Source organism: Desulfobulbus oligotrophicus, assembly GCF_016446285.1.
GTDB lineage: Bacteria > Desulfobacterota > Desulfobulbia > Desulfobulbales > Desulfobulbaceae > Desulfobulbus > Desulfobulbus oligotrophicus.
Window position 1 is genome coordinate 2,354,507 of the sequence record NZ_CP054140.1, and the last position, 230,686, is coordinate 2,585,192.

The following is a 230,686-nucleotide window of genomic DNA, read 5'->3' on the forward strand; positions in this document are numbered from 1 at the left end:
GACGCCCTTTTCCCGGTCCTGGCCCTGATTGTCTTCGGAACAGCCGCCAAACACTGGCGCATCACTGACACCGCATTTTTCCGCACCTCGGACAGGCTCGTCTATTTTGTCTTCTTTCCACTCATGCTGTTCTGGAAAATCGGTGCCGCTCCCCTCCACTTCGGTGACGGCTGGCGCTACCTTTCCGCCTCATTCATGGCGGTTTTAACAGTCTGTGCACTCAGCCTGCTCTACATTCGGCTGCGACCGCTCACCTCTTTCCAGGCCGGCTCTTTTAACCAGGGATGCTATCGGTTCAACACCTATATCGGTATGGCTGTGCTCATCAACGCCTTTGGGGAGGCAGGAGTGCAGCTGTACGGCATCCTCATCGGTCTGATTATTCCGATTATCAACGTGCTCTGCGTTTCAGTGCTCATCTGGTACGATACCGGCAGTAATCAATCCGGGAACCGATTCACCATAACCATCAAAAATTTAATAGCCAACCCGCTGATCATCGCCTGTGCATGCGGTATCCTTTATTCAAAGCTCATCGGATTTTTTCCGACACCCGTTGATAATACCCTTAAGATGATGTCACAGGTCACCCTGCCACTGGCTCTCTTTTCGATTGGCAGCAGCCTGACGTTTTCCAGTCTGCGTACCAACATCGGGCCTGCCTGCATGGCAGCGATCTTCAAGCTGGCGTTCTTACCGATAATCGGCCTGTTCTACCTCTGGCTGTTCAATGTGACCGGTCTTGCCTGGAAGGTCAGTCTGTTCTTTTTTGCGTTGCCGACCTCAACAGCCATCTACATCCTATCCTCTCAACTCAACTCTGATACTGAGCTGGCCTCAGCAATAGTAGTCGTATCCACACTCCTGTCTTTTGTGTCCATGTCCCTGGTCTTACTGGCTGTTACGTAACAGGAGACACACTGGTGACAAACAACTGCACATGGCATCTATAACCGGCATCTTGGCAACGACTGGACAACAACAGGGTTTTTTTTAAAAGATGTTCAGTTATCACCGGTCCAGCACTTCAACAATGGTCACTGTGGTAAAAAACCACTGACCGTTATCTTTCAGCATCTCAGCACGGAACTCCTGCACATCGGCCATGGGATCACCGGTTCGAGCCCCGAGAAGACGCACTGTCCCCTGCACCATGGCCGTCTTCTCCGCAGATAGTTCAACACCAACATCATAGAGATCCACATCTGCCTTGGTAAACGAGGCCCGAATCATGGCAACCCGATCCTGGATCTGCTGACGGGAATACGCCCCTTCAAACTTTATGGTTTCCACACGCAACTGACACGGATCCTGAAAAAGCTCTGCTATCTTACGTGCTTTCAGCTGTCCTTCCAAAGCGTGCTCGCCAGCCTTCTTTGTTCCAGCCTTTTCAATAACGGCCAGCCGGCTACGAATTGCCCGCGCATCATTCGGCCACAGCCAGAAAGCACTCCCACCAACAACCAGGGCAATCAATGCTGCGACAAACATATTTTTAACGGTTATCATAAAACGCCTCCCATAATCCGTTGCACCTCGACCTGTCCCATATGATGTCGTTCCAGGGGAACCGAACGGTTGTCACCAACCACATACACCTTGCCTGGTTCAACTTTTCGCGGTGGTAAGTTCCAGGGCAATGATGGGCTGATATAGGGTTCTTCCACCTGACGACTGTTGACCAGTAAAATACCATTGCGAAATTCGACAGTTTCTCCGGCAAGTGCAATGATTCGTTTCAGTAACACCACCCGACGACCGGCAAAGCGGATCGCAACAATATCACCATGGTCAGGCTTTGTAAAAAGATAACGACCTCGCCAGCAGAATGTAAATGAGCCGTCCTTATAGGTGGGCTCCATACTCTGCCCTTCAATCCGTAAGGGTACAAGTACCTGAGTAAAAATCAGAAGAGCGGCCATGATCAGCACGACTAATCGTACTGCAAATCGAGGGGTAAATTCGGGAAAGAAAAATCGATGGAAAAATGATGTGGCCATATTCAGTACCAATGGTATCAAACCTGCACAGCACTGCACTGTATCTTTCTGATACGATGACCGTTCCGGCAGCCGTTTTTTTGTTGAACGTTCTTTTTAGCCTATCTCACCATTGTACACAGTAGAGGACATTTTATGAAATTTTCTGCGTTAATCAGATACAGGCAAAGTGTTCGTACGTATGCTGCGCGTCCGGTTGAACCGGAAAAACTGGATCAGCTCATTGAAGCCGTGCGGCTGGCTCCCTCTGCATCCAACTCACAACCATGGAAGCTTATCATGGTCACTGATCCGCTCCTGAAAGATCAGGTAGCGCATGCCACGTACAGCACGTTTGTTGCATTTAACAGGTTTGTTCCTCAAGCGCCTGTTCTGGCGGTGTTTGTCATTGAGCGGCCGAAGATGATTACTCAGATTGGCGGCGCATTGAAAAAGAGAGATTTCTCTCTTATTGATATCGGCATTGCCGCAACGCATTTCTGTTTGCAGGCAACTGCATTGGGGCTGTCCACCTGTATGCTTGGCTGGTTTGATGAGAAGACTGTGCAGAGAGTACTGCAGATCCCCAGACACAAGCGCATCGGGCTGTTAATCAGCCTGGGATATGCAGCTGAGGATGATTTGATACGAACAAAAAAGCGGAAAAACAAAGAGAATATGAGCAGTTACAACCAATACTGATCAACCGGCCTAAAGAAAGAACCAACGTTTATAAAGGGCTGTCAATGTTGCAAGATATATACTCTGCTCTGAACTTGATCTGCTTTTGGTTTTCCCGGCGCTATGGACTGATTTGAACTCCTAACCTACGGACAGATTTTCTGATGTATAAGATGTACTGTCGTTTCGTTGTGACTGAAGTTTCGCAAAATAAGGGGCATGCAAACTGACATTCATTGTGCACATCTGCGCCTTTTTTAGTCGATTCTGGTGACAGTGGAGTTACCACATTCTGCGGGATGAACGGATGAATCCTTAGCCGTTGTATCAATGGTAACAGTCACCGGCATGCCGAGCCGGAGTTCATGCGCCGGGTCGCAGACAAAGATACGGGCCCGGTACACCAGTTTTGTTCGCAGCTCTGTTGTTTCGACGGTTTTGGGTGTGAACTCGGCAGTAGGAGAAACAAAACCCACCCAGCCCTGGTAGGTTTTGTCGGGATAACTATCAGACTGCAGCTGGGCTCGCATACCTTCCCGAACCTTACCAAGATCAGGTTCACTGATATAGGCCCGTGCCCATAACGGGTTGGTTAACGCCAGGGTTAAGACCGGTGCCCCGGCTGTAACCATGGCTCCGGGTTCAAGAATACGATTGCGAATAAACCCATCAGCAGGCGCCTGCAGACTGGCGTCAGTAACCCGCTGTTCTGCCAGCTGTTTCGCTGCCTGGAGGGCAGTCAGGGTAGCCTCAGCTGCGGCAATATCTTCCTGGCGAGGCCCTTCAACAACCAGGGCCAACTCCTCCTCAGCAGCCTTTAAGGTGGCCTTCCAGGTATCAACCTGGGCACTGGCGCTATCAACTTCCTGCTGTGAGATACGGTTGGTGATGCGCAGTGCATTTTTTCGTGTCAGGGTCAGGTGAGCATCGCGAAGATTCGCCCGGGCCGATGCCACTGTTGCTTTGGCACGTTCAATCTCCTGCGGCCGGCTGCCTTCATGAAGCCGCCTGACCGACTGCACCTGTGCCGCCACTTCACCACTGATTCGATCAACATCCATCTGCAATCGAGTGGCATCCAGTTCAGCCACCATCTGGCCCTTCTCAACCCTGTCGCCCTCATCCACGGCCAGGGAAAGAATTCTGCCGCCATCTTGAAAGGCTAACTGCACTTCTCGGATATCGATGTTGCCATATATAGTTAACATCCCGCTTTTATTGTTTGCATTGTGCCGGTCAAAACAACCGGTAACACCCAAAAGCACACCACCAAGCAGAACCGCCCGAAAAAACCGTTTCATAAACGACCTACACTCTGATTTTATCTTCAGCACTCCTGTGCAGTATCCATCAATCCCTTCACAAAACCTCAGCTGCACAATCCGGTAAAAGACGAGTGGTCATCACGCGATTTTTGCCAGAGTTGCAACTGTTCCTTATGCTCCATGGAGAAGTACAGTCCTGCAACACCATTGGAAAACATACTGATTCGATGCATTCATACACACTTGAGCTGGCCTTGCACACAGGTAACAACAGCCGGTATCTTTTCAAAGTGAGAGTACCTCTTAACGCTCAGCGATGCCTCTTACCAGGAATCGTTTCATTGAACAAGCAGGCCGACACCAGCAACAACTTCTTCCGTATCCTGCAAAGTATTTTATAGTGATTGCTACAGATCAACTTTACCTCTCAACCCCAGATGGAGTTCAATGAATGCAGTAATTTCACGACTCTGATCCAAGCGGAAGCACAGCCCTTCAGACAACGGCAGATCTGTTGCCACAGCAACAACACCCGACACCCGGTCACGGAGCAAAGGACTGTCCGGGTCCCGACGAACCTCAATTTTAGGGACATCAACAGAGTGTTTGAATCCTTCTGCCACCACCACATCAACTTCAGGAAAGAGCCATTGGGCTAAAGCTCGAAGTTCCATGTTCGGAGGACGTCTCTGCACAATCAGCTGATCAGGGGCCGACAGGGCAATACCGTCAACACCAATGGCCCTGTACAGTGCCGTGTCTGTGGAAGGCTGATCGATGAGGATACCACGTTCTTTGGTTGATTTGATGATGCCAACGGTATATCCCCTCTTTTTCAAGTGGGTCAGCACCTTGCAGACCAGGGTGGTCTTACCGGAATTATGCCAGCCGATGAAACTGAAGACCGGTGGTGAAGAGGACTGTTCAGGCAAAGGAGATGACATATTTTCACCAAAAAATGACTTTCATAACAAGGCGTTTGTTATTATACATGTATATAAAGTAACAAGTTGTTTGAAAACAAGATGTTAAGTGACCCCTGTTTTTTAATTACCGTGCGCAGCCACACTGCCCCTGACTGTGCATAGCATTGTGAACTCCAGGGGAAGAACCTGATACTTTCTTCCATCAGGAGGTGTCTACCGTGCGTCTCCACACCATTACCAAAGTTTGTCTCATTGTACTTGTTGTTTTAACCGTGCTCCTTGGTGGTGGGTTCATAGCTCTGCAGTCGGTCAACACACAGACGCTGCGATCAATTATTACCGAGCAGGTGCAGGCAGCCACCGGCCGGACGTTGAACATTGCCGGCCCCTTAAAGTTACACTGGGGCCTTGTCCCCAGCCTTCTTGCCACAGATGTCTCTCTCTCAAACCCTGTCGGCTCCGCTCATCCGGAGATGGTACGGTTATCGCGTTTAGAACTGGAACTGGCTGTCATACCTCTGCTGCGAAGGGAGATTGTTGTTCATCGCCTTATTATAACTGCACCTGATATAGTTATTGAAACTGAAATGCACGGGCCGGGCAATCTTGATTTCACTCCACCCATCGATTCAAGGCCGACGGAACAGATGAATAAACAGCTGTCGGTTGACTCGGGTGCATTTACTTCTTTTCAGTTTATTGTCAAAGAGTTGAAAATCATCGATGGCCGTCTCAGGTGGTATGACCGTGATACACAAAAAACCCAATCGTTCCCAATCTATACGTTAACAATGCAAACAGAGGCAGCTGACCAGGGATTGATGCATATCGGGCTTTCCACTGCCCTGCAAGGACGTAAAGTCACAGCAACCGGCCGGATGGGCTCCCCGTTTTCCCTGGAATCCGGTAAACCATGGTTGCTCGATCTGCATATAATCACAGCTGGATTGCGTGGACACGTTCATGGGAGTATCGCTGACCTTGCAGCACAACAAGGTGTATCTCTGGCCTTTACAATGGAAGGAACTGAGGTGATGGAAGCAGTCCATCTGTTCGGCATAAACGTATCGGACACACCTCTGCAGGTAGGCAATTTTCGTTGTGCAGGTCAACTGCAAGGTGATCGTTCACAGCTGCATGTGGACAACATCACCTTCACCGCGGGGGACAAACAACTGCTGCTGTTCACCGCTGAGGGGAGAGCCAGGGATCTGACCGGTGCACTGTCTGTTGATATGAACACCACCCTTGAAAGTGAAAAACCATCGACTCTTGCCCAACAGGTCGGTCTTACCTATCATGGAGAAGAATCACTCCACATTGCCGGACGAATCCAGGGGGGAGATTCAAGCTGGAACGTCACAGCATTACAGGCCAGGATCGGTGCAAACAACCTTGACGGGAATCTGCATATTCGGCTTGCTGAACGTGTGACCTTAACCGGTGCAGTGACCAGTACGTTTTTCAACCCTGCTGACTTTTATACCGGTGCGCCCGGAAAGACCGGAACAAGCATACAGACTCAGGACACTACTGTTGCCAGGCAACAGGTTAATCGGGTTTTTCCGCGTACATCCCTACCAATGACCTTTCCGCCTCTTTTGGACACAGATCTATCGGTGCAGATAAAGGAGATGCCCATCGAAGGCTGGGATGTACACAACATTGCGCTGACAGCTGTTCTACAAAACAGGCGGCTGCATATCCATCCTTTTTACTGCGAACTGGCCGGGGGAACTCTTAACGCTGACGCCACTGTAGATGCCGCTGGTTCATCTCCCGGTGTTACGCTTCAGGTACAGGGAGACCAGATTGAAATCGGACGGTTAACAAAAGGTGCTGTACTGAGCGGAGGCAAAAGCAGACTGAACATGAACGTAACCGCTCATGGCAGTTCAGTGGACGCGCTTATGGCATCAGCCACAGGGGAGGTCAGCCTCAGTATCGGTGAGGGACGCCTGCACAATAAAGCCCTGGATACCTTTTCCGGCGATATTTTCACCCAGGTGCTCAGGATGATCAATCCCCTTGACAAACGCCGGGAGAGCTCACAGCTGGTTTGTGCAGCAGCCCGATTCCTGATCCGGGATGGTGTGGCTACGGCCAATCAAGGTATAGGCCTGCGAACCTCTCAGGTGGATGTGCTCGGGTCAGGGACGATTAATCTGCAGTCTGAAAAAATCGAATTCTACATCACACCCAAACCACGTGGTAAAACCGGTCTTTCACTTACCACTCCTCTTGCTGGTTTGATCAAAATAGAGGGGACCCTTGGAGCCCCTTCGGTGGGTATCGATAAATCAGGCGTTCTCAAAACCGCAACCTCGGTCGGAGTTGGTATTGCCACCGGTGGACTCAGTACTTTAGGTGAGTTTATTCTTGATAAAACAGCCGCAGACCTTGACCCCTGTCAAACAGCGCTGGGGCTGTCGCCGCAGAAAAAATCTTCACCACAGCCATCTTCCCCTTTGAAGAAGTTCAGCAAGCCGTTACAAAAACTCTTTGAAAGGTGAACGAATTTGCAGAGATCAAGAAACAGCACAACAGCTTTTCCGTTGTACCGCCGCAAAGAGCATCTGTTGCAAAACCAGCGCCCAGCATTGATGTGTTTTTTTACCAGTTGCAGAGACAGCACTGTTTTTCGTCTTCCTTCTCTTTACAGATAAATATGAAATAAGGTAGATGCACAGATATCGTTCTGTTTTACATGAACTGTCTTCTACATATTTCTCCAACCTGAGGTAGTGACATGCAGCAGAGAGTAAAGAAAATAGTGACCCACAAATATTTTCTCATTTTCACCGCAGCACTGCTCCTTTATACACTTCTTGGCTTTGTCGCCCTGCCCTTGGCAATGCGTTGGTACCTTCCGAAGTTTGCTGAAGAGAACCTGCACAGCAAAGCCTCTATTGAGACTGTGCGTTTCAACCCGTTTCTCTTCACTTTAGCAGGCTGTTGAAAAACTCATAAATAACGGGACATACAAAAAGATACCGTGTATTATCCAACCATTTGGAATAACTGACAAACAGGTGGAAATATGCGCGGACCTGATATTCAGCAACAGAAATTGTTCAGCTATCTCTCCCCCGAATCCCGAGTTCCCCAAACGCATCCCCTGCGCCCTATCCGAATCATGGCTGATAAAGCGCTGAAGGAACTCTCTCCCGTGTTTCGGGAACTCTACTCACGAACAGGACGACCATCGATTCCGCCCGAGCAACTGCTTCGCTCCCTGCTGCTGCAAATCCTTTATTCGATCCGGAGCGAGCGGATGTTGGTGGAACAGCTTGATTACAATCTTCTTTTTCGCTGGTTTGTCGGCCTGTCCATGGATGAAGCAATTTGGGATCACTCCGTCTATTCCAAAAACAGGGAGCGCATTCTGCACAGTGATCTTGCGGTGATGTTCTTGCGATCCATCTGTTCCCAAGCCGAGGCAGCCGGACTCTTGTCTGACGACCATTTCACCGTTGACGGCACACTGATCGAAACGTGGGCATCGCTGAAGAGCTTTCGGCCCAAAGATGAGGAGCCTCCGGTCTCTACCGGCGGCAACCGCAATCCGGCAGTGGATTTCCACGGGAAAAAGCGTCGCAATGACACGCACGCATCGGTCACCGATCCAGAATCCCGGCTGTTCAGAAAAGGAAAAGGCAAGGAGGCCAGGCTCTGCTTCATGGGGCATGTGCTGATGGAAAATCGGAACGGTTTGGTCGTCGATACCCGCCTGACCCAGGCAACCGGGACGGCGGAGCGCGAGGCCGCCCTTTCCATGGCTTCGGATATTCCGGGCACACATCGAGTCACCATCGGCGCGGACAAAGGGTATGACTGCAAGGAGTTCGTCGATGACCTGCGCAGCCTGACCGTTACTCCACATGTAGCACAGAAAGTCAAAGGCTCCGCCATCGATGGCCGGACCACCCGTCATGCAGGTTATGCCGTGAGTCGGAAGAAACGCAAACGGGTGGAAGAGATATTTGGCTGGATGAAGACCGTCGCCTGGTTGCGCAAAGCCAGGTACAAGGGTGAGGAAAAGATTGACTGGCTCTTCACGCTCTCAGCGGCAGCCTACAACATGGTCCGAATGCGTAATCTGGGGGTAGTTGCCTCCGGGTAGGAGGGGAAATCCTCATCAGAGCGGCTTGAAGCGCCTCAGAAAACAAAAAATGGCAACACACCATGACGAAAAACGGTCAAGTGCTCACTGTCAAAGAGCTATCGAAGGGCAAATAAACAACCCTTGTCTCATGTTTTCCTGTTTTTCAACAGCCTGTTAGATCTTAAAAACTTTCGCCTGGAAGATACCAACGAAGAACTTTTAGTCGGTTTTAATCGTTTACACATTGATCTGGACCCAAGTGTCAGTCTTATACGTCTGGCCCCTGTGGTGCGTACAATCCAATTGGATCAACCCGATATACAGCTGATACTGGATAAAAACGGGGTCAGTAATTTCGAGCGGCTTATGCCTCCTGCTGATCCTGATGAACCCGACTCTGCAGACGCATCCTCTTTGTTTCCATTTATTCTCCAAAACGCCAGGATGCATGAGGGGCAGCTGACGGTCATTGATCAGCGCCAAAGTACACCTGCCCGGCTGGTTCTTCACAATATGACCTTTGAGGTGAAAGAACTTTCCTCTCTCAAGGAGAGGCAGGGACAGTATGGATGGACAATGGCAGTGAAGGACACCGGCTCTTTACAGGGAGGTGGAACCATCAGCCTTACGCCTTTTCGCACGGTGGGCAACGTGGAGATAAAAGATCTGCCATTCTTCAGTCTTTGGCAGTTTTTACGAGACAGTACCAACCTGGAGGAGCCGTCAGGGCAGCTTGACTTTTCCACACAGTATGCTGTTGGCCTGGAAAACGATACGGATCAGCTCCTGCTTACAGAAACACAACTCTCTCTTGCCGACACTGCCCTTCGTCTTCATCAGGAAAAGACAGATCTTTTCACCTTGAAAAAGTGCCGGATCGATGCTCCTGCCATCGATCTGGTCACCCGGAAAATCCAGATCGCACAGATTCTTCTGGAAGATGGAACTGTTGATGGCCGGATTAACGAATCCGGCGTTGTAAATTTCGAACAGATCCTCCGGGAGGCGACCACACAGACAGCAACATCATCGGCTGTTCAACCTGCTCAGGCACCCATCACCAACGATACCACTGAAAAACAACCTGCAGAGGCACCTTCAACGCCACAGGCGGACACGCCATTTATGGTTGCTATAGAGGCGGTCGACATTACAAACATTGCTGTTCAGATGGAGGATCTCAGCCACAAAAGCCCGCTCCACGCCGAGGTCACAGAGCTCAACCTGCACCTGCAGGCCAACATAGAGGCTGCTGCTGCCAAGACTGCTGTTCTTGTGCAAAACATCGGCACCGAACTTAAAGGCATCAGCCTTGGCACTGCACCATCGGAGCCCCCCCTGTTTGCTGCAGAACAGATTGTCGCGGAAAACGGCGATTTTGATCTCATCGGTCAATCGATCACCATTGACCGTATTGCGGTAGCCAGGGGACGACTTGATGCCGGCCTTGATCCGCAGGGCGCACTCAACTGGCAAACAATGCTGGAACCAAAAAACACCACTGCTGTGCGTTCCCCTGGCGAATCAGTACCGGCCCAGGAGGAGTCTGCCTGGAAATTCCTGGTCAGAACCTTTGAGATAAACGATTTCTCCTCCCAATTTACAGACCAGACAACAGGATCGAAAAAACCGGTACAGAGCTTAAAGAACATCCAGATCCGTTGCACCAACATTGATGGTCAATCGCCCATGGGTATTTCCATAGGTGCCCGGATCGAACAGGGTGGTTCTTTATCGATAAAAGGAACAATCAACCCATCCATACCTTCAGTTGACGCTGAAATTCAGGCAGACAGTCTGAATCTGGTCAGCTTGCAACCCTACCTTGCGCAGCAGGCAAATCTGTTGTTACAGTCTGCTGCGATCAGTACAAAGGGGCGACTGCACTACGGTATACCCGGGAAAAAGTATGCAACCGCCTATGAGGGCAGTTTCAGCTTCAACGATCTGCTTTTAACCCATGCTGACAATCCGAAAAAACCATACTTCAGCTGGAAAGCAGTACAGATACCGCAGTTCCGTCTCACTCTGGAGCCCAACCGGTTCGAAGCCCGAGAAATTATCCTTGTTCAACCGATGACAGAGATGATCATAGAGGAGGATGCAACCCTCAATCTGGCCAAGGTCATAAAAGAGGCACCACCGGCAAAAACAACCTCCAAGGCAAAGAAAACACCGGAAAAAACCACGGCAAAGAAACAAAAACAGGAGGATTTTGCCTTTCAGATCAGTAAAATTGGGATTGAGCAAGGGAACATGGTGTTTGCAGATCTGAGCCTGAGGCCTCAGTTCATGACCCGTATACATGATCTGAAAGGCACGATAACCGGCCTGTCATCAGCTGAAAACGCACAGGCGGACGTCCAGATAAACGGTATGGTTGATCGCTTTGGTACTGCAAAGATCAGTGGTCGGATCAATACCAGCGATGTGCCGCGGGACTCGAAAATCGATGTGGATTTCCGGAATGTTGAGATGAAAAACCTCTCTCCCTATTCCGGAAGATTTGCCGGCCGTCTGATCAAATCCGGCAAAGTTTCAGCCAGTCTGAAGTACACCTTCCACGACCACAAGATGATCGGTGACAACAAGATCATCATTGACAAGCTGGCCCTGGGTGATCGCGTAGATACTCCGGATTCATCCAGCCTGCCACTGGACCTGGCCATCGCCATACTGCAGGATTCCAATGGCCGTATAGACATCGGACTACCGATCTCGGGAAATCTCGACGATCCGGAATTCAGTTTTGGTTCCATTGCATGGAAGGCCTTTTCCGGCCTCATTACAAAACTGGCAACATCACCATTCAGGATGATCGGCGGCTTGTTGGGAGGCGATGAAGAGGACAACGATGCTATTATGTTTGCTCAGGGACAAACTGCTCTCCCGCCACCGGAAAAAGAAAAACTTCTGAAACTGGCAGAGGCTCTCCAGGATCGGCCACAGTTAAAACTGGTGCTTCAAGGACAGTACAATGCCAAAGCGGACGGCAATGAGCTGCAACAGGATAGCATCAGAACAGAGGTTTTCCGTAAACTCGGGTTCAAACCAGAGCCGGACACATTAAGCTCGCCATTGAACTTCAGTGACAGTTCTACACAAGATGCGCTGGAAGAACTGTACACGGAACGGTTCGGTAAAAAAGCCCTGGAAGAATTAGAACAAAATATCGCTGCCGGTACGGTTACCCCGCGTATGCCCACGACACCGGAACCGGTTCGGCTCAGTGAACCCGGCTTTTTCTGTAAAATCATTGAGAGTATCCAGATTCGTAATATCCTGCCCGGTGGTATGAGTCAGGAAGAGGCGACACTGTGGTCTGGTGAACTGTATACCCAACTCTCTGAAAATGAAAAAGTGACTGAAACACGCTTGCTCCAACTTGCCGACAAACGAGCCCAGGCTGTTGCTGAGCTGCTGGAGCGTGAAGGGCAGATTGCTGCGGATCGTCTCCAGACCCTGAAGGCAGACCCACTCAGAAAGGATGAACCTCCTTCGGTTGTGTTAAGCCTTGATGCCATGTAAGTGTCTCAAACACCCCTTCTTTTCATGTTTCACAGGAGTTTCCGAGCTGTGCCGGACCTCTGTTGTCATAACAGGGGTCTGCGCTTTGCTCCCTATCAGATGAACCACAGCCCGGGTGCTCACAGATCGATCATCACATATGTATACATCGTACTCAATATGAACAACTGCACCTGAGCACACCAAAACTTTGCCCTTTTACATTGGCATCGACTTTATTGTGATATCTGAAGCCGTTGACTGAAAAAGTTTTATAACTTGGTGATCCTCCTTGTGTTTACTCGTGGAACAGCTTATTTGTCCGTCTCTATTCAACAAAGATGGCAACAGCCAAAGTTTGAACACATCTTACAAAGATTAATCCAAATAAAAGAACTTCCCCGAAACCATCGTTGAGATAGCGTGATGACAGAGAACATACTCACCCTGCAACCCTGAAAGATACATATGCCGACACCTGCTCCTGTTGACTCACAGTCTGCCCTGGAACGGTCTGCCCTGTTTGTGGCAACCCTCACCTCTTTTATGGGACCGTTCATGATCTCATCGGTCAACGTTGCTCTGCCCGCCATCCAAAGTGAGCTGAACATGACTGCTGTGGAGTTAAGCTGGGTGGCGACTTCCTATTTACTGGCCGTTGCTCTTGCTCTGTTACCGGCAGGGAAGATAGCTGACATGTATGGTCGCAAAAAAATCTTCAGCCTGGGCCTGTTTGTCTACACGCTGGCGTCCACTGTTGCCGCCTTTGCCACCAGCACTTTCGTACTGTTGGTGTTACGTGGTGTACAGGGTCTGGGAGCAGGTATGTTCGTCACCACCGGTATGGCCATCTTAACTTCAGTCTTTCCGGCGCACAAACGAGGTCAGGCGATCGGCATGTACGTTGCCGCTGTTTACATCGGCCTCTCTGTCGGGCCGTCTGTCGGCGGCCTTCTTGTTCAACAGTTCGGATGGCGCTCAATTTTTCTGCTCATGCTGCCGCTTGGGGCCGGATCCAGTGCTATCACTTTCCACTTTCTCAAAGGCGAGTGGGTTGATGAGCGTCAACAACGTTTCGACTTGAACGGTTGCCTTATCTACACAACCGCACTCCTGGCTCTGATCATTGGTGTCACGATTCTGCCGTCCACCTTCAGTCTGCTTCTCGTCCCATCAGGAATCGCAGGGCTGGTGGTCTTCTTTTATCATCAGAAACGAACCGCCTACCCACTGTTTGAAGTGCACCTGTTTGCCAATAACCGGACCTTTATCTTCTCAAGTCTGGCCGCCCTGCTGAACTACTCGGCAAACTTTGCCATCACTTTTTTAATGAGCCTTTACCTGCAGTATCTCAAAGGGCTGCCACCGCAACGTGCCGGACTGCTCCTGGTTGCACAGCCAATAATGATGGCTTTATTTTCTCCTCTTGCCGGCCGGCTTTCGGATCGGATCGAACCGCGACTGATCGCCTCTCTGGGTATGGCGATCACTGTGATCGGCATGGTGATTTTTACCGGTCTTGGCTACAGAACTGATCTTTCAGTCATTGTGGCCAATCTGCTCCTGCTTGGTTTTGGTTTTGCGCTGTTTTCCTCACCCAACACAAGTGCCATCATGGGGTCTGTTACCAGAGAACATTATGGGACAGCATCCGGAATCGTAGCCACCATGCGACTTATGGGACAGATGACAAGTATGGCTATTGCCACGGTGGTACTCGCCTTACTGATCGGCCATAAACCCATAGGGCCCACTAACTTTGATCAGTTTCTCATCAGTATACGCATTGTTTTTACCATTTCCGCACTGCTGTGTTCAGCCGGGGTCGCCTTCTCTCTTTTTCGCGGACGTATTCGCTGAAAATGAAATCACCGTTTACAAGTGCCTGTCTCCTGTAAAAACATACGCAGACAATAACTGGTACGACGTATCGGGTAAGCAATATGGCGGGTATCTTGAAAGGTCGGAAAACAAAGCACCGGCGGCCAAATCCGACCTGGTTGTTCCTGTAAAGAGGTTCCCTTCTGTGCGTCTGCCAAGAACCCTAGAGATGGTTTTCGCAACCGATTTTCCTGGTGCTTGGGGTTCAGGTTAAACAGGTCATCACCTGATCTTGAATTCTTGATTTTCTCTCTTGGTGCTGTCTTCAGTGGCAGCAGTCCTGTTTATGGACAGTTTTTTCCGGAACTTTCAGCAAGATGACGGTTGGACGGCAAGGGTCCTGTCAATCAAAAGAGGTGTCTTTGGCACCGCCATAACCTTCGATGGCTTTACCAAGATCAATCATGCTTTGCAGTTGCCTTCTCCCCTGCCGCAGAGAAGACAGCACCACTGAAAAATGTCCGGTTATCTGCTCATCCTCATCAAGCAGACGTTCCATCCTTGTCAGCAACTCCTCGCCTTGCGAACAAAATACATCCAGATCCAACAGCACCTGTTTTCGTTTTTCCTGTTTATCTTGTTCAGCAGTTATTACCGGCAGTAATCGTTGAATAGACAGCTCCACAAGCAGATCACGGCGGACACCATGTATTTTGGCAGTCTGATCAAGAGCAGCCAATGAGTTTCGACTGAGAACATAGGTTTTTTGTTGGAGTTTATGCCTGACGGCCTGGTGGCTATCGGCGTTACGGGCAATTTGAGCCAACACTTCACGATCTTCAATCAGTTGATCAAAAAGCGATTTCTGTTTAAGCCCCAGCTGATTGGCAACAAGACTCAAAAGGGTTATTACCTGCGCCGGCAGCCTGAACGTCGCCCGCACAGACTGTCGACCTTTTAACGCCTCAACAGAAAGCGCTTCCGCGGCTTGTGTTCCCCTTTCATCCCGAAGCTCTTGCATCTTATTCATAGTGTGCGACCTCTGTTAAACGGTAGATTACCGTCAACATACTAATCATTATTAGTAATGCAAATAAAAAATTACTTAAAATGTTGACTGTCATCGTGTGCAGATTATAGTTTTCCACAGAAAATATTGTTTAGATAATACCCAACGCATCAACATGCACAGAGGAGGACAGGAGATGGCAACACGCTGGCACGACATGCATCAACTTTTTGGAGCCCTGGATCTTTTCCGCAACCAGATGAACAGTCTGCTCCAAAATGTTGATCAAACGTACACAACAGAGAGAGGCTGGGGCATTCGTGATGGATTTCCAAGGACCAATTTAAGTGATACTGGAGACAACCTGGAGTTATTCGCCGAAGTTCCGGGCATAAACAAAGAGCAGTTACATGTAAAGATCCAGGGAAATTACTTGGAGATCAGCGGATCAAGACCGGCAGACAGTCCGGAGGGATACACACTGCACCGAAATGAACGGGTTGTCTCATCGTTTTCGCGAAGTTTCACCTTACCGTATGAAGTTGATGCCACTCAAGTTACGGCAACCCTCAACGATGGCCTTCTTAAAATTGTGCTGCCAAAATCAGAGGCTGCCAAGCCGCGTCAGGTCACCATATCGTAAGAAAGCAGAACATTGATTGATAACAGGGAGAACTGAAAAATGAGTGAACGTGAAATTATCGCCCGTGGTGAACAGTCTGGAGAAAGAGTCGACCAGTTACCCGCTGTGGTACCAGCGGTGGATATCTTTGAAAATGAAAACGAGATCTTGCTTCATGTCGACCTGCCTGGAGTACAAAAAGACGATATCAGCATCAATATCGATAACGGCAAATTGGCTCTCTCGGCTGCCCGTTATCTCCCGACAGCAGGTGCACAGGCTTGGCGGGAAATTGCCGATGTACAGTTTCGTCGAACCTTTGCCGTACCACAGAGTGTTGACCTCAATAACGTCCGGGCAGAGTTAAAAAATGGTGTTCTTAGTCTCCATCTGCGCAAATCAGAAGCAGCAGGTCCACGACAGATTGAAATCACCACCAGCTAACTTTTGACCAGAAATCATTGATGCACACTCAAGCAAAAAAGAGGAGCCCAGATATGGAATTCAAAAAACTCGCACCATGGAACTGGTTTAAGAAAGAAGAAGAGATTGAGCACACAGTACCGGTTAAACACGGGGGAAAGAGCGATTACTTTCCGGAACGATACTATGATCCGACACTGTCGATCCATCGTGACATCGATCGCCTGTTTAATCAATTTTTCCACGGATTTGGCAGGCTTTCCTCAGAAGGACACAGAGCATGGCCTCATATGGATGAGTCCGGTATGTTGAAACCCAAAATTGACCTGGCTGCCGGTGATGATGCGTACCTGCTCACTGTGGAAATCCCCGGTGTCCATGAAAAAGATGTCTCCATTGACATCACAGGCAATACCATGACTATCCGCGGAGAAAAACGACAGGAAAAGGAAGAAAAAGAAAAGGACTACTACCGTATTGAACGGAGTTACGGATCTTTTCAACGAGTGCTGTCGCTACCGGAAGATGTGGATCAGGACGCTATAAAGGCCGGCTTTAAAAATGGTGTGTTATCCGTCGACATGCCACGAAAGGCTGTACAGAAAAAAGACGTCAAACAGGTTGAAATCAAGAGTGCTGCATAAAAAAAGTCAGTGCTTATATCTTGAAGGGCTCAATGGTTATGGACTGCTATTGAGCCCTTTCTGCTGTCAGTTGATTGCAGCACCACCGGCATCGTTCCTCTGCCGGATAAAAAACCGCTGATCAGTCAGCAACCGGCCCCACGGCATCAATCCATGGTTCTAAGTGATGCCCCCAGGCAAGAAGTACGGCATAGCGTGGTGGCTGTGGTTGGCGGGTTGACTGTTGGTGTCGAGCAATAAGTGCTTTGATGGCAGAACTGAACTGTACGGGTACGTGGACTGAGGGCAGGTTGATCGAATCAATGAAACCAGAGACCATCACACGATTATTTTCTTCCCGTACGTGCAGTTGGACTATGCCCGGAAGAATGAAGTACTGTGACGAATTACTGTAAAGCTCTTTCAGTTCTGCCGGATTGACACCGGCATCAACGGCAAACAGACGCGGCAAGCTCACCTCTTCGGCCTGCAGTCTCTTTAAGGCTGCCAACCGTGACGCACGCAGACTCTTGTCATTTGGATGTTGCTTAACCGCACCATCCTCTCGTTCATACAGCTGGGCAGCTTGATGAACCGCCTTTTTAAAAGTTGGCCCATTTTGTTCAAAAACTATGTATACCGGGCGTTTCTCCCGATACAGACGTTTGGATTGCCTGTCTGCCGGCAACGAATCTATCGGAAAACCCAACTGTTGTAACTTTTCACCGGTCAGCCAGAAAGGTGTTCCATGACGATCTTCTGCAGCCTCATCCCCTAAAACACGCCAGTGAAGACCCAACCGCAGGCCGGTATCCTCAGATATCGGATTTTTCAACAGAGGAAGTTCACGTTCAGTCAGCCAGAGCCGGGCATTCGGCTGTCCCTGTTGGTTGGACTTTACATGGTGAAAGATGCTGTAATTCACAACAGCCAACAGGATACAGCCAACCAGAAGCAGCACCTGTACCACCCTGGTCAGGCGCATAGGAGCCTCTGCAGGTTTCGTTGAAACAGGTAGTAGCGTAGAAATTTAAGACCAATAAACATGAGCACAGCAACCACTCCGACAACAAGAAAAAACTGATAGGGTGACATCCACTCCCACCACCAGTTATAACATTGAATAAAGAGGAAAAGAGTAAAAAACACATAACTGGTATGCACCACTTCCGGCCACCTGAGGAGAATCCCCAGCGCAATCAACAGTCCACTGCCGATAAAGCCGATCAGCAGATAGATCGTTTCAATCTGCTCGACGGATCGTTCAAGATTGCTGATTTCTCCCCAATTGCTGAGCAGAAGAACCGGCAGAAAAAAGAGCAACAGGGCACAGATTCGATACAGGGAGGAGAAACCTGTAAAAAGGCGATGCGGTATCAGAGACAGCAGGAAAAACAGAAGAGCAGCTGCAAAAAAGTATTCCGGGTGTTCATAAAAACTAAGCCAGTACCACCCCTTCCAGATCGTCATCTGCGCGGCGAGGAAGGCGGAAAGACTCATTATTCCTGCTACAAGCAGCAATCTGCTTGTTACGGCGTAGGCCAAAACAAAGGCAAGGGCAGCATAGGCCAACACAGTTGCGGCCGAGGGAAAACAGTTATATATCCTGCCGAGAAGGAGGACATTGAGCACAAAACAAAGCCAGGTTATTATAGTAAACAGCCTGGCAAGAGAGGGGAACCTCCCGGTCATTGCCGCGACAGCAGCGCATAAAAGCCCAATGACCGGCGCCCCTGTTACAATCTGTACCTGCGTTGTTGTTGGCAAACCGCCCCAAAATTGGAAATAGAAAAAGAAGACACTGGCAGCCAGAGCAAGGGTCCCTGAAGAGGCGGTAATAGCCAGTCCCAGGCCCAGTTGTTTTTCTTTGGTTGTACCGGCTGTGTCAAAAACAGAGGCAAGGTAGTGGAGTATCTGCTGCTGATAGCGGGCAACACCGGTCTGCTGCTCATGGGTCAGCACCAGCACTTGTTCTTGTTCAAGAAGTGTGAGTTCCTGCCGGAATGCCTGTATCTGATCGACGCGGTCCTGTGCTTCGGCTTTTGTTCGAACCGGTATGTCTGTTTTCGATAAACGAATCTGCCCTTCTTGATTCATTTCTGAAGAAACTGCTGTATAGCCTGACTGATATGTTCAATCTGTTGGGGACAGACCGAATGCTCCATGGGATAGGTACGAAAGGTTACAGTATAGCCCTGCTCCTGCAGCAGCTCGGCAGCACTGATCCCCAAGGCTATCGGTACGACAGGGTCATATTGACCATGATGAATTTCAATGGGCAGATGACGGTTGGCCTCATTGAGGGTGATGGTGCTGCTTGTGGCAAAATAGGTGGACATGGCTATCAGTCCGCCAAGAGGTTTCGCATGACTGAGGCTGACCTGGTAGGCAACAGCCCCACCTTGGGAAAATCCGGCAAGGAGAAGACGTCGGCTATCGATTCCACGCTCCAGTTCACGATCAACAAGCTGATTAATGGCCGCTGCTGAAACCATTAACTGCGGAATGTCTACCCGGCGATTGATATCCATTTCAAAGATATCAAACCAGGCCGGCATAACATAACCGCCATTCACGGTCACAGGCCTGGACGGTGCGTGGGGAAAAATAAAGCGAATGCCGAGTTCCGAAGGCAGGTTGAGTTCTGGAATAATCGGTGCAAAATCGTGGCCATCTGCACCTAAACCATGGAGCCAGATGATTGCGGCATCAGGATCAGTGGTTGTTTCTTGCTCAATAGCGGGAAGTAATGCCATAACAACTCCGATAGAGGATGAAAGAATAGAGCGTAAACCGATGTCTGTACCTGTTACGTACTACGAATGGCCTGTTCCTTCAGTTTTCCAGACATCTCTTGGCAGAGCTGGAACCATAAAAGAACGTATTCTGTCTGTTTTGTACGCTTTTCCTTGACGATTACACTTACAATTTACATAAATTGTTCCCAAAAAGCCTCCTTTATCTCGGTTTTATCCATAATGTACCGTATGGTGTGGCCCGAAAATCCAATCCAATAAACATTTGCTGAGAAATGGTCTCAGCCGTTTCTTTTATTTTTTCGCCTATTGTACAGCCATGAGCAAGACGACCTTACGACGCCGACTCGTTTTAACCTCAGTACTTCTGATAACTGCCTGCACAGCTGCTGTTGTCTACTACCTTTTGCATCGTGAACAGCAACCGAACTACATGACGATGCCGGTGGCCCGCGGTTCGATAGAAACGACTGTACTGGCCAGCGGCACAGTGGAGTCCGTCAACATGGTCAGTGTTGGTGCCCAGGTTTCCGGACAGTTGAAATCCTTGAAAGTAGATCTGGGCGACACGGTCAGGGCCGGTCAATTGGTAGCGGAAATTGACAGCCTGCCTCAACAGAATACTCTGCGGACTAAAACTGCAGCCTTAACTGCCATCCGTGCGCAAAAGCAGGCGAAACAGGCCTCATTGGCGCTGGCAGAGTTGAATCATCGACGGCAGATCCAGATGCTGGCAGGCGATGCCTCCTCCCGGGAGGAGGCCGAAACTGCTGAAGCCAATCTCAAGGTGCTCAGAGCAGAGATCAATGCCCTTGATGCCCAGATCGAACAGGCGGAACTGGCGGTGGATACGGCTCAACTCGACTTGGGATATACCAAGATCAGCTCACCTCTTGACGGTGTGGTTGTAGGGATTGTCACCAAAGAAGGGCAAACCGTTAATGCCAACCAAACAGCACCAACCATTATCAAGGTTGCAGAACTTGATCGCATGACCATCAAGGTCGAGATCTCGGAAGCGGACATTATTCGCGTAAAACCGGGTCAAAAAGTCTTCTTTACTGTACTCGGCGAGCCGGACAACCGTTATCCGGCTGTAATCAATGCCATTGAACCGGCACCGGAATCCATAGCAAAAGAAACCTCTGCCTCCTCCTCTGTGAGCAGTACGGACACCGCCATTTACTATATCGGTATTATCAATGTACCTAATCCTGACGGTAAGCTGCGTATATCCATGACAGCGCAGGTCAACATCATCCTTGAGGAGGCAAAGGATGTACTGTTTATCCCGTCAGCTGCACTGGGCGACAGAGACGCAAAAGGTCGTCATGCAGTACGTGTTCTCCCCAGACCAGGTGTCATCCGGAAACAGTGGGTGCACATTGGGCTCAACAACAACGCCAATGCTGAGGTGCGCGAAGGTTTAGAGGAAGGACAGCAGGTGGTGATTGGTGATCCGGAGATAACAGCTGCTGCCCCGGTAAGAATGCGCCGCCCGATGAGGATGCTCTGATGACTGCCTCGTTGATTGAGTTACAGGGGGTTTGTCGGGATTATGTAACGGGAGACACCTGTCTGACCGTCCTCAACAAGGTTGATCTGGTTATTGCAGCCGGTGAAATGGTGGCCATCGTTGGTGCTTCAGGTTCCGGTAAATCCACCCTGATGAACATAATCGGTTGTCTCGATCGTCCCAGTCGTGGTGTCTATCGCATTAACGGCCGAGAGACCGGCCGGCTCACTCCGGATGAACTTGCCTATTTACGACGAGAACATTTTGGATTCATCTTTCAGCGTTACCACCTGCTTACAAGCCTCACCGCTTTAGCAAACGTTGAAATGCCGGCCATCTATGCCGGCGTCACAACCAGAGATCGAGAGGAGCGAGCACGCTGGCTCCTTGATCGTTTAGGTCTGGCTGAACGGATGGATTATGTACCAGGAAAGCTTTCCGGTGGGCAGCAGCAACGAGTTTCCATTGCCCGGGCCCTGATGAACGGAGGGACGGTTATCCTGGCTGACGAGCCGACAGGTGCACTTGATTCGGCCAGCGGACTTGAGGTCATCCAAATACTGCGAGAACTCCACAGCGATGGCCATACAGTTATCCTGGTGACCCACAACCTGGAAATAGCCGGCTATGCCGACAGGATTATCGAGCTGAAGGATGGCAAGGTAATTGTCGACCGCCAGACCAAACCACCCTCCCCTCCACAACCGCAGGCAGCCGCAGTTCCTTCTGCCCGGCAGCCATGGCAGGCCTACTGGCAAAGATTTGCAGAAGCATTCAGGATGGCTCTCACCGCTATGGCAGCTCACCGCATGCGGACCTTGTTGACGATGCTCGGCATAATCATCGGTATTGCCTCTGTGGTTTCCGTCGTGGCGCTCGGAGAAGGGTCACGGCAACGAATCCTCAAAGACATCAGTGCCATGGGAACCAACACCATCAGCATCTATCCCGGTGTTGATTGGGGTGACATGCGATCCGGCAATGTGCGCACCCTTGTCCCCCGGGACGCCTATGCCCTGGCCGATCAGCCCTATGTGGACACTGTAACGCCGCTGGTGACCAAATCACTGACACTCGTCTATCGTAACACCAGTGTCAGTGCCCAGGTCAATGGTGTGGGTGAGCATTATTTCCGGGTGCGGGGCATGGAACTTGCGAAGGGGCGGCAGTTTGACAGTGATGCGGTTCGTGCCAGTGCCCAGGATGTTATCATCGATCAAAATACCTTTCGAGGTCTGTTTAAAGATCAACCGGATAAAGTCCTTGGGGAAGTCATCATGCTTGGCAGAGTGCCCTGCCGGGTAATCGGTATCACTAAAAAATCGGATACAAGTTTTGGAGACACCGACAGCCTCAACATCTGGGTCCCCTATACAACAGCCATGAATCGCCTGACCGGACAACAGTATCTGCGGAGCATTACTGTCCGGGTAGCGGATAATGTCTCCACCGCAATCGCAGAACAAAGCGTGGTCAAACTGCTTACCCAACGCCATGGAACCAGAGATTTTTTTGTTTCCAACCTGGATGCTATCCGTCAAACCATCGAAAAAACAACCCAAACCATGACGCTGTTAATTTCCTCCATTGCCCTTATCTCTCTTCTGGTCGGTGGTATCGGCGTCATGAACATCATGCTGGTCTCTGTTACTGAACGAACGCAGGAAATCGGGGTACGTATGGCTGTTGGTGCACGGCACAGTGATATTATGCAACAGTTTCTCATCGAAGCGGTGCTGGTCTGCCTGCTTGGCGGTACTCTGGGTGTGGGATTGGCACTGACTGTGGGGGGAGTCGTTTCCTTTCTGGGAAGTGAATTTAATTTAATCTATTCCACCACCGCCATCGTGAGCGCCTTTGTCTGTTCGTCGACAATCGGTATTCTTTTCGGCTTTCTGCCTGCACGTAAAGCCGCATCCCTTGATCCAGTCATTGCTTTGACCAGGGAGTAGCTGTATGCGCTGTTCGTCTCGTCTTCTCAACATACTCATCTGTCTGACCGTGATACTTCCAGGTTGCGCGTCTGTCGTACACACCCCCTACAAAGAACCCGCAGTTTCTATACCGAAAACCTGGTCCTACTCTTCTTCTCTTCATACTCAGAAAAAAGGTTGCTGGTGGCACCATTTTAACGATCCAGCCCTGAATCAGCTCGTCAGTCAGGCACTACAGTCCAACACAGAACTGGCTATAACAGCTCTACGCCTACGCAATGCACTGCTCCAGGCCGAACTCACAGACAGCAGACGTCTGCCGAGTTTACAGGCAGAGGCCAGTACAAGTTACAGCCGTGACGTACAAAGACACCGTCCGGAAAATACACTTTTCGGGGCTTCGATATTTTCCAGCTATACCGTTGATCTGTGGGGAGAATTAGCAGGAGAAGCTGAAGCCGCCCGCTGGGAAGCTCAAGCGACCAGAGAAGATCTGGACAACACTATCCTTGCTCTGACCGGTACCACAGCTTCTTTGTACTGGCGATTAAGATATCTTGATGAACGACTGGCTCTTTCTTCAGCCAGTATTGCATATACCCGCCATAGCCTGGGACTGGCCGATGTTCGCTATGCTGCCGGTGCAGCCACAGCTCTTGATCTTTTAGAGGCCCAACGTTCACTGGCAAATCAGCAGGCCAATCATACTATCTTATTACAACAGCAAACCGAGGTGGCAAACGAACTGAGCATCGTTCTGGATCGACCACCACAGCAGAGCATTGTACTCACTGGACCGGCGAATCTTCTCCGGACCAGCACTCCTGAAGTGGCCGCAGGATTACCGGTGCATCTGCTGACACGACGCCCGGACCTCCGCGCTGCCGAGGCTCGCCTTCGCTCCACACTGGCAAGCGGCAATGCTGTCCGGGCCTCCTTTTACCCGCCGCTCACCTTAAGTGGCAACCTTGGTCAAAGCAGCGACGAACTTTCACGACTGCTCAACAATCCCATAGGTACAGTCATGGCAAGCCTTTCCCTACCCTTCTTACAGTGGCGTGACATGCAGCGTACCATCAGCATCTCCGACACCGAATATGAACAGGCAAGCCTTGGCTTTCGCCAGACACTGTACAATGCCCTGGTTGAAGTGGAGAATGGGCTTTCTGCCCGACAACGGTACAAGGAAGAATCGGTCGAACTGTTGAAGACCCTGGAAGCAGCCCGAAAAGCAGAAGATCTCTACCAGCTCCGTTATCAGGCCGGAAAGATTGGCATCAAACCCTGGCTTGATGCCCAGGAGTCACGACGGCAGGCAGAGATCAGTGTCGTGGAAAACCAATTAAATCAATTACAGAACCACGTGGCCCTCATCAAGGCCTTGGGCGGCGATATGGATGAGAACAGTCACTGTTCCATAACGACAGTACAATAACCACTGTATCAGCAACGTACGTGTTTGGTCCGGAACAATTCCGTGCGGTGAACGATCCTCTGTCTTAAGCCGCCTGCTGGAGAAGTGTATGAATACGCTGTTCGATATCAGACCGCGGCACTGCACCAACCACCTGATCAATGCATCGACCGTTTTTGAAAAACAACAGGGTTGGTACCCCACGAATCTGAAATCGTTGCGCCATCCTCTGTTGTGAGGAGGTATCGATTTTAAAGATCAGCAACCGGCCAACATAATCATGAGCCAGTGCATCAAGGGTAGGCGCCAGTATTTGACAGGGTCCGCAGGTTGGAGAATAAAAATCGACCAGCACCGGTAGGGACGCCTGTTCGACAAGAGCGTGAAATTGTCCGTCTGTTAACGGGTTGACAAGACCCGATTGCGGCATTCCGGCCAAAGAATGTTTGCACCGGCCACACTTAGGTGTCAGGCGCTGTTTATCGGTCGGGATCCTGTTTTTTGCACCACAGTTTGGACAAACAATCAGAGTTACCATGCAACCTCCATCGCTTAGTACAGCCTTTACAGTGTGTCTGTGTCAGTTTTTGTCATCAGTTTGAGGGACCTGTTCACATTCAAAGTGGCCCAAAGGGCGTTTAAAAGTATAGTTTGCCGGTGACACCACCAAACTCTGCCATGCTTCTTCACTGTTACCACTCAGCGCTGAAAAGGGGGAAGATACTAGGTACAGAGCAAAACCGGCAACTGTGGCTACTACACCCACCGGTCTTGCCAGTGCTGCATCGGCTGTCATCAGGCCGGCATCCTGATGAGGTTGGACTGAGCAATCCTGAGCTCTGACTGGTGAAAGCCCTCCACTCAACCCCATGATCAGCAGCAGACAAACAACCCACCCACCATACTGTTTCATGATCACACCTTCTTTAAAATAGTCGCTGTTTCAGGTATCTCTCATCGTGAAAACGCTGTTCCAACACTCTTTCGCGCCAGCTACAGACACAATGATACACTAATTATAACCACAACAACCACGGCGTAAACAGCGATATTGCCGGGAAGTGTCTACCGGGATTTTTTTGAACAAATAAATACTTATGTTCTGAGGGGCACAAGCTGTTCTTCATTGTGTAAAGATTCGTTTTTGACATTTTCGGTCGTTACCTGCTAACAGATGCTATTGATTCCTTCAAAGACGACAGAAACAGAACAAAATTACCATCTGTCTGTTGACTGCAGTACCATGGAAGGATCTTTTTATTTTGCTGTTACTGCACACATGAAAAAAGCTCGCTGATAGCGAGCTTTTTGACCGAATATTGATCAACCTGTTCAATATTGATCAATCTGTTGAGAATACTATGTGTGTAAATGGTCGGGAAGAGAGGATTCGAACCTCCGACCCCAGCGTCCCGAAGACTGGGGTTTTAACGTTTATCATCCCGTTTTATCGTCGTCTTGGCTGGTGTCTATTGGTAAACGCTTACCAAGAACGGCGATGGCGGCGCGGCGTTGGGCGGTGATAGTGTGCTGGTAGATGCGCATGGTCATGTCGGGCGAGGCATGGCCGAGGATCTCGGACACTGATTTGAGATCGGCGCCGCCGGCAAGCATGTCGCTGGCTGCCATGTGGCGAAGATCGTAGAGGCGCATGCGGCGGGTGATCCCTGCCCGCCTCTTGGCCTGGGCCCAGGCTGTTTTGAGGCTGCCGATCCGGGCGCCGTGATAATGGACCACCCATTGCAACGGTCCTCGCTCCCGGTCGGCCTGGATCCACCTTGCCATGGCTGTGTCGAGTTCCGTGGCGATTGGTACCCCTCTCGCCCGCATCCCTCCTTTTTTTGCACTCTCCACGAAGATAGAACCGTTGACCCGGTCCACATGTTCCCAGCGCAGAGCCAGCAGCTCAGAGCCTCCCGGCCGCATCCCGGTATAATAGCTCAGGAGCAGGGCGCGCTGCAGGTGCGGTGCAGCGGCTCGATACAGGGCCTGCAGCTCGGCTGCCGTCGGTGGGCTGATGATGGCGTCATCGCGGCGCGGCAGGTCGAACCCGTCCATCGGATTGTGGGTGATTTTGTGCCGCTTGACGGCCCAGCGGATGATGGCCCTGATGATTGACAGCTCCCGGTGGATCGACGTGTTTTTTCGTCCCAGGGCGGCCCGACCGGCCACATAGCCATCAAGCGCCGGTGGCCCGATCCGGCTGCCCGGCAGATGGCCGAGCTGGGGCAAGATGACGCCGTCCAGTTTCCAGGCGGCATCCTCCCTGCTGGTGGGTCGCATGTCGCCGGCGTGGGCCTCCATGTAATCGGCCGCCAGGTCGGCGAAGGTGGGTTCTGCCGCGCTGTGATCCCGCTGCACGCCCAGGCCGATGGCATGGTTGCGCGCATGGGCGGCCAGTTCCGCCTCAATCCCCCGGCCGAAATATTCCCTGGTGCGGTTGGGTTCCTCTTTGTTGAATCCCTTATGGTAAAAAACGAACCATCGGCCATCTTTGGTCTGGTGGACGCTCATGGCTCAGCGGTCACTGGCTCCGCGTTTCTTTTTGGGCGGGTTGACCTCTGCCGCGTTAATTGTTGTTGGTTTTTTTGCTTCTGGAACCTTAATAAGTCCCAACTTCTGTACACCGACAAGTGCGCCAGGAACAAGTGCGTTTGGATCTGGGCCTATGGGGCCGAATCCAACTGTAAACTCCATTGTCAAATCATAAAATCCTTCGTGAAGGCCATAATGTTTTATAAGCAGTATTGTTACCTCGCGAAGCGACAATGGGTTTTCAACAAACTCATGAGTTTTTGCTTGATCAGTTTGCTGTTGCATGAGCTGTTCCCTCGAAAAACTGAGTGCCGGTATATGGGCTAGATAACCATGTATTGAAATTATTATCTGACTGCGCGACACTAACATAGTGGTAATTGTAATTCACCTCTGCCCCAGAGTGAACAAATGCCGATATCGCTTTCCCCACCAACTCATTCAATGTAATGCCGTCGTGTATTGCTCTAAGACTGGCATCCTTGTGCAATTCTGGAGAGATCCTTACATTGAATTGTCCCTTGAGTGGTTTTTTGGGTTCCCTCCCCAGTTCAGCGCACGTCTCTATGTAATCATCAACTGCTTCCTCGAAGGCTTTTTTAAGTGCAGCCGGACTCTCCGCTTCGTAAATAACAAGATCGTTAATAAAAAGAATCTTGCCCCGACAAACACAACGATCCATGTCCACCTCGGCTGTTCCTTCATATCTTTTATACTTGAGAGTGCCCATGGTGCCCCTCCTTAAATAAATTCATTTTCCCTCAGGTGTTCAGACACGTCAGCGATGCACCCCTTATCAACGCACGGGCTCGGATGTGGCTGGTGACAGATAAACAATATATCTTTTTGTTTATGATAAAATTTCCTGCTTGACCCCCCTCCTTTTGGTTTGAGCATAACATAACCAAAATGTTCGAGAAGTGATTTAAGCTCTGTCCATTTTATACCAGGAGGAGCTTTTTTTGACCGAAGCAGGTCTATTATTTTTTGATGTTTGGACATGCTTTTCTAGCAGAAAACCTCATGTTTGTAACTGAAAATTAGTCACTATATTTCGAATTTTCAACCGTGAGTCCCTTGTGCTTCGTGGTGTGGCCGTCTTTGTCAACCGCCTCACGGCAGGCTGAATACGGACTGAAATTATGGCCATCCCTTAAAAGTTGAGCTGGTCGGGAGTGATGCCCAGCGCTTGCGCGATTTTTTTCAGGGTTGCCATTCTGGGCCGCTCGACCGTCTCCATTTGGGCATAGGCAGCTTGGGTGATTCCTGCCCTGGTTGCCACTTCCGCCTGGGTCAACCCAAGGTATTCGCGCCAGGCCCGCATGGGGGTCCACTCGCGGTCGAAGGTGAGGTTGACCACTTCGTTCGGTACCAGGGATTCGGCAACGTCAAACGGAGTAGTTTTCAGGGCCATTTTCAATCCTCCAGCGCTTTCATGAGTGCGGCAGCCTTGGCGATGTCACCACGGGTGTGGCCGGTCGATGGTTTCCGGGGCGTCAAGAGCAAGATGATGAGGGAGTAGGGGGAAAATTTGCAACGCCACATTAAGGCAAGGCGACTTTGCACATTCTGTCCCATACCTCATTAAAATTTTTTGCTGCCGCTGGATCGCTTTCCAGAAATGTTGCTGATTGTGTGCCACCAGACACAAACCTAACGAATCCTGTATAGGCGCCGAACGAGTTCTTGGCGTTCACCCTGCCGCAAACTGCACCGGATGCTGCACGATAGACATCTGAGAACTCGGAGGAACCTGGATCTTTCATCCTGGCGAGGACAGCTTGTCGAGCCATATACAGCATATTATTATCAGCGTTTTCCTTTTTTTGAGCCGCTTCTTTTTCTTTTTTTGCCACTTCTCTTTTCTCAATCTCTTCTCGTGTCGTAAAAACATCGGTCGTTGTTAAAACAAACAACGAAATTAGGAAGATAGAAACAACAGATATTGTAATAATTTTTTGCTTGTCCATTGGCTTCCACCCACATGTCATGCAATGGTCAGAAAAATCATAAAAATTATTTCCACATTTTGGGCATTGTCCGTTTTTCATTTTGTTTACCTTCTATGCCTCCAGTCCCATGGAGGTGTAGGGGTTCCGTCTTGCCATAGTCCCTTGCGATTATCCTTGGCCATTGTTTGATTACGCCCCCACTCGTTGCAAAACGATTGTTTGCAGTATTGTGGGTAAGCCCACGCAAAACCGGAGGCAACCATTGCTTCGTTCACGTTGGCGCCGTCCGCAAAAACCAATGCTACCAGCCTTCCATATCGATCCCGATCAAGCACCTTGATACTAATTTGTCTGCCGGAGGTTATCTGTTTCAGCGCTTGCTGTGATGCTTTACCGAATGCTTGTCCGCTTTCAGGGGCATCGATACCGTAAAGGCGTATTTTTACCTCTTGGCCCTCGATGACAACGCGCAATGTGTCGCCGTCGGTCACCCCCACAACTCGCACGCTTTGTTCTTTCTTCGGAGCCTGCCGGGCCTCTGGAATAACTTCCATGCCGCCGCTGTATCCCCTGCTCTGCCCGGATTCACTTCCCCCGCTCGAACTGCTGCCGCCGTGGCAATGGTAGTCTCCGGTTTTATGATTGGTATGGCACCCGCTGCTGTTGAGCCCTCCCGAGTGCGCGTGGGATACCCTTGCCATGGTCAACAAGGATAAGATTACACACAAAATATTTATCAACTTATATGACTTATTTTCCATGATTAACCTTTTTTCAGGTAAACTTGCCTATTGACCTTTACTTACCAGCACCAGACACTTTCGATGGGGGTCCAGATACCACATTTTCGCCGGTCCGTTTTTTTTCTGCAATCCACTCTCTGTATTCGCTGTGATACTCCGTGAGCCACTCCATAAATTCGCCAACCCCTTCTTTGTTTTCCCCGTATTTTTCTGCAACAAAATCAAAAAAATCATCGAAATAGACAGCCCCGCACTGCGTTTTAAATCGTAGTCGACTTAAAGAGTTCAATTCATTGCTGTGCCCTTTCTTAACTCGATTTTCTTCAAATTGACGGCCATTTTTTAGAGGCTGATCAACAACAAACGCTTCGCCTATCCCTGTGCAGAGCCATTCTTCGTTAATGTTCGAAAACTTGCCTAATATCAATTTGGGATTGACGATTTCATTCCGTTTTATCCACGAATAAAGCCTACCGTCTTTTACCCCCAGCAACACGGCAAGTTCTCGAATATTTTTAATATTTTTTGAATCGCAAAGGATTTGCAATCTTTCTTTAACGTTTGCCTGATTTTTTTCTTGCATTAGGCGGCTCCTTTGCCTAATATGCCTAAAATGGAAGATGATATTAAAACTGGGTTGGCATCTAAAAATATCACCCAGGCCAGCATTGCAAAGATGCTTGGCGTAAAACCGTCAAGTGTCCACAACGTCATTACCGGGAAACGGGCGACGCCGAGAATTAGGCAGGCAGTTGCCATGGCCCTCGGCAAACCGGTCGAAGAAGTTTTCCCCGTCACCAAGGAGAAAGCATGAAACTTATCGGACAAAAAATCACCTATCGCCGACCATTTTCCTTAGAGCTACTGAGTTCAAAAGTCGCTGGATTAACCAAAACACTCGATGACCAGGACATTCTGATCCTTGAAAACGGCGATAACATCATCAAAGGGCCGCAGATCATTTGCCCCGAGATTCAACAACAGCCTCAGCAAGCTTGTTGATGGCGTCCGCTATATCGGAGAGCGAGGTGGCAACGTCCCCAATCGCTGAAGCGATCCCGCTGCCGGAATCACTCACGGCCATGGTCAACCCTTCAATGGCTCCAGGGCTGCTTTTGGTAAGCGAGGCGTTGCCGAAGGTAAGGATCCTCATTTCACTGGCGAGATTGTTGATAGCCTCTGCAATGGCGGCTTCCTTGCCGTTATCCGGTTGGGTTTTCATGGTTTTTCTCCGTTATTTTTTTTCGATCATTGAGCACGCCATAGCCGATGCCGTCGGCCTTCCAATCGACCAAGTCTTCCCCTTCACCAAGGAGGAGTAGTCATGAACAGCGAACTTATCGGTATGTGGGCAGCAGTCATTCTTAAGGATGGGAACCTCCATCGATCCGTCATCGTTGAAGTTGTCGGCCAGGGTATCGAGGCCACCGCTGTGTTGTCGTCCGGCGTGGCGGCAAAGTTGTATCAGATGCTAATTCTCGATTGATCATCACTCTTTGCTCTGGAGGCGCACCATGCCATTTTTTTATCTTGATCAACTGACCGTTAAGTACACCGCATTCCCCAGGTTTGCCGATCTGCTGGAGGCCGGTGGCGGGTATCGTCCGTCTCTAAGGACTTCCGTCAGCAGCTCCCAGGCCATGTTGGCCGGGGCCTACGATCGAGCTCAGTCCCGACGTGGAGACAAGCGCCGGGCGTTTCGGTATTGATAGGGCATAAAAAAAAAGCCCCGCACCCTGGTCGGAACCTGGGCGGCAATGCTTGGCGGCATGTGTCCATCCTATCAGGGCGCGGGCAATCTTTGCAAATGTTTTCAGGTTCCATGACTTCAGGATATCAAAATCGATGAGTGAGTCCATGACACAAGATCAAAGCAAAATGCAGCCCTGGCAAGTGTTTAACGTGGCGCGCAAAGCGATGGGGGCGGCGATGGTCGCCCGTATCTTTAATCGGTCGATCCGGTCGGCGCACGACTGGGCTCAGGATCCGACATGCACCGAGGTGCGGTGCAAGAGTCCGCTGGAGTTGCTCCATACCTTGTTTGAGCGCATGGATGCCATCGGCTACGGCTATGCGGCGCGGGCTGCTATCCGGTACCTGGAAACAGCGGTGGATCAGGATGTGGCGGTGGGTGCTGTGCCGCTGGTCATGGACACTATGGAACAGGAGATCCTGGCTGACTATGCCGCAGTAGCCGCGTTGCAACGGGCAATCGATGCCGGCGAGCCGATCCCCGTGGTGCATGAGCTGAAGCATGCGGCCATGGATGAAATCGCCCGCACCTATGCCAAAAACTGCAAGGGGCGGCAGGCATGAACAGGCTGGTCGGACAACCAGGGTTTGGCCGGGTAACAGCCTGATGAGTCCCGAGCAGCAAACATCGGCGGAAGAGTTGGCCCGGGCGGCGCGATTGCGGCGGATGGCTGCTGATCTCACCGCTGAAGCCAAGTCTATCGAAGCCAAGTATCGCGGCAACAAGCCGCCCACCAGGGCGCGGTCGATGCGCCAAATACTAACAGACCAGGGGTTGTGATGAGGATATCAGGCGGCAACAGAAGGCGACGGGTACGGCTGACGAATCGCGACGTGAAGAACAAGGTGATCGAGGCCGTCATGATGCTGCTGATCATCTTCTTCTGCACGTCACTCTTGCTGGTCACCCTCGCCGATCATGCGTGCGGCCCTGCTGCGCATGCGGCCCCCACCGTCGATGTCGTTCAAAGATCGCCCAGATCCCTCCTTACACCAATTGAACAGCGGCAAGCCAGCGAGCAAGCGGGGCAGCTCGCCGCCTTTTATCGGGAGAACTTCTGATGAGCCATAGCGAGATAAACGAGATGGTGGGTGAGTTGGTCCGGATTGGTTTGGATGAGAATACCATCAGCTGCCTGGTGCGCGCCGCCATTGATGAGCAGCCGCGCGCCGCCATGGATAAGCTGCCCCTTTACCAGGTGGATGCGTGATGATCAGTATTGATATTAAAGGCATTGCCGAGGTGGATGCCATGCTCAAGGCTATGCCCAAGCAAGCAGGCCGAGCTGCGGAGCAGGCGATGGATCACACTGCCAAAGCCATCCGCGATGAAATCAAAGGCGAGATATCCAGGGTGTTCAGCTCACCAGTGCCATGGACCCGTAACAGCATCAAGGCCACCCTGACCAGGGGCCACAACATGCTGGCAAAGGTGGGTTTCAAAGACCCGCCTCGTATGGGACAGCATTACCTGGTGCCGCAGGTTGAGGGTGGAGCGCGGAAGCTGAAAGGTTTTGAACGCGCCGCCGGCGGCAAGCAATACGATCTGGCTGTAGGGGCAAAGCGCACCGCTGCCGGCAACATCACAGTTGGCCAGGCCAAGGCGGTCGTGGCCGGGACCAAGCGCCGGGGTGGTGACTATGTGACCATCCAGGCAGGCAACAAAAGCCGTCTCCTGCCTGGTGTGTATCAACGCATCAAAACCGCCAAAGGATTCGGCAAGGCGGTCACCCGGACCATGACCTACACCGCCCAGCCCGGCAGGCGGCGGGGCAGGTTCACCTCGGCGATCAGGGCGCGCGGCCTCAAGCCGATCCTTATTCTCAAGACCAATCAGCGAGAGCCGGTCAAGCCTCAACTCGACTTCTACGGTATCGCCCACAAGACGTTCGACCGCACCTTCGAAAAGCGTTTCTGGTCAACCCTCACCAGGTTTCTTGCGTCATGATGCACCCCGCTCTCTCTCCCCTTGCACCCCTCCAGGGGTGCAACACACAGGTGATGATCTGTAATGGCCGGGCCACCCGATTACACCCAAATAACGGGTCCTCCCCGGCCCCTACGCACTGCGGGCATTTCGCACCTCGATGGGTAGGTGCATTTAAAAAATCAGCAACCGGTGGAATAATGAAACTTCAGTGTTTTGTTAAGATAACTTCATTTGCTATGGCGGATTTTTGACAATGAGTGAACGGGAGATTGCACGGCAGGTTGAGGAGCGGGCGGCCGGGCTGTTGCCTCCTCCTAGTCCAGAGTTGGAGATCGATGATCAGTTCGTGCTCGACTGCCTTGATGCCAACGAGCGTGGCGACGGCTTATTGTATGCGGCACGAAATCGCGGGTCCTTCATTTTCAACTCCACTCCAAAAGACGGCCAATGGTTGCGCTGGGGCGGGAATGTCTGGGAGGACGACGAATTCCGCGACAGCTTTGATGCGGTGGAGAAGGTGGCTCTTAACTATGAGGATCAGGCCCTGGCCTTGGAAAAACGTCTCGAAGAGCAACATAAGGACAAGCGCCCCAAGAAGGGCGATAAAGATTATTGGATGGTGCAGTTGATTTCGAAGCTGCGCAAGCGGGTCGACCGGTTGCGCAGCGAGAGCGGCGCCAAGAAAGCGCTGGTATGGGCGCCGGTAGTCGACCGTTCAATGGCCTGTCGTGAGCTTGACATGGACCGCCACCCATGGCTATTACCCTGCGTCAACGGGGTAATTGATCTCAAAACCGGGGTGCTGCTTCCCGGCCGGCCCGGGGATCTCCTCACCAAAGCCATCACCGTGCCCTACGATCCCCATGCCGATTACACCGAGTGGGCCACCGTCCTTGACGATATCACCGGATCCCCCGAAGTCTCCGCCTTCCTCAAACGATTTTTCGGCTACGCGATCACCGGCCACAGTTACGAACAATACATCGCGGTGTTCATCGGTCGCGGCCGCAACGGCAAGGGTGTGCTGTTCAGCCTGCTCTCATCGGTACTCGGCCCTTACTACCACGTCATTTCGCCGGCGATGCTCACCGAGCAGAAGGTTGACCCCTCGATCAACGCCGCCAGCGAGCATAAATATGCCCTCCTGGGTAAGCGCCTGGTGGTGGCCGGGGAGACCAAGCGCGGCCAGAGGGTCGATGCCGGCAACCTCAAAGGCCTGACCGGTGATGATCAGATAGAGTGTCGTCCCAACTTCGGCAAAGTGGTGGTGTTCGATCCAACCCATACCCTCTGCCTGCACACCAACCACATGCCGACAGGGATGGGTACCGACTTCGCTCTGATCCAGCGGCTGCTCAAGATCGATTTTCCATGGTCGTTTGTCGATGATCCGGAGGCGGAGGCAAAAAAATACCCATCCATGGCCGGCAGTTTCAAGAAAAAGGATCCACGGCTCAAAGACCGCCTGCGCGACAACCTCACCGGCATACTCACCTGGCTGGTCGAGGGGTGCCGCGAGTGGCAGGAGCGCGGCCTCGATCCGCCGGAGCAGCTGCTCAAAAGCGCCGAGGAACTGGCCGCCAGCGAGGATTACATGAAGGAATTCCTTACCGACTGCCTGGTCATCTACCCGGATGATCCGGCCCGCCAGATATCATTCCCGACGCTCTACCAGTGCTTCCTCTGGTGGTGGGGCAACAACCGGGGCGATGTCAAGAAGGCACCGGCGAACCGCACCGTTGCCAAGGATATGCGCGAGCGCGGATACGAGCTGGTCAAAATCGGCGGCAAGCTGGTGGTCCTTGGCGTGATGTATAATCCGGAGGTGTCACATGAGCTGGCCAATCTGGGGTAAATCTCGCTTCATCCTGGCTTATCCTGGCTCATCCTGCGCCGTCCTGATGAGCTAACCTATGGAAATACAATAGAAAAACACTGCAATCAGGATGAAGGATGAACATTGCGCGCGTGCGCGTATGAAAAAAAAACAGCATGTAAAAAAAATTCCATGCGCGCATGCGTATATTACATCCTGTCATCCTGATATACACATAACATATTAATATTATTATATATACGTAGCAGGATAAGGAAAAGATGAAGCAGGATAAGCCAGGATGGAGCAAATGAACGTCGATCTGCAGGCCCTCTCGGCCACACACAACCTCCGCCGGGGCAACGGCCGCTTCGTCGGTCCCTGCCCGAAATGCGGCGGCAGCAGCACCTCAGACAAGTTCGTTATCCGCGACGATGGCGGTTTCAAGTGTTATGGTTGTGGTTTTAAGGGCGATATCATCACCTGGCTGCGGGAGATCGACGGAAAAACCTGCGCCGAGGCCCACGAAGCAGCCGGACAGGAATGCCGGGCCGGCAGTTGCGCGGTGCGCGGCACCTGCAGGCTGGGCAACGGCAGCGGCCGCCAGCAGCGCCGGGCCCGGAGCGTTGCCCCCGTACCCACGCCCCGGATGCAGCAGGTTGCGCGGGTGGTGTCCAAGTCCCCGGCCCAGACCTGGCTGGCCTGGGCCGCGGGCTTGGCGGATGAGGCCAGCGTCAAACTCAGCGCCCAGGCGGATCATCTGGCCTGGCTGGCCGGGCGGGGCCTCGATGCGCTCGCGGTCAAGCGGTTCGCCCTCGGCTGGCTCAGTCACGATCGGCGCGTCAAGAGGGCCGATATCGGCCTGCCCCCCAAAGAGGGCAAGGACAGGCTGTGGGTGCCCGGCGGGCTGGTGATCCCCATTGTCGGGATCACCGGCCAACTCCATCGCCTCCGGATCCGCCGCACCCCTGAAAGCCGGGAACGTTTCTTGCCTGACCGCAAATACATCTGGATCGAGGGCAGCGGCAACGAGCCCTTGGTCATCCGCTCCACCTGCGGCCCGAGCCGAGGCGTGGTGGTGGTCGAGGCGGAACTCGATGCCATGGCCGTGGCCGTGGCCCATACGGGTGTGACGGTCATCTCCCTGGGGACGGTGGCCGGCGGCATGCCCGAGTGGCTGCACCGGGAGTGTGCCGCTGCCCCTATCATCCTGGTTGCCCTCGACGCCGATCCTGGGCGTGAAGCCAAGGCCGGGGCCGGTCCCAAAGCGATTGCCTCCTGGACCAACACCTATCGCCATGCCAAGTTCTGGCCGGTACCCGCGGGCAAGGATCCGGGTGACTACGTCAGCGACCATGGCGGCGATCTCCGCGCCTGGATCGAGGCGGGTCTCCCGGCGATGGTTGCCAAATCCGCACCTGTCGCAGCTTCGTCTCAGGATCTGCCTTTACCCCTGGACGCTGGTCGAGAGGGGGGCCGGGGGTTGGTGGTTACCAAGGAGACAGTAAGTCGACCATTGATATCGCCCGCGTCAATCGCGGGCCCCCTTTCGCCGATGACGATTTTTATCGACCGGCTACGCCGGGAAAACGGCGAGATTTGGCGGGGGCGGCATGAACTGGCGGTCCGTTATCGTGGGCCGCAAGTCGCCACGCCCGACGCACTGGCCCGGCGGGCACAGATAACCAGCGACCTCTATGGCGGCGGCGAAGTTGCTTGGCTGCTGGAGCTGCTGCCCCCGGGCAGGTACGCAGCGGCGGCGTTGGAATCGTTTTTCAGGGGGGCGTGACCATGGCCGCCGAAGCAAAAAAAGCGCGCCGCATGACTCGCCCCGGCCGGAAGTTGGCGGCGGTCTCGGCCCGGTGCCCGATCACCAGCGGGCACCCGACCAAAATGACCAGGGCTGGGTTTGAGCGGGCCTGCGCCGCCCATCGGGAGCGCGCCCGGTCGGAACGCGCCGATGTTATGGCGGTGATGACCATACGCCGCGCCATGGATGCCTGTGCCTCTTGCCAGGGGATGCCGCCGGAGCTGGAGATTGTCGCGTTGGCCGATATGCGCGGAGTGATTGCGGATTGCGCGATGGGTTCGAAAAATCACCGGGAAATACAACCAAAAAAACAACCGGAGGTGGATGAGATGCAAAAACGGAAAAAGGAGTGTGGCGGCTGCGGAAAAAACAGGGCTGTAACAATGTGCAGCGGAGAGTTGCTGTGCTCAAGTTGCGCGTCCGTGGCCGGATCGGTGAGCAACCGTCTGGAAGCTGTGGCCCGGCTGGTGGTGCAGCGCGGCATGGCGGAGAAGATGATTGGTCTGCTGGTGGCTCAAAAAGACCCAGGCTGGTTGATGGAGGTGGCGGCGCTTTTCCTGCCCGAGGAGCAGGTGGAGGTCAAAGTGAAAAACGAAATCTTGGAAGATATCGCCAAGGCGGTCGGCTACACGGGCGATATCGGCGAGGGGTTGATCGTCGCGGTGGAAATGGCAGTAGCCGTGCCGAAAGATGTGATCCGGGCACTGGGCTGCGCGGAAGGAAATTGGGTTGAGGCCGCCATCCACACCGCGGCCCTGCTTGAGGATAGCCAGGAGACCGAGCGGCTACTGTATACCGACAATGCGATGGTGGCAGGGGCGCTTGAAAAGATGCGTGAGCGGTATGAGGCCATGCGAGATATGCACAACTTGCTGGCCGACCGGGTTGAGGAGCTGGAAAAAGCCCTGGCCCTTAAACATAACATCCTGCGGGACATCGCGGTGCTGGTTGGTGGCGATCCGGATTATTACGATGAGCTGCCGAAACTGGTTGCCGATCTGCTCAAAGCGAGCATCACCACAAATGTCGGCAACAGCCGCCCCTCGGTGGACGGTCACCTGCTCGACCTGGCCCTGGATGCCATGCGCGGCCATATCACCGGGCTGGATCCCGATCGGATCGCGGTTCTGCGCGAGGCGGTATGATGAGCATCAGGCGATTGAAAATCAAGGATGAACTGCATTACCGCCGGGGGTATACCCACGCCAGTTGTGGCGGTTGCGACCACTATGTCCCGGATTCGCTGTGCGCCGACGGGGAGTTGTGGGATGCTCCGCGCTGCCGGATAATCGGGGTGAAGCGTGGTCGGTTGTTTCGGATTAATGACAACAATATCTGTGATCGGTATGACAATACCGAGAACATAAAAAGGTGCCGGGGATGGTAGGGATGATCACAGCTAAAGAGACGGCCATGGCCGCCACCCAAGAACTGATCGAGCAGGAGTGCTATCACATCCGCGACCTGCTCCTGGAGAAAAACAGGAAATACGGCGACAGCGCCTTGTCTCCGCTGCGGGTGTTCAGCCGGGCCGATGCGGTCGAGCAGATCAAGGTGCGCATCGACGACAAGCTTTCCCGCATCGTCAGTGGCCAGGCCGACGATATCGAGGATACCACCCTGGACCTGATCGGCTACCTGATCCTCCTGCGGGTGGCGATGCGCCGGGAGTGGATCGCCGAGCAGTTCACCCGCTCCGAGCAGGCCCCGGCCGGCCCCTCGATCATCACCGATCCGGAGGACGAATGGACGCCCGTCGAGCCCGAGGACGGCGCGGTCGGAGCTCCGGCCGTCAAGCGGCGTATCGGGAACCTCGGCTGCCTGGTCCGGTCCAAGGGCCGCCCCGGCGATATCTGCGGCGGCGTGGATGGGGCCACCACCTGATACCCGCCATGACCGCCGAACCCGAAGTCTTCAAGAGCCGCAAGGAGGCCCATACCAGGCTGAGCATGGACGAAGAGAGATTCAAAAAACTGCTTGATCGTGCGGTCGGCCGGGACAAATCAGAGCTGATACTGGTGCGTGATGTGCACGTCACGGCCATGGAGGCCTACGGAAAAGCGCCAACCCGGCAGACCAAGGATAACTGGGACGCGGCCCGGTCAGCCCTCGAAGAGACCGTGGAGAGGCTGCTTGCCAAATACCTGCCCGATGAGCAGCCGCCGCCCGAAGGTGAGCGCTTCGCCAACCGCAAACAGGCTCTCAACTGGCTGAGGGCCCAGGGGTACAAGGTCAGCCAGGGCAAATTCTATCAGGATTGCGAGGCCGGGTTTCCGGCTCTCCATCGGGACGGCACGGTCAGCCGGTACCAGGTGATGCAGTATGGTCAGCAGGTCGATGTCTCGACGCGGTCCGAGACCCGGTTCGACCAATCGGCCCGGCGCGAGGATCTGGAGATCCGCAAGCTGGAGGCCGAGGTCAGGGAAAAGGAGTCCAAGGCCCGCCGCGAGGATAGCCGCTGGCTGCTCAAGGAGGATGCCTGGGCCGCGGTCGCCGCCCTACTCTCCACCCTGCAGGACGGTATTTACCACCATTTGCACGAAGGCCAGGGGCTGCTGGTGCACCTGGCCGGCGGCACCCCGGACCGCGAGCCCGAGGTCTGTGAGGCGATGATGGAGCTGGTCGGCAAGGCTTTTAACGAGTTGGCCGGGGAGCGCCTCGAGGGGACCTTTGTCGAGGACATTGCGGACGAATCAACAATCGGAGAGGATGGTGACGATGTTGAATGACGATATCCTGGTGGGGATGAAGGAAATCTGCTGTTTTTTGCGGGTGAGCCGCCGGGTAGTCAACCGGTGGATGAAAGAATATCCCGACATGCCTATCGTCAAGGACGGGCAAAGGATGGCGGTTGCCGGCGACCTGGCGGAATGGCAACGCCGGCACATCAAGCGAAGAACCGTAAGCCGGTAGCAGAACCAGTGAAGGCGACCAATACATGGAGAGGGTGATGGGGTGCCGCGCGACGTCACCTGCGACTTCAGCTTTGACCCGCTTTCTCCGCCAGGGCCGCCTCGATCTCGCGCTGAATATCAGCCACAGTGGACAATGGGTCGAGCGATGTGCTGATCGGTCGGCCGATAACCACATAATCCGCCCCGTTGCGAATAGCTTCTTTGGCAGTGGCTACCCGTTTCTGGTCATCGTCCTTAATTTCATCGATATTTGCACCAGGTCGGATTCCAGGAGTAACAATGACGAAGTTTTGCCGAATGTTGGAACGTAATTTTCCAGCTTCTTTGGCCGAGGACACTACCCCGTCGCAGCCGAGATCGATTGCTTTTTTAGAACGCATCAGCACCAGATCTTCAACAGTCCCGGTGAACCCCATATCCATCATGTCGGATTCGTCAAAACTGGTCAACACGGTAACCGCTAATATCTTCAGGCCGTTTTTATGCTTCACTGCCGCCTTGATGATAGGGTCGTTGCCATGAATGGTGGCAAAGGTCACTTTCTTATTTTTAAGCTGCTGTACAGCCAGGTTGACGGTTTCCGGGATGTCGAAAAACTTAAGATCAACCATCACTTTGTTGCCCCGCCCGACGATGTGATCGATCACCGGCCACCATCCTGCGAGAAACAACTGTAAACCAACTTTGAAAAACTTAATTTTTCCGTCCAGCTTTTCTACCCATTCCTTGGCCTTTTCTGGTTCGGAAAAGTCGAGGGCGAAAATAATACGTTCGTTCAGCGGGATATCGTTCATAGTCTATAAAGCGTTTGCGGAAAAGAGTGTTGCGCCCAAATAGGCAGAGGATTATCGGTCTTTCTAGTCAAAAACCTTTTGAAAGTAAACAAAAAAGGCATGATAGCCTTGACAAGGACGCACCTCCACCTCTCCCTTTGATGGCGGTTTTTTTGCGTCCACAGCACAGCATGGCCCTTGCCTGGGCGGTGGTATGCGAGGGGGTTCGTCCCCACAGGTTCCTGTATCCTGGTTGCTAACCCGCATATCACCGCCCTTTTTGTGTTTAGCAACGCGGAGGGTGGTTTCTTCCACTTTACAGGAGAAACGCCATGAGTAACCCCGCCGGCAGTCCCGGCGGGCGGGGAGGTGCGGTGACCCGGTCCGGAAGGGGCCGGAAAGCGCCCCTTAAAAAACCTGTCAAGGTACAATCGAGCACAATAACGCACAATCGAGCACAATAACGCACAATCGAGCACAATAACGCACAATTCAGCCCAGGCCCAAAACAAGGGGTATGATAGCGCCAGGTCGCCGTCATCCCCTTGAACCCGCCCCCCCCCGCCTCCGGGGTCTTTTCCTGCAAGGGTGTGACGGCGCATCAACACTTCCTTCTATATGGTCTCTTTCAAGGGACATGGATCGAAACCGATGCCGGCAGCCGTCACTACCCCACAGCAAACCCGCCTGGTGCCCCGCACCATCCCTCTGCCGTCTTTCCTTCCAGCCCGCGTCCGCCGGATGCTTTCCGGACGTACGGTGGGCTCGGATCGCCAACCGGTAATCACCCTGCCGGAACAGGTCCGCCGCGTTCTCCGCCAACCTGAAAAAATCTCCGTGGCCGATCACGCCCTCAAGTACCGCGTCGTCACCGATGGCGCCCATGAGGGCAGCTGGCGGCACGAGTACGCCCCCCACACCGTCAAAATCATGAACACCTTCGGTGAGTCCTGGGTCCGAGAGATTTGGTTTTGCGCCGTTGAGCAGAGCGGCAAAACAAACACCATGCTCAACTGCATGCAATGGGCTATCGACTGCGCGCCGGGTAATGTTTTTTATCTCATGCCCAGCGAGGATGCCTCGAAAAAGATCGTCGGCAAAAAAATCAAGCCGATGCTGGTCAAGTCGCCCAAGTTGAAAAAACTGGTCTCAACCCGGCAGGACGATACCACCATGACCTGCATCTCGCTGCGCAACGGCGTCGAAATCTTCCCGGCCCATGCCAACAGCGCCACTTCCATGGCCACCTGGTCGGCCAAATACTGCTTTGGCGATGAGGTCGACAAGTACCCGCTGCTGACGGGCAAGGAAACCGACCCGATCACCCTGATCAAAAAGCGCAACCGGATCTACCGGGGCCGCTACAAACGCTTTTTTGCCTCGACCGCCGCTGAAAAATTCATTTACACCGCCGGCGTGCTCAAATGCCACCAGATTTGGGAGTGGCGTCTCCGTTGTCCGGACTGCGGTCAGCTGGTCAAGATGGATGCCGAGCATCTCGCTCTGGCCGAAGGGGCCACCCCGGAGTCGGTGGAGCTGAACGGCTGCGATTATGTCTGTAACGCCTGCGCCTCGGTCTGGGATGAGGGTAAGCGCCGGGCCGCGATCAAGGCCGGTTGCTGGGTGGCGGTCAAGGGAGCGGACGCGGTCCGTCCGTCTAAGGTCGGTTTTCATCACCGTTCCTGGGAGTGCCTCGATATCAGCCTGCGCGAAATCGCGGTTGCCTACCTCAAAAGCAAAACCGGCGCGCTGGCCGATAAGCTCGACTGGGCCCACGGCCATGAGGCCGTCGATTACGTCCACGAGCAGCAGGACCGCAAGGAAGACTACATCCTCCGTTTGGTGGATCCCGATCAGCCCCGCGGAGTGGTGCCGGCCGATACGGCCTGTGTGTTGCTGCTGGTCGATACCCAGCAGCGCGGCTTTTTTTACCAGGTTTGGGCCTGCGGTTGGGGTCCGGAGGTGAAGACGGCCATGATTGATTATGGTTATGTCGACCGCTGGCAGCACCTGATCGATCTCGGCCGGCGGGAATGGACCGATGCCGAGGGGAAACAGTTCAGGGTCCGGCGGGGCTACATCGACTCAGGCGGAGGCACCGATCCTCACAACCGCAAGCACAGCCGCACCTCGGCGGTGTATGAATTCTGCCGCCGCAATCGCCTGTTTCGGCCGATCAAGGGCAACAGTCGCCAGGATGAGTTGTTCGTGCCCAAGAAAATCGATTTCTACCCGACCCGCACCGGTAAAAAGGTGCCCATGGTCAACGGCCCCATCCGCTACAACCTCCAGGTCAACCACTTCAAAGATGAGCTGGCCGACAAACTGATGATCGAACCGGGCAGCCCGGGTGGCATCACCCTGCACGCCGGTGTGGGCAACGATTACGCTGCCCAGATGTGCGCCGAATATGCCGATGAGCGAGGCAACTGGCATTGCCCCAGGGGCAAGGCTAATCATCATTGGGATATCGGGGTCTATCTGCGCGGGGCGATCACCGTCGAGGGCCTGTACAATAAGCGCCGCCCTCGCCCGCAACGCGATGCGGCGGCTGTGGCCATCCCTAAAAAAAGTTTTGTCAGAGGTTGGAAATGACCGCCCCGCTCACCGCTCTGCCCGCCAGCATCACCGCCGGCGACTCCATTGCCTGGACGCTGACCCGAGACGATTACCCGGCCGCCGCTGGGTGGACCCTGTCCTTTGTGTTTATCAATGGCGCGGCAAAGATCGCCATGGCCTCGACTGCCGTCGGCGACCGCCATGCGATTGCGATCGAAGCCGCCACCACGGCACTCTATACCCCCGGCAAGTATACCTATGCCGGGTTCGCCGCCAACGGGACTGTGCGGCACACGATCGAGCGCGGCAGCATGGATGTCCTTCCCAACCTGGCCGTGCAGTCCACCTATGACGGGCGCGCCTGGTACGACAAGGCCATTGAAGCGCTGGAGGCGGCTATTGCCAGGCGGGCCGACAAGACGCAGATGTCGCAGGTCCTGCCCAATGGTGTCCAGGTGCAGCACCTGCCGCTGCGGGATCAGATCGAGGCTTTGCGCCAGCTGAAGCAGATCCGGGCAGCGGCCGCCGGGAAGTGGAAAAAAACGATTACGCCGAGGTTTAAAAATTGAGCAAGGCAATGGCACCGATTCTGTACGGCCCGAACGGCCGCCCTATCCCGCTGAGCAAAGCGCTGAGAAAAATGCGCGGCCAGGCAAAAGCGTTCATGTCCGGCTTCCACGGCGCCAACAGCAATAACCTGGCCGACTGGGTGACGTTGCCGATGGAAATCAACGCCATTCTGCGCAACGATCTGCAAAAACTGCGGGCGCGGTCGCGGGACCTGGCGCGCAATGACGACACGGCCCGACGATTTCTGTTCATCCTCAAGCAAAATGTGCTCGGCAGCGCCGGCATCGTTCTTCAGGCCAAGAACAAGCTGGGGGCCGGAAAAAAGCAGGACGAAAAACGGAACGACGAAATAGAACGCGAATGGACCATGTTTCACAGCAAGCGCCGGGTGCGCGGCGTATCGGTGTCGCCCAGCGCGTGCGGGCAGCTGTCCGGGCGGGAATTGGGGTGGCTGAGCCTGCAGACGCGAGCCGTTGATGGCGAATGCTTTATGCAGATCCTACGCGGGTACCCCCACAATCCGCATAAATTCGCGGTCCGGTTTCTCAATCCTGATTTGCTCGACAGCTCCTATTGTGTCGAGCTGCCGAACGGCAACCGGGTGGAGATGGGGATAGAGTTTGACCAATTCGACCGGCCGGTAAACTACCATTTCAGTGAGCAGCACCCGACCCGCAAGTTCCAGGGCAAAGGCGCCAGGCGGATCCCTATCCCGGCGGACCAGATCATCCACCTGTTCCGCAAGGAATATGTGGGTCAGATTCGGGGTATCCCTGATTTCGCGGCGATCATGCACAAAACCAAGATGCTGCACGGGGTGCACGAGGCCATTGTTGTGGGCTGGCGGGTGGCTGCCGCTAAAATGGGTTTTTTTACGGTCAGGGATGTCGATGCCTTCAAGACCAGCCTGGACGATGAGGATCGCTCCCCATTCGATGCCGGCGAGATCGAAGCCACCCCCGGCAGCTTTGACGTGATTCCTGATGGCTACAAGCTCGATACCTTTGATCCGCAGTACCCGACCAGCACCTATGAGAGCGGCCACAAGGTTTTCATGCAGCAGTTGGCCAACGGGCTCAACGTTTCGAGCCCGACGCTTTCCAACAATTACGCCGACGTCAACTACTCCAGCCTCCGCCAGGCCCTGCTGGAGGATCGGGAAGGGTGGCGCTGCCTGCAGGCGGAAATGATCGACGGTTTTTATCAGCCGCTTTTTGATGAGTGGTACGATTGGACCGTGTACGGGACGGGCCGCATCAAAGCGCCTGCCGCGCGCCGGGCGCAGGATCCCGTTGTTGTCTGGCAGCCGCGCGGGTGGCCGTGGGTGGATCCGCTGAAAGAGGTCAACGCCCAGGTGAAAGCGATAGATGCACACCTGCGGACCCGGCAAAGCATTATCGCCGAGACCACCGGCGCTGATTTTATCGAGATGGTTGACGAATTGGCGGTGGAGCAGGAAACCTTGGTGGAGCGCGGTTTAAAAACCGCTATTCCGGATGATATGGCGGAAAATTACAGAGATAGAGGGTAAGAACGATGAGTAAAAAATGGTTGGATACCCCTTGCTTACGGGCGAAACCAGCAGCGGTTGACCGTGAATCCAGCATTATCAGCGGCATCAAGGTGTGTTCTGAAGGTGAGGCCAAAGGGCATGGGGTCTGCCTGGACAGCGAGTTTATAGAGACGGTCAGGCAGCAGGGAGCAGCGGCAAAACGGGGTGTCAAGGCTCGGTTCGGCCACCCCAACATGTGCAGCGAGTCGTTAGGGACCTTTATCGGAAGGTTTAAAAATTTCAGCAGCGGCACAACGGTCCGTGAAGACGGCAGCGTTGCCGTCTGTTGTTTCGCCGACCTCCATTTGAGCCTGACCGCCAGGGAAGCGCCGGCCGGCGACCTGTATGCCTACGTCATCTCGATGGCCGAAAACGAAGCCGATATGTTTGGAACCTCCGTCGTTTTTTCGCAGGGAAACCGATACAGGCGCAACGAGAAGGGCGAAAAGGTGTACCCCCGCTTGAAGGACGGCCGGTTGAACGATGAATTTGACCGGGTGGGTGGGCCTGATTTTGTCGAGTGCAAAAATCTGATCGCCTGTGACTGCGTGGATGACCCGGCCGCAAATGACGGGCTTTTTTCGGCGGACGCCGGCGCCACTGTTGCCGGCCGGATCACCGAGTTTTTAGATCTGCATCCGCACGTTTTCCAGATACTGGAAAACAACCCGGAGGTAATAGAGGCGCTTGCCGGTTACGGCGACAAGTTTGATGAATTTTTTACCCGCTATCGAGCATACCGGGCGAAACAAAAACAGGAGCATGGACCAATGAAAGAAGAGAAAACGACCACCGCTGATCCCCAAATCCAGCAGACGGAAACGTTGAACGCGGTTGATGGTGTTGCCGGGGAGCTCCTTGCCGCCGAACCGCTCATTGACGTGAAGGCGGAAGTTGCGGCGGCGCTCAAGGCTGACCGGCAGCGGCAAGCCGACATCCGTGATCTGGGCCGCCGCTTCGGGTTTGATGCCGATGCTGAAATCTTTGCCAACAGCGACAAGAGTTTGTCCGATTTCCAGACGCACATTCTGGCAAAATCGCCGGATGCCTGGAAAGCGTCCCTGGCGATCAAAAACCCGGCGCAACAGGAAACCGAATCCGACAGTCGGGAGCTGGCGGAGGGTTCGGCCGTTGTCGCCAAAATCAAGGAAAAACGAAAAGCCCGTTTCGGCAACTGACCGGCCCCGGTGCCGGCGCGCCCCAATCACAATAATTTGATTCTCAAGAGGTAACACCATGGCATTAACTCTCTCAACCGCCCAAATCCTGGACCTGGTCATGGACGCCTTCAAGGTGCGTCTGCCCTTCCTGGTTACCGCCTTTGCCACCGATTTCAGCGATGAAAAGGCAAAGCTCGGCCAGACCGTCACTGCCCGCATTGCTGGTCTGCCCACGGTGCAGGACTATGACGCCACCACCGGCTACAAGGCCAACGCCGCCGAGTCCAAAACCTTAATGAATGATGTGCCGGTGGTGATCAACCGTCATAAGCACGTGCCGATCAAGCTCGATTTCCTGGATGCGGCCTCCACCGTCAGCCAGATCAAGCTGCTGGAAGAGTCCACCATGAACTGCGGCTATGTCCTGGCAAAAAGCATGGCCGATTACTGCCTGTCACTGGTGCTGGCCGCCAATTTCAGCCAAGTCTCGACCTTCACCGCCGCCAACAGCGACCTGGACATGCTGGCGAACATCCGCGAAGACTTGAACGCCGTCGGGGCGAGCACCTTGGGCCGGTTCGGAATCGTCGGATCCGGCGTCATGACCACCCTGACCACGGATAGTCGGGTTGCCAGCGGTGATTATTACGGTCAGCGGATCGGCGCGGAAGCGCTGGGCCACCTCCAGGGTATCCAGGGTTTTGCCGATATCTGGGAATATCCGGACATGCCTGCCAATGCCCACAACCTGATCGGATTTTTCGGCACCAAGGAAAGCATTGTCTTGGCGACCCGCGTCCCCACCGACGCCAACGAGATTGCCCGGGCGGCAGGTATCCCGCAGATCGCCAGCTTTGAGACGCTGACCGACGAGGACACCGGCTTGACCCTGTTGGGGATCAAGTGGGTCGAGACGGGCACCTTCGACGTGTACTGCACGGTGGCGGTCATGTACGGGGCGGTTGCCGGCAGCCAGGGCGGAGACGCTGGAGATAAGACCGACTACGCCGGGCATCGACTGGTTTCCGCCTAATCCCGGCGGGAATTGAAAACCCTTAACCGGATAACGCCATGAGACAATTTATCGTACTCGGATTTTTGAGCAACAGCGCAAACACCCCCGGCGAGTGCCTGTACCTGGGCACGGACCGGGGGGCGGCAATGGAGACGGTCAACGAGCAGGGCGAGTATGCCCGTCGCGAACTGTACGAGCTGGCAACCCCGCAACTGCGGCGGCACGCTGCGGTTGACCCGGAACCCGGTGACGAAGACGGTGACCCGGAACCCGGTGACGAAGACGGTGACCCGGAACCCGGTGACGAAGACGGTGACCCGGAACCCGGTGACGAAGACGCATGATTGAGTTCGAAATGGACCAGGTCATCAATCACGAGACAGGCGTCCAGCCGATGATCAACGGGGTGCAATCGGCCATCTGGATCATACCCATGCTTGATCGTTCGACTTCGTTTTCCGGGGGTGCCTTTGGCGGCTCATGGGGAACCATCGATCATGTCGGGCCGTATGCCATCGCCACCATGAATGATGTCGAGGGCCTGGGTTTGGCCGCTGGTGATGATGGCGACACCCTAACCATCAACGGCACCGACTACACCCTCCTGGCTATCGATCCGGATGGCCAGGGCGGCGCTGTGCTGAAGCTGGATGAACAACCATGATGCGGGCCGATATCGCCCAGGCGATCAAAGGCATGCTGGCGGCTACCGGCAAGTTCGGCGCCGTGTGCGGGCTTGGCAGCGACAAGCCCGCGTATCCGCTGGCCCGGGTGTGGATCAACGGGTGCCCCAGGGACGGCAATATCGACAACACCCCGGACGCGCTCCTCGATCTGCGCGTGGCCGTGCAGATCGAGACCTGGCTGCCGAAAGACAATGACGGCAACAGCATCGACACAGCGCTGTACGACCTGGTCGACACGGCGTTTGCCGGGTTGCACAACAAAAAAATTCCAGGAAAGGGCACCCTACCCCTGATCGCCTACGATCACCCCGGCCTGGGAGCATACAGCAGCGACGGCCCGGCCGTTTACACCATCCAGGTGTCGGTCAGGGTGGCGCCGCAACACTTTTCAATCACTTGACACCGGTCCGCCTACAACTGGGGCCAGGAGAACAGCATGCAAAACGCACAACAAGGAATGATACTCGGCGGAGATCTCTATTTCGATTTTCTGACCGATGCCGGCGCTTCCACCGGCTTCGGCCTGGCCGGCAACGCCAACCGGCTCATCCCCAAGGTGGAAAGCGAGACCCTGGAGAACAAGCTCAACGGCCGCGACACCCTGGGACAGACCGGCGACTCCTACACCCGCATCACCAGTTCCACCATCTCGTTCACCATGAACCGTTACGATCCCGATATCGTGGCCGCGTTCTTCATGGGTTCGGCGGTGGACCTGCCCGCCGTCGCTGCCGAGGCCTACACGGCCACGGTGACGGCAGACCATGGCGAGTGGGTGTCCATCGGCACGTCCCGCCTGGTCACCTGCGTGGTCCGGAACTCCACCGACACCATCACCTATGCGGTCGGCGAAGATTACGAAGTCGATCTTCTCCTCGGCCGGATCCGAACATTGGCTGCCGGCGACATCGTTGACGCCGCCACGCTCCATGTCAGCGGCACCGCTGCCGGGCCCTACACGGCCACGGTGACGGCAATCTCCGACAAGTGGGTGCCCATCGGCAAGGACGGCCTGGCCACCTGCGTGGTCAAGAACGCCGACAACACCCTCACCTATACGGTCAACGAAGATTACGAAGTCAATCTGCGCCTCGGCCTGATCCGGGTGTTGAGCGGAGGCGATATCGTTGCCGGTGCGACGCTCAATATCAGCGGCGCCGTGGAAGCGGCAACCGGCCGCAAGATCACCGGCGGTACCCGGCCGGTCATCAATGTGGGGCTGCTGCTGGACGGGAAAAACTACGTCAACGGCGCCAATGTCAAGCTGCGGGTCTGGCAGGCGCAGATTCGCGGGGACGGTGATTTTGATCTGCTTGCCCAGGATGGATTTCCCGCGCTGCAATTTTCCGGGACCATGGTCACCCCGGCCGGCAAAACCGCGCCGTTTGAACTGTGGTGATGGGATGCCGGCAATGCAGAAAATCAAGACAATCCAGATAGGTTCCAGGTCCTTCACCCTCAAGGAGCTGCCGGTCCGGGCGGTGTGGGACCTGGTCAACAATGAACAGCAGGAAGCAGCGGTCAACATGGTCGACCGCTGCCTGGATCTGCTCCGCATGGCCTGCCCCGAGCTGACCCAGGAGGTGCTGATGGATCTGTATCCCTCGGAAGTCGAGGAGCTGTGGCAGGGATTCCAGGAGGTGAACGCCGCTTTTTTGGGAGTGGTGCGCCGGATCGGGCTGATCGATATCCTGATCGATTCGTTGAAGCCGGTGATGATGGCGGAATTCGGCAAGGCAATGCTGACCTTGACCGATGCATCTGCCACCTCATTACCTCCGGCCACGGACCAGTCGTTTGGGACTACGGATACAGCTTCTTCCTGACCGCGCTCAATTGTCTGGTAAAACCGTCAGGGAAATAGGAGACGCACCATGGCGGCGGCGCCCCAGGCAGCAATCATGAGCAGCGGCAGGCCCACCAGGAGGCCGAAGACCAGCAGTTTGCCGGGCTGCAGCAGGGACAGCAGGGCATAAATACCAGGCCCGGCAAAAAGAGCGAATATAACGAGAGGCAGGTTCCAGCGCATGGCGACAAACAACAAAAGAATCGAAGTTATCATTTCAGCGTTTACCGCTGAATTTGAAAAAAGATTACGCGCTTCCACGTCGTCTGTCAAGGACCTTGACGCTGCTTCCCGGCAGGTGGAACGAGGCGGACTGTCAGCTGCCCGGCGTGGCGTGCAGTCCATCTCCCAGTCGCTGGAGAGCATGCGCCGCGCCGCCATCGCTGCTTTTTCCATCAAAGCCATCCGGGGGTATGCGGCCGGTTTCGTGCAAACCGCCGATGCCATGCGCGCCATGGATCAACGGCTGCTGCTGACAGCCAGGAACACCAACGATTATGCCGCCGCCCAGAAGACGGTGGTGGAGATAGCCAGGGACGCACACCAGGGTCTGGGCGAGGTTGCTCAACTCTACACCCGCATGGCCCAGGCCACGGCCAACCTCAATGTCAGCCAGAAGGATCTGGCCGAGGTGACCCGCACCGTGGCCCTGGCCACCGCCTTGTCGGGCTCGTCGGCCCAGGAAGCAGCCGCCGGCCTGCTCCAGTTCTCCCAGGCCATGGGGGCAAACAGGCTCCAGGGCGATGAGCTGCGCTCGGTCCTGGAAAACATGCCGATATTGACCAAGGTGTTTGTCGACGCGGCCGGTGGCTCCATTGCCAGGCTCAGGGAGATGGCCACGGCCGGAGAGCTGACCACCGAGTGGATGATCAATGCCATCAAGGCGGGCAGGGACACCATCGAGGCCCAGGCCAAGGCCATGCCCGTGACCGTGGGCGCGGCCATGGCCGACCTGCGCAACGAGGCATCGATATATATCGCGTCGGTGAATCAATCGACAGGAGCGACCGACAAGCTGGCGGCAGCGATCAAGTGGTTGGGCACACATCTCGATACGGTTGCCCAGGGCGGGTTCCTGGCGCTTTCGGCCGCGCTCTCTTACCTGGTCGGCCGCGGCTTGTCGGCGGCAACTGCCGCTATCAGCGGGTTTATCGGCAAGCTCGCCGTCACGCCTGTGGTTGCATCGGCGGCCACCGCTGCGGTCTCGGCCAACGCGCGGGCCTTGACGAGTTACGGAGCAGCCGCATCGATAGCCACCGCGCAAACAGCGGCCAATACCGCTGCCCAGACTGCCGCGACCGCCGCCCAGACTGCCGCCGGAACGGTGATGTCCCGTCTGCCGGGGGCATTGCTCGGCCTCGTTAACCCGATCACCGCCGTCACCACCGTCCTTGGACTCGGCGCCGCCGCCTGGTTGACGTGGGGCCGGTCGGCGGATAACGAGCTGGCCAAGGCAAAAGGTAGGGTGGCCGAGCTGCAACGCACGAATCAGATGCTCAAGGAACTCTCGGACCCCAGCCTGCGGTTGCAGGCAACGTCCAGGAACATTACCGCCGCCCGGGCAGAAGTGGCCAAGCTGGAAAAGGACCTTGCCGATGCGGTGGCCGAACCATCCGGGATTCCTTTTGATAACACCATCGGGCGGACCGCCAGGCAGCTCGAAGAGGCCCGCAAAGATCTCAAAGACAATGAGCAGGAACACGCCGAGATCCAGGAGAATATCCGGCTCACGACCGAGCAGCGCGGTGCCAAGCAAATCGCGGTGGAGATGTCGGTCACCGACGAGATCAGGAAACAAAACGAAGAGCGCCGCAAGTTAACGGCAAGCAAGCTCGAGAACGACCTGGCCGAGATCGAGAAGAAGCGGCAGGCTGAACTGAAGTCCATCGAATCGCGCTTCCAGGGCGAGGATGGGGTGCGGGTGCGGCAGGCCGTCAATGCCCGTTTCGACGCCGAGGCCGCCAAGGCCAGGGAAGGAGCCGCCGAGAAATCGGCCAAGAAAGGAGATGCGGCGGCGCGCAAGGCCGAGGCCGAGGCCAAGCGCCGGGAAAGGGAACTGCTCAAGGAGCAAAAGATTCAGAGCAAGATCGATGCAGAAACCTTGCGGGCCGAGAGCGAAAAAAGAATTTTGGCGCTGGAAGGTGAAAAGCTCGGGGCTGAACGGCTTGGCTCGGAACTTGAACGGGCTGAGGCGTTGCTGGAGATCAACCGGAAGATCGCGGCGGAACGCATTGCCCTGAAAGAGCAGGAAGCCCGGCTCATCGCCGACGATCCCAACAAGACGCAGGCCGACCTGCTGCGGGCACAATCGGAGATCACCAGAGAAAGGATATCCGCCTTACAGCAGGAACACACCGATCTGGCCTCAGTGGCGAGCGCCGGATTGGCGGACATCGAACAGGCCTGGCGACGCGGGACCGGGTCGGTCGAGGCGTACCGGCAGGCGGTGCAGGAAGCCCTGGCAGCCGGCGTCATCCTGGAGGAAGAGGCCAGGGATCGTATGATCGCCTCGGGCGACGACATGGGCGCGGCGCTCAGCCTGGGCATGCAGCGGGCGCGGGAGCGGATGCAGACCGACGCCGAGATGATGATCCAGATCGGCACCGAACTGGGAGACCGCATTTCGGACGGGCTGGTCTCGGCCTGGGACAGTTGGATCCAGGGAACCGCATCCGCCAAAGAGGCGCTGATCGACTTTGCCCGCTCGACCATCTCCTGGCTCTCCCAGGTGATCTTGAAGCAGATGCTGATGAACGCCCTGATGGGTGCGCCCGGCACCACCGGCGGCGGCCTGCTCGGCATGCTGGGCATGGCCACGGGCGGAACTGTCCAGGCCCTGGCTTCCGGCGGATCGGTGCGCGGCTGGAGTCCGTCCCGGACCGCCGATAACATCACGATCCGGGCCACTGCCGGCGAGTTCATGCAACCGGTGCGGGCGGTGGACTATTACGGCCTCAACTTCATGGAGCGCATCCGGCGGCTGGAGCTGCCGCGCGACATCGCCCATGCCCTGGCCGGTGGAACCGTGCCCTCCGTTCCTTCCGGATACCGGCTCGCCCAGGGCGGCATGCCCGAGGCAGGACCCCAGACCACGGTCAAGGCAGGCGACACCAAACTGCGGGTGATCAATGTGCTCGATAAGAACATGGTGGGCGATTTTCTGCGCACCGCCGACGGCGAGACCGCCATCATCAACATGATCCGGCGCAACGGCGCCACCATTCGCACGTTAATAGGGGGTTAAATGGCCTATACCAGCGGCACGGCATCACATTACAAGGAGTTGCTCTCCATCCTCGCCACCTTCGCGGCGGCCAACGGCTGGACCATCCTGGAACAGAGCGAGACCAGAATTTATTTACGTGGCGAGGGGTTGAGCGGGCTGGATGAGATCTATGTCGGCGCCGAAGCTTACGAAAACACCATTGCCGGGTATTACAACTGGCGGGTGGCCGGAGCATGGGGATGGCGGGCTGGTCGCGCCGTTGACGCTCATCCGATGAGCAGCGCCCTGCGCTATCTCTATCTGTGGAACACCGCCATCCCGTATTGGATGTTCGGCCATGCCGGGCGTCTGATCGTGGTGGTCAAGGTGAGCCATGTTTATCAGATGCTGTACCTGGGCTTTGGCCTGCCTCCGGCCACCAGTAATCAATACCCGTATCCGCTCATTATCGGGGGTTGCGGTACTTCAGGAACGGCTCTCTACAGTGCCACCGGCAACAACAATACCATGTTTTGGGCCAACAACGCACCAACAGGGCTCATTTGCCGCCCCGGTGGCGACTGGGACCAGATTGGCCCGGCCAACTGCCCGCCTCTTAATGTGGGCTGGCGGTTTGTATCATCTGTACAACCCGCTGTAGACGGGTCCTATCTGCTGGAGGAAATCTTTGTGACCGACAGTAACCGCGCATCTATATACTGCGCTCTGGACGGTATCTATCGAGTCAGCGGGTTTGGTAATTCGGCGGAGAACATCATTACTGTGGGCGGTATCAACTATCTGGTAGTGCCGGACGTGTATCGATCAGCTATTGAAAATTATTGCGCAGTGAGGATGGTGTAATGGGGTACGCATTGTTTCCGGACGCCACGGTCGATCAGTTTTTGGAAAATTTAAAGACTACAGCAGAAGCGTATGGGTGGGGGATCGACTATTGGGGCACCTATAGTGGGGCGAATTATCGGCTACATCTGCATAACACCGCCAGCGCGCATTTTGATTTTGTGTATAAAAATGCAAATTTAGCAACGGTGTATGGGTGCACTGGGTATTCAGCTGGTGCAGCCCCAGCAGCCCAACCAAACGCCAGTGCAGGGATGGACGTATATGTAATCCGATCTCATTTAATTGTCGTCGGACCGGACGCTATCTTTATACGCCATGCGTCATCTTCTGTTGCCGAATCACGGGCTTGGCAGATCGGGGCCATCACCGAAAAGGTAGGCAATTGGCCTGGGGTTGGTGTGTGTATATCGGGGGTAATGGCGCAAATACTGGCTAATTACAGAAATACATTATGGGGGGCGCACACAACCGTAAGCGGTGATATGGCTGCTGTATCTTCTGTCGGACTGATCAGTCAAGTTTTGCTGGGTGGAGGATGGACAGCCAACGCCGTTAAAATGTACAATAACTACCCGGTAGACACTATCGCCTCGGCAGCGGAGAGGGGAATTCTGTTTAAACAGCCAATGGCATATAGTGGTGGAATTTTACCAGTGCCGTTGCTCCTATATAGGGTTACCTCCGCATCACCAGTATTGCTGCAGCCCATAGGCTATGCACCTGGAGTTTTGTATGCATATGGTGGTGATGTTTACCGGGAGTTCGATGTTACCATTATTAATGGGACAAGGTGGTTGTGGGTTTGCCAAGAGTATAATGATGGTAGTGTACCACCAAATATGCTTGTACAAATACCGGCATTAGGAGGTTGACATGGGACTTGTCGCAGCAGCATCGGGCATACAAACGGCCCAGGTTGGCTCTGAGCATGTGCTGGCCACCAACACCACCACCGGAATTTTTGTCTTGGTAGTGGACACCAACGACATGGCAGTCGGCGACAGCCTGACCCTGCGCATCAAGACCATGGCCATCGGCGGCGGAGACACCCGTTTGGCGTATACTCTGAACTATGCCGACCTGCAGGGTGAGCCGGTAAAGTATTCGGTGCCAGTGCCGAGTAATAACAGTATCACCTGCACCCTGGAGCAGACCGCAGGCACAGCCCGTACCTTCCCCTGGAGTTTGTTGCGGGCCTGACATGAATCTGCTCAAACATTCTCTGCTTTTGACCCATGGCACCGTCTATGGGCGGATTGATCCGTTACCCTGGTTTGACCTGTCCCCCAAGTCTACCAATATAGATCAGTGGCATAATCCGGCCTATGATTGGAAAGTCGGCCTGTTCGAGCAACGAGCCATGGCCGCCACCGTAACCGGACCAATGACTGACAACTCACCAATAGATTTTATCCACTGGACGGTAGCGGGTGCGGTTGACATGTCCGCCATGACCCAGTGGCAAGGCTGCCTCAAGCTACTGAGGCATATCTGATGGCTGATATCGGCACACTAAACCCATTATCCCTGGTACCTCTCGCTGGCCTGTCTGCACGCTCCACCAACCATGCGGCGCAGTGTTACATCATCGATGAGGCTGCCGTGCGCGATGTCGGGTATGTCACCAAGGACAAGAGGGTTGTCGTCTGGCTGTGGAACGGCTCCGCCACCGACGCAAACCTGACCAGGATCAACGGCAACGGCGAACAGGCGGACGGCATCGGGTGGGACGCCACCCCTCCCGACCTGCTCATACAGGGGACATCGCAACGGATTGTCATCACCGTAACCATCGATGGGCCGCTGGAATACGAGGCCCTGCTGACCTTTCTGTCCTCCTGTGCCCATAGCCCGACCTTGACCATTATCGGCACCAGGGCGCCACACCTGAGCGGCGATATCGCCTACCTGCTCATGCCACACAATTGGGAGAACGGCCTGGATGAGTCGCTGGCCTGGAAGACCGATGTGCTGGTAGCCCACGATCGCACCGAACAGCGCATCCAGCTCCGCACCCTGCCGCGTCGGGCCTGGGACCTGCGGCTGGTAGTGGCCGGCGCGGCCAGGCGCAAGCTGGAAACCTGGCTGGGGTTGCGTAAAACCCGCTACCTGTTCTCGCCGGTATGGCGGGATGAAGCCCGGATCACCGCGGCCATAGTTGCCGGGGCTTCCATTGTGCAGGTTGGCACCGGATACCTGGATTTTGCCGTTGGCAGGTGGCTGGTGGTATACGATGCCTGGGATCACTTCGAGATCCGCACCATCACCGGCATTGGCATCAATTACGTGGCCGTGGACGCGCCCTTTGCCGAGGAGTGGCCGGAGGGTTCGCTGGTGGCGCCCTGCCGCTACGGCATCGGCATCGAGCAGCGGCGGGTGTCCCGCTTCACCGAGAGCGTGGGCGATTATCGCATCCGCTTCGAGGCTCGCGACGAGTCGGCCATGCCGGCCATCGCCACGCCCGATACCTACCGCGACCTGGTGGTGTGCCCCTTCGTGCCCTCGTGGACGGGCGGCGAAGAGACCTGGGACAACAAGTGGGTGCGGCTGGATAACGATACCGGCGTCATCGAGTTCGATATCCAGGCCATCGAGCCGGTGCTGTCCAGGGCGGCCCAGTTCCGCCTGATCGGCCGGGTCGGGATCGACACCTTCCTCCGCTTTCTCTTTTACTGCGCCGGGCGACTTTCGCCTTTCTGGCTGGCGGCCACGGATCGCGGGTTTGAACTGGCCCTGCCCGCACCGGCAGGCGCCACAGCCATCACCATCGGCAATATCGGCTATGAGTACGCGTTTTCCGGGTCACCGGCCCGTGAGCATATCGAGATGATCGCCACGGACGGCACGATCATCCGCCGGCGGATCATGGCGGTGGAAACCCTGCCCACCGGCGAGGAACAGCTCACCCTGGACAGCGGCCTGCCGATGGATATCTCGGCCTCGACCCTCAACCGCTGCGCCTGGCTGGAACTGTGCCGGCTGGACAGCGATGCGATCGATCTCAAGTGGTGGGGCCATGACTGCGTGGACGCCACCCTGCCCATCGTGGTGCTGCCATGAGTTACACCGCCCGCGAGCAATCGGCCTACGACGGCCATCCCCTGGAACTGTACCGCTTCGCCCTGGGCGGAGAGCAATGGCTCTACACCAGCGCCGATCATGAGGTTGCCTACGGGGCCGACCTTTATCAACCGGCATTCATCAAGCGGGGCGGCTTCACCAGGGGCGGCGACACCCGCAAGTCGACCATCGAGATCGAGGTGGCCGCCGGAAACCCGGTGGCCCTGCTGTTCCGCACCGGTTGGCTGGCCGCGACCATGGTGGTTACCATCTTCCGCCACCACCACGAGGATTCGGAGTTTTCCGTGCTGTGGAAAGGCCGGGTCACCGGCTGCCGGTGGTCCGGATCAATGGCCACCCTGACCAGCGATAGCGTGTTCACCCTGTTTCGCCGAGCCGGGCTGCGACGGGTCTATCAGATCGGCTGTCCGCATGCCCTGTACGGGCCGGGCTGCGGCCTTAACGCCAATGCCTGGCGGGTGCAGTCGACCATCTCGGCGGTGGCAGGCAACCAGGTAACCGTGGCCGGCGCCGGGGCCTATCCCGGCGGCTGGTTTGCCGGCGGCATGCTCCTGGCCGGGGCCGAGTACCGGCTGATCACCGCCCACAGCGGCAATATCGTCATCCTGGTCGATGCCGTCGACAGTGCCGTGGCCGGTGGACCGGTGAGTTTATGGCCTGGGTGCGACCGGGCCATGGCCACCTGCAACAACCGGTTCGGCAATCTCGACAACTACGGCGGACTGCCGTTCCTGCCCGCCAAGAATCCGTTTTCCGGCGACGCCCTGGTCTGAGGAGGTAACGAGATGTGGCAACTGGTGGTATGGATCGGCCTGCAGATCGTCTCGGCCCTGTTGTTCCGGCCGAAAAGCAACAATCAGGCCAACATCACGCCCGGCGAGGTGTCGGCCACCACCGTGGATGCCTCCGGGCCGGTGCCGGTGCTATTCGGGACCCGGCTGATCACCGGCGCCAACTGCATCTGGTACGGCGATGTCGGCACCACGCCGATTGTCAGGTGTAATAGGGGGAAGAAGTGATGGATCGGAGGGTGTATTTTTGGCATTTGAAGGCCCTGGGCTACTGCAACCGGCAGATGCGGGTGTGGTGCAAGAGCCATGGCATTTCCTGGCGTGGCCTGATCAACGATGGCATCGATGCCGACCATCTGCTCTCCATCGATGATTCGGCCATGGCTCAGGCTGCCGTGGCCTTTGCCGAGGCGTCCGACTGGTCGGCAACGCCAATGCCCGGCGGTACAGTGATTGCAAAAAAATGTCTGTGAGGTGAGGTGTGGGTGGCGGAAAGAAACAGTGCGCAACAGTAGGCTTCCGATACTATGCCGGGCTGCATCTGGTGTTCTGCCATGCCATGGACTACCTGCTCAAAATACGGGTCGGGGAAAAAGAGGCCTGGACCGGAGTGGTGGGCGGCAATACCGCCATCCGCATCAACCAGCCGAATTTGCACGGCGGCGAGGAACGCGAGGGGGGCGTGGTCGGTACGGTGGATGTCTGCTTCGGCGGCGCCGACCAGGGTCGCAACGGCTATCTCCAGTCGGTGCTGGGGGCCTACATCCCGGCCTTCCGGGGGTTGTTCGGTCTGGTGGTGCGCAAGAGCATGCTGTCGGCCAACAATCCCTACATCAAGGAGTGGTCGATTCTCGGTCGTCACAGCCGCATCGGCTGGCGGGACGATCTGGCCGACATCGTCGCCCCCGACGGCCACGTTGATATGAACCCGGCACACATCCTCCTGGAGGCCCTGACCAACACCACCTGGGGCGGCCTGGGCTATCCGTTGGCCGACATCGATCTGCCCAGCTTCCAGACCGCCGCTATTCTGCTCAATGTGGAGGGATTCGGGCTGTCGCTCCTCTGGGCCAAGAACACCAGCATCGAGGAGTTCATCAAGATCATCTGCGACCACATCGATGCCAAGGTGTTTTACAGCCACGTCACCGGCCTGCTCAAGATCAAGCTGATCCGCAACGATTACAACATCGGCGCCCTGCCTATCCTCAACGAGTCAAACATCATTGAGCTGGTCGACTTCACCGGCCCGGCCGCCACCGAAGCTGTCAATCAGGTCACGGTCAACTGGGTCGACCGCGACAACCAGCCGCAGGCGGTGACCGTGCAGGATATCGCCGGCCTGGCCCGCACCAATGGCCAGGTCAACGCCGTGACCCTCGATTTTGTCGGTATCGCTTCACCGACCCTGGCGGCTGCGGTGGCCGGCAGGGAACTGCAGCAGTTGTGCATGCCCATCGCCTCGTGCACCCTGGTGATCAATCGCACCCAGAGCCGGCTGGAGCCGGGCGACTGCTTCAATTTTACCTGGGGTCCGCTGGGGATCGCCAACATGGCCATGCGGGTCGACACGGTCGAAGTGGGCCTGCACACCGACAGCCAGCTCCGGATCACGGCGGTGCGCGATGTCTACGGACTGGGGGCGATCAACCTGACCACGCCCGAATCCAGCCTATGGACCAATCCGATCAACGCCCCTGCCGCCGCCGTGCGGAGACGGGTATCGGAGATCACCTGGTGGCAGTTTGTCCAGGAATATGGCGAGTCGGCTGCGGTGATGGCCGAGCTGGACGATACCTCGACCATGGTCATCTGTTACTGTCATCGGCCCAGCGCGGACGCCATCAATTACGAGATGTGGACCCGCAACACCGGCGGCGAGTGGGTGCACCAGGACACCGACAGTTTTCCGTGGGTGGGCAGCCTGGCGGCTGCGGTGGGTCCGGAGGTCGAGTCGACCCTGGTCATGCTGGACGCCATCGACTCCAACCTGGTCAGAGCCGGCGCCTACGCGGCGCTCGGTGACGAACTGGTGGCCATCACCGGCGTTGACGCGGCAGCCGGGACAATCACCGTCGACCGGGGCGTGCTCGATACCATCCCGGTCAGCCATGCGGAGGGAGCCTATCTGTGGTGCCATGAGAGCTTGTTCGGACTCGACCGCACCGCACGGGTGAGCGGGGAGTCGGTGGATGTGCGCATTCTGCCGTCAACCGCCATGGGCCGCCTGTCCCTGGCCGATGCGCCGACCAACAGCCTCCTCACCGTGGGACGGATGATGCGGCCCTATCCGCCGGGTAACGTGCGGATTAACGGGTCGAGGTGGCCGGTATCGATCGGAGCGGCCGAAGAACTGATCGTCACCTGGGCGCATCGCGACCGGATCACCCAGACGGTTTCCCTGGTTAGCCAGGACACCGGCAATTTTGGACCGGAAGCCGGGGTGACCTATACGCTCCGGATTTACGGCGAGACCGGCACCCTGCTCCGTACCGTCACCGGCGTGACCGGGACTGCGTACACCTATGCCTCGGCCGATGAAATCGCCGACAGCGGCCTGGGTCGGCTCAACACCAGCCTGCGCGTGGAGCTTGAGAGCGTGCGTGGCTCGCTGGTGAGTCTGCAGCTGTGGGATCTCGCCGTGGCGAGGAGTTGACGAGTGTCAGGTTATGGATGCGCTGATATGGATGCACTGGTCATAGCCCCAGCCCCGACCAACCTGGTTGTCAAGGCCGGAGCGGACATCCTGTCGGCTGGATGGAATACGGTTATTGATGCCGATGGATATCAGGTGTCCATGGTGGTTGATGGTGCAGAGGTGTATGGCCTGTTTGTTTCAGATTCATCGGTCGAGATCAATCCGGGCAGGCTGGCGGAGATAGGTGGTCCATGGCCCAGCTTTGAGATCCGTGTTGCCGCTCTGGTCAACAACATGCCGGGAAGATCATCGGCGAGGCGCCGAATCTGCCCTATTACGAGCTGGAGGCATGATTCTGTGTTTTTTGAGGATATCAATTTTTGGTTACCGGTTATCTCGGCCGTATGTGGCATGGTTGGCGGTATCTTCCTGGCCGGCAAGAAACAGGGCGCGCACGAGAGTGTTGTGGAGCGCCAGGGCAAGGATATTGAAGGTATTAAGGATGAGCGTTCAAAGCTGCTGGCAGACCTTAAAGAGGCGGTCTGTGATGGCTTCAGGCTGGCCATTGCCGAGTTGCGCGTTGAGCAGGCTCAGCGCCACGGTGGCCATGATGCAGCCCTGGCAGCCCTGGCCGTTAAGATGGCTAGCGCTGAGAGTGATATTGTTGAGATCTTTGGCCGGCTAAACCGTCGGGAGTACGATTACGGCCGCCCCGAAGGTGATCGCCGGAAAAACATTGCATGAACCCCTGGTTCTGGATGCGGCTGCTACGGTGGTGTCTCATCCTGGCTACGATTGCAGCAGCCTGGCTGCTGATAAAGGTTTACACGGAGGAGCTGGTGACAAATTTTGATAGGGCAATTGTACACGTGTTGGCTAACGAGGGCGGATACAGCAATAACCCCAAGGATCCCGGCGGGGAAACCATGTGGGGCATTACCAGGGCCACAGCCACAGCTGCCGGTTATAGCGGAGAAATGAAAGATTTACCTTTGCGGATTGCAAAAAAAATCTATAGGGAACGCTATTGGCGGCTGGAATACGAGAGGATGCCCTATGTGGTGGCGGTGCAGGTGTTTGATGCGGCCGTGAACTCCGGTCCGGTTGCGGCTATCAAATGGCTGCAACAGGCGGTGGGTACCAGGCAGGATGGTGTTATTGGTCCGCTGACCATGGCGGCGGTCGGGCGGCGCGATCCATTACAGATCGTGCTCCGATTTTGTTCAGCTCGGTTAAAATTTTTAACCAGTCTGCCAACCTGGCCATCGTTCGGCCGTGGTTGGGTTAACCGGATTGTCGGAAATATGCTCATTACTGATAATGATTAAGAGGTGAATGTGAATCTGAAACTGATACCGGAATGGAAAGATGGGCTGAAGATGTACTCCGTACAGGTGCAGGCTGTTATTGGCAGCCTCTGCGCCATCTATCTGGCAATCCCGGAAAAACTGCAGGATAAAATCGAGATGTGGTGGCTGTTGGTGCTGTTTATGGTGTTGGTGGTGGTTGGCATTGTCGGCCGCCTCATCGACCAGGGCATTACCGTCCACCATAAGGGGCGTAGTGATGATGCACCAGCTGACCGTTGATAGTCGCCACTGCCGGGGGCTGCATCTCTGCCACCAGTGTGAGGCCATTACACCGGGCCTGGTGCATTACTGTGAGATGCACGGCAGGGTGTTGATCAGCTGGCCTAATACGGCCGCGAAGCAGCCTCTGCTGTCTAAATTGATTGTTAATTGCCCGGACCGGGCAATCATGATGAAACCTGTTGAATGAGAGGTGTATGATGAGAGTGGTATTGTTTTTTTCGTTGATGATTGCGTGTCTGTTTCCGGCTGGTCCGGCTGCTGCCTATGATGCGGTGTTTAATTTCAGCCACGCGGCTCCGGATACGGTCAAGGAGTTTAAAGTCAAGTACGGCCCCACAACCGGCGGGCCGTATCCGTACACCGTGGAGTGCGGCAAGCCGCGGCTCCGTAACGACGGGACCTACAATTGCACCGGCAATAATATCAACCTGGATCCCATGTATGCGGTGGCCTATGCCTACGATGAGGCCGGCGGTGAATCTCCGCCCAGTAATGAGGCCATGTACGATCCACCACCAATAGCCCCAAAAGAGCTTAAATATACCATCACTGGTACGGTGGTGCTCACCCCTACCGACTGATAATATCCTGGTCGACGGCCGCTGCGGCCCGATAACCCTGGACCGCTTCCGCCGCTACATGGAGTCTTCGCCACCCTCGATCGAGGCCCGGCGGGCTCTCCTTCTCAACGTCCTGGCCTCGCTTTACCAGTGCCGGATCATCGCCTGGATGCGCGCCAACCCGGCGAGAGAGGAATATCGTGGCCTCCTGATGCGGTGATTTCCACTGTCCGCTGGACAATGGAATAAAAAAAAGCCGGAAGCAGTAAGCTCCGGCTTATCCCTGGTAAGCATTGGTAAGCATTTTATCAAGCAATGTCTTCTAAATGGTCGGGAAGAGAGGATTCGAACCTCCGACCCCAGCGTCCCGAACGCTGTGCTCTACCAGACTGAGCCACTTCCCGATCCAGATTTTTTTTTACATCTCTACATAGTGGATAAGTATGTTTTGGAGGCTTCCATTTAGCATGGTTTTATTGCTCTGTCCAGCCATTTTCATTGAGAGGCAACCCCGAAACACTGGAGCAATACTATGTATTGCTCACTGTGCTCTGCAGCACTTTAAAGTGTCTCTTCACAATAAAAAAAGCTGACGAGCTGCCAGCTTTTTCACCATTTTACAGTTACCTGTCAGTTGACGGCATCTGTTAGTTTGCTGCCTGGTTTAAATTTAGCGATTGTCTTAGCAGGAATCTCAATCGGAGCTCCAGTACGCGGGTTTTTCGCTGTCCGTGCCGCACGCTTGACAGTTGAAAACGTTCCAAAACCAATCAAAGTCACTTTGTCGCCTTTGCTCAAAGCGCTTGATACAGCCATCAGCATGCCATTTAATGCTTTTTCTGCTGCGGTTTTACTGATATCCGCTGCCTCCGCCATGGACTCAACCAATTCCTTCTTATTCATTCTTCCCTCCAAGAAATTTAAACATCGCCACTGCTTTGCCCGGCAATAACTGCCAGAGCAGCATCTGTTGACAACGAACAGAGGAACTAAAATCAAAAAAGGAATCTTTGTCAAAGAAAAAAACATTCCTCTTGTTGGGCGGGTATCGTGCACCAAAAAGAATGTCCTTTGACTCAGCCTCTTCCTGCCAGATCAAGAAGCACGGAGTCAACACCGTAGCGTCGGAAAAAATCGAGCACTGCCAAGCGGATGCTTACCTCTGAAAATGTTGAAAATTCATTGTTTTGAATAGCAATATGCACTGTGTCGTGCCGATGTGGATTGAGATACACCCGACAACCAATAAATCCAAATCGCCGCAGTCCCTCTTCAAAGAGTGCCACCAATTGCAATCGTTCTTCGTTGATAGACATACCGGTTGGAATCCTGGTTGCCAGGCAAGAGGCAGAAGGCCGATTCCAGGTTGTCAGATTCAATTGACGGCTCAGCCCCCGGACATCATTTTTATCAAATCCGGATGCAACCAGAGGTGTTTGCACCTGAAGTTCATCAATTGCACGAAGCCCGGGACGATGACTGTTAAGATCGTCGCAGTTGGTTCCATCCAGCAAATACGAGTATCCACGCTCTTGCATCCGTGTACGAAACAGCTGGTACAACTGTCTTTTACAATGATAGCAACGGTTATCCGGATTCGTGATAAATGTATCCCATTGCAGGGGGGTAACTTCGACAATATCCAGACAAAGATCCTGCTCACAGTTATTTTGCACAGCCCACTGCTGTACGTGCTCAATCTCGCCGGGAGTCTGTAACGCCGATCGTGCAAACAGAGCTAGAACATGACGTCCTCCCAGGACATCAAGAGCACACTTTAACAATAAAGAGCTGTCGGCTCCTCCGGAAAAGGCCACAGCCACCCTTCCATAACCTTGCAGAATAGACTGCAGTTGTTTCTGTTTTCTCTTCAGGCTCACCTGACCACCTCCTTGAATTTTCTGAATGCCGGGAAGCAGGTGCCTCTACCTATATCATTGACATTAACTGCAACCTTTCAATGTTTAAATAATCGAATTAAAGAACACCGCATGAGGGCTGGAAGCAGCCGGAAAACCACACCTCATGGAGGTACACAACAAATGTGATTTGGACTGTTTAGTAAGCCTTTTGGGGTGCATATATTTCACATCTTTTTTACTTTTTCCAATTGCTGGACATGTTTTGTTCATTATAGTAAGACGCCACACCGTCAGACAGGCATCAATGAAGCCGAACAACATCTGCCCATGGACGCAGTAAAGAGGTAACGACAGTTGACAGACAAAACGGTAGTTGAATTGCGCCGAGTATCAAAGGCTTACGGTGACGATCATGCATTGGTTGATATCTCATTGACCGTGGCTGATGGTGAATTTCTTTCTCTCCTTGGTCCTTCAGGCTGCGGAAAAACCACTTTACTGCGTTTGATCGGCGGATTTGAGCAGTGCACTGCCGGTACTCTGCTCCTTGACGGTATGGCTGTTGAAGGAACGCCTCCGGAAAAACGGGCAGTCAACACGGTTTTCCAGAACTACGCCCTGTTCCCGCACATGACAGTGTTTGACAACGTTGCCTTTGGCCTGCGCATGGCCAAAAAACCAGACGATGAAATTGTCGCTGCAGTTGCTCAGGTGCTGCATCTTGTCCAGCTGTCCGGGATGGAGCGGCGAAAACCATCGGAACTCTCCGGAGGGCAGCAACAACGAGTTGCCATTGCCCGGGCTGTTGTCAATAAACCTCGAGTCCTCCTTTTGGACGAACCGCTCTCTGCTCTTGATCATCGCCTGCGCAAGCAGATGCAAAAGGAGTTAAAACAACTGCAGCGTACCCTGGGGATCACCTTTATCTTTGTAACCCACGATCAGGATGAGGCCTTTGCCATATCGGACCGGGTTGTGGTCATGCAGAATGGGAGAATTGAGCAAATCGGCACCCCCATGGAGATTTACGAAGAGCCGGTCAACCTTTACGTTGCAAGATTTGTCGGTGACATCAACGTATTAGACGGTATCATTCAAGGAAGAATTGATCAGAACTCCTATCGGGCACTTGTGGAAGGAGCCTCTGTGCGTCTACGTAGCCATCGATCGTTCGTTCCCAATCAACCGGTGCATATCTTATTGCGCCCGGAGGACTTTCGAATGGAGCTGGAACAGGATGTCAGTGACTCACAGGAGTTGATTGCCAAATTCCAGCAGGCACGACTGAAAGGTATAGTTCGTCGCCTTTTTTATCATGGCGCCACGTATACTGTTGAAGTTGACCTTGCAAGTGGTTCCCAGGTACAGATCACTGAATTTTTTGATGAGGACAGCGATGATCTGAGTTTTCAATCAGGTGATGTGGTAACACTCGGCTGGCATGAAGGCTGGGAGGTTGTTCTACCCCATGAATGAGAGTCTCTTTTTTCGCCGGTTATTAATTGGCACCACCTGGACCTGGGTTCTCCTGCTGGCCCTTGTTCCCTATATTATCCTTCTTGGAGCCAGCTGGTTGCAACCGGGAACCGACACGCTGGTGTTGCCGACGCTGACAAAAGAAAATTACAGCCATCTGTTATCCTCAACGGCTTTCACCATAACCGCTGAATCTGTTCTGTTGGCTGCATGTACCGCTGTTCTTTGTCTGGCGATCGGTTATCCTTTTGCAGCCATCCTGGCCAATGCCCCTGCAAAACGGCAGCCATTGCTCCTGCTGCTGGTCATGATTCCTTTTTGGACCAACTCACTGATCCGCACCTATGCACTGGTCATGCTGCTCAAAGCGGATGGCCTGATCAACGCAGCCCTCATCCGCACAGGCCTGATAACCGAGCCTCTGCAGCTCATGTACACTCCCTTTGCCGTGTTCATTGGGCTGGTTTACACACTGCTGCCCTTTATGATTCTTCCTCTTTATGCGGCGCTGAAAGCTGTTGATCCCAAACTGCTTGAAGCTGGACGGGATCTTGGTGCCAGCTGGCTGCAAAATTTTTTAAAAATCACAATCCCCCTGACCATGCCCGGCATTATCGCTGGTACAATGCTGGTTTTCCTGCCGGCACTCGGTATGTTTTATGTTTCAGATATTCTCGGCGGTGCCAGAACCATGCTCCTTGGCAACTATATCCGTGACCAGTTTTTAGTCTTCCGCAACATTCCAATGGGCTCGGCAGCCAGTATCACCATGACCTTGGCCATGGGTCTACTTTTACTGCTGTACTACTTAGCCACCCGACGCTCCGGTGAGAAGGTGATGCAATGAGAAGATGTGTGCAATGGGGTTATGCCGGCAGTGTTTACCTGTTCTTGTACCTGCCACTTGCTATTGTTGCTGTTTTCTCCCTGAACAATTCCAGATATTCGCTGGCATGGAAAGGTTTCACCTTTGACTGGTATGTTAAACTGTGGAATAATACTGATCTTATGACCGCAGCTCTTCATTCGCTGGTCATTGCCGCCAGTGCCGCTACTCTGTCCACGTTACTTGGAACAGGGGCTGCCTTTATTCTCCACCACTATCGCTTCACCGGTCGTCGTGCACTGTTTGGTGTGCTTTTTGTCATGATGATGTCGCCTGATATCGTGATTGCCATTTCACTCTTATTGTTTTTTTTAGCCCTGTTCCTGCCGCTGGGGTTCATTACCCTTCTCATCGCACATACTGCCCTCTGTGTCCCCTTTGTTGCCATTACTGTTTATTCGCGTTTTCACGGTTTCCCCACCGACATCGTTGATGCGGCCCGAGACCTCGGTGCCAACGAATACCGGGTGTTCCGGCAGATTGTTCTTCCCCTTGCCGCCCCTGCAGTTATTGCCGGCTGGTTGCTCAGCTTCACCCTGTCTCTTGACGATGTCATTATCAGTTTCTTTACGACCGGCCCGGATTATGAAGTTTTACCGCTACGTATCTACTCCATGGTGCGCCTTGGCATTAAACCCGATGTTAATGCACTGTGCGTGGTGCTGATGATCATCACGGCAACCGCATTGGTTCTTACCCGAAAATTACTCAAGGAAAAAACATGAAAACGTTTCTTACTTCGGCATGCCTGATTCTTTTCATGCTCATGGCAGCTGTTTCCACCAGTTTGAGTGCAGATAAAGTGCTGAACCTTTTTATCTGGTCTGAGTACATGCCCGATGAGGTGCTGGCAGACTTTACCAGGGAAACCGGTATCCGTGTCAACATTGCCACCTATGACAGCAACGAGGCAATGTATGCCAAAATCAAGCTGGTGGGAAAAGGGTATGACCTCATTGTCCCGTCCTCAGATTATGTTGGTCTGATGCGACGTCAAGGTATGCTCAACCCGATCGATGTCGATAAAATCAGCAACTTTCAGTTCATTGCCCCTCAGTTTGTCAACCAGTCTTTTGATCCGGGCAACAAGTATTCAATCCCTTACATGTGGGGTTCAACAGCCCTGGCAATCAACACCGCCCTACTTCCTGCTCAAACAGTTCAAAAACTGGCAGACCTCTGGAAACCTGAATTAAAAGGCAGGCTGCTCCTGCCCAATGACCCTCGCGAAGTGATTGGAATTGGCCTTAAAACACTTGGCTATTCCATCAATGAAAGAGATCCGGAGCACTTGCAACAGGCCTTTGAAAAACTCAGATTACTGAAGCCGTCGATTCGAGTCTTTGATTCGGATTCCCCGAAACAGGCAATTTTATCCGGTGAGGTTGCGGCGGGAGTGATGTGGAATGGCGAAGCGTTCATTGCCAACAAAGAAAACAGTATGATTTTATATACGTATCCAGCAGAAGGGTTCAGCCTCTGGCTCGATAGTTTTTGTATACCTAAAGGGGCAGTCAATATTGACGCTGCACACCGTTTTATCGACTATATTCTTCAGCCGAAGGTCGCCGCTTTTTTAAGCCGGTCCATCGGTTACTCTTCGCCAAACGCCAAAGTCTCTGAACACCTGCCCGAAGAGATGATGAATAATCCTATTGTGTATCCCCCTGCCGAAGATTCCGCTCGCGGTGAATTCCTCGACAGTCTTGATGAAAAGACGATGAAACTGTACGAACAGTACTGGATACAGATCAAAAGCAAGTAGCCGTCCTCTTTACGGATGTGCAGCAGAACGCCGGGAGGACGGTTCGTTCAGACGGCGTTTTGCACAGAGATGAACGATCTGCCAATTCTCTGCAAAGACAGCTTGAAATATTTAATCATGGATAGTGTCCGGCTGTTCAGAGGGCTCTCCTGTCGGTTGAGAACCGATTTGAGCAACAGTCCATCGCAATCGTTGCAGACAAAATATAGCACCGAATACCATGACAATCAGGCTGCCCAGAAAAACCCTCCAGCCGAAATGCTCGTAGAATACCCCCGGGGCAAATGAACCTATGGTCCCCCCAAGATAATAAAAGGAGATATAAACACCGTTGGCTATCCCCTTTTTGCTTTTAGCCAACGTGTTGATATAACCTGAAAGCAGGGAATGGGCCATGAACATGCCGGTACAAAAGACAAACATGGCAATAAACATGGTGCGGTGATCCGGCAACATAAACCCGAGTATGCCGAAGATATACAAAAAAAGCCCGCTCATGGCCACCTTGGTTTCCGAACCAAACAGTCTGATCAGCCAACGGACATTAAGCGAAACCAGTATACCCATCACATAACCGAAGTACATGAAGCCGATACCTGTTTCACGAAAGGAGGGATTGATCGCCTTTAACTGAAAAGGCAAAAAGTTGAGTAACCCGGCAAAGACAAAAAAGACTGAAAAAATTGTGCAGTACAACCAGAAAAATTGAGGCTGCCGGACCAACGCAATGACCTCGGCCCCTGAAGGACGGCTGTACTCTAAGTTAGCGTCTTTCTCCAGGGTACGAAGAAGAAAAAAACTCCACAGCAAGAGCACGCCCAGCAAAAAAAAGAAAAAACGCCAGCCAAACAGATCAGTGAACAGTCCGGACAGGAAGCGACCGAGAAATCCTCCTAAAATAGTCGCCGCAATGTAGCGGGCAATTGCAGCCTGTACATCTTCACGACTGGCGGTAAACGATATGTAGCTGACCAATGAGGTGAGAATGGCCGGTATGGCCAATCCCTGCAGTCCTCGAAGGGCAAGTAAGACAAAATAATTATTGGTCAGACTGAACACCAGTTCAAGGACACCGAGGAAAAGGACCGCAGTTCTCACGATCAGTCTGGCCGATAACCTCTCCAGCAGAACACCGTAGAACATGGGAGCAAAACCCAACGGCAGCATCATTAAGGTTGTGAACAGGATGGCCTGAAAGGAAGTCAGCGAAAATTCGTGTTGAAAAACCGGCTGAATCGGTTGAGCCGCATACAGTGAACAGAAGGTGATGACTGTACAGAAATAGATTTTGCTCAAGGTGCCATGTGAATGAAGGGGGGTATGAATCGACACTATTGATTCCTGAAAAGTGGAGATTTTAAAAGTTGTACAGATTCACCTTGTGTCTGATACCGCTCTTATCAAGAACGAACAACACGGTCAATGGACACCACCCGAAAGACCTGCAGGAGAGTGCAGCTGATAAGAAGAGCTGCTGTGAAACGAACACCTATTATAACCCAATAGTTGGCACCAAAAAGAACAAAGAGCAACACATCTTCAACAAGTGAATGGCAAATCATCAGAAAAGTGCTGATAAAAAAAATGTCCTTGCGACTCAGAGTCCCCTGAGTGGTTTCACGAATCAAAATACCGGCGCCGTAGGTAATGCCCAGCAGTTGACCAACGATAATGGAAAAGGAGGTGTTCACTTTGGCCAGACGCTGTTGCACCCATGAACTTGCTTTCACTGCATCCATAACGACAATGATGACGCTGATCAGTACTATGATCTTGCATGACAGCACAAAAGCACTACTCGCCGAATGTACAAGCATCTGCTGAAACGAATCATGATACGGCAGTGTAATCGTCTGAGCCTGTTCTCCTGTTTTAAAAAAAGAGGTCGGCATCCATAACACCGGCAGAACCGTTACACAGGCCCCCACTCCCCTGAGAATAATGGAGTAGCCATAAGATATACCCAGCTTGGCCATGATGGCAGATTCGACAATCATCGAATGACACACACCAAGAAACACGGCAAGCACTGTCCATTGATAGGGTGTCAGTTCAAGGGGTGCAGCAAAGGCAATTCCTGCATAAATATTGAGCAAAACACCGCTGATCAGGGCCATTGCCGCTTCTCCCGGCAAATCGAGCAGTTTGGTGACCGGTGTAAACAAAAAGGCAAGAGGCGTGAGGGTACCGGTATACAGAAGAATATCAGCAAGGATGTGCAACGGTACAACAAATTTTAAAATCAATAAAGCGCTTGTTCTTGCAGATTTAAGACTGTTTTTCACATTGATATACATGAGTCCACCATGACTGGTGCGAAGTGCAGTGTATGGTCAATGCTCAAAAGCCACACACTGCCCAACGGAAAAGTTACTGTCTGTCGACAGGTAAGGTACAACTTTGTCAACAATCAGTGCAGTACCCTTTATTTTCATCATACGACAACACCTTCCTGCAGAGCCGCACGGACAGCATGCGAATACTTCAATCGCAGATCACAGTCGGCCGTTCATTGCCAACTCGAAAATAAATCCTTAAAATGTACACGGTCTGTTTCCACCCTTTTGGACGTACGCGCTACGTTCACTGACGCTCACGACAAGCTCTTCACCTTACAGGATTGGATCTATGCGTACCATTTTATACGGTTTCATACATACTCTTTTTGTTTTCATGGCCACCCTGCTGGTATCCGGAGCTGTGGAAGCTGTAACAGAGCCAAACGATATCCTTGTTGGCCGTATTTCATTTGTGGAAGGTAAACTGCTCCGCTACGTCACAGAAGACAAAGACTGGGTCATGACTGTCCAAGATGCGCCCTTTGGCCTGCAGGATGCTCTGTATTCCGGGGAAAACAGCAAGGCTGAATTCATTCTTCCAAACAGGACCTGGTTACGGGTCGGAGAGTACAGTCAAGTGCAACTGCTGACCCTGTCCGACGAGGTCACAGCAATGGATATTGCCTCCGGAACCAGCCGTTTATACAACAAAAGCCGGGATGTGGCCTGTAAAACCACCACCCCGTTCGGGTATGTGGTAGCATACGGTGGCTCGGTTTTTGATCTGTATGTCGGTGATGATTCCATGGAAGTAATCGCCATTGACGGTGCTGTTGATGTTGTTGCTCATGCCACTCAAGAAAAATACGAGGTAAGGGAAGGTGGGCCGTCACTCGTTGTCAGCAACAAAGTAACCCGGGGCAACGGCATGGTTGATGGTGTATGGGATGACTGGAATGAGGAACGCGATCGTCTCTGGTCAAAACGATTACACAGCAACACGTCCACATCGTATCTGCCGGAACCTCTCCAGGATGAATCTTATGTACTTGAAGAAAACGGCCGCTGGGAGCGAGTATATTACGAGGATGATTATCACAACATGTGGCGTCCGACCAAGGTTGAACCGGACTGGCAACCATATACCGTTGGCCGTTGGTCACTGTACTATGATGACCACTGCTGGATTCCCAACGAGCCCTTTGGCTATCTGACTCACCATTACGGCTCCTGGGTGTATATCAACTCTTTTCATGCCTGGTACTGGCTGCCGCCGGTTCGCCGGGTTGTTATCTCAACACCCCGCTTCCTGCCGGTCTTTGGCTGGTTTCCGGGAAGGGTCGGCTGGATACACCGTGGGCACTCGATCGGCTGGATCCCTTTAGCACCTCATGAGGTCTACTATGGTCATCATCCCTGGGGAAGACGCACCGTGGTGTTCAAACGTACCGCTGTTCCCGCATTGAACCTGTCAACCTATCGCTATCTTGACCAGGCGGTCATTATCCCCCGTGATTATTTCTACCGGGGAAATCGTTACACACCTCACCTGGAACGCAATATCAATCGCGCAGTTCTCATCAATACCTACCAGCCTGCCGTGGTGATCAACAGGACGGTGATGCATAACTTTGATACTGATACACGCCGCTTCACTTTGACTGACACCAGAATAAACCGCAGGCCGCACAATGTTGTGGTTGACCGCATTCGCAACAATCAACAGTTTATTCGAAATACACCGCCGTCTAATCGAGGGCGTATTACCAGCGAGCTGGGGCAAGTGACCACAGGTGCCCCACCAATGTCAACACCACCCGGCAACAGCCCGCACCTGACCGGAAAACTTGTTCCTGCTCAAAACGCCACCAAACCCTGGTCGGCATATGCTGCACCAAAGGTGTACATAAAACCTCAGGAAAGGCAGAGGTCACTTTTCACAAGGGATGGACGGAATCAGCAAACGATTATGCCGGAAAACCGCCAGCATGGACAGTTGACCGTACCGGCAAATAACCGATCATCGGAACGAAACATAACCCCAGATAGAGCTGATACATCTCGACCAATACCTGTTAGCCGTACCTGGTCCCCCTCTCCTTCAAAACCATCACCTGCAGTGGGCAGTGCCACAACAAAACCAGCTGATTCATCTCAAAAACAACCAAAGAGGCATCCTGCTGCTGGTCAACAAGTACAGACAGGAAAGAGCCCACAAGTACAAGATAATCAAAGACCCACCTCTTCTTCCGCATCAGCTCCTGCAAGACACTCCCTGCCTGAGTCAACTACCCAGCCACCGCAGCGATCATGGAGCCGGCAGGCAGGACAACCCGAAAACGTTTATCAGCAACCTGCTGAACAAATACGCCGACCAGTGGCCACTTCACCACAGGTGCAGGAGCGCAGGCAAACGTTGCAAAAACCCTCTACCATCCGCGGAGAAGTCAGGCCATCCGGCAATGAGGTGCGACAGGGGCAGACCAGCCGGCACCAGATGCAGCGTCAACAGCAGCCGGTTCAGCGCCATGAGACCGTTACCAACAATCAACAACAAGAGATGGCCAGGCGCCAGCAATTGGAGCAACAACGGCAACAACAACAGGAGACAACAAGACGGCAACAGCTGGAGCAGCAGCGGCAACAACAACAGGAGACAACAAGACGGCAACAGCTGGAGCAGCAGCGGCAACAACAGGATATGAGCAGACAACAACCAGAACCACAACGACAGTGGGAAGGAAGGCAACCAAGCCAGCTACAGCCGCAGGGAAGACAACGGCCACATCGGGAGAGATAACAGTTTTCCCGGGGTCAAGATCTCTTCACTATTCTAAAATAGGATATTCAATCAGGTGCCCGGAAGACAAGCAGTCTGCTGTTCCCACTGATATAGTGGCGACTCAACTGTTTCGGCACCGGTTGAATCGATCAAGAAAGCTTTGACAGTGATCAAATGAACCAAAAAGACAAACTGATGTCGTATCTTTCAGGCGGGAAGAGCCGGTAGCATCAGCTTTTGTTGTATGATGGTTTGTTCAGCCGGTTTCACAGAAACCTGTGATTGACAGGCTTAAGGCCAAGAATAAAAGGAAAGTTTCAACTATTGCAGATCCTCGATATGGGATGCATTGCTGCTCAGCACATCTTCATTGTCACTCTGTTGCGGTACGTTTTCTTCAGATAGCGGGGAACGTCGGTCATGTCACAACCGTGTGCAGATTTTCCAGTTCCCAGCGCCGGTGATCTGCCGCGGTATGGTCTGCATGCACCGGTCCGGGCGTATTAACCGGCAACATTGACGTGAAGATCACCGTTGTGATGGCTGTATCAACCTGTGACGCAAGTGAACATGCAGGAACTCCTCTTGCAATGGCTGCTCTTAATATTGTTGTGGTTACTGGGTAATCTCATTCAGCCCTTTAGCCAGGGAAGAAAGCCCGGCACTGCGCATGAGTACAAATGGCTTTTGATTACGTTTACACATTTTCTTGATGCACTGGCAGGCGTCGTGACTGATGCAGTCCAGAGGACAAAAGACAGCGTCTGCCGTATTAAGCAGTTTTGGCAGGATGCTTCTCGAGCATTCCACCCCGCCGTCATGATGAAGAAAGCGCCCGCCGGATTTCTCCACCAGCTGACGATAATGTGGTACCATTTTGTTCAGTCCTCCAACATAGAGGACCGTTTTTCCGCATAAATTTAAACCTGGACAATGTTCTGTGTTATGATCTTTGCACTTAGCGCAAGAAACTTCCTGGATGGCATGAATGAGCATCTGTTCAAGACTTTCGATCTCCCGCTCCTGCTCAACCTCTCGTCGCTCCTGCCTGCACAGTGCCGCCTTCAGTTCCTCTACCTGTGCAAGTGCTGCTGAGCGTTCAAGCCTGACTGCTTCAAAGTTTCGGACCGTTTCATCCAACTCTCCGCAGAGCGAGTTGTTCATCTGTCGAAGGTCGGCAATCTTTTGCACATTGGCCTCATCGGTGCCTTCCGATGCAGCTGTTCGTAGTTGCCGGTGGAACCGGTCCGCAGTGTTGCGCCATTTTTGATTTTCATCGATCAAAGCTTTGTTGATTGCAGCCAATTTCCTGGCCTGGTCAAGATCCGCAATCAGTTCTCTCTTTTCTTTCCGGTAGATTTGACGCTCGGAACCAAGCACTTCTTCGAGCAGGCGGATTTTATTTTCCTGTTGCCGGGCATGCAGCATTCTAGGGCGGTAATTACACAGAAAATCATGGCTGAGCATATGCAAATCCCTGTACAGCGTGGCGACAAGCTGTTCGGATGCATGCGGATGGCTGAGGATGCCCCACCAGGCACTGTCCAGCCATCCTTCCGCAACATCTTTCTCCCAAAGGATTTTCAACTCTTCGTCTGAAACCGCCTTGAGATAGGGCTTGATCGCTGTTCTGTATTTACGCTGAAAATATTTTTGCAGGGCCTTCCCGGGCAGATCGGTTCGATCGGAAATAGCAATGAAACGTGAATGCAACTGATAATCACTGAGCTTGCTTTCGATGCTGAATACCTTTTTTTTGGCCAATGTCCTTAATTCAAGGCGATTGAGACAGGTGCCTATGAGAGAACATTTATAGCAATTTTGGATCTCCCATAGTTTCTTTTGCACTCCCGGCCCCTCCTCTATGGGCATCTGAACTGAATATATTCCTCGTTTGAATCCGGGTGAAGATAAAGAGATCGAATGCATATTTCGTTACCTTTCATTTTATTTGAAGAGTCTACATTCAACGACGACAAGATGTTTGCATGGTCAGGTTTCCTCTTTCGGGAGATTCAATATAGCGAAAATAAACACGCTGACAAGTGTTTTTTTAGACTATCCTAAATTTATTTGGAAACACTACGTGAAGCGGCGGAAAATATTCGCTATTTACCTGGAGCTACTCTCAATCTATGTGAAATTACGTAAAAAATAACTGGGATCAAGGTGTGCCAGGATCGACTTTGTTCTGAATAATTTCGCATGACTGCACGATCGGCTTCGGATATGGTTATGCGAAACTCCATGAAAAACAGATTTTCATCCTCAATGCGCCGACAGAAAAAAATGTCTGGTTGATGATAAATTTGTCATATTTTCCTGTTGATGAAACAACAGGGCGTTGATGGTCCGCCGCAGCGGACCCGTTGAGACGAAAAAATACAAGATATTAAAGATTCCTGCAACTTATCGAGCAATCTCAAGGATGGTTCAAAAAGGAGTCGGTTTAATAACAGCTGACGCGCTTTCGTACCGACTAAACATTAATGTTACTTGTTCATATGGATACGGTTTTGATTGACAACTATATATTTTATAAAATATAACGAAAAAATTATTAATCCGGAGCCTCGCAAAGAGACACGGCCAACTCAACAGCCGGGATAACAAACAGAAATATTCTAAAAACACAGTTCCGTGACAAGGAAGTTCAGCATGCACCGAACATTCGTTTTTTTGCTTTTATTCGTTTTTTTATTTAGCTTGCAAAAAATAACCGTGGTTTCAGCCGATAACACCGAACCTCCTGTTCAACCAGCATATACAGGACCGGAATCTGTCATTATCCGATCAACCGTGGATGTAGAGGAAGTCCCCAAGCCGGCCTACTTACCTCACAAAAAACATCAATGGCTGGAATGCTATGGATGCCATCACGGCGTGGGACCTGACGGCAAGAAGAGCGATGCTAAATTTGGATTTAAAATTGAGAAATGTGAAACATGTCATAACAGCACAAACGAATTGCCGATAAAAGTTGCAACACTCAAACGAGCCAGTCACAGGTTATGTCTGGGATGTCACCAGAAACAAAACAAGTTACTTGCACAATGTGATGTGTGTCACAAGGCACCAAGTGAACGACACTGATCAATAATTTATCGAAACAAAACAGGAGGATGGATGATATTTTATAAAAAGATTTTCACTGTCTTTGTTTTAGTATGCCTCCTGGATTATTCAGGAACAGTGTTTTCTGAAACCACAGACAGCGTCCCGATCGTTACGAAGACAACAGAATCTTCATCAGAGCCCAAGGCAAAAACAATTGCAGAACTGGCCGCTCGGTACGATTCGGCTCCATGCATGGATTGTCATATGAATGTTTATGACGAATGGGAAAAATCACTCCATGCGCGATCAATCTTCGGCCCTGAAAAAGTCGGCAGAACAGCGGCAACGTTTAAAACATTCATTGAAAATGGACTGAAGGAATGGCCCTACTCAGGAGTGAAAACACCGGAAGATGTGCAGATCAAGCATCTTATGCTGTGTGCAAAATGTCATCTTCCCCAACTCCAGGAAGCCGAAGAGAGTGTTGCCAAGGAACTGGTCGAAACTATTTATGCATACGTGGATGATCCGGACGACGAGGAGGCAAAAGAAGCCCTGGAATCATTGAACATCGGTTGCATGGTATGTCACAATCGCAACGCAATCACACATAAGTGGACAGATGGGACACCGGAAAAAGGTGTTGTGTATGGCAGCAAAGATGATGTCCATATGGATGACAAACATCCTTTCCTGAAAAAAAGCCCAATCATGAAAGAGTCCATCCAGTGTGGACAGTGTCATGGTTTAGGGCCAAATTTTGAGCTCGAGAACCCTACCCAGTGTGCCACACTCTACGGAATTCACCTCTACACCTATATTCCTGATGGCGGCCAAGAGACCTGTCAGGAGTGCCACATGAGAAAAAGTGGGCTGGGTCACAATATCCAAAGTTATCGTGCTCAGGAAATGGTGAAAATGGCCCTGGATGTTCATGTTGAAGCCAAGGCATATCAATGGCGCGACGTGACAACAACAACTCCAGAGGCGCATGTCATAGTCGAACTGACCAACAAAGCCGGCCATGCTATTCCCGATGGCTGACCGACCCCAAACCGAGTGGCACTGTATGTGACCGCAAAAACAAAAGATGGAAAGGAATTTTATTCTGAAGAAAAAATTTTCATGCCGATTCCACAGCAAATGGGTCGGGGTGATAAGATGGGTCGGGGACCGTACGAAAAGAGTGGATTAATTCGTGACACCAGCATACCTCCTCTTCGAACCCTGAAAGAAGAGTTCACGATTCCGGTATACACGGAAGGCGAGAAAGACGGAAAGATTCTAAGAAATATTATTGCCAATGACTTTATCGTCGATGTTGAGGTCTGGTATCTGCCCTACGGTAAAAAGGATGACCCTGGTAATGCACAAAAATGGTTCGCAACGTCCAAAACGTTGCGTATAGAAAAGGGTGGAAAGTAGGGTGAATCGCGCGATCCGGTAAGCAAAATCCAATCAACTGTCACAACAGATTGTAGAAGGCCAGTTCCTGGCTGCGGCATCAAAGCACAACCACCTGCAAAGAGCGTCATGGCGAAAGCGAACCTGACGCTCTTTGCAGAAAAACATGAACAACAGAAAAAGTCCGCACACTGGAAAGAGAGCACAATTACAGGGCGATCAACAACACACCTCTTCTTCCGTATCAACCCCATCGATACAGCCCCTGTCCAAGCCAACTACCCCCCTCTACCCTGCCGTCGCATAGCGAAGCCAACAGCCACTTTGAGAGAGAACAGTCTTCCCGGAGCCAGCTCTCTTCATCATCCTAAAAAAGCTATTCAGCTAAATGCCCAGAAGGTAAGCGGTCTGGCTGTTCCCTATTGGTATACCAGCAACTCAACTGTTTCGGCACCAGTTGAATTGATCAAGAGAGCTTTGGCGGTCACGATATGGACCAAAGAGACGGATTGGCGGACTATCTGCCAACAGGAAAAATTTGCAGGTTGAACAGCACATTACAACCAGTCAACCAACGACACGCCGATGCCGATACGATTAACATAGTGATTATAGTCGATTAGACTCTCACCATAGCCTGTGAAGTACTGAACATAGCCGCGTAAAAACGGCCAGTTGCCAAAAGGAAAACTCCAGCTCACCTGCAATGTTCCTCGCTGGAAATCAGATTCCAGTGCATTCCGGGTCATGAGGCTGAAGGTATGGTCATCCCATTTATAGGCGGCACTGATCTCATAATGCCCCAAATATCTGGTGATGTCGGGATTATCATCACTGTTTGTGCCTTCTGGTATTCGATACCATGGCATAAAGGTGAGGCCCAGATCCCCTACTTCAAACGTCATGCCAGCAAAAAGACGGTTCCAGCTGCGTGAGAGTTCACCGCTCTGCCCATTGGACTGATGGTTAATACCAAAAGAGTTGCTGGAATTGACAATACCAAACGCTTCCCAGCCGGGTTTAAACTGCACCCATGCCTCTGGTTCATGGTTCGTCTCACGAAAGGGTGACGAAATATCCCTGTTGTACACCTGCCAGAAACTATGATTTGTGTAGGCAGCATACACGTCCATGGTATTGTCAAACAGCCCTACCATCAGTGGTGTCTTAATGCTGATCTGAAACTGTGTCTCGATCCAGTCAAATGCATAAGAATCGTCGTTCTTACTCTGTTGATGGTAGGAGGAGTTATATCCGTGCGAATTGTAAACAAAGGCCAGAATATAGTTGGGCCTGTGAGGCATAATGCTGAAGGGCCGGAATATATTTTTTTGCTCCTGAACAAGTCGTTTTTCAACGGCTCCCGGCACTTCAGGGACTGTCTGTTCATCCGTTTGTATGCTCGACAGGCAGTGTTGGCGTAACTCGCCGACTGTCATGGTGTCTGAAGCTGTTCCCAGCTGGGTTCGCATACAGTCCTCAAGCTGATCAGCACAAACCCAGGGCACCGCTCCAATGGTTGTCATCATAAAAACAGAGAAAACAGACCGCAGCAGATGGCGTATATCAGAAAAATATCGGGAGTTCATTGTCAGTACAACAGAGTGTTGCGTTGATTTTAACGACGATTGACATTACAAGACTGTACCTGCGCAATCACAAGTGCCAGCTGTTCAAAAAAGAGCGCTGCCGGCGCATCAGCAGGATCATTTTTACAACGATCTTCAAAACGAACAAAAAGATGCGTCAGCACCTGATACGCCTGATCCTCTTCAATTGAGCCTAATAGTTCCCACAGATCGAGCAGCTGATCATCCCCCATTTTCTCCGCCCTCCTCACTTTCCGCAGTGGATTGAATATCCGGATCAGGTGAATCTTCAAAAACAGAGCCGACTCCACAGCAGGCCGGGCACTCTTCGCGGGTCACGAAAAACCGGCTTTCACCCTGAAAAAAACCTATTTCACCACTACCGCCGCACGTGTTGCACACCTTTTTATCTGTCTTCATAATGCATCATGGTTTGAACGTTGGGTTACAACAGGCCAACAGCCTGCTTGGCAGCCTGTACGGTATTTTTCATGAGCATGGTAATGGTCATAGGTCCAACCCCGCCCGGTACCGGAGTTATAGATCCGGCCTTATTGACCACATCAGCAAAATCAACATCGCCGGCCAGGATGGCCTTGCCGCCGGCGGTTTGGCCGATTCGGTTGACGCCCACATCAATGACAACCGCGCCCTCTTTAATATGTTCGGCCTTGATCATGTTGGCAACTCCGGCGGCAACAATGAGGATATCGGCTCTCCTGGTATGAAAAGCCATATCGCGGGTCCGGGTGTGGCAGACCGTAACAGTGGCGTTACCGCCCGGTCGTTTCTGCAGCATCAGGTTTGCGATCGGCTTGCCCACAATGTTTGATCGCCCCACGATCACGACTTCGGCACCGGATGTACTGATATTCGTCCGTTCCAGCAACTCAAGGATACCCTGCGGCGTACAGGGAAGAAGGCAGGGTTCACCAAGCATCAGCTTGCCGACATTGACCGGATGAAAACCATCCACATCCTTTTCCGGAGAGATGGCAAAGAGGATGTTGGCCTCGTTTATATGAGACGGCAATGGCAACTGCACCAGGATACCATGGAAAACAGAATCGCGGTTACAGGTGTGCACGAGCTGCAGCAGTTCACTTTCACTGGTGTGTGCAGGCAAGGTGATCTGTTGAGAGTGGATGCCGAGAACACGTGCCGTCGCATTTTTAGCACGGACGTAGGACTGTGAGGCCGGATCATCACCAACCAGGATGGTCACCAGCCCGGGGATCAGGCTGTGCTGATCTTTAAGGCGACTGACTTCAATGCTTATTTCGTCACGGATGGTGGCAGCAATAGCAACACCACTGATCAGGGTAGCCGGCATAATTTTATTCACACCACATTAAGGGAAGGGAGCTGAAGGCGATAACTGTTTTGAGAAAGTTACCCTATCACAGCATCGCATTTTTGCAAGTTGAGACTACGACAAACCACTGGAATTTCCGATCTCTATCTGCGGATGCTGCCGATGTTTGTTGCGCTAACTGGAAAGTTGTCGCATCAGATGGACAAAACTGTCTGTCGTTGTTGCGAATCCTGATCGTTTATCGCTGTTTTGCACCTGTTTAGCAGGAATCAGTCAACTCGTGTTGTTTTTTATTCACCCTTCATTTTACGCCACAAAGTGTGTTCACTGATGCCCAGCTGTTGTGCGGTGAGACTTTTATTCTGATTATTCTTTAAAAGAGTCTGGCGGATGATTTTACGTTCATGGCGTTCAACTTGCTGCTTTAACGATACATTTACAAGGAGTGAACTTTCTGCCCCCATTGTATTGGGGGTGGCGGTCAACTGTGCAGAAGAATCAATAAGTTCCTGCAGCAGTTCTGCCAGAAGGTTGCTGTTGGGCTCTTCATCCTGTTTGAGAAGCACATACCGATGCAGCAGGGCAGCAAGCTCTCTGACATTTCCCGGCCATGCATATGTGCTCAGCAGTGAATATTCTGCAGGGGATAGAAGGTGTGAAGAAAAGCCCAGACGATGAAGCAGTACACCGCAGATCTCCGGTATATCTTCTACGCGGTCACGCAGAGGAGGGATCTGCACATTCAAGGTTGTCAGACGATAGTACAGATCGGCTCTGAATCTGCCGGCCTGTACTTCCCGAGCAAGATTTTTCCAGGAAGAGCTTACAACACGGACAGAAATAGGGATTACTCTGACCCCGCCAACCTGAAATATTTCCTGAGATTCTAAAACACGCAGCAGTCGTACTTGCAGCAAGGCAGAGATATCTGCTATTTCATCAAGAAAGATGGTTCCCTTATTGGCAAGGAGAAATAATCCTTCCTTTCCTCCCTTTCGTGCACCTGTAAAAGCCCCCTCTTCATACCCGAAAAGCTCACTTTCCAGGAGGCTGTCAGGGAGGGCGGCACAGTTGACGGCAACAAAAGGCTCATGAGCCCGAGATCCTGCATTATGCAGGGCATGGGCTAAAAGTTCTTTCCCGGTTCCGGTTTCCCCCTGAATGAAGATGTTGGCATCTGTTTGTGCAAAACGTTGTGAACGCTTGCGCAATGCACGCATGTTTGCACTCTGGCCAATCAGATCAGTAAAAGTATATTTAGCAGTAAATCCACGATTCTTAACATGCTTACGTAACTTACTGTCAATGGTGCGCAGATATGTTGCTGGTCGGAATGCTGCGATGGCCCCGTCAATATCACTGTTTATGCGAATAGGGCGAATATTGGTCACAAAACTGCGGTTATCAAACGAACATATATTATCTGGAATATATTCTCCGTTTCTGAGCACCTGATCTATCTGTATTACATTCAGAAAATCAGTAAATATTGAGCCCTCATTCTTTTGATCTGTATTCAGGAAATCAGCGGCTTTAGTGTTGCTAAACAGGATCGTTCCTGCTTCATCAACACCAACTATTCCCTCATGCAAAGAATCCAGGGCTCCTTCAAGCCAGGCGGCATGTTTTTGACTGCTATGTTGAGATTCGGCTATATTGACCGCCTCTTCCAGGGCACGCTGGATTACTTTTGAGCTCGGAATAATGGTAGATCCTCTGCATCCCATCTCCCGGGCTGTTTCCATGCAGATTCCACCTCCAATCACATAGTCAACACCACTGTCTATTGCCTGTGAAATGCCGTCTGTTAATTCCTGTGTGGAGTGAAAAACAATGGGTTTTATACGGATGTTAAGCAGATCTGCAAAAAGATTCAGCCCTTCGGTTATCTCTCCATACGAGGTAATAGCAACATACTTAGCCGCATGGCGAATTCTGAACAGGGTGCGCAGAATATCAAAATGCGTACGACTGATGGTTACAACAGGCTGTTTGAGTTGCTGGCGTAACAGTTTTCCTGTCCCGCCACCACCAAGGATAACATTTATCCCTGCATCTATAAGCTCTTGAGCAACAGGTAAGGCGTCTTCCATGGTCGCAAGGCGAACAACCATTGATATACCCTGAGAAGTCGCATGCCTGTAGACAACCTTACTGATGGTTTCAGAATTTGAAACAAAGGCAAATTTATAGCTTTTCCCCAAAACACCTCCCCATTGGTATACATATTTGGGTTGTTATGGCTCGGGTAAATTTTCTTTTACAGCCTGTTAATAGTAGAGTTTTTTCTCAATTCTTTCCGCTTGAAATATTTCGGAAAGATGGACAAACAGGTTTTTGGTCAACTTGCCCAGAGCCTGGTAAAAAGATGATCGGGCCAGCTCTTCCTGCAACTCTAAACAACGATAGACCCATGTGTTTATATGCATTCCCAAAAAATCCCGAAGGACCTGAGCAGTGCCTTCATTTGTAACTGTATCGTTACAAAATCGTTCCAGAAATACCGCCAGGGCAGAAAGAACCAGCCCCAGATGATCCAGAGGTTCTCTCGCATGCAGGGTGCAGACAAGGTCTGCCTGAGCCAAGAAAGATTCGAGTGCCAGACATGATGGCCCCAGGAGTAAATTCTCTTTATCCAGGTAGACGCTTCCCCAGAGAGGAACCTGAGGCATGCCCAGCCCGATAAACAAATTCAGATGTTCCTCCTGCAGGGTTCCTTGCAGTGCAGACAGGCTCGCTTCCTGTTCAAGTTCTGCATGCAAATGCATCAAGACATCCACGCTGTGTTGATCATGTGCAAAGGGCCATTGACTGGCCAGATTCTGTTGAGCTAATTCCTGTACAAGCTCCAGGCCGGGTGGATTGATATAGAGACTGGAAAAAAGACGGGCAAAAAATGCTGCGCCATGGGCTTGTTCTACTGTCAACATGGACGGTCCTTGTTCACCCCTTCGGAGGGGCGGTGTGCAGGGGCCTTAATTGATTGATCTGACCTTGAAAAAAAGTGACCGGATGACCGAATAATGGGCATCCGGTGGCACTGATATTGTATCTTAAACAGCTTTGACATCCACTAAACAGGTGTTCACGGCATTGGCTTTGACCACATGGGAGCGTCCGCCAAGTTTTGTCAAGGTATTGGCGCAGTGCCCTGTATCCACCCCTCGGGTGTCAGGGGAATACTGTGTACCTTCTGCTTTAGCGACAACTCCAGGCATGATTCGCGGGGTAATACGAACCGGCACATGAATTTTTCCCCGATCATTAAAAACCTCCACCAGTTGATGCTGCCGGATGTTTCTGGCCTGGGCATCAATGGGGTTGATATGCAGGCAATCTTCCACTGCTTCCTGTAACCAGGGTATATTGCCAAAGGTGGAATGTGCCCTGGAACGCGGTTTGTAACTGATAAATTGTAAGGGATATTGGGATTTACCAGTTTCGCTGTACCCTTCCCATGTTTCACAGTATTGCGGGAGAGGGGTAAGTTTTTCCCCTTCAGGCATTATCCAGGTTTGTGCCCTTTGAGCCAGTTCCAAAGAGTATATTTCAATTTTCCCTGAAGGTGTTTTCAAAGGGTTTGCGCCAGGATCCTGCCGGAATTTTTTCATGCCGAATCGTTCTTCATCAGGGTCATAGGGCAAGCGTATGGCTTTTTTGGCTTTCAGTTCTTCGATGGGCGGAAGATTAGGGCTTTTTTCCCTGGTTTGCACATACAGATGATCTTGCCATTGATCCCAGGTACGACCTTCTGTAAACTGCTTTTCAACGCCAAAACGTCGGGCCAATTCTGTGAACACATCATAAGGGTGAGGACAGCCAAAAAGCCTTTCTACCACGGGTTCAGCATAAACAGCATAGGTACCATAGACATTATAGCGGGAATTTTCGGGCCAGGTGATACTAGGCAACAGAATATCTGCATACCTGGCACTGGCGGTCATGTGGTTTTCCATGATGAAGATGAATTCCAACTTGCTCTCATCACGTAAAAGTTCAGCCAACTGGTTGGTACCTCCATGCTGATTGAGGAGCCAGTTACCCTGGTACTGGACCACACATTTAATATCGGTTTTCAGACCATCCGCTCCGCGAATACAATCTTTTTTCGCAGTCATATTTTTGCCGTCAAGAACAGCCTGGGGCCAGAGAAAACAAGGAACTTTGGCTTTTACTTTGTTGTCACCAAAAGGCATCATTACCATGTTGCTTTCCGGTGCAGAAAAGGCGTTGGCACCATTACAGGTTCCACGCATACCCAATTTACCCACCAAAATAGGCAGCATGCACACGGCACGGCTGTTTTGTTCTCCAGCAGCCTGTCGTTGCAAGCCCCAGCCCTGGGCAATAAAAGGAGCCCGGGCATTCGCAATGTCACGGGCCAGCTGGACTATAGTCTGCACAGGCACACCACAGATCGGCGCGGCCCATTCGGGGGTTTTGGGCGTTTCACCGGGTGCAGTACCCAGAATATAAGCTTTATATCCCAGATGGGCCGGTAAAGGGGGAATGCCTTTTTCCGGATCACCCTCTTCAGCATCATAACCATAGCAGTGTGTGCGTAAAAACCCCTCATCCACACGATTTTCAGTGATCAAAACATAGGCAACGGCTTCCACCAAAGCAGCATCAGTGCCGGGTCGAATGGGAATCCACTGGTCTTCACGACCACAGGCGGTTTCAGTGTAACGGGGATCTATGATAATGGTCCGTGCCTTGCTTTTGTTTTTGCCCACCTGATACAGATAGGTTCCGCCCCCGCCACTCATGCGCGTTACAGCCGGGTTATCTCCAAAAAGCACAATAAGGTCGCTAAAGGCCATTTCCATGGGGGAAGAATCATTAAAATGTCCACCATACGTGAGCTTGACGGCTTCATTAATTTGAGCGTTACTGTAGTTGCCATGCGCCTCAACATGCCCCCCTATGGAATTGAGAAAACGCTCCACAAAATGATAGGGGCCGGGAATGCTATTGTAGCCGATCCGACAAAAGATTGAGTCATTTCCATATGTAGCAATGATATTCTTTAGTCGCAAATGCACTTCTTCATATGCTTCTTCCCAGGTGATACGCTCGAATTTACCTTCACCTCGTTTACCGACACGACGCAGGGGATATTTGATACGGTCAGGGGCATAGGTCCGCTTATGCAGAGAGCGTCCGCGAAGACAGGCCCTGGTCTGATGCATACCAAAGGTGTCATCACCCATGTCATCTGTTTCCACGCGCTTAATTCTATCTCCTTCCACGACCATTTTTAACAGACAACTACAATGGCAATGTGCCCAACAGTTGGACCATACTGTTTTTTCACCTGCAGGAATATTACCGGCAATGGATGGCAGACCGTACAGGTCTACAAAAGCTCCTGTACCCAGGAGAAGACCCAATTTCATAAATTCGCGTCTACCTATAGAAGGTGCATATAGGTTGGACTTGACTATTTTTTTTACTCTTCATAATCGACCTCGTCCTTTAGTACGCAAAAATCTGTAACATCCCGGAAATTTTCTGCATATTGTAAAAAGATATCCTGCCTGATAACTCACTCCCAAACACACACAAGAAAATGAATGTATACATCAACCATGACGAGTAAATATCTTTTTCCAATGCTATTATTAACAATGAAATGCTTACAGCCAATAAAACAAGTCGTATGATAATCAAGATCCATTCATGGGTGTTAACATCAAATTGTACAACAAGATTCCCAGCCCATTTATTATACAAAACAATAGTAACCATAAGCAGGAAGAGGATACCTATGGCAACAATGATCCATATCTTCATTGATTCTAAAAAATCTTCTTCCTGTTTCCGACTGTGGATAAATAAGAAACCTGCTACTCCCAGAGCCAGAGCCGACATGAAAAACTGTATGGTTGTCCAGGCAGAATCCCATGCAGGAACAGTCGGCAAGGTATAGACTCTTGAGATGGCATAACAGAGGACCAAACCAGCAAAAACAGTTGTTCCAAGAAGAACATTGTATTTTTGAATCTGCGTTTTCTTCCAGGTTAAGACGTTGTAGATCAGCAGCAGAGCTCCAAAAACAGCCACACTGACCACTTCCAGGCTTAAAGGTGACCCGGTTTTAATTCCCTGCAAGACATTAAAAACGTTGCTGGGTTTGCCCAGGTGCAAAAAAGAGGCCAGTGAACCTGATAGAAATAAGACCCACAAAATTATCTGTAGTGTCATACTGTTGGCCCATGGTGCTTTGTCTGCTGATCGAAACTGTTTAATACCTGAAAAAAACAATATTCCAGTGGTTGCCTGAACGAGCACAGTAAAAAAAACAAGGGGTATTTGATGCATAATCAGAACTCCTTTTTGTTGAGCACAGTGCCATCTTTGCTCAAGGCCGACCGGGCATGTCTGCCGCCGGTGATGACTAAGTTGGGGCTGGTATATTTTTTTTCCGGTAAAGGGGCGATTTCATCTTGAAGCCCGTATCTCTCTCGCATTTTGGTCACAGGACCAAAATCCAGAGCCCGAAGCGGGCACGCTGTAACACACATGGCCTGCTCTCCCCTGTTTAACCTGTCTATGCAGCCGTCACATTTGGTCATTTGTCCACGCTGGGAATCAAACCGTGGAGCTCCATAGGGACAGGCCCACTCGCAGTACCGGCAGCCTATGCATTTTTTATGATCTACCAGGACAATCCCTGTTTTTTCGTCTTTGTGCATGGCTGTAGTCGGGCAAACACGGACACAAATGGGTTCATCACAGTGGTTGCAGCTAATGGAGACATGGTAAGCAAAAACATCCTGATGCCAGGTTTTATCGCTGTTTTCCTGCCAGCTGCCACCAGCGTATTCATAGACGCGACGATAAAATTTACCTGTTTCAGATTCTTTCAAAGATCTGCACGCCACCTGGCAGGTCTTGCAGCCGGTGCATTTTTCAACATCCACGTGAAAGCCATACTGTTCCTTCATCATGGGCCCTCATGATTATTTGAGTGTTAAAAAACAGAGTCACCGCATGAGGGCATTCTTTTTGAAGTTGATGCTCTTCTGTGGTGACTCTTGGTGAATGTATTACACTGCCGGCGGCATAGTATAAAAACTTGCATCCAGCAAAACTATAGCAACATAAAAAAAGGCAATGGTTATAATCACAGAAACCGCAGCAGCAGCTAACCCCCATATAAACATAGTCCGCAGGTTAGCGCCATAGCCCGCAACAATCCCTTGAGCACCTGTAGCTGAAGCCACAGCATAACTCCAGCTAACAGCTGATCCCGTTACCCAGATCCAGGCCACAGATCCAAAATCAAGTCCTCGCCAATTATTCATGCTTTCAATGGCCAGGGGGACCATAACTCCAGCAGCAGCAGTGTCTGTAGTCACCTGGGACAGAGCATTGCCGGTTATTGTCCAGGCAGCAATGGACATCAGGTCATTGATGTTAAGAAACGGTGTTATCCATCCTGCAAAAACAGTGGATGCGCCTGTTCCTGAAATAATTTTACTTAAAGCTACAGATGCCGGCCACATGAACAAGATGGTGACGGGAAAGAATTTTTTCAAGGCACTGGTTGAAAGAATATTCTCTTCCGGAACAGATCTGGAAGGCATAAAGAAAAGAAACATGGGAATCATACAAAATATTTTGGTTGGATTGAGCCAGCCAAAAAAGGGAGATTCCCTGGTGTAGGAGGCATATACCGGCTCAAGAAGAGCCAGACCGATAGCAACAACAAAACCTCCCAGGGAGATTTTTTCCTCATAGCTCATGGGGCCCAGCTTGGCCAACTCCTGTTTATAATACTCCTTGGTTCCGCTGAAACGGTCCATATCCGTGTCCATGAAGTACATAAGAACGGCCACTCCAGCAATAACACAAAGCGATACGGGGATCATACGAATGGACCAGTCTGTAAAGTAGATCTGGTAGCCGATATACTTGTTGAGCAAACCGTATGTGATAACCGATTGACCGCCACCAAGCGGGGTTGCCATACCACCAACAGATGCCCCCCAGGCAACAGCAATAAGGATGTTGGAGGCAGCCTTGGAGTTCCAGCGGTCATCATTTGTCTTAAATCCTGAATACATCAGGGCAGCTACAGCAATGGGTGCAAACATGGCAGCCACCGTGGTGTTGCCGACCACAAAACTGATGATACCACAAAGAACAAACCACCCTGCGGTTTGCGCACGCACATTGCCACTGATACGCATAAGGAAGTTAAGGGCTAACCGTTGGGAGAAACCCCACCGCACCCAGGCTACAATAATTGCTGTGGCTCCAAAAATAAGCGCCGCCTCCTGGTGCACGTAAGCTTCAAGTACTTTTCCCAAGGGCATGTACGCGTACAAACAGGCTACAAAAATAGGCACCAGACAGGTTACCTTGATGTCAATGATCGCGGATATCCACCACCAGACCATCCAGAACAAAATGCCAAAACCAAAACGAGCTTCAACAGGGCCAAACAGAGGCAGGCTGACAGTCAGGGCCAGCAGGGCCGGCCCTAACAGTATGTTGAACCACTGTTTCGATGTAAATCTTGATGAGATCACTTCGCTCACAACGTGCTCCTTTATTCCTTTTTTAAAAATATGCAGAAGGTTTATTCAGGTTTGAAATTACATTTCAAACCTGAATGGCAAGAAGCAGACACGAAGACTAGAGGACGACTTCTCCCTCATAGCGTCGTTTAATGCAAAAATGCTGCTTCCACTGCGTCCAGGCCCTTTGTCCAATGATCATCTCCTCATCCGGGTCTCCAATGGGGAAATGGCGGGGGTTGTCACTTTCTTTCCAAATGCCCTTCTTCAAGCGCTCTTTGCGTTGATCAATGAGCCAGTCATTGTAGCTTTCATAGACAATATGGCCTTCAAAGCCGTCCAGGGTTGCTGCACGGATACGGCTGTCAAAATTGATGTATTTTTCGATTATGTGCGGTTCGGGCATCTCGGGTGAGACATCGTTTTTATAGCCGGCCTCCTCCAACTCTTTCCCGGCAACAGCTGCAAAGATCCGCTGATCACGCTGACTGAGCAGATCTTTATAAATACCCACGTACTTATCACTGATCGAATGTCCCAGTGGGGCATGATCGCGAGAGGCGCCCCGTGCCCTGGCCAGATCTGTTTTGTAAAAATCAAACATGGCTTCTTCAAAGGGCTCATCCAGGAAAGTACAGACCGCACGCATGACCTCTTCCGGATGCCTTACCAGATCCTCATAGCGAACATCGAGCCACAGACCCTTGTCCTGTAAGGGTTGGCGCCACTGTTTAACTGCATTCCAGCAACGCTTCCAGGAATGAGCGGCACAGTAAATGTTTGTGGGACCAAAGGAAGATTCCATATAGTCAACACTTGCATCACGGCCATCTCTGGTAATGTAAATAAATTGAGCATTGGGAAAGTGCTCGTGCATGGGGCCTGTAAAGTAGAGGTTGTGCGGTGTTTTTTCTCCCCAGCGGGGTTTGTTCACATAGTTTGCAAAGCGCAGATGCATGCCGGCATACAGACCGGCAAAGCTGCGCTCCGGTGCCAGCTCGATCACCTCATCAACAATGGTACGGGGGTTCACTTGCATCCCCCAGAAGGGAGTTTTCAGGCCAAAAACCATTTCCGTGGCCAGAGTGCGAAAGTTCGATTCAAGGGAAAGGTCACCATAGGTATGCAGGTACGGATAAAAACGCGGGTAATACCACACAACTTCAGGCACAGCGATACGTGAATGACAACCTAAAAGAGCCATGACCAGAGTTGTTCCTGAGCGCTCCGCTCCAATCATAAATACTGGCCGTTCATTTAAAATAATGGACATGTTTTCCTCCTTTACGTTTTTTAAATGGTTCACCATGAACGTAGAAAAATATAACTACCGACAATAACGCAAACGATTGAGACAATCTTTTTCAACAGAGAGCTTGATGCAGTATGTGCAAGGTATACCCCTATAGAAACACCAAGCAGTTCTATAAGAGTGATCCACCAGGCAACGGAAAAATCGATAAATGCATGTCTGAAGTTTCCAATACTTCCAGATAATGCAGCCGTAATCTGCACCACCTGGCTGGCAGCAATAGAGGTGAGAGGATGAAATCCGAAAGCAACCATAATAGGTACAGATAAGACCGGGCCTCCAACACCGGTTAATCCAGAACCAAAACCAACCATTGATCCAATCAGCAGTAATAGAATAAATCTATTGAGCTTTCCCTTACCATCTGAGCTGATAATGCCCGTGTGTGGTTTGAGAGCATATACTCCAGCAAATATAATAACAGCAGCAAGAAGAAGATTTAAACTTCGTACTGATGTGTTTGCATTCGTAAGAGATCCAACATATCCGAACAACAATGCACCTAAACAAAGAGGTATTGTTACTTCCCAATTAATACTGCCTCTCCGCTGATACAGATAGGTACCCAGTATACCTGTAAAGATAAAACTGAACAGTGCAGTACCCATAGATACATGTGTTGACAGACCAGCAAAGGAGCCAAGTGCTGGAATCAGAAGAATACCCCCTACCCCGACAGTCCCTATCAAAGTACCGACAAGGAGAGTGATGAACCCAAGAACGAGAAGATGCATGTTAATATCCCTAGAAAAGTGATCAGCCGGAAAGTATGCCAAAACAGACTGCTACCTATCAGGCAAAAATCAGGCCAACTCACCAAAAATGATAATGTATTGATATGACAGTAGAAAATATTTTGACAGCAGGACTAGTGGTTGCAATAATGCAAACATTATCTGCATAATTGCAAAAACAACATGCAGGCTACAGGAAAACCGTTGACAGTGTCCATGGTGTGCAGCGGTGCGGAAAGAGGGATGCCAATGCCGTGTATCTGCAATAACTTCGGTTGGCACCGTGACATTCTGCACGCATTCAATGTTGAGATAACGCCGGCAAGCTCCTTGACTGATGCAAACGTCCGGGTGATCGTCATCGTTTCTCTTCAGACCACTTTGTGGACCGCAGCAAAGAAAAATGTAACTTCCGGGTTGCTGATGTCACAGGATTGCAAGCTGCATCATCCTGTTGTCGTTGACCATACACTCAAAATTTTGGTGACATATTCCATATTTTGTTCGTGTATTCGGATGCACGAACCAAGCACCTGTCACGAGATCGTGTTGAGGTGTTGATGGTACATTCCCTTTTGATCAGGCTGAATCAGAGCAGCGCTTGCAATACCCGCCCCCCTCCAGAAGAATCTTTCTCGAGCAGCCACTGTGCAGAACTTCACTTCTATTTGAACGAATCAAAGCTTTTTGGTTCGGTGGAAACCGCAGAAACGTTTGCAATGACAAGGAGGTTGAACATCGCCGGTCAAGTCTGCACGCTCCCGCACCTCTAAAAAAACAACCAGGTGATCCGGATGTCGATGAGTGCTATGGATGTTCCGCCCGAACCGGACGCAAAACAGTGCTCACAGCATTTTAATGAAAGCAGGCAAAAAATGGTTGATCAACACAGAGTGGCAACAGTCATAAAATCCATCGGTCGACAAACTCCATTTCACGGTCCCGACACATCCCATGGCTCGATGAACAGTGACGATCCAGCTGCCCATAACTGCGCCTTGAGGTGGCCTTAAAATCAGCTACCCATCTGCATCATCATGACATGTTACACGTTCGACTATACTATGAATTTTTTCTTGTATTTCCAGACGTTGGACCATTGATGAAAAAGAATTGAAATTGTTTTCTTGTCTGATCAATTAAATGATGCTATACTCTCGCACTCTTAATAGGAAACTGCAGTCCGGTAAAGGAGTTATTTATGGAGCAATTACAGGAAGCTGCAAGAAAAGTGCTGGAACAGATCCGGCCAACTTTACAACGTGACGGCGGAGACGTGGAATTTGTCGAATTGAGTTCCGACCAGGTACTCAAAGTCAGGCTCACCGGAGCCTGCCAGGGATGCCCCATGTCACGCGTTACCTTGAAAGAAGGAATCGAGAAGTTTGTTAAAAACGAACTTCCGACTATCCGAGCCGTAGAGGCGGTTGAATAACGTTATGCCTATTGGATTTGTCGAAAGTTTACTTTGGCTGAGTCTTAACATCTATCATGAATCACGCGGCGAACCCGAAATCGGACAACTTGCCGTAGCCCATGTCACCCTCAATCGTGCCCTTGAAGACAACAAGAGTATTGCTGACGTTGTCCTTGCACCCTACCAGTTCAGCTGGACCTTCCAGAAAAAATCCTATGTGCCGCTGGAGATAAACCCCTTGCAGGAGAGCTTGCGTATTGCTCTCAAGGCCATGGTCACCTCGGATTTCACCAAAGGTTCCACCTTTTATCACCACGTGAATGTCGCCCCGAAGTGGGCGGTGGGAAAAGCATACATCGGTCGCTACGGATCCCATAAGTTTTATCGGGACACTGCACAGCCCATATCTGCCGCTCTCTTCTGACAGATCCACACCCGTTTATTTTCAGCATTCCCATCCCTGCAGACAACACCGTACCTTTGTGTTGACAAAGCACCTGTTGTTTTTTATAAGGAGTGCATCGCTAGGGGTGCAATCTCGCTGAGAGGAAACCATCCAACCCTATGAACCTGATCCGGGTAATACCGGCGAAGGGAAGCGGTCAAGACACTGATTATCTGAATTCCTTTCGGTACTCTATGCCTTCAGGCCGTCTGTTCCTTCCCGGGACAGACGGCTTTTTTTATTGCAGAGGCATACATGGTACAGATCATTGTCAACGGAACGCCGGAAACCGTCTCTGTCTGCTCTATTGCCGAGTTGGTGATACAAAAAGGACTGAGAACGGAAGCACTGGTGATTGAATGGAATCGACAGATCCTGAAACAGGAGGAATGGCCATTCATCCAACTGCAGGAGCAAGATCAACTTGAGCTGTTGCAGTTTGTCGGTGGAGGTTGAACATGGCAAAGGTCTGTTTACCTGACGACAGTTTACAGCTGGGACCGATTCGTTTTACCAATCGCCTGTTCACCGGCACCGGCAAGTTTGCAGCAAACAATCAGATTCCGGAGATGTTGGCAGCCAGTGGATCAGAGATGATAACCGTGGCCCTCAGACGGGTTGATCTGTTGAGCCCTTCAGAAAACATCCTTGATTGCATCCCTAAGAATGTCACCCTCTTACCCAACACCTCGGGAGCCCGGACAGCAGAACAGGCTGTTCGTATTGCCCGTATTGCCCGGGAGGCCGGCTGCGGAGACTTCATCAAGATCGAAGTGATCACCGATATGAAGTATCTGATGCCGGACAACTGGGAAACCCTGCAAGCAACCGAAACTCTGGCCAATGAGGGGTTTGTTGTTCTTCCTTATGTTCTGCCGGACCTTCCTCTGGCCAAGCGGCTGGAAAATGCGGGGGCTGCTGCTGTCATGCCATTGGGTGCTCCCATTGGCTCGAACCGCGGCCTGGAGACTAAAACGCTCCTGGCACTCTTAATTGAAAACTGTACTGTCCCCATAGTGGTGGATGCCGGTCTTGGTCGCCCCTCACATGCGGCAGCTGCCATGGAAATGGGGGCCGATGCCGTGCTCGTCAATACGGCCATAGCAACAGCCCGCGATCCGGTGGCCATGGGACAGGCTTTTGATCTGGCGGTCAAAGCCGGTCGGACTGCCTATTTAGCCGAGTTGGCCGAGCAATCGGCCATGGCCAGACCATCATCGCCGCTTACCGGTTTTCTTGATGAGTGAACTTCTGTTATCCGGGAACTGATCATGTCTTTTTTTGACACCATTAAACAGTATCATGCATTTGAGTTCACGCAATTTTTCAACACCGTAACCAGCACTGATGTTGAACGGAGTCTGGCTAAAAACAGGCTCAACACCTTTGATTTTCTGACTCTGCTCAGCCCTGCTGCCGCCGGATACCTGGAGGCAATGGCTCAAAAGGCACATCAGATCACAGTGCAGCAGTTTGGCCGAACCATACAGATATTCATTCCCCTGTACATCTCCAATCACTGCACCAACCACTGCCTCTACTGCGGCTTTAATCATAACAATCGGATTGCACGGCGCAGGCTCACTCTGGATGAAATCGAAGCAGAGGCCGCAGTCATTGCCTCCACCGGCATGCAACATGTCCTGTTCCTCACCGGCGAAGCCCCGCATTTCACCCCCATGAACTATCTGGTTGAGGTGACCCGCTGCCTGAAGCGTTTCTTTGCCTCTGTTGCCATTGAGATCTATCCACTGGAAGTTGAAGAGTATCGGCAGTTATGGGAGGCCGGGGCCGACGGCATGACACTCTTTCAGGAGACCTATGACCAAGGTGTCTATCAACGAGTGCATCCGGCAGGGAGAAAGCGTGATTTTCACTGGCGGCTCAATGCGCCGGAGCGGGCCGCCCAGGGGGGTATGCGAGTAGTGAATATCGGCCCTTTGCTCGGGCTCACTGAACCGAGGAGTGAAATTTTCTTTACCGGACTGCATGCCAAGTATCTGGAAGACAGGTATCTCGAAACCGAGGTGGCTGTCTCGTTACCCCGATTCAATCAGGCCGAAGGCAACTTCATACCTGATCACCTGGTTGCTGACAGAGATTTTGTCCAGTTCATGACCGCCCTGCGCCTCTTCCTGCCGCGGGCAGGATTGACCATCTCCACCCGAGAAAATGCAGCCTTCCGTGATCGTCTTCTTCCCTTGGGAGTAACCCGTTACTCAGCCGGGTCCAGCACCGGTGTCGGCGGTTATGCCGAGCTTCTCTCCTCAGGACAGACACCACAGTTTGAAATAACCGACAAGCGCAGTGTTGCAGAGGTGGCGGCAGCGATCATTGCCCATGGGTATCAGCCGGTTTACAAAGACTGGGACCGGATCGAGTGAAGATAGCTATTGTCGGAGTCGGCGGCATTGGTTCCAACGTTGCGGTCAATCTGGTGCGCAGCGGTATCACCTGGTTGCGGATTATTGACTTTGACCGGGTGGAACCCTCCAATCTTAACCGCCAGTTTTATTTTTATGAGCAGATCGGTCGTCACAAAGTTGAGGCCCTTGCAGAAAACCTTCGTCGGATCCAACCTGAGGTGCACATCGAGACCATCACTGCCAAAATCAATGCAGAGAACTGTTGCCTGCTGTTGGCAGACTGCAACCTTATCGTGGAAGGCCTTGACCAGGCCGCGGATAAAAAAATACTGCTGGAAAAGCTGGGCAATGAACGCCTAATCGTTTCCGCCTGCGGCATTGCAGGCATGCATCTGGACAACATCAGCAGCCGTCAGATCGGTAACTGTCATATCAGCGGTGACTTTATCACAGCCTGTGGTGTTGCACCACTTTATGCCCATAAGGTCTGCACAGTTGCCAACCACATGACCGCGTACATCCTTCACGTATGGAGTGAACAGCATGCAAATTCTGCCGGATAAACCCACTCTTCCACCTGGTCTCTATGGCATCACAGCAGAAAAGTTTTCCGCAGGCCGTTCCAACATCGAGGTGGTTGCAAAGATGATAGAGGGCGGTATTCGCATTGTCCAGTATCGTGAAAAACGCCCGTACAAAAGTTACGGCCAGATGCTGGCCGAATGCCGGATCATTCGCAAACTGACCCGTGATGCCGGAGTACTGTTTATTGTCAACGATTATATTGATATCGCTCTCTTGACAGATGCCGATGGTGTGCACGTCGGCCAGGATGATCTTCCGGTTCCTGAGATACGCAGACTGCTCGGCCCTGACAGACTTATCGGACTCTCCACCCACGACCCTGAGCAGGCCGCTGCAGCGGTGGACGCGGGAGCCGACTACATCGGTGTCGGACCGCTGTTCAGCACGCAGACCAAAGAAGATGTCTGTGCACCGGTCGGTTTGGCATATCTTGAACATGTGGTTCGTACAAGCCCCCTTCCCTTTGTTGCTATTGGTGGTATCAAAGAGAGCAATCTGCCGGAGGTGATCGCACGAGGCGCCAAAACCGTCTGTCTGGTGACAGAAATTGTTGCAGCCTCTGACATTGTTGCCATGGTGCAACGGCTGAATGCTGCATTTCTTTGATGTTCTCTTCATATTTCTTCAGGAGACTATCCCATGACCTTCTTAACTCAGATGGCTGCAGCACGCTGCGGCACCATCACCCCTCAGGTGCGACAGGTACTCATCGATGAGAAAATCCATGAAAACGATCTGTTAACACGGATAGCCGAAGGCAGGATCGTTATTCCTGCCAACCGCAACCACACCAGTCTGCTTGCCAAGGGTATCGGCGCCGGCCTGACCACTAAGATAAACGTCAACCTCGGCGTATCAGAAGATTGCTGCAATGTTGAAGCGGAATTACAAAAAGTACGGCGTTCAATAGAACTCAAGGCCGACGCGATCATGGATCTCAGTACCTTCGGTGACACAAGGGCTTTTCGAAAACGAGCCGTTGAAATCAGTCCGGCCATGATCGGCACGGTCCCGGTTTACGATGCAGTGGCCCGTTACGGCAAGGACGTGGCTGCTATTACTGTGGACGATTTCTTTGACGTTGTCCGCATGCATGCCGAAGATGGGGTTGATTTCATGACCATCCATGCAGGTCTCACGCAAACGGCCATCCAGCGTTTGCGCATCACCCCCCGCCTTACCCATATCGTCAGTCGCGGCGGTTCCCTGCTGCTCGACTGGATGACTGCCAATGATAAGGAAAACCCCTTTTATGAACACTTTGACCGGTTACTCGAACTGTGCAGACAGTATGATGTTACCCTCAGTCTGGGGGATGGGCTGCGACCGGGCAGCCTGCGAGACGCAACAGATGCCGCCCAGATACAGGAGTTGATTTTTCTGGGTGAATTAACCAAGCGCTGCTGGCAGGCTGAGGTGCAGGTCATGATCGAAGGACCGGGACATGTACCGCTCAATGAGGTGGCAGCCAACATGCTGTTGGAAAAGAAACTCTGCCATGGTGCTCCGTTTTACGTGCTGGGTCCGATTGTGACCGATGTTGCACCCGGGTACGATCATATCACCTCAGCCATCGGCGGTGCTCTGGCAGCTGCCCATGGTGCTGATTTTCTCTGTTATGTAACCCCTGCCGAACACCTGCGTCTGCCGGATCAGGATGACATGAAAGAGGGCATAATTGCCGCACGCATTGCTGCCCATGCCGCTGATATCGCCAAAGGCATTCCCGGCGCCATTGACTGGGATAATGCCATGAGTGCGGCACGTAGAGATCTGGACTGGGATCGGATGTTTGGTCTTGCTCTTGACCCGGAAAAGGCAAAAGCCTACCGCGCCTCATCAAAGCCTGTTGATCAGGAGGTGTGCACCATGTGCGGCGATCTGTGTGCAGTCAAGCGAAGTCGAACCATTCTTCAACCCGAGACTGACGCAGCAAGTTGAGTGTAAAAGCGCAGGACGTAGCAGAGAAAATACCCTGTGGTGCAGTATTAGGTATACATGGATGGGGTATGCCGCTTTAGCAAACGACAAGTTTCCGGAAGTCCGGATAACCGGTTATTGCGAGCACGCCTCATCCTACAACAGGTACATCTGTTGTTGATTTCGAAAATTTTCAGGTCAATGAGACTGCCTGAGGTCGGTTAGACTGCATATCTTTGCCGGTGCTGTTGCTTAACATCGGTAACAATTATATTCTGAAAACATGCCGGACTCCTGCTGCACACTGACAAGAGGTGCAGAAATACCTGCCTGCCAGGTCTGGACTCTTGGAAACAGAGGCTACACCTACAGAATCTGTCGAAGAAAATCACGGGTGCGCTCTTGTTGAGGTTGCGTAAAAAACGCTTGGGTTTCGGCCTCCTCAACAAGCCGGCCGTCCACCATGAACGCCACCCGATCGCTCACCTCTTTGGCAAACCCCATCTCATGGGTCACGATCACCATGGTCATGCCCTCCTCCGCTAGCCTGCGCATCACGTCGAGCACCTCACCGATCATCTCAGGATCCAGAGCACTGGTGGCCTCATCAAACAACATCACTTTTGGATGCAAAGCCACGGCTCGGGCAATAGCCACCCGTTGCTGCTGCCCACCTGAAAGTTCATCAGGATAACTGTGAATCTTTTCTGAGAGCCCGACTTTAGCAAGCAGCACCCTGGTGGTTTCGGTTGCTTCTGATTTGCGTACACCGCGGACAAGACGCTGCGCCAGGTTGATATTTTCAAGGACAGACAGATGCGGGAAAAGATTAAATGCCTGAAAAACCATGCCGACTTCCCGGCGTATGGCAAAACGATTTGCCTCATGATTGTCAAGGGGGATACCGTCAATAACAATCCGACCGCTGTCAATGCTTTCCAGTCCGTTGAGACACCGCAGCAATGTTGATTTCCCTGATCCCGAGGGGCCAATCACCACCAGCACTTCGCCACGCTGAACCTGAATGGTAAAATCATCCAGAGCCGTTACCGGGCCGGGAAAGGTCTTCATCAGGTGCTCGGTCACGATGATTGGATCGTGATCAGCTCTGGTAATATGGTCTTTCATTCAGGCGATCCTTGGAAAGCGTCGTTCAATGGCATGGGCAAGACTGGAAAGGGCAAGGGTAAGGACAAGATAGATGGCGGCAACCACAAACCAGACTTCAAAGGAAAGAAAGGTTTCTGCAACGATCATTCGTCCCTGCATGGTTAAGTCGGAGACAGCGATGGTGCTTACCAGGGCCGAATCCTTGATAAGAGAGACTGCCTGCCCGGTCAGTGGCGGTAAAACACGACGTACTGCCTGCGGCAGAATGACATGCTGAAAACTCTGCGACCGACTCAGTCCGAGACTGTAACAGGCTTCCCACTGTCCTCTGCCAATGGAAGTGATCCCGGCCCGAAAAATTTCTGAAGCATAGGCGCCTTCAAAAAGACTCAGTGCCAGGATAGCCGTGGTGGTCCTCTCAAAGTCGAACAAAGGGGCAATAACAAAATAAAGAAAAAAGATCTGCACCAACAGCGGAGTGTTACGGACTGTTTCAAGATAAAACCGGGCTGCCCCCCGACCGACAAAAGAATTCGAAAGCCTGAGCATCGCAGTGCACAGACCGATTATCGTGGCACCCAGTATGCTGACCGCCGTTATTTCCAATGTGACCAGCAGTCCCTGCATAAGTGGACCAAAGGAACAGGTACCATCGGAGCAGGTCCACAGGTAGCGCGGGATCTGTCGCCAATGCCAGCTGTAACCGAGTCGTTCAGCGCCACGCAGCACCAGCCAGATTAAGGCCAGACAGCTAACCGCAAAGGCAAACCAGTGAAGAAGTTGAGCAGACGCCCGGCGAGGAAGAGACACAGTATAAAAAACCTAACAGCAGATTTGAACAGTCGTATGAACAGTGATAACCAAAGAATCAGCAAAGCGTGTATTCCATGAACACAACCGATGCTGTTGTCCACAACAGATGTACACCATCTGCGCCTTGTTTTTCAAGACAGGAATCGATTTACCGATCTTTGCCGACCGCCGCACAGACGATTATCTCCTGTTGCTCTTACACTGACCCTCGGGTAAAATTCGGCGATGTTCTCTCCTGATCAACACGGCAACCCGCCGCCGCTTCTGACCATCGATAATTTTTCCCTCACCTTCCATGATGTTGAGGGTAACCGTTTCCCGGTTCTGCATGATATCTGCCTGCAGATCGCTGCCGGTGAATGCCATGCCCTGGTTGGTGAATCCGGCTCCGGAAAATCGGTGACTGCTCTGTCCATTCTCCGTTTGCTCGAAGAGACCAGCAGGATCGAACAGACCGGATCCATTCGTTTTGACGGCCAGGAAATAACCACGTTGCCCAAACAGAAGATCCGTGCCATCCGCGGCAACCGGATTGCCATGATCTTTCAGGAACCGATGACATCACTCAACCCGGTGTATACCATCGGCACCCAGCTGATGGAACCGCTGCTGCTTCACCAGTCCGTCTCCAAAGAGGCAGCCCACCGGATGGCCCTGCAGTTGCTTGAACGCACAGGTATCGATAACCCTGATGAACGTATCCGTTCCTATCCTCACCAGTTATCCGGTGGACAACGTCAGCGTGTCATCATAGCCATGGCCCTGGCCTGCCGGCCGCAGCTCCTGATTGCCGATGAACCGACCACAGCCCTTGATGTGACCATCCAAAATCAGATTCTTGATCTCATCATCGACATTCAGCAGGAGTATGGGATGGCTGTCCTTCTCATCACCCATGACCTGCCGATGGTGAAGAAGATTGCAGACACAGTTTCAATTATGCACTGCGGCCGAATCGTTGAACAGGGGGCTGTTGAAACCATCTTTTCCGCGCCCAGTAAAAAGTATACCAGGCACCTGCTAGCCGCTGTTCCCACCGGTATTCAGCAGACCCGCACCGGCGGACATAAGCTCATCGAAATCAACACGCTCAGCTGTAGCTTTACCATTAAAAGCCCCTGGACCAGTCTTTGGTCGCGGTCCGGACAGGTGCGCAAGGCCGTGGATGAGGTCAGTTTGACGCTTCATGCCGGCACCACCCTTGGTCTGGTCGGTGAATCCGGTTCAGGGAAAACCACTCTGGCAATGTGTCTTTTGGGCCTTCTTCCCTACAGAGGTTCAGTCACCTATATTCCGGAACCAGGTATCACCTACAGCCTCTCCAAGCTGTCAGGCCGGCGGTTCCGACCGTTGCGCAAAGAACTGCAGATCGTCTTCCAGGACCCCTTTTCATCGCTGTCACCACGGATGACCATTGCACAGATCATTGCTGAAGGGCTGGAGGTGCATGGCCTTGGCGGCACAAAAAGTGAGCGGCAGTCTCTGGTTGAACAGGCACTCAACGATGTCGAACTTGACCCTGCCCTGGCAGGACGTTTCCCCCACGAATTTTCCGGTGGACAACGCCAGCGCATCGCCATTGCCCGTGCTGTTATTCTCAGGCCGAAACTGCTGATTCTCGATGAGCCGACCAGTGCCCTGGACATGACTATTCAAAAACAGATTCTGAGCTTATTGCGTCAGCTGCAAGACCGTTTTCAATTAACCTATATTTTCATTACCCATGACCTGCGCACAGTCCGATCCGTTGCCGATCAGCTGGCGGTCATGCGTCAGGGCCGGATTGTTGAAAGCGGGCCGGCCGCAGCTTTGTTTGTCAACCCGCAGCAGGCCTATACAAAACGACTTTTTGATGCCGCCTTTCATCGTACCCCCACTCAAGGAGGATATCCGCTATGATCTATCGGGCAGTCTTTCATGTTGACCTTGATGAGGTCAAACCCTTTGCCATTGCTCTGTCCAATATCAGTAACCTGCTACGCGCCATCCCGGAAAAACACTACGACCTGGTTCTGCTCTGCAATGGTCCGGCCGTCGTCCTGTTACAAAGTGATGCCTGTGCACCGCACCGGGAGGAGATCTGGCAGCTACAACAGGCCAGGGTGTCGTTTAAAGTCTGCCGTAATGCTTTAAATCGGTTTAATATTGATCCGGACAACCTGATTGAAGGCTGTGAGATCGTTCCCGCCGGAATTGTCACCTTAATTGAACTGCAGCAGGATGGATACGCCTACATCAAACCCTGACGCATTGCCCAAAGAGTCTTCTTCTCCGTTGAGTACGGACTTTCTGGCAACAGTCAGTCACGGACCAGGCGTGTATCAGATGCTCGGTAAAAAAGAGGTCCTCTATGTGGGCAAGGCACGCGATCTTCGCAAACGCCTCAGTCAGTACGTCCATTATACCGGGCCTCCCCATTCAAAGACTGCCGCCATGCTCTCCCGTGTGGCACGGGTGGAAACCTTCCTCACCACCACGGAAAAAGAGGCACTGATTCTTGAAGCCTCTCTGATCAAACAACACCGCCCCCGCTACAACGTCATCCTGCGTGACGATAAAAACTATCCGCTGATCAAGGTGACAACCAGTGAACCATGGCCCAGGGTCATCGTTACCCGTAAGCGGTTCCGGGACGGCAACCGTTATTTTGGCCCCTATGCGTCCTCTACGGCCATGCGTGCCACCATACAGTTACTCTCCCGTCTGTTTCCGTTACGCCGATGTGCAACCATGCGTGAACGTTCCCGTCCCTGCCTCAACTTTCAGATGAACCGCTGCCTGGCACCCTGTGCGGGCAAAGTCGACTCTGCAGAATATCAGCGCATGGTGGAAAGTATCATCATGATCCTGGAGGGAAAGGCTGACAAGGTTATTGCAAAGCTCACCGCCAAAATGACAAACGCGGCCGCAGAACAGGCCTTTGAACAGGCGGCATTCTATCGGGATCAGATACAGTACCTCGAAAAGACCATAGAACATCAGGCTGTTGTTGCGACGCATGATCTGGATCAGGATGTCATCGGGTTTCATCGACAGGATGCAGCTGTCGGCATTGCTGTGCTGTTTGTTCGAGGCGGTATGCTGACCGGCAGCCAGACTTTTTTCTTATCCGAACCTCTGGGTGATGACAGTACGGTGTTAACGCAGAGTATCCTGCAGTACTACAGCAACGATCGCCAGCCTCCGCGTGAACTTTTACTCCCCTTCTCCCTCGAAGATCAGGGACCGATCACTGAACGATTGGCAGAACTGCGCGAAGGGGCGGTTACTCTGCACACCCCTCAGCGCGGCAAACGGATGCAGCTGATGCGGATGGCCGGGACCAATGCTGCACAGATTTTTTCAGAACAGGCAAAAAAACAACAGTCCTGGAACAGTCTGGCCACTGCCCTGCAGACGAAGCTTCACCTGAAGAATCGTCCGGAAACCATTGAATGCCTGGATATATCCAACTTGCAGGGAAGGCAGGCTGTGGGCTCTTTAGTGTGCTTTATTCAGGGCGAGAAGGCTGCCGGCCGGTATCGTCACTACCGTATTCGCTCTCAAGACACGCCGGATGACTACGCCATGATGCGGGAGGTTCTGGAACGGCGAATGCACAAGGCGGTTCATGAAAACGATCCTCTGCCGGATCTGCTCCTGCTTGATGGCGGCAAAGGTCAGTTGGGAGTCGCGGTTGATGTACTGAACCGTTTCGACCTGCTGAATCGTATTGATCTGGTGGCCATTGCCGAAGAAAAAGAAGAAGAAGGTGAAAAACTGTTCCGGCCGGGACGAAAAAACCCGATTCTCCTGCAACCGCACTCACCAGTCCTGCTCTATCTCATGCGGATACGTGACGAAGCGCACCGATTCGGTATCACTCACCATCGTCGACTACGCTCTAAAGATCAACTGCACTCCCGGCTGGACAACTTGCAGGGAGTGGGGCCACAGCGCAAGAAGTTATTGTTGCGCAGTCTGGGGAGTGTGCAGCGGGTCCTTGCCGCAGACCGCCAAACTCTGGCAGAAATTCCCGGTATCGGATCCAGATTGTCTGAAAAAATTTATCAACAGCTTCACCCGAACAACGGCAGCAGCTCGGATGAGAAGGTTTAAATCCGGGTAGAAGAACGAACTGAGCCGGTTGTCAGGAGAGCATCATACCAGTCGTCCCACCAGCTGCTTGGCAGCATCCAATACAGACATGTCTGCCTTTAACAGCATGAACATCGATTGGCTACAGTTACGGTACAAAGTGAACCAGACTGACCTCATAGGCCAGCCGTTCATACAACCGCTTCTTCTTTTTTTCATCAAGATCAAGAAATTGTACTGCAAACTGCTGATCAGTAACGCGGACGACACGTCCTTTTACACGAAAATCAATAATCAGCTCATCATGATCGGCAAAAATAATGTCCAGATCGATGATGCTGTCTGCAGTAAAAGTAACAGGAGATAACGGTTCAACGGCACACCCGCTAGCCGAAATGTTTACAATGGTTCCCTGTCCGGGTGTATCGTTGAATGCATACTGTACCGACAAATTTTTAAGTTGAAACCTGACGGCATCTCGCTTCATTCCCTGCTCAAGTTTTATCTCCGCATCAGCGACACTCTCCGCAAGAACCGGCTTAATGGTTTGGATCTTATTGTAAAAATTGATAATCTGTTTGGAGCTGATATTGTTGTTCCTGACAATCCGAACTGTTTCCCCAGCGTTGTTGGCAATTAAATAGTCGATTATTTTTTTGTACACTGAAAAACTGTTGATATACAGCAGGTTACATGCAGATATATCGCTGATCACCTCAAACCCTGCCCTGAGATCAGCTACACAACACTGGACGTAAGAGAATAACTTCTCCAATGATTCCGCATCTATATTGCCGGAAATAGTAATATACAACCGATTTTTCTTAATATTGGCACCGGCTTTCACCATGGGTTTTGTCTTGGTCATAAGTGCACGGAATCTGTTGTGAACGTTTTGTTGGCTAGAAGAGAAAAATGGGGAGGAAGCAGCTTGAAAACGAGGACGTACTACTTGCGTATATCAGCCGGATAACCGTGTTGTTTTGTCTTTGGAAATTTCTTTACGCGCCATGGCTCTGTCCATGGATTAGTGTCATGAAAAATACATCCTCATATTACTTTAAAGTATATGTGCATTGTCTACACGTTGTCAAAGCATATGCACCTGTATTTAACCCGTACACACTTCAGCAAAACTTCAGCATATCGGTGCCATTACAGTACATTTTAGCTGATATCCCCTGCCAGGATACATTGTGTTGTTTTTAATGCCGAACCGGACGTATTTCTCAGTGCGAACACCTGACACCTCTTGCATGCCCTGCAAACCTTTTTGAATAATATTATCGGAAAGACAGTCGTTTACTTGCCACAGTTTATGTATAACTAAAACAAGAACCAAGAGATGAGGGAAAAATTCAGCCATTCAGTAACCATGGGAGTTCGGCCCTCTTGAAGGCCGACAACGTCCAGCGCCACCGGAGGAAAGGGCCGTCCTGAGGCTGTGACGGCATGAAACATAGCCAAAAATGATGTGATTTCATTGATAGGATGAAGAGACAGACTGAAACAGTCAGATCGTGGTCCGGGAGCAGATTAGTCTTCAGGTTCTGACAGTATCCGATAGCCACTGCACTGTTGCTTTAAAGAGCATTGAGCCTGTTCGCTAAGCGATCAAACCCCACAACAGTGCATATATGCGGCGTAGCTGAAGAGCCCGGAAACAGTACCATTACCGAAATCCAGGGCATCCATTACTGTGGCAGCTGAATCTTCAGCAAGATGATGGCTTCAGTTCCTTTTCAGCCGGTAGCACGCAGCTCGTCCTTCATCCCCTGCAGCTTCTTCCTGATCAGGATCTTGCCACTGAACACGCACATTGTTCTTTAATGGACACTGTCAAAAAAAGCAGCCATGCAACGGTTTAAAATCAAACCTGCTCCATGAAGGGATAATCAACATACCCCACCGGCCCTGCCTTGTAAAAGGTCGAAGGATTCGGTGTGTTGAGTGATGCTCCGGCCCGAATACGCTCCGGCAGATCAGGATTGGCAATATAGGCTGTTCCAAAGGCGATGGCATCAAATTGACCGGCACCGATGGCCTCCTCAGCCTCAGCTGCAGAATACCGTAAATTGGCTATCAGTACGCCCTGGTAATGTTCACGAAACGGTGTCAGAATATCGCCCTTTAATTCGCCCATAACATCGCCACGGACCAGATGTATGTAACCAAGGTTGTACGCATTGAGTCGATCAGCAAGCCAGCAGGCCAGTCCAACGGGGTCACTGTCACCCATACTGTTGAAACTCGACAACAGAGACAGGCGAACCCCTACTCGATCACTGCTCCAGACTGTGCAAACCGCCTCTATCACCTCAAGCAACAGTCTTGCGCGGTTTTCAATACTGCCGCCATAAGGCCCGGTGCGCTTGTTACAGCCGTCTCGCAGAAATTGATCAAGTAAATACCCATTGGCGCCATGGAGTTCTATACCATCAAAACCGGCCTTCTGTGCATTCAGTGCAGCCTGCCTGAACAGATCGATGATACCGGGCAGCTCGTTATCGAGTAACATCCGCGGTACCACATAATTTGCCTTGCCCCTGGGCGTATGCGTGTAATCATTGGTAATGGCTTCCGCACTGGCAGATACCGGTTCTATGCCCTCATTTATAAACGGATGACAGGCACGTCCACCGTGCCAAAGCTGCAGAAAGATTCTGCCTCCCTTCTCATGAACAGCCCTGGTGACCTGTTGCCAGCCCTCAACTTGCTTCTGATTATAGATTCCAGGTTCGGTCTGAAACGCCGAGTGTCCTTCCTGTATCATGGTCGCCTCGGCAATGATCAGACCGGCGCTAGCACGTTGGCCGTAGTATTCAGCCATCAGTGGAGTTGGAATATGGGTGTGATCTGACCGGCAACGAGTTAATGGCGCCATACAGATTCGGTTTGGCAGTGTCAGCGTTCCAAGTTGCAGAGGCTGAAAAAGGTAGTGCATATCTATTCTCCAAAAAGACGTTTATCAGAAAATACAGCTGAGCAGGGATTGGCAGGCGTACCTGTCAAACCACCAGTCTGGTACGAGAACGTGCTTTCTGCTTTCCCTTTCTGGTCAGACCTATGGCCTGTGTGGCCTGTACAGCGATCTCCTCAATGGAACGGCCCTCCACATTAAGGATCTTTATACTATGCCGCATATACAGTTGTTTAGCCTGCTGCAGTTCTTTAGTACAGTTGGCTAAGCTGGCATAGGTGGAACCAGTGTATCGTTTTTCACGAATTGTATGCAGGTACCGTGGCGAACAGACCAGGCCAACCACCTTCTTCCGGTTGCGCACGATTTCCTTGGGCAGCTCATCTTTGTCAAGGTGATCTGAGGTGAGTGGAAAATTCGCTGCTTTGAGTTCCATGTGGGTGGCCAGATAGATGCTGACCGGAGTTTTTCCTGATCGCGATACACCTATGAGGATGATTTCCGCCTCATCATAGTCGTCAGGTTTGGTACCGTCATCATGTTCCAGGGAAAAATGAATGGCATCAACCCGTTTATCCATACGGGAAATGGTGAAGTGCCGGGAATATCCGGGTTCTCGTCTTGCCGGAATCTCAAGTGACTGCTCAAGCAACTCCAGGGTGCTAAGGAAAATATCAAAGAACCTAATCTCCGGGCAATTGAAGATGTTCCTGGTTTCCTGATCCATAAGGGTGCAAAACACCAACGGCTGCATACCTTCAGACTGTTTGAGGATATGGGCCAGGGCGCGCTGAGCATCACTCGGGGTATGAACAAAGGGAATTTTTTCCTCACGGAAACGAATCCCGGGAAACTGTGCCAACAGAGCCCGACCCATATCCTCAGCAAGGATGGCCGTAGATCCAGAGACATAGTAGACATCGTACATTTGAACTGCTGGTGCTGTCTCGTTCATTTTCGCTTGTGACAAAAGAGGCATCGATATTTGGGGGGATGGGTTTCCGGCAATTGATTTTTCTTCCCTGGTCCGTGACAGCTGTCACAGGCCTGTTCCGCCTCCTTTTTCCTCATGGTCATGAAACGTTCATGATCCTGATCCCGAGGAAGAGGTCGTGTGGTCTCAGGAGGCGCATTCAGTAAGAAGTAAAGAAGCAGGCAACTTCCCGTAAGAAACAGGATGTTTGCAAGAATCCTTTTGTATTTACTCATCATAGGGTTGTCAAGGTAATGGGAACTGCTCGGCAGTTTCAAGCTAATCTGCCATTTCCAGATGCCGAAATGCAATCATTTTCGATCGCAAAAGCATAATCATCACCTCCATCATCAGCGAACCAATACGCGGTCTGGCCATGACGGAAGCAAGAAGTCGCCTGTGCAAACCATGTTTTCGGACCAGCATCTGCAGCCGTTTAGGCGTATAATCTGCAGCCAGAATCATTCTGGCCACCTCTTGGCCTGACAGAAAAGCCGAATAGATCCCCTCCCCTGTCAAACCAGAGGCCAGGCCGGCCGCATCGCCGACCAGCCAGACAGAACCAAAACGAACTCCGCGGTAGTCATAGTTAACCAGACCGGCACGCAGAGTGCTTGCATCAGGTTGCACACGGCGCTGCTGCAGCCATCCCAGCAACTGCTGACGAAGATTTCGGGCCGGTATCCATCGGCTGTCAGCATACACACCCACAGAGTACTGACGCTGGTGCGGGAAATACCATCCATAACCAGGACCAAACATATCGGGGTCCAGATGCCATTCCATCTGCGGATACCAACCAGAAACCTCACAATGGATGCCAACCCCCATCGCATCCACCGGCAGGCCGATGAACCGGCGCACCAGACTGTTGGTGCCATCAGCACCGACCAACTGCTCAAACTGCAGCCGGTGCCGTTGGCCATTGAGGTGTTCAAGACCGGCGTGATGCTCCTCAAGACTCAAGAGACGGGTACCGGTCAACAGGGTGACCCCTGCACGCTGAGCCTGATCTGCCATCCACTGTCCCAACCGGTGCCGATTCACAGTGGCAACCATCGGGCCCTTAACGGTTATCACCGCAGACTGCCGGAGAGTGGATACGTGCTGTTGGGAAAAAGTCCGTTCGATTAACTCGACAGGAATATGAGGCAGAAGCCCATTGCAGGTAATACCGCCGGCACAGACTTTAGGTCCAATGACCGATTTCCGCTCAACAAGGACCACCCTGACCCCATGCTGAGCAAGCAGCGTTGCACAGGCCAGACCACCCGGTCCTCCGCCGACGATTAATACCTCTGTTGTATCCATGTTCTTTATATGCACACCATGCTGACCCATTTTGTGACTACACACAGGTACAGCCAATAATCACCGAAAAAGGTGTGTCCGCCGCCTAACTGTTGCCTTTGCCGACTGTTTACGATAGGTTAACTGCTGTTACTCGGACAGGTCTCTACGTTGTCCTCATCTCGTTTCTTAACACTGTACTGTGCAGAGACTTCTTTACGAACACCTGTCTGATCATTATCGTTTGCCTGGCGCTACCATACCATACAAAAAGCAGGACGAAACCTCTGAACCACAGAAGAATCTGAAGCATCTCTGCTCTTGAACAGCCACTCTGCGGTGAGCAGTAGGATCTTTACTGCTCAGCAGGCTGCAAAGCTGCATGCCGGTCACTGGTCAGTCTTGCTCTGGCTGCTGTCCATTCCATTTGGAGAACAACTCTCTTCTTTTACCCGAGGTGTCTTCGTGATCGCACAAAAAAAAGAAACATTTCTCAAAGATTATCAACCACCGGCTTATCTGGTCGATCGTGTTGATCTCCGGATTGAACTTGATGCTCAGAGCACCCTGGTTCAATCCAGACTGCTATGTCGCCCCAATCAACAGACAAAAAAACCGCTGGTTCTTAACGGTAAACGTCTTGAAGTAGTGCAGGTTGCACTCAATGGGAGTGTTTTAACCAGAAACCGGTTCACGTTCACAGACGGACTGCTGACCATTGCCCATGTACCAGCAGAGCCCTTTGAAGTGGCGGTCACAACCCGCATCAACCCTGCTGAAAACACCGCCCTTGAGGGTCTGTACCTTTCTTCAGGGAACTACTGCACCCAATGTGAACCCGAGGGGTTCCGAACCATCACCTGTTTTCCCGACCGACCCGATGTGATGAGCGTTTTCACCACCACAGTGATCGGTGATAAGACAAGCTGTCCGGTTCTGCTGGCAAACGGCAATTTAATGGCCAGCGGTGATCTTGACGATGGTCGTCACTATGCAACCTGGCACGATCCATTTCCCAAACCATCCTATCTGTTTGCCCTGGTTGCAGGCGATCTGGTGCGCATCAGCGACACCTTTACCACTCGATCAGGCCGTACTGTAGCCCTTCATATCTATGTTGAGGCAAGAAACAGGGACAAGTGCGGTCATGCCATGCGCTCACTCAAAAAAGCTATGCGCTGGGATGAAGAACACTTTGGCCGTGAATACGACCTGGACCTCTATATGATTGTTGCTGTTGACGATTTTAATATGGGTGCCATGGAAAATAAAGGCCTCAACGTTTTCAACTCCAAGTACGTCCTTGCCCTGCCGGAGACTGCAACTGACGCCGATTATGAAGGCATTGAGGCAGTTATTGCCCACGAATATTTTCATAACTGGACCGGTAACCGCATCACCTGCCGGGATTGGTTTCAACTGAGCCTGAAGGAAGGATTAACCGTTTTCCGCGACCAGGAATTTACCGCTGATATGAGTTCACGACCGGTGAAACGTATTGAGGATGTCAACATCATCCGTTCGCTCCAATTTCGTGAAGACAGTGGCCCCATGGCCCACCCTGTACGTCCTCCTTCGTTTGTTGAAATCAACAACTTCTATACATTGACCGTCTACAACAAGGGGGCAGAGGTTATCCGTATGCTCTTCACCCTGCTCGGGGCTGAAACGTTCCGCCAGGGCATGGATATCTATTTTGACCGCCATGACGGCCAGGCGGTGACCTGCGACGATTTCGTCGCTGCCATGGAGACAGCCTGGGGAAAAGACCTGTCCCAGTTCAAACGCTGGTACAGTCAGGCCGGCACCCCGGAATTAACGGTCACCGGCCACTACAGTGCAGCTGACCAACAGTTTATCCTCGAAATAGAACAGTCTTGCCCTCCCACCCGTGAATCGGTTGTTAAAGAACCTTTTTTCATGCCGATAGCCATCGGTCTTCTTGACGAGAACGGTAACGCTCTCCCCGTCAATACAGATGCAGGCACAGGTACAGACACTGACACAAAAATGCTCATCCTCTCTGAACAGCGGCAGCAGTATTTTTTCCCGAATATCACGTCCAAACCAACGGTCTCGTTCCTCCGTAATTTTTCAGCACCGGTTAAAGTACACCATGCACAGTCCGAGGAAGAACTCCATCGTCTAATGACCCATGATACTGACCCGTTCAATCGATGGGAGGCAGGACAAACACTGAGTTTACGGCACATCCTTGAACAGATAGCGAACTTTCAGCACCAGCAGCCGATAAGTATCCGTCATCGGCTTGTGCGCGGTCTCCGTGACTTTTTACTGGACACGGATCTTGATCCTGCATTTACAGCTATGGCAGTAACCCTGCCCACAGAAAACTGGATCGGTCAGCAGATGACGATCATTGACCCTGTTGCCATCTTTTCCGTGCGACAACAGTTTCGTGCGCAAATCGGTCTGCAACTTCGTGATGAACTACTCCAGCGCTACCATGATCTGACTGGTGACATTCCCTATCAGTACAATGCCGTTGAAGCGGCAAGGCGCACACTGCGCAACACCTGCCTGGCCTATTTACTCGCCCCGGAAATCGGTGGCCGACTCACTCCGGAACTTCTACAACTGGGCACAGAACAGTATCAGCGCAGTGACAACATGACTGATTCCATTGCAGCCCTTGGTTGTGTCGTCAATGCAGATGCAGCCGCCGGTGCAGCCCTTCTGGCAGACTTCTACACAAAATGGCAGCACGATCCACTGGTTGTCGACAAATGGCTTGCCCTGCAGGCAGGTTGCAGCCTTCCCGGCACTTTGGAACATGTGAAAAACCTGACCGGCCATGCAAGTTTTTCCATTAAAAATCCAAATAAAGTACGGGCCTTAATCGCCACTTTCTGTGCAACTAACCACAACCAATTCCATGCTGCCGATGGGCATGGATACTGCTTCCTCGGTGATCAGGTTATCCGGCTCGATCCGTTGAATCCACAGATTGCAGCCCGGATGCTGACACCACTGACACAATGGCGGCGCTATGATCCGACCAGGCAACAGATGATGTGCGAACAGTTGGAACGAATTCGTCGACAACCACTCGTCTCTGATGATGTTCAGGAAGTGGTGGATCGCTCACTGCAGAAATAGTGTCTGCCTACAGGCACGATGGCCTTGAACACCCAGGCACTGCTGCAGACCACGCACGCGGATGAAGACAATTTTACTCGCTTTCCACTTGACACGTTTTTTTTTAGCTGGTATTTGACTTGCGATTTTACATGAGATATTTTATGATGGTTTGTTTCAAAAGATAAAATCCATAGGCGCGTAGCTCAGTGGGAGAGCGCTACCTTGACGTGGTAGATGTCGTCGGTTCGACCCCGTCCGCGCCTACCAATTTCCCTAAAGGCTAGGATGCAGAAGCTATCTTCTGCTCATTAGCCTTTCTTTTTACAGGCATGATGGCAACGATAGAGGTTTCTTTACAAGGCGGCAAAACCAAATCATTTCCCAGCGGAACGACTGTTGCGGCAATGTTGACTGATTTAGCGTCCGGCAAACAGCGTAAGCAGACTGTTGCCGTGAAAGCCAATGGTACACTGCTGGACCTCTCCACACCTGTGCATTCAGACCTGACCCTGGAGCCCATTTCAATTCATACGGCAGAAGGTCTGGATATTCTTCGTCATTCTACAGCCCACATCATGGCCCTGGCGGTTAAAGAACTCTTTGGCAATCAAGTCAAAGTGGCAATCGGCCCTGCTATTGAAGATGGCTTTTATTACGATTTTGATCGGGAAAAACCATTTTCGCCGGATGAGTTTGAGTTGATCGAAAACAAGATGACCGAACTGGCCGAAGCCCGTTTACCGTTTGTACGGCAGGAGATGCCAAAGGCTGGGGCCCTTGATTTCTTCAAACAGCTCGATGAGCCCTATAAAATAGAAATGCTCAACGAGATGGACGCGGAGACTGTCAGTCTCTATACGCATGGACAGTTTGTCGATCTCTGCAGAGGGCCGCACGTGCCGGACTCTTCCTGGATCAAAACTTTCAAGCTGTTGCGAGTGGCAGGTTCGTATTGGCGTGGTGATGAAAAACGCCAGATGCTGACCCGGATCTATGGAACAGCCTTCTCCGATAAAAAAGAGCTCCAGCAGTATCTGACCCGACTGGAAGAAGCCCGGAAACGAGATCACCGTCGTCTTGGTAAGCAGTTGGGTTTATTCACCATCCAGGATCAGATCGGTCCCGGACTGATCCTTTGGCAGCCTCGAGGAGCCCTGCTCCGCAAGCTCATTGAAGATTACTGGAAAGACGAACATTATCGCAACGGTTACCAGCTGCTCTACACGCCGCATATAGCTCGGCAGGATCTGTGGAAGACCTCCGGCCACCTCGACTTCTACAGTGAAAATATGTACGCTGCCATGGAGATCGACGAGGTGATGTATCAGCTCAAGCCGATGAACTGCCCTTTTCATATCGGCGTGTACAAGGCAGAGCCGCACAGCTATCGTGAATTTCCCATTCGCTGGTGCGAACTGGGCACAGTCTACCGTTATGAACGCACCGGTGCCTTACACGGCTTAATGCGGGTTCGCGGCTTTACACAAGATGATGCCCATATCTTTTGTCGTCCTGATCAACTTGAAGAAGAAATCTTCAACATCATTGATCTCAACCTGCACATACTCAAAACCTTCGGGTTTGAGGACTATGACATATATCTGTCGACCCGGCCGGAAAAATACGTCGGCTCAGAGGCACACTGGGACCTGTCAACACAGGCCCTGAAACAGGCTTTAGAAAAAAAAGACCTCAACTATGAGCTTGATCCGGGAGAAGGCGTATTTTACGGGCCCAAGATTGACATTAAAATCAAAGATCAGCTCGGTCGATCCTGGCAGTGTTCAACCATCCAGGTTGACTTCAATTTACCGGAACGCTTTCAGATGACCTATACAGGTCAGGATGGAAACGATCATCAGCCGATCATGATTCACCGTGCTTTAATGGGTTCTCTGGAGCGGTTCATTGGCGTCCTCATCGAACACTACGCCGGTGCCTTTCCCCTTTGGATGGCACCGGAACAGGCACGGATACTGAATATCACCGATGAGCAAAGTGCATACTGTGAACAGGTATTTGCACAACTGCGTTCCAGAGGCATTCGCATTGACAAGGACCTCCGCAACGAAAAACTGAACTATAAGATCCGCGAGGCTCAGTTGATGAAGGTCCCCTACATGCTCATTGTTGGTGAGCGTGAGAAAAATGAGGGGACGATAACAGTACGTCACCGATCCGGACAGAATCTGCCGGCAATGACTCCTGAAGATTTTATCGATCTCGTTGCAGAAGAGTGCAAGTTCAACAAGAACACCAACTAAATTCACTGGAGGAACGAACATCAAAAAACGAGGCAATAGAAAATTTTCTCCGCAGCAGGACCTCAAAATAAAGGTCAACCATGATATTGATTATCGTGAGGTTCGGCTCATTGATGCCGATGGGACTCAACGCGGTATAGTCCGTGCAGAGGAAGCTCTGGCAATAGCACAGGAACAGGGACTTGATCTGGTTGAAGTTTCTGACAAGGCTGATCCGCCGGTATGCCGGATTATGAATTACGATAAATTCCGGTACGAATTAAAGAAGAAGCAACAGGAAGCCAAGAAGAAACAAACTGTTATTGAGACCCGGGAAATCAAGTTCCGTCCCAAAACCGAAGAACACGATCTCTCCTTTAAAATACGGAAGATCAAAGAGTTCTTGGCCCAGAAAAATAAAGTTAAAATAACGATGCGGTTTCGTGGCCGTGAGATTATCTATGCCCAGACCATAGGCCTTGAGGCCCTGACAAAAATAGCCGACACGCTTCGAGAAGACGGTGTTATTCTGCAGGAGCCGAAGATGGAAGGTCGACAGTTGGTCATGTTCGTTGGTCCGAAATCTTAGCAGTGACTTACGCTTGTAATTATTATTATTTTTTTGTTAATTGAATGGTTCAGTTCACAATGTCGGGAGTACAACCATGCCAAAAATGAAAACCAACAGAGGTGCCGCTAAACGATTCAGAACGACCGGCGGTGGTCGTATTCGTCGCAGCAAGGCATATTCCTCGCACATACTTACTAAAAAATCCACCAAACGAAAACGAAACCTGCGAAAGACGACCCTGGTCGCTGAAGTCGATCAACGCGCTGTTCGCCGGATGTGTCCATACCTCTGAGATTTCCAGGTACTGTCGGAATCTCGGATTTTTTTACCTCAAGTATACTTAACGGAGATAACAATGCCTCGTGTAACCCGCGGCTTTAAAGCTCGCCGCAGAAGAAATAAAATACTGAAACTTGCTAAAGGTTTTCGTGGTGGGCGGCATCGATTGTTTCGAACAGCAACGGAAGCTGTCGATCGTGCACTGTGCTACGCCTACCGTGACCGTCGCGTCAAAAAACGTGAATTTCGTCAACTGTGGATCACTCGTATCAATGCTGCCGCCCAACAAAACGGGACCAGTTACAGCCGATTGATCGGGGCGATGACCAAAAATTCAATCGAATTAGACCGTAAAGTTTTGTCTAATCTTGCCATTGTCGACCCCAATGCTTTCACGGCTGTTGTCCGAACCGCTGGTCAACTCCATTAATTCGACCAGTTGATGCACATGGAACAAGAGCTGAACCGGCTTCGCCTGGAGGCGGAGCAAGCCCTGACACAGGTTACCGATCGCGAGCAGCTTGAAAATTTTCGTGTTACCTATCTCGGTCGTAAAGGTGGTGCGATAACCCTGCTCTTGCGGCAGCTTGGTGCAGTGGCACCGGAAGATCGACCGCGCCTCGGACAGCTGGCCAATGAGGTCAAGTTGCAGATCGAGGCTAAATTTCACGACAAAAAGCAAGAGCTGCACAGTGAACGTGTCGAGGATCTCACCGGCACAATCGATCATAGTCTGCCCGGTCGATATCTCCCTTTTGGTAAACTGCATCCCGTTACCCAGGTAATGGATGAAATCTGTTCGATTTTTGAAGGGCTTGGTTTTGCCGTGGCTGAAGGGCCGGATGTTGAAACCGATCACTATAATTTTGAGGCCCTCAACATCCCCAAACATCATCCGGCCCGAGACATGCACGATACTTTCTATGTCGCGGACTCCATCCTGCTGCGCACCCATACCTCCCCCATGCAGGCACGGATCATGGAACAACAGGACCCTCCTCTGCGGTATATTGCCCCGGGGAAGGTGTATCGTCGGGACTCCGATATCACCCACACACCGATGTTCCATCAGGTTGAGGGATTTCTCGTTGATCAAAACGTCTCCTTTGCAGATCTGAAGGGAGTGTTGACCAGTTTTACCCATAAGATGTTTGAACAGGAACTGGCACTGCGTTTTCGACCGAGTTTTTTTCCGTTCACCGAACCCAGTGCCGAAGTCGATATTGCCTGTGTCATGTGCGGTGGGGCAGGATGCCGGGTCTGTAAACGAACAGGATGGCTGGAGATCCTGGGATCAGGACTTATCGACCCTGAAGTCCTTCAGATGGTCGGCTATGATCCTGATATCTACTCAGGCTTTGCCTTTGGTCTTGGAGTAGAACGTATTGCCATGCTCAAATACGGTATAGACGATATTCGACTGTACTACGAAAACGACCTCCGTTTTCTCCAGCAATTTTAGCCAAAAAGTACAGCGTTACCCTTGATTTCGGTGGACTGCTGTACCGAAAAACATGGAACCATAAATTCTGTTGAACGGTTTCTCTCCCCTGAGTGACCGTTTTTCTTTTTGAATAATTTGAAGCCACGAGTCTGTAAGCGTGACGGTTGCGGACGAACATCAGGTCGCCAAAACCTTTCACCCACACTCCACCGGCACCAAGTTACAAGGATACCATCATGAAATTCACCCTGAGCTGGCTCAACGAATACATATCTACCAAGGGGATGAGTGCTACTGAAATTGCCGACAACCTGACAATGCGCGGCCTGGAGGTGGACAGCGTTGAAGTACTGTTTACCGAGCTGGAGAGCATCACCACTGCACGTATTACCCAGGTTGTTAAGCATCCTGATGCGGATAAGCTCACCGTCTGCACAGTTGATACCGGTAATGAAACTGTCCAGGTTGTGTGTGGTGCACCAAATGTGAGACCAGACATGCTCACAGCCATTGCCAAACCCGGAGTCAGATTGCCGGATGGTACCAAGATCAAAAAATCCAAGGTACGAGGCGTTGTTTCTGCAGGTATGCTCTGTTCTGCCCGTGAATTAGGTCTCAGTGATGATCATCGAGGTCTGATTGAATTTCAAGAAGATATCCCCATCGGTCTGCCGATAGTGGATGCCCTTAACCTGCGTGATACGGTCATTGAAGTTGACCTGACACCCAACCGGCCGGACTGTGCCTGCGTTCGTGGAATCGCACGTGAAGTGAGCAGCTTTTGTGATGGTCCGCTTAAACCGCTTGTTCCGGCAGTTACTCCGTTAACCGGAACAGGTTTGGACTTTGCTATCCGTATTCAGGAGCCGACCTTATGTCCCAGATATAGTGCACGTAAACTGACAGATGTCGTGGTTGGCCCATCCCCAAAATGGCTTCAGCAACGGTTGACAGCCGTTGGTATGCGGCCGATCAACAATATTGTCGATGTCACCAACTACGTCATGCTTGAATGCGGGCAACCAATGCACGCCTTTGACTTTACCACCTTAAAAGGCCGGAAAATCATTGTCCGCCGTCCTGCTGCCGAAGAGACCCGCTTCACTACTCTGGATGGCAGCCAACGAGACATCACCTCGGACATGCTGATCATCTGTGACAGTGAACGACCGGTGGCTGTAGCCGGGGTCATGGGAGGTCTGGACACAGAAATTACTGCAACCACCACCACCATTCTCCTTGAATCAGCATGTTTTGACCCGGTTTCCATCCGCCAGACAGCCCGCAAAATCGGCATTCACTCTGAGTCATCCTACAGGTTTGAGCGAGGTGTTGATCCGGATCTTGCGGACAGAGCACTCGAACGAGCAGTCAATCTTATTGTTGAGCTCACCGGTGCCACTGCCGATTCCACGGGGATTGATGTCTATCCCGGTAAAAAAGAACCCCTTACCCTGCAACTGCGAACAGAACGGGTGTGCCGTTTACTTGGTATGCAACTTCATCAGGATACAATTGCCGATCACCTGCGCAGTATCGAATTTACTGTAACCGAACTGGATGCCTCCACCCTGCAGGTCAGTGTTCCAAGTTTCCGTGTGGATATTGAGCGTGAGATCGATCTTGTTGAAGAGGTTGCCCGCCTGGTCGGCTATAACGAAATTCCGACATCGCTGCCCCTGATACGCATGGATTATCCAAAACGGGACGAACTGCGCTCCCTCCGGCAAAAGATAGCACAGTTCATGACAGCGCAGGGCTACCATGAGGCAATCAACTACAGTTTTGTCAGTGAAGAGCACCTGAACGACTGCCGTCTTCAGGAGAGCGACCCCAGACGGCACGTGACCAGACTGCTCAATCCGCTCAGTGAAGAGCAGAGCATCATGCGTTCTTTACTTCTGCCGGGGTTGCTGGAAAACATTCGCCGTAACATCAACTTTCAACAGACAGACATTCGCCTGTTTGAGATCGGAAAGATTTTTCTCCAGGAAGAGTCAGGATCTCTTCCTCAAGAACGATTCTTCCTCTGTGCGGTTATCAGCGGTCAACGATATCCGGAAGCGGAACCTCTCTACTTCGCCAACCAGACAACTGATTTCTATGACATCAAAGGTGCTGCGACCAACCTGCTGCACGCCCTACGGGTGCACCCAATGATCAGTGATGCGATGGCCTCTGCTCTTCCTCAACAGGTACAGCCTTACTGCGATCCAGCTCATGCCGGTATTATTCACGATGACGGCCGAAGCATCGGTTCACTGGGAGCAGTCCATCCGCAAACGCTCAAGGCATTTGGTATAAAACAACCGGTTCTTTTCCTTGAAATTGATCTGCACCATCTGCTGTGCCTGACACAGATCCCAAAACAATTCACTCCCCTTCCCAAGTACCCGTCAATAAAACGTGATGTCAGTCTTGTTGTCCCAGACTCAGTGGCAGCCGGTGCTCTTCTTACGGCAATCGAAAACAAACGACAGAAATATCTTGAATCTATACAGATTTTTGATGTATACCAAGGGAAACCAATTCAGACCGGTTTTAAAAGTGTGGCACTGTCCCTGACATACCGATCCGCGACCGCAACCCTTGATGATCAATCGGTCGATAAACTGCACGACAAAATCATAGCTTTTCTGATGTCTGAATTTAATGCTGCCTACCGGGAAGGAATGTAAAGATATGAAGAGAAAAAATGTAACCAGAAAAGAACTTGCTATTGCCATTAATAGCAAGGTAGGCATTTCCCAGCGTAATGCTGCTGAGATAGTGGACACTGTCTTCTCGACCATGAAAAAAACGCTGACAGCAGGGGAATCCATCAAACTGGTTCAATTCGGAACGTTGACAGTGCGTGACAAAAGTCCACGGCGTGGTCGTAATCCGCGTACCGGTGAATCAATGACTATAACCAAACGTCAGATGGTCTCTTTCCGTCCCAGTAAACGATTGCGGGAACGCTTAAATAAATAGTTTTTATCGAAGACCGATTAACGCTTCCTGACTATTGAACGGGGTGGTTCACCAAGAGCAGTACCTCACAGACAGCAAACAGGAGTGTCAGGTTAATGTGAAACACGAAACTCAGAGTTTCCCGAATATTCCGGATAAAATTTATTTCCGGATCGGTGAAGTTAGTCAGCTGGTGGGTGTGGATACTCATGTGCTGAGATACTGGGAATCTGAATTTTCGCTGATCAAACCCTTCCGAGGCCCATCAAAACAACGGTTATACAGACGTCGGGATGTCAAAAATTTACTCCGGATCAAATACTTACTTCACGAAGAAGGCTATACGATCTCTGGAGCTCGAAAGTACATCAAACGCTTGACTGATAGGGGGTACGACCTGGCAAAGATGAGCTGGGGCGATCCTGACTCTACCCCGGATACCCTTCTATTTGAAATCAAGCAGGAGTTGCAGGTTATTCTTGAAAAACTGGAGAGAGGAAAAAAAACTGACTCATAACTTAAGGTTGACAGTTCTCTAGCATCAGTGATACATACACTCTCGACAATACATCGGAACGTAGCGCAGTCTGGTAGCGCACCTGAATGGGGTTCAGGGGGCCGGAGGTTCAAATCCTCTCGTTCCGACCAATAAAAACAAGGGGTTAGGCGACATAAAGCGCCTCACCCCCTTTTCTTTTTGGCGTAAACAGAGAAACTGGGCTTTTTGTGTCAACTTATTGTTTTTTGGTTGTTAGTCGTAATTTCAACTCGTTGTCGCTCGTTGCTCCACATTTAATTTTACGCCAAATTTTACGCCAAATTTTACGCCATGGCCACGATCAGAAAACGGTCAGGACGACACGGCACCGCTTACCGGGCAGAGGTCTGTGTCAAGGGTAGGCGGGAGTCGGCCACTTTCGATACGCTCTCTCTGGCGGCAGCGTGGGCGGAAGAGACAGAGGCTCTACTTCGTGCAGGGGGAGCGCTACCTGGCGAAGCACCTCCCGGCGACATGGAGTTTGCCGCGGCAGTCGAAAAATATATATTTGCCGTAGCGCCCAGAAAAAAACAGAACACCCGTCGCCTAAAGATCGACAAAAATGGCGAACGCCTGCTCGTGAGCGACAACCCAGCCTACGACCCCGTCAAACCCAACGGTGAATATAGAATTATCGGCGTGGCTATAAACTGGGTGCGACTGGGAAAGCTCTGAAACGACGGAAAATTATCGAAAGGTTAAGCCATGATACCGTTTCATCAAGCATGCCTGTTTGTTTTCGCAATTGTATGTTCGGCTTCGGTCGCACTCCTTCATGGCAGCGCAAATTGTTCCTCATACACTGACATATCCATCGAAACACAACGAGCCGCTGAAGGGATTTTATTAAGGCATCCTGAACTAGCCACCAACGATGCGCTGATGGAAAAAATGCTATCAATCATTCAACACTACGAGAGGCTGGGTAACACCAGGAACCAAGCTATCTCCCGCGCAGAAAACGATATGATCAGAAACGGCCTCTTGTTGAGCGAAAAAGAGCGTCAGCGCCGAGCTGCAATGAACGGTAAAGAGCAAGAACGGGCTGTTTCTGGCGTTATAGAAAGCAGGATTGATGGCGATTTCAACGGCTGGGAAGGTGAAACTATCGTACGTTTAAGCAACGGACAGATATGGGAACAAGATCAATATTATTACGAATACCGTTATGCCTATATGCCGAAAGTCATTGTTTTTATCAGCGATGGAAGGTGGAAGATGCTGGTTGACGGAACATCTCGGGCGGTTCCGGTGGCCAGGTTGAAGTAGAAGAACATATCAAACCTTACTTAATCTAGGCAGAGGCGCATGGAATACAATTTCGACCCCTCGGTAGATTATTACGCAAGGCTGGGACTATCCCCTCAAGCTGAGGAGAACGTCATTAAGGCCGCATACAGGGCCTTGTCCCAGAAATACCATCCCGACAAAAATGGCGGGGACAACAGTCGAATGCAGGAGCTCAACGAAGCATACGCCATTTTGTCAACGCATGAATCTAAGGCGGCCTACGATGAAGCCAGGAAATCATTCAACAATACCTATAGAGGGAATGGTTTTTCAACTGAGAACCATAGTAACGGAAACCATGGGACAGGCAAACCTGATGCAAAGGCCACAGTAACAGCGCCTCGCTGGTCTCGTTTTTTTGCTAGAATTTTTGACTTATGGCTTGAAGTCCTGGTCGTATCCTTGGTGGTAGGGCTTGTTGCTGGCTACATCTTTCCATCGTTCTGGGCGTGGCTGGAAAAGCCAGGAGCGGACGCGGTTTTGGGAATTATTACAATGCCGGTTGCCCTCGTGCTGGATGCCGTCATTTTTTCCATATTCGGAAATACCCCAGGAAAAGCTATCCTTGGCTTGAGAATATTAACAAAAGACGGACAGGTCCTCAGTTTCGCTCAATACCTACAAAGAAACTTGTCAGTGTGGGTCTATGGGCTTGGGCTTGGAATTCCCATTGTGAACCTGTTCACAATGGCTGCGCAAGGTAATCGTCTCAAAAAAGGAATGCCAACCAAATATGATGAGCAATCAGGGTATACAGTTCAAACGGGAGATACCACTTGGATTCGAAGGTCTGTTTTTGGCGTTTCTGTTATATCATTGTTATTTCTTATCTCTATTTTCAACACCATAAAAAAGGGAAACAAAGAATACAGACATGACGAATCTTTAGAAACAACAACTCAAAGCAAAAATATTGATAGAATGATTGACGATATTTTTGATACAGACAATAAACAAAAAACAAAACAAAATCATTTAGATCAATCTAAAATACAAAATAACAGTGGAGATTACAGCGATCCAGAAAAAAGATCGGAAAGAATAATAAATTTATACAACGCAGGGGACTATACTGAAGTAGTAAAAGAAGCAGAATCAGGAGATTTCCTTAAAAACGTTTCAAATATAATAGGTATATCCATGTACAATACAGGTCAATTCAAAAGATCCTTGTACATGTTTCTGGATGCAGAAGAATTGTATCCAGATGATTTTGCAATAAAGTGCAATCTTGGCGACTCGTACCTGAAAAATGGAAACTTATCTATGGCTCTGTGCAAGTATATCGAGGCGCAAAACATCAATCCTGATAATGAATATATTAATAACAAAATAAGATACATAGAAAGTAATGTTGACTTTTCATCTTTTGGATACAAAATGAGGCCCATAGACATTGAATTAAAAAAGGTTGAGGCGCAAAGTGTATTTAATTTTCTTGAGCAAATTAATTATCATGAAAGAATAACTGAAATCAAAATAATTTATAAGGGAAATTCTTCAAAACTAGCAGGCTGTTGAAAAACAGGAAAATACGAGACAAGGGTTGTTTATTTGCCCTTCGATAGCTCTTTGACAGTGAGCCCTTGGCCGTTTGTTTGTCATGATGTGTTGCCGGTTTTCATCTTCCGAGGCGCTTCAAGCCGCTCTGATGAGGATTTCCCCTCTTATCCAGAGGTAACTACCCCCAGATTACGCATTCGGACCATGTTGTAGGCTGCCGCAGAGAGCGTGAACAGCCAGTCTATCTTTTCCACGCCTTTGTATCTGGCTTTGCGTAACCAGGCGACGGTCTTCATCCAGCCAAATATCTCTTCCACCCGTTTGCGTTTTTTCCGGCTCACAGCATAACCTGCATGACGGGTGGTCCGGCCATCGATGGCGGAGCCTTTGACTTTCTGCGCTACATGTGGAGTAACGGTCAGGATGCGCAGGTCATCGACGAACTCCTTGCAGTCATACCCTTTGTCCGCGCCGATGGTGACTCGATGTGTGCCCGGAATATCCGAAGCCATGGAAAGGGCGGCCTCGCGCTCCGCCGTCCCGGTTGCCTGGGTCAGGCGGGTATCGACGACCAAACCGTTCCGATTTTCCATCAGCACATGCCCCATGAAGCAGAGCCTGGCCTCCTTGCCTTTTCCTTTTCTGAACAGCCGGGATTCTGGATCGGTGACCGATGCGTGCGTGTCATTGCGACGCTTTTTCCCGTGGAAATCCACTGCCGGATTGCGGTTGCCGCCGGTAGAGACCGGAGGCTCCTCATCTTTGGGCCGAAAGCTCTTCAGCGATGCCCACGTTTCGATCAGTGTGCCGTCAACGGTGAAATGGTCGTCAGACAAGAGTCCGGCTGCCTCGGCTTGGGAACAGATGGATCGCAAGAACATCACCGCAAGATCACTGTGCAGAATGCGCTCCCTGTTTTTGGAATAGACGGAGTGATCCCAAATTGCTTCATCCATGGACAGGCCGACAAACCAGCGAAAAAGAAGATTGTAATCAAGCTGTTCCACCAACATCCGCTCGCTCCGGATCGAATAAAGGATTTGCAGCAGCAGGGAGCGAAGCAGTTGCTCGGGCGGAATCGATGGTCGTCCTGTTCGTGAGTAGAGTTCCCGAAACACGGGAGAGAGTTCCTTCAGCGCTTTATCAGCCATGATTCGGATAGGGCGCAGGGGATGCGTTTGGGGAACCCGGGATTCGGGGGAGAGATAGCTGAACAATTTCTGTTGCTGAATGTCAGGACCGCGCATATTTCCACCTGTTTGTCAGTTATTCCAAATGGTTGGATAATACACGGTATTGTTTTACATGTCCCGTTGTTTATGAGTTTTTCAACAGCCTGCTAGTAACGTTAAGTCTTAACAATATTCCATACGACCTTGTATTTGCTGTCGTTTTGCATCTCGGCAACCTTGAGTCTGTAAACTACGGAGAAGAAATATACGTGTACAACAAAAGGCAGACAAAACAATAAAACATAAACAAAATTCCTGTGGCTGGTAAGTAAAGGTCAATGAGCAAACTTACTGGAAAATAATTCAGCAGACCGACGAGGATATAATGCCTCCTAATCGCCCTTTATTTAAAAAATCAATAGTTGAACTGGAAGAAGAATACAAACGTGCAGATGCATCTAGAGACACAGACGCAATAAAAGCCCTTTCTCACGAGCTTTCATACAGGAAAACGGATCGGGCAGGAAAACTGACTAGTGTCCCGTGCGGTTAATAGAGTCTTTTAATATTTCTTGTGTTATAGTGCCGTATGGCACGCAAACACGAGAAATTTACGATAACAGACGAACAACGCCAAGACCTTGAGGCGTTGTTGCGCTCACCGAAAACAGCCCAAGATCTGGCATCTCGGGCCAAGATTATCCTCTTAACGGCATCAGGTAAAACTGCCGAGGATTTGATTGTCGAATTAGGGACAACTTTTCGCACAATCTATCGATGGAGGAAACGATTTAAAGAGTATGGCATCCACGGGCTTGTCGATCGTCCTCGTAGCGGCCAGCCAAAAAAACTGACCGATGCAACGGTCAAAGAAGTTTTGCGGATGACAGTTGAGTGCATTCCTCATGAGGCAACCCATTGGAGTGTTCGCCTTATGGCCAAAGCCGCCAAGGTCACCACGTGGCAGGTGCGACAGATATGGAATGCAGCCGATTTAAAACCGCATCGGCTTAAAAATTTCAAAATCAGCAATGATCCGAATTTTGCTGAGAAAGTAATCGATATTGTTGGCCTGTACATGAATCCACCTGAAAATGCGGCTGTGTTTTCCGTTGATGAGAAAACGCAGATTCAAGCGTTGGATCGTACCCAGCCAATGTTGCCCATGCGGCCCGGCCAGATTGAGCGTCGCACGCATGATTACAAACGAAATGGCACCACCAATTTATACGCTGCCTTCGACATTTTAACCGGACAAGTGCTTGGCCGAACAACCAAAAGGCATCGAGCCAAGGAGTTTCTCGACTTCTTGCGGCAGTTGAATAGGGCCGTTCCAGCCGAGGTTGCCCTCCATGTCATACTGGACAACAGCAGTACCCATAAAACGGCAGATGTGATGCAATGGCTCAAGGCCCACCCTCGGTTTACGTTCCATTTCACACCAACCAGTGCATCATGGCTGAATGCGGTTGAAAGCTGGTTCGGCCAACTGGAGCGCAGAGCCATCCACCGAGGGGTGTTTACAAGTGTCAAAGATCTCAGAGATGAAATCCACCGCTTCATCAAGCAGCACAATAACAGATCGGCCAAGCCATTCACATGGACAAAGACTGCAGCGGTGATACTTGAAAAGGTCTCAAAATTAAAAGACGACACTAACCAAACAGGACACTAGCAGGCTGTTGAAAAACTCATAAACAACGGGACATGTAAAACAATACCGTGTATTATCCAACCAATTGGAATAACTGACAAACAGGTGGAAATATGCGCGGTCCTGACATTCAGCAACAAAAATTGTTCAGCTATCTCTCCCCCGAATCCCGGGTTCCCCAAACGCATCCCCTGCGCCCTATCCGAATCATGGCTGATAAAGCGCTGAAGGAACTCTCTCCCGTGTTTCGGGAACTCTACTCACGAACAGGACGACCATCGATTCCGCCCGAGCAACTGCTTCGCTCCCTGCTGCTGCAAATCCTTTATTCGATCCGGAGCGAGCGGATGTTGGTGGAACAGCTTGATTACAATCTTCTTTTTCGCTGGTTTGTCGGCCTGTCCATGGATGAAGCAATTTGGGATCACTCCGTCTATTCCAAAAACAGGGAGCGCATTCTGCACAGTGATCTTGCGGTGATGTTCTTGCGATCCATCTGTTCCCAAGCCGAGGCAGCCGGACTCTTGTCTGACGACCATTTCACCGTTGACGGCACACTGATCGAAACGTGGGCATCGCTGAAGAGCTTTCGGCCCAAAGATGAGGAGCCTCCGGTCTCTACCGGCGGCAACCGCAATCCGGCAGTGGATTTCCACGGGAAAAAGCGTCGCAATGACACGCACGCATCGGTCACCGATCCAGAATCCCGGCTGTTCAGAAAAGGAAAAGGCAAGGAGGCCAGGCTCTGCTTCATGGGGCATGTGCTGATGGAAAATCGGAACGGTTTGGTCGTCGATACCCGCCTGACCCAGGCAACCGGGACGGCGGAGCGCGAGGCCGCCCTTTCCATGGCTTCGGATATTCCGGGCACACATCGAGTCACCATCGGCGCGGACAAAGGGTATGACTGCAAGGAGTTCGTCGATGACCTGCGCAGCCTGACCGTTACTCCACATGTAGCACAGAAAGTCAAAGGCTCCGCCATCGATGGCCGGACCACCCGTCATGCAGGTTATGCCGTGAGTCGGAAGAAACGCAAACGGGTGGAAGAGATATTTGGCTGGATGAAGACCGTCGCCTGGTTGCGCAAAGCCAGGTACAAGGGTGAGGAAAAGATTGACTGGCTCTTCACGCTCTCAGCGGCAGCCTACAACATGGTCCGAATGCGTAATCTGGGGGTAGTTGCCTCCGGGTAGGAGGGGAAATCCTCATCAGAGCGGCTTGAAGCGCCTCAGAAAACAAAAAATGGCAACACACCATGACGAAAAACGGTCAAGTGCTCACTGTCAAAGAGCTATCGAAGGGCAAACAAACAACTCTTGTCTCATGTTTTCCTGTTTTTCAACAGCCTGCTAGGTAACAGGCGCGCTCGACCTGATGAAGAGAAGCATCCCTGGGATACTGCGGAAGCGACCAAGGCCAATGTATTGCCCAGCCCAATACCAAGGAGACGGCCAGTGCATTGCGAACTGCCGGCAACAGCACGGAAGATGCATATCCAGATGCAGGCGAGCGGACATTACGCCAAATTTTACGCCAATCTTTTGCAACATCCTGAGACTATCAACATTCCTCAAGAATGGGGTTCAGGGGGCCGGAGGTTCAAATCCTCTCGTTCCGACCAAGATGTCCAAGGGTTACGGTCAAACCGTAACCCTTGTTTTATGGCTCATCCTCCTTGGGCACACAGATAACCCGACTCATCCGGAGAGGCTTCAAATGCATCCTGTCATTCCCATCGGTACCATATATTCACCGCACACATCGATTGAAAATATGCCTATCCAGCCGAAGGGTGCAGCAGAGTTTCAAGGGATGGTTGTGGTGGATGAACAGTACATCGATGGACTGCAGGATCTTGCCGGCTTCAGCCATATATACCTCTTGTACAGTTTTCATAAGGCAACTCGAACAGAACTGCTGGTTACCCCATTTCTTGATCAGCAGACAAGAGGTGTTTTTGCCACCCGCTCCCCATTGCGACCCAACCATATCGGACTGTCCATTGTTCAGCTGAAACGTATTGATGGCAACACACTCTATGTACAGGGCATAGACGTGCTTGATGGAACCCCCTTATTGGATATCAAGCCTTATGCTGAAAAATTTGATGCCGTAAAAAATAGCCGCTCCGGATGGATGCAAGCCAGTGAAAAGGAGATTCGAGAAAAACGATCTGACAGCAGATTCAGCTGATGGAAACAGAGCTTGCGACTCTACAAAATGTTCGGAAGAAAAGAGAACAGTCTATCTATTGCATCTGTTCGTACTGGAACAATCACTGCCCCTTACATGTCAAGATTTTCAAAAGCACAAAACAGCAGGGCCTGCCTCTTCAAACCTGAGACCCTGCCGGGTGTTTAAAACATCCTCAAGCATCAATAGATGCATGTCGAACTGTGCAATCCGATACCGGTCAGCAGCTCTTCTCGCCGCAGGTGTAACTATTGAGGTTCAATAAACAATCCATAGACACGGCTGCACGCATTTATTTATCATCTCCCGTGTTCTCTACTCACCGATGATTTTAACCAGGACCCGTTTTCTACGGCGGCCATCAAATTCACCGTAAAAGATCTGCTCCCAGGTGCCGAAATGCAACTTACCGCCGGTAACCGCCACCACCACCTCCCGCCCCATGACCTGCCTTTTGAGGTGAGCATCAGCATTATCTTCATAACTGTTATGACGATACTGGCTCACCGGCTCGTGCGGGGCCAACTTTTCCAGCCAGACCTCATAGTCGTGGTGCAATCCGGATTCATCATCATTAATAAAGACCGAAGCCGTGATATGCATGGCATTGCACAGCAATAACCCCTCCTGAATCCCACTTTCACGAAGGCACTCCTCAACCTGTGGGGTGATGTTGATAAACGCACGTCTTGCAGGGACATCAAACCAGAGTTCTTTGTGATAACTTTTCATAGTTTACCTGATGGAAAAAGAATGCATACCGCACCATTAATCAGCATTATTGGCAGCAATCCGGCGGAAATCCGGTTCAACCACCACAAAGGCATCAAGTATGATCGGATCAAAGTGACTCCCCTTGCCTTCCAGCATGATAGTCAGAGCCTGTTCGTGGTGCATAGAGGTCTTGTAAACACGTCTGGAGATCAATGCATCATAAACGTCTGCCACGGCCATAATCCGACCGGCAAGGGGGATAGCATCCCCGACCAGGCCCCGGGGGTACCCGCTCCCATCATATTTTTCGTGATGAGTGCCGGCAATATCTTTGGCGCAGTTGAGAAAAGATGTCGGTTGCCCGGCCATCTGTTCTAAATTGGCAATGACCTCTTCACCGAACAACGTGTGCTTCTTCATGGCCTCGAACTCTTCGTCGGTCAATTTCCCGGGCTTGAGAAGAATGGAGTCTCGAATGGCCACCTTGCCGATATCATGCAATGGTGCCGATTTCCAGAGCAAGGTGATGTAATCAGTGGTGAGTACATCAAGAAAATGTCCCTGTTCGACCAGGGTTTTGGCCAGCAGCTGAACATAGGCCCGGGTGCGTTGAATGTGGTTGCCTGTCTCCGGATCACGGTACTCTGCCAATTCACCCATGGCCTCAATGATCACATCCTTTAACAGTTCTGCTTCATGGGTTCGTTCTTCCACCAACCGTTCAAGGTTCGTTCGATACGAGTGGAGTTCAAGGTGCGTACGAACTCGTGATTGCAACTCCACCCCTTTGAACGGCTTGGTGACATAATCAACGCCACCGATGTTAAATCCTTTGGCCACGGCCACTGATTCTGTACGGGCAGTAAGAAAAATTATCGGGATAGAGTTGGTCGCAGCGTCTTTTCTGAGCTCCTCAGTCACCTGAAATCCGCTCATTCCCGGCATCATCACATCCATGAGGATAAGTTCCGGCTGTGTGGAGGCAATTCGCTCCAATGCCTGTTCACCGGAGGTCGCATAGGCAAAATCACAGTCAAGTTCATGGAGATGGGTGATGGCAAGCTGTATATTTTCCGGCACATCGTCAACGATGAAGATCAACGGCTTTGCTGATTTCATGACGCATTACGTGGGGCCGGCAAAGCAAGTAAAGTGAGGAGCCGTTCTATGCCTTGAATATTAAGTTCCTGCACATGCAACAGCAACTCCTCTCCCATATCGTTCAAAAAAGGTGGGGATACACTCCTGCCGTGCTGGATCATTGCTGTTGCCAATGCAGTGACATCGGCAAGACGCCCTGAGCACACAGCCTGCCGGTGTTGTTTTTCAAGGGCGTCAGTCCAGACAGAGGCAATCTGTGTCAGTTGCGCCTCGTGACCATGGTCAACGACATCGCCCTGCTCTGCGGCTACGTTCTCATTGGCGGGTGTGGGGTCGATAAAGGACTCAACCATTGTCTTCAGGGTATGCAGATGAAAAGGTTTCTGCAAAAAACCAGCAAACAGGGGCCGGCAGTCAGTTTCTTCGAGTATCTCGCCGGTCATGGCAATCACAGGGATTGATGCAGTCACTGGATTTTGTCGTAATTGTCGGGTTATGTCGCGACCATCCGGTCCTCCGTCTAAATTGAGATCCATGAAAACAAGATCAGGTCGGTTGGTTTGCACACTGCGCAAAGCCTCTTCACCTGTACTTGCGGTGTGAATGCTGTACGGTGCATCGTGAAAAAATTCAACAAACAGGTTCTTTATAATCGCAACATCATCAACAACCAAAATTCGTTTCTTCCCTCTGTGGTACATGTCTTGTCTTTTCTTCTTCTCACTGCCTTCACCTGCCGGCTCAACAGCTGCAACAGGAAGGTGGAGATGAATGGTGAACCGTGCGCCTTGGCGTCCAACACTGTGCAGTTCAAGCCTGCCGCCCATTAAAGATACCAAACGACTGCACAGCGTTAAACCAGGACGAACATCTTTATACTGTCTGCCAACTTCCGCCTCTTCCCGGGCAAACAACGCACATGTCTTCTGCTGGTCAGGTTCCTGGATACCTTCTCCTGTGTCCTGAACAATAAAACAGAGGTCATAGTGGCCTGATTGCGTTACAGAGGGAGCACCTTCAATCAGCAGTTCCACAGATCCCCGGCCGGTACATTTAATCGCATTACCCACCATATCCTGCAGCACCTGGAGCAATCTGCCGTCATCGCAGACAAAGGCATCAGGAAGCCCTTCAGCTATGCTGACGACCAGCTGCAGACCCTTTTCCTGCGCCTGATCCTGCAACAGATCTTCAATTGTGTCGGCCAGAGCAGACAGTTGCACAGTACCGGTCGAAACCTGAAAATCTCCGGATTCTATTGTCGACAGTTCCATGATATCGTTAAAAAGAGAGACAAGCGCCATGCTGCTTTTGTGAATATGGGCAACAAAACGTTGCTCCCGGGCTGCAAGCGGAGCTTGGGCCAGCATCTCAGTATAGCCGATGATGGCATTCATCGGTGTCCGCACCGCATGATTGATCTTGGCGAGACATTCACTTGTCATCTGCTGCGCAGATACCTCGTCATACCAACAGGTCTTTGTCTCGGCTGGACTCATGGCCTCTTTGATTGCCGCTATCCCGTACCAGATCCCCTGGTTATGCTTTTCATTGCGGATAATGAGCAGCTTCCCTTCATCAACGATCTGTTGCTCAACAGGCAGGTTGGTACAGGCAACGGTCGCCCGCATCAGGGGCATCTCACTTTGTCTGGCGGTTTTTGTTTGAGCTGCCAGGATATCTAAACTTTTTCCCGGATGAGGGTTGAGGGTATGGAGTTGCATTCCAAGCAACGAGAAATCCGGGTGAGCCTGTCGGGCTGCATGGTTGGCTGTTGTAACAACTTGTCTATGATCAAATTGAACGATGGGAAATGGAGCATGCTCAACAATCTCTTCAGCCAGCTGTACACGACTCTGCAAGCTCCGGTACTGCTGCTGTAAACGCCGGTAACGCAGTCCCAGCCAACCACCTGCAACAAGCAGCACCGGTACGATCAGCAGAACTGTCGTCGTTCCCGGGAACGACGGGTCAAATCTCTGGGCAGCGGCAGTAATGGCGGGTATTGAGATACAACAGAGGCAGACAATCAGTTTTTTTACAAACATGATGATACGAGCTGAAAGATAACAGACAGATATTGCTCTGAATAGGGAGACTGTATTGCATTATAGGGGAGCGGAAACTTCTTGTCAAAATCTTGCAAGTAAAACCCGTGGCCCTGGGATCGTTCTCAACCGAAAGCCGGTATTCTGTCGGGTTTTTTGTCTACTCTTCCCGGCTACTGTTGTCTGGATGACTGTGCATAAGCATGAGCGGCCTTTATAAAACCAGTGATCCATTCAGGTGTTCCAGAGGCCATAACATGGGTATACAGAGCAAGGGTGTTTTTTTTGACCAGCCCGTCGCGTTGACCTGAAAAGCCTGTCCCCCGTTCCATGTTGAGGATCAGCTCGTCTGTCTCTCCTTCCCATTGGTGCACAGTGGAATATCGGAACTCATGCCCTTTGATACGGGTTCCGACAGGATAAAAACTGTTCGGCTGTTCAACAACAAAGGTTGAGTAGCCATGGGCCTGCGGTTTGTTGCTCAAGGCAAAGGTAACCGGAAAGACATCGGCCAGAGGATATTCCTGACCGTCCAGGACAATTGAGCGACCAAGAAAAATCAAACCGCCGCACTCCGCATAAACAGGCAGGCCGGCCTCAATTCGTTCCCGGACAGAGCGGCGAAAACCAACATTATCCGCCAGTTGACGAGCACTGGTTTCAGGGAAACCACCGCCGATATAGAGGCCGTCAAGTTCTTTTGGCAGCTCTGGTGCGTGAAGCGCATCAATCAGCACTAAATCTGCGCCGGCAGCGGATAAGGCATCCAGATTTTCCTGATAATAAAACTGAAAGGCTGCGTCCCGAAGGATTCCGATGGTGAGCCTTGGTGATGTTTGTTCATGGGAAAAAGAGCGAAGAGGGGGCATTTCCCGCATTCGTTCACTGATGCCATCAAGATCAAAATGATTTGCAGCAAGAGTGCCGAGTTTGGCAACAGCCTCGGCAGCAGCATCATACTCTTCACATGGAGTCAGCCCAAGATGACGCATCGGAAAAACATCCCGCTGCAGTCTGGGCATAACCCCGAGAACAGGTAGATCGGTATAATGCTCGATCGACTGCCGAACAATGGACTCATGCCGGCTGGTGGCGATCTGATTGAGGATAACACCTGCCAGGCTGAGCTGTGGATCAAAAACCTGACATCCCAGCACTAGGGCAGCTATTGTTCTGGTGGTTTTTGCGCAGTTGACCACCAGCAAAACCGGTACGTCAAGCATTCGGGCCAGTTCAGCGGTAGAGTACTCACCTTTGGCGTTCACCCCGTCAAAAAGTCCCCTGTTCCCTTCAATCACCGCAACGTCACTGGCGTAAATACAACGCTGAAAGGTGCTGATAATGGTTGCCGGTGACATCAGATACGGATCAAGATTGTAACAGGGGCGCCCGGCTGCCTTGCTCATCCAGCCGGCATCAATGTAATCGGGTCCTTTTTTAAAAGGCGCCACAATCATACCACGATTTTTAAGGGCCGCTATCAGGGCCACCGATACCACCGATTTCCCGGCCCCTCCGCTGAGCCCGGCAAGGACCACGCTTTTTACCCGTTTCACACAGCTACTTCCCTTTCTTACGATGCTTAGTTATCCAAGTATGAACAAAACCGGATCATACTTTCCCCTGCCCGTTTCTTTCACGCACCTCATCATGCGGGCCCCGACCCACCTCGTGCCAGACCGCATTATACAGACGATTAAGCTCGTCTTCCAGTTCCCGACGATAAATTTCCACCTGCGCTTTAGTGATATCCGGCGGGATCCACAGAGGTTCGCCAACCCGCAGCACTACTGTGGCAAAGGGTAACGGTACCACGGTCCGATCCCAGCTTTTAAAAATCAAGGTCCGGTCAGCAGCCCAGACAAAAGGTACAATGGGTTTACCGCTTCGGCTGGCCATGAGAATGCATCCTGGCTGCGCCTTACGAGCAGGGCCCTGGGAGCCGTCGGCAACAACCGCACAGTTGTTGCCTCGACGCAACTGGCTGATCATGTCCCGCAAGGCCTTTGCTCCGGCACGATTAGAAGAGCCACGTACCGGCACATAGCCCATCAACTGTGCTAATCGGGCAATATACTCACCGTCTTTGCTGGCACTGACCATAACCGCAGCCCGGTACTCACGAAAATAATGGAATAAAAAGAAAAAGGAGTAATGCCAGAAAGCGGCAATAGCCGTGTCACCGGTTTGCAGAAATGCCCGCGAGGACACCTCTTCCCGCACCTTGACTGTGCAGGTGGCAAACCAGAGACGACTGAGGCCGTACACAAGGCGTGGTACAGTTGCCACGGCACATCGATACCAGAAATCAGCCAACCGCCAGCTCCATCATCTTTAATTCTCTGATACGGTCCCGGTATCCGGCTGCCTCCTCAAAGGCCAACCGCTGGGCAGCTTCCTGCATCTTTTTCTCTAACTCGCCGATCTCGTTTCTTATCTCAGAAACATCATGGTAAAGGATGTTCGCTTCAGCGGTCACGGGCATGAACTGATCAGCCTCAACTTCATTGTCCACCCAGCCGGATGCCTTGAGGTGTTGCGCCATGGCATCTTTTATCTCCGAGATCACGGTTTGCGGTGTGATGTTATGGGTATGGTTATAGGCCTCCTGAATGGCTCGGCGTCGATTGGTCTCATCAATGGTGTACTGCATTGAGGACGTTATCTTGTCGGCATACAGGATGACCATGCCCTCCGCATTACGGGCAGCCCGTCCACAGGTCTGCACCAGGGAGCGTTCGGAACGGAGAAAGCCCTCCTTATCGGCGTCAAGCACAGCCACCAGAGAGACCTCTGGAATATCAAGACCTTCTCGCAACAAGTTAATGCCGATTAGAACATCATAGTATCGCTGTCGCAGATCACGGATCAGTTCAACCCGCTCCAGGGTTTTAATATCGGAATGAAGATACCGTACCCTCACCCCCAACTCTTCATAGTACTGTGTCAGATCCTCAGCCATGCGTTTTGTAAGGGTCGTCACCAGGACTGCCTCGTTACGGGCGGCCCGCTTCCGAATCTCTTCAAGCAGATCGTCGACCTGATCAGAGGCCGGCCGCACCTCAATGTGAGGATCAAGCAGTCCTGTCGGCCGGATGAGTTGTTCAACAATATACTCATCAGCATGTTTGAGTTCATACGGTCCGGGGGTGGCTGAGACGTAGACCACCTGGTGGACGCGCTCTTCAAACTCGTCAAAACGAAGCGGTCGATTGTCCAGTGCTGAAGGAAGCCGGAATCCGTAATTGACCAGGGTCTGTTTCCGTGATCGATCGCCGTTGAACATACCACCGATCTGCGGTACGGCAATATGTGACTCATCAATAAACAGCAGATAATCGTCGGGAAAATAGTCAAGCAGGTTCGGCGGCGGCACGCCAGGAGGTTTGCCGGTCAGATGGCGGCTGTAGTTTTCAATGCCGTTACAGTAGCCCAACTCTGCAATCATCTCCAGATCAAACAAGGTGCGTTGTTCCAGTCGCTGCGCCTCAAGCAACCGGTTTGCAGCCTGCAGTTCAGTCAAACGCAGTTGCAACTCATCCTGAATGGAACGCATGGCTGATCGAAGGTTATCCTGGCTCGTAACAAAATGGCTGCCGGGAAAGATCGTTATCTCAGCCACATCATCCAGAACGACCCCACGCAGCGGATCGATAATGGCAATGTTGTCAACAGTATCACCAAAAAACTCAACCCGGACCGCCCGCTCTTCCTCGTGGGCGGGAAAGATATCAAGCACATCACCCCGTACCCTGAAGGTTCCGCGATGAAAGGAGTAGTCATTGCGCTCGTAGAGCATGAACACCAGCCGGCGAAGGACCTCTTCCATGGGCTGATCTTCACCGGTGCGCAAAAACAGGTGCATGTTCTGATACTCTTCAGGAGACCCTAAACCGTAGATACAGGAAACCGACGCCACAATCAGCACATCACGCCGGGTCAGCAGCGACCGGGTTGCCGAATGCCGTAACTTGTCAATGGCATCGTTGATCGAGGAATCCTTTTCTATGTACGTATCAGAGGCCGGAATGTATGCTTCGGGTTGATAATAATCGTAGTAGGAAACGAAATATTCCACAGCGTTGCGGGGAAACAACTGACGAAACTCAGCAAATAACTGGGCTGCCAGAGTTTTGTTTGGCGCCATCACCAGGGTTGGTCGTTGCACTCTGGCGACGACCTGGGCCATGGTAAACGTTTTGCCCGATCCTGTCACGCCGAGCAGGATCTGCTCTCTGACGCCATCTTCAATATTTTTGGTCAGATGGGTAATGGCAGCCGGCTGATCACCGGATGGAACAAAGTCAGAAACAAGTTCAAAGGGCTGGTCGGAATACGATAGAGACAGTTGCACAACTATTTAAAAGAGCAGTAAAAATGATTGTTTTGTCAGAAAAATACAGCGTACGCATACTCAACGCGGACAGCATCGTCATGTGCAGTTCATGCGATTTGAAACAGCTACGGGGAAGCAGCCGACAGATTCAGAACCACCACACCACCGACAATGGCCAGGATCCCGCAGATCTTCAGCATGGTGACCGGTTCCCGGAACCAGATGATCCCCACAGCCGCGATCAGTGCCGTGCCTATACCGCTCCAGATTGCATAAGCAACGCTTACATCGATTTTTTTGAGGCTCAGCGTTAAAAAACCAAAGCACACAGTATACAGAAAAACCATTAAGACGGTGGGAACCAACCGTGTAAAGCCGGTCGACAGCTTCATGCAGACCGTACCGGCGACTTCAAACATAATTGCCAAAACCAAGAACATCCAGTGCATATGTTTTTTTACCCGACATAAGAGAAAAGTGCTACCGTTGTTGATCAACAGATGAGGGCATAGCTGTCTGTTGAGCAAGGACCGAGTAAACAATCGTAAGCAGGGAAAATAAAATCAATGCGGTATAAATCAAGCCTTCACTTGAACCCGCCGCAGCAAATCTCAGACAAAAACACCCTGAAACCTTTTTATGCCCCTACAGTATCTCCGGCTTGCAACGAAACACAGTTGCTTTTCAGCAGCTATACTCGTATCACTGCACAATGTACACCCTGTTATACTGGCAGTCTGTTTGTCGGACTTAAACGTGCCTGCTCAATCAGCAAGCACACTCCATGCATCTTCTCTCTCAGGAACGAAAAAACTTGTATGACGGAACCATTACACCACCAGGCCTGTACCGATTTCACCCGACTGTTATCAATAGTGGCGACGCTGCGCAGTGACCACGGTTGCCCCTGGGACAGGAAGCAGACACCTCTTTCCTTAAAGAAATATCTCCTTGAAGAGTGTCAGGAGCTGATTGAAGCCATTGATGGCGGGAATGCACAGGCAATCTGTGAAGAGACCGGGGATCTACTCTTTATCCTGACGATGTTGACCCGGATTTTTTCAGAAAATGAAGCATTTACCATGCGTGATGTATTATCCGCTGTCAATGAAAAGATGATTCGACGACATCCGCATGTTTTTGGTGATGTGCGGATAACGAATGAGCAGGAATTACGCCGGCAATGGCAACGGATAAAAGAGCAGGAAAAACAATCTCCCCCCTGAACGCTCCATAACCCAGCTTTCCCTTGACATTTTCTCTTCTATTTTGCTAATAGTTCAGCTTTATCATTTTACCCTTCTCGCTCTCATCGTCCGGATTGAAGCGAGGGCCACTACGACCATGAGGAGGAGTCATGCGGCATTACGAAACCACCTACATCCTGCGCCCTAACCTGGGAGAGGAAAAATTCACAGAAATTATTGATCGGACCAACGCCATTATTTTAAATGACGGCGGGAGTTTGATCGGTCTTGATCGTTGGGGCGTCAAGCGACTGGCCTACGAAATCGACAAGGAAATTCAAGGTTACTATGTCTATCTAAACTATGCGGCACCGGCAAAGACGGTCGATGAGATCGAACGTATTTTCAGAATCGATGACCGGGTGATGCGTTATCTGACCGTCAAGTTGCATGACGCTATCAACGCAGCAGACATAGAGGTCGAAAAACAGCGTTTGGAAGAGGAAGTTGCGGCTCGTTCCAGAGTACAGTCTGAAGAGTCGGAAACAGATGAAGACAAAGAGTTTGACGATGAGTCACTGGAAGACGAAGAGAACGACGAGTAATCAACTTTCAGTGTTCACCCAACTTTTACAGGAGTAGAAAAATGTCACAGCAGCGAAGAGTCTTTTCCCGGCGTCGTGTCTGCCGATTCTGTACGGATAAGGAAATTATTATTGATTATAAAGATGCAAAAACGTTAAGGAATTTTGTCACTGAACGGGGCAAGATCATTCCACGACGGATCTATGGCACCTGCGCCAAACATCAACGGCAGCTGACCGAGGCGGTTAAGCGGGCTCGACAGCTGGCGCTCTTGCCGTACATGGGCAACACCCAGTTTTAACTCGCTTAAAACATGACAGGGTCCGGTACCGAACGGAAGAAAGGGGTTCTTCCATTCAACCAAATTCTGCTCTTCAGCATTATTTTTTTCCTGCCGGTTGTCCTCCCTTCATATTTTGGCTGGACAACCGGGATGCTCGCTGTTCCTGTTTTCTGTGCCCTGTCATTCAACGGCGCTTCCACCGGCAAAAGCGTTATTGTCGTCAGTTTAGTACTCGTCGGTGTGGTTGCCCTGGTGCTCCAGCAAACCAGTGCCTTCTTGTTCTCGATCAATGCTGTACCCCTTGGTTTCGTGCTGTTTCACAGCACTCGAACCGGCAAAACAGCCGCACGCAGCGGCTTTGAGGGACTCGGAACTCTTCTGGCCGTATGGCTGTTGTTCTGGGGTATTTTCGATGCAGTGACCGGCGTCAATCTCTATCAGCAAATTCTGGCCACGATGCACAGCGCTTTGGAGCAGACGAGAGAGGTTTCCAGCTCCCAGGAGGCAGGGTTCACTCCTGAGATGGTTTTGGGAATCACACAGGCTGTCGCTGCGATGCAGGAGACCATACCTAAGATGCTTCCAGGCTTGCTGCTTTCGCTCCTGTCTGTCACGGTCTGGCTGAATATGGTCATCATCAACAGCCTGATGGCACGAATAACAGGGAAGGCTCCATGGGGTGTCTATTCAACCTGGAAACTGCCTGAACAGTTGGTCTGGCTGCCGGTGGGAGCCATAGCAGCAATGCTTTTAACGCAAGGTACGGTCCAGAAGATCGGTATCTGGCTGGCGATGGTTGCGGGGCTTCTGTATTTTTTTCAAGGTCTGGCTGTCTTTATGACCCTGTTAACGCGATGGAGAATCCCACCGTTTATAAAAACAATCCTTTATCTTGCGTGCTTTCTCCATACCTACGGCCTCTTACTGCTGACCTCATTAGGACTTCTTGATGTCTGGTTCAATCTCAGAAAAAAACAAAAAAACGGTGCCTGACTTACGAAAGCACCGCTGTTCACCTCGTTTACTGTCTGCATGCTTTTTCAGATAAAAGTTACCGATAGAGGATCATATCAATGGAAATTATTTTAAAAGAAACAATCGAAACACTTGGCCGGGAAGGTGATGTTGTCAATGTTAAGCCCGGCTATGCCCGTAACTTTCTCATCCCTCAACAGAAGGCAGTCCTGGTTACCAAGGCATCACTGGCACAACTTGAAAATGAAAAACAGGCGATTGCCGCACGATTGGCCGAGCAACAGAAAGAGGCCGAGGGACTGGCCGCTCAGCTTGAAGGGAAGGTTGTTGTTCTGGACAAACGGGTTGGCAGCGAAAACCGCCTGTTCGGCTCTGTGACCACCAACGATATCGCCGTTGCTCTGCAGGAAACCGGTATCACCGTTGACAGAAGGGCTGTCGTTCTCCCTGAACCGATCAAAACCATCGGTGAATTCAAGGTCACTGTGAAAACAGGGTACCAGACGTTTGCCACGGTTCTGGTCCAGGTGGTTCCTGAAAACATAGAGGGTGTGCAGTAACACCTCCCTGTTATCGATCGGCACTGAAACGTCATCCCGAACGGTATACTGAAACTCGGCTCATCAAGAGACTGATTAAACGATTTTCCAACAATCATGTCCCTGTTAATGCCTTTTCTGCTCACGGAAAAGGCATTTTCATTTTCATCGTGCCATTCGCCAACAGGGAATGTATAGTGCCGAAAAAACAGCATCCGTTCCACTGGTCCTCCTTCCGCAATACAGTAACGCCCTATCTCTGTCATCATGAACATGCCATACACCAGCAAGATGATCCCGCCGCAAAATATCGAGGCAGAACAGGCTGTACTTGGAGCTGTCCTTCTTCAGGATAAAGCACTGTTAAAGATTGTTGAACTGTTAACCCCGAATGATTTTTATCGCGACGCGCACAAAACCATCTTTGCTGCAATGCTGGCGCTCTTTGAAAAACGTGAGCCCCATGATCTGATCACAGTGACGGGACTGCTCAGTGATCAACGCAAGCTCGAAGAAATCGGCGGGGCCTCTTACCTGGCATCCTTAACGGATATTGTCCCATTAAGCGGCTCGCTGGTTCACCATGCCCATATTATCCGCAGAAAATCGATTTTACGGCGCCTGATCCAGACCACATCCGAGGTTGCTGCCCGTTGTTATGATGCCCAGGACGATATTGAAACCCTGGTTGATGAGGCGGAAAAAACAATCTTCGAAATAGCCCACTCCAACAAGGGGCAGGGGTTTCAATCTATGTCAACGGTGGTACCGCGGGCATTTGAACGCATCACCAGACTCTTTGATCAAGAGGGGAACATCACCGGTATCGCCACCGGCTATGAAGAAATCGACCGTATGACCGCCGGGCTTCAACCTGCAGAACTGATTGTCCTGGCCGCCCGACCCTCCATGGGAAAAACCGCTTTGGCTATGAATATCGTCCAGCATGTCGCTGTGATCAACAAAGTAGCGGTGGCGGTCTTCAGCCTGGAGATGTCAAACGAAGCGCTGGTTTTACGTATGCTCTGCTCTCTGGGTCATATCGACTCCCAGCGGATACGTACCGGCAAACTCCATACCAATGACTGGCCGAAACTGACCAGAGCCACCGGCATGCTGTCGGATGCACCGATTTTTATCGATGACACCGCCGGCCTCACGGTCCTTGAAATGCGGGCCAAAGCCCGTCGCCTTAAGGCTGAGCACAACTTGGGCCTTGTTGTTGTCGACTATCTGCAACTGATGCAAGGCAAGAACAGTGCGGAGAATCGTGCCCAGGAGATTGCGGATATCTCCCGCTCACTTAAAGCCATGGCCAAGGAGCTCGATGTACCGGTACTGGCCTTGTCACAGCTGAACCGCAGCCTGGAAAATCGGACCGACAAACGCCCGCAACTTGCGGATTTGCGGGAATCAGGCGCCATTGAACAGGACGCCGATGTCATCATGTTCATTTACCGTGATGAGGTGTACAATCGTGCCGACGACAACCCCAACCGCGGCATTGCGGAAATCATTGTCGGTAAACAGCGTAATGGCCCCACCGGAGTTGTCAAACTTACATTTCTCGGTGAATACACCTCCTTTGAAAATTACAGCAACCGTTTTCCCGGGGCTCCTTATCAACCCGAGCACACCTTAACAGATGCCGATCTCAACTAAACAACACAAACACCATGTCATCGACTACTCAACTCAACGATAAATACGACTTTAAAACCATTGAAAACCGTTGGCAGCAGCGATGGGAAACTGAAAAAACATACAAGGTTGACCACCGCTCCGACGCTCCGAAATACTATGTCCTTGAGATGTTTCCCTACCCTTCCGGCCGGATTCACATGGGGCATGTCCGCAACTACTCTATTGGTGATGTTATTGCCCGTTACAAACGTATGCAGGGGTTTAATGTGCTCCATCCCATGGGCTGGGATGCCTTCGGACTGCCTGCTGAAAATGCCGCCATGAAAGTCGGGGTTCATCCGGCCGCATGGACCTACGACAACATCGAGTATATGCGCAATCAGCTCAAGGCCATGGGCCTGAGCTATGACTGGGACCGGGAACTGGCAACCTGCCGGCCCGAGTATTACCGCTGGGAACAGCAACTTTTTCTCAAGATGCTGGAACACGGTCTTATTTACCGCAAAGAGACGAGTGTCAACTGGTGCGATGACTGTCAGACCGTACTCGCCCGTGAACAGGTCATTGATGGAACATGCTGGCGCTGTGATCAGGCGGTTGTCCCTAAACTCATGCATGGCTGGTTCTTTAAAATTACAGACTATGCTGAAGAGCTGCTCAATGATCTGGATACGCTTACCGGATGGCCTGAAAAGGTGGTCACCATGCAACGGAACTGGATCGGTAAGAGTGTCGGTCTTCTCTGTGATTTTCCAATAGAAGACAGCGACCGGACGCTCAGTATCTTCACCACCAGACCTGACACGATCTTTGGTGTCACCTTTATGTCGCTGGCTCCCGAACATCCCCTGATTACCGGCCTTATGCAGGGTAAGCCGCAGGAACAGGCAGTCACCGCCTTTATACAGGAAACCATACTGACAAAACAGCGTGCAACTCCTGATCAGGAGCTTGAGAAACAGGGCGTATTTACCGGAAGTTACTGTATCAACCCGTTTACCGGGGAACGAATTCCCATCTATGTGGCAAACTTTGTTCTCATGGAATACGGAACCGGTGCGGTTATGGCGGTGCCGGCACATGATCAACGGGATTTTGAATTTGCTCAAAAATACGGTCTGCCGATTAAAGTGGTTATCCAACCAGAGGGAGAGCTGCTTGAGCCCTCGACGATGACTGCGGCGATAGAAGAACCGGGGATCCTGGTTTCTTCAGGAGAATTCAGTGGTCTTGATTCACAGACTGCCCAGAAAGCCATCATAGCTGCAGCTCAACAACAGGGATGTGGTCGTCCCCATGTGACCTATCGTCTCCGTGACTGGGGGATCTCCCGTCAACGCTACTGGGGAACACCGATACCAGTGGTGCACTGTGACCGATGCGGTATCGTACCTTTACCAGAGTCTGCGCTACCGATTCTTCTCCCCGGTGCAGACACAGCCACCGGTGACCATGCCCCTCTGCATCAGCAGCCGGAGTTTATTGCCACTGTCTGCCCGCAGTGTAATCAAAGCGCCCGAAGAGAAACCGACACCCTGGACACCTTTGTTGAATCGTCCTGGTATTTTGTTCGCTACACCAACCCTGCCCTCAGTACCGCACCCATTGATACAGAGGCCGCTGCCTACTGGCTGCCGGTCGACCAGTATATCGGTGGTGTTGAACATGCCATCCTTCACCTGCTTTATGCCCGTTTTTTCACCAAAATGCTGCGGGACCTCGGGTATCTCACCATTGATGAACCCTTCAGTCATCTGTTAACCCAGGGAATGGTCATTAAAGACGGGGCCAAGATGTCCAAGTCCAAGGGTAACGTCGTTGACCCGAACGAACTCATTGAACAGTACGGAGCAGATACGGTGCGTCTTTTTTCACTGTTTGCCGCACCGCCTGAACGGGATCTTGAGTGGAACGACCAGGGTGTTGAAGGTGCATCTCGTTTTTTAAACCGGGTGTATCGTCTGGTGACCGGCAATGTTGACTGTTTTACACATCCAGCAGCAATCAACCTGGCAGCCCTGAATACAGCCTCCCGTACTCTCCACCGCAAAACCCACCAGACAATCCGTCGGGTAACGGAAAGTATTGAGAGCGACTTCCACTTCAACACTGCCATCTCCAGAATCATGGAGCTGGTCAACCAGGCTGCGGCAACCACCGAGGAACCCATTGATCAGGCCGTACTGCGTGAGGCCCTGGAAACGGTTCTCACTTTGCTCTTTCCCATGGCCCCGCACATCTGTGAGGAACTCTGGCAACTTGCCGGACACGCGGATCTGCTCGAAAACATGGTCTGGCCCGCCTTTGACAGCGAAGCGGCAAAAGAAGATGAAATAACGGTTGTTGTACAGATAAACGGCAAGATACGTTCAAAACTTCAGGTCCCTGCAGACACTGACAACCAGACGCTGGAACGGCTTGCCATGGACGATGAAAAAATCGCTCAGCTGACCGGTCAGAATAAACCGAAAAAGATTATCGTTGTCCCCAAAAAACTGGTCAACATTGTTCTTTGACAACGCTTTTCTTCATGCGTGTTGACAGGCAAAGACTATAATCAGAATAAGAGCCCGGAAATATCATGCCTAAACTGATGCGATGCACATGGATGACAGTCGTCCTTACACTCCTCCTCTTGTATGGATGCGGATATTATTTTCCCTATGCCTCTGAAGGAGAACAACGGGTTATCTATATGCCGGCCTGGTCAAACCGAACCAACAAACTCGGGCTTGACATGAAAATTTACCAGTCACTGACCCGTTGGTTTCAAAAGTCTGCCTCCATTTCCCTCACACGGGAAAAAAGCCGTGCAGATTTTGTCCTGAGCGGTGAAATCCTTGTCGTTGAACTGCCCAGTGTCTCCTGGGACAATATCTCTGAAGTAACCGGCAGCAAGATCAACCTGTTTGTACGCTGGGCACTGAAAGATCAGAAATCAGGCACGATTCTCTGGGAAGTGCCCAGAAAACTCTACACTGAAGACTATAAGGTGGCGACATCGATCATGGCCACTGAAGACGAAGCCCTGGAAAAGATAATTGATGATATGTCCGAAGATATCTATTTAGGCGCCCTGAAAAGAATTCGAAAACAATCTCATCCGTAAATAGACATCTTCTGCTCCTTGCAGCTCATCTGATGGAAAGATGTTCCGTCAAATGAGCTGCAACAGCTTTACCGCCACCTATGACACCCTCTCCTGCCAGACTTCCATCCCTGACGATTGGTTCTGTTCAGCTTTCTCCCGGATTACTTCTGGCACCGCTGGCCGGATACACTGATCTTCCCTTTCGTCTACTCTGTAAAGAAAACGGGGCAAGCTGCTGTGTCTCTGAAATGGTCAGCAGTCATGGCCTGACGTTCGCACAGCAAAATACCCGCGATCTTCTTCAAACCATTGTCACCGAGCGCCCCTTTGCCGTCCAGCTGTTCGGCAACAACGCTGAGCTGATGGGTCGTGCAGCCGCCATTGTCTCCGAATGCCCCGTTGATCTGATCGATATCAATATGGGGTGTCCGGTACGAAAGGTTGTCAAAAAAGGATGCGGAGCAGCACTCATGAAGGATCTGCATCTGGCTGAAAGCATCATCCAGAGCGTTTGTGCCCAGACATCCCTGCCGGTAACAGTGAAGTTCCGCAGCGGGTGGACAGAGTCAACCATCAATGCGCCGGAGTTTGCCGCCATGACTGAAGCCGCTGGTGCGGCTGCCGTCATTGTCCATGGCCGGACCTGGGCACAGGGCTTTGGGGGATATGCTGATTGGGAGATTATTAAAAAAGTGAAGGAGGCTGTCACTATTCCCGTCATCGGTAACGGCGATGTGCACTCTTGTACAGACGGCCTTGCCATGATACAGACAACCGGATGTGATGGCGTCATGGTCGGTCGAGCCGCCCTTGGCAACCCCTGGCTGTTCTCCGGATCAGAAAAACCGGCCACACTGGCCGCCCGCCTCCCTCTGATCAAACGTTATCTGCAGTTGGCACAACAGTTCCTTCCTGTGAACAGAGTCCTGTTCAGGGTGAAGCTGCAGGTTGTCAAATTTCTTACCGGATTACCCGGAGCTACCCGTATGCGCCTTGCAGTGATTGATTGTACAAATATTGAAGAGCTGACCGGGTTTCTCGATCAATTGGCAGAGCAGTAACAGATGCGATCTTTACTTCTCTGGTGTCGGGGCTATACTTCCGGGTTCGGCAACATGTTCCACCCGGCGATACAGTTCAAGGGAAAGGGCCTGGGCCCGGTTGAGTTCCTCCCAGGACATCTCCATCATAAGATTGTTTCGATTTATTGAGGCAGTGGTATTTCCCCGGCTGGCTGCCAGTGAATACCAGGCATATCCCTTAGCCCTGTCCCTCTCAGCGCCGACGCCGGTGGCATACATCAGACCGGTGTTCGCCTGGGCCACAACATCTCCCTGATAGGCTGCCCGTTCATACAGTTGCAAAGCCTTTTGATAGTCAGGCACACCGCCCAGGCCGTGATAGTACAGATAGGCCAGATCATTTTGTGCTGTCACATTGCCGTTCTGGGCAGCCTTGCTCAGCCATTTTTCGGCCTCAAAGTAGTTCTGTGGAACCGCGTTACCGCGCAGGTACATGGCCCCGATAATACCCAATGACTCAGGCGACACCTTGCCCTGCTCCGCCGCCTTCAACAACCATTTAAAGCCATTGTGTCTATCCGGTTTCTCTTTGCCCTGCCCCTGATACAACATACCGCCAAAAATAAACTGCGCCTCGGCATCACCTCGCTCCGCAGCCTGCTGATACAACAGCAGGGCCCGCTCATAACTGACCGGCTCCCCTTTCCCGTAATACGCACGGTACGCCTGGGCTTTAAGCTTCTTGGCAATATCGTCGCCATACCCTTCCGCAGCTGTGAACAGACCTGCCGTCATCAGCAACAGAACAAGTATCTTGAGCAACCGTCGTTGTTCAGACATAAAAAACGAATCTGTCATTTTCGGTTATACAGCAAATTCTGCCAAGGGCTCCACCACCATCTCCTGGATAACACGATCCTCTCACTGTCGATCATGGTATCAGCTGGTAAGGGTCCGATAGATCTCCGACATCCGGGAAGGCAGCTGATTGATCTTGTCGATGAAGATGTAGTTCACCTCACCATACATATGGGCCATGTACTCATGGGCCTGGCGATCAATGGTGATACAAAAGGGATGGATCCCCATGGCTTTCGCCTCCAGCAGCGCGTGGCGGGTATCTTCAATGGCATACTCACCCTTATAGTCATCATAGTCCTCGGGCTTGCCATCGGAAAGGACTATCAGCAGTCGTACCTTGGCCTCAACCTTGGCAAACAATGAACTGACATGACGGATAGCCGGTGCCATGCGGGTGTACTCACGCGGACCGATGGCACTGATTCGCTGTCGGACTGTCTGGGAATAGCGTTCTTCCAGTCGTTTTATCGGAAAAATCTCACAGCGTAATCGTCGCATCCCGGAGAAACCGTAAATAGCGTACCGATCGTTCAAGACCTCCATAGCCTCACAGATAAGAACCAGGGCCTCCTTAATCGATTGCCCGACCCAGCCGGCTGTGGAGTTGGACATATCCACCAGAAAAGAGGCGGCAATATCACGCTGATCACGGGCCAGCCGGATAAACAGACGGTCTGACGGCGGATGGCCGGCGCGGACATCGGCCAGCGATTCCACCAGGGCATCAAAGTCAATATCATCACCGTCGCGCTGTCTTCGTATAAACCGTTCGCTGGTTTGCAGCAGTTCAAACTGATACCGCAGTCGACGGATCTGTCCCCGATACTTTTTCAGGGTCTGCTCGATAAACGTATTGTGGACGGGCGCCAGTTCCTTCTCCGTGACAACGCACCAGTTTTTCCGAAAACCTTTCCGCCGGTAATCCCATTCATCATACACAGCCGGTTCAACAGTCTTCTCCTCTGTTTTTGCATCAGCAGGACCACGGGACAGACGAGAGAAGAGCTGTCCTGATTTTCCAACCCCCGAGGCACTGCTCGCCTGCTCAACCACCCCGCTTTTGCCGGAAGATTCCTGATCAGCTGCCTGTTCAGACGGCTGTGACTCGCTGTTATCAATCCGCTGCGCCAGGGAATGCAGGAAAGGCGGTAACTGTTCCCATGCACTGTCCGTGTCAATGACCAGGGCCGTATCCGCAGCCTCCTGTCCGGCGGTATTCCCGGGTTCGAGATGCGGTTGGGTCGTCTTGTTCACCTTTGGCGGGAGCTGGGCTTTCATGGTCATCATGAGGCGCAACTCCTTATCAGTCTGCTCTTTTGCGCCCAGGTTACGCATCTCCTGCAAGCGCATAATCCCTTGAAAGAGAAGAGGGCTGGTGCCGGTAAACACTTCAGTTGCCGGAACAAGAGGCATCAGCTCACGTACCGCTTCCAAGCTGACCAGGTTATCCACCTCCTCTTCTTGATATCGCTGCATCAGGGCAACAGCCCGAGCAAGCAGCGGTGAAGAAGACGATACCGGCCACTGGCCCCGCAACAGGCCTCGCTGCAGCCAATCAAGCAGATTCAGCTGTGACGAATCATCACCGGTCAGTGGCAGCAACGGCAGAATAACCCCGGCTTCCCGCATCAGCCCCGGTAGCTCGTGACGCAAAAAGTTGAGTACTCGTGCTGTTTCAAAAATATGGTAGAGGCTGCGAGCTTTTTCCGGTTCTGAGAATCCAGAAAAGAAGCGATCCAATGGATGAGCGCTCTTCCGGGTTACCTCCAGCCACTGTGGTGCGGTGTACATCCCGCTGCTGAGAGAAGCCCACTGAAAAGAGACAATCAGTTTATAAAGAAAAAAATTGTGCTCATGGGTCTGCAACACTCCAATCGTATTGGGCAGAAAGATGGATTCCGAGTCAGTCCCGACCTCGTCAGCGGCAACCAGGGGCATCTCTTTGCCGGCAAGACCATTGACATAAGGCTGCAGTCGAGAACGAACATCGAGCAGCCGCACGCCGCCCTCCCCGCGAAGCCGGCATGCATACTGCTGTTCCACATCCGCCATGAACAGTCGTGCCTCACGCAACCCCCCGGTCTCATAGCGATCCAAAAGGCTGTGCACCCAAAGGGAGAGTTCTTCAACAGCAAGGCAACTAAGAGCAGGACCGGCGGCATTGAGATAAGCAAAGCAAAGCGAATGGGAGACCGGCCAGATCGCCGGCACCTGGGAAAAGATGCCGTCCAGATACTCGGCTTCATAGTCCAGTAACGGTTCCAGAGCAGCCTCAACATCCCATTCATTGGGCAGACTGGGGGCCACAAGCTGATAAAATTTTGTTTTCAGACTTTCCAGGTCCATTGGCATCAGAACAGAGAGCTGACCATCTCATCAAGTGCTGCAAGTAATTCCCGATCATCTGTGAGAGCTTCACTGATCGCGGCACGACAGGCGGTTTTGACCTCTATGCCCCGACCGATGAGCTGACCGGCCAGGATCAGCAATCGCGTCGACGCACCTTCAACAAGTCCCGAATCCTTCAGACCTCTGGTCATGACCGCCAACTTAACCAGAGACTTCGCCATCTCAGGTGCTAATCCTCCCTCCCTGCAGACAATCTCCACCTCTTTGTCAGGTTCGGGATAGTCGAAACTCAGGGCAACAAAGCGCTGTCGGGTGGAAGTTTTCAGATCTTTGAGCACACTCTGATACCCGGGATTGTAGGAGATGGCGAGCATGAACTCAGGAGGGGCTGTTAACAGTTCTCCCCGTTTTTCAATGGGCAGCTGCCGACGATCATCAGCTAGAGGATGGATAACAACGGTGGTGTCTTTCCGGGCCTCAACGATCTCGTCCAGGTAGCAGATAGCTCCGGCTCGAACAGCCATGGTCAGAGGACCATCTGTCCACACCGCCTCACCTGAGCGGATCAGGTAACGGCCGACCAGATCAGAGGTGGAAAGATCGTCATGGCACGATACCGTCACCAGCGGACGTTGCAAACGCCAGGCCAGATACTGCATAAACCGGGTTTTTCCGCATCCTGTCGGCCCTTTCAGTAACAGTGGTGTACCGTCATGGTAGGCTGCCTCAGCTATAGCGATTTCTTGCCCGGTGGATAAATAAAACGGTTCGGTGTCTATCTGATAGGCATCAAGATTCATACGAGGTGTTGGCATGATCACTCCTTATTGAGCAAGGGTTTCTGGCAATAATAAGAACAGCGCCGGCAAATGACAAGTCACTCCTTTGCAGTGATTCTATTTGGTTATTGCGCAATAACCAGTCCCTGAGTACAGTGTGTGGAGAAATCGAAACAACTGTCCACACACGACATCCCTTCCCAGGTGCAGTTCAAAACCCCAGTATGTGCGTCGATCTTCATATCCATTCCATTTATTCAGACGGAAGCCACACTCCGGAAGAACTGATAACCTTAGCTGTGCGCAACAGGTTGCAGGGACTGGCTCTGACAGATCATGACACCGTTGAAGGAGTGGAAGAGATCACTCGATTAGGATCTGAGGCCGGCATCATCACTGTTACAGGGGTGGAAATCAGTACCAACATGTATCAACGGGCAGTCCATATTCTCGGCTATGGTATTGATATCACTGATCCCAGGCTGAAAAGCTGGCTACAGCCCCTGCAGGAGGGACGAAAGCAACGCAACACCATTATCCTTCAAAAACTGCGTGATCTCGGTATTGTGATTCACGATGAAGAAGTACAGCGTGTTTCCGGCGGCGGTCTGGTCGGTCGCCCCCATATTGCTCGTCTTCTTATCGAAAAGAAGGTTGTGGACAGCTTTGATGCAGCCTTCAAAAGATATCTGGGTCGCAACCGGCCGGCCTGGGAGGACCGCTTCAGCTACTCCCCTGCCGCCAGCATTGATATGATTCACCAGATGGGCGGTATCGCGGTGCTGGCACATCCCGGTCACCTGGACCCGGAAATGCGATTACAGTCATCACTTATCAGAGAGTTGGTGCAGTACGGTCTTGACGGTGTTGAGTTCTATTATCCGACGCACACCAAAAAGATGAGGAAAAAGCTCAAGACCATTGCCGCTGACCATGGACTGCTGCTTACCGGGGGAAGTGACTTTCATGGCTCCACAAGGCCGACGCATCCCCTTGCCGGTGGCAGGGAGGGGTTTTGCCCTCCCCTGACCATGTTCGAAACACTGCTGGCCCATCTGCATCAAAGCCCTCAGCCATCTCTTTCCTGTTAAAGTACTATGCACACCATTTTAATTGTCGACGACGAACCCAACTATCTGATTGTCCTTGCTGAACTCCTTAAAGACGAAGGCTATGAGGTTTTTTCAGCAGAAAGCGGTTTAACTGCTCTCCCCATTGTGTACAGCACTGATCTGGACCTGGTACTCTCTGATATGAAGATGCCCGGGATGGACGGCATTGAGTTGCTGGCGAAGATCAAAGAGTACAATAGAGAGTTGCCCGTTATTCTCATCACGGCCTATGCTGAGGTTGAAAAGGCGGTGGAGGCCATGAGCCTGGGCGCCTTTACCTATTTAGCCAAACCATTTTCCAACCAGCAACTGTTGGCCAGTGTTACCAAGGCCATTGAACATTACGGCCTGATCCGGGAAATCAGAAGACTTCGGGCAGAGGCCGTTCCGCGTTCAGGATTCGGCGGCATGGTCGGCAAGAGCCCTTCCATGCGAATGGTGTATCAGTTAATTGAAAAGGTCGCACCAACCCCCTCTTCTGTTCTGATCACCGGTGAGTCGGGAACAGGTAAAGAACTGGTTGCCCGCGCAATCCATAATCTGAGCCCCCGTTGTGAGGCTCCTTTCATCTCTGTCAACTGTGCAGCCCTGTCGGAACATCTTCTGGAAAGCGAGCTGTTCGGTCATGAAAAGGGCGCGTTCACCGATGCTGTGGTCATGCGCAAGGGACGCTTTGAACTCGCCGACACCGGCACTCTTTTTCTTGATGAGATCGGTGAGATGTCTTCACAGTTGCAGGCCAAACTCTTACGGGTTCTTCAGGAAAAAAGTTTCGAACGGGTGGGTGGCTCAACCACGCAGAATGTTGATATCCGCATCCTTGCCGCCACCAACAAAGACCTTAAAGACGAGGTGGATAAGGGAAATTTTCGTGAAGATCTCTACTATCGTCTCAATGTTATCCACATTCATCTGACCCCCCTGCGGGAACGGGTGGACGATATTCCCGCTCTGGTGACCCATTTTCTCGAAAAAAACAGCCGCAACTTGGACAAAGAACTCGATATCTCTCCAGAGGCACTGCGCCTGCTTGTCAGTCTGCCGTGGGAAGGTAATGTGCGTGAACTCGAAAACACCATTGAACGCGCCGCCATCCTGTGCAGCAGCAATCGAATTGAACCTGAGGATGTACAGCCCGACTCAACCGAACTGTCCCCTTCCCATGACTGGAGTAAGGGTCTGGAACTCAGTCAGTTCATTCCGGAGCATCTCAGCTTGTCGGAAGTGTTAAACGGGATAGAGGAAAAACTGGTGCGTACAGCACTGGAAGATAACTTCTATGTGCAGGCCCGGGCAGCGGAACAGCTGGGTATCACCAAAAGCCTCCTGCAGTACAAGATGAAGAAATACAGTCTGCAGCGACGTAAACGGTGAGGCAAAGACCCCTTCTCTTTTGCCACAATCTGGTAGTGCACATCTTCAGCAGTGTTTACACGCCTTTTCCGGCAGGGGAATATCAACACTTGCCCCGCCCCAGTTGAGTTTATTTCGCAGGATATTGAAGTAACTTTTCCAGGGCGAACTGACAATGAGCAGTGGCAGCGACGCCTTCCGCACCTGCAGGTAATCGTTTTCAGTGATGGTCCACTGCAGTCCACCGTCAATAATAACCTTCACCTCTCCGGCGGGTGCGAGCAGCTGAGCCGTGATATTATGATCCGAACCCAGCAGTATCGGCCGGGATTCCAACATGAAAGGGCAGATCGGGGTCACAACAACGGCATCAAGTTCAGCGTGCACCACCGGCCCACCGGCAGAAAGATTGTATGCAGTGGACCCGGTGGGCGTGGCAATGATCAACCCGTCAGCCCGATAGGTGGTCACATATTCGCGGTCGGCCCAGCAGCGCAGGCGAATCATGGCCTCTGTGCTTTTCTTGACAATCACGACCTCATTCAAGGCGTGCACAGAAGCACTCTTTTCCCCGGTGGTTCCATTCACATAGGCAGCAGAAAGCATGATTCGTGTTTCTAAGCGCACGTCATCTTCAACCAGCAGCAGCTCCAGTGCCTCATATCGTTCGTCAGCAGCGATTTCGGTCAGAAAACCAAGGTTACCGAGGTTGATGCCCAACACCGGCAACTGATACTCAGCCGCCTTATCCGCCACATGAAGCAGTGTCCCATCACCACCTAACACGATGAGAATATCCATGTGCCGATCAATCCGGTTGAAATCAGCCCGGATGGATCGACATTTAAACCAGTCGACCATCTCCCGACCGATGGCATCAACCTCCGGACTGTCCGGCCGTGTGATCACCCCTGCGTACTGAATATTCATGCCCCCAGCTCCCTGGAACGATCTGCTGCCGTTTTAATGGCTGCCATGACCATCCCACGCAACCCACCCTGTTCCAGTACCTGCACACCACTGATGGTCGTTCCGCCCGGTGAGGTTACCTGAGCTTTCAGTACTGCCGGATGTTCACCGGTCGTCAAAGCCAGCCTGGCCGACCCATAGACCGTCTGCAAAGCTAACTGTTCAGCAACAGAGCGCGGTAATCCGGCCAGAACACCGCCGTCAATCATGGCCTCAATAAAGGTCAGCACATACCCGGGCCCGGAGCCGCTTAAACCGGTCACAGCGTCAAGCAGATGTTCCTCCACCTCAGTACATGTGCCCACAGACGAGAGAATGGCAGCGGCACTCTGTCGATCTTCATCCGTGGCTTCGACGTTGGCACAGTATGCCGAGGCTCCGGCTAAAACCAGTACAGCGATATTGGGCATCACCCGGATCAGCCGTACCGGTCCGGACAAAGCAGCAGTCAGGGAGGCTAAGGATATGCCGGCCATAATCGAGATGACCAGGTGCTGCTGCTGTATACAAGGTTGGTACTGCTCCAGAACAGGTATGCCCACCTGCGGTTTGACAGCCACCAGCAACAGTTCGCTGTTTGAACAGAGCAGTCCCGGATCCTGCGTACATTGCACCCCGTACGTTTTCGTCAGATAATCACATCGACTGCTGTCCGGTTCAGCAACAGTTATTTGGGCAGGGGTCAGCAACTGTGCAGTCAACAGGCCGCGGATAAAAGCTTCAGCCATTTGACCACCGCCGATACAACCGAGGGGAGGAATAGAATGCGACATATCTTCTGGAAAGTTTTGAGAGAAGGTAAGGTATACTCCGCTGTCGACGCCGCTACTATACGGCGGATCAGCAAAGCCGACAAGAGCGGGACTGTGATCAATCTGCCGGCATATAAAAAAACCGCCGGTACATCTTCCGGCGGTTATCCTGGAACATATCGTTTTTCAGATCTTTTATACGGCAGTCAAGCTTATATCAGACAAACAGGTTGAGGGGAGATGTTTGAACCAAGGGGCCTGAAAAGAGGAGCGAACCGGTTTCCGGAGTCCTGCGTTGTCTTCACAACCTGGCGAAGCAGCGAATTGCCATTCTTTTTGAACGTCACATACTCCCAGGCAAGTGGATTGCCGATGATTGCCTGCATGAAGGCATGATGCAAACCATGACCGGAACAATCAGCAGTTACATGCCCCATGAGCGGTGAACCAAGCAAGGCCATGTCGCCGATGATGTCCAGTACCTTATGACGGATAAACTCGTCATCAAAACGCAATCCGTCCTCATTGAGAATAGAACGACGATCCCAATGAATGGCAATGACATTGTCGAGTGTACTTCCCAGCGCCAGACCATTCTGCCAGAGATGTTCGACCTGTTCGACAAATCCGAAGGTCCGCGCCTTGGCAATTTCTTTAATAAATCGCTCCGGGGTGACCTCAATGGAATACTGCTGTTCGTTGATCAGGGCATCGTCAAACTGAATCCGGGCCGTAACTTTATACCCGTTATACGGGTCAATGCGGATTGACTTGCTGCCCTCTGTATAGACGATCGGCCGGGTGATGCGCATGACCTTCCGCAACGCCCGCTGGCGGAGCAGACCTGCTGTTTTCAACAGCCGGATAAACGGCCCGGCGCTGCCGTCCATAATGGGCACTTCGTGTGAATCAAGCTCAACAACAGCGTTATCAACCCCGCATCCGCGCAGAGCAGCCAGCAGGTGTTCTGTTGTGGATATGGCATGGGCCCCTTTTCCGATGGTGGTAGCCAGTGTTGTCTGCGACACCTGTTCAACCCGGGCCGGAATAACAGGCCGATCCGGCAGGTCGGAACGAAGGAACTGGATACCGGTATGGGCCGGAGCCGGATTTATGGTGAGGTTGACTGTTCTGCCGGTATGCAATCCAACACCACAACAGCTGACACCCCGTTGAATGGTATGTTGATGTGGCTCTATCTGATATGACATGATGACTCCCAATGAAGGAGGAAATGTAGAGAAGACAATAACACTTTATTTTCTTTAAGCAATTTTCAAACCAATATCAGAAAACCACAACAATACCATTAGAGAATTCAAAAATTTTAACTAAATCAAAATAATAGAACTTTTATGTCTTCAATCGGCACCTTTATGCACAACACGACTGTGTCAAAAACAACACAGCAATTCGCCTGGGTTGTGTTGTTCACGCAACACAAAAATATTAAAGGGATCAGGAAGATGGACGCCGGGAGCGAAGAGCGCGAAGAACTGTTGCCGTAAATTCTTCATCAACCAGCACCTGCATACGAATACCGTAGAGCGGTACAGGCAGCTGGTGCGCATAGCCGGAAAATTTAACCAGGTCCTTTTCCGTGGTCAGCAGAAAATCAGCACCTGTTTTCCGAGCAGTGCTAATCAGCCGTTCCACCAGCGAATCGGAGTATTGCCGATGATCAGCAAAACCGGTAAACCCGGTGAGGTCCACTCCGATCCCCTGGACTGTTTCCCGAAACGATTCTGGATGGGCAATGCCGCAGAAACCATATCCTTTCAGGCTGGCAACCGTTGCCGCAGCAACGGGCACTGTCTCACCGGACGGCATCAGACGAACCAGCGTCTCCACCTCATAACCGGTGAGGAACGTTGGAATTCCAGGAAATTTTGTTGCAAGCAGGTCACGGAACCGTTGAGCCCGATCACGGTTCGCCTCATACACACCTGTCAGTACAAAACCAGTGGCCCGATGCAGTGCTGCAACAGGTTCGCGAAGATCTCCACCGGGAAAGACCCGTGAATTGCCTGCCAAACGGTCTGTATTAAACAGGACCAGATTGACATCACGTTGGATGGGCAGGTGCTGAAAACCGTCATCAAGCAACAGGACATCAGCACCAAGGTCAACAGCCCGCTGTGCCGGTAAGCGACGGACAATACCTGTTAAGACAGGAACACCCGGCAGTGTTTCGGCAAGCATTCGGGGTTCGTCGCCCGCTGCTTTCGCATCAAGCAGAAGAGAACAGCCGTCTGAGACGATGTTCACAGGGCCCTGGGCCGTTCCACCGTAACCGCGACTGATGATCGCCGGCTTAAAACTGTTCTGCTGCAGCAATCGGGCAAGATAGTGCACCATGGGGGTCTTACCGGTGCCACCCATGGTTAAGTTACCGACACTGACAACCGGTACCGGAAAGTGATACGACCGGAAAACACCACGCCTGTACCCTGCCTCCCGGGCGCGCATTGCCCAGCTGTACAGGGGAGAAAAAGGTCGTCCCAGAAAAAAAAGAAGCGGCGATGTTTTCATAAGTCCTCGTTAGCAGACAACAAACCAAAATCACTGAACACTATCGACAGCGGGTAGAAAGACAGGGTATCCACAGATACAAAAGGCCGCCCGGGCAACTCTTCCCCCTCTGAGGTTCGACGATTCCATCGTACTGTCTCATAAACACGTCACTTTAAAAGCGTACACAATAATGACCGATACTCGCTGCCAACCATCTTCTGTCGAGCATCTCCTCTTCTCAGGAGAAGAACACCTGTCATCAACGGGTCATTTTTAGTGCAAAAAACAACGAATGCAGTATGAAAAAGCAGATCAAAAAGATAAAGTATATGTTTTTGTTTTACAAATCAAACCCTAAGAAAGGTGGAACATTCGATGCGAACGACCTTGTTTTCTTTTACCCTTGTCTTTTTCATCCTGCACCTCCTGCAGTCTCCACTTCATGCCGCAGACACCATCAAAATCGGTGTTACCGGAGCCCATCAGGGTGATCTGGCCTCCTACGGTTTACCCTCGTTAAAAGCAACCCAACTGGTCGTCAAGGATGTCAACGCTCAGGGAGGCATTAACGGCGTTCCCATTGAGCTGCTGGTTGAAGACGATGGCTGCAAACCGGAAGTAGCCACCAATGTGGCCACCAAACTGGTGGCAGCCGGAGTACGGGCAGTGATCGGCCCCGTCTGTTCCGGTCCGACCAAAGCTACACTGCCGATCTATCGGGACGCCAATGTGGTGGTTATCTCGCCTGCAGCCACCACCCCCAACCTCAGTCAAGACGGTGCATATCCGAATTTTTTCCGCACCATAGCTGCAGATGACACCCAGGCGCGTCTGCAAACTGATTTTACTTTGCAGACCCTCAAGGCTAAAAAGATCGCCATCCTTCATGACAAGGGGGACTATGGCAAGGGGCTTGCCGAATATGCGAAAACCTTCATCGAACAGTCTGATAACGCCAAAGTGGTACTTTTTGAAGGTGTCACCCCGGGCGCTGTCGATTACTCTGCCGTGATTCAGAAAATCAAGCGCTCCAATGCAGATGCCGTTCTCTTTGGCGGCTATCATCCCGAGGCCTCCAAAATTGTTGGCCAGATGCGCCAGAAACGCTTAACCATCCCTTTTATTTCCGATGATGGCGTCAAAGATGCTACTTTTATCAAGGTAGCCGGCAAAGATGCGGAAGGTGTGTATGCCACCGGACCGGCAGATGTGTCCAACAACCCGATTGCCATTATGTATCGTGAAAAATTCAAGGCAGCCGAGGGGACGGAGCCGGGTTCTTTCTTTAACAACGCCGTTGCCGCAGCACTTGCTCTGACCCAGGCCATGACCAAGGCCGGGTCAGCGGACGCAGATGCGGTGAAAGAGGCTCTGCGCGCGCACGCGGTTGCCACTCCTTTTGGCGATATAACCTTTGACGACAGGGGAGAGCCGGTGGGCATAGGATTCTTTATTTACCAGGTACAGAACGGACAGTTTGTTCTGGTCCAATAACCACTGATCGGATTCTTCCCATTCGAACGCTGAGATTGCATGGATTATTTCATTGAACTGCTCTTTAGTGGACTCACACGAGGATCCATTTATGCCCTGATCGCTCTCGGGTACACCATGGTGTACGGGATCATCGGATTAATTAACTTTGCCCATGGTGAAATGTACATGATCGGTGCCTTCACCGGTCTCATCGTTGCGGAGATTTTACTGATCTACCAGTTCCCCCTCCCGGCTGTTTTTGTTCTGACAGCGCTTGCCGCTGTTGTCTGGTCTTCTGCCTATGGGTATACGGTTGAACGCATTGCCTACAGACCACTGCGCAAAGCCCCTCGTCTGGCCCCGCTCATCTCGGCAATCGGCATGTCCATCTTTCTCCAGAACTATGTCCAGCTTGTGCAGACAGCGGACTTTCTGCCTTTTCCATCCCTGATTCCCGAGTTTGCCTTTCTGGAACCCTATGCAGGTGTCATCGGCTCCACAGATGCCGCAATCCTTGTGGTTTCCCTGCTGGCCATGTTACTGTTGTCAGCCATGGTCAAATGGACACGGATCGGTAAGGCCATGCGAGCTACTGCTCAAGATCAGAAGATGGCGCTGCTCGTCGGCGTCAATGTTGATCGCATCATATCGTTCACCTTTGTCCTTGGTTCCGGTCTGGCAGCCATCGGTGGTGTCCTGATCGCCTCTCATGTCGGCCAGATCAATGTCTTCATCGGATTCATTGCCGGCATCAAGGCATTTACCGCTGCTGTCCTTGGAGGTATCGGTTCTATTCCTGGTGCGGTTCTGGGCAGCTATGTCCTTGGGCTGACCGAATCTTTGACCACCGGCTATGTGTCCAGCGATTATGAAGATGTCTTTGCCTTTGCCCTGCTGGTCCTGATACTGATCTTTCGTCCCAACGGGCTTTTGGGCAAGGCCTCTGTTGACAAGGTCTAATTTCTCCTTACGGATACAAGCAGTCTCATGATCACCAGACACGATCTCCGCCACGCCTGCCTTACCGGGCTTTGGTTTATGTTTCTCACCTTTCCCCTTGTGGTGATCAAGGTCAATCCCATCGAACACATTGTTCTGTGGCGCTGGTCCAACATGTTGTGGATAGGAGTAATCAGCTTTCTTGCCTCACTGATCATCCGCCTTGTTCAGGCCCGCCGCCTCCTCACCCGCCGGGAAGAGAAAGATCCTATCCGGCCGCAGACACCTGCCCAACCGTTTGATGTTCTGCGCCGACCAGCGTTTCTTACCGCTGCCCTCATCGCTTCAGCCCTGCTTCTGACCTGTTTTCCCCTGTTTTTTTCCTCCTACCAGGTGAACATCATGACCACTGCGCTGATGTATGTGGTGCTCGGCCTGGGACTGAACATCGTTGTCGGTATGGTCGGCCTGCTGGATCTGGGGTATGTCGCCTTTTATGCGGTGGGAGCCTACACCTATGCCCTCCTCCACCTCCACTTCAACCTGGGTTTCTGGATGGCACTCCCCATTGGCGGCCTGCTGGGTGCCCTGTTCGGACTGCTGCTCGGTTTCCCGGTCTTGCGACTCCGCGGTGATTATCTGGCCATCGTTACCCTGGCCTTTGGTCAGATCGTTCGCCTTGTCCTTGAAAACTGGAGCGAATTTTCTAAAGGACCGAGCGGTATCGCCAACATTGCCAGACCGAGCCTGTTCGGACTGTCGCTGTCGCCTGAGGCCACCATCAACTACCTGTACTATCTGATGATCGGCCTGGTCGTTCTTACGGTCTTTGTTGTCTATCGGCTGCAGAACTCCCGTATCGGTCGAGCCTGGCAGGCACTGCGGGAAGACGAAATAGCGTGTCAGGCAATGGGTATTGACAAAACAAAAATCAAGCTGTCCGCCTTTGCCTTAGGCGCCACCTGGGCAGGCATGGCCGGTGTGTTTTTTGCCGCCAAAACAACCTTTGTCAATCCGGCCAGTTTCACCTTTATGGAATCTGCAATCATCCTCTGCATCGTTGTTCTTGGCGGCATGGGGTCGATTGTCGGCGTTATTGCCGGTGCACTGATCCTTATTCTGCTCCCCGAATACCTGCGTATCATTGCCGATTACCGGATGCTGGCCTTTGGCGCCATCCTGGTGGTCATGATGATTGTCCGCCCCCAGGGGCTGATTGCACCAAAACGCCGAACGTACACCCTCCCATCAACACATGACCAGACCAATTCTCCCCATGCCGCCACTCCTGACCGTTAACAAGCTGAGTATGGATTTCGGTGGCATACGTGCCATTGACAAATGCAGCCTGCGCATCAAGCAGGGTGAAATAGTCGCCCTGATCGGCCCCAACGGTGCCGGCAAAACCACATTTTTCAACTGCCTCACCGGCATCTATCAGCCAACAGCCGGTGAACTCCTGTGGACACCGCCAAACAGTCCGAGCCGCACCTTAAACGGACTCAAACCCCATCATATTACCGAACAGGGGCTGGCTCGCACCTTTCAGAACATCCGCGTGTTCCGCAGCATGACGGTTCTTGAAAATGTGATGATCGGCCGGCACTGCCGGACAACCGCCACAATTTTAGGTGCGATTCTCCGCCCGCCATCGGTCGCCAGAGAAGAACAAAAGACCATTGCTACCAGCTTTGCCCTGCTTGAACGGGTCGGGCTGGCTGATGTTGCGCATGAACGGGCCGACAACCTGCCCTATGGAGCGCAACGACGGCTGGAAATAGCCCGGGCTCTGGCCACAGACCCGCTTCTTCTCCTTCTGGACGAACCAGCCGCCGGAATGAACCCGCAGGAGGGACAGGAGCTGGAAACACTCATCCGGTCCATCAACAACGACCGGACAGCTGTGCTGTTAATTGAGCATGACATGCAACTGGTAATGCGCCTGGCTGATCACATCTTTGTTCTTGAGTATGGCCGTCTCATTGCCGAAGGGCCGCCGGAAGCGATACGAAACGATCCGGCAGTGATCCGGGCCTATCTCGGTGAAGAGGAAGATCATTATGCTTGAACTACAGAACATCAGTGTGTTTTACGGTAATATTCAAGCACTGTATGACATCTCCATCACGATCCAACAGGGAGAGATCGTCACCTTAATCGGCGCCAATGGTGCGGGTAAATCCACCACGCTCATGACCATAAGCGGTATTCTGTCGCCTCGACACGGTCGCCTGACCTTTCTCGACCGGCAGATCTCCGGCCTTATGCCGGATCGTATTGTTCAACTCGGGATCAGTCAGGTACCGGAAGGCCGTCATATCTTTCCCGCCCTCAGTGTTTCCGAAAATCTTGACCTGGGTGCCTTTCTCCGCCGCGACCATGCCGCCATCGCCGCAGACAAGGCCTGGTTGTACGGCCTGTTTCCCATTCTGGAGAAGAGACGGCAGCAACCCGGCGGCACGCTTTCCGGCGGTGAACAGCAGATGCTGGCCATTGCCCGCGCCCTGATGGCCCGGCCCAAACTCCTGCTCCTTGACGAACCGTCCATGGGCCTGGCCCCTTTAATCATAAAACAAATTTTTGAAATACTGATCAGACTTAACAATGAACACCAGACAACCATCTTTCTGGTTGAGCAAAATGCAAACTTAGCGCTGCGCATTGCACACCGCGGCTATGTTCTTGAAAACGGCAGGGTCGTTCTTCATGGGGATGCAGCGGGACTGCGGAACAATCCCGTTGTTCAGAAAGCTTATCTTGGTATGTGACAACACAATAACAGTATGGATACAATTATAAAAGTCGGTGTGATAGGTGTCGGATATCTCGGTCGGTTCCATGCGCAGAAATATGCGGCAATGGAAGGAGTGGAACTCATCGGTGTTGCCGACACCGATGGCGGCAGGGCTGCACTGGTGGCTGATGAGTGCGGTACGCGGCCCTTTACCGACTATCGTGCCTTACTTCCCCTGGTGGATGCGGTCTCCATTGTTGTGCCCACCACCCTCCACCATCAGGTCGGCAAGGTCTGTCTGCAGGCCGGCATTGATGTGATGATGGAAAAGCCCATCACCACCACAGTGGCTGAAGCGGACGACCTGATCCGCATCGCCCGGGCCGGGGAGCGAATCCTCCAGGTCGGCCATCTGGAACGGTTCAACCCCGCGGTTATGGCCATGCAACCGCTCCTCACCCATCCGCTCTTTATCGAGGCTCACCGGATTGCCGTGTTCAAAGAAAGGGGAACTGACGTTGATGTGGTGCTGGATCTGATGATTCACGATATCGACATCGTGCTCTCCATTGTCCAGGCCCCGATTGTTTCCATTTTAACGGCCGGGGCACCCGTGGTCACCCGGTTCACGGACATTGCCAATGCCCGCCTGATCTTTGCCAACGGCTGTACGGCAAATATTACGGTCAGCCGTATTTCCCTGGACAACATGCGTCGTATGCGAATCTTTCAGCCGGGTCAGTATCTCTCTGTTGATTTCGGCAAGAAAGAGATCATGACCGTGCGCCTGAAGCCGGGAACAAAAGGCAGCCCCCCTGCCCCAGAGATCAGCAAAGTGAACTTCGCAGAACAGGATGCCCTGGAGATGGAGCTGCACAGCTTTGTTCAGCACGTCCGTGACCGCACCCAACCGACTGTCAGCGGTGAAGCCGGTCGGCGTGCTCTTGATATCGCACTGCAGGTAGTCAGCCAGATACGCATGAACCGGGAACAGGTCGAACAGATACTCATGGAAGAAGGTCGAGGCGATCTGTTGAACTTTCTTCAGCCGTCCCATTAACAGAGATGGTGCCAGTGACGGATTCTGATCCGGCCACCACCCCCCGGGAGGTGATGATTGTAGCTGGAGAGGCCTCAGGGGATCTGCACGGTGCCAACCTGGTCCGTGCCATGCGGGAACAGTCTCCTGAGCTGCGATTTTACGGCATGGGCGGGATCGAGCTGGAGCGGGCAGGTGTGGAGTTACTCTACGATGCCGCCAAACTGGCGGTGGTCGGGGCAGTGGAAGTGTTCAGTCACCTCCCTGACATTCTCCGTGCCCGCCGGATTCTGATTGCCCGTCTCCGGCATCAACGCCCTGCTCTCCTCATCCTGATCGACTATCCGGATTTCAATCTGATGCTGGCAAAGGTCGCCAAACAACTGGGTATTCCTGTTTTTTATTACATCAGTCCGCAGGTATGGGCCTGGCGCAGCGGACGGGTGCAGACCATTAAAAAACGAACGGATCGGATGGCGGTCATTCTGCCCTTTGAACAGGCCTTCTACGCCGAACACGGTATGCAGGTCGATTTTGTCGGCCACCCCCTGCTGGACAACATCCAACCCACATGCACCCCGGCACAGTTTAAAGCACAACACCACATCGATCCCCTACGCCCGGTTATCGGGCTGATACCGGGAAGCAGACGAAAGGAGGTGGCGGTCCTGCTGCCCGAATTCCTCGCTGCAGCCGGTCTGCTGTCTGCTGCCCATCCGCAACCAATTTTTCTGCTTGCCCAGGCACCAACCATTGACACGGCTCTACTGAGAGAACATGGTCTGGACCGATGGCAACAACAGCTTGATCTCCGTGTAATCACCGAAGATCGATATGCCATGATGGCAGCCTGTGATGTGGCTGTGGCGGCATCCGGCACGGTTACCCTTGAGCTGGCGATCCTGGATACACCCACTGTGGCTGCTTATCGGATCAGCCCGCACACCTACTGGCTGGGCAGACTGCTGATCCGTGGACTTCCCTTTTTCACCCTTGTCAACCTGATTGCCGATCAGGCCATCCTGCCGGAACTTCTCCAGAGTGCGGTGACCCCACAGCGGATCGCTCAGGAGGTGTCGACTTTGCTCAACAATGCCCAGGCCCGGTCAAACATGCTGACAGGTCTCAAAGAGGTTCGGCAGCGGCTGGGCGGACCGGGTGCCTCAAAACGAGCGGCAGCCATAGCCTTTTCTCTCCTTAACACGCGGAGACAGCAGAATGGATACCAATCCTGATGACCTTGAGCCGATTGAACTGCCGATTGACGGTACGCTGGACCTCCACACCTTTCGCCCGCAGGATCTCGGTACCCTGATCCCCGACTATCTCCAGGAGTGCAGGGACCGGGGCATAACTGAAGTACGCATTGTTCACGGCAAGGGGACCGGTGCCCTGCGCCGCTCTGTCCATGCCATCCTGGCCCGGCTCGACTGTATCCAACACTACCGTTTAGCCGATGAAACAGCTGGTTCCTGGGGTGCTACACTGGTGGTTCTTCGGAAGAAGCAGTAGCCTGCTGCATCGGCTCAACAAGACCGTGCTGTACCGCAAGTGTGCGGACCTGCAGCATGAATGTCGACGGCAGGGGCAGAGGCCGACTCTCCTGCAGAATTCCGAGAGCCCTGGCCATGAGCAATGAGGGGATGGAGTGAATACCTTCCTGGTTGTCACAGATGATCTTCATACGGAGGGTATCGGTAATCAACGGCAACAGAGGAGCGATCCTGGCTGCAAGTTCCCGCAGTTCCAGCTCGACAAGCTCGCGGTTGGCTGCCGCAAATGCAGCCACCTCCCGGTCTGCCGGTTGCGTGCCGAACAGATTGTTGATCACTGCGCCGGCTAACCGGGTGTGATGGGGTTCCGGGACATCTGCATACCGGTTGTGGATATCCTGGCGCAGCTCCTTAAAGAGGAGCATCTGCACTGTTGTGATCGCCTCGCGCATCACCGGGATGAGCTTATTTTCAATCAGTGGTTTGTCCATATCCTTATCCGCCCTGTTCATAACACCATCCGTATAGCCGGATCAGCAGCAAACCGGTTGTACAGGTCAAGGCGATTCTCTTCACTTGTCACCATTACCTCCACACTGATACTTATGTAACGACCACCCGAACTTACGTTGCCGTCACTCACAGTGCAGGTCTCAAGATTGACCACTGTCTGTATCGCCTGCAGAATGGTTGTGCGTTCTTCTCCAATCAGACGATACTGCCAGTGGCAGGGATATTCGATATCCGGTTTACAGCGAGCACATCTGTCCATATCACTCTCCTCCCAGAAAACCCCGTATCTAACCGATGTTCAGACAACCGGAAGATTGTCTTCTTCTTTTTTTAAGCACAATGCTGCACTGGTAGAGTCAGGATCTTTCTTTCAGTTTTTTTTAAAGACCTGTTCCGCGTCATTCATTCCTGCCTGTCAAGCAACAGATGCTACTGTGCAGGTGATGACGAAAACTGGTACACTGTGCATCGCTCCGAGTGCACAGGTTCTGTTGCTGCTACCTGGCAGCCCCTGTCAGACAACGGGCAGCAGCAGAACTCCGGACAGTCCCGAACGCTCCTCCGGCCCGCACCTTCATCATCCTGCACCCTGGAAACTGCCATGCTTATTCTCTCACCTTCCAAAGGACAACAGCAATCAACAGCACCCCCCGGGGTGATCACCACCGTTCCGGAATTCCTGCCCCAGGCAAAACAGTTGCTCGCCTCTCTACGCACCCTCTCACCTGATGAGCTAACCGCCCTGATGCGGCTGGGGCCGTCGCTGGCTGAGCGAACCTACGCGCAGCTGCACACCATGGAGCTGGACAGTCTTCTGACAGCCGGCAGTCCGGCTCTGCTCACCTTTCGCGGTACTGCCTTTCACGGCATCAACGCCCGGCAGTGCAGTGCTGCTGACCTTACCTTTGCCCAGCAACATGTGCGCATTCTTTCCGGACTCCACGGCGTGCTGCGTCCACTTGACCGTATACTGCCCTATCGTCTGGAGATGGGAACCCCGATGCCCAATGAGCAGGGAAAGACTCTGTATGCGTACTGGGCCGAACGTATCACCACACACCTGAACAAAGCCCTGGCTCAGGAACAGCAGCCGCTGCTCATCAATCTCGCCTCACAGGAGTATGCCAGAAGTGTGCTCCGCTCCCAACTGATTGCGCCATGGCTTGATATTCAATTCAAGGAAGAGAACGGTGAGCAGCTGAAAACTGTAACGATCTACACGAAAAAAGCCAGGGGTCTGATGGCTGGTTTTTTCATCCGCCACCGGTTACGCGATCCGGAAGAACTCAAAGGATTTACTGAAGACAGGTATCGTTTCAGGCCGGAACTGTCCACAGACCAGGTATGGCTTTTTACCCGACCTGCTTCATGAACCGTTTGTCAACGACTTCATGTCCGGGCGATGCTGAGCAGTGCTGTTCACCAGGGTCACCTGCTCGTTCAATGTCCACAGATCGTAGATATAGCCCAGCCCGCAGATTCCAAAGGTCAGCAGATAGAGGATCCCGGTGCCGATTTTGCCCATGTACAGACGGTGCATGCCGAATAGACCCAAAAATATCAGGAGCAGCCAGGCGACATTGTAATCGATCGGACCGGTGACATAACGGATATCCGCCTCCCGATCCATCTGCGGGATGAGAAACAGGTCAACAATCCAGCCGATGAACAAGAAACCCATGGTAAAGAAGTACAGGGTACCGGATAAGGGTCTGCCGTAGTAAAACCGGTGGGCACCTATAAAACCAAAGAGCCAGGCTACATAGCCGATGAGCAGATTGTGGGAGGTGCGGGTACTTTCCATGGGTGTTGTCCTGCAATTTTCTTTTTGAATAAGGCAATCCGTGCCAACGACTGACGGATACGCTGTACATCAACTCTCCCGTCCGCAAGCATGTCTTCTATGGCACGAATGCCTGCAGTCACAGCATCCTCACGCGGGGTCAGATTGTTACCGACCACCAGAACATCCACACCGGCCAGCACCGCACGCTGCACGGCCTCCGCATACCCCCACCTCCGGCTGATGGCCTGCATCTGCAGATCATCGCTGAACACCACACCGGTAAAACCAAGCTGCTGCCGCAGCAGCCCGGTGATGATCTGTGGTGACAGGGTCGCCGGTAATCCTGAGGGGTCAAGTCGGTGATGCACCAGATGTGCCGTCATGACGGCATCATCATATCCGGCGGCAAAAAGGCAGCGATAGGGATCCAGTTCCTGCTGCTGCCAACAGGATGTCACGTCAACAAACCCCAGGTGCGAGTCGCTGCCGGCACTGCCGTGGCCGGGAAAATGTTTGAGACAGCAGCCGATGCCATGGTGATGATGGGCCGCAATAAAGGCCTGTGCATGGGCAGCCACGATGTCTGGTCCGCATCCGAAGCTGCGCTGGTAGCGGCCGATAATCGGATTATCAGGATTGAGATCAAGATCCACCACCGGCGCAAAATTAAGAGTAATACCAAGTGCTGCCATCTCCGCGGCCATAACAGCTGCAGATGTGGCAGTACCCTGCACGCCGGATTCGGCCAGCTCCTTTGCACTGGGTGATGGAGCAAAGCCGGCCTGTGCCTTGAGACGGCACACCTTGCCGCCTTCCTGATCAACAGCGACAAAGGGCTTTTCAACGGCATACCGGTTGAGACTGTGCACCAGTTCCCGTACCTGCTGAGGTGAGCGGATGTTCTGAATCGTGCCGTCAACATTGCGCTCAAAAAGCAGGATGCCACCCAACCGGTTTTCAGTCAGGGCCTCGACAATCCAGTGATCCGGCCCTACTGTAGTCCCCAGAAAGCCAACGGTAAACATCTGACCGATCGGCAGTTGCTCCGACACGTCTGTTCCTGTGTACCGAGTGCTGATCAGGCGTTTTTAAGGCGGATGGACAGCGGGATACGATGCAGGGACTGTTCTTCCTGCACCGTGCGGCCAAGCTGCCACTGATCACAGACCACCTTGTCGCCGAGCAGCCGTCCAATGTCCGTGACCAACCCGTTCAGATTGATAATCGGATGCCGACTGAACACCTGGGGCAGACCGGCGGTCAGATTACAGACCAGGCAACGACCGGGACGTTCATGCAAATCCAGATTAAACTGCAGTGTCTGTGTGGCGCGGTCATAGGCTGCAAAACGCAGGGCAATATCATACGCCCCTTCATCAGCATCACCGAAAAGGGCGTCAAAAAACTCATTGGAGCGTTCCGGTGGAAACAGGTCTGCCAGTACTTTCTCAGTAAAAATCTGCTCAGGCTGCATCATCATCCCTATACAATGCTCTTCTTGTTCAACAGTATCCGCCCGTCTTTTTTTGAAGAGACAGGCAACAACGACAACAATGGATCCGGTGCGAAGCACCTGCCGGTGCCTTCCGGATCATGCCGACTTTACTCAGGAGGCAGCGCACCTGTCAACAGCATTGCAGCACTGTTGAGGCTGTGGTAGAAACCAGGACATGCGCGTTCAATCTTCTTTTCCAGAGAACCAGTCGGCAGAATCCATCACAGAACCGGCACCACTCAACCTTGCTCAACAGATCGCGGTGAGCCACGGTGACGGTCCTATACTGGTGATAGCCGGCGCCGGTTCCGGCAAAACCCGAACCCTGGTGTACCGGATGGCCCACCTCATTGAAAGAGGTGTGGAACCGGAATCTGTTCTGCTCTTAACGTTCACCCGGCGGGCCGCCCAGGAGATGCTGCAGCGGGCCGGAGAACTCACGGCAGGATCATGCCGGCGGGTCATGGGGGGAACCTTCCACGCCACTGCCAATATTCTGCTGCGCCGATACGGTCATCTCCTGAACCTCGGCCCGAACTTCACCATTATTGACCGTGGCGATGCGGAAGGCATCATCAACCTGCTCAAGTCTTCATTGGGCATGGGCGGTGCCGGTAAACGGTTTCCATCCAAACGGGTGGTGATGAATCTGATCTCCGGGGCTGTCAACAAGTCCTCCAGTATTGAACAGCTGGTCTATGAAGACCATCTCCACCTCACCGAATTTCTGAACGATTTTTACACGATTGCCGATCACTACCGCCAGTTCAAACGTGATCACGGCCTATTGGACTACGATGATCTGCTGGTGTACTGGAAACAGCTGCTGGTTGAATCGGAAAACGCCAGGGTGGAACTGTCCAGCCGGTTTCAGCACATTCTGGTTGACGAGTATCAGGATACAAACCTGCTGCAGGCCGAAATTGTTCGCCTGCTCGCCTACTGTCATCAGAACGTCATGGTGGTCGGCGATGATGCCCAGTCTATCTACAGCTTCCGTGGAGCGGATTTTGCCAATATCATGCGCTTTCCTGAGCAGTTTCCCGGCACCAGAATCGTGAAACTCGAAGAAAACTATCGCTCCACCGAACCGATCCTGCAGCTGACCAATGCCATCATTGCCAATGCAGAAAAAAAATTCACCAAAACCCTGTTCACCGAAAAGGTCGGAGGAGTGCGACCGCAGCTGGCTGCAGCACCCAATGAGGCCGCAGAAGCCCGCTTTATTGTCCAGGAGATTCAGAAACACCACCAGAATGGCACCCCCCTGACCGACATCGCCGTCCTGTTCCGTTCCGGATTTCATTCGTTCAAGCTGGAAATCGAACTGGCGGCCCATGGTTTTGACTTTGAAAAACGTGGTGGTCTCCGACTGACGGAATCCGCCCACATTAAGGATGTGCTTTCCTTTTTACGGGTCATCATCAACCCCTGGGACAACCTCAGCTGGAACCGTATACTTCTCCAGCTGGAAAAGGTCGGCCCCAAGACCGTACAAAAGATTCTCAACAGTGTCCGGCAGGCGGACAATCCCTTGACAGCCCTGACCGCCTATCGGCCCGCACCAACCTGGCGCCTGCAGTTCGAGAAACTGGTGGACATGCTCGGCCGCCTGCACCAGCCGGATTTAACCCCATCGGATCAGTACGATCTGGTCATGGAGTACTATTCGCCGATCTTTGAAAAGATCTACTATGACGACTATCCCAAACGCCGCCGGGAACTTGAGCAGATCAAGGCTCTGATCAGCGGTTATGGTGATCTGCAGTCCTTTATCGATGACACCGCGCTTGATCCCCCTGAAGTTGGAGCAGATGCAGAAGGAATCCGCTCGGAACAGAGATTGACCCTGTCCACCATCCATTCAGCCAAAGGACTGGAATGGGATACGGTCTTTGTCATGGGGTTGGCCGAAGGACGTTTTCCCCACCAGCATGCCACGCCCGGCGAGCAGTGGGAGGAAGAACGACGCCTGCTGTACGTTGCGACAACCCGTGCTAAAAAAGAGCTTTTTCTCACCTATCCCAAGGAGATGCTCGGATCAGACCGCCAGCTGCTGCGCGCATCGCTCACCCCCTTTCTGCGGGAAGTCAGCCCCGGACTGTACACAAATATCGATCAGGTCAGTGCACGTACACCGCTGCAGACCGGTCAGTACCAGCAAACAACGTCGCAGCTTCGGCATCCGAACGTTCAATCAGCCAGAATAACCTACCAGGAGGGGATGCGGGTCACCCATGCCTTCTTCGGCCATGGCCGGGTGGTCTCGATTCCAGGCCCCCGTCGCATTGAAATCCTCTTTGATCGCCACGGCAGTAAAATTCTTCATCTTGACTACGCCAAACTTGAAATCCTTGACTGACGAGCCTGCCCGTCATCTGTTTTGCCGATGAACTATCAAGAAGCACTCCAATGGATGGATGAGCGCCAACAGTTCACCATCAAACTGGGTCTGGCAACAACCCGGACCCTGTTGGCTCAATTCGGCAATCCGCACAAGCAGCTGCGCATCATTCATATTGCCGGGACCAACGGCAAAGGATCGGTCGGCGCAACGCTTCTGGCCATCCTGTCAGCCGCCGGCTATCGTACCGGGTTTTATTCCTCACCACATCTCAGTGATTTTCGTGAACGGTTCCGGCTCAACACCACCTTTATCACGCAGGAGCGTTGTGCCGACCTGATAACAACGCTGGCCACAGGTCTTCCCGAAGGAATGCAGCCCACCTACTTTGAATGTGCCACCCTTCTGGCCCTGCTCTGGTTTGCCGACCAGCAGACTGATGCGGTCATCCTGGAGACCGGTATGGGCGGACGTCTCGACGCCACCAATGCCGTTACCCCCCTACTTTCCATCATCACTGATATCAGTCTGGACCACGAACAGTATCTCGGCTCCACCATCACAGCCATTGCCAATGAAAAGGCCGGCATTATAAAATCCGAAGTACCTGTTATCTTTTCCGGCAGACATCGCGATGCCCTGCCCGTGATCATGGCGCGATGCCGGCAGCAGAACAGCCCCCTGTACCTGTACGGACAACATTTCAGCGGTGCCCGTTCCGGTGAGCAGACATTGACCTACCAGGCGCTCACCGGCCGGACTCACCCACGCCTTCCCTTACCTCTCCAGGGCGACCATCAGATTGTCAACACAAGTCTGGCCCTGGCAGCACTTGAGCTCCTTGACCGGCACCTGCCTGTGACCCCGGATCAGTGGCACACCGGTCTGCAGCAGGTGCACTGGTCGGGACGCCTGGAACGGTTTTCAGTGGTTTTTTCTGAAAAAACGGTTGATATACTGCTTGACGGTGCGCACAATGAAGCCGGTGTCCTGGCACTGCTCCGGAGTGTGCAACAGATGCACTATCAGCGACTTTTTCTGCTGTGGGGAAACATGAGCGATAAAGTACTGGGCCCGGCCTACCTGGAGCTTCTGGATACGGCAGAGATGGTTGTGCTGACCAGACCGGAATCACCGCGGTCTGCAGAACCGTTGGCCCTGTTTGCAGAGTTGCCGATAGCAGTACAGCAAAAGACAACCTGTATCAGTAGCGTGGAGCAGGCAATGATCCACCTGCTGGAACGTACAGCCCCGGGAGACCTTCTCTGTATTGCGGGCTCCCTGTACCTCGTTGGCCATGTTCGGCAGCAGCTGCTGGGAGACCCGGTCTGATGAGCGCGGATTTTTATTCCCTTGGTACAGTTGACGAGGCTGTTATCCGTGCCGAACGGCACAAGGCGCGTGCTCTGCGAAAGAGCCGGTGGTGGCAGCAGAAAACCGCCAGCGGTACCTGCTGGTACTGTCACCGCCGGGTGGGGTATCACAACCTGACCATGGATCACGTTATCCCGCTGGCCCGCGGTGGCCGCAGCACCAGGGACAATCTGGTTCCCTGCTGCCGGGAATGCAACACGAAAAAAAAATCCGCACTCCCCATTGAATGGGAAGAGTACATGCAATCACTGCAACAGCGTCATTCAGAATAACGGGCGCAGGTGTTTTTTCTCTCCCAAAAGTTTTTTCCTTTTTACAACCCTCCACCAACCATAAACAGCTGCGGCTATGCTGTCCGGCATAGTACAGGCCGATGGTGGAGATGTACAGTGCCGGATCCTCAATGCTGTTCACCCGTTTTGCCCGGTGCGTTTAAGAATAATCACTTTAGCAGGCTGTTGAAAAACAGGAAAATACGAGACAAGGGTTGTTTATTTGCCCTTCGATAGCTCTTTGACAGTGAGCCCTTGGCCGTTTGTTTGTCATGATGTGTTGCCGGTTTTCATCTTCCGAGGCGCTTCAAGCCGCTCTGATGAGGATTTCCCCTCTTATCCAGAGGTAACTACCCCCAGATTACGCATTCGGACCATGTTGTAGGCTGCCGCAGAGAGCGTGAACAGCCAGTCTATCTTTTCCACGCCTTTGTATCTGGCTTTGCGTAACCAGGCGACGGTCTTCATCCAGCCAAATATCTCTTCCACCCGTTTGCGTTTTTTCCGGCTCACAGCATAACCTGCATGACGGGTGGTCCGGCCATCGATGGCGGAGCCTTTGACTTTCTGCGCTACATGTGGAGTAACGGTCAGGATGCGCAGGTCATCGACGAACTCCTTGCAGTCATACCCTTTGTCCGCGCCGATGGTGACTCGATGTGTGCCCGGAATATCCGAAGCCATGGAAAGGGCGGCCTCGCGCTCCGCCGTCCCGGTTGCCTGGGTCAGGCGGGTATCGACGACCAAACCGTTCCGATTTTCCATCAGCACATGCCCCATGAAGCAGAGCCTGGCCTCCTTGCCTTTTCCTTTTCTGAACAGCCGGGATTCTGGATCGGTGACCGATGCGTGCGTGTCATTGCGACGCTTTTTCCCGTGGAAATCCACTGCCGGATTGCGGTTGCCGCCGGTAGAGACCGGAGGCTCCTCATCTTTGGGCCGAAAGCTCTTCAGCGATGCCCACGTTTCGATCAGTGTGCCGTCAACGGTGAAATGGTCGTCAGACAAGAGTCCGGCTGCCTCGGCTTGGGAACAGATGGATCGCAAGAACATCACCGCAAGATCACTGTGCAGAATGCGCTCCCTGTTTTTGGAATAGACGGAGTGATCCCAAATTGCTTCATCCATGGACAGGCCGACAAACCAGCGAAAAAGAAGATTGTAATCAAGCTGTTCCACCAACATCCGCTCGCTCCGGATCGAATAAAGGATTTGCAGCAGCAGGGAGCGAAGCAGTTGCTCGGGCGGAATCGATGGTCGTCCTGTTCGTGAGTAGAGTTCCCGAAACACGGGAGAGAGTTCCTTCAGCGCTTTATCAGCCATGATTCGGATAGGGCGCAGGGGATGCGTTTGGGGAACCCGGGATTCGGGGGAGAGATAGCTGAACAATTTCTGTTGCTGAATGTCAGGACCGCGCATATTTCCACCTGTTTGTCAGTTATTCCAAATGGTTGGATAATACACGGTATTGTTTTACATGTCCCGTTGTTTATGAGTTTTTCAACAGCCTGTTAGATCATTGTTCTCTAAAACATCATGATGTAGTACTACATGCAGCAGCGTTGACTTTTTCATTAAAAACGAAGAGGGCTTATGTCTACAGAACACCAATCAGCAATAACCATTGAAAACGACACCGTTATCGTACACCAGGAGACCGACAGGCTGGAAGCCTTCCGCCTTGAAGATACGGTTCGGGCGCCGGCTGTTATTGTTTTTGTCAATCAGAAGCGGGCGCAGCTGGTTCCGATCCCCCAGGGTGGACAGATACCGTCTAAAATCCGGTCTTTGAACATGGAAGGCGATATCCAGATCATCTCCTACCAGGAGATCCACACCTTTCTCCACCACTCCGATCCGTCGGCTCATCCCTGACACTGTTTCCGGAACAGATTGCCTGGATAGTGGACGGCCACGTCAATCCCGAACCCGTCTGATGACCGGACTGCCGTTGTCTTTATTGACTATCTCCAGGCAGTTTGTCATAACAGCATGGTTCGATACTCAATTTTTGCAAACAAACGGAGGAGCCCATGAAAAAAGAAAAGTCCAGATTCGTAACATTGTGCACCATCTGCCTCCCGATCCTTGTGCTGTCCATGTTCACAGCAACCGCCCGGGCAGCTGCTGTTAAAATCGGTGCCATCCTTGCCGAAACCGGACCTGCCGCCTTTCTTGGCGGACCAGAGGTTCGCTCCCTGCGCATGCTGGTTGATGAAATAAATGCCAAAGGTGGCATTCAGGGGAAAACCATCGAGTTGATCGTCAAAGATTCGGCCAGCAGCCCGGAAAAAGCCGTGTCCTTTACCAGGCAGCTGATTGAAGAGGAAAAGGTTTTTGCCATTATCGGACCTTCCACCAGCGGTGAGAGTCTGGCCATCAAGAAAATTGCGGAAAATGGCAAAACCATTCTGATCTCCTGTTCTGCAGCTGATCTCATCGTCAATCCGGTTACCCCGCATGTGTTCAAGACCGCACCGAGCGACAGCTATGCCGCCCAGCAGGTCTTCAAAACCATGCAAGAAAGAGGGATCAGGAAGATTGTTGTTCTTGCGGCCAACGATGGGTTTGGTAAGGCCGGTAAAGAACAGTTGACCAGACACGCCCCGGAGTTCGGCATCACCATTGCCGCTGAGGAGGTGTACGACAAAAACGCCACTGATCTGTCTGCCATTGTGGCCAAATTAAAGGCCATTAAGGATGTGCAGGCAGTGATCAACTGGTCGATCGTTCCCGCTCAGTCGATCCTTGCCAAGAATGTCCGTCAGGCCGGCTGGGATGTGCCAATCTACCAGAGTCACGGCTTTGCCAATATCAAGTACGCAGAAGCCGCAGGTGCAGCTGCAGAGGGAATTATTTTCCCGGCCAGTCGTATCCTGATAGCTGACTTCCTGCCCGATGGACCACAGAAAGAATTTCTGCTGAAGTACAAGAACTCCTATGAAACCAGGTTCAAGGAAAAAGTCTCCACCTTTGGCGGCCATACGTATGACGCTCTGACCATCCTGGTCAAGGCCATTGAGGCTGGAGGAGAGGATCGTGAAAAGGTACGGGCTGCCATTGAAAACATTACCGGTCTGATCGGCACTGCCGGTACCTTCAACTTTTCAGCAACCGACCATGGTGGTCTGGGAATCGATGCCTATGCCATGCTGACGGTTAAAAACGGTATATTTGTTCCCCTGGAAGACTGACACGCCCAACAGCCACCTTCCCGCGTTCGGGAGGTGTGCAGCCTCACTTTAAAACAAAAAAGCCTTCTGAACAGTGATTGTCCGGAAGGCTTTTTTGTTGCAGCGCCTGCACGCATGTGTCAAAGTTGTTTTGTATCTTTTCGGCAGGCAATGTCTTGGGCCATCCTCTGCTCCTGATCGCGCTGCACGACTGTCCCCAAACCGCACCAGCCACAAGCAGTTGTCTGCAGCCATTACCGCTTCGACGTTGTCTTTTTTATAAACATAGAAATCAGCTCACCCTGTCACATGATTTTGCCGGTACTTTCAAAGAGCCCCTTTTGTTAATAAAAATTCCTAATTGGTATTGACATGCATTTGCAGATTCGTTAAATAGATGGGCATAGACACTGTCGGACGAAGTGTGTCCGGAAACGAGGAAAACAACAACGAATGGAGGGTTCCAATGCAAGACAGTAAAAAGAAATTGACCACCAACGCAGGTGCCCCGGTTCCTGACAATCAAAACGTCATAACTGCTGGTCCACGTGGACCACAGCTGTTGCAGGATGTCTGGTTCCTGGAAAAACTGGCGCACTTCGACCGGGAAGTCATCCCGGAACGTCGTATGCACGCAAAAGGGTCAGGAGCCTATGGTACCTTCACCGTCACCCATGACATCACCAAGTACACCCGTGCTAAAGTTTTCTCGGAAATCGGCAAAAAAACCGAACTGTTCACCCGCTTCTCCACTGTTGCCGGTGAACGCGGCGCTGCAGATGCCGAACGGGATATCCGGGGGTTTGCGGTTAAATTTTATACGGAAGAAGGCAACTGGGATATGGTCGGCAACAACACACCGGTCTTCTTTTTCCGCGACCCGCTCCAGTTCCCCGACCTGAACCATGCGGTGAAACGCGATCCCCGCACGAACCTGCGCAGCGCCAAAAACAACTGGGACTTCTGGTCTTCCCTGCCCGAGGCCCTGCATCAGGTGACCATTGTCATGAGTGACCGTGGTATCCCGGCAACCTATCGCCATATGCACGGATTCGGCAGCCACACCTTCAGCTTTATCAATGCGGATAACGTACGCTACTGGTGTAAATTCCATTTTAAAAGCCAACAGGGGATCAAGAATCTTACCGATGCTGAATCGCAAGAAATCATTGGCAAGGATCGTGAAAGTCATCAAAGAGATCTGTACGATGCCATTGAGCGCGGTGATTTTCCACGCTGGACCATGTATGTGCAGGTGATGACCGAGGAACAGGCGGCTAAACTGCCGTATCATCCCTTTGATCTTACCAAGGTATGGCTCCACAGCGATGCTCCCCTGATAGAGGTGGGCGTTCTCGAACTTAACCGCAATCCGGAGAACTACTTTGCCGAGGTTGAGCAGGCTGCATTCAACCCGGCCAACGTGGTTCCGGGAATCAGCTTTTCACCGGACAAGATGCTTCAAGGTCGACTCTTCTCCTACGGTGATGCACAGCGTTACCGTCTGGGTGTCAACCACCACCTTATCCCTGTTAACATGGCACGCTGTCCCTTCCACAGCTACCACAGGGACGGGCAGATGCGGGTAGACGGTAACCACGGTTCAACCATTGGTTATGAGCCGAACAGTTATGGTGAATGGCAGGAACAACCTGACTTCTCTGAACCGCCACTGGAGCTCTCCGGTGCAGCTGCCCGCTGGAATGCCCGTGAAGACGACGATGACTACTACACCCAACCGGGTAAACTGTTCCGTCTGATGAGCAAAGAGCAACAGCAGGTTTTGTTCGAAAACACAGCACGTGATATCTGGAATGCTCCCAAAGAGATCAAGATCCGTCACATCGGCAACTGTTACAAGGCTGATCCGGAATACGGCAAAGGAGTTGCTGCAGCGTTGGATATTCCCATGAGTGAGATTCCGGTCTGATAACCTGCTGAGCGTCAAACATCTTCAACAGCGGGCGGGTTCGGAGTTGCTCCAACCGCCCGCTTACTGTTCCTGTGGACGGAACATCAGAAAAATGCTAAGAAAAAGAAATTCTTTCTACTCTTATCAACCCTAACCTACAGGTGAACAAAATGATGCACGAGAGCAGTATCAAGCTTCTCAATAAGGCGGTTGGTGAAGAAATGACCGCTCTTCAGCAGTACATGTACTTTCATTTTCATTGCGATGACCAGGGATACGATCTCCTGGCCGGCCTGTTCAAACGAACCGCCATTGACGAGATGATCCATGTGGAAGACCTGGCCGAACGTATTCTCTTCCTCGGTGGTGATGTCGAACTTGCCGCCTCTGCTCCGGTTGTGCCGGTGCAGGATGTGAACGAGATGCTTAAAATGGCCCGGCAGATGGAACTGGACAGTGCCGCGCATTACAACCAGTGGGCCAACGAGTGCGGTGCCGCTGCTGACAGTGTGTCCAAAAAATTGTTTGAGGAGCTGGTCGTGGCTGAAGAGAACCACTACGACGCCTTTGATATTGAAATGGACAACATGAAAAAATTCGGCACCAACTATCTCGTTCTCCAGTCCATCGAACGCAGTAAAAACCGTGCCCAGCTGTCTCCATCCACTGGTGAGTAGCAGCAATACAACCAGACTGCAGCCTTTTTTTACAGGCTTTCCCTCTTATACAACCCGTCATTCTCGCTCTGCAAATGACGGGTTTTTTCATGATGCACCCCGCAACTGCGGCAACCGGGCAAAAAGACGTTGCGGATGCCGACTGTACTCAGGTTTATGAACGGTTCTTCACTTTATCTGCTGCTCGCCGATGCTGTTCTTCTTGTGCATGTCAGTGTTGCCCTCTTTGTTGTTGGCGGCCTGGGCTGTATCATCGTCGGTAACCGGCGGGCATGGCAATGGGTGAACAGTCTATGGTTCAGACTGGTCCATCTTGCCGCCATTGGGGTCATCGCTCTTCAGGCATGGCTGGGCGCCGTCTGTCCGCTGACCAGCCTGGAGATGTGGCTTCGCACCCGGTCGGGCAGTTCAGTCTACACCGGGAGTTTTGTTAGTTACTGGTTACAGAAAACCCTCTACTACGATGCTCCGCACTGGGTCTTTATACTGGCCTACTCACTCTTCACGCTGGCCGTTGCCGCAACCTGGTGGTATTATCCACCGCGTACCCGTTGATAGCGATCAGGCTGTTTGTTCTTCTCACCTCTCACGATCACCACTAAACAACAGCCGTTGCCTGTTCTTCTTCAGCAGAAGCTTTGAAAAAGAGCTGTTGCGACGCAGGTACGTATTGCAAAAAAACAGTGCCTAATCACCTGCAGGAGGACCTTTATGAACCAGATACTCATTGGCCGGGGAGAACAGCCTGTGCATCTTTGGGGTGCACTTGCCAATCGGCATGGTTTGGTTGCCGGTGCCACCGGTACCGGTAAGACAGTCTCGTTGCTGGTGCTGGTGGAGGGTTTTTCCCGCATGGGCACACCTGTCTTTATTACTGATATCAAGGGAGATGTTGCCGGTCTTGCCATGGCCGGTGAATCCAACCAAAAACTTACACAACGAGCGGAACAGACAGGTCTTTTGTCGTACACCAATGAGGCAAGTCCGGTCCTGTTTTGGGATATCTTCGGCAGAAACGGTCATCCGCTGCGAACCACGGTCAGTGAAATCGGACCAGGCCTGCTCGCCCGTATCCTCGAACTCAGTGATACCCAGACAGGAGTTCTTGAGATCGTCTTTCGCCTGGCCGACGATGAAGGGCTTCTTCTCCTTGACCTTGACGACCTGCGGGCCCTGCTCACCTTTACCGCTGAAAATCGGGCAGAGATTTCAACCCGGTTCGGGCTGGTCAGCGGCCAATCCATTGCAGCCATTCAACGGGCTCTTCTGAAGTTGGAGCGGGAAGGCGGCACAATGCTGTTTGGTGAGCCTGCCCTGGAGTTGACCGATCTCATGCGCACCGACCTGACAGGACGGGGCATTGTCAGTATTCTGAGCGCTGATAAGCTTATTTTAAAACCCCGCCTGTATGCCGGCCTGCTGCTCTGGCTTCTTTCCGAGTTCTTTGAACAACTGCCGGAGGTGGGTGATCCTGATCAGCCCAGGCTGGTACTCGTCTTTGATGAGGCCCACCTGCTGTTTACTGATACGCCGCCGATGCTCCGCCAACGTGTTGAGCAGGTGGTACGACTTATCAGATCCAAAGGTGTGGGCATCTATTTCTGCTCTCAATACCCGGATGACATCCCCAATGAGATTCTTGGGCAGCTGGGCAATCGCATACAACATGCCCTGCGTGCCTATACGCCCCGGGATCAGAAAGCGGTCAGAGCTGCTGCCGAATCCTTTGTGCCCAACCCCACACTCAATGTCGCTCAGACCATTGCCCAGCTTGCTGTTGGTGAGGCCCTGGTTTCAACCCTCCAGGGAAAAGGTGTTCCCATACCGGTGGAAAAGACCCTGATCTGCCCGCCTCGCTGCCGTATGGGTGCCATAACCGAACACGAACGGGCCGCTGTACTGGCCCGCAGCCCAATCGGCGGCAAGTACGATCAGCCGATCAATCGCGAGTCAGCCTACGAAATCCTCAGCCAACGCGCTGAACAGAAGAACAAAACCAACACTGCCCCGTCATCCGATCATCGCCGCCAGGAAAAAGGTGTGATCAGTGATCTGTTATGGGGCACCGGGCGTCGTCAGGGAATGGTGGAGACACTTGCCAAACAGACAGTGCGCACCATCGGCAGCCAGGTAGGCCGACAGATTGTACGCGGTATTCTCGGCAGTATTCTTGGGAAAAAATAAAACATATCCTGACCAACCTGCACATACCCGGCCGCAGATGCCCCTGCTCTTTAAAACTTTAAAACATACAGATGCGCTGATACAGATGGACGCCGGGGCTCTGGTGATATAAAAAACCAAAACACAGATTACGGTAGCCCTGCAGCCGCATCTTGATCAGCCTTGCCTGAGACCACAACTCTGCCTGCTGTATAAAAGCTGATTATGCCACAGCGAAAAGCAAAGAACACCAGCCATGTACTGAGGAGAAGAAGACGATGACCAGACAGGAACTTGAAAAAGGCATGTCGAGCTTAAAAATTATCTGGTCTGCCCTAGCCATGTCTTTAATCATGTATGTCCTGGCTGTGCCGCTTATCCTTGACCGGGAAACAGTCAATCTTGCAGCTGAAACCTATGCAGAGCTGCGACTGTTCATGTATCCCCTGGCCGGTGTAACCCTGGTCGCGTCCTGGTTTGTGCGGCGCTCCATTCTTGCTGCCAAACCCTCGGCCACCCGCAACAGATCCCGTCAGCACCCGGCGATTCAACGCTACACCACGGCTATGATCGTAACCCTGGCCATGACCCAGTCCATTGGCCTCTACGGTTTGATCCTCTATCTCCTGGGCAGCAACCGTGTTGATCTCTACCTGCTGACAGCCCTGGCCGCCGTTGCCATGATCCTGTACTTTCCCAGGCAGGATGAAGTCATGCAACTTGCGGAAAGATTTTCATCCAGGAGCGGCAAACGATCATAACTGTTCCGGCTTCTCTTTGTCTGTTCAGAATGCATCAGCCTGTATACTTTGTACTCTGTTCCCTGGTTCCCGGCTGACCATCCAGCCACTTCCAATCATGCAGGAGCACAACCATGAACATCCTCCTTTGCAATGGCAGTCCCCGCAAACACGGCAACACAGACATCCTGCTCAGCCGGATTGAGGCTGGCATACAGCAGGCAGGCTACCAGGCCGAACGTATCGACCTGGCCGCCCTTGACATTCATCCCTGTACCGGCTGCGGCCACTGTGAGACTGAAGGCTGGTGCATTATCCAGGACGACATGACCCTGCTGTACGATAAGATTGATCAGGCCAACCGGATCGTCATCGGTTCACCAATCTACTTTTACGGTGTCACGGCCCAGACCAAGGCCTTTATCGATCGCTGCCAGGCTCTGTGGTGTCGCAAATATCTGTTGGGCGTGGTTAAACCCGATCGTGACAATCGTCTCGGCTATCTGGTAAGTGTGGCTGCCACGGCCGGCGGCAAGATCTTTGACGGTACCCGCCTGACCATCCGCTATGCCTTTGATGCCATGGAATATACCTTTGGCGGTGAGCTGGTGGTTCAGGGTATTGACCTGAAAGGAGCTGTTACTGAACGGACCGATACCATGGAAGAGGCCCTGCAGCTGGGACTGACAATCTGCCGTACAGCTGGTACAACCACATAACAGTCTGCCACCCCACACCCTTTGGGAGACACTCATGCCTCGACTGCTCTGCTCCTGCTCTTTTCTCCTGGCAACCGCCCTGTTCGGCTCTGCTCCTGCAGTTGCCGGTGCCGGTTTCCCGCACCTTGATGCCGGCTATCGTTTCCTGGTCAGCGATCGCGGTCAGGACGGCATTCTGTACACCGCCACCGCCGGAACACTGCAGGGAAAACAGCTGCCTCTCAGCTATCACGACAGTCCCGCCTACTGGGGAGAACATGTATGCAGCCGGACAGACTGCACTGTCATCGACCGCTACGATCCCAATACCGCCACCCTGCTGCCGCAGGATACACCGGCCGGTGACCTGCAGACCGAACGCGTCAACACCCATAACGGCATCAATATTTACGATGGGGCCACCTGGCAGATTGCGGTGATGCTTGGTCACACCCGCAACCACTTCTCCGTACCGACCGGTGAACATGCCTACAGCCTGGTCAGCAACCAGAATCTGCTGTTAACCGCCGGCCACAGCGGCAACAGCCTGCACCCTGTTCCGGATGAGACCCGTGCTGTTTCCCGCGATACCCTGTTTGTGTACAATAACCAGCCTGTTCACGAACCCCGGCAGGCTTTCAGCTTCCGCATGCTGCCCCGTGCCTGGCTTTCACCCGATCCCCTGGCTGCCACCCGCTATGGCCATCTTGTTACTACAGTTGACCTGCCGGACAACAGTGCAGCCTATCAGCCGGGCCTGGTCAGCTGGACTGACTGGAAACCGATCACCGGTGAAAATGCCTGGGCCTTTCTTATCGGTCCGCTGCAGGCCGCCATTATCCATTACACCACCACTGATCAGGGCTATGTGCCGCTGTCCGACCCTGCCCTGACAAATGCCCTGGCCGTCCTGCCCAGCTTTGCAGCGCTGCAGTCGCCCGCCGGTGGTGTCTATTCTGCGCCATCAGGTACAGTGGCCAATCAGGGCAACCAGCTGATTGATCCATTTTCAGTCTCTGTGGAAAACAACATATCACTCCTGGCCGGACTCAAGATCCTTCAGGCCACACTGAAGACCACTCTCAAAAAAGACTCCAGCCTCACGCAGCACAGTCGAAAACAGCTTGCACAGGCCCTGACCCTCAGCACGACCATGCTCAACGGCGGTAACCTTGCTCCTGACCGGCAGACCAGGGGCCTGCTTGCCTTTTTCAGGGATAATGCCTGGCAAGACGGCATCTTTGTGCAGGGTGGACAGCTCAACCGTCCCGACGGAACAGCTGTTTGGCAGCCGAATCGCTCTCCAAAAGCTGTTGATGTCAACACGTGGGGCATTGCCGCACTTGGTCCGGCAACGATTGATGACTGGTTCGGGTTTGGTGCGGCCTTTCGCAACTGGCAAAATGTGAAAAACTGGGGTGGCTACGGCCAGGGTTCAACCTTGTGGGGAGTTGGTTTTTCCGACCAGGACGGCAATGGGATCGACTCCTCCGGCAGGTACCGGCAAGGTGTTCTGTCAACGGAATGGACTGCCGGTGCAATAACCATGGTTCGGGCAATGCTTGCTCACTATCGGGCTGTACCTGCACTGTCACCGGATCATCAGCAATCTGCAGAAATGGTTATGTCCCTGCAGCAGGATGAACAGTCCATGCTCACAGCACTGAACAGGCTTCGTCTTGACAGCTATGCGGCTGCAAATTTTCCGGGAACACCAGATCGCTACAGTGCACTCTTCCCTCTTTCGACCAGACCCTACCTCTATGCAAGCCGCCGCTATCTCATTCCGTTTGGCTGGTATGCCAACCCGATTCCCTCCACCTGCGCCACGGCTTGGATATTCATGGTGGCGAACGGCTACAATCCTTTTGTCCCCGGTGGTTGACCATACGCAGTACGGGCTGTTTGACGAAACACCCGGCCAATGGGTGTTCAACAGATCAGGGTCGTGCAGGCATCAGCATCTCTCTGCTCTGTACACACGTACGCGGCCTCACCCAGATGAAAAAGCCACGCAACCGCCTGTTTTACCTCTTGTTGCCTGAGAAAGTATGGGGTATGGTCTGGGCAATTTTTTAAGAAGAAACTTTATTATGCATGATTTTTAACAGGCAGACAGCCTGATCCCAGCAGCACCCTCCACGCTTAAACATGTAATCTCAATCAGTTAACTTTCTCTTGTTCTGCACAGCATTGCACATCCGAATCGACCTTGTCGAAACGCCCTGTTTGTTGTCAGGAGATTGTTATGACAAGATTTGATGCATCAACAGCAGACACTTCAATGGTTAAGGATGAATTATCGTCCCAGGTTGCTATTTTACTCTGTACGTACCAGGGACAGGCCTATCTGGCTGAACAACTGGATTCTTTTACTGGGCAAACCTACAACAATTGGCGAGTGTGGGCATCTGATGATAACTCTCAGGATAACACTGCTGCAATTCTTCAAGCCTACCAACAGAAGTGGTTACCCGGAAGCCTCACCATCTGTTGTGGGCCAAATCAAGGATTTGTTGCAAACTTTTTGTCACTAACCTGTAATGTTAAAATCAAAGCTGATTACTATGCCTATGCCGATCAGGACGATATCTGGGAACCAGATAAGCTTGAAGGTGCAGTACAGTGGCTGAAGACCATTCCGGCAGACATACCCGCCCTGTACTGTTCGCGAACCCGATTGGTTGATGCCCGCAATAATGAAATCGGTTTTTCGCCACTTTTTTCAAAACCTCCGAGCTTTGCCAATGCCCTTACGCAAAACATTGCCAGTGGCAACACCATGGTCTTCAACAATGCAGCCCGCAGCCTTCTTTATGAGGCAGGAGAAAAAATCCCTGTCGTTATTCATGACTGGTGGGTGTATATGGTGGTCACTGGGTGCGGTGGCCATGTCTTTTACGACCCCACGCCAACCTTACGTTACCGCCAGCATGACAGTAACCTGATCGGTATGAACGCCACCTTGGCAGCCCGTTACAATCGTCTTCGTTCTTACTGGCAAGGCAGTTTTCAAGACTGGAGTGATCGTAACATCAAATGCTTACAGAGATTACGTCATAGAATAACCCCGAAAAACCTAGAGATCCTGGAGCAATTTACAAAGGCGCGCACCATGCCCCTTTTTCAACGTCTCATACATCTCAAAAAAAGTGGTATTTATCGACAAACCCTGAGCGATAATCTGGGATTAATCGCAGCCACAATTTTTAAAAAAATATGACACGGTAATGCTTCACACGTTAATCAACATTTTATTCCAAAATAGCAGTCCCGTATCAACAACCAGATGTGGCAAAAACATATGCTTATCTTTTTCGAGGTATCACGCTGATGTATGATTTTTCAACAAGCCCCAAGGCGCTGATAACCAGTCTCTGGCAGTATCGAGAACTGATCATAGCCTCGACCAAACGAGAAGTGCTCGGTCGCTACCGTGGATCTGTCCTGGGGCTGCTCTGGTCATTTTTCATCCCCTTATTTATGTTGGCAGTCTACACCTTTGTGTTCAGTGTTGTATTTCAAGCTCGCTGGGGAGCAGAAAGCGAATCCAGAACCGAATTTGCCCTGGTGTTATTTGCCGGCCTGATCGTGTTCCACCTGTTCAGTGACTGTATAAACCGGGCACCAGGCCTGATTCTCAGCAATGTCAACTATGTTAAAAAAGTGGTTTTCCCTCTAGAAACTTTACCTTTTATCAGTTTACTGGCGGCCCTTTTCCATACTCTAATCAGCCTGCTGGTGTGGTTGGTGGCCTATGTTCTGCTCTATGGCGTGCCCCATGTCACTGTACTGCTGTTGCCGGTTGTGATCTTTCCCTACACCCTGTTCATTCTGGGACTAAGTTGGACTTTAGCATCACTTGGTGTTTTTTTGCGGGATGTTTCGCAGTTGGTTGGCGTACTTACCACCGTGCTTTTATTCATGAGCGCAATTTTTTTCCCAGTCAGTGCCCTGCCGGAAAACTACCGTTTGGTTTTATATTTGAACCCTCTTGTCTGGTTTATAAAAATGACTCGAGATGTTCTTTTTTGGGGTAATTTCCCGGAATTGTGGCCATTAACTTTATGCTGGTTGACCAGCAGTCTAGTGGCTTGGCTAGGTTTTGCCTGGTTTCAGAAAACACGAAAGGGGTTTGCCGATGTCCTCTGAAATCGCCATTAAGGTTGAAAACCTTAGTAAATGTTACCAGATTTACAATACTCCGCGTGACCGGCTCAAACAATTCATCCTTCCCCGAATCCAACACGTAGTAGGAAAACAACCTCAACAATACTACCGAGAGTTCTGGGCACTGAAGGATATCTCGTTCGAGGTTAAAAAAGGTGAAACAGTCGGCATCATCGGCCGCAACGGCAGTGGTAAGTCCACCTTGTTACAACTGATCTGCGGCACCTTATATCCCACCAGCGGTCTTGTTCAGACCCATGGACGCATTGCAGCGTTGTTAGAGCTTGGTTCCGGATTTAACCCGGAGTTCAGTGGCCGTGAGAACGTCTACATGAGCTGCGCCCTGCTCGGTCTAAAGAAGGACGAAATCGACAGACGATTCGATGATATTGCCGCTTTTGCCGACATTGGCGATTTCATCGAGCAGCCGGCAAAAAGCTACTCAAGCGGCATGTTCGTGCGCTTAGCCTTTGCGGTTAATGTCATTTCCTCTCCAGACATCATGGTTGTGGATGAGGCACTTGCCGTTGGCGACATGAATTTCCAGGCCAAGTGCATGACCGCGCTTACTCGTTTTCAGGAAAATGGAGGAACGGTCCTGTTCGTCAGCCATGATGTGGGCGCGGTCAAAAGCTTATGCAAACAAGCGGTATATCTGGAACACGGCAAAGTCGTCAGCACCGGACCTGCACCAGAAGTAGCAGAACGATATGTACGCACCATGCGGGAAGAGATAAGTCAGGAGGTTCGCAAGTTTGTACGGGTATCCAGCGGATTTTCTCAAGATCAAGCCCATGAACCTTCTTCATCGGTGGTGAATGAGAAGGACCAACCTGGGACAGATAATCTGATCGATACCAGAATGGCCGAGCATTCTTTCAAACGATCAGAAGAGTTTGACCGTCGTGCCGCAGCAATGCGATACGGCTCGGGTGGTGTCCATATCACTTACGTTGAACTTCTGGACCTTGAGGGTAACCCACTGCAACTCGTCAGCTTCAACCAGGAAGTCAGAATTGTTATCTATGTCGAGTCAGAATGTGAAAAGGAAATATCTGTTAACTTCAACATACTTGATGATAAAAAAATCAACCTGGTTGCTGGCAACTTTCTGTTAGCTGAGCGTGACTTCCTGATTGTTAAGTCAGGGAGTCGCTATCGTATCGAATACAGCCTGTGTCTTCCGATACAAGACGGCATTTATAGCCTCTGCGCCCTTATCTCAACCCCCATAAAACGAGGTGTTAGCGTAGACTACTTAGATGTTGTAAGTGATGCTGTGATCTTTAATGTTGATCGCTGGGATGTAGCGAAAATCTGGTCAAAGGTATTCATCCCAGTCAACCTGAGAATAGGTCACTTCCCTGATAACAGACCTTAAAAATTAACTACTATGTTAATAACAAAAAATTTTTTAATGTTAAATAATCCAAAAACGGGATCAACATTTTCCCGTTCCGTAATAAAACAAGTAGTCGAAAAAAGAAGGGTATGGGATCATAGCGAGTTTTGTATTGATTTGCAGTTGCCGAATATAAAAATCAAAGGACAATCTCGCCCTGCCGATCAGCACGGCACCTATTCTCAAATACCTTTTGAATATAGCCATTTACCTGTGGTTTCAATAATTCGCAATCCTTATGACAGGGTGGTTTCGACTTACGAGTTCAGACATTGGGCTGAGTGGACTGCTGTACCCAAAGAAATTATCTCTAAAACTTTTAAAAAATTCCCTGACCTGAGTTTTGAAGAATATGTGCGCTTTACAGATTATGAAATGATCTATGGGCGTTTTAATGGGATCTCGCCTAAAGCCAACATAGGAAATCAAACTGCACAATTTATCCAGATGTTTTTTAAAAATCCGAATGTTGTATTAGACTCAATTGATGAAAATTACATTAAATCAAAAAGTGCTGCTAGTGTCCCGTGCGGTTAATAGAGTCTTTTAATATTTCTTGTGTTATAGTGCCGTATGGCACGCAAACACGAGAAATTTACGATAACAGACGAACAACGCCAAGACCTTGAGGCGTTGTTGCGCTCACCGAAAACAGCCCAAGATCTGGCATCTCGGGCCAAGATTATCCTCTTAACGGCATCAGGTAAAACTGCCGAGGATTTGATTGTCGAATTAGGGACAACTTTTCGCACAATCTATCGATGGAGGAAACGATTTAAAGAGTATGGCATCCACGGGCTTGTCGATCGTCCTCGTAGCGGCCAGCCAAAAAAACTGACCGATGCAACGGTCAAAGAAGTTTTGCGGATGACAGTTGAGTGCATTCCTCATGAGGCAACCCATTGGAGTGTTCGCCTTATGGCCAAAGCCGCCAAGGTCACCACGTGGCAGGTGCGACAGATATGGAATGCAGCCGATTTAAAACCGCATCGGCTTAAAAATTTCAAAATCAGCAATGATCCGAATTTTGCTGAGAAAGTAATCGATATTGTTGGCCTGTACATGAATCCACCTGAAAATGCGGCTGTGTTTTCCGTTGATGAGAAAACGCAGATTCAAGCGTTGGATCGTACCCAGCCAATGTTGCCCATGCGGCCCGGCCAGATTGAGCGTCGCACGCATGATTACAAACGAAATGGCACCACCAATTTATACGCTGCCTTCGACATTTTAACCGGACAAGTGCTTGGCCGAACAACCAAAAGGCATCGAGCCAAGGAGTTTCTCGACTTCTTGCGGCAGTTGAATAGGGCCGTTCCAGCCGAGGTTGCCCTCCATGTCATACTGGACAACAGCAGTACCCATAAAACGGCAGATGTGATGCAATGGCTCAAGGCCCACCCTCGGTTTACGTTCCATTTCACACCAACCAGTGCATCATGGCTGAATGCGGTTGAAAGCTGGTTCGGCCAACTGGAGCGCAGAGCCATCCACCGAGGGGTGTTTACAAGTGTCAAAGATCTCAGAGATGAAATCCACCGCTTCATCAAGCAGCACAATAACAGATCGGCCAAGCCATTCACATGGACAAAGACTGCAGCGGTGATACTTGAAAAGGTCTCAAAATTAAAAGACGACACTAACCAAACAGGACACTAGCGATATGGGGTCAATAATTTTCTTGCGACAGGAGTTTTTACGAAATGATTTGAAGTTGTTTCTCTTAGGTGTTGGCTTTTCTGAGGATGAATGCGATCCTATAATCAATGAACCTGATATTAATGTAACCCCGAAAAAGTCATCAAACCGAAGTAGTTATTGGACATCAGAAACCGTTGACTATATAACATATAAAGAAAGATTATTATTTGATGTGCTTGCATCAAAAGGAGTCTTTTATGAAAAGCCATTGGCCAATACCTGACAAGTTATCTTTGGACAAGCATGCACGATTGGCATTCGTGATTGGTACCGGGCGTTGCGGTACTACCATGCTCGCTCAAATCCTGAATGCGCATTCACGAATTTGTGTGCCTCACGAATTACAGCTTATATTCGGCTACAGTGGCAATGGTCCACGACTTTATGAGTACTTTGCAACAGCAGAAACGCAGACATGGCAGGCACCTGAGTTTATAAAGGTTGTGGGTAATTTGTGTCCGCATCAGTTTGAAAAATTCTTCGACTATCAGGAGTTTTTCAACGCTCGAGAATATCCGGAAAAAGATCTTAGCCTGCTGCTGTCAGATCTGTACTCTGCCACTGCCAAGAGCAAAGGAAAGAATTTTTTTCTGGAACAGACACCATGGTATGGACAGCGGCTTGATCTCATGAACAAGCTTTTTCCTGAAGCCAAATTCATTCATATAATTCGCGATGGGCGGGATGTTGCTCTTTCTTTTGCACGCACACCCTGGTGGCACGACTCTTCAGCAGATAACCTTGAACGTTGGGGAAATGAGGTGTCAAAAATTGCAGACGATGCAAAAAAAATTCTGGAAACACATCAATATTTAGAAATCAAATATGAGGAATTTGTGCTTGCCCCAGAAGTCCATACTTCCCGTATGTTAAACTTTTTAGGTTTTTCCTTCGAAGACGGGATGCTGTTACCTGAAAAATTAATCGATTATTCGGTCTACCGAAAAATGAAGATGGATAGCCACATGTCCAGCGAGTTCAACAAGTGGAACAAGCAGAAGAAAAAAGCGGTATTTGCTGATAACGTTTTCGGCTGGAAACGCTCAAACCCTGAAATGTTTAACGATATGTCGGGTCAAACGCGAGCAGCCCTTAGACGTTTCGGATACGAGGCCTAATGATTCCCGTCACTAAAACTACCCTTCCCGACTTTGATGACTTTGCAAGTCACTTGAAAGATGTTTGGCATACCGCTGTTCTTACCAACAACGGCCCTCTTGTTAAACATCTGTCAGCAGCACTGGCTGAAACTCTTGGCGTCGAGCACATTCAGCTCGTAAGCAATGGCACTCTGGCTATTCAGCTGGCCATCAAGGCCCTGGATCTCCGAGGCGAAATCATTACCACGCCATACAGTTACGTGGCCACAACCAATGCCATACTTTGGGAAGGCTGCACACCGGTGTTCGTGGATGTTGCTCCCCAATCATTTTGCATTGATGCAAATCTGATTGAAGCAGCAATTACAAAAAAAACAACCGCCATCCTGGCTACTCATGTTTACGGTTATCCTTGCGATGTTGTACGCATTCAAGAAATAGCAAATCGTCATAACCTTAAAGTAATCTATGACGCTGCCCATGCTTTTGGTGTGCGTTTGAATGAAGAATCATTGTTGAGACACGGCGACTGTAGTACTTTGAGCTTCCATGCAACTAAGCTTTTCCATACAGCTGAGGGCGGAGCCGTCGTTTGCCGTGATGAAAAAGTGGCTAAACGGGTTTTTCTTATGAGCAAGTTCGGACACGTGGGCGAGGATGAGTACCTCGACCTTGGCATCAATGCCAAGATGTCCGAACTGCACGCCGCTATGGGTTTAGCCGTTTTACCAAAGGTTGATGAGATCATTGCCGCACGTTGTGAACGCTCTGGCTGGTATGACAGATACCTGGCAGATTTGAAGCTGCAGCGCCCTGGGGTTGTTAATGGCCTGGAGTATAATTACGCGTATTATCCTGTTGTTTTCAACACCCATGAATCTATGATGGCTGCTCGAAAACTCTTGCAGGCCCACAACATATTCCCAAGAAGATATTTCCACCCCTCTCTGAACACACTACCTTTTTTACATAAAAATTTGCAAAAACCATGTCCAGTTTCAGAATCACTGTCTCAACGTGTGCTGGCTCTCCCCCTTTACGTAACACTTACCCGGCAGGAAGTTAACATGATCTCAAGTTGCATTAAAAATGCAATTACTGTTTAAGGAGGTTCGCTTGAAGCTGGCAATCATGCAGCCTTACCTGTTTCCTTACCTGGGTTATTTTCAACTTATAAAAGCTGTGGATATGTTCGTTATTTATGATGACGTACAGTATATAAAAAGAGGATGGATTAATCGTAACCATATCTTTTCACAAAACGGTAAACAACGTATTACGCTGCAAGTGCTAGGTGGCAGTTTAAACTCTCTGATTAATCAGGTTAAGGTGGGCAGCAACGGAGAAAAATTATTAAAAACACTTCAACATAACTACAGTAAATCACCATATTTTAAAGATATATTTCCCCTGCTGGAACGAATTTTACTGCAAAAAGAAAAAAATTTAGTTCATTTTTTGGACTATGCCTTAAAACAGACCTGTGAATATTTGAATGTACATCCGAAATGGTATTTTTCTTCATCCTTAACAAAAGACAATACATTACAAGGACAGGACAAAATTCTTTCTATCTGTAAGACTTTAGGAGTTAATGAATATATCAATCTACCTGGTGGACGAGGTCTGTATAATCATGAAAAATTCCACCAAAAAGACCTGCGACTATCATTTATTCAACCACGAGCTGTTGAATATCAACAATTCAATACATCTTTCATACCAAATCTTTCTATTATTGATGTAATGATGTTCAATAGTCAGAAACAGTGCGGTCGATTTTTAAAGGAATACGATGTCAACTGAAACACGATCAAAAAAATTTCAAAAAAACGAAGATCTAGAGTTTCTTCTTCGGGAACTGGGTAAAGATTTACAACCAACTGAAAACCAACTTGTTCATCATTATCTGGATAAATCTCTGCCATACCCTCTTATCCTGATAATGGGTCCATTACGCAGTGGCACCACCCTGTTTCTCCAGTGGCTTGCCAATACCGGTCTCATTGCTTACCCCACCAACCTGCTATCGCGATTTTATCAGTCACCCATTATTGGTGCAAAAATACAGCTTCTGTTGACTGATCCACAATACAACTTTCGCGACGAGTTGGGAGAATTTGCCCATCAGACTGCGTACAGATCCGAGAACGGTAAGACTAAAGGTGTACTCGCTCCGAATGAGTTCTGGTACTTTTGGCGGCGGTTTCTGGCCGAACCGGACCGCGATGTGTGGACGGATGAAGAGTTGCTGCAAACTGTGGACACACAAAATATGCTGGCTGAGTTAACCGGGTTGATGACTGTATTTCAAAAACCCTTTGCAGCCAAAGGGATGCTGTTTAATTACAATATTCCTTTTATGAACTCTATTTTAAACAAGGTGTTGTTCGTTCATATTACAAGAGATGAGCATGCTAATGCAGTCTCGGTACTTGAAGCGCGTAAACGCCAATTTGATGATAAGAGAAAATGGTATTCTTTTAATATTCCGGAAAAAACAGAACTGATGCAACTTGCACCATTTGAACAGGCCTTAGGCCAGGTTCGCGCTATTAATAAGGCAGTTAAGTCAGGGTTAACAAAGGTTGCTGAATCCAGAAAAATGACTGTTCAATACGAAGAGTTTTGCGATTGTCCCAAAAAATATTTTGAGATACTCATGTCTAAAATAGAGATGCCAGAAACTCCCTATCAGGGGAAAACCTACTTTAAAGCAACCCGGCTGAAAACAGATAACTCAACAATCAGCATATCTTAATCGGATGAGTAACAATATTCTGAAAACATGGGCTGCGTGCACGGTATAAAAATTCCACCACACCTTCACAGGTATCATATCAGTAATTACGGCTAATGCTACACATGTATTGTTTGTCTGTAAAAACATCATCTTAACAGTACACAGTTTGCAACTTTTACCCGTATTGCAATCTCATTCTTCACATCCAGACAATATAAATACCAGCAGACAATATGACTTCGACACCAAGAATATCCGTTATTTTAACATCATTCAATCATGCTTTATTTTTGCGTGAAGCCATTGACAGTGTTTTAAACCAAACGTTTCAAGACTTTGAACTCATCATCTGGGACGATGCCTCTAAAGACAACTCCTGGGATATTATTCAAAGCTACAATGATCCACGTATCAAATCTTTTCGTAACGATGAACAAAGACGAGGTGTTTACGGGCTTAACAAAGCAATTTCCGAAGTGGCCTTAGGTGAATTCATTGCCATTCACCATTCAGATGATGTTTGGGAAGAAAAAAAACTTGAGAAACAATTTGATATTTTTACACAATGTCCAGATATAGGAGCTGTTTTTACCTGGGTACAAATTATTGATGAAAACGGGTACAAACTAGACCTTGACTGGTTTAATCGACCATACAATCGATGGCAGCTGCTTAGAGAACTTTTTTCAGGTGAAAATCATCTGAATCATCCAAGTGCCCTTGTACGGAAGAGTTGTTATGACAGTGTGGGGCTTTACAAATTTGGCCTTGCACAAACTGCTGATGCTGAGATGTGGTCTCGTTTACTCCTGCAGCACAATGCTGCGGTTGTAGAGGAAAGACTGGTCAAACACAGATTTTTTTCGGATGGTTCGAATACGAGCAGCTTATCAAACAACAATAAAATTCGTGCTCAAAATGAATGGTATATACTGCGATGCAACTTTTTGAATTGTAAGAAATTCGAGGACCTGCTCCAAATTTTTCCAGAAATCTCTGAGGTATGTAGCGAGAAGGACTTTTCAATTGTCAGGGCGTTAGCATACGTCTCATTGACCCCTAATATGCCACGAAGTGCTTGGGGATTTGGCATCAACATCTTATATCATGAGATAACAAACACTGTGCACAGTTCGGCCCTATGCAATAAATATGATTATAGAAATCTGTTAATAGAAAGTGGACTATTTGATGTATACAGCATCTTACCAGACACTAAAACCAACAACCTAAAGAAACACATTGATGAACAAAACGAACAGATTGATTTACAGGAAAAATACATTGATACTCTGGTACAATCTCGGTCATGGAGATGGACAAAACCATTGCGCCTCATTGAACAACACACACAACAAATTATTCAGCAGTTACGTGATGTATTAAATGCTAAACGTGATCGAAATATCTAACAACAATATCCATTCTCCTTATGTTCAAATGATGCATTTATACAGAAATTATAGCTGCTTGCGAAGCAATTATTATAAACATTCCTTCTAATCAGATCTGTGCAGTACGTGAAAGAGCAATAGAAATTATCCACATTTCCGGACTGTATGAAAGCAACTATTATTGCGTTGTGTATTCGAACATTAAAAAAAATATATGATTTGACATGGAATTACTATACGGCTGGCGGAAAGGAAAAAACTTCTGATAATTTTGATGCTATTAATAAGTACGTTAATCACCGAACATTGGAATCATGTTTGGCAAACGATTCATACTCAATAGATTGAATTACCGTTTAATCGTAAGACCCGAGGGCTGGAAAATGTACGTTGATTAATGACCGCCTTAATATCAGCTATCTCAATACAAATTCAGACAAAATTTTAAATTTTACCCACGGATATCGAAATTCATGAAAATTATTCTGACCGCCCATCAATTTCTTCCAGAATACAACTTCGGCACTGAGGTGCTGACCTATAGCGTGGCAAAGGACTTAGTAGAACGTGGTCACGAGGTTTCTGTCCTGACAGGAGCACCAGCAAAGACATCATTAAACGATGACGAGCGTTTTGATGAGTACCAGATAGATGGCATTAACGTATACCGTTTTACACACGAATTCATCCCCATGGGTGATCAAAATGTGATTATGGAAATAGAGTACACCAACAACCTGGTGGCTCGTTACTTTCGGAAACTATTAAATAATGTTAAACCCGATCTAGTGCATATCTTTCATATGTCTCGGTTAAGCGCAGCTATCATCGATGTCACTGTTAATATGAACATCCCCACGTACTTCACACCAACTGATTTTTGGAGTGTTTGCCCTATGAGTCTGCTTATGTTGGATGATGGAACCTCTTGCAAAGGACCAGAGAAACTGGCAACTAATTGTGTTCGACATGTTGCCATGCGATCTCGTTGGGGGTGGGTTGAAAAATTTGCAAAAGCAGCACCAGATAGCCTTGCAAACCTAGCAGTTGCCATTGTCCGAAAAGGTTGGTTACCTCGTCAGCTCCCGTTTGTAAATGAAATCTCCGCACTTTCAAAACGAAGCAATTACCTGATTTCACGGCTGAACACCCTCAATGGTATTGTTTCACCAACCACTGTGATGACTGAGGTACTGGTTAGAAACGGGGTACGACCAGAGTTAATCAAGCAGTATATGTATGGCATCAACATGGACAACTATGAAGCTCGTCTCCGTAGTCGAACTGCTGGAACAGCTTATACATTTGGTTTTATAGGGGGGTTATCAAATCATAAGGGATGTCATGTACTTATCCAGGCAGTTCGATTACTCAACCATAAAGATGTACTACTGAAAATCTATGGAAATCCAAAAGATTTTCCAGACTATTACAACAAGTTGCAGGAATTGGCTGAAGACTTTCCTTCTATCAAGTTTTGCGGCACTTTTCCAAACACTCAAATTGCTGAAATTCTCGACGGTATTGACACTCTGGTAGTCCCCTCTATCTGGTTTGAAAACGCCCCTCTGGTAATCCACTCAGCACTGGCTGCCGGATGTCCTGTAGTGTCTTCTGATTTTCCTGGTATGTCGGAAGTCATCCACAATGAAAAAAACGGATTATTATTTGAACCAGGTAATGCTAAAGACTTGGCCGCAAAGCTCAGACGTTTACTTGATGAACACAATCTTCTTGAAAAACTCAGCAGTAACTGCCGTAAACCAAAATCAATTGCAGAATATGTAGACGAAATCTTGACTCTGTATGAGTCTCGCCTTGCATATACAAGTAATTAAGGACATTAACTATTATCATATCAGTCGATTGTAGGGTATCGAATACTTTTCGACTCTTAATTTCTAACAAATAATTTTCGATATCTTATATGAAATCATCAGAGTCTCACAAAAATATATCTACAAATACCTCCAGCACCTGTCTGGTGATTGGCGGTCGTGGCTTTATCGGACTACATCTGATCGATGCTTTACTGCAACAAGACTATCATGTCCGCTGCTTTGATCGTCCTCATGCAGTGCCTCTGGAAAATAAATTACGTAACAATCCAAATTTTGAGATGTTCGAGGGCGATTTCACCAATGAAAAAGATATTGTTGACGCTTTCAAAGGTTGCGATTTCTGCTTTCATCTCGTCTCTACAACACTTCCGCAATCTTCAAATGCCGACCCGGTATACGATGTTGAAAGCAATGTTGTTGCTACAATAAAATTGTTCAATCATGCTGTACGTACAGGTCTTAAAAAAATTATTTTTCCCTCTTCAGGAGGCACAGTTTACGGTGTTCCACTCAACATTCCAATCCATGAGGACCATCCCACAAATCCCCTCTGCTCATATGGTATCTCTAAACTGACCATTGAAAAATACCTCGAACTGTACAGACATCTTCATGGGCTGGAGTACAGTGTGTTACGTATTTCCAACCCGTACGGTGAACGGCAACGAGTCCATTCAAGTCAGGGAGTTATCGCTGTTTTTCTTGGTAAAATATTACGAGGAGAGGTTGTTGAGATATGGGGAGACGGATCGGTAACCAGAGACTACATCTATATAGCTGATGTTATAGAGGCAATGCTGGCAACGCTTGCATACAGCGGTGATCAACGAATTTTTAATATCGGCTCAGGCCAGGGACACAGTCTTAATGAGATACTGGATACAATCGAAACAGTCACTGGCTCGCCGGTACATCGCCGTTATTTACCCGGCCGCCCGTTCGATGTGCCCTCAAATGTTTTAGATATAGAACGAGCGCGTCAGTATTTAGATTGGTCACCAGGTATGAGTTTCGAAGAAGGACTGTCACGATTTGTTAAGTGGCTGCAACAACAACCGGATGACCAATAGTTTTCATCATCTTCTATCAATCTATACTATACGCCTCAATCGGAAATATTCGCATCCAACTTCAAAAGTGCTAAGATCTCCTGGATTGAGCTGTTTTGCTTAAACACAACTGTTGGATTGTCCGGCGGTTCATAAGGACTATCAATACCGGTCATATTAGGCAGTCGACCACTGCGTGCTTTTTGATATAATCCCTTGGGATCACGCTTTTCACACACCTCCAAGGGGGTATCAACAAACACCTCAACAAAGTTCTCTGCACCGATTAATTCCCGGGCCATCCGTCGCTCAGCTCGAAACGGACTGATAAACGCTGTTATCACGACGAGACCGGCATCCATCATCAGCCTGGCTACTTCAGCAACGCGACGAATATTTTCAACACGGGCAGCCTCTGTGAACCCAAGATCTCTATTCAATCCCTGACGGATATTATCGCCATCAAGAACATAGGTGCGTCTTCCTGAAGCATAAAGTTGTTTTTCCAGCCTGTTGGCAAGGGTGGACTTGCCAGCACCAGATAGACCGGTAAGCCAGATTACCTTACCACGGTGACGGTTGAGTCGTTCGCGATCTTGCCGAGTAATGCTCAATGCCTGTTGATGCACCGTGCGGGATCTGCGTAAATAGTGCCTGATAAACCCGACAGCCACTGTTGTTTGTTCAAAACGGTCCATCAAAATAAAACTACCGAAAATCAACGTGTTTTGGACTGTATCAAAGTATACAGGATGACTGAGGGCAAGGTTACATACCGCAATATCATGTAATTCTAACTGTCGACTCGGTAGCTGTGCATTGGTGTTTATATCGATGAGATGCTTAATATTTGTAATCCAGGCGTTGGTCTTCTGATTAGCAAGCTTCATCAAATATCTGCGGCCGGACAGTCCAATGTCTTTGTGCATCCAAAAAAGTGTGGCTTGAAACTGATCAGACATTTCAAACGATGTATTGATTGGCATCAGTACATCTCCCATGGTAACGGCAACCGTTCGATCAAGTATTAAAGTAACTGTTTCACCTGCATTTACACTGTCAACATTCCCATCAGGAGTATCAATTTGTACTACTCTGCCGGTATCACCAGATGGTAGTACCTGTAACTGCTCACCAACACAAAGTTCTCCTGTTGCTACAACACCACGAACTTTTGAAAGTCCATGTTCGTTCCTGTCAGAGTTTTGTACCAGGAACATAACTTTATAGTCAGATGACGATTCAACCTGCAGATTGTCCAGGCAGGACAGAAGAGATTGCCCTGTATACCATGGCATCTTATCTGAAAGCGAAATAATATTATCCCCGGTAAGCACAGACAGAGCAATGGTTGTAACACTTTTAAACCCTAAGGGTTCTACTGCATGTTTGTAAGTAGTACAGATATCCTCGAAATTCTGTTGATTACGAAAAACTGCATCTGCGTTATTCATCGCCAGGATGACATGCCGTATACCAACCAGCCATGCTCTGCACATGTACGCCATCACCTGATCCGTGTCTTGAGCACTGGCATCGACAAGGACCACAGCCACATCAGCGATAAAAGCATCACAAACCATGTTGTCAAGATACTGGCCGGGCTTGGACACAGTTGCAACGATATACTTACGTTGCGTTGAGTTAAAATGACGATAGGAAAGATTACTTGTTGTATCGAAGAAAACAATATTTTTAGTTGCTCGTTCTAACGCTGCCTGCTGATTGTCAATAACCTGTTGTGGACTTTGAAACAGATGGTTGAGCAGTGCCTCCTGTTCTTTCTCCATTCCTCCAAAAATGATTAAACGAAATATTCTCGGATCTATTTGCTGTAACTCACCATTGGTTGTTGTGTCAGTTTCACAAAATGGCTTTTCAATCGGCGATGGATATTTTTTCTTCCCTGGTGTCATGCTAAAAAAAGATTTGTTATCGTGTACATAGGTTGTAGAAGGAATGAATATAAAGACTCCTGTCTTCAGACAATAAGAGCACAGTATGAAAACCTGCCTATCTAAAGTACGGCTATACGTACTTCCATCCCACGACTATGACAAATAAAAACTGAGTTATCAGCATATTTACGTTCATCATTCTCATAATCATCAACAACAAAACAACATTAAAAAGTAATCAATTCTTCATTTGGCAGATAGCCTTACTGCCTTTTTTAGTTGCCATTGACAACCAACCAGGAGAGGCACACTGTAGGTAGAGAGTAATGTAAGCCGATTGGATGGTACTACACATAACCGGCCGATCGGCATCTCAACTTTCAACCATAGAGGCGCTCTTGTTTTGCCCAAAAGGAGGTTTCATGAGTCAGACTGTTATTGCCGTTATTGTTGGTAGTTTACGAAAAGATTCGTATAACCGGAAGCTGGCTGATGCCCTTACCAGGCTGGCACCACCGGAGTTTACCTTTAAGCATATAGAGATCGGTGATTTACCGCTCTACAACCAGGATGATGATGCCAATCAGGCCCCAACAGTACAGCGTTTGAAGGATGCAATTCGCTCGGCAGACGGCCTGTTGTTTGTCACCCCGGAATATAACCGCTCTATTCCCGGTGTTTTGAAAAATGCCATTGACCATGCCTCGCGTCCCCCTGGTCAGAGTGTCTGGGGCGGTAAACCAGCCGGCGTACTCGGCATCTCCATCGGTCAGATCGGCACAGCTCTTGCCCAGCAGCATCTGCGCAATGTGCTGGCCTTTCTTGATGTACCCACCATTGGCCAGCCGGAAATGTTTTTGCAGGTGAACGAGAACTTTTTTGATGCGGACGGCAATATCGGCCAGGGAAGCAAAGCGTTCTTCCAGGGCTGGATGGACCGTTATGTGGCCTGGGTGAAACAACACATTGCCGGCTAAACAAAAAACAACACTGCTGCCAGATCACTGGCAGCAGGCCCGTCAAGATCCAGCCAACCAATGGCCAGGCTGCTCTACCTCTGCTGATACAGTGAAGGCACAGCCTGGCATATGTGCACACAGACAGATACACAACAGCAGATCGTCATGCAACGCCAGTACCGGTACCGGCTGTGGTATTGATCCAAAACATCTATACTGACTGCACTGTCCAGGATCTACAAAAAACGGGTTGAGCACTGCAAAGCACCATCACCAGACAAAAACACCACAAACCGCTGCAAAAGAATGGAAACTGATCACGCCATAAGGTCCAGTCAGGCACCACCATCAACAGCACCACCTCTTTTAGAGGTACGTGAGCTTGGTAAACAGTACAACGGATTTACCGCTGTGGCGGGTATCTCCTTTACGGTGCAGACCGGCGAGTGTTTCGGTCTTCTTGGTCCGAATGGTGCTGGTAAAACCTCTGCCATTCGGATGATATACGGTGCTTCGCCACCCAGTGCCGGCAGCCTGCGCGTGTTCGGTCTGGATATCACCCGGGACTGGCGGCGCATTCGTGCCCGGATCGGTGTCTGTCAACAAGACAACACCCTGGATCCTGATCTGTCGGTGCTGCAAAACCTGCTCATCTTTGCCGGTTACTTCGGCATCCCCAGGGAACAGGCAAAAAGACGGGCCAGGGAGTTGCTCCACTTCTTTGCCCTGGACAAAAAAAGTGATGCCAAGGTGGGCGATCTCTCCGGTGGCCTTGCCCGACGTTTAACCCTGGCACGCGCCCTGATCAACGAGCCGGAGCTCGTTATCCTGGATGAGCCGACCACCGGCCTTGACCCCCAATCACGACATCTGCTCTGGGACAGGCTGCATGCCCTGCGTGCCCGCGGCACCACCTTTATCCTCACCACCCATTATATGGAGGAGGCGGCACAACTCTGCGACCGGCTGGTTATCATGGATCATGGGCAGATTCTGGTGGAGGGAACACCCCAGGAACTGATCAACGATCATGTCGGTCAGTCTCTCATCGAACTCACCGGTACCCAACAGGAAGATCTGCAACGGTTCTTACAGGAAAAGAACGTAGCGTTTGATGTAATGGGAGAACGGCTGGTTATCTACAGCAACGGTGATACCGCCCTGGAGCAGGCCATCCACGAAAAATTCTGCAGCCGCGAGTGCACCTTCCGTGCCGCCACCCTGGAAGATGTCTTTCTGCGCCTTACCGGCAGGGAGTTACGCGAATGATACAACTCTCTAACCTTTCCTGGCGCTTTCTCAGGGTCTGGCGACGAAACCTGATTGTCTACCGTAAGATCTGGAAGGTCAACTTCATGGTTCCGCTGCTGGAACCCACCTTCTATATCCTTGCCTTTGGCATTGGTTTCAGGGGATTGATCAGCGAGGTCAGCTACGATCAGCACCCGCTTACCTATACCCAGTTCATAGCACCGGCTCTGGTTGCCATCTCCATTATGTACAACGCCTTTTTCGAGACAACCTATGCCTCGTTTGTCCGGATGTACTATCAGAAGACCTTTGACGGTATGATGACCACACCGCTGTCTCTGGAAGAGATTGTTCTGGCGGAGATTGTCTGGAGCGCGACCAAGGCCACTGCTGCTGCAACCATCATGAGTATGGTGCTGGCTCTGCTTGGATACGTCACCCTGCCGCAGGGGTTGCTGATCGTGCCGCTGGCCTTTCTGGGCGGCCTGGCCTTTGGCAGTGTAGGTATGGTTTTTACCGGCATCATACCATCCATTGATATGTTTAACCTGCCGACCTTTTTATTTATCACACCCATGTTTCTTTTCAGCGGCACCTTCTTTCCAGTGGCCGGCCTGCCTGCCTGGGCTCAGACCGCGGCCCTGGGGTTTCCGCTCTACCATCTGGTTGAACTCAGCAGATACTGCTGCCTCGGGCTTATTGAGGGAAGTATACTTGTAAGCCTGGGGTATCTGACTGTCTTTCTGCTGATCTTTTTCTGGATAAGTCTGGTGGTCATGCGGCGACGCCTGATCAAATAACGTGCAAACAATCTGCTCGAACCAGGCATCAGTAACCAGCCGCTCCGGCTGCCTGCTGTCAATCCATCCGACACCCTAGTCTAGTCGGCCATGAAAAACTCTCAACGAGTTGGAATATATGGATAAAAATTGAAAAATATAGCACTGTAAATTGCAGGATATTGCACTTTTCCCCTTCAATTTCTGGTGATTTTCGATGCAGCCGAAGAAGCAGATTTCCAGCCCCCAGTTGGACATGTTCCGCAACCGTTTGGAGAGCATTCTCAATCATCGTCATGAGTTGTACCGGCTGAGTGGGCTGATCGACTGGGGAGTGTTTGAAAGCGAGTTTGGCAAGCTGTACTCTGAGGAAGGCCGGCCGGGGCTCCCGATTCGTTTGCTCGTAGGCCTGACCTATCTGAGCCATGCGTTCAACACGTCAGACGAAGAGACGGTACGGCGGTGGGTGGAGAACCCGTACCATCAATATTTCTGCGGGGAAGAGTACTTTTGTCATGAACTGCCGATCGATCCGTCTTCGTTGAGTCGCTGGCGAAAGAGGATAGGTGAGCAGGGATCGGAATTGATCCTGCAGCTCACGATAAAGGCGGGGTTGACAAGCGGAGCGGTTGCGCCGACCAGTTTGGAGCGAGTGATTGTTGATACGACTGTTCAGGAAAAGGCGGTGGCGTTTCCGACCGATTCACGATTGTACAACCGCAGTCGGGAACGACTGGTCAAGTTGGCTGCGGTTTGGGGCATTCGTCTTCGGCAGAGTTACTCCCGTCTTGGACGTCAGGCCTTGTTAAAGGCCGGCCGGTATTTTCACGCCCGCCAAACCCGAAGAGCCCGTCGGGAGGTAAAACGGCTGAAGACCTATCTGGGCAGGGTGTATCGGGACATTGTGCGCAAGATCGAAGGGCAGCAGGCGCTTGGCCCAGTGCTTCTTCCCGAGCTTGCCCTGGCTGAGCGGTTGTTGACGCAGCAGAAACAGGACAAGAACAAGCTCTACAGCCTGCATGCACCGGAAGTCGAATGCATTGCCAAGGGCAAGGCACACAAGAAGTACGAGTTCGGGGTCAAGGTGAGCGTGGCCACCACCAATCGAGACAACTTCGTGGTGGGCATGTTGGCTGAACCTGGCAATCCCTATGATGGCCACACCCTGGGCAGGGCCATTGAGCAGGTGCAGCGGATCACCGGCTGCACCGTTCAACGCAGTTTTGTCGACCGGGGCTACCGTGGTCACAAGATCAAAGAACCCCAGGTGTTGATCTCCGGTCGCAGGCGGGGAATGACACCGCAGATGAAGAAGGAACTCAAGAGACGCAGCGCCGTTGAGCCGGTGATCGGCCATATGAAGGCGGATGGCAAGCTTGGACGCAATTACCTGCTGGGTGAGTTGGGCGATAAAATCAATGCCCTGCTCTGTGGAGCAGGGCACAATATCCGTCTTATCCTCAAGAAGTTGAGGGAAAGGTTGTTTCTTCTTTTTACCGGATTGCTTTTGGTCCTCTGGTGCCGCTTCGATGGGCAAAAAAAGGGTGCCGGAGCGATCGCCCCGGCAATATGAAAAAAGGCTTTTTCAAGGACGACTAGTCTATGAGCAGCGCAGTCTTTTTGGTCAGAAAATCAGTGACCTCCTGCCACCATATCTGATCGGCTGCCATGGGCATACTGTTGTGCCCTGCCCCCAACATGACCCATAATTTTTTCGTGGTCATGAGTTTTTCATAAAGTTGTCGGCCGTGATGGGTCGGGATAATCTCATCCTCACCGGCCAGAAGCACGGCCACCGGTCCCTGAAAATGCCGCAGGTTAGCGACACTGTCGTATCGGTCGCGCAGTAACCAGCGAACCGGGATAAACGGATAGTGCGTTGCAGCAACATTTGCCAATGTGTCCCAGGGCAAGAACAGCACCACCCCGGCCACAGGCACTCTGGTCTGCCTGACAACACCGGCAGCAACTCCGCAGCCAAGTGATTCTCCCCACAGATAGAGCGGCGGACCGAACTGCTCATGGGCAAGCTCAAGGAGAGTGGTGCCATCCTGCACCAATGCTGTTTCAGCAGGTTGCCCATCACGTCCTCCATATCCGGGATACTCAGCCAGCAGTACCCGGAAATGCTGTTTTACAAGGGCCTTGGCATAAAAGAAGCGATGAAAGGCGGCACCGCCATTGCCATGAAAAATAATAACTGTGCCGCGAATCCCCTGCTGCGGATCCGGCTCGGCAACAAACCCGCGAAACTGTTCGGATGAAGGCCAGTGCCGCAGGCCCAGTTCACGCGCCTGCAGCGGTGACAGCTCGGATGCATCCGGAAAGTAGAGCATGCTCCGTTGATGCAGATACATGAACGCGCACAGGCCGAGATAACCGACACAAACAAGAACAATGGTTGTGATAAGCATACGACAGTTCCGGAATATGGAAAAAAGAGGTGACAGAAGATTGGACATGTTCACTGTATCCGCTGTTTTACTGGGATCTTACCTGCTTTTACATGTTCAGACTGCCCGGTTTGCCCAGACACGATGCTCAAAAAAGGCAATCAGTATATACAAAAAAAGGGCACACCCAATGACCGTTGAAAAGCCACCGTGCAGAGCCACCAGGATCGCCACCATGGTACTGATGACCGAAAAGAAACCATTCACTCCCCAGGCCAGAGGAATCCATTCGGGATACCATTTGCCCAGACGAAGCAATCCAAGGGGAAACGGCATCCCCATCCAGAACGCCAGGCCGCCGATCAGTCCGATACTGACAACTGCCCGCACGGTAAGAGGCCAGGCAGCTCCCAGTTGGAAGATATATGACAGCAGCCACAGGTACAGACAGGCCACCACCACAATAACCGTGCAGACAAGCATAACCGGTCGTCTAGAACCCCATGACCATTCACGCAGCCAAGTCATCTGTTGCAAACGCTTAACAGCGCCGCTTCCCAGTCCTGCAAAAAAGAGAAACGAAGGCACAATCACTGCCATTGCCAGTATTGGGTCACGTAAAAAGACGATCCATTGCTGCATGAATGTAATTTCCACAAAAAAGAACGCCAGACCCAAGGCTGCAAAGTAGACAATCCAGGCAGCTCTCTCTTTTCGGCCCAGGCTGATTTGCCTGTGTTTGCGCATAAACGGGCGTAAGGGTAAAAAAATTGCCGGTACACTGATGACAAGAGCCACGGCAAACGACATCCACAACAGCAGGTATTCCCATTCCAACAGAGCCGCGCTCCCGCTTGTTCGCTGTGTCCACAGAGAAGGTAAGGAAGACCAGCGAAAGAAATGGCTGAACCAGGGACGATCATCAACAGCAGGCGTCACATGAAAGGTTGCTGACAGTGGATGAGCAACGCCCTGTCGCAGGGCAGATATCGCCTCATACAGATAGGGTTGATCAAGAACACTGATTTGATTGACTTCGCTGCTTTTCAGACCGGGCAGCCAGTCAATATCAAAGGCCCGCTCCTTGCAAAAAACCCTGACTGTATCCTGCTGGTAATGTGATAACGGTGCACGGCTGACCATAATAGTTGCGGTGTTCCAGGTTCGGATAACGATCAGATGGGCAAAAGGATCGCTGTTTGCATCCAGTCGCTGCATGGCAGCCATTAACGTTGTCACTGTCTTCAGAGCACTGCGCGGCGGTAGTTCCAGGGGCAGAGTCAGGCTTAACATTCCGTTATTCGTCAGGTGAGACAGAGCCAGCTGCAACCCTTCAACCGTAAAAAGAGGCTGAGCCCGCAGGGCGTGGCCACTTCCAGCACCAGCCGGTACGGCCGTGCCAAAAAGGGAGAGCTGGATCAGATCATACTGCTGTTGACTGGCCACTAAAAAGCCGCGGATATCACCTCTTTCCAGATGCACCTGTTTTTGCTGGTAGATATCACCGCTGAAGGTGGTGAAATCGGTGGTGATCAGATCAACCAGACCGCGATTTTGCTCCACAGCATCAATACGGACAGCCTGCTCCAGCAGAGCATGCCAGATATCCGTGCCTCCACCTGCCCCGGCCACAAGCACGTCCGGCTGCTTATCTATCAGGGCATAGGCCAGGGCCTGGGGAGTCCAACGAAGAAATTCCATGGCCTGCCCCCCTTCACTGCCACGCTGAATTACCCCAACAGGATGTCCATCATGAAAAAGAGCGATCTGTTCCGGCGGCAGTACCGGAGCCAGCAGGCTTAACCCCGGCGCATACCGAAAGGGGATGTTGTTACTTACAAGGGCGGTATATTCGCCTACCGGCGTATGCTTTTCTGCGGCAACCCGTACTCCGGGCACCAGTAGTGCCTGTTTTAGCCCCTTATACTCGGACATGACCGGAACCAGAATGTGATTAGGCCAAACCAGGCAGACCACCGCACATACTGCAAGAACCAGACGCCACAATCCTGTGTTGTTACGCCCGACAAGAACCATTGGTGCCAACAGGCCAACCAGCGCCAGGAGCTTGATGCAGTACTGTGGCGGCCACAGAAAGAGGAGGAAAAAAACCAGTAAAGTACCGCCTGCAGCTCCACAGAGATCGGCCCGATACATCCTGGCAACCTCATCCTGAAAACTCCGTAGGGTAAGACCGATACAAAGACCGGCAAAGAAAAAAGGCACCGTGGTGACAGTGAAGACCGCTGCGAATCGAATCATCTGCCTCCCCTGCCAGATGATCTCCGGCGGATTGAAGCCCAGCCGACCGATCAGTGACGCAGCAAGCAGCAGGGTAACGACAAAAAGAAGACTGCTGACGGCAAATGAACGGGAGAAGACAGGAACAAGGCGATGCTGCAGCCGGCTGAGTACACTGCCCGAAAGACCAAACCCCAACAGGGCCATGCTGATAATCAGGTGGGCAAAATGATCCCAGTACATCAGGGAGAAAAACCGTAGGAGCACCAGTTCATAACCAAGGGCGGCACTGGAAACCAGGGCGACTGCCAGTGCGGCTTTCCCTGTTGTCGGCTTCATTACACCCTGTTCACTCTCGTGTGCCGGTCAGTGGTACAAACTGCACCGGCAGTACCTGGCGCATGGTTATCTGGCCGATGTCGTCCTTTTCCACCAGCATCAGATGCTGTACGGCAAAGGGAGTGCCCACCGGGATCACCAATCGCCCTCCTTTTTTAAGCTGGGCAATGAGTGGTGGTGGAATTGTGGAGGCGGCTGCAGTGACAATAATGGCATCAAAAGGTGCTTCCTGCTCAAGCCCGTAATAACCGTCCCCCTCATGAACCGTGATGTTGGTGTAGCCAAGGCGTGCAAGCCGCTGACGACACTCTTTTGCCAGTTGTGGTATGATTTCAATGGAGTGCACCTCTTTAACCAGGTGCGACAGCACTGCTGCCTGATAACCGGAACCAGCACCAACCTCCAGTACCCTGGCCTCTTTGGAGACAGCGAGCAGATCGGTCATCAGGGCAACGATATAGGGTTGGGAGATAGTCTGCCCGTACCCGATGGGCAGTGGAGCATTGACATAGGCAACATCCTGTTTATTGCCGGGAACAAACTCATGACGGGGTACCTCACCCATTATCCGCATGATCTCCCGGCTGAGGTGACCACGCCCGATAGAACCGGAAGTTACTGTCACATCCTGCTCAATCTCTTTGACCATCTGCTGTCGCGCCCTGCTCATCGTATCCTCCTGCCCTGCCCAACCGGTGCTGACCAGTAACATCAGACCAATCAGCCACAGCCACCACTGTTGTTGTTTCATCTCCGGCACCTTACATATCTATCCAGTTCAACACTCCTTCCGGTTATACACATCATACCCTAATGGCTCTTTCAATAAAGACAGCACATAAAGGCGTTCCGCAACCAATCTTTCCGCCCCTGCAGGCTTGCCTTGTCAATTTGAAGCGAGCGTGCTACACACGACCTGTTCACTGTACATCAGATTGCTCTGCACAGCAGCACTGCTGATAAATGGTTTTATATCCCTTTCCAACATCATACAACCATGCCTGATCTCAGTACCCTTGTCATGTTCAGTTCGGCGTCCGTGCTCCTGGCGCTGGCGCCGGGGCCGGATAACATCTTTGTTCTGACCCAATCCGCCCTTAAAGGAAAGCTCGTTGGTCTTGTGGTAACGATGGGGCTTTGTACCGGTCTGCTTGTACATACCAGTGCCGTGGTTCTGGGAGCCGCTGTTATCTTTCAGACCTCTGCCCTTGCCTTTCATGCCCTCAAGTACATCGGTGCAGGCTATCTGCTGTATCTTGCCTGGCATGCCTTCCGGGCAGGCGCAACCAGGGTGGACAGTCAACAGACACAGGAGATCAGCCTGTGGCGGTACTATGTGCGGGGCATTATCATGAACGTGACCAACCCCAAGGTATCGATCTTCTTTCTTGCTTTCCTGCCCCAGTTCACGAACCCTGACAGAGGATCGCTCTCTTTGCAGCTCATTGTTCTCGGCCTGCTTTTTATTGTGGCCACCTTTGTGGTCTTCGGCGCCATCAGCCTGTTGGCCGCTACCCTTGGTCAGCTGCTCGCTAAATCGGATCGTCTGCAGATACTCCTCAACAGAGTTGCAGGTACAGTCTTTGTTGGACTGGCACTCAAACTGGCCACAGCCGAGCGTTGACAGCAACCTGTCGGCACGGTGATACTTTCCGGTCGCCAGTGCTGCCAAACAAAAGAGCTGGGCAGTTTTCCGACCCGGCTCTTTCTATCCTGTGCACAGTACGCTTAGTTGCCGCCTGTCGGCCCTGTTCCGTCGCGCAGACGACGCATCAGTCGCATTCCATTGAGCGTTACCAGCAAAGAGGCGCCGGTATCGGCAAAGACCGCCAGCCACAGTGTTGCCATATTGAAAAGCAGAAGGATCATGAAGATCACTTTAATCACAATGGAAAAAATGATGTTCTGCTGAATAACAGCAACGGTCTTTCGGCTTAACCGTATAATGTAGGCAAGTTTGCCCAAATCATCGGTCATGAGTGCTATGTCCGCTGTCTCCAGGGCCGTGTCTGAACCGGCAACCCCCATGGCGATCCCCACAGTGGCTGTAGCCAGGGCAGGAGCATCATTCACACCATCACCGACCATGGCAACCTTGCCGTACTTTTGATGCATCTTTTGTACAGCTGACACTTTATCTTCCGGCAGGAGCTCACTATAAAATGCATCAAGTTCAAGGGCTTTCGCTATGGAGGCAGCTGTCTGCTCGTTATCACCGGTCAACATGGCCACATGCTTCAGACCGGCCTTGTGCAGCGCTTTGACCGTTGCCTTGCTGTTCTCGCGCAAGATGTCGGCTACAGCAAAGATGGCTGCCACTTGCTCCCGGGTTCCCAGCAAGACAGCTGTTTTACCCTGCTTTTCCAGATCAAGAAGTTGTTCCTGATAGGGGATAAGATCGTGACCAAGTTCGGTAAAGAGCCGGGCATTGCCAATATACGTGAGATGTCCTTCCACTTCTGCCTGTGCACCCCTTCCAGGCAGAGCTTTAAAGTTCATAACAGACGGTAATACGATGTCTCCCGCCCGTTTCATAACAGCCTGCGCCAGCGGATGCTCAGATCGATGCTCAATGCCGGCTGCCAGGGCCAATGCCTGGTTCTCAGAATAACCGTTAAAAACGATGACATCTGTCACCTCTGCTCTTCCCTGGGTTAAGGTGCCGGTCTTGTCAAAGGCAATGGACTTGATGGTACCCATCTCTTCCAGATAGGCACCGCCTTTAATAAGCACACCGTTTCGTGAGGCATTGCCAATGGCAGATACAATCGAAACCGGTGTGGAGATCACGAGTGCACAGGGGCAGGAGATAACCAGCAGCACCAGACCATTATAAAACCATGGTGTAAAAGGTTGGTGAAGTACCAGCCAGGGTAAAATCATCACACCCGCTGCCACTATAAGGACAAGCGGTGTATAGTACCTGGCAAAGACATCAACAAATTGCTGGGAAGGAGCCTTTTGTGCCTGTGCCTCCTCGATAAGATGGAAAATTTTTGCCAAGGTGGAGTCAGCAGCCAGTTGGGTCACCTCGATCTCAAGAACACCATCTTCGTTCATGGTGCCGGCATAGACAGTATCCCCTTTGGTTTTTTCAACTGGTATGGACTCACCGGTGATGGTGGCCTGGTTGACTGCGGACGCTCCCTGGATAATTTTTCCGTCCATGGCAATGCGTTCACCCGGCCTGACGATGATAACATCGCCCACCGCAATTTCCTCCACTGCCAGCAGTTCTTCCACATCACCCCTTTTCACCAGAGCTTCTGCCGGTGCAAGTGCCATCAGGGACTGAATGGATCGGCGTGTCTTCTCCATGGTGTATGCCTGGAGAGCGTTACCAAAAGAAAACAAAAAGGCCACTGCCGCCCCCTCGCTCCACTCACCTAAAATTGCTGCGCCAATAACAGCTGCGGTCATGAGCACATTCATATCCAATGACAGAGCCCGCAGACTGTACACTGCACTGCGCGCTGCATGAAACCCGCCTGTAACAATGGCAACGCTGTACAGGGCAATCGCAACAGACCGCGGCCCTGCAGACCAGTCCAGCACAAGGGCGCATCCCAACAAAAGCCCTGACAGAACAGTTGCAAGCACTCTCCGGTTTTTCCACAACTGCGCAGGCGGTGACGGTTGCTGTAACAGCGAAGTTTCAACCTCTGCACCGTATCCCGCCTGTTGAACAGTCCGGATGATCATCTGGTCAGCAGTGGTGTGCAGAACAGTCATTTTCGCTGTGGAAAAGTTGACCGAAGCAGCGGAAACGCCGGGTAATGCCGCAATCCGTTTTTCGAGTTTCATGGCGCAATCACCGCAGTCAAGACCTGACAGTCGGTAAACAGTCCGGGTGCCGCCCCCGGTGTCTTCCCCGGCCACCGCTGTGAACTGTGTTCTTTCATCAGGTCTATCTGCAGAGGAGGCAATGGTCCTTATAGCAGACAGATCAAACAGCGATTCATCTGCATGTTCATGGTTGTGTTCATGCCCGGAACAGCAGGAGTCGTGCTGCTCTTTTTGGGGCGTATGACTGCAACAACCATCCTCACATCCGATGTGGTTGATACCTAAGGGTATGCTGTTGGATTTCATGGCTGTGTTACCTGTGGCTAATGTGCTCAATTCCTTGACTTAACAGAGAGAAGACGTGTTCATCATCAAGCGAATACCAGGCCATCTTACCCTCCTTACGATACTTGACCAAACGCGCGTTCCGCAGCAGCCGGAGCTGATGAGAGACAGCAGACTGCCCCATGCCGACGTGAGCAGCCAGGTCATGGACACAACGCTCCTCTTTAGACAGGGCATGCAGAATCTTTATTCGCCCCGGCTCCCCCAGCATCTTAAAGAGCTCTGCAGCAGCCTGAGCGTCCTCTTCCGACAGGATCTCTGTTCTCGTCGGGTCAACAGCAGACGGCTGTTCACCGGATGGTGCGCTGACCTCTGATTGTATACGTGGTAGTGCCATAACAAGCTCCTCACTATATATGAACATATGTTCATGTATATACCTTACCAACGGATCTGTCAACAGATTCTGTCTGGTGGAGGCACTGCTGTACTGCTCTTTTCATACTGCACAAGCGGGTCCAGTGGACAATGATACAATATAACCCGACCCTGGTCAGGGTCTGGCGTATCAGAAGTTTTTGCTGCCTGTTAACACGCTGGACGGTTGTTTACGTTGGTATGGAGAGTGTTGAGGTAAGCGGACGCAGGCGGCGTTGCGCAACCTGCTGCACCGGGCACGGAGATGTGCTTTGGATGGCGGGCGGGGTATGCTGACTGATGTGTCGACCTGCGGCAGATCACCACAGGGGATGCCCGTGCTGCGGGAGTCTCTTTATCCGCTGATCCCGCAGCACAGAACGATAAAGAACTACAGACTGATCACCACGGCATCGCAGGACAGGTGAATCAACTCCACGGCCGTCCCCATCCGTGCACCTTCAATCAGATCCTCTTCACTGATGCCACGGGCCTTGGCGCAGGGTGTACAGGCAAGTACCGGCACCTCATTGGCCTGCAGATATGCCATCAGATCGTCGGCAATATCCCCTGTGGCGGCCCGTACATGGTCAAGCAGGCCTTTCTTGGCAATATAGACAGCCTCATCCAAGAGGAAAAGCGTTACATTTTTTCCCTCTTTGTGAGCCACTGTGGCCAGATGTATGGCCCTGGCGGTCCGGTTGGGGTTATCTGTACCACAGGCCAAGGTAATAACAACGTTGTCAGTCATGCTCCATCTCCTTGATTGATCGGCTTTTTCATTGAACATCACACAGGAACGCATTTACAGCACCAGCACATGCCTGTGTTATGCCTTCTTAACAAGCGCTTCCTGGTTCCTGTCCATGAATGGATTTTTGCCGCTGACACTGAGCGGCATCGCGTAAATTATCTTCACCCCGTCTCCAAGTACACCCATTTCCAGCAGTGCTTGTCCTACAGTAAACATCACCCGATTGTCGACTCTGTTGTCCATGGCAACGCTTGCAGCAGAACCGATGGCAATGCCAAGATCCCCGGTGTTAAACACACAGGGATGATCAGGATGCTTCTTTTTCTCCTCGCAATCGGCAAAGCCGCACATACCGCACGGATGGACTCCAAGCGGGACGATCCGTGTACCAAAGGCAACCATGGCCTGCGCAGAAAGGATATTCACCGCATCGCGTAAAAACACATCGGACAGGTTGTCACGGCGTGCCATCTCCTTCATCTTTGCCGAAACCCGGGCAATATCGTCCCTGTTCAACAGAGCAATCACAAGGTTATCCACGCCCTTTGCCTTTGGTGCAGTGCGAGCTGCAATCATCATCTGCTGCGCCACAGCAGATACCGTTTCTTCCCGTATTTCCTGTTCAGTGACCACCTTCATTGTTCATCCTGTTCTTAAAAGTTATCTTCTTTCTGCTGCCCCTGTCTGAGCAGCACAGACAGGGGCATACCTTTTAACCGGCCTGTTGACCTGTCCATGCAGCAAGATAAAACCACCCGGAAAAAATACACCAACACGGCCATCCATGGCATTGCGCCGTTTGTCAGCTGAACCGACTGGAGCTGTTGTCCCCTGTTGGTACAGGGTGTTTTTTCTAAACCAGCAGTGCGTTCTTTTTATACCAGCCAGCAGACGCTGTCAGTAGGCCAGGTACAAGCCATCCTGCTCTTGGTTTTGCTGCTTACCGGGGCGGTCGTTCTGTGTCGCGAAACCATGCCCGTACGCTCTCCATCTGTTTGATCTGTGCTGCCGGAGCCCGCCGTTGACAAGCAACATACTCCTCTGTTCCTGGTTCCGCTCCCCAGCGAATTTCCACACAGTCGTTCGGGTTGTAGGCCATTTCAAAAGCAGCGCGGCGAGCCAGAATATCAGCCACCGACAACTCCCATGGTTCACCATTGCTGCGAATATATCGGATCTTTTTCTGAGCAATCAAAATATTATGTAACTGCTCGATCTCTTTTCTCATCTGCCGGGCAGCTGTTGGCGTGAGATGGAACAGCCTTGGATACTGCTGCACCTTGGCCGGAAAATCAAGCAACACATCCATGGCAATAAGCAGACGCATGTCCCGGGACGGCGTGGAGAAATCCTCCCATGGTCCAATGGTTTCAAAGATGGCTGCCCCCTTTGGCATGGGAATGGTTGCTCCGCCTCTGCGGAAGTATGCTTCACCGTTCTCAACAGACCTGACCCGTGTTTCCAGCTGTTCGACCAGGGCGGCAAGAGTGGCCTCATAGGCCTGTCCAGCGTCCAACCCAGCTGGATTCAGCAGAGAGTGCATCCTGGCATAAAATACATCAGATGGCAGTTCAGCCTGCTCCGGTGAATACTCCGGGATCTCACCATTTTTTAACAGTCGATGATCAACAATTGGTCGAAATCGCTTAAAGCCGGGACCGGCGCTGTCGGTACTGGTAAACAAAAACGTCCCCTCCCAGAAGCGCTTTCTGGCAATGGAGTTATCCGGCTGTGCATCAACCGCAAACAGAAGCCCCGGCCTGCTTCCTGTCTGTTCCACCCATTTGGTCAGCACAAGTGTGTGACCGTAGGGATCGGCATAGACTGTTCCCGGCCACAGAGTTTCCCGTTGCAATGCAACAGGATAAAAATCGGTTTGTTCATCGTCAAGTGCGGTGCGACCGTTCCCCGAATGTACGGCATCCATAAGCCTGATACTCATGGCACGAAATTTTGAGGCCGGACTGACCCGCTGGACAAAATCAGTGTTCATGATCGCTGATTCACACGAAGGCGGCTTGCCGGCCCTTCCACGGTTACACTGCCGATAACTGAAAGGCAGCCCGTTTTTCCAGGCAAAATAGCTGCGGAGGAAATAAGGGAAGTCCGCACAATCCGGTGTTGCCGACAGGGCAGCATCTTCCTCAAGCCCCAGGGTGTTCAATAAGAAGTTGCGTTCAGGATCGCGGAGTACAGGTTCCAGGGATGGGAAACTGATGTCCTCGTCAACACCGCCATCAAACAACTTCTCAATCCAGGCGGCATAAAACGCCTCGTACATCTCATCCCAACCTGCAGTATCCCGGGTGTCATGTCCATTGCCAATGATCAGGCATGCCAGTGTTCTGTCACCAGACTGTGCCTCAACCTGATACAAACCATTGCCGAGCGGCCCTGTCTCGGCTGTTATATGCCATGGCAGCCCGCCGGTACCAGCTGTTGTGGGTAAAAGGAGCGTTTCTCCCTGCGGACTGATCATCCGTATATTGGTCAGCGGTTCAACCGTGGAAACCGCCATAATTTTAACAGGTACTTCGGGTTCGCTTTTTTGCGGTGTGATCCAGATGCGGGTGGCCTCTCCCTGAGTACAATATTCTGCATAGCCGGCACAATGCCACAGGATGGACAAAAGAATCACAGCAAGAAAAACAGATCTTTTCACAACACATTTCCCTGAAGAATGTTATGGTGGAGGCATGCGTCTCTCATGCATATATACTCTACATTCCAGACATCCGGCTGCGTACCGCCCACCATCTTTTATCTCCACATGGTGATCGGGTTGTCGGAATAACCTGGGGTCTGGTACACAGCTGCTCATGGTCTGCCCGACAGACAGGATAACACTATCATGAACCGCCTGCAAAGTAACTGCCTGATTGGTGCCCTTATCATGGCCGCAGCTGCGGGTCTGTTCTTTTTGTTGACCACGTGGCACAACCCGTCTTTAAAACCGCAGGAAACAGTCCACCAGAAACAGGTCTGCGTACAACCGACAGATCTCAGATCACTCAGCGCAGTCCCGCAGGATCCCGGTCGTTTTGCCGCTGCCATGACCGAGTCACTTAACCCCGTTGAGCAGCAGCAACTTGAACAGCACTTTCATCGGGATTACTTTACACCCTGGACAGCATCCGCACCGCTCTTTGACGGTAACATGGTGTATACCAGTCTTCAACAGCTGACCCATTCAACCTGGTACGGAGAAAACCGGCTGCCGATAGAACCGGCTCGTCTGCAGTCTCTTCTGATGCTGGCGGATATGGAACAGTTTCCCAGTATGCATGAGCCGGGCATAGTGACCCGGCCTGCATTTATCCGCGTTTTACCGACAACCAGGCCATTGTATAAGACTCCGGACGACTTTCCTTTTGACCGCCTCCAATTTGCAGAGATCAAACCCAACGAGCCTGTTCGTCTTCTGCACACAAGTAAAGATGGGGCATGGCTGTATGTTGAGACCGCCTACGCCAATGGCTGGGTGGAACCCGACGCTGTCAGGCGAGTTGACACTGCTCAGCGTGAGCAGATACTCCATGCTGAGCAGGTGGTTATAGTCCGTGATTTTGTAAAGGTGCAGAGCGAGGATGGCGACATCCTGCCGCAACCAAAAATCGGCTCCCTGTACTCACTGATACGAGAAGAGCCGGAGTATTGGCTGGTCAAAGCTGCGGTTACGGGCAAAGACAGGTATGCGGTAATAACAAGCGTCCGTATTGCCAAAACCGACGCCCGCAGACATCCGCTGCACTTCAGCCCTGAAAACGTAACGCTCATCTCCGCGGAGCTCCTGAAAACTCCCTACGGGTGGGGAGAAATATACAGAAACCGCGACTGCTCGGCCACCACCAGGGATTTTTTCCTGACGTTCGGTATCCTGCTGCCACGTAATTCCTACCAACAGATCACCTCCGGCCCGTCTATTTCGCTGAGCAATCTTTCAAACACCGACAAGAAAGCACGTCTTCGTGAGCTCGGTATCCCCTTTCGCACCCTTCTCTATCACAAGGGACACATCATGCTCTACGCAGGGCTGTTTGCTGAGCAACCTGTTGTCCTGCATACGGCCTGGGCACTCCCCTACAAAGAGCCGGGCTGTACGGAACAGTTGTTTATACTCGGTAAAACACTATTCACCACACTGACGGCAGGTGAAGAGCTCCCGCTCGTCAAGGGAACATCCCTTGATCGGTTAGACAGCATGCTGATTTTGCCTCACTACGAACAAACAGGCGCAAAACCTGACTGACAGCCAGGACAGTGTGCACCTCCACTGCTGAGGCGGTCTCAACACGGTGAGCAATATGCTGCTCGCATCAGGCCGAAATTGCCGGAATCGCTGGGAAATTATGAAGGAAGATTGGTGGAAGAAAGCAGCATAGATGCCGCCAACAGAGAAAAACAGGCAAGAAGGTCAATTTCCAGGCAAAACAACATCAATCCTGCCTGTTGCAGCGTAACAAGGAAAAGAAGGAAAACACCCACCAGAGAAACATTCTTCAGTGGTGCAGTGGCATGAAACAATTAAAAATCTGTGCAGGAAACGTTTGACCGTTCAAAGAGAAAGATGATGGGAATAGAGACAACAAGGGGCAGCAACAGGTAGAGTAAACGCCAGATAAGCAAGGCAGCCATCACATTTGTTGCCGGTACCGTATCGATGACCGCAAGAAAGACCGCCTCCATCACACCAAGGCCACCGGGGGCCTGGGAAACAAGGCCAGCGGAAAAGGATAGGATAAATGCTCCTAACACAACAAAGTAACCGGGATTGCCGGCTTCGGGTAAAACAAAATAAATGATGCCTGCGGCAGCCATAATTTCCAGGGGAGCTGCCAATATCTGTCGGATAACGATACCAAGACGCGGATAGACAATATCCAGTGTCCCTATACGAAATGGCTTGAAGGTCTGCCATGATCCGAACACATACAGTCCACAGAGCAACAGGAGTGTAAACCCCGCTGCCTGTACCAACCAGTTGGGCAAAACCATCTGTGGAATCAAATTTGAAAGGGATAAAACAATCTCCGGCTCAAACAACAAAACAGCCCCTAAAAGCAACAGTGTGCCGAAAAGAAACGTAAACGAGCACATTGCGATCAGGGCGGCAACCTCAGTTGCCTTAAGCCCTTTGGCACAGTAAGCACGTAACCGGACAATTCCACCGGATAAAACCGACATGCCGAGATTGTGTCCAAGTGCATAGGTCACAAAGGAACAAACAGCAACATACGACCATGAGATACCTCTGAGTCGCCCCAGATGAAGGAGAGCAATCCTATCGTACCAGGCCAGGGCAACGTAGGCGGCAAGCGCAGACAAAACTGCATAAACATGCGATATGAATGGAATATCAAGAATATACCTGGATGTGGCTCCGGCAATCACCTTGATGTCGCTCCATAGATTTCCATTATCCAACAGGGCCTTAGCAACGGGATCATAGGAGACTTCAGTCCGGAGTTTAATATACAACAGTCTGATAGCGCTGATCATGATGAAGACAACAACACATTTCCACACTATGCGTACAACACGCTTCATCGTATCAGGTTTTTGTGCAGTTGAAATCGGCATTCCTAGGCCTCAAGATCGCTGGAGAACATCAAAAATCTTGAGTTGAAGACCAGCCACCAGGTCTTTGTGGTGAGATGAGTGATGGTCTCTGTGCCGTTTTCATCCATGACATACCTTTTACACCTCGCTCCAATCATCGTTAAACGATCACAGGCCATTTTCCCCATACACACAAGAGATACGGCAACTGATGCCTGCAATATTGCCTGCCCTCAACTGAAACTGTCAATACCTTTTCCAGGATTGCACAGGCAATAAAAAAACCCGCTCTCCTGGAAAGAAAGCGGGTTTGTTGACTCCCTTGACAACAAGGTGGGGTGAGCGATGGGACTTGAACCCACGACCTCCGAGGCCACAACCCGGTGCTACCACCTGCTGAGCTACGCTCACCACGAACGTGCGTTTATATACCCGCACAACTTGTTTTCTGCAAGCAGAAAGTCAGTCAGCTGTCACCTCACGCTGACAATGCTTGCACACGATTGCGCGGGCCTTGATCAGCTCCGAGCAATGCGGGCACTCCTTAAGATAGTGACAAGCGAGAATCTGACCAAGTGCAAGATTCACCTCGTGTTGCAGGTGCGGATCTTTGAACACATGGTTCCGCAGAGGTTCTATACAACAGGTATCATTGATCGCTGTCAACATGGGTATTGCACGTTTACGTTCATCTATCCGGACCGAATCATCCAGGAGAATAGTCAGCACTGGCGCCGGATCCTTCTTCGCAACGCAGGTGTCAAGGGCTGCGATGGCCTCCTGCTGTCGCTGATAGCGCTCGTCTTGTCTTTTGATGGCTTCAAGATCAACAATGCTGCCGGTAAAGGCATCTTTTGTGATAACCATCATACTGAACTGTTCTTTTGAATTGGGTAATTCCATATATCGATACGATCCAACGCGACCGTACTGATCGGCAATAAAGTCCCAACCTTTCACAAACATCGGACAGCTGTCGTTCAGACAGATAAACAGATACTCTGATCCCCAGCCCAGCCCATCACCAACGTGAACAGGAGGAGCATGACACAGAGACAGGTCTTGACTGCAGTGTGGGCAACAATGCTTTTCTTGGGAATATTTCATCAACATCGATAGCATGACAGCTCTTGGCTCCTTATTTGGCCTGAGGGGCTTTCATTGTTTGTGGCAAGGGACATGGAGGACCGTCGACCGACGGTGATGACACGGCTCTTCAATCAGGAACAAAACGATTGACCGGGCCAAAAAGAAGCAACCCACACCAGAGTATTAACAGTAGCAGTAAAACAGTTTTTTTCCTGTGTCGTAAATTCATGCGTCTAGGGTAACCATTCCTTTTGTCGGGGTCAACCGGGCTTTTCAGATCATCCGCCCCAGAACCTCGTCAACAGCCATAGCCTGTTCCATTCTGGCTGTGAGAAACTGTGAAGACAGGTGGGTGGCATTACGGTCAATCAAGGCGCAAAGCTCTGCAATAGCGGCAGCATCTGCCATCTGGATGACATGGCGAAGATTCTTGACAAAATCAAGGACAATCTTACGGCTGTCGCCGGTTGTAGCCATAATCTCTGCGTAGGTCCTGGAATTTTGGGAATGTACGCGGGACATGGCTAAAATAGGATACAGCGAGGTTAAGGTGCAGTGACTGGCAATATCATCACTGGTGATATTGTTTTCATTGAGAGTCATGGCCAGAGCAACCGAAATCACTGTCGGTAATTTTTGACCGATCCCCATGAGCAAGTCGTGTTTAGCCGGAGAGTCATAGATGATCTCGGCACCGTGTTTATAGAGAAATGCCTCAAATTCGCTGCAGAATACGCCACTGCGTGCGGTCCGTACCACTATTGCATTCTTGTCTTTCATGGTGGCGGCCTGGGGACCCCACAGATTATGAACCAGCATGAGCTCAACAGCCTCACTGGTTGAAATCAGGGCTGTCTTTATGGTTTCCTCTGATTCTCCGGCAAGAAGGATAAGTGCTTTGCCGGCCCTGATCAGCGGTCCATACTGACGAATGGTTGTGGAGGTCGCTGAGATCGGCACACAGATCACCACTGCATCCACCTGGTCGATCATCTCTTCAGGGCGCAGAGAGGTGGTTCTGCCGGTCAGTAACACCTCGTACCCTTCACTCTCCAGCCGCTGGGCAAACCACTGACTCATCGCACCCGTGCCGATAAATCCAAAGGACTTAATGTATTTAGTCCGCATATCGACCCGGGGAAAACTGCCGAGTACACGGATCATGCCGCGTTGCTGTATAACCTTGGCTTCCAGATGGGCAATGGCACTGGAGAGATTTTCATTTTGAATATGCCCTTCGGCTTCAAGATAAATACGTAACTTCTGTGTCTTGATGTCATTTTCCGTCCGCATATCAAGAATGTTGATACCGCGTCTTGAAAATTCATTCAAAATATCCACCAGCAAACCAACCCGGTCGTCAAGTGGCTCGGTAATCAGCGCGGTGGCATCATAACCGGTCAAAGGTGCTGCCACATGCCCCAGTACTGCATATCGGGTCCGGCTATGAGGAGCCACATCTTGTTCAATGATGCGCAGACCATGGGCTCGCAGCGTCTCGGCACTGTTGATGACCGCCTTTCCCTCTGTCCGGCCGCCCTTCCTGATCTCATTGATGGCCTGATTGATGTCCTGAACACTCAGTTCCGTTATATCGGGCAGGTACTTTTCGATGAACTCAGCGCATTGCTGAAAAACTTCACGCTGACCGATCAGCATCCGAAGAGTTTCGATCGAATCCGTTTCAGTAAAAACACCCAATGACTGATGCGCCTGAAGCACCAGATTATCAACCCAGTATCCGGCCTTCATGTCATCAAAAAAACGAAAAACCTGTCTTTTATCTCCTTCACGGGTATTGTACACCGGTAACACTGCATACTCTACTTCCTTGCGCACAAACGCATCGAGCAGTGCTTTAACATGGGTGTAAGCACGAACATCGGCCTTGCTGTCAAAATGAACCGCAGCCTGCCATGACAGCGATTGTTGCGGGCCAAGGGTTGCGATGATCTTCATAGCAGTTGAAACCGACAGGATATCAATAGCATTGTGACTACATCAGTTGTACGCAGCTGCACTGCGATCCGACTGGAGGCAGTCATTTCTGGATAAAGAGCCTTGAGCTCCTCAACATTCCGGACAACACAAAGGCATTTACCTCTGTGCCGCTTGCCAACAGGGGATTTTCTGCCGGCTGATTCCGACAGTACACAAGAACCGGACGGCTGCACAGTCGAAACACAGAACAGTACCTTCTCATACAGCACAGGACATCAGCAAACAGACACATCGTGCCGGTGATAAAAAAAAGAAACGAATCGGTAATGGTGCAGCTATGGTACAGGCAAGGGCAGACAAGCAAAATCGGCAATACCCTGTTGCAGGAATGTGGAGATACCCCCGAAAAAGCTATCACAAGTATACAGAGAGCAGTAAAGAGAACTCGGATTCTCTGTTTTGTGCTATCAGGGCCATACTGAATTTTTATGGACCCAGCCGCTGAGGCTGGGATGGGTTACCTTGACCCACTCACCTTTTCGCTCGCCTTTTGCAAATATCACATCTTTAACACCAGTGCCGATCACTTTTTCTTTTGATCCGGGGCCAGCAAGAATCTTGCACTGTCTGACTTTGATAATGGCATACGGTGTTCTGGTGGTTAAGGATTCCAAAACATATCCCTTGTCACCTTCGTAATCCCTTACTTTCAGCCACTGGCCCTCCTTCTTTAACACCTCCAGAGGGTAGCCCAGGGGCAACTCGAAAAGAACATCCGCATTGGTATTGGGGGCTGAACGCATGTTAATTCCGTCCTTGTCGATACTCACATATTCGGCTGCAGAAACCATGGAACATAAAAAAATCGCAACCAGCCACCCGCTCAGCATGGATGTGATCACTGTTTTCACCGACATAGCCGTCTCCACATGTGCGTGTTCAAAGATTATCCTGCTCTCCGGAAGAAACACCGGTCAGCAGCATAAAAAACTCCTGATTCCCCTTGGCACCGCGAATCGGTGCAGGGACGATTCCTGTACACTGTAATCCCAGTTCTGCACCAAAGTTTTTCACCATTTCCAGAGCTTGCTGATGGCGATCAGATCCGACAACAATACCGTTTGGGCCAACAGCTTCCCGAGGTAATTGAAACTGCGGCTTGACCAATGCCAGCACCCGGACTTCATTATGAAAAAGGGGGACAAGAGGAGCAAGAAGAGGTTGAAGAGAAATAAAAGAAGCGTCAATCACTGCCAGATCTATGGGAAGCGGGATCTGCATCCTGGTTAAAAATCGGGCATTTGTCCGCTCAAGAACAACGACTCGTTTATCGGTGCGCAATTTCCAGTCAAGCTGCCCATATCCCACGTCGACTGCATAGACTTTTTGAGCACCATGCTGAAGCAGACAATCGGTAAAACCTCCAGTGGAACACCCTATATCCGCACAGATCCAATCGTGGGGATCAACAGCCGTGTCCCGTAAACCTGCTTCCAGTTTATCACCGCCCCGACTCACATACTTCCGGAGCTTTTTCACCACAATCTCACTTGAAGAGGCGACCAGGGTACCCGCTTTATCCCGGCGCCGGCTGTCGACCAGAACATGCCCGGCACCGATCAGTCGCCGCGCCTCTTCAATGCTTGCAGCCAATCCCCGGGCAACGAGCAGTGCATCAACCCGCTGCTTTTTCCCGTTCAAAACCAGCCTCTGTTGACTACAGTTTCCCCAGTCTCTCCTTCGCCTGTGTCGCTTCTGAGCTGCCGCCGTAATCATTGATCAGCTTTTTATAGATAATTTTTGCAGTTTCATGATCCGTCAGTTTTTCAAAAGCCATACCCTGTTTCAGCAAGGCGCCGGAGGCAAGGGAATCTTTACTGTGATTGGAAATAACTTTTTGATAATCCAGGATCGCTAAATCGTACTCACCCTGGTTATACAGACTTTCACCCATATAATAGAGTGATTTGGCCGCCTGCGGTCCATTTGGGTTGGTAGACAAAGACTGTTCAAAAGATCTGTAAGCATCTTTATAGCTTTTTGACTTAAACTGATTCATCCCCTGTGTAAAAGAATCAGAACCTGACGATGAAACTGCTGTTGCTTTTTCAGTGGCAGCAACCGGTGGTGTACTTTTTTCTGCTGATGAACTCCCCGAAGCTGTCCCGGTTTCCCTCACAGCGGTAGATTCAACTTTCTTTGCAGCCGCTGTCTCAACGGGTGCGACGGTCTCCCTGTCTCTACTCACTGTCCCACCAGAAGGCGCAGTGGCAATCTTGATCTTTGCCGCATCAGGATTCACCCTGAAAGAGGTGCTTGCGGCTGCGCCTGTTCCATAAGCAGTCGAGGAAGAGATTGCAGATGCACCGGAAACAGAAGCCGTGGCACTGGTGTTACTTACCTGCGCAGCTTTCTGCCGGGCGGCCTCAGCTTTTTGTGCAGCAGCCTGTGCCCTTTTCTCTGCTTCAACAATACGTTCCTGCTGCGCCTTGCTGAAATTCTCACTGACCAGGGCCAACTTCTCTTCAAGTACCGCAACCTTCTGCGTTAATTCGGAAATCTTTGCATCCTGACCGGATTTAGTTGCCTCCAGAGATGACTGTAATCCGGCGATGTCCTGTTTAACCTGTTCGCGAAACTGTACGGATTGGCTGGCACTCTCCTCCACACTCGATTTTATGCGGAGGGTTTCATCTTCAACCTGGTCGATCTTGCTCACCGAGCTTGCCTGTCTTTTTTGCATCTGATCAACCGTGGTTGATCGGACATCCTCAAGTTTCTGGTTGACCGCTCGCAACTGGTACTGCAGGCTCTGAACCTCGTCCTGAGTTGCACACTGATTCAACAGCAGCAACGAACAACCAGCGATCGCAATGTGTTTGAATCGTTTTATCATATTCAGCTCCCCTTTATTTCCAGCTACCACAACAGTTAAAACAAAAGATCAGCAGGCTGTATGAAACCACTGTTACCCCGGGTACTTCAGGGTAAACGGCCTGACCACTGTGGAGAAGACTGATTTCCCTTCATTGTAAAAAGAACACGGACATCCTTGCCGGCTTTGCTGACCACACAGATTTCAGACCGGCTGCCGCTTTTTCTTGTAACAGCAAGCAGCCGTCCATCCGGCGCCCACGTCGGTGTTTCGTAACGGCCTCCACCGGTACTCAACTGGCGGACATTGCCTCCGTTACGATCCATGATAAACAGCTGATAACTGCCTCCCTGCAAACCGGTAAAGGCAATCTCATCACCTTTGGGTGACCATGCCGGCTCCACACTTTCGGTGGTTTGGAAGGTCAATCGTTTTGCCTGACCACCTCCGGCATTCATGAGGTAAACATTCGGTCTGCCACTGCGATCCGACACAAAGGCAATCTGACTTCCATCCGGAGAGTAAGCCGGTGATACGTTGATACCGGCCCCTGAAGTTAACTGCTGCAGGATCTTACCCTGGCGATCCATGGCATAGAGATCCGGATTGCCGTTCTGGCTGAGGGTGACAACCATGGTTCGGCCGTCAGGAGAAAATGCAGGCGCAAGATTCAGCCCTTTTCGGCGTGACAGGGAATTTGTTGTTGTTTTCTGGCGAAGATCAGTGATGTACAGATCCTGATTGCCCCGATGATAGGTCGAATAGGCCAGAAAGTTGCCGTCAGGAGTAAACCGAGGTGAAACACAGAGGGCCCGGTGACTGGTGATCTGCCGCGGATGCCTGCCAAGGATATCGGTCAGATAAATCTCCTTACGTCCAGTGGCATCGGATACGTACGCCATACGTGTCCTGGCCACACCCTTCTCACCGGTAAAGTCCTCAATCAGGGCATCACACAGTCGCAACGTCATATCTTCAATCTGCCCGGCCGCTCCTTTATAACGACGACCTGACAGGGTCTTATCACTGCCCACGTCAAGGATGGATCCTTCAACCATCATACCGGCAGGATCACTGCCGACCTGTCCCAAAATCACATAATCAACCCCCAAACCCTTCCAATCCGCATCTCGGCTGCCACCATATCGACTGCTGTCAACCACACTGATAAAGCTGTGGAGCGCCAGGCCTTTGGACAGTAACTGCGTAACGGCCTTTGCCTGATCATTACCTGAAAAATTGGGAACAGCCACCATGATCTTCCGCATATCAGAGGCGGTGATATCAAAATAAGCTCGCTCAGCACAGCTTTCACGAGCAGAAACACTCAAAAGCAAACAGGCGATCATCACAAAAACTTTGGAAAACAAGCTTTTCATCATCATAATAAAGTATAAAAATTGTTGGTTAATAATGATTTACAAAACAGCGATCAACTATACACCAGGCCTTACATATTGCCAAGCTCACCCGGCAGAAATTTAAACCCCACTTCAGTGGTTTCCTGTTGCATCAGGGTGGGAAATGGAGGCATTGGAGCTGCGCTCCTGATGGTTTTTTCCACCATCTGGTCAAAAAGCGGATCCTTGGAACGCTGATCAAACTGAATGTGTGTCACCTCTCCATTTTTCCTGATGGTAATGACGACTTTCGCCAGCAAGCTTGCATCCCACCTCCGCATCTCGGGAAGTGCCCATTTGCTCTTAACCTTCTGAGCCACGGTCTGCCAGTATGTCTGCTCAACGATGGACTGGGCCTGTTGCCGACCTGTTGAACCACCGCTTACCGCACTCTGCATAGCCTGGGATTGACGACTGGCATCAGCACGGATTGCCGAGGCAGCCGCAGCAGCAGCATTTGCCTCAGCTGCGAGTTTCCGTGCTTCAGCAGCAGCAGCACGGGCCTCATTTTCTGCTCTGATCTGCTCAAGACGAGCCTGAGTGATTGCTTTTTGCCGTTCTGCCTCTCGTTTCCGCTCTTCAAGTTTCTTCTGCAGCTCACGCTCTTCCTGCTTCCGCTGCTCAGCCTCACGCTTTTTCTCCTCAATTTTTTTCTTGAGATCACGTTCTTCCTGCTTGCGTTGCTCCTGCTGTCGCTCTTGAACTTTTTCTTCTTCAAGTCTTGTATCTTTTGCCTTTTTTACCTTTCGCTTTTCCGGAGCAAGAGAGACCGGACTTTTCAGCACTTCCGGTTCGGGAGCTGGTTCCGGTTTGACAGCTGCTTTCTCTTTGACTGCAGGCATGGACGGTTCAGGCGGCGGCACAGACTCAGACGGTGCTTTCGGTTCTGGCGGCGGTGGTGGAGGAGGTGGAGCCACGGGTTGCGGTTTCTCCACAGTTGGTTTACCTGGTGGTGGGGCAGCCGAAGATGGGGGGGTGAGCGCACCACCGGCATCGGGCAGCGCAACCAGACTCACTGACACCACTTCTTCGACAATGGCCTTGGGTTCAAACAGGGAAGGTGTGAACATGACCAGCAACACAACAGCCACATGGACACAGAGCGCAAGGGAACAGGCTAACCACCAACGGTGATCAGCCTCTTGTTGATAAAGATAAAAATCTGTTTCAGAGTACTGCACAGAAAGCAACCAGCCGTTATTGTTTCCCTTTTTCAGCCGGAACAGTGATCATTCCCAGCTTTTCAAAGCCCGCTGCATGGATGTCGGCCATAGTGGCTGTAACCACACCGTACGGTACGTTCTTATCTGCACGCAGATAGATACCTTCTTTCTTGACCTCCGGAGGAATGGCTCGCAGCTGTTCTTGCAGGGTATCTGAACTCACTCTTTCCTTTTTCAGATACACATCTCCTTCCTTGCGTATGGTCACCACCAGGGGTTCCTCCTGCTGCTGGAGTGCTTTGGTCGTTGCCTCCGGCAGGTCAACCTCAAGCCCCTGGGTCATCATCGGAGCAGTTATCATAAAAATAATCAGCAGAACAAGCATGATATCAACAAGCGGTACAACGTTGATATCAGAAACCAGATTTCTCCTGCCCCTATTGTTTGCAAGCGGTCTCATGTCATCAGGTCCTGGTGAGGATATCTCTTTCGATCAGATTGATGAAATCCGTGCTGAAACTTTCTACGTTAGAATCGAACTCAGCAACCTTGTTGGAAAAATAGTTGAAGAAAATAACGGCAGGAATGGCCACAGCAAGACCGGCGGCGGTGGCCACCAATGCTTCAGATATACCCGGAGCAACAACAGCCAATGAGGCTGAGCCTCGTTGACCGATACTCTGGAATGAAGTCATGATACCCCAGACGGTCCCAAACAGACCGATGAACGGCGTAGCGCTGCCGGTGGTGGCAAGAATGGAAACTAAGCTGGCCAGACGATCGGACTCAAGAAACTGAGCCTTTCGAACGGCTCGTTTCATAGTGTCCATTGTTGCCAGCTGCATTTCCAGCGTGGTTTCTGTTTGCGTGGAGCTACGGGCGGCACTGATCTTTTTGAGTTCATTGAATCCGGCGACAAAGACTGTTGCCTCAGGGCTCAGAGGGCATGCTCTGGCTGCTTTATAGGCTTCATTCAGAGTTTTGCTCTCCCAAAATGCATCAAGAAAATCTAAAGAAGCATGCCGTGCTTTTCGGAGAACAAGAAACTTCATGATAACAATGGACCATGAAAGTACCGAAAAAATGAGCAAAACGAGCATGACCAGTTTTCCCATCATTCCGGAATGTTTCATAATTTCAAAGATAGAAAACTCCACGATGTTCCTTCCTGTTGAATTTTGATGTTTTTCTGACTATGTGTATCTCTGTTATGGATACAAATAAAATACCCCTACCCACCGCAGCCCTGTCTTTCCATTGGCTTTCCGATCAGAAGGGCATAAATTTAAATTCTCACCTGTTTGCCACGCGGACAAAACATAATAATACATGGAAATTATTCGAAATCATCATTTCTGAAAAATATGTTTATTGCTGCCCCACCGTATGCTTTTTACAAGAACACGCTCTTTGAGCATGCGCAAACGCGTTATAACCCCACACACGGTGGCGTTGCTCATCAAATATCTATCGCATACGAAAAATGAGAGAACAGCGAACCTCGGCACAGGAAAGTACCATTCGAACCTGACAACGACAACAGCGGATAATATACTAATTCTACAGTTCTGTCGACCTCGAACTGGAAACAAACCATAAAGTATTCCCAGCGTCAATATGGCGGATAGTCAACAAAAAGCAATCTTGACTTTTTACACGAGATAAGGAGCAACCTATGTCAGAACACATGTACGATGTGGTCATTATCGGTGCAGGTCCTGCAGGCATTCAGGCAGCCATTCATGCCTCCCGAAGAAAAATTCGGGTCTTGCTCTTGGGCCGTATTGAAAACTCCGCACTCTATAATGGCCATATTGAAAACTATGCCTTTGTACCTCAGACCACCCTGGGTGCTGATCTGCTTAAACTGGGGCTGGAACAGGCAAAACGTTTCGGAACCGAGCACTCTTCCGCAGATGTTTTAAAAATTGCTCACGAAGAAGATATTTTTCATCTGGAGCTCGAAAGCGGCAAAACTGTTTCCACCCATTCTCTCATTCTGTGCATGGGGGTTTCAAAACAAAAACTGAATGTTCCGGGTGAAAAAGATCTTTTAGGCCGAGGTGTGTCGTACTGCGTGGACTGTGATGCCAATTTTTACAGGGGAGCTGTGGTGACTGTAACGGGCAATCGCAGCGCTGCTGTTGATGGTGCCCTGACCCTTCTTGACTACGCATCAAAAGTGTATCTGGTGGCTGAAACACTCGATGTTTCCGATGAACTGCTGACCCGTTTGCAGTCAAGCAGCGTTGAACGCATCTGTAGCTCAATTAAACAGATAAATGGTGATCGCATGGTGACCTCTTTGGAGCTGGCAAACGGAGAGGCTCTGGACACCGAGGGTATTTTTATTGAATTGGGATCAAAAGGCGCCATGCAGCTGGCCACCCAGATCGGGGTACTCCTCGATCTGGAAGCAAAGTATATTGCTGTTAATCAGAAACAAGAAACAAATATTCCGGGAATTTATGCTGCCGGAGATATTGTCGGCCCTCCTTTGCAGATGGCAAAAGCCGTGGGTGAAGGGTGCGTTGCCGGCATGGAAGCAGCCACCTATGCGCGAAAAAAGAAAAAAGAAAAATAGCCGTATATGATATCTTGTCAGACGGATAATGAGCCTATTGTGGAGAGCTTCACGACCACATCCTGACGGAAGATGTTCTAGGACTCCCTGGACACACTCTCCTGCTGCTGAATGCGGTTGTGCAGCTCCTGCATGGAGCGGAGATAGCGAAAAATCTCCCGGCTGTACCGGGGATTTCTTGTACGTACAAAAAGATAGGCAAGGCGAGAAAGGGTCAGTGGATCGATCACCGGTACTGTGCGTTGCAGCTGCGAGATGGTCGTACTCGGCCAGTTCTCCGTCCAGTCCTCACCACGTTCCCTGCACAGTTTCTCCTGTTCAAGAGCCTCATTGATCAGTGTATGACGATAGGAATCTATCGTTTTAACCTGTTGCTGCTCCTTCAACTTGTTCCCGCGATAACGACTGACCAGTTCGTACAGACCCTCTAACGGGTACTGTTGAATAAGTCTGGTCAGGTACTTAACCTCCCTTTTCCTCGCCTTGTTGAGGGGACGACCCGCTACAGTCAGCAAACTCTGCCTCATCTCGTCGGGAAGAGGCGTTTGGCTGAGCACATGGGCAGGAAGAGTTAGCAGCTCTTCCACAAGCAGCTCAATCTCTTTTATTCTCCGCTTTTGCTCAGAGCGGCTTATCTGCATACACTCCCCAACATCTTAAAATGCCCCTCATCCCTTTATGGTTGCCGCCGTATGGCCACGATTTTGTCCCAGATATGGTCTGCTGTTTTTTCTTTGGAAAGCAATGGTAAGGTGGTGCTACCCTGTTGATCAATGAGAGTGACCTGATTGGTTTCAACATCAAAACCGGTTGTTGAACCAAGAATATCATTCATTACGATGAGGTCGAGGTTCTTTTCCCTTAGTTTGCGACGTCCCTCTTCAACATGCCGGTGACTTTCCGCAGCAAACCCGACAAGTGTCAGATGGGGATGACGATTTTGACCCAACTTCTGTAAAATATCGACATTTTTGACAAGTTCAAGTCGTAACCCTGTCTCCTTCTTCTTGATTTTGTGTTCTTCATACGCCTGTGGTTTAAAATCAGCAACAGCCGCTGATTTAATAATCACATCCATATCTGTCGCCCGGTCAAAAACAGCCCGGGCCATTTCTACTGCTGTGGTCACTCGTATGACCTCAATACCCGGCGGGTCAGCCAAGTGTACCGGTCCGGTAATCAGGGTGACGTCAGCACCTCTGCGCCGAGCTGTCCGTGCCAGGGCAAACCCCATCTTTCCGCTTGAACGATTACTGAGAAAACGGACAGGGTCCAATGGCTCCCTTGTCGGACCGGCGGTGATCAGCACTTTATAATCGCGCAGGTCAGCAGCTTGAAAAAGACTCAACAGCTTCTCTCTGGCCACCTCCCAATCAGCCAACCGCCCATCACCGACCTCTCCACATGCCAGGCTGCCGGTTCCCGGTTGCACAATATGGTAACCATACTCTTCCAGACAGCGAATATTGTGCTGTGTTGCCGGGTGTGCAAGCATATTGGAGTTCATGGCCGGGCAAATCACAACCGGGATACGTGCGGCCAATACAACTGCTGCAAGGAGACTGTCAGCAGCGCCTCGTGCCAATGCAGCAATGGTTTGTGCAGTAGCCGGGGCAACCAGAATAACATCAGCCTCTCTTGAGAGGTTCAGATGCGCCATGATCGCCTCCGGCGTATCACCAAACATATCCCGGTGCACCGGATTACCACTCAACGCGGCAAAGGTGAGAGCGGAAACAAACCGTTCCGCTGC

The 230,686-nt window shown here is 51.4% G+C and carries 227 protein-coding genes, 4 tRNA genes, 1 pseudogene and 1 riboswitch (2 of these 233 cut by a window edge); of the genes and pseudogenes, 141 read left to right on the plus strand and 91 right to left on the minus strand.

Features of this window, described 5'->3' with window-relative positions; translation table 11 throughout:
- Positions 1-909 carry the 3' portion of an AEC family transporter gene (locus tag HP555_RS10725; protein ID WP_199262339.1) on the plus strand. It extends 12 nt beyond the left edge of the window, so 909 of the gene's 921 nt are visible here — the last part of the coding sequence; its start codon lies beyond the left edge, outside the window; its stop codon occupies positions 907-909.
- Between the two features lie 102 nt (positions 910-1,011).
- On the opposite strand, the gene HP555_RS10730 is transcribed toward HP555_RS10725, so the two are convergent.
- Both HP555_RS10730 and lepB read right to left on the minus strand, forming a co-directional pair.
- Positions 1,012-1,509: a hypothetical protein gene (locus HP555_RS10730; RefSeq protein WP_199262341.1), complete on the minus strand. Its 498-nt coding sequence runs from the start codon at positions 1,507-1,509 to the stop codon at positions 1,012-1,014.
- Positions 1,506-2,000 carry a signal peptidase I gene (gene lepB / locus HP555_RS10735; protein ID WP_199262343.1) on the minus strand — a complete coding sequence of 165 codons (495 nt, stop codon included), beginning with the start codon at positions 1,998-2,000 and terminating at the stop codon, positions 1,506-1,508. Before lepB ends, HP555_RS10730 begins: the two co-directional genes overlap by 4 nt.
- A gap of 135 nt (positions 2,001-2,135) precedes the next feature.
- On the opposite strand from lepB, the gene HP555_RS10740 reads away from it, so the two are divergent.
- Entirely contained in the window at positions 2,136-2,681 is a 546-nt protein-coding gene (locus tag HP555_RS10740; protein ID WP_199262345.1) for a nitroreductase family protein, read from the plus strand.
- A 236-nt stretch (positions 2,682-2,917) separates the two neighbouring features.
- On the opposite strand, the gene HP555_RS10745 is transcribed toward HP555_RS10740, so the two are convergent.
- From HP555_RS10745 to mobB, 3 genes are all read right to left on the minus strand, one after another.
- The gene (locus tag HP555_RS10745; protein ID WP_199262347.1) at positions 2,918-3,961 is read right to left on the minus strand and encodes an efflux RND transporter periplasmic adaptor subunit; all 1,044 of its coding nucleotides are present in this window, start codon (positions 3,959-3,961) and stop codon (positions 2,918-2,920) included.
- 68 nt (positions 3,962-4,029) lie between these two features.
- Positions 4,030-4,158: a hypothetical protein gene (locus HP555_RS14240; protein ID WP_269846843.1), complete on the minus strand. Its 129-nt coding sequence runs from the start codon at positions 4,156-4,158 to the stop codon at positions 4,030-4,032.
- 174 nt (positions 4,159-4,332) lie between these two features.
- Positions 4,333-4,869: a molybdopterin-guanine dinucleotide biosynthesis protein B gene (mobB, locus tag HP555_RS10750; protein ID WP_199262349.1), complete on the minus strand. Its 537-nt coding sequence runs from the start codon at positions 4,867-4,869 to the stop codon at positions 4,333-4,335.
- 200 nt (positions 4,870-5,069) lie between these two features.
- Between mobB and HP555_RS10755 the strand changes: the two genes are divergently transcribed.
- From HP555_RS10755 to HP555_RS10775, 5 genes are all read left to right on the plus strand, one after another.
- Positions 5,070-7,364 carry an AsmA family protein gene (locus HP555_RS10755; protein ID WP_199262350.1) on the plus strand — a complete coding sequence of 765 codons (2,295 nt, stop codon included), beginning with the start codon at positions 5,070-5,072 and terminating at the stop codon, positions 7,362-7,364.
- A gap of 236 nt (positions 7,365-7,600) precedes the next feature.
- Positions 7,601-7,810 carry a hypothetical protein gene (locus tag HP555_RS10760; RefSeq protein WP_199262352.1) on the plus strand — a complete coding sequence of 70 codons (210 nt, stop codon included), beginning with the start codon at positions 7,601-7,603 and terminating at the stop codon, positions 7,808-7,810.
- An 81-nt stretch (positions 7,811-7,891) separates the two neighbouring features.
- A complete protein-coding gene (locus HP555_RS10765; RefSeq protein WP_199261908.1) occupies positions 7,892-8,974 on the plus strand; it encodes an IS5 family transposase in 1,083 nt (360 codons plus the stop codon).
- 123 nt (positions 8,975-9,097) lie between these two features.
- Entirely contained in the window at positions 9,098-12,484 is a 3,387-nt protein-coding gene (locus HP555_RS10770) for a DUF748 domain-containing protein (protein WP_199262354.1), read from the plus strand.
- Between the two features lie 447 nt (positions 12,485-12,931).
- On the plus strand, positions 12,932-14,323 hold the full coding sequence (locus tag HP555_RS10775) for an MFS transporter (protein WP_199262356.1): 1,392 nt from the start codon (positions 12,932-12,934) through the stop codon (positions 14,321-14,323).
- Between the two features lie 364 nt (positions 14,324-14,687).
- On the opposite strand, the gene HP555_RS10780 is transcribed toward HP555_RS10775, so the two are convergent.
- A complete protein-coding gene (locus HP555_RS10780; RefSeq protein ID WP_199262358.1) occupies positions 14,688-15,314 on the minus strand; it encodes a hypothetical protein in 627 nt (208 codons plus the stop codon).
- A gap of 175 nt (positions 15,315-15,489) precedes the next feature.
- Between HP555_RS10780 and HP555_RS10785 the strand changes: the two genes are divergently transcribed.
- Genes HP555_RS10785 through HP555_RS10795 form a run of 3 tightly spaced genes read left to right on the plus strand, consistent with a single transcriptional unit; the run spans position 15,490 to position 16,982 of the window.
- Positions 15,490-15,936, plus strand: coding sequence for an Hsp20/alpha crystallin family protein (locus HP555_RS10785; protein ID WP_199262360.1), 447 nt, complete (start codon positions 15,490-15,492; stop codon positions 15,934-15,936).
- A 39-nt stretch (positions 15,937-15,975) separates the two neighbouring features.
- On the plus strand, positions 15,976-16,359 hold the full coding sequence (locus tag HP555_RS10790; RefSeq protein ID WP_199262362.1) for an Hsp20/alpha crystallin family protein: 384 nt from the start codon (positions 15,976-15,978) through the stop codon (positions 16,357-16,359).
- A 53-nt stretch (positions 16,360-16,412) separates the two neighbouring features.
- Complete coding sequence (locus HP555_RS10795) at positions 16,413-16,982, plus strand: Hsp20/alpha crystallin family protein (RefSeq protein WP_199262364.1); 570 nt, start codon at positions 16,413-16,415, stop codon at positions 16,980-16,982.
- A gap of 121 nt (positions 16,983-17,103) precedes the next feature.
- On the opposite strand, the gene HP555_RS10800 is transcribed toward HP555_RS10795, so the two are convergent.
- Genes HP555_RS10800 through HP555_RS10810 form a run of 3 tightly spaced genes read right to left on the minus strand, consistent with a single transcriptional unit; the run spans position 17,104 to position 19,717 of the window.
- On the minus strand, positions 17,104-17,946 hold the full coding sequence (locus HP555_RS10800) for a DUF4824 family protein (protein WP_199262366.1): 843 nt from the start codon (positions 17,944-17,946) through the stop codon (positions 17,104-17,106).
- Positions 17,937-19,058: a DUF2157 domain-containing protein gene (locus tag HP555_RS10805; protein ID WP_199262368.1), complete on the minus strand. Its 1,122-nt coding sequence runs from the start codon at positions 19,056-19,058 to the stop codon at positions 17,937-17,939. The genes HP555_RS10800 and HP555_RS10805 overlap by 10 nt, the downstream gene beginning before the upstream one ends.
- The gene (locus HP555_RS10810; RefSeq protein ID WP_199262370.1) at positions 19,055-19,717 is read right to left on the minus strand and encodes an alpha/beta hydrolase; all 663 of its coding nucleotides are present in this window, start codon (positions 19,715-19,717) and stop codon (positions 19,055-19,057) included. The genes HP555_RS10805 and HP555_RS10810 overlap by 4 nt, the downstream gene beginning before the upstream one ends.
- A gap of 319 nt (positions 19,718-20,036) precedes the next feature.
- Here HP555_RS10810 and HP555_RS10815 point away from each other — a divergent pair, with 319 nt between their 5' ends.
- From HP555_RS10815 to HP555_RS10825, 3 genes are read left to right on the plus strand one after another with little or no spacing between them, the layout of a single operon-like run.
- Positions 20,037-21,233, plus strand: a complete 1,197-nt coding sequence (locus HP555_RS10815) for an efflux RND transporter periplasmic adaptor subunit (protein ID WP_199262372.1) — start codon at positions 20,037-20,039, stop codon at positions 21,231-21,233.
- The gene (locus tag HP555_RS10820) at positions 21,233-23,185 is read left to right on the plus strand and encodes a MacB family efflux pump subunit (protein ID WP_199262374.1); all 1,953 of its coding nucleotides are present in this window, start codon (positions 21,233-21,235) and stop codon (positions 23,183-23,185) included. Before HP555_RS10815 ends, HP555_RS10820 begins: the two co-directional genes overlap by 1 nt.
- Positions 23,186-23,189: 4 nt before the next feature.
- Complete coding sequence (locus HP555_RS10825) at positions 23,190-24,602, plus strand: efflux transporter outer membrane subunit (protein ID WP_199262376.1); 1,413 nt, start codon at positions 23,190-23,192, stop codon at positions 24,600-24,602.
- Between the two features lie 64 nt (positions 24,603-24,666).
- On the opposite strand, the gene HP555_RS10830 is transcribed toward HP555_RS10825, so the two are convergent.
- The 11 genes and pseudogenes from HP555_RS10830 to HP555_RS10875 form a co-directional block, all read right to left on the minus strand.
- Positions 24,667-25,119: a thioredoxin domain-containing protein gene (locus HP555_RS10830; protein ID WP_199262377.1), complete on the minus strand. Its 453-nt coding sequence runs from the start codon at positions 25,117-25,119 to the stop codon at positions 24,667-24,669.
- 42 nt (positions 25,120-25,161) lie between these two features.
- Positions 25,162-25,494, minus strand: coding sequence for a hypothetical protein (locus HP555_RS10835; protein ID WP_199262379.1), 333 nt, complete (start codon positions 25,492-25,494; stop codon positions 25,162-25,164).
- 524 nt (positions 25,495-26,018) lie between these two features.
- Positions 26,019-27,095: a tyrosine-type recombinase/integrase gene (locus HP555_RS10840; RefSeq protein ID WP_199262381.1), complete on the minus strand. Its 1,077-nt coding sequence runs from the start codon at positions 27,093-27,095 to the stop codon at positions 26,019-26,021.
- Between the two features lie 3 nt (positions 27,096-27,098).
- Positions 27,099-27,401, minus strand: coding sequence for a hypothetical protein (locus HP555_RS10845; RefSeq protein ID WP_199262383.1), 303 nt, complete (start codon positions 27,399-27,401; stop codon positions 27,099-27,101).
- Positions 27,385-27,846 carry a type II toxin-antitoxin system HicB family antitoxin gene (locus tag HP555_RS10850; RefSeq protein WP_199262385.1) on the minus strand — a complete coding sequence of 154 codons (462 nt, stop codon included), beginning with the start codon at positions 27,844-27,846 and terminating at the stop codon, positions 27,385-27,387. Before HP555_RS10850 ends, HP555_RS10845 begins: the two co-directional genes overlap by 17 nt.
- 11 nt (positions 27,847-27,857) lie before the next feature.
- Positions 27,858-28,118 (minus strand): type II toxin-antitoxin system HicA family toxin, encoded by a 261-nt coding sequence (locus tag HP555_RS14405; RefSeq protein ID WP_199262387.1) that lies wholly within the window; start codon positions 28,116-28,118, stop codon positions 27,858-27,860.
- A gap of 151 nt (positions 28,119-28,269) precedes the next feature.
- A complete protein-coding gene (locus tag HP555_RS10860; protein ID WP_199262389.1) occupies positions 28,270-28,530 on the minus strand; it encodes a helix-turn-helix domain-containing protein in 261 nt (86 codons plus the stop codon).
- Positions 28,531-28,660: 130 nt separating this feature from the next.
- Positions 28,661-29,167, minus strand: a complete 507-nt coding sequence (locus tag HP555_RS10865) for a hypothetical protein (protein ID WP_199262391.1) — start codon at positions 29,165-29,167, stop codon at positions 28,661-28,663.
- A 5-nt stretch (positions 29,168-29,172) separates the two neighbouring features.
- On the minus strand, positions 29,173-29,622 hold the full coding sequence (locus HP555_RS10870; protein ID WP_233249153.1) for a thermonuclease family protein: 450 nt from the start codon (positions 29,620-29,622) through the stop codon (positions 29,173-29,175).
- Positions 29,623-29,691: 69 nt separating this feature from the next.
- A pseudogene (locus HP555_RS14410) lies at positions 29,692-29,829 on the minus strand (YHYH domain-containing protein); the annotation flags it as partial.
- Positions 29,830-29,866: 37 nt separating this feature from the next.
- Positions 29,867-30,394, minus strand: coding sequence for a helix-turn-helix domain-containing protein (locus HP555_RS10875; protein ID WP_199262395.1), 528 nt, complete (start codon positions 30,392-30,394; stop codon positions 29,867-29,869).
- Positions 30,395-30,415: 21 nt separating this feature from the next.
- Here HP555_RS10875 and HP555_RS10880 point away from each other — a divergent pair, with 21 nt between their 5' ends.
- Both HP555_RS10880 and HP555_RS10885 read left to right on the plus strand, forming a co-directional pair.
- The gene (locus HP555_RS10880; RefSeq protein WP_199262397.1) at positions 30,416-30,625 is read left to right on the plus strand and encodes a helix-turn-helix domain-containing protein; all 210 of its coding nucleotides are present in this window, start codon (positions 30,416-30,418) and stop codon (positions 30,623-30,625) included.
- Entirely contained in the window at positions 30,622-30,813 is a 192-nt protein-coding gene (locus HP555_RS10885; protein WP_199262399.1) for a hypothetical protein, read from the plus strand. Before HP555_RS10880 ends, HP555_RS10885 begins: the two co-directional genes overlap by 4 nt.
- Here HP555_RS10885 and HP555_RS10890 read toward each other — a convergent pair.
- On the minus strand, positions 30,770-31,033 hold the full coding sequence (locus HP555_RS10890; protein WP_199262401.1) for a hypothetical protein: 264 nt from the start codon (positions 31,031-31,033) through the stop codon (positions 30,770-30,772). The two genes, HP555_RS10885 and HP555_RS10890, sit on opposite strands and share 44 nt — an antisense overlap.
- A 102-nt stretch (positions 31,034-31,135) precedes the next feature.
- Here HP555_RS10890 and HP555_RS10895 point away from each other — a divergent pair, with 102 nt between their 5' ends.
- The 14 genes from HP555_RS10895 to HP555_RS10960 all read left to right on the plus strand — a co-directional run bounded on the left by HP555_RS10895 (position 31,136) and on the right by HP555_RS10960 (position 40,032).
- A complete protein-coding gene (locus HP555_RS10895; protein WP_199262403.1) occupies positions 31,136-31,297 on the plus strand; it encodes a hypothetical protein in 162 nt (53 codons plus the stop codon).
- Positions 31,298-31,325: 28 nt separating this feature from the next.
- Positions 31,326-31,520, plus strand: coding sequence for a hypothetical protein (locus HP555_RS10900; protein WP_199262405.1), 195 nt, complete (start codon positions 31,326-31,328; stop codon positions 31,518-31,520).
- A gap of 148 nt (positions 31,521-31,668) precedes the next feature.
- Entirely contained in the window at positions 31,669-32,127 is a 459-nt protein-coding gene (locus HP555_RS10905) for a hypothetical protein (RefSeq protein ID WP_199262406.1), read from the plus strand.
- Positions 32,128-32,170: 43 nt separating this feature from the next.
- Positions 32,171-32,344 (plus strand): hypothetical protein, encoded by a 174-nt coding sequence (locus tag HP555_RS10910; protein WP_199262408.1) that lies wholly within the window; start codon positions 32,171-32,173, stop codon positions 32,342-32,344.
- 53 nt (positions 32,345-32,397) lie between these two features.
- Positions 32,398-32,625 (plus strand): hypothetical protein, encoded by a 228-nt coding sequence (locus HP555_RS10915; RefSeq protein ID WP_199262410.1) that lies wholly within the window; start codon positions 32,398-32,400, stop codon positions 32,623-32,625.
- A complete protein-coding gene (locus HP555_RS10920) occupies positions 32,625-32,774 on the plus strand; it encodes a hypothetical protein (RefSeq protein WP_199262412.1) in 150 nt (49 codons plus the stop codon). The genes HP555_RS10915 and HP555_RS10920 overlap by 1 nt, the downstream gene beginning before the upstream one ends.
- Positions 32,774-33,511, plus strand: a complete 738-nt coding sequence (locus tag HP555_RS10925) for a hypothetical protein (RefSeq protein ID WP_199262414.1) — start codon at positions 32,774-32,776, stop codon at positions 33,509-33,511. The genes HP555_RS10920 and HP555_RS10925 overlap by 1 nt, the downstream gene beginning before the upstream one ends.
- A 235-nt stretch (positions 33,512-33,746) precedes the next feature.
- On the plus strand, positions 33,747-35,348 hold the full coding sequence (locus HP555_RS10930) for a DNA primase family protein (RefSeq protein ID WP_199262416.1): 1,602 nt from the start codon (positions 33,747-33,749) through the stop codon (positions 35,346-35,348).
- Positions 35,349-35,619: 271 nt separating this feature from the next.
- Positions 35,620-37,098, plus strand: a complete 1,479-nt coding sequence (locus tag HP555_RS10935) for a CHC2 zinc finger domain-containing protein (RefSeq protein ID WP_199262418.1) — start codon at positions 35,620-35,622, stop codon at positions 37,096-37,098.
- On the plus strand, positions 37,026-38,264 hold the full coding sequence (locus HP555_RS10940) for a hypothetical protein (RefSeq protein WP_233249154.1): 1,239 nt from the start codon (positions 37,026-37,028) through the stop codon (positions 38,262-38,264). Before HP555_RS10935 ends, HP555_RS10940 begins: the two co-directional genes overlap by 73 nt.
- Positions 38,261-38,506 (plus strand): hypothetical protein, encoded by a 246-nt coding sequence (locus tag HP555_RS10945; RefSeq protein ID WP_199262422.1) that lies wholly within the window; start codon positions 38,261-38,263, stop codon positions 38,504-38,506. The genes HP555_RS10940 and HP555_RS10945 overlap by 4 nt, the downstream gene beginning before the upstream one ends.
- A gap of 26 nt (positions 38,507-38,532) precedes the next feature.
- A complete protein-coding gene (locus HP555_RS10950) occupies positions 38,533-39,003 on the plus strand; it encodes a BAR domain-containing protein (RefSeq protein WP_199262424.1) in 471 nt (156 codons plus the stop codon).
- Between the two features lie 8 nt (positions 39,004-39,011).
- A complete protein-coding gene (locus HP555_RS10955) occupies positions 39,012-39,848 on the plus strand; it encodes a hypothetical protein (protein ID WP_199262425.1) in 837 nt (278 codons plus the stop codon).
- On the plus strand, positions 39,838-40,032 hold the full coding sequence (locus HP555_RS10960; protein WP_199262427.1) for a hypothetical protein: 195 nt from the start codon (positions 39,838-39,840) through the stop codon (positions 40,030-40,032). The genes HP555_RS10955 and HP555_RS10960 overlap by 11 nt, the downstream gene beginning before the upstream one ends.
- 67 nt (positions 40,033-40,099) lie before the next feature.
- Here the strand turns inward: HP555_RS10960 and pyrF are convergent, their stop codons facing one another.
- On the minus strand, positions 40,100-40,828 hold the full coding sequence (gene pyrF, locus HP555_RS10965; RefSeq protein WP_199262428.1) for an orotidine-5'-phosphate decarboxylase: 729 nt from the start codon (positions 40,826-40,828) through the stop codon (positions 40,100-40,102).
- 630 nt (positions 40,829-41,458) lie between these two features.
- Between pyrF and HP555_RS10970 the strand changes: the two genes are divergently transcribed.
- From HP555_RS10970 to HP555_RS11015, 10 genes are read left to right on the plus strand one after another with little or no spacing between them, the layout of a single operon-like run.
- Positions 41,459-43,402, plus strand: coding sequence for a terminase gpA endonuclease subunit (locus HP555_RS10970; RefSeq protein ID WP_199262430.1), 1,944 nt, complete (start codon positions 41,459-41,461; stop codon positions 43,400-43,402).
- Complete coding sequence (locus HP555_RS10975; RefSeq protein ID WP_199262432.1) at positions 43,399-43,935, plus strand: hypothetical protein; 537 nt, start codon at positions 43,399-43,401, stop codon at positions 43,933-43,935. The genes HP555_RS10970 and HP555_RS10975 overlap by 4 nt, the downstream gene beginning before the upstream one ends.
- An 8-nt stretch (positions 43,936-43,943) precedes the next feature.
- On the plus strand, positions 43,944-45,467 hold the full coding sequence (locus HP555_RS10980; protein ID WP_199262433.1) for a phage portal protein: 1,524 nt from the start codon (positions 43,944-43,946) through the stop codon (positions 45,465-45,467).
- Positions 45,468-45,472: 5 nt separating this feature from the next.
- Complete coding sequence (locus tag HP555_RS10985; protein WP_199262435.1) at positions 45,473-46,666, plus strand: hypothetical protein; 1,194 nt, start codon at positions 45,473-45,475, stop codon at positions 46,664-46,666.
- A 58-nt stretch (positions 46,667-46,724) separates the two neighbouring features.
- The gene (locus HP555_RS10990; RefSeq protein ID WP_199262437.1) at positions 46,725-47,681 is read left to right on the plus strand and encodes a hypothetical protein; all 957 of its coding nucleotides are present in this window, start codon (positions 46,725-46,727) and stop codon (positions 47,679-47,681) included.
- 38 nt (positions 47,682-47,719) lie between these two features.
- Positions 47,720-48,007 (plus strand): hypothetical protein, encoded by a 288-nt coding sequence (locus tag HP555_RS10995; RefSeq protein ID WP_199262439.1) that lies wholly within the window; start codon positions 47,720-47,722, stop codon positions 48,005-48,007.
- Complete coding sequence (locus HP555_RS11000; RefSeq protein WP_199262441.1) at positions 48,004-48,327, plus strand: hypothetical protein; 324 nt, start codon at positions 48,004-48,006, stop codon at positions 48,325-48,327. The genes HP555_RS10995 and HP555_RS11000 overlap by 4 nt, the downstream gene beginning before the upstream one ends.
- Complete coding sequence (locus HP555_RS11005; protein ID WP_199262443.1) at positions 48,324-48,749, plus strand: hypothetical protein; 426 nt, start codon at positions 48,324-48,326, stop codon at positions 48,747-48,749. Before HP555_RS11000 ends, HP555_RS11005 begins: the two co-directional genes overlap by 4 nt.
- 36 nt (positions 48,750-48,785) lie before the next feature.
- Positions 48,786-49,748, plus strand: coding sequence for a phage tail tube protein (locus HP555_RS11010; RefSeq protein WP_199262445.1), 963 nt, complete (start codon positions 48,786-48,788; stop codon positions 49,746-49,748).
- A 13-nt stretch (positions 49,749-49,761) separates the two neighbouring features.
- The gene (locus tag HP555_RS11015; protein WP_199262447.1) at positions 49,762-50,175 is read left to right on the plus strand and encodes a hypothetical protein; all 414 of its coding nucleotides are present in this window, start codon (positions 49,762-49,764) and stop codon (positions 50,173-50,175) included.
- Between the two features lie 26 nt (positions 50,176-50,201).
- Here HP555_RS11015 and HP555_RS11020 read toward each other — a convergent pair whose 3' ends face one another.
- Positions 50,202-50,591 (minus strand): hypothetical protein, encoded by a 390-nt coding sequence (locus HP555_RS11020; protein ID WP_199262449.1) that lies wholly within the window; start codon positions 50,589-50,591, stop codon positions 50,202-50,204.
- Between HP555_RS11020 and HP555_RS11025 the strand changes: the two genes are divergently transcribed.
- The 14 genes from HP555_RS11025 to HP555_RS11095 all read left to right on the plus strand — a co-directional run bounded on the left by HP555_RS11025 (position 50,560) and on the right by HP555_RS11095 (position 62,950).
- Positions 50,560-53,439, plus strand: coding sequence for a tape measure protein (locus HP555_RS11025; RefSeq protein WP_199262451.1), 2,880 nt, complete (start codon positions 50,560-50,562; stop codon positions 53,437-53,439). The two genes, HP555_RS11020 and HP555_RS11025, sit on opposite strands and share 32 nt — an antisense overlap.
- Complete coding sequence (locus HP555_RS11030; RefSeq protein WP_199262453.1) at positions 53,440-54,264, plus strand: hypothetical protein; 825 nt, start codon at positions 53,440-53,442, stop codon at positions 54,262-54,264. It abuts the gene before it with no gap.
- A complete protein-coding gene (locus HP555_RS11035; RefSeq protein ID WP_199262455.1) occupies positions 54,264-55,139 on the plus strand; it encodes a hypothetical protein in 876 nt (291 codons plus the stop codon). The genes HP555_RS11030 and HP555_RS11035 overlap by 1 nt, the downstream gene beginning before the upstream one ends.
- 1 nt (position 55,140) lies before the next feature.
- On the plus strand, positions 55,141-55,467 hold the full coding sequence (locus HP555_RS11040; RefSeq protein ID WP_199262457.1) for a hypothetical protein: 327 nt from the start codon (positions 55,141-55,143) through the stop codon (positions 55,465-55,467).
- 1 nt (position 55,468) lies between these two features.
- On the plus strand, positions 55,469-55,762 hold the full coding sequence (locus HP555_RS11045; protein ID WP_199262459.1) for a hypothetical protein: 294 nt from the start codon (positions 55,469-55,471) through the stop codon (positions 55,760-55,762).
- Positions 55,762-57,327: a hypothetical protein gene (locus HP555_RS11050; protein WP_199262461.1), complete on the plus strand. Its 1,566-nt coding sequence runs from the start codon at positions 55,762-55,764 to the stop codon at positions 57,325-57,327. Before HP555_RS11045 ends, HP555_RS11050 begins: the two co-directional genes overlap by 1 nt.
- Positions 57,324-58,121 carry a phage BR0599 family protein gene (locus tag HP555_RS11055; protein WP_199262463.1) on the plus strand — a complete coding sequence of 266 codons (798 nt, stop codon included), beginning with the start codon at positions 57,324-57,326 and terminating at the stop codon, positions 58,119-58,121. Before HP555_RS11050 ends, HP555_RS11055 begins: the two co-directional genes overlap by 4 nt.
- 12 nt (positions 58,122-58,133) lie before the next feature.
- On the plus strand, positions 58,134-58,367 hold the full coding sequence (locus HP555_RS11060) for a hypothetical protein (protein ID WP_199262465.1): 234 nt from the start codon (positions 58,134-58,136) through the stop codon (positions 58,365-58,367).
- On the plus strand, positions 58,367-58,612 hold the full coding sequence (locus HP555_RS11065) for a hypothetical protein (protein WP_199262467.1): 246 nt from the start codon (positions 58,367-58,369) through the stop codon (positions 58,610-58,612). The genes HP555_RS11060 and HP555_RS11065 overlap by 1 nt, the downstream gene beginning before the upstream one ends.
- 86 nt (positions 58,613-58,698) lie before the next feature.
- Entirely contained in the window at positions 58,699-60,795 is a 2,097-nt protein-coding gene (locus tag HP555_RS11070) for a phage tail protein (protein WP_233249155.1), read from the plus strand.
- A gap of 27 nt (positions 60,796-60,822) precedes the next feature.
- A complete protein-coding gene (locus tag HP555_RS11075; RefSeq protein ID WP_199262471.1) occupies positions 60,823-61,521 on the plus strand; it encodes a hypothetical protein in 699 nt (232 codons plus the stop codon).
- Between the two features lie 95 nt (positions 61,522-61,616).
- Positions 61,617-62,105: a glycoside hydrolase family 108 protein gene (locus tag HP555_RS11080; protein WP_199262473.1), complete on the plus strand. Its 489-nt coding sequence runs from the start codon at positions 61,617-61,619 to the stop codon at positions 62,103-62,105.
- 9 nt (positions 62,106-62,114) lie between these two features.
- Positions 62,115-62,366: a DUF7940 domain-containing protein gene (locus tag HP555_RS11085; protein WP_199262475.1), complete on the plus strand. Its 252-nt coding sequence runs from the start codon at positions 62,115-62,117 to the stop codon at positions 62,364-62,366.
- A gap of 197 nt (positions 62,367-62,563) precedes the next feature.
- Positions 62,564-62,950, plus strand: a complete 387-nt coding sequence (locus tag HP555_RS11095; protein WP_199262478.1) for a hypothetical protein — start codon at positions 62,564-62,566, stop codon at positions 62,948-62,950.
- On the opposite strand, the gene HP555_RS11100 is transcribed toward HP555_RS11095, so the two are convergent.
- From HP555_RS11100 to larE, 4 genes are all read right to left on the minus strand, one after another.
- Complete coding sequence (locus tag HP555_RS11100) at positions 62,940-63,170, minus strand: hypothetical protein (RefSeq protein WP_199262480.1); 231 nt, start codon at positions 63,168-63,170, stop codon at positions 62,940-62,942. The two genes, HP555_RS11095 and HP555_RS11100, sit on opposite strands and share 11 nt — an antisense overlap.
- Positions 63,171-63,256: 86 nt before the next feature.
- Positions 63,257-63,333: transfer RNA gene (locus HP555_RS11105), tRNA-Pro, on the minus strand.
- 226 nt (positions 63,334-63,559) lie between these two features.
- Entirely contained in the window at positions 63,560-63,958 is a 399-nt protein-coding gene (locus HP555_RS11110) for an HU family DNA-binding protein (RefSeq protein WP_269846873.1), read from the minus strand.
- A gap of 47 nt (positions 63,959-64,005) precedes the next feature.
- Positions 64,006-64,809, minus strand: a complete 804-nt coding sequence (gene larE / locus HP555_RS11115; protein WP_199262490.1) for an ATP-dependent sacrificial sulfur transferase LarE — start codon at positions 64,807-64,809, stop codon at positions 64,006-64,008.
- A 336-nt stretch (positions 64,810-65,145) separates the two neighbouring features.
- Between larE and potA the strand changes: the two genes are divergently transcribed.
- From potA to HP555_RS11135, 4 genes are read left to right on the plus strand one after another with little or no spacing between them, the layout of a single operon-like run.
- Entirely contained in the window at positions 65,146-66,267 is a 1,122-nt protein-coding gene (potA, locus tag HP555_RS11120) for a spermidine/putrescine ABC transporter ATP-binding protein PotA (protein WP_199262492.1), read from the plus strand.
- Positions 66,260-67,114: an ABC transporter permease subunit gene (locus tag HP555_RS11125; protein WP_199262494.1), complete on the plus strand. Its 855-nt coding sequence runs from the start codon at positions 66,260-66,262 to the stop codon at positions 67,112-67,114. Before potA ends, HP555_RS11125 begins: the two co-directional genes overlap by 8 nt.
- On the plus strand, positions 67,111-67,878 hold the full coding sequence (gene potC, locus HP555_RS11130; RefSeq protein ID WP_199262496.1) for a spermidine/putrescine ABC transporter permease PotC: 768 nt from the start codon (positions 67,111-67,113) through the stop codon (positions 67,876-67,878). The genes HP555_RS11125 and potC overlap by 4 nt, the downstream gene beginning before the upstream one ends.
- Entirely contained in the window at positions 67,875-68,918 is a 1,044-nt protein-coding gene (locus HP555_RS11135; RefSeq protein ID WP_199262498.1) for an extracellular solute-binding protein, read from the plus strand. The genes potC and HP555_RS11135 overlap by 4 nt, the downstream gene beginning before the upstream one ends.
- A gap of 111 nt (positions 68,919-69,029) precedes the next feature.
- Here HP555_RS11135 and HP555_RS11140 read toward each other — a convergent pair whose 3' ends face one another.
- A complete protein-coding gene (locus HP555_RS11140; RefSeq protein ID WP_199262500.1) occupies positions 69,030-70,250 on the minus strand; it encodes an MFS transporter in 1,221 nt (406 codons plus the stop codon).
- A gap of 68 nt (positions 70,251-70,318) precedes the next feature.
- Positions 70,319-71,215 carry a nucleoside recognition protein gene (locus tag HP555_RS11145; RefSeq protein ID WP_199262502.1) on the minus strand — a complete coding sequence of 299 codons (897 nt, stop codon included), beginning with the start codon at positions 71,213-71,215 and terminating at the stop codon, positions 70,319-70,321.
- Between the two features lie 331 nt (positions 71,216-71,546).
- Here HP555_RS11145 and HP555_RS11150 point away from each other — a divergent pair, with 331 nt between their 5' ends.
- Positions 71,547-73,997, plus strand: a complete 2,451-nt coding sequence (locus HP555_RS11150) for a DUF6600 domain-containing protein (protein WP_199262504.1) — start codon at positions 71,547-71,549, stop codon at positions 73,995-73,997.
- Between the two features lie 597 nt (positions 73,998-74,594).
- On the opposite strand, the gene HP555_RS11155 is transcribed toward HP555_RS11150, so the two are convergent.
- A complete protein-coding gene (locus HP555_RS11155) occupies positions 74,595-75,743 on the minus strand; it encodes a DUF2325 domain-containing protein (RefSeq protein ID WP_233249157.1) in 1,149 nt (382 codons plus the stop codon).
- An 894-nt stretch (positions 75,744-76,637) separates the two neighbouring features.
- On the opposite strand from HP555_RS11155, the gene HP555_RS11160 reads away from it, so the two are divergent.
- The 3 genes from HP555_RS11160 (at position 76,638) to HP555_RS11175 (ending at position 78,989) form a co-directional block, all read left to right on the plus strand.
- Positions 76,638-77,072 carry a cytochrome c3 family protein gene (locus HP555_RS11160; RefSeq protein WP_199262508.1) on the plus strand — a complete coding sequence of 145 codons (435 nt, stop codon included), beginning with the start codon at positions 76,638-76,640 and terminating at the stop codon, positions 77,070-77,072.
- A 33-nt stretch (positions 77,073-77,105) separates the two neighbouring features.
- Positions 77,106-78,461, plus strand: a complete 1,356-nt coding sequence (extKL, locus tag HP555_RS14245) for a multiheme c-type cytochrome (seleno)protein ExtKL (protein ID WP_269846844.1) — start codon at positions 77,106-77,108, stop codon at positions 78,459-78,461.
- A gap of 108 nt (positions 78,462-78,569) precedes the next feature.
- Entirely contained in the window at positions 78,570-78,989 is a 420-nt protein-coding gene (locus tag HP555_RS11175; RefSeq protein ID WP_199262514.1) for a hypothetical protein, read from the plus strand.
- A gap of 8 nt (positions 78,990-78,997) precedes the next feature.
- Here the strand turns inward: HP555_RS11175 and HP555_RS11180 are convergent, their stop codons facing one another.
- The 12 genes from HP555_RS11180 to HP555_RS11235 form a co-directional block, all read right to left on the minus strand.
- On the minus strand, positions 78,998-79,912 hold the full coding sequence (locus tag HP555_RS11180) for a phospholipase A (RefSeq protein ID WP_199262516.1): 915 nt from the start codon (positions 79,910-79,912) through the stop codon (positions 78,998-79,000).
- A gap of 146 nt (positions 79,913-80,058) precedes the next feature.
- Positions 80,059-80,262 carry a hypothetical protein gene (locus tag HP555_RS11185; RefSeq protein WP_199262518.1) on the minus strand — a complete coding sequence of 68 codons (204 nt, stop codon included), beginning with the start codon at positions 80,260-80,262 and terminating at the stop codon, positions 80,059-80,061.
- The gene (locus tag HP555_RS11190) at positions 80,252-80,449 is read right to left on the minus strand and encodes a hypothetical protein (protein WP_199262520.1); all 198 of its coding nucleotides are present in this window, start codon (positions 80,447-80,449) and stop codon (positions 80,252-80,254) included. The genes HP555_RS11185 and HP555_RS11190 overlap by 11 nt, the downstream gene beginning before the upstream one ends.
- 25 nt (positions 80,450-80,474) lie before the next feature.
- Positions 80,475-81,362, minus strand: coding sequence for a bifunctional 5,10-methylenetetrahydrofolate dehydrogenase/5,10-methenyltetrahydrofolate cyclohydrolase (locus tag HP555_RS11195; protein ID WP_199262522.1), 888 nt, complete (start codon positions 81,360-81,362; stop codon positions 80,475-80,477).
- 272 nt (positions 81,363-81,634) lie between these two features.
- Complete coding sequence (locus HP555_RS11200; RefSeq protein ID WP_199262524.1) at positions 81,635-83,458, minus strand: sigma 54-interacting transcriptional regulator; 1,824 nt, start codon at positions 83,456-83,458, stop codon at positions 81,635-81,637.
- 156 nt (positions 83,459-83,614) lie between these two features.
- A complete protein-coding gene (locus tag HP555_RS11205; RefSeq protein WP_199262526.1) occupies positions 83,615-84,274 on the minus strand; it encodes a TorD/DmsD family molecular chaperone in 660 nt (219 codons plus the stop codon).
- Between the two features lie 123 nt (positions 84,275-84,397).
- On the minus strand, positions 84,398-86,791 hold the full coding sequence (locus tag HP555_RS11210) for a DMSO/selenate family reductase complex A subunit (RefSeq protein ID WP_332908660.1): 2,394 nt from the start codon (positions 86,789-86,791) through the stop codon (positions 84,398-84,400).
- 31 nt (positions 86,792-86,822) lie between these two features.
- A complete protein-coding gene (locus tag HP555_RS11215; RefSeq protein WP_199262530.1) occupies positions 86,823-87,668 on the minus strand; it encodes a dimethyl sulfoxide reductase anchor subunit family protein in 846 nt (281 codons plus the stop codon).
- 2 nt (positions 87,669-87,670) lie between these two features.
- On the minus strand, positions 87,671-88,294 hold the full coding sequence (locus HP555_RS11220; RefSeq protein WP_408639852.1) for a DMSO/selenate family reductase complex B subunit: 624 nt from the start codon (positions 88,292-88,294) through the stop codon (positions 87,671-87,673).
- A gap of 102 nt (positions 88,295-88,396) precedes the next feature.
- Positions 88,397-89,893: an SLC13 family permease gene (locus HP555_RS11225; RefSeq protein WP_199262534.1), complete on the minus strand. Its 1,497-nt coding sequence runs from the start codon at positions 89,891-89,893 to the stop codon at positions 88,397-88,399.
- 97 nt (positions 89,894-89,990) lie between these two features.
- A complete protein-coding gene (locus HP555_RS11230; RefSeq protein WP_199262536.1) occupies positions 89,991-91,145 on the minus strand; it encodes a sulfotransferase family protein in 1,155 nt (384 codons plus the stop codon).
- 29 nt (positions 91,146-91,174) lie between these two features.
- Positions 91,175-91,918 (minus strand): sulfite exporter TauE/SafE family protein, encoded by a 744-nt coding sequence (locus HP555_RS11235; protein ID WP_199262538.1) that lies wholly within the window; start codon positions 91,916-91,918, stop codon positions 91,175-91,177.
- 1,201 nt (positions 91,919-93,119) lie between these two features.
- Here HP555_RS11235 and HP555_RS11240 point away from each other — a divergent pair.
- The 8 genes from HP555_RS11240 (at position 93,120) to thiC (ending at position 98,672) form a co-directional block, all read left to right on the plus strand.
- A complete protein-coding gene (locus tag HP555_RS11240; protein ID WP_199262540.1) occupies positions 93,120-93,353 on the plus strand; it encodes a NifU family protein in 234 nt (77 codons plus the stop codon).
- 4 nt (positions 93,354-93,357) lie between these two features.
- Positions 93,358-93,759, plus strand: a complete 402-nt coding sequence (locus HP555_RS11245) for a cell wall hydrolase (RefSeq protein WP_199262542.1) — start codon at positions 93,358-93,360, stop codon at positions 93,757-93,759.
- A 92-nt stretch (positions 93,760-93,851) separates the two neighbouring features.
- Positions 93,852-93,949: riboswitch (TPP riboswitch) on the plus strand.
- 86 nt (positions 93,950-94,035) lie between these two features.
- Complete coding sequence (gene thiS / locus HP555_RS11250) at positions 94,036-94,236, plus strand: sulfur carrier protein ThiS (protein WP_199262544.1); 201 nt, start codon at positions 94,036-94,038, stop codon at positions 94,234-94,236.
- 2 nt (positions 94,237-94,238) lie between these two features.
- Entirely contained in the window at positions 94,239-95,027 is a 789-nt protein-coding gene (locus HP555_RS11255) for a thiazole synthase (protein ID WP_199262546.1), read from the plus strand.
- A gap of 24 nt (positions 95,028-95,051) precedes the next feature.
- Positions 95,052-96,164 carry a 2-iminoacetate synthase ThiH gene (gene thiH / locus HP555_RS11260; RefSeq protein ID WP_199262548.1) on the plus strand — a complete coding sequence of 371 codons (1,113 nt, stop codon included), beginning with the start codon at positions 95,052-95,054 and terminating at the stop codon, positions 96,162-96,164.
- On the plus strand, positions 96,161-96,709 hold the full coding sequence (thiF, locus tag HP555_RS11265) for a sulfur carrier protein ThiS adenylyltransferase ThiF (RefSeq protein WP_199262550.1): 549 nt from the start codon (positions 96,161-96,163) through the stop codon (positions 96,707-96,709). The genes thiH and thiF overlap by 4 nt, the downstream gene beginning before the upstream one ends.
- A complete protein-coding gene (thiE, locus tag HP555_RS11270) occupies positions 96,690-97,337 on the plus strand; it encodes a thiamine phosphate synthase (protein WP_199262552.1) in 648 nt (215 codons plus the stop codon). Before thiF ends, thiE begins: the two co-directional genes overlap by 20 nt.
- Positions 97,338-97,370: 33 nt before the next feature.
- A complete protein-coding gene (gene thiC, locus HP555_RS11275) occupies positions 97,371-98,672 on the plus strand; it encodes a phosphomethylpyrimidine synthase ThiC (RefSeq protein ID WP_233249158.1) in 1,302 nt (433 codons plus the stop codon).
- Between the two features lie 345 nt (positions 98,673-99,017).
- Here the strand turns inward: thiC and HP555_RS11280 are convergent, their stop codons facing one another.
- Both HP555_RS11280 and HP555_RS11285 read right to left on the minus strand, forming a co-directional pair.
- Complete coding sequence (locus HP555_RS11280) at positions 99,018-99,779, minus strand: amino acid ABC transporter ATP-binding protein (protein ID WP_269846845.1); 762 nt, start codon at positions 99,777-99,779, stop codon at positions 99,018-99,020.
- Complete coding sequence (locus tag HP555_RS11285) at positions 99,780-100,571, minus strand: amino acid ABC transporter permease (RefSeq protein ID WP_233249159.1); 792 nt, start codon at positions 100,569-100,571, stop codon at positions 99,780-99,782.
- 228 nt (positions 100,572-100,799) lie between these two features.
- Between HP555_RS11285 and HP555_RS11290 the strand changes: the two genes are divergently transcribed.
- Genes HP555_RS11290 through uvrC form a run of 3 tightly spaced genes read left to right on the plus strand, consistent with a single transcriptional unit; the run spans position 100,800 to position 104,672 of the window.
- Positions 100,800-102,473, plus strand: coding sequence for an ABC transporter ATP-binding protein (locus HP555_RS11290; protein ID WP_199262554.1), 1,674 nt, complete (start codon positions 100,800-100,802; stop codon positions 102,471-102,473).
- The gene (locus tag HP555_RS11295; protein WP_199262556.1) at positions 102,470-102,820 is read left to right on the plus strand and encodes a DsrE family protein; all 351 of its coding nucleotides are present in this window, start codon (positions 102,470-102,472) and stop codon (positions 102,818-102,820) included. The genes HP555_RS11290 and HP555_RS11295 overlap by 4 nt, the downstream gene beginning before the upstream one ends.
- The gene (gene uvrC / locus HP555_RS11300) at positions 102,795-104,672 is read left to right on the plus strand and encodes an excinuclease ABC subunit UvrC (protein ID WP_199262557.1); all 1,878 of its coding nucleotides are present in this window, start codon (positions 102,795-102,797) and stop codon (positions 104,670-104,672) included. Before HP555_RS11295 ends, uvrC begins: the two co-directional genes overlap by 26 nt.
- 127 nt (positions 104,673-104,799) lie before the next feature.
- Here the strand turns inward: uvrC and HP555_RS11305 are convergent, their stop codons facing one another.
- The 4 genes from HP555_RS11305 to HP555_RS11320 form a co-directional block, all read right to left on the minus strand.
- Positions 104,800-105,519: a PilZ domain-containing protein gene (locus HP555_RS11305; protein ID WP_199262559.1), complete on the minus strand. Its 720-nt coding sequence runs from the start codon at positions 105,517-105,519 to the stop codon at positions 104,800-104,802.
- A gap of 1,002 nt (positions 105,520-106,521) precedes the next feature.
- Positions 106,522-107,595: an alkene reductase gene (locus HP555_RS11310; protein WP_199262561.1), complete on the minus strand. Its 1,074-nt coding sequence runs from the start codon at positions 107,593-107,595 to the stop codon at positions 106,522-106,524.
- A gap of 64 nt (positions 107,596-107,659) precedes the next feature.
- On the minus strand, positions 107,660-108,499 hold the full coding sequence (ppsR, locus tag HP555_RS11315) for a pyruvate, phosphate dikinase/phosphoenolpyruvate synthase regulator (protein ID WP_199262563.1): 840 nt from the start codon (positions 108,497-108,499) through the stop codon (positions 107,660-107,662).
- Between the two features lie 324 nt (positions 108,500-108,823).
- A complete protein-coding gene (locus HP555_RS11320; RefSeq protein WP_199262565.1) occupies positions 108,824-109,855 on the minus strand; it encodes an NAD(P)/FAD-dependent oxidoreductase in 1,032 nt (343 codons plus the stop codon).
- Positions 109,856-110,299: 444 nt separating this feature from the next.
- On the opposite strand from HP555_RS11320, the gene pepN reads away from it, so the two are divergent.
- From pepN to HP555_RS11390, 14 genes are all read left to right on the plus strand, one after another.
- Positions 110,300-112,954: an aminopeptidase N gene (gene pepN / locus HP555_RS11325; protein WP_199262566.1), complete on the plus strand. Its 2,655-nt coding sequence runs from the start codon at positions 110,300-110,302 to the stop codon at positions 112,952-112,954.
- 174 nt (positions 112,955-113,128) lie between these two features.
- Positions 113,129-113,203, plus strand: a tRNA-Val gene (locus HP555_RS11330).
- A gap of 65 nt (positions 113,204-113,268) precedes the next feature.
- A complete protein-coding gene (gene thrS, locus HP555_RS11335; RefSeq protein ID WP_199262568.1) occupies positions 113,269-115,200 on the plus strand; it encodes a threonine--tRNA ligase in 1,932 nt (643 codons plus the stop codon).
- A complete protein-coding gene (gene infC / locus HP555_RS11340; RefSeq protein ID WP_233249160.1) occupies positions 115,163-115,768 on the plus strand; it encodes a translation initiation factor IF-3 in 606 nt (201 codons plus the stop codon). The genes thrS and infC overlap by 38 nt, the downstream gene beginning before the upstream one ends.
- A gap of 76 nt (positions 115,769-115,844) precedes the next feature.
- A complete protein-coding gene (gene rpmI / locus HP555_RS11345; RefSeq protein ID WP_199262570.1) occupies positions 115,845-116,042 on the plus strand; it encodes a 50S ribosomal protein L35 in 198 nt (65 codons plus the stop codon).
- A gap of 63 nt (positions 116,043-116,105) precedes the next feature.
- Complete coding sequence (gene rplT / locus HP555_RS11350; protein WP_199262572.1) at positions 116,106-116,459, plus strand: 50S ribosomal protein L20; 354 nt, start codon at positions 116,106-116,108, stop codon at positions 116,457-116,459.
- Between the two features lie 18 nt (positions 116,460-116,477).
- Positions 116,478-117,491, plus strand: a complete 1,014-nt coding sequence (gene pheS / locus HP555_RS11355; RefSeq protein ID WP_199262573.1) for a phenylalanine--tRNA ligase subunit alpha — start codon at positions 116,478-116,480, stop codon at positions 117,489-117,491.
- A gap of 218 nt (positions 117,492-117,709) precedes the next feature.
- Positions 117,710-120,151 (plus strand): phenylalanine--tRNA ligase subunit beta, encoded by a 2,442-nt coding sequence (gene pheT, locus HP555_RS11360; protein ID WP_199262575.1) that lies wholly within the window; start codon positions 117,710-117,712, stop codon positions 120,149-120,151.
- 4 nt (positions 120,152-120,155) lie between these two features.
- Complete coding sequence (locus HP555_RS11365) at positions 120,156-120,446, plus strand: integration host factor subunit alpha (RefSeq protein WP_199262577.1); 291 nt, start codon at positions 120,156-120,158, stop codon at positions 120,444-120,446.
- Positions 120,447-120,543: 97 nt separating this feature from the next.
- The gene (locus HP555_RS11370) at positions 120,544-120,942 is read left to right on the plus strand and encodes a MerR family transcriptional regulator (protein WP_199262579.1); all 399 of its coding nucleotides are present in this window, start codon (positions 120,544-120,546) and stop codon (positions 120,940-120,942) included.
- Between the two features lie 54 nt (positions 120,943-120,996).
- Positions 120,997-121,073, plus strand: a tRNA-Pro gene (locus HP555_RS11375).
- 181 nt (positions 121,074-121,254) lie between these two features.
- Positions 121,255-121,638 carry a S24/S26 family peptidase gene (locus HP555_RS11380; protein ID WP_199262581.1) on the plus strand — a complete coding sequence of 128 codons (384 nt, stop codon included), beginning with the start codon at positions 121,255-121,257 and terminating at the stop codon, positions 121,636-121,638.
- A 30-nt stretch (positions 121,639-121,668) separates the two neighbouring features.
- Positions 121,669-122,232, plus strand: a complete 564-nt coding sequence (locus HP555_RS11385) for a hypothetical protein (protein WP_199262583.1) — start codon at positions 121,669-121,671, stop codon at positions 122,230-122,232.
- A gap of 39 nt (positions 122,233-122,271) precedes the next feature.
- Positions 122,272-123,774 carry a DnaJ domain-containing protein gene (locus HP555_RS11390; protein ID WP_199262593.1) on the plus strand — a complete coding sequence of 501 codons (1,503 nt, stop codon included), beginning with the start codon at positions 122,272-122,274 and terminating at the stop codon, positions 123,772-123,774.
- 146 nt (positions 123,775-123,920) lie between these two features.
- Here HP555_RS11390 and HP555_RS11395 read toward each other — a convergent pair whose 3' ends face one another.
- Positions 123,921-125,003: an IS5 family transposase gene (locus HP555_RS11395; protein ID WP_199262595.1), complete on the minus strand. Its 1,083-nt coding sequence runs from the start codon at positions 125,001-125,003 to the stop codon at positions 123,921-123,923.
- A gap of 514 nt (positions 125,004-125,517) precedes the next feature.
- Here HP555_RS11395 and HP555_RS11400 point away from each other — a divergent pair.
- The 3 genes from HP555_RS11400 (at position 125,518) to tsaA (ending at position 128,778) form a co-directional block, all read left to right on the plus strand.
- Complete coding sequence (locus tag HP555_RS11400) at positions 125,518-126,603, plus strand: IS630 family transposase (protein WP_199262597.1); 1,086 nt, start codon at positions 125,518-125,520, stop codon at positions 126,601-126,603.
- A gap of 92 nt (positions 126,604-126,695) precedes the next feature.
- Positions 126,696-127,778, plus strand: a complete 1,083-nt coding sequence (locus tag HP555_RS11405; RefSeq protein ID WP_199261908.1) for an IS5 family transposase — start codon at positions 126,696-126,698, stop codon at positions 127,776-127,778.
- A gap of 523 nt (positions 127,779-128,301) precedes the next feature.
- Positions 128,302-128,778: a tRNA (N6-threonylcarbamoyladenosine(37)-N6)-methyltransferase TrmO gene (gene tsaA, locus HP555_RS11410; protein ID WP_199262599.1), complete on the plus strand. Its 477-nt coding sequence runs from the start codon at positions 128,302-128,304 to the stop codon at positions 128,776-128,778.
- Between the two features lie 315 nt (positions 128,779-129,093).
- Here tsaA and HP555_RS11415 read toward each other — a convergent pair whose 3' ends face one another.
- The 7 genes from HP555_RS11415 to HP555_RS11445 all read right to left on the minus strand — a co-directional run bounded on the left by HP555_RS11415 (position 129,094) and on the right by HP555_RS11445 (position 137,426).
- A complete protein-coding gene (locus HP555_RS11415) occupies positions 129,094-129,510 on the minus strand; it encodes a secondary thiamine-phosphate synthase enzyme YjbQ (protein ID WP_199262601.1) in 417 nt (138 codons plus the stop codon).
- 36 nt (positions 129,511-129,546) lie between these two features.
- The gene (locus HP555_RS11420; RefSeq protein ID WP_199262603.1) at positions 129,547-130,611 is read right to left on the minus strand and encodes an HD domain-containing phosphohydrolase; all 1,065 of its coding nucleotides are present in this window, start codon (positions 130,609-130,611) and stop codon (positions 129,547-129,549) included.
- Positions 130,608-132,641 carry a response regulator gene (locus tag HP555_RS11425; RefSeq protein ID WP_199262604.1) on the minus strand — a complete coding sequence of 678 codons (2,034 nt, stop codon included), beginning with the start codon at positions 132,639-132,641 and terminating at the stop codon, positions 130,608-130,610. Before HP555_RS11425 ends, HP555_RS11420 begins: the two co-directional genes overlap by 4 nt.
- Before the next feature lie 173 nt (positions 132,642-132,814).
- A complete protein-coding gene (locus HP555_RS11430) occupies positions 132,815-134,197 on the minus strand; it encodes a cobyrinate a,c-diamide synthase (RefSeq protein ID WP_199262606.1) in 1,383 nt (460 codons plus the stop codon).
- A gap of 55 nt (positions 134,198-134,252) precedes the next feature.
- The gene (locus HP555_RS11435; RefSeq protein ID WP_199262608.1) at positions 134,253-134,957 is read right to left on the minus strand and encodes a lysophospholipid acyltransferase family protein; all 705 of its coding nucleotides are present in this window, start codon (positions 134,955-134,957) and stop codon (positions 134,253-134,255) included.
- A complete protein-coding gene (gene uvrB, locus HP555_RS11440; RefSeq protein WP_233249161.1) occupies positions 134,950-136,995 on the minus strand; it encodes an excinuclease ABC subunit UvrB in 2,046 nt (681 codons plus the stop codon). Before uvrB ends, HP555_RS11435 begins: the two co-directional genes overlap by 8 nt.
- Positions 136,996-137,102: 107 nt before the next feature.
- On the minus strand, positions 137,103-137,426 hold the full coding sequence (locus HP555_RS11445; RefSeq protein WP_199262610.1) for a DMT family transporter: 324 nt from the start codon (positions 137,424-137,426) through the stop codon (positions 137,103-137,105).
- Between the two features lie 369 nt (positions 137,427-137,795).
- Between HP555_RS11445 and HP555_RS11450 the strand changes: the two genes are divergently transcribed.
- The 9 genes from HP555_RS11450 (at position 137,796) to dusB (ending at position 146,342) form a co-directional block, all read left to right on the plus strand.
- Positions 137,796-138,203, plus strand: coding sequence for a MazG nucleotide pyrophosphohydrolase domain-containing protein (locus HP555_RS11450; RefSeq protein WP_199262612.1), 408 nt, complete (start codon positions 137,796-137,798; stop codon positions 138,201-138,203).
- Positions 138,204-138,334: 131 nt separating this feature from the next.
- Positions 138,335-138,769 carry a 30S ribosomal protein S6 gene (gene rpsF / locus HP555_RS11455; protein ID WP_199262614.1) on the plus strand — a complete coding sequence of 145 codons (435 nt, stop codon included), beginning with the start codon at positions 138,335-138,337 and terminating at the stop codon, positions 138,767-138,769.
- Positions 138,770-138,810: 41 nt separating this feature from the next.
- The gene (gene rpsR / locus HP555_RS11460) at positions 138,811-139,050 is read left to right on the plus strand and encodes a 30S ribosomal protein S18 (protein ID WP_199262616.1); all 240 of its coding nucleotides are present in this window, start codon (positions 138,811-138,813) and stop codon (positions 139,048-139,050) included.
- 12 nt (positions 139,051-139,062) lie between these two features.
- Positions 139,063-140,025: a DUF2232 domain-containing protein gene (locus tag HP555_RS11465; RefSeq protein ID WP_199262618.1), complete on the plus strand. Its 963-nt coding sequence runs from the start codon at positions 139,063-139,065 to the stop codon at positions 140,023-140,025.
- An 80-nt stretch (positions 140,026-140,105) separates the two neighbouring features.
- On the plus strand, positions 140,106-140,567 hold the full coding sequence (rplI, locus tag HP555_RS11470) for a 50S ribosomal protein L9 (protein WP_199262619.1): 462 nt from the start codon (positions 140,106-140,108) through the stop codon (positions 140,565-140,567).
- A gap of 246 nt (positions 140,568-140,813) precedes the next feature.
- A complete protein-coding gene (dnaB, locus tag HP555_RS11475; RefSeq protein WP_332908639.1) occupies positions 140,814-142,208 on the plus strand; it encodes a replicative DNA helicase in 1,395 nt (464 codons plus the stop codon).
- Positions 142,209-142,222: 14 nt separating this feature from the next.
- Positions 142,223-144,706 carry a leucine--tRNA ligase gene (leuS, locus tag HP555_RS11480; protein ID WP_199262628.1) on the plus strand — a complete coding sequence of 828 codons (2,484 nt, stop codon included), beginning with the start codon at positions 142,223-142,225 and terminating at the stop codon, positions 144,704-144,706.
- A 65-nt stretch (positions 144,707-144,771) separates the two neighbouring features.
- Complete coding sequence (lptE, locus tag HP555_RS11485; RefSeq protein ID WP_199262630.1) at positions 144,772-145,299, plus strand: LPS assembly lipoprotein LptE; 528 nt, start codon at positions 144,772-144,774, stop codon at positions 145,297-145,299.
- Positions 145,300-145,379: 80 nt separating this feature from the next.
- A complete protein-coding gene (dusB, locus tag HP555_RS11490) occupies positions 145,380-146,342 on the plus strand; it encodes a tRNA dihydrouridine synthase DusB (protein ID WP_199262632.1) in 963 nt (320 codons plus the stop codon).
- 12 nt (positions 146,343-146,354) lie between these two features.
- Here the strand turns inward: dusB and HP555_RS11495 are convergent, their stop codons facing one another.
- From HP555_RS11495 to HP555_RS11505, 3 genes are all read right to left on the minus strand, one after another.
- Positions 146,355-147,143, minus strand: coding sequence for a tetratricopeptide repeat protein (locus HP555_RS11495; protein WP_199262634.1), 789 nt, complete (start codon positions 147,141-147,143; stop codon positions 146,355-146,357).
- Positions 147,144-147,242: 99 nt separating this feature from the next.
- Positions 147,243-149,510, minus strand: coding sequence for a nitric oxide reductase activation protein NorD (locus tag HP555_RS11500; RefSeq protein WP_233249163.1), 2,268 nt, complete (start codon positions 149,508-149,510; stop codon positions 147,243-147,245).
- Between the two features lie 5 nt (positions 149,511-149,515).
- Positions 149,516-150,328, minus strand: a complete 813-nt coding sequence (locus tag HP555_RS11505; RefSeq protein WP_199262638.1) for a CbbQ/NirQ/NorQ/GpvN family protein — start codon at positions 150,326-150,328, stop codon at positions 149,516-149,518.
- A gap of 188 nt (positions 150,329-150,516) precedes the next feature.
- On the opposite strand from HP555_RS11505, the gene HP555_RS11510 reads away from it, so the two are divergent.
- Both HP555_RS11510 and HP555_RS11515 read left to right on the plus strand, forming a co-directional pair.
- On the plus strand, positions 150,517-151,383 hold the full coding sequence (locus HP555_RS11510) for a PHP domain-containing protein (RefSeq protein WP_199262640.1): 867 nt from the start codon (positions 150,517-150,519) through the stop codon (positions 151,381-151,383).
- A gap of 6 nt (positions 151,384-151,389) precedes the next feature.
- Positions 151,390-152,778, plus strand: a complete 1,389-nt coding sequence (locus HP555_RS11515) for a sigma-54-dependent transcriptional regulator (RefSeq protein ID WP_199262642.1) — start codon at positions 151,390-151,392, stop codon at positions 152,776-152,778.
- Positions 152,779-152,823: 45 nt separating this feature from the next.
- Here the strand turns inward: HP555_RS11515 and HP555_RS11520 are convergent, their stop codons facing one another.
- From HP555_RS11520 to lpxK, 4 genes are all read right to left on the minus strand, one after another.
- A complete protein-coding gene (locus HP555_RS11520) occupies positions 152,824-153,687 on the minus strand; it encodes an NAD(+)/NADH kinase (protein WP_199262643.1) in 864 nt (287 codons plus the stop codon).
- Entirely contained in the window at positions 153,684-154,499 is an 816-nt protein-coding gene (proC, locus tag HP555_RS11525; RefSeq protein ID WP_199262645.1) for a pyrroline-5-carboxylate reductase, read from the minus strand. Before proC ends, HP555_RS11520 begins: the two co-directional genes overlap by 4 nt.
- Before the next feature lie 191 nt (positions 154,500-154,690).
- The gene (gene lpxC, locus HP555_RS11530; RefSeq protein ID WP_199262647.1) at positions 154,691-155,689 is read right to left on the minus strand and encodes a UDP-3-O-acyl-N-acetylglucosamine deacetylase; all 999 of its coding nucleotides are present in this window, start codon (positions 155,687-155,689) and stop codon (positions 154,691-154,693) included.
- A 247-nt stretch (positions 155,690-155,936) separates the two neighbouring features.
- Positions 155,937-157,010, minus strand: coding sequence for a tetraacyldisaccharide 4'-kinase (lpxK, locus tag HP555_RS11535; RefSeq protein WP_199262649.1), 1,074 nt, complete (start codon positions 157,008-157,010; stop codon positions 155,937-155,939).
- 357 nt (positions 157,011-157,367) lie between these two features.
- Here lpxK and HP555_RS11540 point away from each other — a divergent pair, with 357 nt between their 5' ends.
- From HP555_RS11540 to HP555_RS11575, 8 genes are read left to right on the plus strand one after another with little or no spacing between them, the layout of a single operon-like run.
- Positions 157,368-158,486, plus strand: a complete 1,119-nt coding sequence (locus tag HP555_RS11540; protein ID WP_199262651.1) for a branched-chain amino acid ABC transporter substrate-binding protein — start codon at positions 157,368-157,370, stop codon at positions 158,484-158,486.
- Positions 158,487-158,525: 39 nt separating this feature from the next.
- On the plus strand, positions 158,526-159,428 hold the full coding sequence (locus HP555_RS11545; RefSeq protein ID WP_199262653.1) for a branched-chain amino acid ABC transporter permease: 903 nt from the start codon (positions 158,526-158,528) through the stop codon (positions 159,426-159,428).
- 27 nt (positions 159,429-159,455) lie between these two features.
- Entirely contained in the window at positions 159,456-160,706 is a 1,251-nt protein-coding gene (locus HP555_RS11550) for an ABC transporter permease subunit (RefSeq protein WP_199262654.1), read from the plus strand.
- Entirely contained in the window at positions 160,684-161,475 is a 792-nt protein-coding gene (locus HP555_RS11555; protein WP_199264555.1) for an ABC transporter ATP-binding protein, read from the plus strand. The genes HP555_RS11550 and HP555_RS11555 overlap by 23 nt, the downstream gene beginning before the upstream one ends.
- Positions 161,468-162,175, plus strand: a complete 708-nt coding sequence (locus HP555_RS11560; protein ID WP_199262656.1) for an ABC transporter ATP-binding protein — start codon at positions 161,468-161,470, stop codon at positions 162,173-162,175. Before HP555_RS11555 ends, HP555_RS11560 begins: the two co-directional genes overlap by 8 nt.
- A 15-nt stretch (positions 162,176-162,190) precedes the next feature.
- Positions 162,191-163,201 carry a Gfo/Idh/MocA family protein gene (locus HP555_RS11565; RefSeq protein ID WP_199262658.1) on the plus strand — a complete coding sequence of 337 codons (1,011 nt, stop codon included), beginning with the start codon at positions 162,191-162,193 and terminating at the stop codon, positions 163,199-163,201.
- A 14-nt stretch (positions 163,202-163,215) separates the two neighbouring features.
- Positions 163,216-164,415, plus strand: a complete 1,200-nt coding sequence (gene lpxB / locus HP555_RS11570; RefSeq protein WP_233249165.1) for a lipid-A-disaccharide synthase — start codon at positions 163,216-163,218, stop codon at positions 164,413-164,415.
- The gene (locus HP555_RS11575) at positions 164,399-164,692 is read left to right on the plus strand and encodes a Smr/MutS family protein (protein WP_199262662.1); all 294 of its coding nucleotides are present in this window, start codon (positions 164,399-164,401) and stop codon (positions 164,690-164,692) included. The genes lpxB and HP555_RS11575 overlap by 17 nt, the downstream gene beginning before the upstream one ends.
- On the opposite strand, the gene HP555_RS11580 is transcribed toward HP555_RS11575, so the two are convergent.
- Together HP555_RS11580 and HP555_RS11585 are read right to left on the minus strand one after the other, a co-directional pair.
- Positions 164,661-165,185, minus strand: coding sequence for a hypothetical protein (locus HP555_RS11580; protein WP_199262664.1), 525 nt, complete (start codon positions 165,183-165,185; stop codon positions 164,661-164,663). The two genes, HP555_RS11575 and HP555_RS11580, sit on opposite strands and share 32 nt — an antisense overlap.
- Entirely contained in the window at positions 165,182-165,445 is a 264-nt protein-coding gene (locus HP555_RS11585; protein ID WP_199262666.1) for an HP0495 family protein, read from the minus strand. Before HP555_RS11585 ends, HP555_RS11580 begins: the two co-directional genes overlap by 4 nt.
- Before the next feature lie 342 nt (positions 165,446-165,787).
- Between HP555_RS11585 and HP555_RS11590 the strand changes: the two genes are divergently transcribed.
- The gene (locus HP555_RS11590) at positions 165,788-166,558 is read left to right on the plus strand and encodes a YaaA family protein (RefSeq protein ID WP_199262668.1); all 771 of its coding nucleotides are present in this window, start codon (positions 165,788-165,790) and stop codon (positions 166,556-166,558) included.
- On the opposite strand, the gene HP555_RS11595 is transcribed toward HP555_RS11590, so the two are convergent.
- From HP555_RS11595 to HP555_RS11605, 3 genes are read right to left on the minus strand one after another with little or no spacing between them, the layout of a single operon-like run.
- Complete coding sequence (locus HP555_RS11595; RefSeq protein WP_199262670.1) at positions 166,553-166,990, minus strand: NINE protein; 438 nt, start codon at positions 166,988-166,990, stop codon at positions 166,553-166,555. The two genes, HP555_RS11590 and HP555_RS11595, sit on opposite strands and share 6 nt — an antisense overlap.
- On the minus strand, positions 166,945-168,024 hold the full coding sequence (locus HP555_RS11600; protein ID WP_199262672.1) for a glycoside hydrolase family 3 N-terminal domain-containing protein: 1,080 nt from the start codon (positions 168,022-168,024) through the stop codon (positions 166,945-166,947). The genes HP555_RS11595 and HP555_RS11600 overlap by 46 nt, the downstream gene beginning before the upstream one ends.
- A 26-nt stretch (positions 168,025-168,050) precedes the next feature.
- On the minus strand, positions 168,051-168,545 hold the full coding sequence (locus tag HP555_RS11605) for a pancreas/duodenum homeobox protein 1 (protein ID WP_233249166.1): 495 nt from the start codon (positions 168,543-168,545) through the stop codon (positions 168,051-168,053).
- 97 nt (positions 168,546-168,642) lie between these two features.
- Between HP555_RS11605 and HP555_RS11610 the strand changes: the two genes are divergently transcribed.
- The 3 genes from HP555_RS11610 to HP555_RS11620 are packed head-to-tail and all read left to right on the plus strand — an operon-like array spanning position 168,643 to position 172,457.
- On the plus strand, positions 168,643-170,829 hold the full coding sequence (locus HP555_RS11610) for an ATP-dependent helicase (protein ID WP_199262674.1): 2,187 nt from the start codon (positions 168,643-168,645) through the stop codon (positions 170,827-170,829).
- 27 nt (positions 170,830-170,856) lie between these two features.
- Positions 170,857-172,143, plus strand: coding sequence for a bifunctional folylpolyglutamate synthase/dihydrofolate synthase (locus HP555_RS11615; protein WP_199262676.1), 1,287 nt, complete (start codon positions 170,857-170,859; stop codon positions 172,141-172,143).
- Complete coding sequence (locus HP555_RS11620; protein WP_199262678.1) at positions 172,143-172,457, plus strand: HNH endonuclease; 315 nt, start codon at positions 172,143-172,145, stop codon at positions 172,455-172,457. The genes HP555_RS11615 and HP555_RS11620 overlap by 1 nt, the downstream gene beginning before the upstream one ends.
- Positions 172,458-172,793: 336 nt before the next feature.
- On the opposite strand, the gene HP555_RS11625 is transcribed toward HP555_RS11620, so the two are convergent.
- Entirely contained in the window at positions 172,794-173,876 is a 1,083-nt protein-coding gene (locus tag HP555_RS11625) for an IS5 family transposase (protein WP_199262595.1), read from the minus strand.
- Positions 173,877-174,050: 174 nt separating this feature from the next.
- On the opposite strand from HP555_RS11625, the gene HP555_RS11630 reads away from it, so the two are divergent.
- The 22 genes from HP555_RS11630 to HP555_RS11735 all read left to right on the plus strand — a co-directional run bounded on the left by HP555_RS11630 (position 174,051) and on the right by HP555_RS11735 (position 197,241).
- Complete coding sequence (locus HP555_RS11630) at positions 174,051-174,332, plus strand: hypothetical protein (RefSeq protein ID WP_199262680.1); 282 nt, start codon at positions 174,051-174,053, stop codon at positions 174,330-174,332.
- Between the two features lie 158 nt (positions 174,333-174,490).
- Complete coding sequence (locus tag HP555_RS11635; protein ID WP_199262682.1) at positions 174,491-175,651, plus strand: ABC transporter substrate-binding protein; 1,161 nt, start codon at positions 174,491-174,493, stop codon at positions 175,649-175,651.
- Positions 175,652-176,096: 445 nt separating this feature from the next.
- Positions 176,097-177,560, plus strand: coding sequence for a catalase (locus HP555_RS11640; RefSeq protein ID WP_199262684.1), 1,464 nt, complete (start codon positions 176,097-176,099; stop codon positions 177,558-177,560).
- Positions 177,561-177,715: 155 nt separating this feature from the next.
- Positions 177,716-178,219 carry a bacterioferritin gene (locus HP555_RS11645; RefSeq protein ID WP_199264557.1) on the plus strand — a complete coding sequence of 168 codons (504 nt, stop codon included), beginning with the start codon at positions 177,716-177,718 and terminating at the stop codon, positions 178,217-178,219.
- A gap of 135 nt (positions 178,220-178,354) precedes the next feature.
- Positions 178,355-178,774, plus strand: a complete 420-nt coding sequence (locus tag HP555_RS11650; protein ID WP_233249168.1) for a DUF2784 domain-containing protein — start codon at positions 178,355-178,357, stop codon at positions 178,772-178,774.
- A 156-nt stretch (positions 178,775-178,930) separates the two neighbouring features.
- Positions 178,931-180,403: a helicase HerA-like domain-containing protein gene (locus tag HP555_RS11655; protein WP_199262686.1), complete on the plus strand. Its 1,473-nt coding sequence runs from the start codon at positions 178,931-178,933 to the stop codon at positions 180,401-180,403.
- Between the two features lie 257 nt (positions 180,404-180,660).
- The gene (locus HP555_RS11660; RefSeq protein WP_199262688.1) at positions 180,661-181,143 is read left to right on the plus strand and encodes a hypothetical protein; all 483 of its coding nucleotides are present in this window, start codon (positions 180,661-180,663) and stop codon (positions 181,141-181,143) included.
- Between the two features lie 113 nt (positions 181,144-181,256).
- Positions 181,257-181,841 carry a flavodoxin family protein gene (locus tag HP555_RS11665; protein WP_199262689.1) on the plus strand — a complete coding sequence of 195 codons (585 nt, stop codon included), beginning with the start codon at positions 181,257-181,259 and terminating at the stop codon, positions 181,839-181,841.
- Positions 181,842-181,875: 34 nt separating this feature from the next.
- Entirely contained in the window at positions 181,876-183,705 is a 1,830-nt protein-coding gene (locus HP555_RS11670; protein WP_199262691.1) for a hypothetical protein, read from the plus strand.
- Positions 183,706-184,068: 363 nt separating this feature from the next.
- A complete protein-coding gene (locus HP555_RS11675; protein ID WP_199262693.1) occupies positions 184,069-185,043 on the plus strand; it encodes a glycosyltransferase family 2 protein in 975 nt (324 codons plus the stop codon).
- Between the two features lie 110 nt (positions 185,044-185,153).
- Complete coding sequence (locus tag HP555_RS11680) at positions 185,154-185,972, plus strand: ABC transporter permease (protein WP_199262695.1); 819 nt, start codon at positions 185,154-185,156, stop codon at positions 185,970-185,972.
- A complete protein-coding gene (locus tag HP555_RS11685; RefSeq protein ID WP_199262697.1) occupies positions 185,962-187,371 on the plus strand; it encodes an ABC transporter ATP-binding protein in 1,410 nt (469 codons plus the stop codon). Before HP555_RS11680 ends, HP555_RS11685 begins: the two co-directional genes overlap by 11 nt.
- 12 nt (positions 187,372-187,383) lie before the next feature.
- Positions 187,384-187,929: a hypothetical protein gene (locus HP555_RS11690; protein WP_199262699.1), complete on the plus strand. Its 546-nt coding sequence runs from the start codon at positions 187,384-187,386 to the stop codon at positions 187,927-187,929.
- A gap of 36 nt (positions 187,930-187,965) precedes the next feature.
- The gene (locus tag HP555_RS11695; protein WP_199262597.1) at positions 187,966-189,051 is read left to right on the plus strand and encodes an IS630 family transposase; all 1,086 of its coding nucleotides are present in this window, start codon (positions 187,966-187,968) and stop codon (positions 189,049-189,051) included.
- Between the two features lie 4 nt (positions 189,052-189,055).
- Complete coding sequence (locus HP555_RS11700; RefSeq protein ID WP_199262701.1) at positions 189,056-189,316, plus strand: hypothetical protein; 261 nt, start codon at positions 189,056-189,058, stop codon at positions 189,314-189,316.
- Complete coding sequence (locus HP555_RS11705) at positions 189,291-190,211, plus strand: sulfotransferase family protein (protein WP_199262703.1); 921 nt, start codon at positions 189,291-189,293, stop codon at positions 190,209-190,211. Before HP555_RS11700 ends, HP555_RS11705 begins: the two co-directional genes overlap by 26 nt.
- Positions 190,211-191,299: a DegT/DnrJ/EryC1/StrS family aminotransferase gene (locus HP555_RS11710; RefSeq protein ID WP_199262705.1), complete on the plus strand. Its 1,089-nt coding sequence runs from the start codon at positions 190,211-190,213 to the stop codon at positions 191,297-191,299. Before HP555_RS11705 ends, HP555_RS11710 begins: the two co-directional genes overlap by 1 nt.
- Positions 191,300-191,309: 10 nt before the next feature.
- The gene (locus HP555_RS11715) at positions 191,310-191,999 is read left to right on the plus strand and encodes a WbqC family protein (protein ID WP_199262707.1); all 690 of its coding nucleotides are present in this window, start codon (positions 191,310-191,312) and stop codon (positions 191,997-191,999) included.
- The gene (locus HP555_RS11720; protein WP_199262709.1) at positions 191,989-192,954 is read left to right on the plus strand and encodes a sulfotransferase; all 966 of its coding nucleotides are present in this window, start codon (positions 191,989-191,991) and stop codon (positions 192,952-192,954) included. The genes HP555_RS11715 and HP555_RS11720 overlap by 11 nt, the downstream gene beginning before the upstream one ends.
- 215 nt (positions 192,955-193,169) lie before the next feature.
- Complete coding sequence (locus tag HP555_RS11725) at positions 193,170-194,348, plus strand: glycosyltransferase (RefSeq protein WP_199262711.1); 1,179 nt, start codon at positions 193,170-193,172, stop codon at positions 194,346-194,348.
- A 455-nt stretch (positions 194,349-194,803) separates the two neighbouring features.
- Positions 194,804-196,168 (plus strand): glycosyltransferase family 4 protein, encoded by a 1,365-nt coding sequence (locus HP555_RS11730; RefSeq protein ID WP_199262713.1) that lies wholly within the window; start codon positions 194,804-194,806, stop codon positions 196,166-196,168.
- Between the two features lie 89 nt (positions 196,169-196,257).
- On the plus strand, positions 196,258-197,241 hold the full coding sequence (locus HP555_RS11735; protein ID WP_199262715.1) for an NAD-dependent epimerase/dehydratase family protein: 984 nt from the start codon (positions 196,258-196,260) through the stop codon (positions 197,239-197,241).
- A gap of 35 nt (positions 197,242-197,276) precedes the next feature.
- Here the strand turns inward: HP555_RS11735 and cysC are convergent, their stop codons facing one another.
- Positions 197,277-199,136 carry an adenylyl-sulfate kinase gene (cysC, locus tag HP555_RS14250; RefSeq protein ID WP_199262717.1) on the minus strand — a complete coding sequence of 620 codons (1,860 nt, stop codon included), beginning with the start codon at positions 199,134-199,136 and terminating at the stop codon, positions 197,277-197,279.
- A gap of 404 nt (positions 199,137-199,540) precedes the next feature.
- Between cysC and HP555_RS11745 the strand changes: the two genes are divergently transcribed.
- From HP555_RS11745 to HP555_RS11760, 4 genes are all read left to right on the plus strand, one after another.
- Positions 199,541-200,095, plus strand: a complete 555-nt coding sequence (locus tag HP555_RS11745) for an NADPH-dependent FMN reductase (RefSeq protein WP_199262719.1) — start codon at positions 199,541-199,543, stop codon at positions 200,093-200,095.
- A 288-nt stretch (positions 200,096-200,383) separates the two neighbouring features.
- On the plus strand, positions 200,384-201,346 hold the full coding sequence (locus tag HP555_RS11750; RefSeq protein ID WP_199262728.1) for an ABC transporter ATP-binding protein: 963 nt from the start codon (positions 200,384-200,386) through the stop codon (positions 201,344-201,346).
- Entirely contained in the window at positions 201,343-202,128 is a 786-nt protein-coding gene (locus tag HP555_RS11755; RefSeq protein ID WP_199262730.1) for an ABC transporter permease, read from the plus strand. The genes HP555_RS11750 and HP555_RS11755 overlap by 4 nt, the downstream gene beginning before the upstream one ends.
- Before the next feature lie 196 nt (positions 202,129-202,324).
- Positions 202,325-203,680 carry an IS5 family transposase gene (locus HP555_RS11760; protein ID WP_199261827.1) on the plus strand — a complete coding sequence of 452 codons (1,356 nt, stop codon included), beginning with the start codon at positions 202,325-202,327 and terminating at the stop codon, positions 203,678-203,680.
- A gap of 22 nt (positions 203,681-203,702) precedes the next feature.
- Here HP555_RS11760 and HP555_RS11765 read toward each other — a convergent pair whose 3' ends face one another.
- The 3 genes from HP555_RS11765 to HP555_RS11775 form a co-directional block, all read right to left on the minus strand.
- Positions 203,703-204,521: an alpha/beta hydrolase gene (locus tag HP555_RS11765; protein ID WP_199262732.1), complete on the minus strand. Its 819-nt coding sequence runs from the start codon at positions 204,519-204,521 to the stop codon at positions 203,703-203,705.
- A gap of 96 nt (positions 204,522-204,617) precedes the next feature.
- Positions 204,618-207,080 carry a spermidine synthase family protein gene (locus tag HP555_RS11770; RefSeq protein WP_199262734.1) on the minus strand — a complete coding sequence of 821 codons (2,463 nt, stop codon included), beginning with the start codon at positions 207,078-207,080 and terminating at the stop codon, positions 204,618-204,620.
- Between the two features lie 10 nt (positions 207,081-207,090).
- Entirely contained in the window at positions 207,091-207,831 is a 741-nt protein-coding gene (locus HP555_RS11775; RefSeq protein WP_199262736.1) for a protein-L-isoaspartate(D-aspartate) O-methyltransferase, read from the minus strand.
- Between the two features lie 246 nt (positions 207,832-208,077).
- On the opposite strand from HP555_RS11775, the gene HP555_RS11780 reads away from it, so the two are divergent.
- A complete protein-coding gene (locus HP555_RS11780) occupies positions 208,078-208,704 on the plus strand; it encodes a LysE family translocator (RefSeq protein WP_199262738.1) in 627 nt (208 codons plus the stop codon).
- 104 nt (positions 208,705-208,808) lie between these two features.
- Here the strand turns inward: HP555_RS11780 and HP555_RS11785 are convergent, their stop codons facing one another.
- The 5 genes from HP555_RS11785 to HP555_RS11805 all read right to left on the minus strand — a co-directional run bounded on the left by HP555_RS11785 (position 208,809) and on the right by HP555_RS11805 (position 214,984).
- Positions 208,809-211,172, minus strand: a complete 2,364-nt coding sequence (locus HP555_RS11785) for a heavy metal translocating P-type ATPase (protein WP_199262740.1) — start codon at positions 211,170-211,172, stop codon at positions 208,809-208,811.
- A 7-nt stretch (positions 211,173-211,179) separates the two neighbouring features.
- Positions 211,180-211,548 (minus strand): ArsR/SmtB family transcription factor, encoded by a 369-nt coding sequence (locus tag HP555_RS11790; RefSeq protein WP_199262742.1) that lies wholly within the window; start codon positions 211,546-211,548, stop codon positions 211,180-211,182.
- Between the two features lie 411 nt (positions 211,549-211,959).
- The gene (locus HP555_RS11795; RefSeq protein ID WP_199262744.1) at positions 211,960-212,319 is read right to left on the minus strand and encodes a DsrE family protein; all 360 of its coding nucleotides are present in this window, start codon (positions 212,317-212,319) and stop codon (positions 211,960-211,962) included.
- Positions 212,320-212,397: 78 nt separating this feature from the next.
- The gene (locus HP555_RS11800) at positions 212,398-212,961 is read right to left on the minus strand and encodes a ferredoxin domain-containing protein (RefSeq protein ID WP_199262746.1); all 564 of its coding nucleotides are present in this window, start codon (positions 212,959-212,961) and stop codon (positions 212,398-212,400) included.
- 301 nt (positions 212,962-213,262) lie between these two features.
- Positions 213,263-214,984: a hypothetical protein gene (locus HP555_RS11805; RefSeq protein ID WP_199262748.1), complete on the minus strand. Its 1,722-nt coding sequence runs from the start codon at positions 214,982-214,984 to the stop codon at positions 213,263-213,265.
- 189 nt (positions 214,985-215,173) lie between these two features.
- On the opposite strand from HP555_RS11805, the gene HP555_RS11810 reads away from it, so the two are divergent.
- Positions 215,174-216,571, plus strand: a complete 1,398-nt coding sequence (locus tag HP555_RS11810) for a C40 family peptidase (RefSeq protein WP_199262750.1) — start codon at positions 215,174-215,176, stop codon at positions 216,569-216,571.
- Positions 216,572-216,846: 275 nt separating this feature from the next.
- Here the strand turns inward: HP555_RS11810 and HP555_RS11815 are convergent, their stop codons facing one another.
- The 11 genes from HP555_RS11815 to tolQ all read right to left on the minus strand — a co-directional run bounded on the left by HP555_RS11815 (position 216,847) and on the right by tolQ (position 227,506).
- The gene (locus HP555_RS11815; protein ID WP_199262752.1) at positions 216,847-217,902 is read right to left on the minus strand and encodes a lysylphosphatidylglycerol synthase transmembrane domain-containing protein; all 1,056 of its coding nucleotides are present in this window, start codon (positions 217,900-217,902) and stop codon (positions 216,847-216,849) included.
- A 313-nt stretch (positions 217,903-218,215) separates the two neighbouring features.
- A tRNA-His gene (locus HP555_RS11820) sits at positions 218,216-218,292 on the minus strand.
- Between the two features lie 51 nt (positions 218,293-218,343).
- Positions 218,344-218,841, minus strand: coding sequence for a zinc ribbon domain-containing protein (locus HP555_RS11825; RefSeq protein WP_233249170.1), 498 nt, complete (start codon positions 218,839-218,841; stop codon positions 218,344-218,346).
- A gap of 402 nt (positions 218,842-219,243) precedes the next feature.
- Positions 219,244-220,929 carry a prephenate dehydratase domain-containing protein gene (locus tag HP555_RS11830; RefSeq protein WP_199262756.1) on the minus strand — a complete coding sequence of 562 codons (1,686 nt, stop codon included), beginning with the start codon at positions 220,927-220,929 and terminating at the stop codon, positions 219,244-219,246.
- 449 nt (positions 220,930-221,378) lie between these two features.
- Positions 221,379-221,828 (minus strand): SH3 domain-containing protein, encoded by a 450-nt coding sequence (locus HP555_RS11835; RefSeq protein ID WP_199262758.1) that lies wholly within the window; start codon positions 221,826-221,828, stop codon positions 221,379-221,381.
- 22 nt (positions 221,829-221,850) lie between these two features.
- Positions 221,851-222,612: a TlyA family RNA methyltransferase gene (locus HP555_RS11840; RefSeq protein ID WP_233249171.1), complete on the minus strand. Its 762-nt coding sequence runs from the start codon at positions 222,610-222,612 to the stop codon at positions 221,851-221,853.
- A gap of 16 nt (positions 222,613-222,628) precedes the next feature.
- Positions 222,629-223,807, minus strand: a complete 1,179-nt coding sequence (gene ybgF / locus HP555_RS11845; RefSeq protein WP_199262762.1) for a tol-pal system protein YbgF — start codon at positions 223,805-223,807, stop codon at positions 222,629-222,631.
- 86 nt (positions 223,808-223,893) lie between these two features.
- Entirely contained in the window at positions 223,894-225,156 is a 1,263-nt protein-coding gene (tolB, locus tag HP555_RS11850) for a Tol-Pal system beta propeller repeat protein TolB (protein WP_233249172.1), read from the minus strand.
- 80 nt (positions 225,157-225,236) lie between these two features.
- A complete protein-coding gene (tolA, locus tag HP555_RS11855) occupies positions 225,237-226,367 on the minus strand; it encodes a cell envelope integrity protein TolA (RefSeq protein ID WP_199262766.1) in 1,131 nt (376 codons plus the stop codon).
- A 16-nt stretch (positions 226,368-226,383) separates the two neighbouring features.
- Positions 226,384-226,809 carry a protein TolR gene (gene tolR, locus HP555_RS11860; RefSeq protein WP_199262768.1) on the minus strand — a complete coding sequence of 142 codons (426 nt, stop codon included), beginning with the start codon at positions 226,807-226,809 and terminating at the stop codon, positions 226,384-226,386.
- Between the two features lie 4 nt (positions 226,810-226,813).
- Positions 226,814-227,506 carry a protein TolQ gene (gene tolQ, locus HP555_RS11865; protein ID WP_199262770.1) on the minus strand — a complete coding sequence of 231 codons (693 nt, stop codon included), beginning with the start codon at positions 227,504-227,506 and terminating at the stop codon, positions 226,814-226,816.
- A gap of 518 nt (positions 227,507-228,024) precedes the next feature.
- On the opposite strand from tolQ, the gene HP555_RS11870 reads away from it, so the two are divergent.
- Positions 228,025-228,933, plus strand: a complete 909-nt coding sequence (locus tag HP555_RS11870) for an NAD(P)/FAD-dependent oxidoreductase (protein ID WP_199262772.1) — start codon at positions 228,025-228,027, stop codon at positions 228,931-228,933.
- 77 nt (positions 228,934-229,010) lie between these two features.
- Here HP555_RS11870 and HP555_RS11875 read toward each other — a convergent pair whose 3' ends face one another.
- A complete protein-coding gene (locus HP555_RS11875; RefSeq protein WP_199262774.1) occupies positions 229,011-229,574 on the minus strand; it encodes a dual-action ribosomal maturation protein DarP in 564 nt (187 codons plus the stop codon).
- Between the two features lie 35 nt (positions 229,575-229,609).
- On the minus strand, positions 229,610-230,686 hold the 3' portion of the coding sequence (gene coaBC / locus HP555_RS11880; protein ID WP_199262776.1) for a bifunctional phosphopantothenoylcysteine decarboxylase/phosphopantothenate--cysteine ligase CoaBC. The gene runs 126 nt beyond the window's last position; the window shows 1,077 of its 1,203 coding nt (coding positions 127-1,203); the start codon falls outside the window, past its right edge; the stop codon is at positions 229,610-229,612.

What these genes read in the sequence shown, in the direction of transcription:
- HP555_RS10730 (WP_199262341.1), bottom strand. Translation starts at nt 1,509, where the DNA reads ATGATAACCGTTAAAAATATGTTTGTCGCAGCATTGATTGCCCTGGTT.
- lepB (WP_199262343.1), bottom strand. Translation starts at nt 2,000, where the DNA reads ATGGCCACATCATTTTTCCATCGATTTTTCTTTCCCGAATTTACCCCT.
- HP555_RS10740 (WP_199262345.1), top strand. Translation starts at nt 2,136, where the DNA reads ATGAAATTTTCTGCGTTAATCAGATACAGGCAAAGTGTTCGTACGTAT.
- HP555_RS10745 (WP_199262347.1), bottom strand. Translation starts at nt 3,961, where the DNA reads ATGAAACGGTTTTTTCGGGCGGTTCTGCTTGGTGGTGTGCTTTTGGGT.
- HP555_RS14240 (WP_269846843.1), bottom strand. Translation starts at nt 4,158, where the DNA reads ATGCATCGAATCAGTATGTTTTCCAATGGTGTTGCAGGACTGTACTTC.
- mobB (WP_199262349.1), bottom strand. Translation starts at nt 4,869, where the DNA reads ATGTCATCTCCTTTGCCTGAACAGTCCTCTTCACCACCGGTCTTCAGT.
- HP555_RS10760 (WP_199262352.1), top strand. Translation starts at nt 7,601, where the DNA reads ATGCAGCAGAGAGTAAAGAAAATAGTGACCCACAAATATTTTCTCATT.
- HP555_RS10765 (WP_199261908.1), top strand. Translation starts at nt 7,892, where the DNA reads ATGCGCGGACCTGATATTCAGCAACAGAAATTGTTCAGCTATCTCTCC.
- HP555_RS10775 (WP_199262356.1), top strand. Translation starts at nt 12,932, where the DNA reads ATGCCGACACCTGCTCCTGTTGACTCACAGTCTGCCCTGGAACGGTCT.
- HP555_RS10780 (WP_199262358.1), bottom strand. Translation starts at nt 15,314, where the DNA reads ATGAATAAGATGCAAGAGCTTCGGGATGAAAGGGGAACACAAGCCGCG.
- HP555_RS10785 (WP_199262360.1), top strand. Translation starts at nt 15,490, where the DNA reads ATGGCAACACGCTGGCACGACATGCATCAACTTTTTGGAGCCCTGGAT.
- HP555_RS10790 (WP_199262362.1), top strand. Translation starts at nt 15,976, where the DNA reads ATGAGTGAACGTGAAATTATCGCCCGTGGTGAACAGTCTGGAGAAAGA.
- HP555_RS10795 (WP_199262364.1), top strand. Translation starts at nt 16,413, where the DNA reads ATGGAATTCAAAAAACTCGCACCATGGAACTGGTTTAAGAAAGAAGAA.
- HP555_RS10800 (WP_199262366.1), bottom strand. Translation starts at nt 17,946, where the DNA reads ATGCGCCTGACCAGGGTGGTACAGGTGCTGCTTCTGGTTGGCTGTATC.
- HP555_RS10805 (WP_199262368.1), bottom strand. Translation starts at nt 19,058, where the DNA reads ATGAATCAAGAAGGGCAGATTCGTTTATCGAAAACAGACATACCGGTT.
- HP555_RS10810 (WP_199262370.1), bottom strand. Translation starts at nt 19,717, where the DNA reads ATGGCATTACTTCCCGCTATTGAGCAAGAAACAACCACTGATCCTGAT.
- HP555_RS10815 (WP_199262372.1), top strand. Translation starts at nt 20,037, where the DNA reads ATGAGCAAGACGACCTTACGACGCCGACTCGTTTTAACCTCAGTACTT.
- HP555_RS10820 (WP_199262374.1), top strand. Translation starts at nt 21,233, where the DNA reads ATGACTGCCTCGTTGATTGAGTTACAGGGGGTTTGTCGGGATTATGTA.
- HP555_RS10825 (WP_199262376.1), top strand. Translation starts at nt 23,190, where the DNA reads ATGCGCTGTTCGTCTCGTCTTCTCAACATACTCATCTGTCTGACCGTG.
- HP555_RS10830 (WP_199262377.1), bottom strand. Translation starts at nt 25,119, where the DNA reads ATGGTAACTCTGATTGTTTGTCCAAACTGTGGTGCAAAAAACAGGATC.
- HP555_RS10835 (WP_199262379.1), bottom strand. Translation starts at nt 25,494, where the DNA reads ATGAAACAGTATGGTGGGTGGGTTGTTTGTCTGCTGCTGATCATGGGG.
- HP555_RS10840 (WP_199262381.1), bottom strand. Translation starts at nt 27,095, where the DNA reads ATGAGCGTCCACCAGACCAAAGATGGCCGATGGTTCGTTTTTTACCAT.
- HP555_RS10845 (WP_199262383.1), bottom strand. Translation starts at nt 27,401, where the DNA reads ATGCAACAGCAAACTGATCAAGCAAAAACTCATGAGTTTGTTGAAAAC.
- HP555_RS10850 (WP_199262385.1), bottom strand. Translation starts at nt 27,846, where the DNA reads ATGGGCACTCTCAAGTATAAAAGATATGAAGGAACAGCCGAGGTGGAC.
- HP555_RS14405 (WP_199262387.1), bottom strand. Translation starts at nt 28,118, where the DNA reads ATGTCCAAACATCAAAAAATAATAGACCTGCTTCGGTCAAAAAAAGCT.
- HP555_RS10860 (WP_199262389.1), bottom strand. Translation starts at nt 28,530, where the DNA reads ATGGCCCTGAAAACTACTCCGTTTGACGTTGCCGAATCCCTGGTACCG.
- HP555_RS10865 (WP_199262391.1), bottom strand. Translation starts at nt 29,167, where the DNA reads ATGAAAAACGGACAATGCCCAAAATGTGGAAATAATTTTTATGATTTT.
- HP555_RS10870 (WP_233249153.1), bottom strand. Translation starts at nt 29,622, where the DNA reads ATGGAAGTTATTCCAGAGGCCCGGCAGGCTCCGAAGAAAGAACAAAGC.
- HP555_RS10875 (WP_199262395.1), bottom strand. Translation starts at nt 30,394, where the DNA reads ATGCAAGAAAAAAATCAGGCAAACGTTAAAGAAAGATTGCAAATCCTT.
- HP555_RS10880 (WP_199262397.1), top strand. Translation starts at nt 30,416, where the DNA reads ATGCCTAAAATGGAAGATGATATTAAAACTGGGTTGGCATCTAAAAAT.
- HP555_RS10885 (WP_199262399.1), top strand. Translation starts at nt 30,622, where the DNA reads ATGAAACTTATCGGACAAAAAATCACCTATCGCCGACCATTTTCCTTA.
- HP555_RS10890 (WP_199262401.1), bottom strand. Translation starts at nt 31,033, where the DNA reads ATGAAAACCCAACCGGATAACGGCAAGGAAGCCGCCATTGCAGAGGCT.
- HP555_RS10895 (WP_199262403.1), top strand. Translation starts at nt 31,136, where the DNA reads ATGAACAGCGAACTTATCGGTATGTGGGCAGCAGTCATTCTTAAGGAT.
- HP555_RS10900 (WP_199262405.1), top strand. Translation starts at nt 31,326, where the DNA reads ATGCCATTTTTTTATCTTGATCAACTGACCGTTAAGTACACCGCATTC.
- HP555_RS10905 (WP_199262406.1), top strand. Translation starts at nt 31,669, where the DNA reads ATGACACAAGATCAAAGCAAAATGCAGCCCTGGCAAGTGTTTAACGTG.
- HP555_RS10910 (WP_199262408.1), top strand. Translation starts at nt 32,171, where the DNA reads ATGAGTCCCGAGCAGCAAACATCGGCGGAAGAGTTGGCCCGGGCGGCG.
- HP555_RS10920 (WP_199262412.1), top strand. Translation starts at nt 32,625, where the DNA reads ATGAGCCATAGCGAGATAAACGAGATGGTGGGTGAGTTGGTCCGGATT.
- HP555_RS10925 (WP_199262414.1), top strand. Translation starts at nt 32,774, where the DNA reads ATGATCAGTATTGATATTAAAGGCATTGCCGAGGTGGATGCCATGCTC.
- HP555_RS10930 (WP_199262416.1), top strand. Translation starts at nt 33,747, where the DNA reads ATGAGTGAACGGGAGATTGCACGGCAGGTTGAGGAGCGGGCGGCCGGG.
- HP555_RS10935 (WP_199262418.1), top strand. Translation starts at nt 35,620, where the DNA reads ATGAACGTCGATCTGCAGGCCCTCTCGGCCACACACAACCTCCGCCGG.
- HP555_RS10945 (WP_199262422.1), top strand. Translation starts at nt 38,261, where the DNA reads ATGATGAGCATCAGGCGATTGAAAATCAAGGATGAACTGCATTACCGC.
- HP555_RS10950 (WP_199262424.1), top strand. Translation starts at nt 38,533, where the DNA reads ATGGCCGCCACCCAAGAACTGATCGAGCAGGAGTGCTATCACATCCGC.
- HP555_RS10955 (WP_199262425.1), top strand. Translation starts at nt 39,012, where the DNA reads ATGACCGCCGAACCCGAAGTCTTCAAGAGCCGCAAGGAGGCCCATACC.
- HP555_RS10960 (WP_199262427.1), top strand. Translation starts at nt 39,838, where the DNA reads ATGTTGAATGACGATATCCTGGTGGGGATGAAGGAAATCTGCTGTTTT.
- pyrF (WP_199262428.1), bottom strand. Translation starts at nt 40,828, where the DNA reads ATGAACGATATCCCGCTGAACGAACGTATTATTTTCGCCCTCGACTTT.
- HP555_RS10970 (WP_199262430.1), top strand. Translation starts at nt 41,459, where the DNA reads ATGCCGGCAGCCGTCACTACCCCACAGCAAACCCGCCTGGTGCCCCGC.
- HP555_RS10975 (WP_199262432.1), top strand. Translation starts at nt 43,399, where the DNA reads ATGACCGCCCCGCTCACCGCTCTGCCCGCCAGCATCACCGCCGGCGAC.
- HP555_RS10980 (WP_199262433.1), top strand. Translation starts at nt 43,944, where the DNA reads ATGGCACCGATTCTGTACGGCCCGAACGGCCGCCCTATCCCGCTGAGC.
- HP555_RS10985 (WP_199262435.1), top strand. Translation starts at nt 45,473, where the DNA reads ATGAGTAAAAAATGGTTGGATACCCCTTGCTTACGGGCGAAACCAGCA.
- HP555_RS10990 (WP_199262437.1), top strand. Translation starts at nt 46,725, where the DNA reads ATGGCATTAACTCTCTCAACCGCCCAAATCCTGGACCTGGTCATGGAC.
- HP555_RS10995 (WP_199262439.1), top strand. Translation starts at nt 47,720, where the DNA reads ATGAGACAATTTATCGTACTCGGATTTTTGAGCAACAGCGCAAACACC.
- HP555_RS11000 (WP_199262441.1), top strand. Translation starts at nt 48,004, where the DNA reads ATGATTGAGTTCGAAATGGACCAGGTCATCAATCACGAGACAGGCGTC.
- HP555_RS11005 (WP_199262443.1), top strand. Translation starts at nt 48,324, where the DNA reads ATGATGCGGGCCGATATCGCCCAGGCGATCAAAGGCATGCTGGCGGCT.
- HP555_RS11010 (WP_199262445.1), top strand. Translation starts at nt 48,786, where the DNA reads ATGCAAAACGCACAACAAGGAATGATACTCGGCGGAGATCTCTATTTC.
- HP555_RS11015 (WP_199262447.1), top strand. Translation starts at nt 49,762, where the DNA reads ATGCAGAAAATCAAGACAATCCAGATAGGTTCCAGGTCCTTCACCCTC.
- HP555_RS11025 (WP_199262451.1), top strand. Translation starts at nt 50,560, where the DNA reads ATGCGCCGCGCCGCCATCGCTGCTTTTTCCATCAAAGCCATCCGGGGG.
- HP555_RS11020 (WP_199262449.1), bottom strand. Translation starts at nt 50,591, where the DNA reads ATGGAAAAAGCAGCGATGGCGGCGCGGCGCATGCTCTCCAGCGACTGG.
- HP555_RS11030 (WP_199262453.1), top strand. Translation starts at nt 53,440, where the DNA reads ATGGCCTATACCAGCGGCACGGCATCACATTACAAGGAGTTGCTCTCC.
- HP555_RS11035 (WP_199262455.1), top strand. Translation starts at nt 54,264, where the DNA reads ATGGGGTACGCATTGTTTCCGGACGCCACGGTCGATCAGTTTTTGGAA.
- HP555_RS11040 (WP_199262457.1), top strand. Translation starts at nt 55,141, where the DNA reads ATGGGACTTGTCGCAGCAGCATCGGGCATACAAACGGCCCAGGTTGGC.
- HP555_RS11045 (WP_199262459.1), top strand. Translation starts at nt 55,469, where the DNA reads ATGAATCTGCTCAAACATTCTCTGCTTTTGACCCATGGCACCGTCTAT.
- HP555_RS11050 (WP_199262461.1), top strand. Translation starts at nt 55,762, where the DNA reads ATGGCTGATATCGGCACACTAAACCCATTATCCCTGGTACCTCTCGCT.
- HP555_RS11055 (WP_199262463.1), top strand. Translation starts at nt 57,324, where the DNA reads ATGAGTTACACCGCCCGCGAGCAATCGGCCTACGACGGCCATCCCCTG.
- HP555_RS11060 (WP_199262465.1), top strand. Translation starts at nt 58,134, where the DNA reads ATGTGGCAACTGGTGGTATGGATCGGCCTGCAGATCGTCTCGGCCCTG.
- HP555_RS11065 (WP_199262467.1), top strand. Translation starts at nt 58,367, where the DNA reads ATGGATCGGAGGGTGTATTTTTGGCATTTGAAGGCCCTGGGCTACTGC.
- HP555_RS11070 (WP_233249155.1), top strand. Translation starts at nt 58,699, where the DNA reads ATGGACTACCTGCTCAAAATACGGGTCGGGGAAAAAGAGGCCTGGACC.
- HP555_RS11075 (WP_199262471.1), top strand. Translation starts at nt 60,823, where the DNA reads ATGGATGCACTGGTCATAGCCCCAGCCCCGACCAACCTGGTTGTCAAG.
- HP555_RS11095 (WP_199262478.1), top strand. Translation starts at nt 62,564, where the DNA reads ATGATGAGAGTGGTATTGTTTTTTTCGTTGATGATTGCGTGTCTGTTT.
- HP555_RS11110 (WP_269846873.1), bottom strand. Translation starts at nt 63,958, where the DNA reads ATGTTTTTTTCTTTGACAAAGATTCCTTTTTTGATTTTAGTTCCTCTG.
- HP555_RS11125 (WP_199262494.1), top strand. Translation starts at nt 66,260, where the DNA reads ATGAATGAGAGTCTCTTTTTTCGCCGGTTATTAATTGGCACCACCTGG.
- potC (WP_199262496.1), top strand. Translation starts at nt 67,111, where the DNA reads ATGAGAAGATGTGTGCAATGGGGTTATGCCGGCAGTGTTTACCTGTTC.
- HP555_RS11135 (WP_199262498.1), top strand. Translation starts at nt 67,875, where the DNA reads ATGAAAACGTTTCTTACTTCGGCATGCCTGATTCTTTTCATGCTCATG.
- HP555_RS11145 (WP_199262502.1), bottom strand. Translation starts at nt 71,215, where the DNA reads ATGTATATCAATGTGAAAAACAGTCTTAAATCTGCAAGAACAAGCGCT.
- HP555_RS11150 (WP_199262504.1), top strand. Translation starts at nt 71,547, where the DNA reads ATGCGTACCATTTTATACGGTTTCATACATACTCTTTTTGTTTTCATG.
- HP555_RS11160 (WP_199262508.1), top strand. Translation starts at nt 76,638, where the DNA reads ATGCACCGAACATTCGTTTTTTTGCTTTTATTCGTTTTTTTATTTAGC.
- HP555_RS11175 (WP_199262514.1), top strand. Translation starts at nt 78,570, where the DNA reads ATGGCGAAAGCGAACCTGACGCTCTTTGCAGAAAAACATGAACAACAG.
- HP555_RS11180 (WP_199262516.1), bottom strand. Translation starts at nt 79,912, where the DNA reads ATGCGAACCCAGCTGGGAACAGCTTCAGACACCATGACAGTCGGCGAG.
- HP555_RS11185 (WP_199262518.1), bottom strand. Translation starts at nt 80,262, where the DNA reads ATGGGGGATGATCAGCTGCTCGATCTGTGGGAACTATTAGGCTCAATT.
- HP555_RS11190 (WP_199262520.1), bottom strand. Translation starts at nt 80,449, where the DNA reads ATGAAGACAGATAAAAAGGTGTGCAACACGTGCGGCGGTAGTGGTGAA.
- HP555_RS11195 (WP_199262522.1), bottom strand. Translation starts at nt 81,362, where the DNA reads ATGCCGGCTACCCTGATCAGTGGTGTTGCTATTGCTGCCACCATCCGT.
- HP555_RS11200 (WP_199262524.1), bottom strand. Translation starts at nt 83,458, where the DNA reads ATGGTTGTTCGCCTTGCGACCATGGAAGACGCCTTACCTGTTGCTCAA.
- HP555_RS11205 (WP_199262526.1), bottom strand. Translation starts at nt 84,274, where the DNA reads ATGTTGACAGTAGAACAAGCCCATGGCGCAGCATTTTTTGCCCGTCTT.
- HP555_RS11215 (WP_199262530.1), bottom strand. Translation starts at nt 87,668, where the DNA reads ATGCATCAAATACCCCTTGTTTTTTTTACTGTGCTCGTTCAGGCAACC.
- HP555_RS11220 (WP_408639852.1), bottom strand. Translation starts at nt 88,294, where the DNA reads ATGAAGGAACAGTATGGCTTTCACGTGGATGTTGAAAAATGCACCGGC.
- HP555_RS11230 (WP_199262536.1), bottom strand. Translation starts at nt 91,145, where the DNA reads ATGTCCATTATTTTAAATGAACGGCCAGTATTTATGATTGGAGCGGAG.
- HP555_RS11235 (WP_199262538.1), bottom strand. Translation starts at nt 91,918, where the DNA reads ATGCATCTTCTCGTTCTTGGGTTCATCACTCTCCTTGTCGGTACTTTG.
- HP555_RS11240 (WP_199262540.1), top strand. Translation starts at nt 93,120, where the DNA reads ATGGAGCAATTACAGGAAGCTGCAAGAAAAGTGCTGGAACAGATCCGG.
- HP555_RS11245 (WP_199262542.1), top strand. Translation starts at nt 93,358, where the DNA reads ATGCCTATTGGATTTGTCGAAAGTTTACTTTGGCTGAGTCTTAACATC.
- thiS (WP_199262544.1), top strand. Translation starts at nt 94,036, where the DNA reads ATGGTACAGATCATTGTCAACGGAACGCCGGAAACCGTCTCTGTCTGC.
- HP555_RS11255 (WP_199262546.1), top strand. Translation starts at nt 94,239, where the DNA reads ATGGCAAAGGTCTGTTTACCTGACGACAGTTTACAGCTGGGACCGATT.
- thiH (WP_199262548.1), top strand. Translation starts at nt 95,052, where the DNA reads ATGTCTTTTTTTGACACCATTAAACAGTATCATGCATTTGAGTTCACG.
- thiE (WP_199262552.1), top strand. Translation starts at nt 96,690, where the DNA reads ATGCAAATTCTGCCGGATAAACCCACTCTTCCACCTGGTCTCTATGGC.
- thiC (WP_233249158.1), top strand. Translation starts at nt 97,371, where the DNA reads ATGACCTTCTTAACTCAGATGGCTGCAGCACGCTGCGGCACCATCACC.
- HP555_RS11280 (WP_269846845.1), bottom strand. Translation starts at nt 99,779, where the DNA reads ATGAAAGACCATATTACCAGAGCTGATCACGATCCAATCATCGTGACC.
- HP555_RS11290 (WP_199262554.1), top strand. Translation starts at nt 100,800, where the DNA reads ATGTTCTCTCCTGATCAACACGGCAACCCGCCGCCGCTTCTGACCATC.
- HP555_RS11295 (WP_199262556.1), top strand. Translation starts at nt 102,470, where the DNA reads ATGATCTATCGGGCAGTCTTTCATGTTGACCTTGATGAGGTCAAACCC.
- uvrC (WP_199262557.1), top strand. Translation starts at nt 102,795, where the DNA reads ATGGATACGCCTACATCAAACCCTGACGCATTGCCCAAAGAGTCTTCT.
- HP555_RS11305 (WP_199262559.1), bottom strand. Translation starts at nt 105,519, where the DNA reads ATGACCAAGACAAAACCCATGGTGAAAGCCGGTGCCAATATTAAGAAA.
- HP555_RS11310 (WP_199262561.1), bottom strand. Translation starts at nt 107,595, where the DNA reads ATGCACTACCTTTTTCAGCCTCTGCAACTTGGAACGCTGACACTGCCA.
- ppsR (WP_199262563.1), bottom strand. Translation starts at nt 108,499, where the DNA reads ATGTACGATGTCTACTATGTCTCTGGATCTACGGCCATCCTTGCTGAG.
- HP555_RS11320 (WP_199262565.1), bottom strand. Translation starts at nt 109,855, where the DNA reads ATGGATACAACAGAGGTATTAATCGTCGGCGGAGGACCGGGTGGTCTG.
- thrS (WP_199262568.1), top strand. Translation starts at nt 113,269, where the DNA reads ATGGCAACGATAGAGGTTTCTTTACAAGGCGGCAAAACCAAATCATTT.
- rpmI (WP_199262570.1), top strand. Translation starts at nt 115,845, where the DNA reads ATGCCAAAAATGAAAACCAACAGAGGTGCCGCTAAACGATTCAGAACG.
- rplT (WP_199262572.1), top strand. Translation starts at nt 116,106, where the DNA reads ATGCCTCGTGTAACCCGCGGCTTTAAAGCTCGCCGCAGAAGAAATAAA.
- pheS (WP_199262573.1), top strand. Translation starts at nt 116,478, where the DNA reads ATGGAACAAGAGCTGAACCGGCTTCGCCTGGAGGCGGAGCAAGCCCTG.
- pheT (WP_199262575.1), top strand. Translation starts at nt 117,710, where the DNA reads ATGAAATTCACCCTGAGCTGGCTCAACGAATACATATCTACCAAGGGG.
- HP555_RS11365 (WP_199262577.1), top strand. Translation starts at nt 120,156, where the DNA reads ATGAAGAGAAAAAATGTAACCAGAAAAGAACTTGCTATTGCCATTAAT.
- HP555_RS11380 (WP_199262581.1), top strand. Translation starts at nt 121,255, where the DNA reads ATGGCCACGATCAGAAAACGGTCAGGACGACACGGCACCGCTTACCGG.
- HP555_RS11385 (WP_199262583.1), top strand. Translation starts at nt 121,669, where the DNA reads ATGATACCGTTTCATCAAGCATGCCTGTTTGTTTTCGCAATTGTATGT.
- HP555_RS11390 (WP_199262593.1), top strand. Translation starts at nt 122,272, where the DNA reads ATGGAATACAATTTCGACCCCTCGGTAGATTATTACGCAAGGCTGGGA.
- HP555_RS11395 (WP_199262595.1), bottom strand. Translation starts at nt 125,003, where the DNA reads ATGCGCGGTCCTGACATTCAGCAACAGAAATTGTTCAGCTATCTCTCC.
- HP555_RS11400 (WP_199262597.1), top strand. Translation starts at nt 125,518, where the DNA reads ATGGCACGCAAACACGAGAAATTTACGATAACAGACGAACAACGCCAA.
- HP555_RS11405 (WP_199261908.1), top strand. Translation starts at nt 126,696, where the DNA reads ATGCGCGGTCCTGACATTCAGCAACAAAAATTGTTCAGCTATCTCTCC.
- tsaA (WP_199262599.1), top strand. Translation starts at nt 128,302, where the DNA reads ATGCATCCTGTCATTCCCATCGGTACCATATATTCACCGCACACATCG.
- HP555_RS11415 (WP_199262601.1), bottom strand. Translation starts at nt 129,510, where the DNA reads ATGAAAAGTTATCACAAAGAACTCTGGTTTGATGTCCCTGCAAGACGT.
- HP555_RS11420 (WP_199262603.1), bottom strand. Translation starts at nt 130,611, where the DNA reads ATGAAATCAGCAAAGCCGTTGATCTTCATCGTTGACGATGTGCCGGAA.
- HP555_RS11425 (WP_199262604.1), bottom strand. Translation starts at nt 132,641, where the DNA reads ATGTTTGTAAAAAAACTGATTGTCTGCCTCTGTTGTATCTCAATACCC.
- HP555_RS11445 (WP_199262610.1), bottom strand. Translation starts at nt 137,426, where the DNA reads ATGCACTGGATGTTCTTGGTTTTGGCAATTATGTTTGAAGTCGCCGGT.
- HP555_RS11450 (WP_199262612.1), top strand. Translation starts at nt 137,796, where the DNA reads ATGACGGAACCATTACACCACCAGGCCTGTACCGATTTCACCCGACTG.
- rpsF (WP_199262614.1), top strand. Translation starts at nt 138,335, where the DNA reads ATGCGGCATTACGAAACCACCTACATCCTGCGCCCTAACCTGGGAGAG.
- rpsR (WP_199262616.1), top strand. Translation starts at nt 138,811, where the DNA reads ATGTCACAGCAGCGAAGAGTCTTTTCCCGGCGTCGTGTCTGCCGATTC.
- HP555_RS11465 (WP_199262618.1), top strand. Translation starts at nt 139,063, where the DNA reads ATGACAGGGTCCGGTACCGAACGGAAGAAAGGGGTTCTTCCATTCAAC.
- rplI (WP_199262619.1), top strand. Translation starts at nt 140,106, where the DNA reads ATGGAAATTATTTTAAAAGAAACAATCGAAACACTTGGCCGGGAAGGT.
- dnaB (WP_332908639.1), top strand. Translation starts at nt 140,814, where the DNA reads ATGAACATGCCATACACCAGCAAGATGATCCCGCCGCAAAATATCGAG.
- leuS (WP_199262628.1), top strand. Translation starts at nt 142,223, where the DNA reads ATGTCATCGACTACTCAACTCAACGATAAATACGACTTTAAAACCATT.
- lptE (WP_199262630.1), top strand. Translation starts at nt 144,772, where the DNA reads ATGCCTAAACTGATGCGATGCACATGGATGACAGTCGTCCTTACACTC.
- dusB (WP_199262632.1), top strand. Translation starts at nt 145,380, where the DNA reads ATGACACCCTCTCCTGCCAGACTTCCATCCCTGACGATTGGTTCTGTT.
- HP555_RS11495 (WP_199262634.1), bottom strand. Translation starts at nt 147,143, where the DNA reads ATGTCTGAACAACGACGGTTGCTCAAGATACTTGTTCTGTTGCTGATG.
- HP555_RS11500 (WP_233249163.1), bottom strand. Translation starts at nt 149,510, where the DNA reads ATGGACCTGGAAAGTCTGAAAACAAAATTTTATCAGCTTGTGGCCCCC.
- HP555_RS11505 (WP_199262638.1), bottom strand. Translation starts at nt 150,328, where the DNA reads ATGCCAACACCTCGTATGAATCTTGATGCCTATCAGATAGACACCGAA.
- HP555_RS11510 (WP_199262640.1), top strand. Translation starts at nt 150,517, where the DNA reads ATGTGCGTCGATCTTCATATCCATTCCATTTATTCAGACGGAAGCCAC.
- HP555_RS11515 (WP_199262642.1), top strand. Translation starts at nt 151,390, where the DNA reads ATGCACACCATTTTAATTGTCGACGACGAACCCAACTATCTGATTGTC.
- HP555_RS11520 (WP_199262643.1), bottom strand. Translation starts at nt 153,687, where the DNA reads ATGAATATTCAGTACGCAGGGGTGATCACACGGCCGGACAGTCCGGAG.
- proC (WP_199262645.1), bottom strand. Translation starts at nt 154,499, where the DNA reads ATGTCGCATTCTATTCCTCCCCTCGGTTGTATCGGCGGTGGTCAAATG.
- lpxC (WP_199262647.1), bottom strand. Translation starts at nt 155,689, where the DNA reads ATGTCATATCAGATAGAGCCACATCAACATACCATTCAACGGGGTGTC.
- lpxK (WP_199262649.1), bottom strand. Translation starts at nt 157,010, where the DNA reads ATGAAAACATCGCCGCTTCTTTTTTTTCTGGGACGACCTTTTTCTCCC.
- HP555_RS11540 (WP_199262651.1), top strand. Translation starts at nt 157,368, where the DNA reads ATGCGAACGACCTTGTTTTCTTTTACCCTTGTCTTTTTCATCCTGCAC.
- HP555_RS11545 (WP_199262653.1), top strand. Translation starts at nt 158,526, where the DNA reads ATGGATTATTTCATTGAACTGCTCTTTAGTGGACTCACACGAGGATCC.
- HP555_RS11550 (WP_199262654.1), top strand. Translation starts at nt 159,456, where the DNA reads ATGATCACCAGACACGATCTCCGCCACGCCTGCCTTACCGGGCTTTGG.
- HP555_RS11555 (WP_199264555.1), top strand. Translation starts at nt 160,684, where the DNA reads ATGCCGCCACTCCTGACCGTTAACAAGCTGAGTATGGATTTCGGTGGC.
- HP555_RS11560 (WP_199262656.1), top strand. Translation starts at nt 161,468, where the DNA reads ATGCTTGAACTACAGAACATCAGTGTGTTTTACGGTAATATTCAAGCA.
- HP555_RS11565 (WP_199262658.1), top strand. Translation starts at nt 162,191, where the DNA reads ATGGATACAATTATAAAAGTCGGTGTGATAGGTGTCGGATATCTCGGT.
- HP555_RS11575 (WP_199262662.1), top strand. Translation starts at nt 164,399, where the DNA reads ATGGATACCAATCCTGATGACCTTGAGCCGATTGAACTGCCGATTGAC.
- HP555_RS11580 (WP_199262664.1), bottom strand. Translation starts at nt 165,185, where the DNA reads ATGAACAGGGCGGATAAGGATATGGACAAACCACTGATTGAAAATAAG.
- HP555_RS11585 (WP_199262666.1), bottom strand. Translation starts at nt 165,445, where the DNA reads ATGGACAGATGTGCTCGCTGTAAACCGGATATCGAATATCCCTGCCAC.
- HP555_RS11590 (WP_199262668.1), top strand. Translation starts at nt 165,788, where the DNA reads ATGCTTATTCTCTCACCTTCCAAAGGACAACAGCAATCAACAGCACCC.
- HP555_RS11595 (WP_199262670.1), bottom strand. Translation starts at nt 166,990, where the DNA reads ATGGAAAGTACCCGCACCTCCCACAATCTGCTCATCGGCTATGTAGCC.
- HP555_RS11610 (WP_199262674.1), top strand. Translation starts at nt 168,643, where the DNA reads ATGCGCGTTCAATCTTCTTTTCCAGAGAACCAGTCGGCAGAATCCATC.
- HP555_RS11615 (WP_199262676.1), top strand. Translation starts at nt 170,857, where the DNA reads ATGAACTATCAAGAAGCACTCCAATGGATGGATGAGCGCCAACAGTTC.
- HP555_RS11620 (WP_199262678.1), top strand. Translation starts at nt 172,143, where the DNA reads ATGAGCGCGGATTTTTATTCCCTTGGTACAGTTGACGAGGCTGTTATC.
- HP555_RS11625 (WP_199262595.1), bottom strand. Translation starts at nt 173,876, where the DNA reads ATGCGCGGTCCTGACATTCAGCAACAGAAATTGTTCAGCTATCTCTCC.
- HP555_RS11630 (WP_199262680.1), top strand. Translation starts at nt 174,051, where the DNA reads ATGTCTACAGAACACCAATCAGCAATAACCATTGAAAACGACACCGTT.
- HP555_RS11635 (WP_199262682.1), top strand. Translation starts at nt 174,491, where the DNA reads ATGAAAAAAGAAAAGTCCAGATTCGTAACATTGTGCACCATCTGCCTC.
- HP555_RS11640 (WP_199262684.1), top strand. Translation starts at nt 176,097, where the DNA reads ATGCAAGACAGTAAAAAGAAATTGACCACCAACGCAGGTGCCCCGGTT.
- HP555_RS11645 (WP_199264557.1), top strand. Translation starts at nt 177,716, where the DNA reads ATGCACGAGAGCAGTATCAAGCTTCTCAATAAGGCGGTTGGTGAAGAA.
- HP555_RS11650 (WP_233249168.1), top strand. Translation starts at nt 178,355, where the DNA reads ATGCCGACTGTACTCAGGTTTATGAACGGTTCTTCACTTTATCTGCTG.
- HP555_RS11655 (WP_199262686.1), top strand. Translation starts at nt 178,931, where the DNA reads ATGAACCAGATACTCATTGGCCGGGGAGAACAGCCTGTGCATCTTTGG.
- HP555_RS11660 (WP_199262688.1), top strand. Translation starts at nt 180,661, where the DNA reads ATGACCAGACAGGAACTTGAAAAAGGCATGTCGAGCTTAAAAATTATC.
- HP555_RS11665 (WP_199262689.1), top strand. Translation starts at nt 181,257, where the DNA reads ATGAACATCCTCCTTTGCAATGGCAGTCCCCGCAAACACGGCAACACA.
- HP555_RS11670 (WP_199262691.1), top strand. Translation starts at nt 181,876, where the DNA reads ATGCCTCGACTGCTCTGCTCCTGCTCTTTTCTCCTGGCAACCGCCCTG.
- HP555_RS11675 (WP_199262693.1), top strand. Translation starts at nt 184,069, where the DNA reads ATGACAAGATTTGATGCATCAACAGCAGACACTTCAATGGTTAAGGAT.
- HP555_RS11680 (WP_199262695.1), top strand. Translation starts at nt 185,154, where the DNA reads ATGTATGATTTTTCAACAAGCCCCAAGGCGCTGATAACCAGTCTCTGG.
- HP555_RS11685 (WP_199262697.1), top strand. Translation starts at nt 185,962, where the DNA reads ATGTCCTCTGAAATCGCCATTAAGGTTGAAAACCTTAGTAAATGTTAC.
- HP555_RS11690 (WP_199262699.1), top strand. Translation starts at nt 187,384, where the DNA reads ATGTTAATAACAAAAAATTTTTTAATGTTAAATAATCCAAAAACGGGA.
- HP555_RS11695 (WP_199262597.1), top strand. Translation starts at nt 187,966, where the DNA reads ATGGCACGCAAACACGAGAAATTTACGATAACAGACGAACAACGCCAA.
- HP555_RS11700 (WP_199262701.1), top strand. Translation starts at nt 189,056, where the DNA reads ATGGGGTCAATAATTTTCTTGCGACAGGAGTTTTTACGAAATGATTTG.
- HP555_RS11705 (WP_199262703.1), top strand. Translation starts at nt 189,291, where the DNA reads ATGAAAAGCCATTGGCCAATACCTGACAAGTTATCTTTGGACAAGCAT.
- HP555_RS11710 (WP_199262705.1), top strand. Translation starts at nt 190,211, where the DNA reads ATGATTCCCGTCACTAAAACTACCCTTCCCGACTTTGATGACTTTGCA.
- HP555_RS11720 (WP_199262709.1), top strand. Translation starts at nt 191,989, where the DNA reads ATGTCAACTGAAACACGATCAAAAAAATTTCAAAAAAACGAAGATCTA.
- HP555_RS11725 (WP_199262711.1), top strand. Translation starts at nt 193,170, where the DNA reads ATGACTTCGACACCAAGAATATCCGTTATTTTAACATCATTCAATCAT.
- HP555_RS11730 (WP_199262713.1), top strand. Translation starts at nt 194,804, where the DNA reads ATGAAAATTATTCTGACCGCCCATCAATTTCTTCCAGAATACAACTTC.
- HP555_RS11735 (WP_199262715.1), top strand. Translation starts at nt 196,258, where the DNA reads ATGAAATCATCAGAGTCTCACAAAAATATATCTACAAATACCTCCAGC.
- cysC (WP_199262717.1), bottom strand. Translation starts at nt 199,136, where the DNA reads ATGACACCAGGGAAGAAAAAATATCCATCGCCGATTGAAAAGCCATTT.
- HP555_RS11745 (WP_199262719.1), top strand. Translation starts at nt 199,541, where the DNA reads ATGAGTCAGACTGTTATTGCCGTTATTGTTGGTAGTTTACGAAAAGAT.
- HP555_RS11750 (WP_199262728.1), top strand. Translation starts at nt 200,384, where the DNA reads ATGGAAACTGATCACGCCATAAGGTCCAGTCAGGCACCACCATCAACA.
- HP555_RS11755 (WP_199262730.1), top strand. Translation starts at nt 201,343, where the DNA reads ATGATACAACTCTCTAACCTTTCCTGGCGCTTTCTCAGGGTCTGGCGA.
- HP555_RS11760 (WP_199261827.1), top strand. Translation starts at nt 202,325, where the DNA reads ATGCAGCCGAAGAAGCAGATTTCCAGCCCCCAGTTGGACATGTTCCGC.
- HP555_RS11765 (WP_199262732.1), bottom strand. Translation starts at nt 204,521, where the DNA reads ATGCTTATCACAACCATTGTTCTTGTTTGTGTCGGTTATCTCGGCCTG.
- HP555_RS11770 (WP_199262734.1), bottom strand. Translation starts at nt 207,080, where the DNA reads ATGAAGCCGACAACAGGGAAAGCCGCACTGGCAGTCGCCCTGGTTTCC.
- HP555_RS11775 (WP_199262736.1), bottom strand. Translation starts at nt 207,831, where the DNA reads ATGAAACAACAACAGTGGTGGCTGTGGCTGATTGGTCTGATGTTACTG.
- HP555_RS11780 (WP_199262738.1), top strand. Translation starts at nt 208,078, where the DNA reads ATGCCTGATCTCAGTACCCTTGTCATGTTCAGTTCGGCGTCCGTGCTC.
- HP555_RS11785 (WP_199262740.1), bottom strand. Translation starts at nt 211,172, where the DNA reads ATGAAATCCAACAGCATACCCTTAGGTATCAACCACATCGGATGTGAG.
- HP555_RS11790 (WP_199262742.1), bottom strand. Translation starts at nt 211,548, where the DNA reads ATGGCACTACCACGTATACAATCAGAGGTCAGCGCACCATCCGGTGAA.
- HP555_RS11795 (WP_199262744.1), bottom strand. Translation starts at nt 212,319, where the DNA reads ATGACTGACAACGTTGTTATTACCTTGGCCTGTGGTACAGATAACCCC.
- HP555_RS11800 (WP_199262746.1), bottom strand. Translation starts at nt 212,961, where the DNA reads ATGAAGGTGGTCACTGAACAGGAAATACGGGAAGAAACGGTATCTGCT.
- HP555_RS11810 (WP_199262750.1), top strand. Translation starts at nt 215,174, where the DNA reads ATGAACCGCCTGCAAAGTAACTGCCTGATTGGTGCCCTTATCATGGCC.
- HP555_RS11815 (WP_199262752.1), bottom strand. Translation starts at nt 217,902, where the DNA reads ATGCCGATTTCAACTGCACAAAAACCTGATACGATGAAGCGTGTTGTA.
- HP555_RS11830 (WP_199262756.1), bottom strand. Translation starts at nt 220,929, where the DNA reads ATGAAGATCATCGCAACCCTTGGCCCGCAACAATCGCTGTCATGGCAG.
- HP555_RS11835 (WP_199262758.1), bottom strand. Translation starts at nt 221,828, where the DNA reads ATGTCGGTGAAAACAGTGATCACATCCATGCTGAGCGGGTGGCTGGTT.
- ybgF (WP_199262762.1), bottom strand. Translation starts at nt 223,807, where the DNA reads ATGATAAAACGATTCAAACACATTGCGATCGCTGGTTGTTCGTTGCTG.
- tolR (WP_199262768.1), bottom strand. Translation starts at nt 226,809, where the DNA reads ATGAGACCGCTTGCAAACAATAGGGGCAGGAGAAATCTGGTTTCTGAT.
- HP555_RS11870 (WP_199262772.1), top strand. Translation starts at nt 228,025, where the DNA reads ATGTCAGAACACATGTACGATGTGGTCATTATCGGTGCAGGTCCTGCA.
- HP555_RS11875 (WP_199262774.1), bottom strand. Translation starts at nt 229,574, where the DNA reads ATGCAGATAAGCCGCTCTGAGCAAAAGCGGAGAATAAAAGAGATTGAG.